The organism is Cellulosilyticum sp. ST5 (assembly GCF_046529625.1).
Classification (GTDB): Bacteria; Bacillota; Clostridia; order Lachnospirales; family Cellulosilyticaceae; genus Cellulosilyticum; species Cellulosilyticum lentocellum.
On sequence record NZ_CP132338.1, the window covers coordinates 1,153,432 to 1,384,117 of the forward strand.

Annotated in this window: 236 protein-coding genes, 2 tRNA genes, 1 pseudogene and 1 riboswitch (2 of these 240 running past the window's edge); of the genes and pseudogenes, 104 read left to right on the forward strand and 135 right to left on the reverse strand. The window is 33.7% G+C overall.

Translation table 11 applies throughout. The annotated features are described in order from the left end of the window. The 4 genes from QTL86_RS05645 to nrdR form a co-directional block, all read left to right on the forward strand. Positions 1-52, forward strand: the end of a protein-coding gene (locus QTL86_RS05645; RefSeq protein ID WP_410496735.1) for a sigma-E processing peptidase SpoIIGA. 827 nt of this gene lie to the left of the window's left edge; 52 of the gene's 879 nt are visible here — the last part of the coding sequence; the start codon falls outside the window, past its left edge; its stop codon occupies positions 50-52. After that, positions 52-807 carry an RNA polymerase sporulation sigma factor SigE gene (gene sigE / locus QTL86_RS05650; protein ID WP_410496736.1) on the forward strand — a complete coding sequence of 252 codons (756 nt, stop codon included), beginning with the start codon at positions 52-54 and terminating at the stop codon, positions 805-807. Before QTL86_RS05645 ends, sigE begins: the two co-directional genes overlap by 1 nt. An 84-nt stretch (positions 808-891) precedes the next feature. Continuing rightward, positions 892-1,665, forward strand: a complete 774-nt coding sequence (gene sigG, locus QTL86_RS05655; RefSeq protein ID WP_127066822.1) for an RNA polymerase sporulation sigma factor SigG — start codon at positions 892-894, stop codon at positions 1,663-1,665. A gap of 287 nt (positions 1,666-1,952) precedes the next feature. After that, positions 1,953-2,411 (forward strand): transcriptional regulator NrdR, encoded by a 459-nt coding sequence (nrdR, locus tag QTL86_RS05660; RefSeq protein ID WP_013657325.1) that lies wholly within the window; start codon positions 1,953-1,955, stop codon positions 2,409-2,411. A gap of 30 nt (positions 2,412-2,441) precedes the next feature. On the opposite strand, the gene QTL86_RS05665 is transcribed toward nrdR, so the two are convergent. Further along, the gene (locus QTL86_RS05665) at positions 2,442-3,953 is read right to left on the reverse strand and encodes a YifB family Mg chelatase-like AAA ATPase (RefSeq protein WP_410496737.1); all 1,512 of its coding nucleotides are present in this window, start codon (positions 3,951-3,953) and stop codon (positions 2,442-2,444) included. A gap of 107 nt (positions 3,954-4,060) precedes the next feature. Here QTL86_RS05665 and dprA point away from each other — a divergent pair, with 107 nt between their 5' ends. The 3 genes from dprA to codY all read left to right on the forward strand — a co-directional run bounded on the left by dprA (position 4,061) and on the right by codY (position 8,210). Continuing rightward, the gene (gene dprA, locus QTL86_RS05670) at positions 4,061-5,149 is read left to right on the forward strand and encodes a DNA-processing protein DprA (protein ID WP_190283336.1); all 1,089 of its coding nucleotides are present in this window, start codon (positions 4,061-4,063) and stop codon (positions 5,147-5,149) included. Between the two features lie 13 nt (positions 5,150-5,162). Then, the gene (gene topA, locus QTL86_RS05675) at positions 5,163-7,235 is read left to right on the forward strand and encodes a type I DNA topoisomerase (RefSeq protein ID WP_127066819.1); all 2,073 of its coding nucleotides are present in this window, start codon (positions 5,163-5,165) and stop codon (positions 7,233-7,235) included. A gap of 216 nt (positions 7,236-7,451) precedes the next feature. Continuing rightward, the gene (gene codY, locus QTL86_RS05680) at positions 7,452-8,210 is read left to right on the forward strand and encodes a GTP-sensing pleiotropic transcriptional regulator CodY (RefSeq protein ID WP_013657321.1); all 759 of its coding nucleotides are present in this window, start codon (positions 7,452-7,454) and stop codon (positions 8,208-8,210) included. A 53-nt stretch (positions 8,211-8,263) separates the two neighbouring features. On the opposite strand, the gene QTL86_RS05685 is transcribed toward codY, so the two are convergent. Further along, positions 8,264-9,373 carry a hypothetical protein gene (locus tag QTL86_RS05685; RefSeq protein WP_127066818.1) on the reverse strand — a complete coding sequence of 370 codons (1,110 nt, stop codon included), beginning with the start codon at positions 9,371-9,373 and terminating at the stop codon, positions 8,264-8,266. Between the two features lie 102 nt (positions 9,374-9,475). After that, positions 9,476-10,717: a nucleotidyltransferase gene (locus QTL86_RS05690; RefSeq protein WP_410496738.1), complete on the reverse strand. Its 1,242-nt coding sequence runs from the start codon at positions 10,715-10,717 to the stop codon at positions 9,476-9,478. A gap of 170 nt (positions 10,718-10,887) precedes the next feature. On the opposite strand from QTL86_RS05690, the gene pta reads away from it, so the two are divergent. From pta to QTL86_RS05970, 56 genes are all read left to right on the forward strand, one after another. After that, positions 10,888-11,883: a phosphate acetyltransferase gene (pta, locus tag QTL86_RS05695; RefSeq protein WP_127066816.1), complete on the forward strand. Its 996-nt coding sequence runs from the start codon at positions 10,888-10,890 to the stop codon at positions 11,881-11,883. 33 nt (positions 11,884-11,916) lie between these two features. Next, entirely contained in the window at positions 11,917-13,110 is a 1,194-nt protein-coding gene (locus tag QTL86_RS05700; protein WP_013657317.1) for an acetate/propionate family kinase, read from the forward strand. A gap of 63 nt (positions 13,111-13,173) precedes the next feature. Next, positions 13,174-13,683 (forward strand): YceD family protein, encoded by a 510-nt coding sequence (locus QTL86_RS05705; RefSeq protein WP_127066815.1) that lies wholly within the window; start codon positions 13,174-13,176, stop codon positions 13,681-13,683. Positions 13,684-13,703: 20 nt separating this feature from the next. Further along, positions 13,704-13,880, forward strand: a complete 177-nt coding sequence (gene rpmF, locus QTL86_RS05710; RefSeq protein WP_013657315.1) for a 50S ribosomal protein L32 — start codon at positions 13,704-13,706, stop codon at positions 13,878-13,880. Positions 13,881-13,956: 76 nt separating this feature from the next. Beyond that, positions 13,957-14,958, forward strand: a complete 1,002-nt coding sequence (gene plsX / locus QTL86_RS05715; protein ID WP_013657314.1) for a phosphate acyltransferase PlsX — start codon at positions 13,957-13,959, stop codon at positions 14,956-14,958. 64 nt (positions 14,959-15,022) lie between these two features. Next, positions 15,023-15,259, forward strand: coding sequence for an acyl carrier protein (gene acpP, locus QTL86_RS05720; RefSeq protein ID WP_013657313.1), 237 nt, complete (start codon positions 15,023-15,025; stop codon positions 15,257-15,259). A gap of 53 nt (positions 15,260-15,312) precedes the next feature. Further along, positions 15,313-16,035: a ribonuclease III gene (rnc, locus tag QTL86_RS05725; protein ID WP_013657312.1), complete on the forward strand. Its 723-nt coding sequence runs from the start codon at positions 15,313-15,315 to the stop codon at positions 16,033-16,035. Between the two features lie 8 nt (positions 16,036-16,043). Beyond that, complete coding sequence (gene smc, locus QTL86_RS05730; protein WP_127066814.1) at positions 16,044-19,634, forward strand: chromosome segregation protein SMC; 3,591 nt, start codon at positions 16,044-16,046, stop codon at positions 19,632-19,634. Between the two features lie 383 nt (positions 19,635-20,017). After that, positions 20,018-20,926 carry a signal recognition particle-docking protein FtsY gene (gene ftsY, locus QTL86_RS05735; RefSeq protein ID WP_410497294.1) on the forward strand — a complete coding sequence of 303 codons (909 nt, stop codon included), beginning with the start codon at positions 20,018-20,020 and terminating at the stop codon, positions 20,924-20,926. Between the two features lie 100 nt (positions 20,927-21,026). Next, positions 21,027-21,380, forward strand: a complete 354-nt coding sequence (gene ylxM / locus QTL86_RS05740; RefSeq protein ID WP_207669741.1) for a YlxM family DNA-binding protein — start codon at positions 21,027-21,029, stop codon at positions 21,378-21,380. Between the two features lie 10 nt (positions 21,381-21,390). Continuing rightward, positions 21,391-22,731 (forward strand): signal recognition particle protein, encoded by a 1,341-nt coding sequence (gene ffh / locus QTL86_RS05745; protein ID WP_013657308.1) that lies wholly within the window; start codon positions 21,391-21,393, stop codon positions 22,729-22,731. 35 nt (positions 22,732-22,766) lie between these two features. Beyond that, on the forward strand, positions 22,767-23,009 hold the full coding sequence (rpsP, locus tag QTL86_RS05750) for a 30S ribosomal protein S16 (protein WP_127066811.1): 243 nt from the start codon (positions 22,767-22,769) through the stop codon (positions 23,007-23,009). A gap of 24 nt (positions 23,010-23,033) precedes the next feature. Next, entirely contained in the window at positions 23,034-23,264 is a 231-nt protein-coding gene (locus QTL86_RS05755; RefSeq protein WP_013657306.1) for a KH domain-containing protein, read from the forward strand. A 188-nt stretch (positions 23,265-23,452) separates the two neighbouring features. Beyond that, the gene (rimM, locus tag QTL86_RS05760; RefSeq protein WP_013657305.1) at positions 23,453-23,974 is read left to right on the forward strand and encodes a ribosome maturation factor RimM; all 522 of its coding nucleotides are present in this window, start codon (positions 23,453-23,455) and stop codon (positions 23,972-23,974) included. After that, positions 23,965-24,726: a tRNA (guanosine(37)-N1)-methyltransferase TrmD gene (trmD, locus tag QTL86_RS05765; RefSeq protein WP_127066810.1), complete on the forward strand. Its 762-nt coding sequence runs from the start codon at positions 23,965-23,967 to the stop codon at positions 24,724-24,726. Before rimM ends, trmD begins: the two co-directional genes overlap by 10 nt. 74 nt (positions 24,727-24,800) lie before the next feature. Next, entirely contained in the window at positions 24,801-25,148 is a 348-nt protein-coding gene (rplS, locus tag QTL86_RS05770; protein ID WP_041712978.1) for a 50S ribosomal protein L19, read from the forward strand. A 145-nt stretch (positions 25,149-25,293) separates the two neighbouring features. Next, positions 25,294-26,148 (forward strand): ribosome biogenesis GTPase YlqF, encoded by an 855-nt coding sequence (ylqF, locus tag QTL86_RS05775; protein ID WP_013657302.1) that lies wholly within the window; start codon positions 25,294-25,296, stop codon positions 26,146-26,148. 15 nt (positions 26,149-26,163) lie between these two features. Beyond that, a complete protein-coding gene (gene lepB / locus QTL86_RS05780; RefSeq protein WP_127066808.1) occupies positions 26,164-26,709 on the forward strand; it encodes a signal peptidase I in 546 nt (181 codons plus the stop codon). Between the two features lie 37 nt (positions 26,710-26,746). Beyond that, the gene (lepB, locus tag QTL86_RS05785; RefSeq protein ID WP_127066807.1) at positions 26,747-27,289 is read left to right on the forward strand and encodes a signal peptidase I; all 543 of its coding nucleotides are present in this window, start codon (positions 26,747-26,749) and stop codon (positions 27,287-27,289) included. A 27-nt stretch (positions 27,290-27,316) separates the two neighbouring features. Further along, on the forward strand, positions 27,317-27,856 hold the full coding sequence (gene lepB, locus QTL86_RS05790; protein WP_127066806.1) for a signal peptidase I: 540 nt from the start codon (positions 27,317-27,319) through the stop codon (positions 27,854-27,856). A 5-nt stretch (positions 27,857-27,861) separates the two neighbouring features. Beyond that, positions 27,862-28,632 (forward strand): ribonuclease HII, encoded by a 771-nt coding sequence (locus tag QTL86_RS05795; RefSeq protein ID WP_410496739.1) that lies wholly within the window; start codon positions 27,862-27,864, stop codon positions 28,630-28,632. Then, the gene (locus QTL86_RS05800) at positions 28,629-30,089 is read left to right on the forward strand and encodes a flagellar hook-length control protein FliK (protein ID WP_127066804.1); all 1,461 of its coding nucleotides are present in this window, start codon (positions 28,629-28,631) and stop codon (positions 30,087-30,089) included. The genes QTL86_RS05795 and QTL86_RS05800 overlap by 4 nt, the downstream gene beginning before the upstream one ends. 10 nt (positions 30,090-30,099) lie before the next feature. Next, positions 30,100-30,384: an EscU/YscU/HrcU family type III secretion system export apparatus switch protein gene (locus QTL86_RS05805; RefSeq protein WP_013657296.1), complete on the forward strand. Its 285-nt coding sequence runs from the start codon at positions 30,100-30,102 to the stop codon at positions 30,382-30,384. Next, complete coding sequence (locus QTL86_RS05810; RefSeq protein ID WP_013657295.1) at positions 30,350-30,718, forward strand: YraN family protein; 369 nt, start codon at positions 30,350-30,352, stop codon at positions 30,716-30,718. Before QTL86_RS05805 ends, QTL86_RS05810 begins: the two co-directional genes overlap by 35 nt. An 11-nt stretch (positions 30,719-30,729) precedes the next feature. Further along, positions 30,730-31,548 (forward strand): peptidoglycan editing factor PgeF, encoded by an 819-nt coding sequence (pgeF, locus tag QTL86_RS05815; protein WP_410496740.1) that lies wholly within the window; start codon positions 30,730-30,732, stop codon positions 31,546-31,548. A gap of 120 nt (positions 31,549-31,668) precedes the next feature. Continuing rightward, a complete protein-coding gene (gene der / locus QTL86_RS05820) occupies positions 31,669-32,994 on the forward strand; it encodes a ribosome biogenesis GTPase Der (RefSeq protein WP_013657293.1) in 1,326 nt (441 codons plus the stop codon). Between the two features lie 2 nt (positions 32,995-32,996). Further along, complete coding sequence (gene plsY, locus QTL86_RS05825; protein WP_127066802.1) at positions 32,997-33,617, forward strand: glycerol-3-phosphate 1-O-acyltransferase PlsY; 621 nt, start codon at positions 32,997-32,999, stop codon at positions 33,615-33,617. 17 nt (positions 33,618-33,634) lie between these two features. Further along, a complete protein-coding gene (locus QTL86_RS05830) occupies positions 33,635-34,624 on the forward strand; it encodes an NAD(P)H-dependent glycerol-3-phosphate dehydrogenase (protein WP_410496741.1) in 990 nt (329 codons plus the stop codon). Between the two features lie 84 nt (positions 34,625-34,708). Next, positions 34,709-36,187 (forward strand): stage IV sporulation protein A, encoded by a 1,479-nt coding sequence (spoIVA, locus tag QTL86_RS05835; RefSeq protein ID WP_127066801.1) that lies wholly within the window; start codon positions 34,709-34,711, stop codon positions 36,185-36,187. A 166-nt stretch (positions 36,188-36,353) separates the two neighbouring features. Beyond that, positions 36,354-38,318 carry an HlyD family efflux transporter periplasmic adaptor subunit gene (locus tag QTL86_RS05840; protein ID WP_410496742.1) on the forward strand — a complete coding sequence of 655 codons (1,965 nt, stop codon included), beginning with the start codon at positions 36,354-36,356 and terminating at the stop codon, positions 38,316-38,318. A 16-nt stretch (positions 38,319-38,334) separates the two neighbouring features. Continuing rightward, on the forward strand, positions 38,335-39,024 hold the full coding sequence (locus QTL86_RS05845) for a YggS family pyridoxal phosphate-dependent enzyme (RefSeq protein ID WP_410496743.1): 690 nt from the start codon (positions 38,335-38,337) through the stop codon (positions 39,022-39,024). A 21-nt stretch (positions 39,025-39,045) separates the two neighbouring features. Next, positions 39,046-39,492 carry a cell division protein SepF gene (locus QTL86_RS05850; protein WP_127066798.1) on the forward strand — a complete coding sequence of 149 codons (447 nt, stop codon included), beginning with the start codon at positions 39,046-39,048 and terminating at the stop codon, positions 39,490-39,492. Positions 39,493-39,497: 5 nt separating this feature from the next. After that, complete coding sequence (locus QTL86_RS05855) at positions 39,498-40,277, forward strand: RNA-binding protein (RefSeq protein WP_410496744.1); 780 nt, start codon at positions 39,498-39,500, stop codon at positions 40,275-40,277. Positions 40,278-40,288: 11 nt separating this feature from the next. Further along, positions 40,289-40,933, forward strand: coding sequence for a DivIVA domain-containing protein (locus QTL86_RS05860; protein WP_127066796.1), 645 nt, complete (start codon positions 40,289-40,291; stop codon positions 40,931-40,933). Positions 40,934-41,047: 114 nt separating this feature from the next. Next, positions 41,048-41,551: a signal peptidase II gene (gene lspA, locus QTL86_RS05865; protein ID WP_127066795.1), complete on the forward strand. Its 504-nt coding sequence runs from the start codon at positions 41,048-41,050 to the stop codon at positions 41,549-41,551. Beyond that, positions 41,551-42,465 carry an RluA family pseudouridine synthase gene (locus QTL86_RS05870; RefSeq protein ID WP_410496746.1) on the forward strand — a complete coding sequence of 305 codons (915 nt, stop codon included), beginning with the start codon at positions 41,551-41,553 and terminating at the stop codon, positions 42,463-42,465. Before lspA ends, QTL86_RS05870 begins: the two co-directional genes overlap by 1 nt. A 235-nt stretch (positions 42,466-42,700) precedes the next feature. Then, positions 42,701-43,240 (forward strand): bifunctional pyr operon transcriptional regulator/uracil phosphoribosyltransferase PyrR, encoded by a 540-nt coding sequence (gene pyrR / locus QTL86_RS05875; protein WP_127066793.1) that lies wholly within the window; start codon positions 42,701-42,703, stop codon positions 43,238-43,240. 479 nt (positions 43,241-43,719) lie between these two features. After that, positions 43,720-44,610, forward strand: coding sequence for a site-specific tyrosine recombinase XerD (gene xerD / locus QTL86_RS05880; protein ID WP_127066792.1), 891 nt, complete (start codon positions 43,720-43,722; stop codon positions 44,608-44,610). A gap of 133 nt (positions 44,611-44,743) precedes the next feature. Beyond that, positions 44,744-45,913: a phosphopentomutase gene (locus QTL86_RS05885; RefSeq protein WP_410496748.1), complete on the forward strand. Its 1,170-nt coding sequence runs from the start codon at positions 44,744-44,746 to the stop codon at positions 45,911-45,913. A 23-nt stretch (positions 45,914-45,936) separates the two neighbouring features. Continuing rightward, complete coding sequence (locus QTL86_RS05890; RefSeq protein WP_127066790.1) at positions 45,937-47,241, forward strand: pyrimidine-nucleoside phosphorylase; 1,305 nt, start codon at positions 45,937-45,939, stop codon at positions 47,239-47,241. Between the two features lie 92 nt (positions 47,242-47,333). Further along, positions 47,334-48,524, forward strand: a complete 1,191-nt coding sequence (locus tag QTL86_RS05895) for a D-alanyl-D-alanine carboxypeptidase family protein (RefSeq protein ID WP_127066789.1) — start codon at positions 47,334-47,336, stop codon at positions 48,522-48,524. A gap of 123 nt (positions 48,525-48,647) precedes the next feature. Continuing rightward, positions 48,648-49,418 (forward strand): segregation and condensation protein A, encoded by a 771-nt coding sequence (locus QTL86_RS05900; RefSeq protein ID WP_013657277.1) that lies wholly within the window; start codon positions 48,648-48,650, stop codon positions 49,416-49,418. Next, positions 49,399-50,013 carry an SMC-Scp complex subunit ScpB gene (scpB, locus tag QTL86_RS05905; RefSeq protein WP_013657276.1) on the forward strand — a complete coding sequence of 205 codons (615 nt, stop codon included), beginning with the start codon at positions 49,399-49,401 and terminating at the stop codon, positions 50,011-50,013. Before QTL86_RS05900 ends, scpB begins: the two co-directional genes overlap by 20 nt. A 93-nt stretch (positions 50,014-50,106) precedes the next feature. Further along, positions 50,107-51,255 (forward strand): D-alanyl-D-alanine carboxypeptidase family protein, encoded by a 1,149-nt coding sequence (locus QTL86_RS05910; RefSeq protein ID WP_410496750.1) that lies wholly within the window; start codon positions 50,107-50,109, stop codon positions 51,253-51,255. 16 nt (positions 51,256-51,271) lie between these two features. Further along, positions 51,272-51,994 (forward strand): pseudouridine synthase, encoded by a 723-nt coding sequence (locus QTL86_RS05915; RefSeq protein ID WP_410496751.1) that lies wholly within the window; start codon positions 51,272-51,274, stop codon positions 51,992-51,994. Positions 51,995-52,314: 320 nt separating this feature from the next. Next, positions 52,315-53,796 (forward strand): acyl-CoA carboxylase subunit beta, encoded by a 1,482-nt coding sequence (locus QTL86_RS05920; RefSeq protein WP_127066786.1) that lies wholly within the window; start codon positions 52,315-52,317, stop codon positions 53,794-53,796. A 40-nt stretch (positions 53,797-53,836) separates the two neighbouring features. Continuing rightward, positions 53,837-54,166, forward strand: coding sequence for an OadG family protein (locus QTL86_RS05925; RefSeq protein ID WP_013657272.1), 330 nt, complete (start codon positions 53,837-53,839; stop codon positions 54,164-54,166). Between the two features lie 19 nt (positions 54,167-54,185). Next, complete coding sequence (locus tag QTL86_RS05930) at positions 54,186-54,569, forward strand: biotin/lipoyl-containing protein (RefSeq protein ID WP_041713702.1); 384 nt, start codon at positions 54,186-54,188, stop codon at positions 54,567-54,569. Between the two features lie 80 nt (positions 54,570-54,649). Next, complete coding sequence (locus tag QTL86_RS05935) at positions 54,650-55,798, forward strand: sodium ion-translocating decarboxylase subunit beta (RefSeq protein WP_190283587.1); 1,149 nt, start codon at positions 54,650-54,652, stop codon at positions 55,796-55,798. 50 nt (positions 55,799-55,848) lie between these two features. Then, entirely contained in the window at positions 55,849-57,264 is a 1,416-nt protein-coding gene (locus QTL86_RS05940; RefSeq protein WP_410496752.1) for an oxaloacetate decarboxylase subunit alpha, read from the forward strand. 178 nt (positions 57,265-57,442) lie between these two features. Further along, entirely contained in the window at positions 57,443-58,354 is a 912-nt protein-coding gene (locus QTL86_RS05945; RefSeq protein WP_013657268.1) for a MurR/RpiR family transcriptional regulator, read from the forward strand. 22 nt (positions 58,355-58,376) lie between these two features. Further along, positions 58,377-58,748, forward strand: a complete 372-nt coding sequence (gene aroH / locus QTL86_RS05950; RefSeq protein ID WP_013657267.1) for a chorismate mutase — start codon at positions 58,377-58,379, stop codon at positions 58,746-58,748. 7 nt (positions 58,749-58,755) lie between these two features. Continuing rightward, on the forward strand, positions 58,756-59,424 hold the full coding sequence (gene cmk / locus QTL86_RS05955; protein ID WP_041713701.1) for a (d)CMP kinase: 669 nt from the start codon (positions 58,756-58,758) through the stop codon (positions 59,422-59,424). Positions 59,425-59,436: 12 nt separating this feature from the next. Next, on the forward strand, positions 59,437-60,279 hold the full coding sequence (ispH, locus tag QTL86_RS05960) for a 4-hydroxy-3-methylbut-2-enyl diphosphate reductase (RefSeq protein WP_013657265.1): 843 nt from the start codon (positions 59,437-59,439) through the stop codon (positions 60,277-60,279). 9 nt (positions 60,280-60,288) lie between these two features. Next, complete coding sequence (locus QTL86_RS05965; protein WP_013657264.1) at positions 60,289-61,071, forward strand: CheR family methyltransferase; 783 nt, start codon at positions 60,289-60,291, stop codon at positions 61,069-61,071. A gap of 24 nt (positions 61,072-61,095) precedes the next feature. Then, complete coding sequence (locus tag QTL86_RS05970) at positions 61,096-61,218, forward strand: hypothetical protein (protein ID WP_256372377.1); 123 nt, start codon at positions 61,096-61,098, stop codon at positions 61,216-61,218. A gap of 37 nt (positions 61,219-61,255) precedes the next feature. Here QTL86_RS05970 and QTL86_RS05975 read toward each other — a convergent pair whose 3' ends face one another. Both QTL86_RS05975 and QTL86_RS05980 read right to left on the reverse strand, forming a co-directional pair. Next, complete coding sequence (locus QTL86_RS05975) at positions 61,256-62,263, reverse strand: ribonuclease H-like domain-containing protein (RefSeq protein WP_410496753.1); 1,008 nt, start codon at positions 62,261-62,263, stop codon at positions 61,256-61,258. A 4-nt stretch (positions 62,264-62,267) separates the two neighbouring features. Further along, positions 62,268-63,431 (reverse strand): class I SAM-dependent methyltransferase, encoded by a 1,164-nt coding sequence (locus QTL86_RS05980; RefSeq protein WP_410496754.1) that lies wholly within the window; start codon positions 63,429-63,431, stop codon positions 62,268-62,270. A 130-nt stretch (positions 63,432-63,561) separates the two neighbouring features. Here QTL86_RS05980 and QTL86_RS05985 point away from each other — a divergent pair, with 130 nt between their 5' ends. From QTL86_RS05985 to pyk, 7 genes are all read left to right on the forward strand, one after another. Then, entirely contained in the window at positions 63,562-66,075 is a 2,514-nt protein-coding gene (locus QTL86_RS05985) for a 3'-5' exonuclease (protein WP_410496755.1), read from the forward strand. An 80-nt stretch (positions 66,076-66,155) separates the two neighbouring features. After that, the gene (locus QTL86_RS05990) at positions 66,156-66,620 is read left to right on the forward strand and encodes a methylglyoxal synthase (RefSeq protein ID WP_041713699.1); all 465 of its coding nucleotides are present in this window, start codon (positions 66,156-66,158) and stop codon (positions 66,618-66,620) included. Between the two features lie 208 nt (positions 66,621-66,828). Beyond that, positions 66,829-69,054, forward strand: a complete 2,226-nt coding sequence (gene pflB, locus QTL86_RS05995; protein ID WP_410496756.1) for a formate C-acetyltransferase — start codon at positions 66,829-66,831, stop codon at positions 69,052-69,054. A 166-nt stretch (positions 69,055-69,220) separates the two neighbouring features. Beyond that, on the forward strand, positions 69,221-70,342 hold the full coding sequence (locus QTL86_RS06000) for a cysteine desulfurase family protein (RefSeq protein ID WP_127066778.1): 1,122 nt from the start codon (positions 69,221-69,223) through the stop codon (positions 70,340-70,342). A gap of 10 nt (positions 70,343-70,352) precedes the next feature. Further along, positions 70,353-71,198, forward strand: a complete 846-nt coding sequence (locus QTL86_RS06005) for a tRNA 2-thiocytidine biosynthesis TtcA family protein (protein ID WP_410496757.1) — start codon at positions 70,353-70,355, stop codon at positions 71,196-71,198. Between the two features lie 161 nt (positions 71,199-71,359). Continuing rightward, on the forward strand, positions 71,360-72,439 hold the full coding sequence (locus tag QTL86_RS06010; protein WP_410496758.1) for an HD-GYP domain-containing protein: 1,080 nt from the start codon (positions 71,360-71,362) through the stop codon (positions 72,437-72,439). 274 nt (positions 72,440-72,713) lie between these two features. Continuing rightward, positions 72,714-74,453 carry a pyruvate kinase gene (gene pyk / locus QTL86_RS06015; protein WP_410496759.1) on the forward strand — a complete coding sequence of 580 codons (1,740 nt, stop codon included), beginning with the start codon at positions 72,714-72,716 and terminating at the stop codon, positions 74,451-74,453. A 30-nt stretch (positions 74,454-74,483) separates the two neighbouring features. On the opposite strand, the gene QTL86_RS06020 is transcribed toward pyk, so the two are convergent. Both QTL86_RS06020 and QTL86_RS06025 read right to left on the reverse strand, forming a co-directional pair. Continuing rightward, the gene (locus QTL86_RS06020; protein WP_013657253.1) at positions 74,484-75,197 is read right to left on the reverse strand and encodes a response regulator; all 714 of its coding nucleotides are present in this window, start codon (positions 75,195-75,197) and stop codon (positions 74,484-74,486) included. Beyond that, a complete protein-coding gene (locus QTL86_RS06025) occupies positions 75,169-76,707 on the reverse strand; it encodes an ATP-binding protein (protein WP_410496760.1) in 1,539 nt (512 codons plus the stop codon). The genes QTL86_RS06020 and QTL86_RS06025 overlap by 29 nt, the downstream gene beginning before the upstream one ends. A gap of 228 nt (positions 76,708-76,935) precedes the next feature. On the opposite strand from QTL86_RS06025, the gene QTL86_RS06030 reads away from it, so the two are divergent. From QTL86_RS06030 to QTL86_RS06095, 14 genes are all read left to right on the forward strand, one after another. Beyond that, a complete protein-coding gene (locus QTL86_RS06030; protein WP_127066774.1) occupies positions 76,936-77,562 on the forward strand; it encodes an AAA family ATPase in 627 nt (208 codons plus the stop codon). Between the two features lie 209 nt (positions 77,563-77,771). Further along, the gene (locus tag QTL86_RS06035; protein ID WP_410496761.1) at positions 77,772-79,187 is read left to right on the forward strand and encodes an MATE family efflux transporter; all 1,416 of its coding nucleotides are present in this window, start codon (positions 77,772-77,774) and stop codon (positions 79,185-79,187) included. A gap of 134 nt (positions 79,188-79,321) precedes the next feature. Beyond that, the gene (locus QTL86_RS06040; protein ID WP_410496762.1) at positions 79,322-80,236 is read left to right on the forward strand and encodes a hypothetical protein; all 915 of its coding nucleotides are present in this window, start codon (positions 79,322-79,324) and stop codon (positions 80,234-80,236) included. A 207-nt stretch (positions 80,237-80,443) separates the two neighbouring features. Beyond that, the gene (miaB, locus tag QTL86_RS06045; protein WP_013657248.1) at positions 80,444-81,856 is read left to right on the forward strand and encodes a tRNA (N6-isopentenyl adenosine(37)-C2)-methylthiotransferase MiaB; all 1,413 of its coding nucleotides are present in this window, start codon (positions 80,444-80,446) and stop codon (positions 81,854-81,856) included. Between the two features lie 2 nt (positions 81,857-81,858). Continuing rightward, positions 81,859-84,606 (forward strand): DNA mismatch repair protein MutS, encoded by a 2,748-nt coding sequence (gene mutS, locus QTL86_RS06050; RefSeq protein ID WP_410496763.1) that lies wholly within the window; start codon positions 81,859-81,861, stop codon positions 84,604-84,606. Between the two features lie 47 nt (positions 84,607-84,653). Beyond that, positions 84,654-86,645 (forward strand): DNA mismatch repair endonuclease MutL, encoded by a 1,992-nt coding sequence (mutL, locus tag QTL86_RS06055; protein ID WP_410496764.1) that lies wholly within the window; start codon positions 84,654-84,656, stop codon positions 86,643-86,645. A 23-nt stretch (positions 86,646-86,668) separates the two neighbouring features. Continuing rightward, positions 86,669-87,634 carry a tRNA (adenosine(37)-N6)-dimethylallyltransferase MiaA gene (gene miaA, locus QTL86_RS06060; RefSeq protein WP_127066768.1) on the forward strand — a complete coding sequence of 322 codons (966 nt, stop codon included), beginning with the start codon at positions 86,669-86,671 and terminating at the stop codon, positions 87,632-87,634. Between the two features lie 126 nt (positions 87,635-87,760). Then, entirely contained in the window at positions 87,761-87,988 is a 228-nt protein-coding gene (gene hfq, locus QTL86_RS06065) for an RNA chaperone Hfq (RefSeq protein WP_013657244.1), read from the forward strand. A 457-nt stretch (positions 87,989-88,445) separates the two neighbouring features. Further along, positions 88,446-88,988, forward strand: a complete 543-nt coding sequence (locus tag QTL86_RS06070) for a GNAT family N-acetyltransferase (RefSeq protein WP_410496765.1) — start codon at positions 88,446-88,448, stop codon at positions 88,986-88,988. A 142-nt stretch (positions 88,989-89,130) separates the two neighbouring features. Continuing rightward, the gene (locus QTL86_RS06075; RefSeq protein WP_410496766.1) at positions 89,131-90,063 is read left to right on the forward strand and encodes a methyltransferase; all 933 of its coding nucleotides are present in this window, start codon (positions 89,131-89,133) and stop codon (positions 90,061-90,063) included. 93 nt (positions 90,064-90,156) lie between these two features. Next, positions 90,157-90,345, forward strand: a complete 189-nt coding sequence (locus tag QTL86_RS06080) for a hypothetical protein (protein WP_410496767.1) — start codon at positions 90,157-90,159, stop codon at positions 90,343-90,345. A 352-nt stretch (positions 90,346-90,697) separates the two neighbouring features. Then, entirely contained in the window at positions 90,698-91,324 is a 627-nt protein-coding gene (locus tag QTL86_RS06085; protein WP_041712971.1) for a GNAT family N-acetyltransferase, read from the forward strand. A gap of 116 nt (positions 91,325-91,440) precedes the next feature. Further along, complete coding sequence (locus QTL86_RS06090) at positions 91,441-91,698, forward strand: hypothetical protein (protein ID WP_127066764.1); 258 nt, start codon at positions 91,441-91,443, stop codon at positions 91,696-91,698. A 98-nt stretch (positions 91,699-91,796) separates the two neighbouring features. Next, the gene (locus tag QTL86_RS06095) at positions 91,797-93,098 is read left to right on the forward strand and encodes an aminotransferase class I/II-fold pyridoxal phosphate-dependent enzyme (protein WP_410496768.1); all 1,302 of its coding nucleotides are present in this window, start codon (positions 91,797-91,799) and stop codon (positions 93,096-93,098) included. 124 nt (positions 93,099-93,222) lie between these two features. Here QTL86_RS06095 and QTL86_RS06100 read toward each other — a convergent pair whose 3' ends face one another. The 6 genes from QTL86_RS06100 to QTL86_RS06125 all read right to left on the reverse strand — a co-directional run bounded on the left by QTL86_RS06100 (position 93,223) and on the right by QTL86_RS06125 (position 98,884). Continuing rightward, the gene (locus QTL86_RS06100) at positions 93,223-95,157 is read right to left on the reverse strand and encodes an NAD(+) synthase (RefSeq protein WP_410496769.1); all 1,935 of its coding nucleotides are present in this window, start codon (positions 95,155-95,157) and stop codon (positions 93,223-93,225) included. Between the two features lie 197 nt (positions 95,158-95,354). Beyond that, positions 95,355-95,966, reverse strand: a complete 612-nt coding sequence (gene lexA / locus QTL86_RS06105; RefSeq protein ID WP_013657239.1) for a transcriptional repressor LexA — start codon at positions 95,964-95,966, stop codon at positions 95,355-95,357. 253 nt (positions 95,967-96,219) lie between these two features. Next, complete coding sequence (locus QTL86_RS06110; protein ID WP_410496770.1) at positions 96,220-96,615, reverse strand: DUF2752 domain-containing protein; 396 nt, start codon at positions 96,613-96,615, stop codon at positions 96,220-96,222. 1 nt (position 96,616) lies between these two features. Then, positions 96,617-96,955 (reverse strand): DUF4234 domain-containing protein, encoded by a 339-nt coding sequence (locus QTL86_RS06115; RefSeq protein ID WP_127066761.1) that lies wholly within the window; start codon positions 96,953-96,955, stop codon positions 96,617-96,619. 93 nt (positions 96,956-97,048) lie between these two features. Next, positions 97,049-98,155: a tyrosine-type recombinase/integrase gene (locus QTL86_RS06120; RefSeq protein WP_127066760.1), complete on the reverse strand. Its 1,107-nt coding sequence runs from the start codon at positions 98,153-98,155 to the stop codon at positions 97,049-97,051. After that, complete coding sequence (locus QTL86_RS06125) at positions 98,156-98,884, reverse strand: tRNA 2-thiocytidine biosynthesis TtcA family protein (RefSeq protein ID WP_410496771.1); 729 nt, start codon at positions 98,882-98,884, stop codon at positions 98,156-98,158. A gap of 180 nt (positions 98,885-99,064) precedes the next feature. Here QTL86_RS06125 and QTL86_RS06130 point away from each other — a divergent pair, with 180 nt between their 5' ends. From QTL86_RS06130 to QTL86_RS06160, 7 genes are all read left to right on the forward strand, one after another. After that, positions 99,065-99,916: an amidohydrolase family protein gene (locus tag QTL86_RS06130; protein WP_127066758.1), complete on the forward strand. Its 852-nt coding sequence runs from the start codon at positions 99,065-99,067 to the stop codon at positions 99,914-99,916. A gap of 25 nt (positions 99,917-99,941) precedes the next feature. After that, on the forward strand, positions 99,942-101,009 hold the full coding sequence (locus QTL86_RS06135) for a GIY-YIG nuclease family protein (protein ID WP_410496772.1): 1,068 nt from the start codon (positions 99,942-99,944) through the stop codon (positions 101,007-101,009). A 167-nt stretch (positions 101,010-101,176) separates the two neighbouring features. After that, the gene (locus QTL86_RS06140) at positions 101,177-101,425 is read left to right on the forward strand and encodes a hypothetical protein (protein ID WP_410497295.1); all 249 of its coding nucleotides are present in this window, start codon (positions 101,177-101,179) and stop codon (positions 101,423-101,425) included. Next, entirely contained in the window at positions 101,328-101,588 is a 261-nt protein-coding gene (locus tag QTL86_RS06145) for a hypothetical protein (protein WP_410496773.1), read from the forward strand. The genes QTL86_RS06140 and QTL86_RS06145 overlap by 98 nt, the downstream gene beginning before the upstream one ends. 37 nt (positions 101,589-101,625) lie before the next feature. Beyond that, positions 101,626-103,257, forward strand: a complete 1,632-nt coding sequence (aspD, locus tag QTL86_RS06150) for an aspartate 4-decarboxylase (protein ID WP_410496774.1) — start codon at positions 101,626-101,628, stop codon at positions 103,255-103,257. A 203-nt stretch (positions 103,258-103,460) separates the two neighbouring features. After that, positions 103,461-104,162, forward strand: a complete 702-nt coding sequence (locus QTL86_RS06155; RefSeq protein ID WP_127066754.1) for a lysophospholipid acyltransferase family protein — start codon at positions 103,461-103,463, stop codon at positions 104,160-104,162. Between the two features lie 893 nt (positions 104,163-105,055). Beyond that, positions 105,056-105,151: riboswitch (glycine riboswitch) on the forward strand. Positions 105,152-105,233: 82 nt separating this feature from the next. Next, positions 105,234-105,926, forward strand: coding sequence for a trimeric intracellular cation channel family protein (locus QTL86_RS06160; protein ID WP_410496775.1), 693 nt, complete (start codon positions 105,234-105,236; stop codon positions 105,924-105,926). Here the strand turns inward: QTL86_RS06160 and QTL86_RS06165 are convergent. Together QTL86_RS06165 and QTL86_RS06170 are read right to left on the reverse strand one after the other, a co-directional pair. Continuing rightward, positions 105,883-107,682 (reverse strand): heme NO-binding domain-containing protein, encoded by a 1,800-nt coding sequence (locus QTL86_RS06165; protein ID WP_410496776.1) that lies wholly within the window; start codon positions 107,680-107,682, stop codon positions 105,883-105,885. The genes QTL86_RS06160 and QTL86_RS06165 overlap by 44 nt on opposite strands. A 187-nt stretch (positions 107,683-107,869) precedes the next feature. After that, positions 107,870-108,256, reverse strand: coding sequence for a desulfoferrodoxin family protein (locus QTL86_RS06170; RefSeq protein WP_410496777.1), 387 nt, complete (start codon positions 108,254-108,256; stop codon positions 107,870-107,872). A 154-nt stretch (positions 108,257-108,410) separates the two neighbouring features. Here QTL86_RS06170 and QTL86_RS06175 point away from each other — a divergent pair, with 154 nt between their 5' ends. After that, a complete protein-coding gene (locus QTL86_RS06175; RefSeq protein WP_127066748.1) occupies positions 108,411-109,445 on the forward strand; it encodes a 2-hydroxyacid dehydrogenase in 1,035 nt (344 codons plus the stop codon). Positions 109,446-109,635: 190 nt separating this feature from the next. On the opposite strand, the gene QTL86_RS06180 is transcribed toward QTL86_RS06175, so the two are convergent. From QTL86_RS06180 to QTL86_RS06190, 3 genes are all read right to left on the reverse strand, one after another. Next, positions 109,636-111,138 carry a glycoside hydrolase family 43 protein gene (locus QTL86_RS06180; RefSeq protein ID WP_410496778.1) on the reverse strand — a complete coding sequence of 501 codons (1,503 nt, stop codon included), beginning with the start codon at positions 111,136-111,138 and terminating at the stop codon, positions 109,636-109,638. Positions 111,139-111,373: 235 nt separating this feature from the next. Continuing rightward, positions 111,374-111,637, reverse strand: a complete 264-nt coding sequence (locus QTL86_RS06185; protein WP_410496779.1) for a DUF1905 domain-containing protein — start codon at positions 111,635-111,637, stop codon at positions 111,374-111,376. Positions 111,638-111,732: 95 nt separating this feature from the next. Further along, positions 111,733-112,527 carry a metallophosphoesterase gene (locus QTL86_RS06190; protein ID WP_410496780.1) on the reverse strand — a complete coding sequence of 265 codons (795 nt, stop codon included), beginning with the start codon at positions 112,525-112,527 and terminating at the stop codon, positions 111,733-111,735. A 151-nt stretch (positions 112,528-112,678) separates the two neighbouring features. Here QTL86_RS06190 and QTL86_RS06195 point away from each other — a divergent pair, with 151 nt between their 5' ends. Continuing rightward, positions 112,679-113,425 carry an exonuclease domain-containing protein gene (locus QTL86_RS06195; protein ID WP_410496781.1) on the forward strand — a complete coding sequence of 249 codons (747 nt, stop codon included), beginning with the start codon at positions 112,679-112,681 and terminating at the stop codon, positions 113,423-113,425. Between the two features lie 169 nt (positions 113,426-113,594). Here the strand turns inward: QTL86_RS06195 and QTL86_RS06200 are convergent, their stop codons facing one another. The 4 genes from QTL86_RS06200 to QTL86_RS06215 all read right to left on the reverse strand — a co-directional run bounded on the left by QTL86_RS06200 (position 113,595) and on the right by QTL86_RS06215 (position 117,246). Then, positions 113,595-114,263: a YkgJ family cysteine cluster protein gene (locus QTL86_RS06200; protein ID WP_127066743.1), complete on the reverse strand. Its 669-nt coding sequence runs from the start codon at positions 114,261-114,263 to the stop codon at positions 113,595-113,597. Positions 114,264-114,409: 146 nt separating this feature from the next. After that, positions 114,410-115,225: a DUF1295 domain-containing protein gene (locus QTL86_RS06205; RefSeq protein WP_013657223.1), complete on the reverse strand. Its 816-nt coding sequence runs from the start codon at positions 115,223-115,225 to the stop codon at positions 114,410-114,412. 34 nt (positions 115,226-115,259) lie between these two features. Then, positions 115,260-116,060 carry an SDR family NAD(P)-dependent oxidoreductase gene (locus QTL86_RS06210; protein WP_013657222.1) on the reverse strand — a complete coding sequence of 267 codons (801 nt, stop codon included), beginning with the start codon at positions 116,058-116,060 and terminating at the stop codon, positions 115,260-115,262. A gap of 1 nt (position 116,061) precedes the next feature. Further along, entirely contained in the window at positions 116,062-117,246 is a 1,185-nt protein-coding gene (locus QTL86_RS06215) for a tocopherol cyclase family protein (RefSeq protein ID WP_410496782.1), read from the reverse strand. Positions 117,247-117,458: 212 nt separating this feature from the next. Between QTL86_RS06215 and QTL86_RS06220 the strand changes: the two genes are divergently transcribed. Continuing rightward, a complete protein-coding gene (locus tag QTL86_RS06220; protein WP_410496783.1) occupies positions 117,459-117,926 on the forward strand; it encodes a TspO/MBR family protein in 468 nt (155 codons plus the stop codon). A gap of 931 nt (positions 117,927-118,857) precedes the next feature. On the opposite strand, the gene QTL86_RS06225 is transcribed toward QTL86_RS06220, so the two are convergent. The 6 genes and pseudogenes from QTL86_RS06225 to QTL86_RS06250 all read right to left on the reverse strand — a co-directional run bounded on the left by QTL86_RS06225 (position 118,858) and on the right by QTL86_RS06250 (position 126,532). Further along, positions 118,858-119,112 carry a hypothetical protein gene (locus QTL86_RS06225; RefSeq protein ID WP_013657220.1) on the reverse strand — a complete coding sequence of 85 codons (255 nt, stop codon included), beginning with the start codon at positions 119,110-119,112 and terminating at the stop codon, positions 118,858-118,860. Between the two features lie 163 nt (positions 119,113-119,275). After that, entirely contained in the window at positions 119,276-120,028 is a 753-nt protein-coding gene (locus tag QTL86_RS06230; RefSeq protein ID WP_410496784.1) for a transposase, read from the reverse strand. Continuing rightward, on the reverse strand, positions 120,019-120,504 hold the full coding sequence (locus tag QTL86_RS06235; protein WP_127066740.1) for a hypothetical protein: 486 nt from the start codon (positions 120,502-120,504) through the stop codon (positions 120,019-120,021). Before QTL86_RS06235 ends, QTL86_RS06230 begins: the two co-directional genes overlap by 10 nt. A gap of 219 nt (positions 120,505-120,723) precedes the next feature. Continuing rightward, positions 120,724-120,996: pseudogene (locus QTL86_RS06240) on the reverse strand (SMODS domain-containing nucleotidyltransferase); the annotation flags it as partial. Positions 120,997-121,800: 804 nt separating this feature from the next. Then, positions 121,801-122,091: a hypothetical protein gene (locus QTL86_RS06245; protein WP_127066739.1), complete on the reverse strand. Its 291-nt coding sequence runs from the start codon at positions 122,089-122,091 to the stop codon at positions 121,801-121,803. Between the two features lie 22 nt (positions 122,092-122,113). After that, positions 122,114-126,532 carry a cellulose binding domain-containing protein gene (locus QTL86_RS06250; RefSeq protein WP_410496785.1) on the reverse strand — a complete coding sequence of 1,473 codons (4,419 nt, stop codon included), beginning with the start codon at positions 126,530-126,532 and terminating at the stop codon, positions 122,114-122,116. A gap of 442 nt (positions 126,533-126,974) precedes the next feature. Here QTL86_RS06250 and QTL86_RS06255 point away from each other — a divergent pair, with 442 nt between their 5' ends. The 5 genes from QTL86_RS06255 (at position 126,975) to QTL86_RS06275 (ending at position 130,240) form a co-directional block, all read left to right on the forward strand. Then, positions 126,975-127,259, forward strand: a complete 285-nt coding sequence (locus tag QTL86_RS06255; protein WP_127066737.1) for a transposase — start codon at positions 126,975-126,977, stop codon at positions 127,257-127,259. Between the two features lie 32 nt (positions 127,260-127,291). Beyond that, a complete protein-coding gene (locus tag QTL86_RS06260) occupies positions 127,292-127,858 on the forward strand; it encodes an IS3 family transposase (RefSeq protein ID WP_243118677.1) in 567 nt (188 codons plus the stop codon). A gap of 530 nt (positions 127,859-128,388) precedes the next feature. Beyond that, entirely contained in the window at positions 128,389-128,739 is a 351-nt protein-coding gene (locus QTL86_RS06265) for a reverse transcriptase N-terminal domain-containing protein (protein WP_243118592.1), read from the forward strand. Between the two features lie 6 nt (positions 128,740-128,745). Then, the gene (locus QTL86_RS06270) at positions 128,746-129,876 is read left to right on the forward strand and encodes a reverse transcriptase domain-containing protein (protein ID WP_410497296.1); all 1,131 of its coding nucleotides are present in this window, start codon (positions 128,746-128,748) and stop codon (positions 129,874-129,876) included. A gap of 130 nt (positions 129,877-130,006) precedes the next feature. Further along, a complete protein-coding gene (locus tag QTL86_RS06275) occupies positions 130,007-130,240 on the forward strand; it encodes an integrase core domain-containing protein (protein ID WP_243118599.1) in 234 nt (77 codons plus the stop codon). A 131-nt stretch (positions 130,241-130,371) separates the two neighbouring features. On the opposite strand, the gene QTL86_RS06280 is transcribed toward QTL86_RS06275, so the two are convergent. The 61 genes from QTL86_RS06280 to rlmD form a co-directional block, all read right to left on the reverse strand. Next, positions 130,372-130,563 (reverse strand): YwbE family protein, encoded by a 192-nt coding sequence (locus QTL86_RS06280; RefSeq protein WP_410496786.1) that lies wholly within the window; start codon positions 130,561-130,563, stop codon positions 130,372-130,374. A gap of 4 nt (positions 130,564-130,567) precedes the next feature. Further along, the gene (locus tag QTL86_RS06285; protein ID WP_127066735.1) at positions 130,568-131,116 is read right to left on the reverse strand and encodes a dihydrofolate reductase family protein; all 549 of its coding nucleotides are present in this window, start codon (positions 131,114-131,116) and stop codon (positions 130,568-130,570) included. A gap of 19 nt (positions 131,117-131,135) precedes the next feature. Further along, positions 131,136-131,435 (reverse strand): YciI family protein, encoded by a 300-nt coding sequence (locus tag QTL86_RS06290; RefSeq protein WP_127066734.1) that lies wholly within the window; start codon positions 131,433-131,435, stop codon positions 131,136-131,138. Between the two features lie 309 nt (positions 131,436-131,744). Beyond that, positions 131,745-132,653: a hypothetical protein gene (locus QTL86_RS06295; protein ID WP_127066733.1), complete on the reverse strand. Its 909-nt coding sequence runs from the start codon at positions 132,651-132,653 to the stop codon at positions 131,745-131,747. Positions 132,654-132,675: 22 nt separating this feature from the next. Further along, positions 132,676-137,094 (reverse strand): cellulose binding domain-containing protein, encoded by a 4,419-nt coding sequence (locus QTL86_RS06300; protein WP_190283333.1) that lies wholly within the window; start codon positions 137,092-137,094, stop codon positions 132,676-132,678. Between the two features lie 231 nt (positions 137,095-137,325). Continuing rightward, complete coding sequence (locus tag QTL86_RS06305; protein ID WP_410496787.1) at positions 137,326-138,285, reverse strand: recombinase family protein; 960 nt, start codon at positions 138,283-138,285, stop codon at positions 137,326-137,328. Between the two features lie 305 nt (positions 138,286-138,590). After that, a complete protein-coding gene (locus QTL86_RS06310; RefSeq protein WP_410496788.1) occupies positions 138,591-138,947 on the reverse strand; it encodes a hypothetical protein in 357 nt (118 codons plus the stop codon). A gap of 145 nt (positions 138,948-139,092) precedes the next feature. After that, positions 139,093-140,523 (reverse strand): hypothetical protein, encoded by a 1,431-nt coding sequence (locus tag QTL86_RS06315; protein ID WP_410496789.1) that lies wholly within the window; start codon positions 140,521-140,523, stop codon positions 139,093-139,095. Between the two features lie 321 nt (positions 140,524-140,844). Then, positions 140,845-142,455, reverse strand: a complete 1,611-nt coding sequence (locus QTL86_RS06320) for a recombinase family protein (protein ID WP_410496790.1) — start codon at positions 142,453-142,455, stop codon at positions 140,845-140,847. Beyond that, positions 142,452-143,381 (reverse strand): recombinase family protein, encoded by a 930-nt coding sequence (locus QTL86_RS06325; protein ID WP_410496791.1) that lies wholly within the window; start codon positions 143,379-143,381, stop codon positions 142,452-142,454. The genes QTL86_RS06320 and QTL86_RS06325 overlap by 4 nt, the downstream gene beginning before the upstream one ends. A 1-nt stretch (position 143,382) precedes the next feature. Beyond that, positions 143,383-143,703: a hypothetical protein gene (locus QTL86_RS06330; RefSeq protein ID WP_410496792.1), complete on the reverse strand. Its 321-nt coding sequence runs from the start codon at positions 143,701-143,703 to the stop codon at positions 143,383-143,385. 160 nt (positions 143,704-143,863) lie between these two features. Then, entirely contained in the window at positions 143,864-144,982 is a 1,119-nt protein-coding gene (locus QTL86_RS06335; protein ID WP_410496793.1) for a recombinase family protein, read from the reverse strand. Between the two features lie 64 nt (positions 144,983-145,046). After that, on the reverse strand, positions 145,047-145,199 hold the full coding sequence (locus QTL86_RS06340) for an SHOCT domain-containing protein (protein ID WP_410496794.1): 153 nt from the start codon (positions 145,197-145,199) through the stop codon (positions 145,047-145,049). 67 nt (positions 145,200-145,266) lie between these two features. Next, on the reverse strand, positions 145,267-145,947 hold the full coding sequence (locus tag QTL86_RS06345; protein ID WP_410496795.1) for an N-acetylmuramoyl-L-alanine amidase family protein: 681 nt from the start codon (positions 145,945-145,947) through the stop codon (positions 145,267-145,269). Beyond that, on the reverse strand, positions 145,925-146,344 hold the full coding sequence (locus tag QTL86_RS06350) for a holin family protein (protein ID WP_410496796.1): 420 nt from the start codon (positions 146,342-146,344) through the stop codon (positions 145,925-145,927). Before QTL86_RS06350 ends, QTL86_RS06345 begins: the two co-directional genes overlap by 23 nt. A 13-nt stretch (positions 146,345-146,357) precedes the next feature. After that, positions 146,358-146,843, reverse strand: coding sequence for a hypothetical protein (locus QTL86_RS06355; RefSeq protein WP_410496797.1), 486 nt, complete (start codon positions 146,841-146,843; stop codon positions 146,358-146,360). 1 nt (position 146,844) lies between these two features. Further along, positions 146,845-147,336: a hypothetical protein gene (locus tag QTL86_RS06360; protein WP_410496798.1), complete on the reverse strand. Its 492-nt coding sequence runs from the start codon at positions 147,334-147,336 to the stop codon at positions 146,845-146,847. Positions 147,337-147,346: 10 nt separating this feature from the next. After that, complete coding sequence (locus QTL86_RS06365; RefSeq protein WP_410496799.1) at positions 147,347-149,149, reverse strand: hypothetical protein; 1,803 nt, start codon at positions 149,147-149,149, stop codon at positions 147,347-147,349. Beyond that, entirely contained in the window at positions 149,146-151,863 is a 2,718-nt protein-coding gene (locus QTL86_RS06370) for a phage tail tape measure protein (RefSeq protein ID WP_410496800.1), read from the reverse strand. Before QTL86_RS06370 ends, QTL86_RS06365 begins: the two co-directional genes overlap by 4 nt. Before the next feature lie 58 nt (positions 151,864-151,921). Further along, a complete protein-coding gene (locus QTL86_RS06375; protein WP_410496801.1) occupies positions 151,922-152,248 on the reverse strand; it encodes a type II toxin-antitoxin system RelE/ParE family toxin in 327 nt (108 codons plus the stop codon). A gap of 4 nt (positions 152,249-152,252) precedes the next feature. Further along, positions 152,253-152,501, reverse strand: coding sequence for a type II toxin-antitoxin system Phd/YefM family antitoxin (locus QTL86_RS06380; RefSeq protein ID WP_410496802.1), 249 nt, complete (start codon positions 152,499-152,501; stop codon positions 152,253-152,255). Between the two features lie 290 nt (positions 152,502-152,791). Then, a complete protein-coding gene (locus QTL86_RS06385) occupies positions 152,792-153,130 on the reverse strand; it encodes a hypothetical protein (protein ID WP_410496803.1) in 339 nt (112 codons plus the stop codon). Continuing rightward, positions 153,130-153,723: a major tail protein gene (locus QTL86_RS06390; protein WP_410496804.1), complete on the reverse strand. Its 594-nt coding sequence runs from the start codon at positions 153,721-153,723 to the stop codon at positions 153,130-153,132. The genes QTL86_RS06385 and QTL86_RS06390 overlap by 1 nt, the downstream gene beginning before the upstream one ends. A gap of 11 nt (positions 153,724-153,734) precedes the next feature. Continuing rightward, positions 153,735-154,040: a hypothetical protein gene (locus tag QTL86_RS06395; protein WP_410496805.1), complete on the reverse strand. Its 306-nt coding sequence runs from the start codon at positions 154,038-154,040 to the stop codon at positions 153,735-153,737. Then, positions 154,037-154,378 carry an HK97 gp10 family phage protein gene (locus tag QTL86_RS06400; RefSeq protein ID WP_410496806.1) on the reverse strand — a complete coding sequence of 114 codons (342 nt, stop codon included), beginning with the start codon at positions 154,376-154,378 and terminating at the stop codon, positions 154,037-154,039. Before QTL86_RS06400 ends, QTL86_RS06395 begins: the two co-directional genes overlap by 4 nt. Further along, positions 154,371-154,709, reverse strand: a complete 339-nt coding sequence (locus QTL86_RS06405; protein ID WP_410496807.1) for a phage head closure protein — start codon at positions 154,707-154,709, stop codon at positions 154,371-154,373. The genes QTL86_RS06400 and QTL86_RS06405 overlap by 8 nt, the downstream gene beginning before the upstream one ends. Then, positions 154,703-154,978: a head-tail connector protein gene (locus tag QTL86_RS06410; RefSeq protein WP_410496808.1), complete on the reverse strand. Its 276-nt coding sequence runs from the start codon at positions 154,976-154,978 to the stop codon at positions 154,703-154,705. The genes QTL86_RS06405 and QTL86_RS06410 overlap by 7 nt, the downstream gene beginning before the upstream one ends. Before the next feature lie 20 nt (positions 154,979-154,998). Next, complete coding sequence (locus tag QTL86_RS06415; RefSeq protein WP_410496809.1) at positions 154,999-156,207, reverse strand: phage major capsid protein; 1,209 nt, start codon at positions 156,205-156,207, stop codon at positions 154,999-155,001. 44 nt (positions 156,208-156,251) lie between these two features. Further along, on the reverse strand, positions 156,252-156,998 hold the full coding sequence (locus tag QTL86_RS06420) for a head maturation protease, ClpP-related (RefSeq protein ID WP_410496810.1): 747 nt from the start codon (positions 156,996-156,998) through the stop codon (positions 156,252-156,254). Continuing rightward, positions 156,995-158,254, reverse strand: coding sequence for a phage portal protein (locus tag QTL86_RS06425; protein ID WP_410496811.1), 1,260 nt, complete (start codon positions 158,252-158,254; stop codon positions 156,995-156,997). Before QTL86_RS06425 ends, QTL86_RS06420 begins: the two co-directional genes overlap by 4 nt. Before the next feature lie 44 nt (positions 158,255-158,298). Further along, positions 158,299-159,165 carry a DUF6710 family protein gene (locus QTL86_RS06430; RefSeq protein ID WP_410496812.1) on the reverse strand — a complete coding sequence of 289 codons (867 nt, stop codon included), beginning with the start codon at positions 159,163-159,165 and terminating at the stop codon, positions 158,299-158,301. Between the two features lie 41 nt (positions 159,166-159,206). Next, positions 159,207-160,769 (reverse strand): terminase large subunit, encoded by a 1,563-nt coding sequence (locus QTL86_RS06435; RefSeq protein ID WP_410497297.1) that lies wholly within the window; start codon positions 160,767-160,769, stop codon positions 159,207-159,209. Positions 160,770-160,823: 54 nt separating this feature from the next. Next, entirely contained in the window at positions 160,824-161,288 is a 465-nt protein-coding gene (locus tag QTL86_RS06440) for a phage terminase small subunit P27 family (protein WP_410496813.1), read from the reverse strand. A gap of 71 nt (positions 161,289-161,359) precedes the next feature. Then, positions 161,360-161,566: a hypothetical protein gene (locus tag QTL86_RS06445; protein ID WP_410496814.1), complete on the reverse strand. Its 207-nt coding sequence runs from the start codon at positions 161,564-161,566 to the stop codon at positions 161,360-161,362. A 2-nt stretch (positions 161,567-161,568) separates the two neighbouring features. Next, positions 161,569-162,048, reverse strand: coding sequence for a gamma-glutamylcyclotransferase family protein (locus QTL86_RS06450; protein WP_410496815.1), 480 nt, complete (start codon positions 162,046-162,048; stop codon positions 161,569-161,571). A 53-nt stretch (positions 162,049-162,101) separates the two neighbouring features. Next, on the reverse strand, positions 162,102-162,998 hold the full coding sequence (locus QTL86_RS06455; protein WP_410496816.1) for an amidoligase family protein: 897 nt from the start codon (positions 162,996-162,998) through the stop codon (positions 162,102-162,104). A gap of 133 nt (positions 162,999-163,131) precedes the next feature. Continuing rightward, on the reverse strand, positions 163,132-164,361 hold the full coding sequence (locus QTL86_RS06460; protein WP_410496817.1) for a DNA cytosine methyltransferase: 1,230 nt from the start codon (positions 164,359-164,361) through the stop codon (positions 163,132-163,134). Further along, positions 164,342-165,592: a site-specific DNA-methyltransferase gene (locus QTL86_RS06465; protein ID WP_410496818.1), complete on the reverse strand. Its 1,251-nt coding sequence runs from the start codon at positions 165,590-165,592 to the stop codon at positions 164,342-164,344. Before QTL86_RS06465 ends, QTL86_RS06460 begins: the two co-directional genes overlap by 20 nt. Next, on the reverse strand, positions 165,582-166,019 hold the full coding sequence (locus QTL86_RS06470; RefSeq protein ID WP_410496819.1) for an RNA polymerase subunit sigma-70: 438 nt from the start codon (positions 166,017-166,019) through the stop codon (positions 165,582-165,584). The genes QTL86_RS06465 and QTL86_RS06470 overlap by 11 nt, the downstream gene beginning before the upstream one ends. 365 nt (positions 166,020-166,384) lie before the next feature. Next, complete coding sequence (locus QTL86_RS06475) at positions 166,385-166,579, reverse strand: HNH endonuclease signature motif containing protein (protein ID WP_410496820.1); 195 nt, start codon at positions 166,577-166,579, stop codon at positions 166,385-166,387. Between the two features lie 204 nt (positions 166,580-166,783). Beyond that, positions 166,784-167,212, reverse strand: coding sequence for a DUF1492 domain-containing protein (locus QTL86_RS06480; protein ID WP_410496821.1), 429 nt, complete (start codon positions 167,210-167,212; stop codon positions 166,784-166,786). A gap of 11 nt (positions 167,213-167,223) precedes the next feature. Then, positions 167,224-168,570, reverse strand: a complete 1,347-nt coding sequence (locus tag QTL86_RS06485; protein ID WP_410496822.1) for an SNF2-related protein — start codon at positions 168,568-168,570, stop codon at positions 167,224-167,226. Then, on the reverse strand, positions 168,551-168,835 hold the full coding sequence (locus QTL86_RS06490) for a VRR-NUC domain-containing protein (protein WP_410496823.1): 285 nt from the start codon (positions 168,833-168,835) through the stop codon (positions 168,551-168,553). The genes QTL86_RS06485 and QTL86_RS06490 overlap by 20 nt, the downstream gene beginning before the upstream one ends. A gap of 371 nt (positions 168,836-169,206) precedes the next feature. Next, positions 169,207-171,570, reverse strand: coding sequence for a VapE domain-containing protein (locus tag QTL86_RS06495; RefSeq protein WP_410496824.1), 2,364 nt, complete (start codon positions 171,568-171,570; stop codon positions 169,207-169,209). An 18-nt stretch (positions 171,571-171,588) separates the two neighbouring features. Continuing rightward, a complete protein-coding gene (locus QTL86_RS06500) occupies positions 171,589-173,526 on the reverse strand; it encodes a DNA polymerase (RefSeq protein ID WP_410496825.1) in 1,938 nt (645 codons plus the stop codon). Beyond that, positions 173,523-174,050: a DUF2815 family protein gene (locus QTL86_RS06505; RefSeq protein WP_410496826.1), complete on the reverse strand. Its 528-nt coding sequence runs from the start codon at positions 174,048-174,050 to the stop codon at positions 173,523-173,525. The genes QTL86_RS06500 and QTL86_RS06505 overlap by 4 nt, the downstream gene beginning before the upstream one ends. Beyond that, on the reverse strand, positions 174,047-175,180 hold the full coding sequence (locus tag QTL86_RS06510; protein ID WP_410496827.1) for a DUF2800 domain-containing protein: 1,134 nt from the start codon (positions 175,178-175,180) through the stop codon (positions 174,047-174,049). Before QTL86_RS06510 ends, QTL86_RS06505 begins: the two co-directional genes overlap by 4 nt. Beyond that, positions 175,180-175,437, reverse strand: a complete 258-nt coding sequence (locus tag QTL86_RS06515; RefSeq protein WP_410496828.1) for a hypothetical protein — start codon at positions 175,435-175,437, stop codon at positions 175,180-175,182. The genes QTL86_RS06510 and QTL86_RS06515 overlap by 1 nt, the downstream gene beginning before the upstream one ends. Continuing rightward, on the reverse strand, positions 175,424-175,762 hold the full coding sequence (locus QTL86_RS06520) for a DUF4406 domain-containing protein (protein WP_410496829.1): 339 nt from the start codon (positions 175,760-175,762) through the stop codon (positions 175,424-175,426). The genes QTL86_RS06515 and QTL86_RS06520 overlap by 14 nt, the downstream gene beginning before the upstream one ends. Further along, entirely contained in the window at positions 175,759-175,902 is a 144-nt protein-coding gene (locus QTL86_RS06525; protein ID WP_410496830.1) for a hypothetical protein, read from the reverse strand. Before QTL86_RS06525 ends, QTL86_RS06520 begins: the two co-directional genes overlap by 4 nt. Positions 175,903-175,986: 84 nt before the next feature. Next, positions 175,987-176,379 carry an RNA polymerase sigma factor gene (locus tag QTL86_RS06530; protein WP_410496831.1) on the reverse strand — a complete coding sequence of 131 codons (393 nt, stop codon included), beginning with the start codon at positions 176,377-176,379 and terminating at the stop codon, positions 175,987-175,989. 168 nt (positions 176,380-176,547) lie between these two features. Then, positions 176,548-176,697 (reverse strand): hypothetical protein, encoded by a 150-nt coding sequence (locus QTL86_RS06535; RefSeq protein ID WP_410496832.1) that lies wholly within the window; start codon positions 176,695-176,697, stop codon positions 176,548-176,550. A 98-nt stretch (positions 176,698-176,795) separates the two neighbouring features. Further along, positions 176,796-176,972, reverse strand: coding sequence for a hypothetical protein (locus tag QTL86_RS06540; protein WP_410496833.1), 177 nt, complete (start codon positions 176,970-176,972; stop codon positions 176,796-176,798). 336 nt (positions 176,973-177,308) lie between these two features. Continuing rightward, entirely contained in the window at positions 177,309-178,565 is a 1,257-nt protein-coding gene (locus QTL86_RS06545; protein ID WP_410496834.1) for a hypothetical protein, read from the reverse strand. A gap of 16 nt (positions 178,566-178,581) precedes the next feature. Continuing rightward, a complete protein-coding gene (locus QTL86_RS06550) occupies positions 178,582-179,526 on the reverse strand; it encodes an AAA family ATPase (RefSeq protein WP_410496835.1) in 945 nt (314 codons plus the stop codon). A 19-nt stretch (positions 179,527-179,545) separates the two neighbouring features. Beyond that, complete coding sequence (locus QTL86_RS06555; RefSeq protein WP_410496836.1) at positions 179,546-180,364, reverse strand: hypothetical protein; 819 nt, start codon at positions 180,362-180,364, stop codon at positions 179,546-179,548. Between the two features lie 47 nt (positions 180,365-180,411). Beyond that, complete coding sequence (locus tag QTL86_RS06560) at positions 180,412-182,280, reverse strand: Dam family site-specific DNA-(adenine-N6)-methyltransferase (protein ID WP_410496837.1); 1,869 nt, start codon at positions 182,278-182,280, stop codon at positions 180,412-180,414. A 540-nt stretch (positions 182,281-182,820) separates the two neighbouring features. Further along, positions 182,821-183,207, reverse strand: a complete 387-nt coding sequence (locus QTL86_RS06565; protein WP_410497298.1) for a recombinase family protein — start codon at positions 183,205-183,207, stop codon at positions 182,821-182,823. A gap of 329 nt (positions 183,208-183,536) precedes the next feature. After that, positions 183,537-183,731: a YwbE family protein gene (locus QTL86_RS06570; protein ID WP_410496838.1), complete on the reverse strand. Its 195-nt coding sequence runs from the start codon at positions 183,729-183,731 to the stop codon at positions 183,537-183,539. 1 nt (position 183,732) lies between these two features. Next, on the reverse strand, positions 183,733-184,335 hold the full coding sequence (locus tag QTL86_RS06575) for a hypothetical protein (RefSeq protein ID WP_410496839.1): 603 nt from the start codon (positions 184,333-184,335) through the stop codon (positions 183,733-183,735). Between the two features lie 225 nt (positions 184,336-184,560). After that, the gene (gene rlmD, locus QTL86_RS06580) at positions 184,561-185,916 is read right to left on the reverse strand and encodes a 23S rRNA (uracil(1939)-C(5))-methyltransferase RlmD (protein ID WP_127066671.1); all 1,356 of its coding nucleotides are present in this window, start codon (positions 185,914-185,916) and stop codon (positions 184,561-184,563) included. A gap of 189 nt (positions 185,917-186,105) precedes the next feature. Here rlmD and QTL86_RS06585 point away from each other — a divergent pair, with 189 nt between their 5' ends. Then, positions 186,106-186,819: a flagellar brake protein gene (locus QTL86_RS06585; protein ID WP_127066670.1), complete on the forward strand. Its 714-nt coding sequence runs from the start codon at positions 186,106-186,108 to the stop codon at positions 186,817-186,819. 157 nt (positions 186,820-186,976) lie between these two features. On the opposite strand, the gene QTL86_RS06590 is transcribed toward QTL86_RS06585, so the two are convergent. From QTL86_RS06590 to QTL86_RS06750, 33 genes are all read right to left on the reverse strand, one after another. Next, complete coding sequence (locus tag QTL86_RS06590; protein ID WP_127066669.1) at positions 186,977-187,234, reverse strand: IS3 family transposase; 258 nt, start codon at positions 187,232-187,234, stop codon at positions 186,977-186,979. A 109-nt stretch (positions 187,235-187,343) separates the two neighbouring features. Further along, positions 187,344-188,552, reverse strand: a complete 1,209-nt coding sequence (locus tag QTL86_RS06595; protein WP_410496840.1) for a reverse transcriptase N-terminal domain-containing protein — start codon at positions 188,550-188,552, stop codon at positions 187,344-187,346. A 530-nt stretch (positions 188,553-189,082) separates the two neighbouring features. Continuing rightward, complete coding sequence (locus tag QTL86_RS06600) at positions 189,083-189,700, reverse strand: IS3 family transposase (protein WP_127066668.1); 618 nt, start codon at positions 189,698-189,700, stop codon at positions 189,083-189,085. Beyond that, a complete protein-coding gene (locus QTL86_RS06605) occupies positions 189,697-190,032 on the reverse strand; it encodes a transposase (RefSeq protein ID WP_410496841.1) in 336 nt (111 codons plus the stop codon). Before QTL86_RS06605 ends, QTL86_RS06600 begins: the two co-directional genes overlap by 4 nt. A 32-nt stretch (positions 190,033-190,064) precedes the next feature. Continuing rightward, a complete protein-coding gene (locus QTL86_RS06610) occupies positions 190,065-190,277 on the reverse strand; it encodes a hypothetical protein (protein WP_127066666.1) in 213 nt (70 codons plus the stop codon). Positions 190,278-190,459: 182 nt separating this feature from the next. Continuing rightward, positions 190,460-190,930 carry a phage terminase small subunit P27 family gene (locus QTL86_RS06615; RefSeq protein WP_127066665.1) on the reverse strand — a complete coding sequence of 157 codons (471 nt, stop codon included), beginning with the start codon at positions 190,928-190,930 and terminating at the stop codon, positions 190,460-190,462. Positions 190,931-190,977: 47 nt separating this feature from the next. Then, on the reverse strand, positions 190,978-191,370 hold the full coding sequence (locus QTL86_RS06620; protein ID WP_127066664.1) for an Imm41 family immunity protein: 393 nt from the start codon (positions 191,368-191,370) through the stop codon (positions 190,978-190,980). 478 nt (positions 191,371-191,848) lie between these two features. Beyond that, positions 191,849-192,058 (reverse strand): hypothetical protein, encoded by a 210-nt coding sequence (locus QTL86_RS06625; RefSeq protein ID WP_127066663.1) that lies wholly within the window; start codon positions 192,056-192,058, stop codon positions 191,849-191,851. Positions 192,059-192,207: 149 nt separating this feature from the next. Continuing rightward, on the reverse strand, positions 192,208-192,765 hold the full coding sequence (locus tag QTL86_RS06630; RefSeq protein ID WP_243118591.1) for a hypothetical protein: 558 nt from the start codon (positions 192,763-192,765) through the stop codon (positions 192,208-192,210). A gap of 157 nt (positions 192,766-192,922) precedes the next feature. Further along, the gene (locus QTL86_RS06635) at positions 192,923-193,264 is read right to left on the reverse strand and encodes a hypothetical protein (protein WP_410496842.1); all 342 of its coding nucleotides are present in this window, start codon (positions 193,262-193,264) and stop codon (positions 192,923-192,925) included. A gap of 185 nt (positions 193,265-193,449) precedes the next feature. Then, positions 193,450-194,070, reverse strand: coding sequence for a transglutaminase-like domain-containing protein (locus QTL86_RS06640; protein ID WP_127066661.1), 621 nt, complete (start codon positions 194,068-194,070; stop codon positions 193,450-193,452). 25 nt (positions 194,071-194,095) lie between these two features. After that, positions 194,096-194,254, reverse strand: coding sequence for an HNH endonuclease (locus QTL86_RS06645; protein ID WP_410496843.1), 159 nt, complete (start codon positions 194,252-194,254; stop codon positions 194,096-194,098). Positions 194,255-194,462: 208 nt separating this feature from the next. After that, on the reverse strand, positions 194,463-195,194 hold the full coding sequence (locus QTL86_RS06650; protein WP_127066659.1) for a hypothetical protein: 732 nt from the start codon (positions 195,192-195,194) through the stop codon (positions 194,463-194,465). Positions 195,195-195,452: 258 nt separating this feature from the next. Next, the gene (locus QTL86_RS06655) at positions 195,453-195,896 is read right to left on the reverse strand and encodes a sigma-70 family RNA polymerase sigma factor (protein ID WP_127066658.1); all 444 of its coding nucleotides are present in this window, start codon (positions 195,894-195,896) and stop codon (positions 195,453-195,455) included. Positions 195,897-195,914: 18 nt separating this feature from the next. After that, positions 195,915-196,244, reverse strand: a complete 330-nt coding sequence (locus QTL86_RS06660; RefSeq protein WP_127066657.1) for a hypothetical protein — start codon at positions 196,242-196,244, stop codon at positions 195,915-195,917. After that, positions 196,244-196,612, reverse strand: coding sequence for a hypothetical protein (locus QTL86_RS06665; RefSeq protein WP_127066656.1), 369 nt, complete (start codon positions 196,610-196,612; stop codon positions 196,244-196,246). Before QTL86_RS06665 ends, QTL86_RS06660 begins: the two co-directional genes overlap by 1 nt. 25 nt (positions 196,613-196,637) lie before the next feature. Next, a complete protein-coding gene (locus tag QTL86_RS06670) occupies positions 196,638-196,928 on the reverse strand; it encodes a hypothetical protein (RefSeq protein ID WP_127066655.1) in 291 nt (96 codons plus the stop codon). Between the two features lie 297 nt (positions 196,929-197,225). Beyond that, entirely contained in the window at positions 197,226-198,572 is a 1,347-nt protein-coding gene (locus tag QTL86_RS06675; RefSeq protein WP_127066654.1) for a phage/plasmid primase, P4 family, read from the reverse strand. A gap of 14 nt (positions 198,573-198,586) precedes the next feature. Further along, on the reverse strand, positions 198,587-199,267 hold the full coding sequence (locus tag QTL86_RS06680) for a hypothetical protein (RefSeq protein WP_410496844.1): 681 nt from the start codon (positions 199,265-199,267) through the stop codon (positions 198,587-198,589). Beyond that, positions 199,258-199,431, reverse strand: a complete 174-nt coding sequence (locus QTL86_RS06685; protein ID WP_190283322.1) for a hypothetical protein — start codon at positions 199,429-199,431, stop codon at positions 199,258-199,260. Before QTL86_RS06685 ends, QTL86_RS06680 begins: the two co-directional genes overlap by 10 nt. A gap of 13 nt (positions 199,432-199,444) precedes the next feature. Continuing rightward, positions 199,445-200,008, reverse strand: coding sequence for a hypothetical protein (locus QTL86_RS06690; protein ID WP_410496845.1), 564 nt, complete (start codon positions 200,006-200,008; stop codon positions 199,445-199,447). 2 nt (positions 200,009-200,010) lie between these two features. Then, positions 200,011-200,535 carry an ERCC4 domain-containing protein gene (locus QTL86_RS06695; protein ID WP_410496846.1) on the reverse strand — a complete coding sequence of 175 codons (525 nt, stop codon included), beginning with the start codon at positions 200,533-200,535 and terminating at the stop codon, positions 200,011-200,013. A gap of 1 nt (position 200,536) precedes the next feature. After that, positions 200,537-201,175 carry an AAA family ATPase gene (locus QTL86_RS06700; RefSeq protein WP_410496847.1) on the reverse strand — a complete coding sequence of 213 codons (639 nt, stop codon included), beginning with the start codon at positions 201,173-201,175 and terminating at the stop codon, positions 200,537-200,539. A 14-nt stretch (positions 201,176-201,189) separates the two neighbouring features. After that, the gene (locus QTL86_RS06705) at positions 201,190-201,714 is read right to left on the reverse strand and encodes a host-nuclease inhibitor Gam family protein (RefSeq protein ID WP_127066650.1); all 525 of its coding nucleotides are present in this window, start codon (positions 201,712-201,714) and stop codon (positions 201,190-201,192) included. Further along, complete coding sequence (locus tag QTL86_RS06710; RefSeq protein ID WP_127066649.1) at positions 201,704-201,910, reverse strand: hypothetical protein; 207 nt, start codon at positions 201,908-201,910, stop codon at positions 201,704-201,706. Before QTL86_RS06710 ends, QTL86_RS06705 begins: the two co-directional genes overlap by 11 nt. A 3-nt stretch (positions 201,911-201,913) precedes the next feature. Next, positions 201,914-202,114, reverse strand: a complete 201-nt coding sequence (locus tag QTL86_RS06715; RefSeq protein WP_127066648.1) for an XRE family transcriptional regulator — start codon at positions 202,112-202,114, stop codon at positions 201,914-201,916. 187 nt (positions 202,115-202,301) lie between these two features. Then, positions 202,302-203,219 (reverse strand): tyrosine-type recombinase/integrase, encoded by a 918-nt coding sequence (locus QTL86_RS06720; protein ID WP_127066647.1) that lies wholly within the window; start codon positions 203,217-203,219, stop codon positions 202,302-202,304. A 124-nt stretch (positions 203,220-203,343) separates the two neighbouring features. Then, positions 203,344-204,075 (reverse strand): YebC/PmpR family DNA-binding transcriptional regulator, encoded by a 732-nt coding sequence (locus tag QTL86_RS06725; RefSeq protein WP_013657206.1) that lies wholly within the window; start codon positions 204,073-204,075, stop codon positions 203,344-203,346. Positions 204,076-204,174: 99 nt separating this feature from the next. Next, positions 204,175-204,804 (reverse strand): YigZ family protein, encoded by a 630-nt coding sequence (locus QTL86_RS06730; RefSeq protein WP_127066646.1) that lies wholly within the window; start codon positions 204,802-204,804, stop codon positions 204,175-204,177. Between the two features lie 105 nt (positions 204,805-204,909). Then, positions 204,910-205,155: a DUF6514 family protein gene (locus tag QTL86_RS06735; protein ID WP_127066645.1), complete on the reverse strand. Its 246-nt coding sequence runs from the start codon at positions 205,153-205,155 to the stop codon at positions 204,910-204,912. A 252-nt stretch (positions 205,156-205,407) separates the two neighbouring features. After that, positions 205,408-206,664, reverse strand: coding sequence for a GTPase HflX (gene hflX / locus QTL86_RS06740; RefSeq protein ID WP_410496848.1), 1,257 nt, complete (start codon positions 206,662-206,664; stop codon positions 205,408-205,410). A gap of 16 nt (positions 206,665-206,680) precedes the next feature. Then, on the reverse strand, positions 206,681-207,619 hold the full coding sequence (locus QTL86_RS06745) for a 1-phosphofructokinase family hexose kinase (RefSeq protein WP_127066643.1): 939 nt from the start codon (positions 207,617-207,619) through the stop codon (positions 206,681-206,683). Positions 207,620-207,748: 129 nt separating this feature from the next. Continuing rightward, entirely contained in the window at positions 207,749-209,854 is a 2,106-nt protein-coding gene (locus tag QTL86_RS06750; RefSeq protein ID WP_127068068.1) for a glutamine synthetase III, read from the reverse strand. Positions 209,855-210,378: 524 nt separating this feature from the next. Between QTL86_RS06750 and QTL86_RS06755 the strand changes: the two genes are divergently transcribed. After that, positions 210,379-213,048, forward strand: coding sequence for a transglycosylase domain-containing protein (locus QTL86_RS06755; RefSeq protein ID WP_410496849.1), 2,670 nt, complete (start codon positions 210,379-210,381; stop codon positions 213,046-213,048). Between the two features lie 174 nt (positions 213,049-213,222). Here the strand turns inward: QTL86_RS06755 and QTL86_RS06760 are convergent, their stop codons facing one another. From QTL86_RS06760 to QTL86_RS06775, 4 genes are all read right to left on the reverse strand, one after another. After that, positions 213,223-214,809, reverse strand: coding sequence for a transposase (locus tag QTL86_RS06760; protein WP_410496850.1), 1,587 nt, complete (start codon positions 214,807-214,809; stop codon positions 213,223-213,225). Positions 214,810-214,894: 85 nt separating this feature from the next. Further along, positions 214,895-216,445: a VanW family protein gene (locus QTL86_RS06765; protein ID WP_127066640.1), complete on the reverse strand. Its 1,551-nt coding sequence runs from the start codon at positions 216,443-216,445 to the stop codon at positions 214,895-214,897. 43 nt (positions 216,446-216,488) lie between these two features. Beyond that, a complete protein-coding gene (locus QTL86_RS06770) occupies positions 216,489-216,644 on the reverse strand; it encodes a hypothetical protein (protein ID WP_013657197.1) in 156 nt (51 codons plus the stop codon). Next, positions 216,613-218,658 (reverse strand): ATP-dependent helicase, encoded by a 2,046-nt coding sequence (locus QTL86_RS06775; protein WP_410496851.1) that lies wholly within the window; start codon positions 218,656-218,658, stop codon positions 216,613-216,615. The genes QTL86_RS06770 and QTL86_RS06775 overlap by 32 nt, the downstream gene beginning before the upstream one ends. Positions 218,659-218,768: 110 nt before the next feature. Here QTL86_RS06775 and QTL86_RS06780 point away from each other — a divergent pair, with 110 nt between their 5' ends. Together QTL86_RS06780 and QTL86_RS06785 are read left to right on the forward strand one after the other, a co-directional pair. Continuing rightward, positions 218,769-219,383, forward strand: coding sequence for a hypothetical protein (locus tag QTL86_RS06780; RefSeq protein WP_013657195.1), 615 nt, complete (start codon positions 218,769-218,771; stop codon positions 219,381-219,383). Positions 219,384-219,415: 32 nt separating this feature from the next. Next, positions 219,416-220,690, forward strand: coding sequence for a glycosyltransferase family 4 protein (locus QTL86_RS06785; RefSeq protein ID WP_410496852.1), 1,275 nt, complete (start codon positions 219,416-219,418; stop codon positions 220,688-220,690). Between the two features lie 34 nt (positions 220,691-220,724). On the opposite strand, the gene nth is transcribed toward QTL86_RS06785, so the two are convergent. From nth to QTL86_RS06825, 8 genes are all read right to left on the reverse strand, one after another. Then, a complete protein-coding gene (nth, locus tag QTL86_RS06790) occupies positions 220,725-221,417 on the reverse strand; it encodes an endonuclease III (protein WP_127066637.1) in 693 nt (230 codons plus the stop codon). A 4-nt stretch (positions 221,418-221,421) separates the two neighbouring features. Next, positions 221,422-223,164 (reverse strand): B12-binding domain-containing radical SAM protein, encoded by a 1,743-nt coding sequence (locus QTL86_RS06795; RefSeq protein ID WP_410496854.1) that lies wholly within the window; start codon positions 223,162-223,164, stop codon positions 221,422-221,424. A gap of 112 nt (positions 223,165-223,276) precedes the next feature. Then, positions 223,277-223,561: a hypothetical protein gene (locus QTL86_RS06800; RefSeq protein ID WP_127066635.1), complete on the reverse strand. Its 285-nt coding sequence runs from the start codon at positions 223,559-223,561 to the stop codon at positions 223,277-223,279. An 88-nt stretch (positions 223,562-223,649) separates the two neighbouring features. Further along, positions 223,650-224,687, reverse strand: coding sequence for an HD-GYP domain-containing protein (locus QTL86_RS06805; protein WP_127066634.1), 1,038 nt, complete (start codon positions 224,685-224,687; stop codon positions 223,650-223,652). A 152-nt stretch (positions 224,688-224,839) separates the two neighbouring features. Next, positions 224,840-226,189: an NADP-specific glutamate dehydrogenase gene (gene gdhA, locus QTL86_RS06810; protein ID WP_127066633.1), complete on the reverse strand. Its 1,350-nt coding sequence runs from the start codon at positions 226,187-226,189 to the stop codon at positions 224,840-224,842. 133 nt (positions 226,190-226,322) lie between these two features. Continuing rightward, a complete protein-coding gene (locus tag QTL86_RS06815) occupies positions 226,323-227,669 on the reverse strand; it encodes a L,D-transpeptidase (RefSeq protein ID WP_127066632.1) in 1,347 nt (448 codons plus the stop codon). Between the two features lie 222 nt (positions 227,670-227,891). Beyond that, positions 227,892-227,964 (reverse strand) — tRNA-Phe (locus QTL86_RS06820). A 3-nt stretch (positions 227,965-227,967) separates the two neighbouring features. Further along, a tRNA-Tyr gene (locus QTL86_RS06825) sits at positions 227,968-228,048 on the reverse strand. Positions 228,049-228,202: 154 nt separating this feature from the next. On the opposite strand from QTL86_RS06825, the gene QTL86_RS06830 reads away from it, so the two are divergent. After that, positions 228,203-228,790: a metallophosphoesterase gene (locus QTL86_RS06830; protein WP_013657187.1), complete on the forward strand. Its 588-nt coding sequence runs from the start codon at positions 228,203-228,205 to the stop codon at positions 228,788-228,790. A gap of 35 nt (positions 228,791-228,825) precedes the next feature. Here QTL86_RS06830 and QTL86_RS06835 read toward each other — a convergent pair whose 3' ends face one another. Then, on the reverse strand, positions 228,826-230,686 hold the 3' portion of the coding sequence (locus tag QTL86_RS06835) for a BMP family ABC transporter substrate-binding protein (RefSeq protein WP_410496855.1). Its footprint extends 95 nt past the window's final position; the window shows 1,861 of its 1,956 coding nt (coding positions 96-1,956); the start codon falls outside the window, past its right edge; it ends in the stop codon at positions 228,826-228,828.

Here is a 230,686-nt window from a genome sequence, read left to right on the forward strand (position 1 = left end):
TAGTTATAAAGCACTATTACATCCAGAATATATTATAGGGGAGGTTGGATAATGACTAGGTATATTAATAGTATATTAAAAAAGGTTAAGAAGAAATGGAGGGAGCTGTGGTATAGCTTTTTGCTAAGGAGGAAAAAAGCAGTTCATTATATTGGTGGAAGTGAGGTGTTACCACCACCTTTATCGCGAGATGAAGAAGAAATTCTTATTCAAAAGCTAATAGAATTTGCAGAGCAAGAAGAAGAGATTAAAGCGATTAAAACAACTTTAATTGAGCGAAATTTGCGCCTAGTTGTGTACATTGCCAGAAAGTTTGAAAATACAGGTATTTATATGGAGGATTTAATTTCAATAGGAACAATTGGTCTTATTAAATCCATTAATACCTTTAAGCCTTGCAAAAAAATTAAGTTGGCAACTTATGCTTCTAGATGTATTGAAAATGAGATTTTAATGTTTTTAAGGCGTACCAATAAGCTTAAAACAGAAGTATCAATCGATGAACCTTTAAATGTAGATTGGGATGGGAATGAGTTACTCCTTTCTGATATATTAGGAACAGAACCTGATATTATTTATCGGAATATTGAAGAAGAAGTTGATAAAAAGTTACTTAAACAAGCATTACTTAAGTTAACGGATCGTGAAAGGGAGATTGTTGAATTAAGATTTGGATTTACGCCTCAAGGAAAAGAAAAGACACAAAAAGAAGTGGCTGATCTATTGGGAATATCTCAATCTTATATTTCAAGACTAGAAAAGAAAATTATATTAAGATTAAAAAAGGAAATTAATAGAATGAGTTAAAAGAGAGTATATTTCTAACGTTAATGGAGAACATATTTATTGACTTTACCTATGCTTAAATAGTATTCCTAGGAGGCAATAGATATGGCTATAAATAAAGTAGAAATATGCGGAGTTAATACAGCTAAGTTACCCATTTTGACAAACGAGCAAAAAGAAACACTTTTTAAGCTTATTGAACAAGGAGATAATAAAGCGAGGGAAGAATATATTAGGGGTAATTTAAGGCTTGTACTAAGTGTTATTCAACGATTTAATAATCGTGGTGAACATGTAGATGATTTATTTCAAGTAGGGTGTATAGGCCTTATTAAGGCTATTGATAATTTTGATGTTACGCAAAATGTAAGGTTTTCTACTTATGCAGTACCTATGATTATTGGGGAGATTAGACGTTACTTAAGAGATAATAATGCCATTAGAGTAAGTCGTTCTCTAAGAGACACAGCTTATAAAGCCCTTCAAACAAAGGAACAATTAACACGAAAAAATGCTAAGGAGCCTACAGTTCAAGAAATTGCAGATGAATTAGGTATAAAAAAAGAAGATATTGTATTTGCATTAGATGCTATTCAAGATCCTATTTCCCTTTTTGAACCAGTTTATCATGATGAAAGTGATACACTTTATATTATGGATCAAGTAAGTGATGATAAAAATCAAGATGACATATGGTTAGAGAATATTGCATTAAAAGAAGCAATGAAACGTATTAATGATAGAGAAAAGCAAATTTTGATGCTGAGATTTTTCGCGGGTAAAACACAAATGGAGGTAGCTAATGAAATTGGTATTTCTCAAGCACAGGTTTCTAGATTAGAAAAAACGGCCCTTAAACATATGAAGAAATATATTTAAGGGAAGGGGATTAGTAGGCTACGTATAGTAGATATGAAACATAAAAATCTAATCTAAGGCTGAGTTATCTATGTGATGTCAAATGATATAGGAAAAAGGTACAATTAATAAATTAATTGTACCTGAATGAGGAAAGATAATAGGGGGTTTAGCAAGCATCCAGAATATGCTATTCTTTAGAGAAAGTAAAAGAGATAGGTGAAGAATGTTTAAAAGTAAGTGAGTATTGACTTTTATTTTCGTATTGTGATAATCTTGTCATATATATAAAAGGGGGAGTCAACATCATGAAGTGTCCATATTGTGGGTATAGTACCTCTAAGGTATTAAACTCTAGACCTGTTAATGAAAATGATTCTATTAGAAGAAGGAGACAGTGTGAAAGCTGCAACAAGCGTTTTACTACATATGAAAAAATAGAATCCATTCCTCTAGTTGTGATTAAGCGTGATAAGAGTAGAGAAGTATTTGAAAGAGATAAGTTGTTTAAAGGAATACTTCGTTCTTGTAATAAAAGAAATATCTCTATTGAGCAAATTGAGGATTTAGTAGATACCATTGAAAATCAGATTTGTAATGGTGAAAAAAAAGAAGTCTCTTCTACTGAAATCGGTGAAATGACAATGCAAGCTTTAAAAAATCTAGATGAGGTATCTTATATTCGATTTGCATCTGTTTATAAACAATTTGTTTGTATTGATGAATTTATTACAGAATTAGAAAATATAAAAAAGTTAAAAAGATAAAGGGTTATTATAGGTTTAATAACTCTTTTTTTATGCCCAAAAGTGTCGGTCTAGTAAGCGATATTGAAGCGCTTCAGCAATATGAGTTGAGGTAATTTGAGTTACCTCTTCTAAATCAGCAAGGGTACGTGAAAGACGCAAAATTTTATCATAAGCACGGATACTGGCTTTGGTTTGAGAGAACCACTGATTTAACAAAGTTTCTCCCTCGGATGTAAGTGCACAAAAACGCTTAATCAGTGAAGGAGGAATTTGACTATTATAATCAAAAGGATAGTCTTGGTAACGAATAGTTTGTTGTTTATGGGCTAACATTACTTTTTTTGCCATTTCTTTTGAGGAAAGAGGTAGAGTGTCTTTAAATTCGCTAATAGAAGGTACATGGGTTTCTAAATGAATGTCAATACGGTCAATAAGAGGACCTGATAATTTAGATAAGTATTTTTTTATACTAGATAAGCTACAACTACATTTTTGTGTATCTGGATAGTAACCACAAGGACAAGGGTTCGTTGAAGCAAGGAATAGAAAGTTAGCAGGGTAGGTAAGGGTCAACTGGGCACGAGAAAGAACGATGCGATGTTCTTCTATAGGTTGGCGTAGCAAATCTAATGTGTGCCTATTAAATTCTAAGAGTTCATCTAGAAAAAGAATACCTAAATGAGCAAGGCTCATTTCACCTGGTTTGGGATGAGCACCTCCACCCGTTAAACCTAATGGAGAGATGGTATGATGGGGAGAACGAAAAGGACGATTCTTTATAATTTCACAGTCTGCTAGGAGATGTGCAACACTATAAATCTTCGTGACTTCTATACATTCCTTTTCGGTTAAAGGAGGAAGAATAGTAGGAAGTCTTTTGGCAAGCATAGTTTTGCCAGAACCAGGAGCGCCAATTAAAAGAGTATTATGATAACCAGCTGCAGCAATCATAAGACCTCTTTTGGCTGCTTCTTGACCTCTGACATCAGCAAAATCTATAGAGTGAGTTAACTCTGGTAAATGAGAAGATTGTTTGCTACATAAAGGTAAATGAAGGTTGCCTTTTACAGAGTCAACCACTTCATTTAGATGTCTAGCTAGTTTAATAATGGTGCTAGGAACTAAACTTCCTTCAGGTTCATTTCCTATAGGAATAATACATTCATCAGATTGATTTACTTCACATAATAAGGGTAATAATCCTCTAACACTACGTAGTGTACCATCTAAAGCAAGTTCACCTATAAAATATTTGTGTTCTAAGTTTGTTGGTGAGAATTCTCCTAAACAACATAATAAACCTAAGGCAATAGGAAGGTCATACAAGCTTCCTTCTTTTTTGATGTCAGCTGGTGCTAAATTAACGGTGATATGACAGATAGGAAATTTATAGCCACTATTTTTTAGAGCACTTTTAACCCGTTCCTTGGCTTCTTTGACTGCGGAGTCAGGGAGACCAACAATATCAAATCCTGGAAGACCATCATGTAGGTCAATTTCTACTTCTATCGGTAAGGCATCTATACCATTTAATGAGTAACTGTTTAATTTACAGAACATTAGGGTATCCTTTCTTTAATCAAAGAGATTTATTGGAGTATAGACAAAAAATTAAAATAATAAACTTAATTATTCGAAAATTTAATAATGGACAAAGTGGTGATTTTATGAGTAAAATATATAGTATCTGGTTTCATGAAATAGGATTACCAGAAGTGATTAAGAAGGAATTAGTGACATGTTTTCAGTCTTTTGAGTCTATTTATAAGGCGTCTCAGGAGGAATACATGTGTAAAGGATGGCAAGGAGAAATTGTTCAGCGTATTAAAAAGTCTCCTTTATTTACAGATGTATTAGAAGAGCGAATAAAGCGTTATGAAAGCAATCAAGTAAAATTAGTAGATTATTTGGATGAAGGATATCCGGAATATTTAAGGTATATCCCAGATTCACCTATGTTGCTCTATATAAAAGGTAATGATCAGCTGTTGAATTCACCTACTATTGGAATAGTAGGATCTCGTAATTGTTCAGAGTATGGTTACAGTGTAACGGTTCAATTAGCACAGGAGCTTGCAGGAGGGGGTATAACGGTTATAAGCGGTATGGCTATGGGAGTTGATGCAGCAGCTCATTATGGTGCTTTAAAGAGTGGTATGACCATTGCTGTATTAGGAAATGGATTAAATATATGTTATCCAGCTTGTAATCAAAGAATATATGAAGAGATCTTAAGCAAAGGGTGCATTATTTCTGAATATGATTTGGATCATGAACCTAGACCTTATCAATTTCCAAAACGAAATCGTATTATTAGCGGTATGTCTATGTGTGTGGTGGTAACAGAAGCTAATATAAGAAGCGGCTCTTTAATTACAGCGCAGTTAGCTCTAGATTACGGTAGAGACGTATGTGCTATACCAGGTAATATTACTAGAAAATTAAGTTTAGGAACCAATGAACTTATTAAAAAAGGTGCTAAGTGTGTTACCGGTGTAGAAGATGTAATAGAAGAACTTCCTTTTGATTTAAGAATAAAATACGAAGAAATAAAGAAAAATAAAACTAAAAAGCATTATGAACTTGCACAAGAGGAAAGGATAGTATATGCTTATGTAAGTCAGGAACCAATTTTTTTAAATGAATTAGTAAATAGCACACAGCTTTCCTATAAAAGTATTTATAAAGGTTTATTACAATTAGAAATAAAAGGGCTTATAAAGAGATTACCAGGGGAAAGATATGTACGTGTTTAATGAGGAGGCAAATATGGCTGATAATTTAGTAATTGTGGAGTCAGCAGCTAAAGTAAATACAATTAGCCGTTTTCTAGGCAAAAACTATAAAGTAGAAGCATCAATTGGACATGTAAGAGACTTACCTAAAAGTCAATTAGGTGTAGATACAGCAAATAATTATGAACCTAAGTATATTACCATAAGGGGTAAAGGGGAACTATTACAGAAATTAAGAAAAGATGTTAAAAATGCTAAATGTGTTTACCTTGCGACTGACCCTGACCGTGAAGGTGAAGCCATTTCATGGCATCTATATCATGCGCTTAAATTGCAGGAGAAAAAAGTATGTCGTATTACTTTTAATGAAATTACAGAACAGGCTGTTAAAGAAGCCATTAAGCACCCAAGAGATATTAACACAGATTTAGTAGATGCCCAACAAGCAAGACGTGTTTTAGATCGTTTAGTAGGATATGAGATTAGTCCTATTCTATGGAAGAAAGTACGTAAAGGTTTAAGTGCTGGACGTGTGCAGTCAGTGACTTTAAGATTAATTAGCGATCGTGATAAACAAATCAGAGAATTTGTTGAAGAAGAGTACTGGAGCATTACGGCTAATTTACAACAGGGTAAGGGTAAAACATTTGAAGCAAAATTAGATACTTATAAAAATGAAAAATGTGACATTAATAATGAAGAAGAAGCAAAGAAAATAGTTAAAGCTTGTAAAAAAGGTCATTTTCAAGTTGTAAGTAGTAAAAAAGGTACAAGAGTTAAAAATACTGTATTGCCATTTACAACAAGTACTTTACAACAAGAGGCAGCAAAACATTTAGGATTTTCCACCCAAAAGACCATGAATATTGCACAGCAACTCTATGAAGGCATTAAAGTAGGAAAAAAAGAGGTGGGTGTTGTTACTTATATCCGTACAGATTCTATTAGAATAGCAGACAAAGCTAAAGAAGAGGCGACTACTTATATTACACAAAAGTATGGAGAACAGTATTTAGGTGCTAAAAAGCAAATAGAGAAAGCTAAAAAGGCACATATTCAAGATGCCCATGAAGCAATTAGACCGACTTATATGGAATATGAGCCAAATGAAATCAAAGAGTATTTATCGAGAGATCAATTTAGATTATATCAACTTATATGGAACCGCTTTGTGGCAAGTCAGATGGCTCCTGCACAATATGAAACTTATTCGATTAGAGTTCAAAATGGAGATTATGAGTTTAAAGCTTCTTATTCAATAGAGTTATTTGATGGTTTTATTAAGGTTTATAATTTAGGTGAAGAAAAAGCTAAGAAGGAAGCAAAATTCCAGGTGGAAGAAGGGGAACAATTAGTTTGTGGTAGTATTATTCCTAACCAACACTTTACACAACCACCTGCTCATTTTTCAGAAGCTACACTAGTAAAAACACTTGAAGAAAATGGTGTTGGAAGACCTAGTACTTATGCGCCAACTATAACAACTCTTCTTGCTCGTGGCTATATTGTAAAAGAAAACAAAATATTGTATATGACAGAACTTGGTGAAGTTGTTAATCAAATTATGAAAGAATATTTTGATGAAGTAGTAGATGTAGATTTCACTGCTAATATGGAAAGAATTTTAGATGAAATTGCATCAGGTAACGTAGAATGGAAGGAAATTATCAAATCTTTTTATCCTCATTTTCATCATACAGTAGAATATGCGGAATCTCAGATAGAGAATATCGATTTAACAGAACATACAGATATTCCTTGTGAAAAATGTGGCACCCATATGGTAGTACGTTACGGAAAATACGGTAAGTTTTTAGGATGTCCTAATTTTCCGGAATGTAATGGTACTAAACCATGGTATGAAGAGACTGGAATCAGTTGTCCAGAGTGTAATGGCAAGATTTTGATGAAGAAAACTAAAAAAGGTCGTAGCTATTATGGATGTGAACATAATGGTGAAGGATGTGAGTTTATGTCATGGGATAAACCAACAGGAGAGAAGTGTCCAATATGTGGAGAAGCACTGATTGAAAAAGGAAATAGTAAAAATAAAAAGATAGTGTGCCGCAATTCAAAATGTAACTACGGTAAACAAAATAAGCATTAGTTTACAATTTGTTAAATATTTTTAGTATTAATGTTTACAAATGTATATTGAGTTTTTTGTCAAATCATGTTAAGATTTGTTTGTACAAGACAAAGTTGTAATACAACTTTGTCTTTTTAAATGATAAAGTGTATATTTTAAAATTTTTAGAACATACTAAAGTATATAAAACCTTTAGAGTATAAAAAGTACAAATAGAACTAAGGAGGACATAAAATGTCTCAAGAATTATTACAAAAAATGCGAAAAGTAAATAGACTCTTACAAAGATTTGGCTCAGACCGCGTTATCTTTTCTGATATCTGTGAAGTGATTAGTGATGTAGTGAAAGCTAATGCTATGGTAGTTAGTACAAAAAGTAAAGTATTAGGTGTAAACAGTGGCATTCCACATAATTTTGCAAATGAAGAAAATTATATTGATTACTCAGTGAATGATGAATTCTTAACTATTATGGATATTAAAGAAGGTGTTTCTTTAGAATCATTATTCCCAGCTGCTGCAAATAGTGCTAATTATACAGCTTGTATCGTTCCAATCATTGCAGCAGGTCAAAGACTTGGTACATTTGTACTTTATAAAGAAAAAAGTGAAGCTTCATTTAATACGGAAGATTTTATTTTAGCAGAGTATGGTGCAACTATTGTTGCAGTTGAAATGTTAACTTCATTAAAAGATGAAAATGATGCGGAAGAACGTAGAGTGGCTATTGTTAAATCTGCTATTGCTACTTTATCTTACTCAGAACTTGAAGCTATTTTCCATATCTTTGAAAAATTAGACGGTAGTGAAGGCCTCTTAATCGCAAGTAAAATTGCTGATAAAGTAGGTATTACTCGTTCGGTAATTGTTAATGCACTTCGTAAATTTGAAAGTGCGGGTGTTATTGAATCAAGATCTTTAGGTATGAAGGGAACATACATTAAAGTTCTTAATAGTGCTTTATTAGATGAACTTAATAAATTACGTAAATAATAAAAAAGGAGCTACTAGCTCCTTTTTTATTATTTACTAACAGATTAAACGAATTAAGATCTATGACTTTCTTTAAAAGTAGTGAAAATGGAACGAATATTTTTATTAAAATGAGTCAGTAAAATAAAACTACTGACAAATCCGATTAAAATAAAGCTCCAAGTATGATTAAAAACTATTTTTGTTCCTTGTGTATACACAGAGAAAAAAGGATAAAGTACACAGGTTAATAAAAAACTAATAATGGCTTGCAAGCATTTACTAAAGAAGTAAGGTTTTGTGGAAAAATGAGTTCCTTCTAATACATAAAGCGTCTGAAAATAGACACATAAGCCTCCAAAAGCAAGAGTAGCCGCAAGTAAAGCTAGAGCATAGGGAGACGAAATCTGACCTAAAGCATTCACGCCGTTAGAGAGTTCAAGGAAGCTGGTAAGTATAGCTTGAAGTGTTGTAGTAGAAATTTGATTAATAAGGGGTAAGTGGAATAACCATTTTAATAGAAGTGTATCGGTTATAAGATGAGCTAAAACGGAAAAGAAAATAATATACCCACCAATACAAGTCATTGTATCCATAGAGTGTGCAACAGCTTCATTGAGCAATGAAGGTAAAGTTTTACTTGAAGGAGCTATCTGCAGAGAAGTAGATCTTATTGGATACAAAGGATAAGTTGGTTTAAGTAAGAGACTTGTTATAAGAGCAGATAAAATATGAATGAGTAATAGGAAGTAGCCAAGTTTAACATTACCAAGTATAGTGGTTCCCACAGTGCCAACAATAAAAAGTGGACCACAGTTGTTGCAGAAGCAAAGGGCTTTCTCACCTTGCTGAGAGGTTAATTCACCAGACGAAACTAATTCTTTAATGATGCGTCCTCCCATAGGATAACCTGCTAATAGTCCCATGATGAAGGCAAATAAAGTACTACCTGGCAAGTTCCAAAACTTATATGTAATAAAGGTTGCACGATTACTTATGCTTTTTATACTATCCAAACCTACAAGTATGTTGATTAAAATCATAAAAGGAAGTAAGGAGGGAAGAACTTTGTTAAACCAAAGTAAAAGGCCTTGCTGAGCAGCATTGATACATAAGTTTGGAAAAGCTAATAAAATAATGACGAAACAAAATAAAATAAAAGCGGTTGTTGATTTTTTTGACATCATGACACCCCCAAGGAAAATGCTATAAGTTAGTATATGTTGAGCTTGGACAAAAAATAACAATGAATAAAGGTGCTATCATAAGATAGCACCTTTATTCATTTAAAGCATCAAAAAACCTTGAGTAAAGTCTTGATTGTACAATTTAGGTTGCTTAGTTAGATAATGATAAAGTTTTGTAGCATTCAATTCATAATCAATAAGTTGTTTACTTAAAGGATCAAGGTCCGCATAAACTCTACTAAGGTTAGTGATAATGGGACGATTTGCAGAATAATTTAAGTGTTTCAAAATGGCCGCCGACTCTTTTTTACAACCTAAAACACGAATATAAGGAATCCAAGAAATGGCCTCGAATTGTTTTAGGGCTTCATCTTGAATATCAAGGAGCAAACGTAATAGCGCACGTCTAACAGTAGCAGAGGTGTAAGTTTTAGAAGTACATGCTTTAACCAATTCTGAAAGGTATTCAAAGGAAGTATAGTTGTTTAAAAAAGTGTTAATAAGATCATTTGGAATGTCCCATAAAGAATATAAATCCTTCTTGTTGGAAAACATAAATTTGTGATGTAAGAAAGGTGTTAAGATATCCATATCGGGTTGATGATATGAAGTATTATCTAAGAGTTCATAAGTGGTAGAGGGCATGCATGCGACTAGTTCTGAAGAGTAGCCATTACTTAGGTGTGTACGGATAGCAGTAGCCGAAGCAATCTGAGGATAGAGTAAGGGGTCATGATAACCTGCTGTTAAACGTTTAATTGTAAAAGGTTGAATAGTAGTACTAAAATGCTCTATGGCTCTGATATACTCAATTCCTAATATATTGTTAGGGCTCCTAATAAGTTCTAAGAGTGAAGTGTAAATTTCTGAGTCGAGCTCTAGGGTTTTTAAATCTTCTAGTAAGGCTTGTTCTCTAGCTCTAGGAAAACTGTAGCTTTCTTTTAAATGCTTTGTTAATGATGCATTAAAAGTAGGGGAAGGTGTTTCTAAACGTTTTGCAATCAATTCTAGTAAAGTCGTATCACCACATTCGCTACCAAAAGAAAGCGTTTCAACAATACCAGTTTGATGAAATAAAGAAACAGCACCTTGAGCAAATCGTTCAGCACTAGCTGTTGCAAAGGGGACAGGAAGCTCTAAGACAAGATCAACTCCTGCTTTTAAGGCCATTTGTGTGCGTACAAACTTATCAACAATAGCAGCCTCACCTCGTTGTGTAAAGTTGCCACTCATAGCAACTACGATATAATCGCAATGTGTTTGTTTTCTAGTAGAAACAATTTGATGGAGATGACCGTTATGAAAAGGATTGTATTCAGCAATAATACCAACAATATGCATTGGAACCTCCTTGAAATATTTTTATCAATTACTGATTTTATACTAAAAATCTTAATAGATAAAGGCGAAAAAACAAATAAATTTTTATTTCACTCTTGTATACACGAGATACATTGCATATAATAGAGGTTGAGGGTAATTGAAAGTAAAAATTGAAAGGGGTTATTTAAATGTCTTTTATTGAAAATATTAAAGCAAGAGCAAAAAGCGATAAAAAAACAATCGTTCTTCCAGAAACATCTGATATAAGAACACTTAAAGCTGCACATCAAGTTTTAGCTGAAGGGATTGCAGATGTTATCTTAATTGGTGATGAAACAGCAATTACTAACAAAGCTGAAGGCTTAGATTTAACTGGTGCAACTATTATTAACCCAGAAACTTTTGAACAAATGGATGCTTATATTACAGAACTTGTAAAGCTTCGCGAGAAAAAAGGAATGACAACTGAAAAAGCAAGTCAATTACTTCATAGAGATCCATTATTCCTTGGCGTAATGATGGTAAAACAAGGAATGGCAGATGGGATGGTAGCTGGTGCGATTCATGCAACAGCAGATGTACTTAGACCATCACTTCAAATTTTAAAAACAGCGCCAGGTACAAAACTTGTTTCAGCATTTTTTGTTATGGTTGTACCAGACTGTGAATATGGTTCAAACGGTACTTTTATCTTCTCAGATGCAGGCCTTAACCAAAATCCAAGTGCAGAAGAACTTGCAGCAATTGCACAAAGCTCAGCTAAAAGTTTTGCTCAATTAGTTGGAGAAGAGCCAGTAGTAGGTATGCTCTCACATTCTACATATGGCAGTGCAAAACATGCTGACGTAGATAAAGTAGTTGAAGCAACTCGTATTGCAAAAGAAGAAGCACCACAACTTAAAGTAGATGGTGAATTACAATTAGATGCTGCTATTGTGCCATCAGTAGGTAGTGCTAAAGCGCCAAATAGTGATGTGGCAGGAAAAGCAAATGTTCTTGTATTTCCAGACCTTGATGCAGGTAACATTGGTTATAAACTTGTACAAAGACTTGCAAAAGCAGAAGCTTATGGCCCAATTACACAAGGCATTGCTAAACCAGTTAATGACTTGTCAAGAGGTTGTAGTGCAGAAGATATTGTGGGTGTTGTTGCTATTACAGCTGTACAAGCCCAAGGTAACTAAAAGACAATTAATATAACTTAAGGAGTGTAAAAAATGAACGTATTAGTAGTAAACTGTGGAAGTTCTTCATTAAAGTATCAATTATTAAACATGGAAAATGAATCTGTTATTGCAAAAGGAATTTGTGAAAGAATTGGAATCGATGGTTCTTTTATCAAACATACAACTGAAGGTCAAGACTCAGTAAAAGTAATGGTAGATTTTCCAAACCATAAAGTGGCTTTAGCAAAAATGCTTTCTATGCTTACAGAAGGTGAAACAGCTTGTGTTAAACCAGAAGAAATTTCAGCAGTAGGTCACCGTGTTGTTCATGGTGGAGAGAAATTCAATCAATCTGTAGTGATTACAGATGAAGTAGAAAAAGCAATTGAAGAATGTAGCGCACTTGCTCCACTTCACAATCCAGCTAACTTACTTGGTATTGACGCATGTCGTGAATTAATGCCAAACGTGCCTATGGTAGCAGTATTTGATACAGCTTTCCATCAAACAATGGATAAAGCAACTTATATGTATGCTATTCCACAAGAATACTATGAAAAATACGGTATTCGTAAGTATGGTTTCCACGGTACATCTCATAAATATGTATCACAAAAAGCAGCTGAAATGTTAGGAAAACCACTTGAAGAAACAAAAATAATTGTTTGTCACTTAGGAAATGGTGCAAGTGTTTGTGCTGTGGATGGTGGTAAATCAGTTGAAACTTCAATGGGATTCACACCACTTGCTGGACTTGTAATGGGAACACGTTCAGGTGATATCGACCCAGCTATTGTTACTTTCTTAATGGAAAAAGAAGGTCTATCAGCTAAAGAAATGGATAACATTTTAAATAAAAAATCTGGTGTAGATGCTTTATCTGGTTTATCAAGTGACTTCCGTGAAATTGAAGATGGTGTTGTTGCAGGCGATCCAGCTTGTAGATTTACAATGGATGCATATCAACATCGCGTAGTATCCTATATTGGAGCTTATGCAGCACTTATGAATGGTGTAGATGCGATTTGTTTTGCAGGTGGCCTTGGTGAAAATAATGCTATTATGCGTGAAGAAATCGCTAATATGTTAACATGGTTAGGCGTAGACCTTGATGTTGAGAAAAACAAATGCCGTGGTGTGGAAAGAGACCTAACAAAAGAAACATCAAAAGTAAAAATGCTTTTAATTCCTACAAATGAAGAACTTATGATTGCTAGAGACACTGTAACATTAGTTGCAAAATAAGTCATTGACAAATATAAGTCAAGTAGGTATAATTACAGAAGTGTTACTTAATGGAGTGAAAAAATGAAGATTAATATCCATGAACTTAATAAAAAGTCCGAAGTAACTTTCAAAGGTGAACAGCGTGTATCCTTAAAAGGAATCAATCCTGTACATGATGTACTTGATTGTATGGCTTTTGTAGAAGGTGTTGCTACTAAGTCGGGTAACCGTTATTTAGTAAAAGGACATGTTACTACAACAGTCTTACTTTTATGCGATCGTTGCTTGGAAGAGTATAAACATGCCTTACAAGCAGACTTATATAAGGAATATTCATCTGAAGAGTTTTTGGATGATGAAGATGAGGATATCGTTCAAGTAACTGGATCTGAAATTGACTTAGAAGATGCTATAACCGAAGCAATTTATCTGAACGTACCAATGAAAGGTTTACATGATGACAATTGCAAAGGTATTTGCAAAACTTGTGGTCAGAATTTGAATAAGCAATCTTGTAATTGTGAAAAGAATGATATTGATCCTAGACTTGAAAGTTTAAAAAATATTTTTCACCCTCAAAGTGAAGAGTAGTAACAAGAGGAGGTGTAGAAATGGCAGTACCAAAAAGAAAAACTTCTAAAGCCAGAAGAAACCAAAGACAAGCAAATTGGAAACTTTCTCCACTTAACTTAGTAAAATGTCCAAAATGTGGTGAATTAATGATGCCACATAGAGTATGTAAAGCTTGCGGTTCTTATGCAAACCGTGTTGTAGTAAAAGTAGACTAATGCTTTAAAAAAGACAGCTTTTAGCTGTCTTTTTGTATATTTGATTTAAATTGTGAGAAAGATAAGGGTGATGCATATGTCAAGAATAGCTATAGATGTCATGGGTGGCGATCATGCACCTGATGAGATTGTTAAGGGATGCGTGTTAGCGGCAGAAAAGTTAGAATCTACCCTCGTTTTAGTAGGTAAGGAAGATGTCATTAAGGAAAAACTAGCTGCCTATACATATGACGCATCTAAGATAGAAATTGTACATGCAGATGAAGTCATTGAGATGGGGGATAGTCCTGTTGCAGCTATTAGACAAAAAAAGAACTCCTCTATGGTCGTAGGACTTAAATTAGTCAAAGAAAAGCAAGTGGATGGCTTTGTGAGTGCAGGTAGTACCGGTGCTCTTTTGACAGGTGCAACACTTATTGTAGGACGTATTAAAGGAGTGGAAAGACCAGCTATGGCTCCTTTTATCCCAACTGAAACGGGCTGTGCTTTATTGATTGATTGTGGTGCTAATGTAGATGCAAAGCCAACTTATCTTAATCAGTTTGCGCGTATGGGAACTGTTTACATGGAGCAATGTATGCAAATTAAATCACCTAAAGTAGGGCTTGTTAACATTGGGACAGAAGAAGAAAAAGGCAATCAGTTAACGAAAGAAGCATATAAGCTTTTAGATGCTGATGCCTCAATTAATTTCTGTGGTAATGTAGAAGCACGTGATATTCCTTTAGGAAAAGTAGATATTCTTGTATGTGATGGGTTTACGGGAAATATTATTCTTAAATTTATGGAAGGCTTTGGAAAGTGGATTTTAGGTATGCTTAAAGTTCAATTTTTAAAAAGTTTAAAAACTAAACTTGCAGCTGTACTTATGAAAAAAGGTATAGGAGAAATTAAAGAGAAATTCAACTATGCTACTAAAGGTGGGGCGCCTTTCTTAGGTGTTAATGGACTAATTGTTAAAACACATGGAAGTTCCAAGTCTCAAGAAATTTTAAGCACCTTAATACAGACGGAAGGTTTCATAAAAGATGGGCTTGTAGATAAAATAAAGGATAAATTTGAGGAAAATGTAAATTAATATTGACTATAAAAGTTGTATATACTATCATCAAAATATAAATGTTTATAAGAGGTGTTGAACAATGGTATTCGATAAAGTAAAACAGATAATTAGTGAACAGTTTAATATTTCGGAGGACGAAATTACTTTATTAACATCTTTCACTGATGATTTAAATGCAGATTCATTAGATGTATTTCAAGTGATTATGGCAATTGAAGAAGAGTTTGAAATGGAAATTTCTAATGAAGAAGCTGAGAAAGTATCTACTGTCGGTGATGTAGTAGAATACATTAAAGATCAAAAAGGATTAGACTAACAAAAAAGCCTCGCTTAGCGAGGCTTTTCGTATATTAAAGGAGAATTGTCAAAATGAGTAAAAAGGTACAAAAAGCTAACAAGAGTATAGTACTAGATGAAATGCAAAGAAAGTTAAGCTATACCTTTACCAATAGCAATCTTTTAGAAGAGGCTTTAACCCATAGTTCTTATGCAAATGAGCATAGAAATGAAAGGGTAAAAGACAACGAACGTTTGGAATTTTTAGGGGATGCTATTTTGGACTTGATTATTAGTGAATATTTATTTAAAAAGCATCCTGAAATGCCAGAGGGTGATTTATCTAAAATACGAGCTAGCATTGTATGTGAAGCTTCTTTAGCTAAAATGGCAAGATTTATTGGATTGGGCGAGTATATTCTGTTAGGAAAAGGAGAAGAAATGACAGGTGGAAGAGAACGTGCTTCTATTTTGGCAGACGGATTTGAAGCATTAACTGGAGCTCTTTTCTTAGATGGTGGATTTAATGAGGCTAAGTGTTTTTTGACAGATACGTTGATTGCACAAGTAGAACAAGTTGCTTCTCTAGAGGATCTGTATACTGACTACAAAACACTCCTCCAGGAATGTATTCAAAAGGTCAGCAATGCTCCTATTCATTATGAAGTAGTTGGAGAAGAAGGCCCAGATCATGATAAATATTTTTATGTGGAAGTTTATCATGATACAATAAGTTTAGGGCGTGGTATTGGTAAAAGTAAAAAGGAAGCAGAACAAGATGCTGCTAAAAAAGCATTGAATAATTATAAAAATTGAGGTGAAATATGTATCTAGATAAGATAGAGATACATGGCTTTAAGTCTTTTGGTGATGCTGTCAAGCTAAATATTCCAAAGGGAATTACCGGTGTAATAGGTCCAAATGGAAGTGGTAAAAGCAATGTGGCAGATGCTATCAGATGGGTGCTAGGTGAACAAAGTGCAAAGAGTCTTAGGGGTAGTAAAATGGAAGATATTATTTTTGCAGGAACAGAGAAAAGAAAATCTCTGGGCTATGCAGAAGTAGCTTTGACTATTAAAAACCCAGATGAAACTGTTCGTATTGCTTATACGGAGATTGTAATCAAAAGAAGAGTGTATCGTTCTGGAGAAAGTGAGTATTTTATCAATGGGAGTTCTTGTCGATTAAAAGATGTCCAAGAATTGTTTATGGACACAGGAATAGGAAAAGATGGTTATTCTATTATCGGACAAGGTCAAATTGATAGAGTGCTTAGTTCCAAGCCAGAAGAGAGAAGAACGCTTTTTGAAGAAGCTGCTGGCATTTATAAATACAAGGTAAGGCGTCAAGAAGCAGAAAGAAAATTAGAAAAACAAAGAGAAAATCTGACTAGACTACAAGATATTATTGGTGAGATTGAAAATAGATTATCACCTTTAGAAAGAGAAGCTGGGAAAACAACTCAGTTTTTAAGGTTAAAAGATGAATTAAAGGGAATAGACATCAATATATTTATCTATGAGATTGAGCGCTTAGAAAAAGAAATTCAGGAGCTATCTTGTAAAATGATAGCAACTGATGAAGAGCTAAAAGATAAAAATACTCAGTATCTGTCTAAGTGTGAATTAAATGATTCCTATAAAAAGCAAAGAGATGAGTTATATCATCAAACAGAGAATTTGATTGAAGCTATTTCAGAAAAAGAAAAAGACCAGGAGCGTAAACAAAGCCAATTGACAATCAATGCTGAAAAAAAGGTTAACATTGAGAGGTTACTAGAGCAGGTTTATGAAGATCAAAAGAATCAAACTAATGCGCATGAATCTAAGATAGAAAAACGGTCTTTTTTAGAAACAAAGCGTACAGCTTTGGAATTAGAAAAAGCCTCTAAGATGGCTATTATTGAGCAAGAAGAAGAGAAAATTAATCTTCTTATGGAGGAGCTTAGTCATTTAGAAGGAAGTATTAGTGAATCAAAGCAAGAGCTTTTTAATAAGATGAGAGAAATTGATGTTTTCGAAGCTGAAGTTAAAAAAAATGACGGTGTTGAAGCACAATTAGACTATCGTAAAGAACAAATTTTAGAACAAATAGCTATACTCAATAGCGAGATTCAACATCAAGAAGTTAGTTGCAAGGTACTTGAGAAGAATCAAGCAGAGGCAACTGTGCAACAAGCCAGTTTAAAATCTTCCTTAGAGGCGATGGAAAAAGATAAAGGACAGTTAATGTCTCAGAAGATACAATGTGAAAATGAGCTCAATACGGTTAAACAAAATAAGATGCAAGCTGAAAGGCAATATAAGTGGTTTGAACATCTTAAGGAAGAACATGAGGGTTATTTTAGTAGTGTTAAGCAAGTCTTAAATGTTGTGAAAGGTGACCCTAATAAATGGCAAGGGATAGTTGGTGTAGTAGGTGAGTTAATGGAAGTGCCAAAAGACTACGAGATTGCTATAGTGACAGCGCTAGGCGGTTCTATTCAAAATCTAGTAGCAGATAAAGAAGATGATGCCAAAAATATGATTCAAGTTATGAAGCAAAGAGGTATTTCTCGTGTGACTTTCTTACCATTAGATACGATTAAGCCGGCTTTTCCTATGCAAGAAAAAGGTTTATCTGAAGAAGTAGGGTTCCTAGGTTTAGGAAGTGAACTTATTTCTTATGATAAAAAATATGAAAATGTTATTTCATCTTTATTAGGACGTATTTTAATTGTTAATGATATGAAGAATGCTTCACGTATTGCAAAGAAGTACCACTATAAATACAAAATTGTCACTTTAGAAGGTGAGGTGTTTAATAGTGGTGGTTCTTTGAGTGGTGGAAGTATGAAAAATCAAAGTAACAACTTATTTTCTCGTGCTAGAGAGATGAAAGAATTAGAGCAGAAACTGAAGCACTTAGCAAAAGAAGAAGAAGAGAAAGAAAAAGTCTTAGTCATGCTTACAAAAGAGTTAGAAGAAAAACTGACTCAGTATGAAAGCACAGAAGTAAGATATATACAAATAAGTGATGCCATTAAAAATTATGGGCTAGAATGGGAGAAAAATGCTCATGCATTAAAACTCACTAAAAATAATCAGCTTCAACTTATAACAGAGCGAAATAATATTGATGAATCTATTGAAGTGATTAAACAAGGAAAAGAGCAGGCGGAAGAAAAATTACGGGATTTGAAAGCAACGATTAATGATGATGAATTACAAATTGCTGATTTAGAGAAGCAATTAGCGGATTCAAAAGGTAGACGAGAGGTCTTAGAAAAGGCATTGACTGATAAAAAAATAAGCCTTTCAAATACAGAACAAAATATTAATTATATGATAGATCAGATGAATGAATTAGAAGCTGATATTAATGGTCAAGACGAAAAAAATGCTCATTTAAGTGAAACGATTGAACGCTATCAAATGGAAATACAACAATTAATTAATGAAAATGAAAAAGTCAAAGAAGTGATTAAACTACTTAATGAAGAAGTTGTTATTAAGCAAAAAGAAAGAAAACAATTAGATGAACAAAAAGTATTATTAGAACAAAAACAAGTTCAACTATCAGATGAAATCACTACAATGTCAGAACAAATGAATTTATTGAAAGAGGAAAAATATCGTCTTGAAAATAAAAAGCAAAATAGTGAACTTCAAAAGCAGAATTGGGGGAATAGTATGTGGGAACAATATGAACTTACGTTCACACATGCATTACCATACCGCTTAGAAAATATATCTATTACTGATCTTAAAAAGCAATCAGTAGATGTAAGAGGTCAGATTAAACAAATAGGAAATGTTAATGTTAATGCAGTAGAAGAGTTTAGAGAAACTAAAGAACGCTATGAGTTTTTAACAAAGCAAAAGGAAGATATAGAAAAAGCTGAACAATCACTCATTGAATTGATTAATGAATTAATGGAGCAGATGAAAGATATTTTCATCACCCAATTTGCTATCATTGCCGAGAATTTCACTCATGTTTTCAAAGAATTATTTGGAGGTGGTGAAGCATATTTGAAGTTACTTGATGAAGAAAATATTTTAGAGTCAGGAATTGAAATCATTGCCAAACCACCAGGAAAGAAGCTTCAGAACATGACTTTACTTTCAGGTGGTGAAAGAACTTTAACAGCGATTTCACTTATTTTTGGTATTTTAAAATTAAAACCATCACCTTTCTGTGTACTAGATGAAATTGAAGCGGCTCTAGATGATGCCAATGTTTTACGCTTTGCTAATTATTTAGAGAGTTTATCGAGAGAAACACAATTCATTGTTATTACACATAGAAAAGGTACAATGGAAAGAGCACATACTTTATATGGCGTGACCATGCAAGAAAGAGGGGTTTCAACAATTCTTTCTATTCAGTTAGAGGATGTTAGTCAATATATTGATCAAAAGAAGACGAGTTAGGAGGTTAAACAGTGAGTTTTTTAAAAAAGTTTTTTGGTAAAAATAAAGAAGAGCAAATCAATGCGTCTAGTGTTCAAGAAGAGAAATTAGAGCAAGAATTATTAGTCGAGGATGAAGTTCTAGAAGAAAAAGAGAAAGCAGAAGAAGTACAAGAGGAAATATTAAAAGAAACAACTGAAAAATTAACGATGGGCTCAGCCGATGTGTTAGTAAATGACGAGGTAAGTGTCGATAAAATAGAAGTTTTAGAGGAAATATTAGAAGCTGATTTGGAAACAAATGATGAAGCGCTAGCTAAAACGGATGAAGAAGAGGTTGAGAATGCAACCAAGTTAAGTGAAGAAAAACAAGCTCAAAGTGAAGAAACAGAAAAGAAGGGGTTTATTAAACGTCTTTTTAGCGGACTTACTAAAACACGTGATAGTATTTTAAAAGGTGTAGATGATGTATTAAGTAATTTTAGACATATCGACGAAGACCTTTATGAAGAATTAGAAGAAGCATTAATAATGGCAGACTTTGGTGTTGAAACGACACTTCATATTATGGAGAGTCTTAAAGAAAAAGTAAAACAAGAAAAAATAACAGAACCTAGTGCCTTAAAAGTAGCATTACAAGAAATTATTACAAAGTTACTTACAGATCAGCCTAGAGAAGAGATATTAAATCCTAATGGACCTACAGTTATTTTGGTTATTGGTGTAAATGGTGTAGGAAAAACAACTTCGATTGGAAAAATGTCACATCTATTTAAGAGCCAACATAAAAAAGTACTCGTTGCAGCAGCAGATACTTTTAGAGCAGCAGCTATAGAACAGCTTCAAGTATGGGTAAATCGTGCAGGCGTGGACCTCATTAAGCATGAAGAAGGTACAGATGCGGCAGCCGTTGTATTTGATGCTATTGCAGCAGCTAAATCACGTAAAAGTGATGTGCTTATTTGCGATACAGCAGGTAGATTACAAAATAAAACAAATTTAATGAAGGAACTAGAAAAAATTTCACGTATTATAGCGAGAGAATATCCTGAAGCTAAAAAAGAGATTTTGATTGTTTTAGATGCAACAACAGGTCAAAATGCTATTCAGCAGGTAAAGTTATTTAAAGAAGTGGCAGATATTAATGGTATTATTCTGACCAAATTAGATGGTACAGCTAAAGGTGGAGCTATTGTAGGTATTTATGAATCGCTAAAAGTACCTGTTAAGTATATTGGCGTAGGAGAGCAAATAAATGATCTTCAACCATTTGATGCAGAAACTTTTGCTACAGCCTTGTTTAAAGAATCATAAACTAAAAGAAGGATTTAATAAAAAGGTTGACAAGTAACAAGGTTTTTACTATACTAACTAGTGTAAAGTAAAAGTGACTGACAGTGTTTGGGAGTAAATCATGGAAAAATTTGTGGTGATTACCTATTTGTTCGATTTTTATCAGGAACTACTTACTGATAAGCAAAGGGATTTATTAAAAGAATATTATTTTGAAGATCTTTCTTTAGGAGAATTAGCTGAGCAGCATGATATTAGCAGGCAAAGTGCTTTTGATACTATTAAAAAAGCAGAGCAGAAATTACTAGATTATGAAAACAAGCTAGCTTTATTTGCAAAATATCAAGCAGAGCAAAAAGTATTGAGTGATATAAAAGCTTTATGCCAGACGTTAGCTAGTGACTTAAAGGATGAAAAAGCGAATAGTGTAAACAAGGTCATTACGCTAGTAGATAAATTAATCAATAAGATTTAGGAGGACGGATATGGCCTTTGATCAATTATCAACCAAACTACAAGATGTCTTCAAACAGCTAAAAGGTAAAGGAAAGCTTTCAGATAAAGATGTAAAGTTAGCGCTTAGAGAAGTAAAACTAGCTTTATTGGAAGCGGATGTTAACTTTAAAGTGGTGAAACAGTTTATTAAAACCATTGAAGAGCGAGCTGTTGGACATGAAGTCATGGAGAGCTTGACTCCAGGTCAACAAGTAATTAAGATTGTTAATGAAGAGTTAATTAACTTAATGGGTTCGACCCAAAGTAAAATAAATTTTGCTCCAAGAGGTATTACTGTTATTATGATGGTAGGTCTTCAAGGTGCAGGTAAGACGACTACTAGTGCCAAATTAAGTAGTCATATCAAGTCACAAGGTAAAAGGCCACTCTTAGTAGCCTGTGATGTTTATAGACCAGCAGCTATTGATCAATTAACAAAAGTGGGTAAGCAGGTCAATGTTCCTGTTTTTTCAATGGGAAGTGATAAGAATCCAGTTGATATTGCACAAGCTGGTGTGAACTATGCTAAAGAAAATAACTTAGATGTTGTTATTATCGATACAGCAGGTCGTTTGCATATAGATGAAGTATTAATGGACGAGCTAAAGAATATCAAAGCATTAGTGAAACCGCAAGAAATCCTACTTGTAGTAGATGCAATGACAGGTCAAGATGCAGTAAATGTTGCTGAATCTTTTGATCAGACTTTAGGCCTTGATGGTGTTGTTATGACCAAGTTAGATGGTGATAGCCGAGGTGGTGCTGCTTTATCTGTTAAGGCAGTCACTAATAAACCTATTAAGTTCGTGGGAATGGGAGAAAAGTTAAATGACTTAGAACCTTTCCATCCGGAACGTATTGCTTCTCGTATATTAGGTATGGGAGATGTACTAACACTTATCGAAAAGGCACAACAAAATATTGATGAGAAAAAAGCAAAAGAGCTTGAAGCGAAGTTTAGAAAAGCAGAGTTTAACTTTGAAGATTTTCTTGAACAAATGCAGCAAATTAAGAATATGGGGCCTATTAGTCAACTCTTGGGTATGATTCCTGGAATGAATGCTGCAAAGCTAAATGAAATCCAAGGTCAAGTGGATGAAAAGCAAATGGCGCACATTGAAGCAATTATTTTATCAATGACAAAAGCAGAAAGACTAAATCCTAGCCTTCTAAATATGAGTCGTAAAAAACGTATTGCACAAGGTTCAGGACGTGACTTACAAGAGGTCAACAGACTGATTAAACAGTTTGAACAGATGCAAGGTATGATGAAGCAATTCTCAGGTGCTATGAAAGGCAAAAAAGGTAAATTTAAATTTCCTTTTATGTAAATAAATTTTAAAATAATTTAAGAGGTGAAAATATTATGGCAGTAAAAATTCGTTTAAAAAGAATGGGACAAAAGAAAGCTCCTTTCTACAGAATCGTTGTAGCTGATTCTCGTTCTCCAAGAGATGGTAGATTTATCGAAGAGATTGGATACTTCAATCCATGTCAAGAACCAAATGAGTTAAGCATTAATAAAGAAGCAGCTGAAAAGTGGCTTTCAACTGGTGCTCAACCAACAGATACAGTAAAAGATTTACTTAAAAAAGCTGGTATTCAATAATACTTTTCTAAGGGGGCAAGTCTTATGGAAGATTTATTACGTATGATTGCTACAGAATTAGTAGACAATAAAGAGCAAGTTTCTGTGTCTCAAGTAGAGGAAGAGGACAAAATTATCTTACAACTAAAGGTGGCCCCTGAGGACATGGGAAAAGTAATTGGTAAACAAGGAAGAATTGCTAAGTCAATTCGAACAATAATTAAAGCAACTACAGCTCAATCATCTAAAAAAGTTGTAGTGGATATTTTAGAATAGGTTAGGGTATATCCCTAGCCTATTTATCTATCCAAAAGTTGAAAAATAAATTTGTTTAATAATGATGTCATATAGGATAAATAATTTATGGCTATACTAGGAATAAGACGTTTGTGAGTTTTCATAAGTTATTGATTAACCTATCATTTATGAAAATTTATAAATGATGAAAGTAGAGGATGAATAAAATGAATGAAATGTTTATTGTAGGAAAAATAGTAAATACACATGGGGTTAAGGGTGAGTTAAAAGTAATGCCTAGTACTGATGATCCTACTCGTTTTGAACAATTAAAAGAGATTTATGTAGAAAGAAAAAAACTTGAATCATATGAAATTCAAAGTGTACGTTATCATAAAGGAATGGTTCTTCTTAAATTAAAAGGTATAGATGATATGACAACAGCGGAACTCTTTAAGGGCGCTTTATTAAAAATAGATCGTAAGGATAGTTTACCTCTGGAAGAAGATGAATATTACATCGCAGATTTATATGGTATGCAAGTGTATACTTATGATGAAGAACGCTATTTAGGAGAAATTGTAGATGTGATTTACACAGGAAGTAATGATGTTTATGCTGTTAGAAAAGAAGATAGAGCCAAGGATTTATTGCTTCCAGCAATCAAACAAGTAATCAAATCTGTTGATGTTAAACAAAATAAAATGCATGTGACACTTTTAGAAGGACTTGAAGAATTATGCGAATAACAGTTATGACCCTGTTTAAAGAAACCATTAATACCTTGTTTGATTATAGTATTATGGGCAGAGCAAGAAAAAGTGGATTAGTTGAACTAGAAGCAGTAGATATAAGAGATTTTGCTAATAACAAACATCATCAAGTAGATGACTATCCTTATGGTGGTGGTGCGGGTATGCTTATGATGGCTCAACCAGTGTATGATTGTTATGAACATATTCGTAGTAAAGCAGAAGGGGAGTCAATGCGCATTCTTTATATGACACCACATGGAAAAGTATGGAATCAGCAACTGGCCGAAGAATTTTCAAAAGAAGAAAATATTGTTATTTTATGTGGACATTATGAAGGAATAGATCAACGTGTTATTGATGAAATTGTTACAGATGAAATCTCTATTGGTGACTTTGTTTTAACTGGAGGAGAGTTGCCTGCTGTTATGATAGCAGATAGCATCATAAGATTATTACCTGGTGTTTTAGGTAAACAAGAATCTTTTGAGGAAGAGTCTTTTAGTGATGGACTTTTAGAATATTATCATTATACACGTCCTGCTGTTTTTAGAGGAAAAGAAGTACCACCTGTATTATTGTCAGGAAATCACCAAAAGATTGCAGAGCATCGTAGACAAGAGTCTCTTATTAATACTTATAAAAAACGTCCTGAATTACTAGAAACAGCTAAATTAACCCCTAAGGAACGAGCTTTTATTGAAGCTTATGCAAAAAAGGTTTGCAATGAAAATCAAGACATGTTATAATATGTAGTGTTATTACGGATGGTCCGCTGTCAAAGATCTTGTTAAGAACATCTGAGAAAAAAGGAGAATTAAATATGAACCCAATTATTAGAGAAATTGAAAACGCTCAACTTAAAGCAGAAGTACCTTCATTTAACGTAGGTGACACAATTCGTGTATATGCTAAAATCAAAGAAGGTCAAAGAGAACGTATCCAAATGTTCGAAGGTATCGTATTAAAAAGACAAAATGGTGGTGTTCGTGAAACATTCACAGTTAGAAGAATGTCTTACGGTGTAGGAGTTGAAAAAACTTGGGCACTTCATTCACCAAACATTGAAAAAATTGAAGTTGTTCGTTTAGGTAAAGTTAGAAGAGCTAAACTTAACTACTTACGTGAACGTGTTGGTAAAAACGCTAAAGTTAAAGAATTAATCAAATAATAAAAAAAGGACTTTTATAGTCCTTTTTTTATTATTTATAAGTCTAAAAATATATTTATTGTAAAAATATATTGAGAAGCAAGATTAACATCTCTATAATAAAACTAGTAAAGATAAAATAGATTTCATAAAGGTGATAGACAGAATGAATATACAGTGGTATCCAGGTCATATGACCAAAACAAAAAGATTAATAGAAGAAAATATTAAGCTTGTTGATATTGTTATTGAACTTTTAGATGCAAGAGCACCTTATAGTACAAAAAATCCAGATATTGATAAGCTTGCACAAAATAAAATGCGTATTATTATTTTAAACAAAGCAGATTTAGCAGATGAATCAATTACAAAAGAATGGATCAAATGGTATAGTGCACATAATGTGAAAGTGGTACCTATTATTGCGACTACGGGAAAAGGTATTAAGGAAGTAACTAAAATTGCAGAAGATTTATTAAAGGAAAAAATAGAGCGTGATCGTGCGAGAGGAAGGATTTATCGTCCTATACGTGCCATGATTGTAGGAATTCCTAATGTTGGTAAATCTACATTTATTAACTCTTTAGTTGGCAAAGGGACAGCTAAGACAGGTGATAAGCCAGGAGTTACACGTGGTAAACAATGGGTTAAAATTAAGAAAGGCTTTGAACTTTTAGATATGCCAGGTATTTTGTGGCCTAAGTTTGAAGATCAAATGGTGGCACGTCATTTAGCGTATATTGGTTCTATCAATGATAATATTTTAGATAATAGACAGTTAGCTATTCATTTACTTGAAGAAGGAAGTACATTGTTTAAAGCACAGATTGAACAGCGCTATAAAATGAATTTACCAGTAGAGGCTTATGAAGCTTTTAAGGCTATTGGCTTAAAAAGAGGTTTGATAATAGCGGGTGGGGAGTTAGATGAATTGCGTACAGCTCAAACCATTATTGATGAATTTCGTAGTGGTAAATGGGGACGTGTAACAGTAGAAGTGCCTAGGAAAGATAAAGAGTAGAAAAGAAGTGATAAGATGCATGATGGGGGATTTAGATTAAAGACAATTATAGAAATGATAAAAGAAATAGCTATTGTAGTTTTAATTTGCTTATTGTTCTTTAGCTTTATATTGAGTCAAAATAAGATTCCATCTGGTTCTATGATTAGCACATTGAATATTAATGATCGCATATTAGTTTCACCTATCCCATTTTATTATAGAAATCCTAATAGAGGTGAAATTGTAGTTTTTCATCAAGAAGATAAAATGTGGGTGAAACGTGTGGTAGGTATGCCAGGAGATATAATTGATATACGTGAAGGTGATGTTTACATTAATGATGTATTCTATGATGAACAGACTTATTTAAAAAATACAGGAATTTCTACACCTAATTCGCCATGGGATGAACCTGTAGAGTTTCCATATAAGGTTCCAGAGGATCATTATTTTTTAATGGGTGATAATAGGATGGATAGTAAAGATTCTAGATATATAGGTGCTGTTTCAAGAGATGAAATAGTGGGAACACCTATTTTTCGTATTTATCCATTTAATCAGATAGGACCTATGAAATAAATCTTAAAAGAATACATAGCGAAAAGGATGTGAAAAGATGAGTAAAGTATTATATAGCATCAAAGGATGTGTAGAGTTTATAAAAGAGTTAGTTTTAGTTGTATTAGTTGCTTTATTGTTTACATCATTTATTGTAAGCCATAATAAGATTCCAACTCCTTCTATGGTTAGTACCATTAATGAGCAAGATCATATTCTAACTACCATGGTACCCTATTATTATCGTAATCCTGAGGTGGGAGAAATCGTTGTATTTAAACAAGGGGAAGAAAGTTGGGTAAAGCGTGTCATAGGTTTACCAGGGGATATAATTGATATTAGAGAAGGACAGGTTTATGTCAATGATGAAGCAATAGATGAATCTGCCTATTTAGCAGCAGGAATGAGTTCGGAACCTTATCCTGGATCTGACCATGTAACATTTCCTTATACTGTACCAGAAGATCATTATTTCTTAATGGGAGATAACCGGGCGCAGAGTCAAGATTGCCGTTATTTAGGAGCAATTGCTAGAGATAAAATATATGGTAAGGCATGGATAAAAATATATCCATTTAATCAAATAGGTTTACTTAAATAGAGAGTAGAAGAAAGAGATGTGCAGAGGATGAACAGGTATTACACTAAAGTAAGAAAAATAATAGAAATGATAAAAGAGCCTATGCTTGCTGTATTAACTGCACTATTAATTTCAAGTTTTATTATAAGTCATACAAGAATTCCTACAGAATCTATGAAGCATACCATTTATCCTGGAGATCATCTTATTGTTAATCGTATTCCTTATTATTATAGAAATCCTGAAAGAGGAGAGATTGCTGTATTTACGTACGAAGAAGATCATTTGATTAAGCGTGTTATAGGCTTGCCAGGAGATATCATAGATATTATTAATAATGAGGTTCATGTTAATGGAAAGGCTATAGATGAATCTAGATATTTAGATGAAACAACAAAAACATATCTTTATTCAGGTTCAGTCATAGACTTTCCTTATAAAGTACCCTCAGGCTATTATTTTATGATGGGAGATAACCGAATTAATAGTAAAGATAGTAGAGTATTTGGTCCTATTCCAAGGACTGCAATTATTGCAAAAGCTGGGTTTAGAATTTTTCCTTTACAACGCATAGGAGTAGTAGAATAGGTGGGGTGAATTTGAATATAAAAGAATTAGATCAATTGTTAAATAACTTAAGTATAGAGTCGCTAAAAGAAGAATTAAAAGCATATGAAATAGATACACGTAGTGGCGTTATTAAGTTAATTGATAAATATAAAAGAAAAATACAGACTTATGAAAATGAACTAGCTTTATGGCAACTTAAGTGCGAATTTGATAGCATATTTCATGATAATCAGTATATCCTTGTAGGAATAGATGAAGTTGGCAGAGGACCTTTAGCAGGACCAGTAGTGGCAGCTGCTGTTATTTTGCCTTATGATACAAATCTTGTAGGATTAAAGGATTCAAAAAAATTAACAGAACCCAAAAGAGAGAAGCTCTATGATCAAATTCAGTCCAATGCTTTAGGGATTGGTATAGGAATCGTAGATGCTGATCGCATTGATGAGATTAACATCTTACAAGCTACTTTTGAAGCAATGAGACATGCCTTAAGTGAGCTTAAGATGGACTATGATAGGGTATTAGTAGATGGTGATAAAGTGATTCCAAAGATTCAAATAAGACAAGAAGCTATTATAGGTGGTGATGACAAAAGTGCTAGTATAGCAGCTGCTAGTGTGATTGCAAAGGTGACAAGAGATCGAATGATGAAAGCTTATGCCAACACCTATGACAAGTATGACTGGGAAAATAATAAAGGTTATGGTAGTCAAAAACATTATGAAGCAATACGAAATTATGGTATTACGCCATTGCATCGTAAATCATTTTTAAAGAATGAGGGGATATTTTGATTAATGAAACTTTAAGGTTTAATCCGTTAACAGAAGCGACGCCAGCTGGTTATGAAGCCTCTTCAACTAGTAGGGATATAAGTCATTTACTAGCAAAGTTACAACCAGGAGATTATATTGAGGGGACATTAATAGAAGCCGAGAATGGTACTGTATTAAAATTAGGGAATGGTATAAGCGTGCCTGTTAATCTATTAGATGCTGTGGATATAGGCAAATTACTTTCTTTTGTGGTAGTGGGTAAAGAAAATCAAAAGCTTATATTACAACCTAAAATACCTGAAACTTTATCAAATGGTCAACTTATTGATAAAATTATGAGTGAGTTGAAATTACCTAATCAAATAGAAATGAAAAATATTATCGGACAGTTTATAGAGAAGCAATTACCTTTGAATAAAGAAAGCCTTTTATCCATTTTTCAAGGACATAAAACTTATGATTTACCAACAGAAATGCTTGTCAATTTAAAATCAAGTGAAGTGCCATTAGTATTAAAAGATATAGAGCAGCTTTCATATTTAAAATCGGAGGGAATAAAGGGAATAACTGAAGCCTTTAAAGGTATACTAGAGGGCATGAAAAACATGAACCAACTCGAGAATGTAGTACATGATTTTGGTCATGCATTGTCGCTAGAACAATTAGAAAAAGCAATAAAAGCAAGTTTGATTGATGAACAGACAGGAAAGTATGAGGAAAGTAAGTCCTTAAAAGAAAATAGATTAGTTGATGGTTCACCTGCACAGTCCCGCTCGGCTGAAGTGATTTTAAAAGATTGGGTTTCATCAATTTCTATGGAAGAGTTTCGATTGGAGCAGAAAGTAAATGACTATTTTAGGGGACAGCCGGAAATTTTTTATGAAAAAGTACTAAAAACACTTGCAGAGGCCATTTTTAAAAGTTACCTTGAAGTTGATATCAAACAAATAAATAACCATATAAAAGAAAGTGAAAAAATTACAGGGACAAGTGAACGTGTAGAAGCAATTCTAGAGCATTTAGGGAAATTAGATCTTTCTGAAGAAGGAAAAGAAAAGTTGCAGCAAGTACATCAGATGTTTCAAGTTGTTCAAAAGTATAATATAGAAGCGCAGTACTTTTGTTTTCCTATGGTTTTTAATAATCAAGAAAACACGGGTGAACTTTATTTTTTTAAACCAAAGAAAAAGCAAGGCAATAGCGATGAACGGATGTATATTGTAATGGCACTCAATATGCCCTTTTTGCGTAAAGTAGAAGTACATATAGAGCAAATAAAAGATGCTGTTAATATGACACTTAAAGTTGAAACTCAAACAATGAAAGAGCAAATAGAGTCTTCATTAGAACAATTATCTGAAGAATTAGGTAGTTCAGGATATCATTTAAATCAATTACAAGTTAAATTATTGAAGGATAATAGACTTAAGGAAGAAATATATACAGGACTTTATCATATGGACCTTAAAGCATAAGGAGGGCGTAATGAAAAAAAAGCAAAGAATGAAAGCTGTTGCCTTATCTTATCAAGAAGATATGAATGCACCTACTATTGTTGCTAGTGGAAGTGGAAAAGTAGCAGAAAATATACTGGAAGAAGCTAAAAAACATCATGTGCCTGTTTATGAAGACAAGAAGTTGGCTACAATCTTAGCAGAGTTACAAGTAGGAGAACAAATTCCAACAGAACTATATGAGCTTGTAGCAAAAGTCTTAGTATTTGTAGGTGATATGGATGAGCTTTACGCCAAAACGAGAGGGCATAAGTAATAAGCGTTTACTAGGAACACAATATGAACTATTAGCAATAGCTTATTTAGAAGCTAAGCATTATACGATTTTGGAACATAGCTATAGGTGTCGTTTCGGTGAGATTGACATCATTGCTAAGGATGATGAATATATTGTATTTGTAGAAGTAAAATATAGAAAAAGAGTAGATTATGGTTATCCAAGAGAAGCAGTTGATTATAAGAAAAGACAGCACATCTTACGTACGGCTATGTACTATTTAAGAACAAAGATAGGTTATGAAGTAGCAAGTCGCTTTGATGTGATTGAAATCTTGGAAACTAGCATAACACATTTAGAAGCGGCATTTTAGGAGGATTTGGCATGATAGATTTAGCATCATTTAAGTTTATTACAAAAGGAGAGTTAACTTACCTAATTTTTACACCATGGGAAAACGAAGCTTTAGTACATGGTTTTACTACTAGAACAGGTGGTGTAAGTGAGGGGGAGTGGTCCAGCTTAAATCTTGGTTTTAATAGAGGTGATAAAGAAACAAGCGTTATAGAAAATTATAGGAGAGTATGTGATGCACTAGAAGTAACACTGGATTCGCTTGTGCTATCTAAACAAGTACATGAATTGGAAATTGCAAAAGTGACTCAAGAAGATAAAGGGAATGGTATTACACAACCTAACAAGTGGAAAAGTAAAGATGGCATTTATACAAGAGAGAAGGGGGTCACATTAGTGACACACTATGCAGATTGTGTTCCCCTGTTTTTTTATGCACCTAAATATGGTATGATAGGTATGGCTCATGCCGGATGGAGAGGAACCGTAGGTAGAATTGGAAAGAAGATGATTGAGTTATGGGAAAAGGAAGGTATTTTGGCTAGTGACATTCAAGTGGCTATAGGGCCATCTATAGGCTCATGCTGTTTTGAAGTAGGTGCTGAGGTGGCAGACCAATTTAGTAATCAGTTTCCAGGAGCATCATTTATTATTTCCCATGAATATGATGATAAGTATCATATTGATTTATGGGCATGTAATGAAAGGATACTTCTTGAAGCAGGGATTTTAAAGGAAAATATCATTCAAAGCCAAATCTGTACGTGTTGTCATTCAGATTTATTCTTTTCACACAGAAAAACTCAAGGTAAAAGAGGAACATTAGGTGCATTTATGTGCTTAAAATAACGTGACTTTTTTGAGAATAGGTGGAGACTCTTGACAGAATTAGGGATTATCAGTACATTAGAAAAAAGGTACTTTAGATAAGCTAAAGATTTTAAATTAATATTAAAAGGAGAAAGATAAATGAGTAAACCGATTGTTGCTGTAATAGGTAGACCTAATGTAGGAAAGTCTACTTTATTTAATAGATTAACAAAATCAAAAACGTCAATAGTAGACGATACACCAGGTGTAACAAGAGACCGTATTTATGGAGAAGTAGAATGGCTTAATCATAAATTCACTATTATTGATACAGGTGGTATTGAGCCAGATAGTACAGATATTATCTTAAGTCAGATGAGAAGACAGGCAGAAGCGGCTATTGAATCAGCGGATGTGATTATCTTCTTGGTGGATGTAAAGACGGGTATGACAGATGCAGATACTCACGTTGCTAATATGCTTAGAAAGTCACACAAACCAGTTGTTTTAGTAGTGAATAAGGTCGATGATATGGTTCATCAAACAATGGGCATGTATGAATTTTACAACCTAGGACTTGGTGAACCTATTCCTATCTCTTCTGGACAAGCTTTAAATTTAGGAGACATGCTTGACGAAGTAGTAAGCTATTTCCCAGATGAAGATGCAGAAGCAGAAGAAGATGATAAAATAAGAGTGGCGATTATTGGTAAGCCAAATGTAGGAAAGTCTTCTTTAGTTAATAAAATTGTAGGAGAAGAACGTGTTATTGTAAGTAATATAGCAGGAACTACACGTGATTCTGTAGATACAGAAGTGACTATTGAAGGTCAAGAATATGTACTCATTGATACTGCAGGTATTAGAAGACGTAGTAAAATCAAAGAAAACATTGAAAAGTATAGCATTATCCGTACAATAGCAGCTATTGATCGTGCAGATGTAGTTCTGATTCTTATTGATGCAGAAGAGGGAATTACAGAACAAGATACTAAAATAGCAGGTATGGCGCATGAGGCAGGAAAAGGTTGTATTATTGTTGTTAACAAATGGGATGCCATTGAAAAAGATGATAAAACAATGAATGCTTATTTGAAAAAGATTACAAATACATTAGCTTATATGCAGTATGCACCATGTATGTTCATTTCAGCTTTAACAGGTCAACGTATTCCTAAATTATTTGATACAATTTATGCAATTGCACAAAATCAGTCTCAACGTATTAGTACAGGTGTTTTAAATGATGTATTATATGAAGCAATGGCTATGAATCAGCCACCAAGTGATAAAGGTAAGCCACTTAAAATTTTCTATATGACACAAGTAAGTATTAAACCACCTACATTTGTTATTTTTGTAAATGATAAAGAACTAATGCATTTTTCATACCAACGTTATATCGAAAATCAAATGAGAGAAGCCTTTGGTTTTAAGGGCACACCACTTCGATTTATTGTAAGAGAAAAAGGGGCGAAAGAATAAAAATGTATAGATTAGGGGCATTACTTATTGGGTATCTTTTTGGCGGTGTGCAATCAGCAATATTATGTGGTAAATTAAAAGGCATTGATATTAGAACACAAGGTAGCGGTAATGCAGGAACAACTAATACCATTCGTGTATTAGGAAAAAAAGCAGGATTTCTTGTTTTACTCATTGATATACTTAAAGCAATTATAGCTATTTATGTGGCAAAATTGCTGTTTTCACCAAATCATTCAGATGCAACTATTTTGATTGCGTTTTATAGTGGCATAGGTGCTGTTTTAGGACATAGTTTTCCTCTATTCTTTCATTTTAAAGGTGGAAAAGGTATTGCAACCACAGCAGGAACACTAATCGGAATAGATTATCGTTTGTTTTTAATAGGAGCAGCACTATTCTTGATAACATTTGCAATAACACGAATTGTATCGATTAGCTCTCTTATTATGACAGCCTCGATTCCTATTATGATTATTATTTTTTATTCTGGCAAAGGGAATATAGGTATTGAGGCCATGGTTCTGTCACTTTTGGTTACAGGTTTTACTTTCTATAGGCATAAAGCCAATATAAAGAGATTAATAGAAGGTAATGAAGCAAGGTTAACAAGTAAAAAGTAGTGTTAGGAGGTTTTAAGATGAAAAAGATAACAGTTATTGGAGCAGGTGGTTGGGGCTTAGCTTTAGGGTTACTTCTGAATGAAAAAGGGAATAATGTTACTTTTTGGTGCTATGAAGAAAAAGAAAAAGAGGACATATTGCAACATAGAGAAAATAAAAGGTGTCTTCCAGGAATTAAAATTCCTTTAGAGATTAATTTTACAACTTCTATGGCAGAAGCATTGGAAGAAGCAGAAGTTGCTGTTATGGCAGTACCTTCTAAAGCTGTTAGAGCGACTGCCCAAAAGATGAAGGATTATTTACAGCCAAGTACAATTATTGTTAATGTCGCAAAAGGTGTGGAAGAAGAAACCTTGCTTAGACTCTCACAAGTTATTGAATCTGTACTCCCTAATGCGGTAGTTGTACTTTCTGGGCCAAGTCATGCTGAAGAAGTAGCAAGACATATTCCAACAACAGTTACTGTGAGTAGCCAAGATATGAAATATGCTTATGAGATACAAGATTTATTTATGGATATGTATTTTAGAGTATATACTAATGAAGACTTAATTGGTATTGAAATAGGTGGCGCACTTAAAAATGTAATTGCCTTAGCAGCAGGCGTTGTAGAAGGTATGGGGTTTGGTGATAACACGAAAGCAGCACTTATGACTAGAGGTATTGCAGAAATGACGAGATTAGGTATTGCTATGGGCGGTAAGCCTAATACATTTGCAGGTCTTACAGGAATAGGAGATTTAATTGTAACTTGTACAAGTGGACATAGTCGTAATCGTCGTGCTGGTGAATTAATTGGTCAAGGCTATACAATGGACGAGGCTATTCAAAAGGTTAATATGGTAGTAGAAGGGGTTCCCACAACTAAAGCAGGTTATGCATTAATGCAAAAGTATCAAGTTGAGATGCCTATTCTAAATGCTATATATAAGGTTATTTTTGAAAATGAGCCAGTTAAAGAGACTATTTATAATCTTATGCTAAGAGATAAAAAAGACGAACATTAAAAATGAATAAAAGTGGTATATATCTGCCTTTTGTACAATATATTTTAATGTACCCATACAATTAAAATATAAGGAGGCTTTCATATGGAATACTATGATATTTACAAAGATATTTCTGAAAGGACAAATGGGGATATATACATAGGGGTAGTTGGACCTGTTAGAACAGGAAAATCTACTTTTATTAAACGTTTTATGGAAACATTGGTACTCCCTAATATTAAAAATGAGCATAGTAAAGAACGTACACAAGATGAATTACCTCAAAGTGGGGATGGCAAAGTTATTACAACAACAGAGCCCAAATTTATACCAAATGAAGCTATTGGTATTACTATAGGGGGAGATTTTGAAGTTAAAGTACGAATGATTGATTGTGTAGGTTATATTGTACCAGAAGCTGAAGGCCACCTGTATAATAATACACCTCGTATGGTTAAAACGCCTTGGTTTGAAGAAGAAATTCCTTTTTCACAAGCAGCAGAACTTGGCACTAAAAAGGTTATTACAGATCATTCTACCATTGGTGTCGTAGTGACTACAGATGGAAGTTTTACTGATATTTCTAGAAATAGTTACATAGAAGGGGAACAGCGTGCCATTAATGAATTGAAGCGTTTAGGAAAACCTTTTATTGTAGTGTACAATACGAAGAAACCTTTTGATACAGAAGTTATTGAAGCTACCAGTAAATTATCGAGAGAATATGATGTTCCAGTGGTACCAATGGATATTGCTCAAATGAAAACAGAGGATATTCATCAATTATTAGAAAAAATCTTATATGAATTCCCACTTAATGAAATTCAATTCATGCTCCCTAAATGGGTAGAAACCTTAGATAATGAGCATTGGGTGAAAAAAGCATGGATTGATTGCGTAAAGGAACAAATAGCAAATGTAGAGAATATTAGACAGATTAAAGAAGCTACCAATGAATTAAGAGCTTTAGATTTTGTTAAAAATGTCTATTTAGAAAAGATTCAATTAGGAGAAGGCGTTGTAAAGGTCGATATTAATACAACAGAAGAACTCTTTTATAGAGTACTTTCTGAAACGACAGGTATGGAAATTCATGGAGATCATGAGCTTATGAAGCTTATTAAAGAATTAGCTACTACTAAAAAAGAGTATGATAAGGTAGCTTATGCTATGAATGAAGTAAAGGAAAAAGGCTATGGAGTAGTTAGTCCTGTATTCGATGAGCTAAAATTAGAAGAACCAGAAATTATTAAACAAGGTAATCGTTTTGGTGTTAAATTAAGGGCTAGTGCACCAAGCTATCACATTATACGAGCCAATATTCAAACCGAAGTTGCACCTATTGTTGGAACAGAAAAACAAAGTGAAGATTTAATTAATAATATTTTAAGTGAGTTTGAAACAGATCCTACAAAGATTTGGGAATCAAATATTTTTGGAAAATCACTTCATGAATTAGTAAACGAAGGATTACAAAATAAACTATTTAGAATGCCAGAAGATGCGCAACAAAAATTACAAGAAACACTACAAAAAATTATAAATGAAGGAAATGGCGGTTTAATTTGCATCCTTCTTTAAGGGCACATGATGTGCCTTTTTTTATGGAAAAAATAAAAGGTTAGAAAGGAATGATAAAAATAAAAAACCTCTGTCAAATTATTAGCTTTTTAGAGGTAATATCTTGCAAGATAAGCTATTACATTATATGATGATAAGTATTAAGGATAGAATTGGAAGTGAATAAATGAAAAATAGTGGTAAAAAGAATCAAATCAAGCAAACCAATAAAAAGCAACCCACGTCTAAGGGACATACTACCTATGGTGAAGGAAGCTATTTTAATCCTTATGCTACTCATATGCCAGTACAATCACGTACACGTTCTACATACAAGACTAATACAACCATGCAAAAGGTAGATGATAATAGAAAAAAAGATGTTAGAAGCAAAACTAGCAGTAAGAGTACTTCCGCTAATAGAAATAAAATCACGCCAAAAAGGCAAGAATCTTCTTATGTTAGAGGAGGAGACAGGGGGTATCAACAATCATATACAAATCCATACAGTGCTACCTCATATACGAATCAAAATACAACACCTTATATAAAGGAGCAATACGTTACTCCTAACAGGCAAGTTACACAAGAAAATAATTCTCCGCACATGAGAAGAGAGCAGATAAAGAAGAATAATAAGCTTACAAGAGCACAGATTTATAGAAATAAGAAAAGGAAGCAACGTCAATTGATATTACGAATAGCACTTGTAATGATTTTTACAACCTTTGGGGTATGGGGAGCTATAGAAATAAAAGAGGCACTCACTAAAACTAAAATTTCTTATCAGGTTGTTAAAACAGGAACAATTGATAATTCAAAAAGTCTAAGCGGTATTATTTTAAGAAATGAGCAAGTGGTATATAGCCAAGATGAAGGAAACGTTCAGTATGTCGTTTCTGAAGGAGAAAAAGTAAAGAAGGATGGACTGGTTTATGTTTTAGTAGATGAGGAGCAGTTAGCACAGTCAACTAAGACAGAGAATGAGGTAGATGAGCAAATTTATCAGAAAGCAGAAGAACGTAAAGATATCTCCTTTTATCAAGATCAAATTTATGACTTAAATGAAGAGGTAAAAGCAGATATAGAGGCTTTCTATGATAATCGTTATGAAAATACAACCCACTTTATTTATACATTACGTAATCAATTAGATCAAAATGTCAATAAGCGGACAAGCATTTATACTCAAGAGCAACAGGATCAAGAACAAAGCATAGCAGCACTAAAAACAGAACTTCAAGCTAATATCAATCAGTACCGACTAGGTAAAACAGCACCACAAGCAGGGATTATATCATATAAATTAGATGGACAAGAAACTTCTAATTTATCAGAAGTGATAGAGACACTTAATTATGATAAATATAATAGTATTATTAAAAACTCTAATGTAAGCTATCTTAATAAAAGCGAAGTAACTAAAGAAGAACCTGTTTATAAGATTATTTTAGATAATAAGTGGTATATAATAAGTTATGTAGATTTATCGCAAGATGAAGCTTTTAAGGAAGGGCAAAATTATAATCTTGACTTTACCGGCACGAATAGTAAGCAAGTCACTTTTAAATTAGTTTCTAAAAAAGCTGAAGATGATAAGCGTATACAACTAGTATTTGAAACAAGTGATCAGATAAGCAACTTTTTAGACTTGAGATATGTTGATTTTTCTATTGGGAATAAAAATGTGACAGGTCTTAAAATTCCACTGCAAGCCATTGTGGAGCAGAATATGTTGAAAATCCCAGCAACTTATTGCATAGAGAATGAAGGGCAATTAGGTGTTTATAGAAAAGTAGGTGAAGTAACAGAATTTGTGCCTATTAAAATACAATATCAAAAAGAGGATAATAACTATATACGACAAGATATTACTAATAGTAATAATGTACAAGTCAATAATGTTTTGGTGGATCCCCAATCGGGAAGTTCCTATGAAGTAACAGAGATAGAAACAAAACAAGGTGTTTATGTTATTAATGGGAAAATTGCTCAGTTTAAGACTATAGAAATCGAATTAGTAAGTGGAGAATATGCTATTGTTAAGTATGACGGAAATACACAACTTAAAGAAATGGATAAAATGATTTCAAATCCTAAAAGTATAAAGATTGATCAATTACTAGAAGATATGAATGTTCAAAATGAATAATAAAGGTGAGGATGAAATGAAAGAAAAACTGGAAATGATAAAGAAAGAAATGGAAGAATCAGCAATAAAAAGCGGGAGAAAAGTAGAGGATATTACATTAATTGCTGTTTCAAAAACGTATCCTTTGGCGTCTATACAAGAAGCAATAACTTTAGGATGTAAAGATTTTGGTGAAAATCACGTACAAGAATTAGTACAAAAAATGGATGAATTAAATGAATCTGTTCATTGGCATTTAATAGGTCATCTCCAAACTAATAAAGTTAAATACATTATTGGAAGAACAACTCTTATTCATTCTGTAGACCGTTTAAAACTGGCTGAAGAAATAGAAAAACAATCAGCCAAAAAAGGGTATATAACAGATATTTTGATAGAAGTTAATGTAGCAAAAGAAGCTTCAAAGCATGGTTTCTTAGTAGAAGAGGTAATACCTATTATGGCAGAATTAGCAAAAATGAAACATATCAGAGTGAGAGGATTAATGACGGTAGCCCCTTTTGTAGCTAATCCTGAAGAAAATAGACCCATATTTAGGAAACTTTACGATTTATCGGTTGACATACAAAAGCAAAAGTTTGATAATATAAGTAGCGATATATTATCAATGGGGATGAGTAATGACTATAAAATAGCAATAGAAGAAGGTGCTACCATGGTACGTATCGGCACGGCTATTTTTGGAAATAGAGATTACACTAAATAAATTTTTTTGGGAGGAATACAAATGAGCGGCTTTATGTCAAAATTTAAGAATATTTTTATACCAGAAGATGAATTTGATGAAGATGAGTTAGAGGAAATGGAACAAGAAGTTGAGCAAGTTAATAGAAATGTTATGCATCAAACTCATATACCACCAATGAATACACCTAAGGTTGTTTCTCTTAATCAGCCTAATCGTATGGAATTACTTAATTTTACCATGTTAAGTTATGATATGACAGGTGAGATTTGTGGCTACATTAAAAATAGAAAACCTATCATTGTTAATATGGAAAAACTAGCTGCTCATGAGATGCAACGTGCAGTGGATTATTTAACAGGAGCTTGTTGTGCACTTAATGGAACAGTTGAAAAAGTAACGGACTGTATTTTTATTTTTGCACCAGAGCATGTTAATATTAATCCAGAAAAATTAAAACAACGTAGTGTGTTTCCGCCTACAATCTAATACTGATGAAGCTATCGTTAAATCATATAAATGATCCAGATGAAAAACGCTTTGTAAAAATGATGCTTGAATATAGCAAACGATCAGAGCAGCAATTTAGACCCATTTTTACGGATTTTTATAATAAAGAATGGTTGTTAAGTATGATAGATCGTTATATAGAGGAATCTACAAAACAAATGTGTTATTTTTACGGTGGTTTTAAAGAAGCAGAAAGACAAGTATTAGGTATTGCTCCTTATGAAATTCAAGAGGAAGATTTTCCTATTATGGCCTTAGAACTAAAGGTTAAGACTGGGATTGGAAAGGCACTTACACATAGAGATTACCTAGGTGCTTTATTAGGTCTAGGAATTGAAAGAGAGACAATAGGAGACATTGTAATAAAACCATTTGGGGCATACATCATTGCTAATGAGTCTATGGTTTCCTATATTAATAGTAATTTACTAAGTATTGGGAAATATCAAAATATTGAACAGCAAGTAATCCCTTTTTCACAATTGCAGATTAATCCTCCTCAGATTAAAAGTTATGAAACAACTGTAGCTTCTTTACGATTAGATGTTATAGTGGCAGCGGGTTTTGGATTATCTAGGGGTGTCTGTACAAAACTTATTCAAGCAGACCGTGTAAAATGTAATGGTGTGACGAGTACAAATAAGCAGCTTATAAAAGAAGGGGACCATATTACTGTTAGAGGATATGGTAAAATTAAGCTTAAGCAAATAAGTGGATTAACAAAAAAGGATAGGATTCATATTACAATAGAAAAATATGTATAGGGGGAAACAACATGTTATCACCAGTTGACATTCAAAACAAGGAATTTAGAAAAAGTAAAATAGGTGGCTATCATATTGAAGAAGTTAATGACTTTCTTGATGAAATATTAAAAAGTTATCAAGAGGTAATTAATGAAAACTATGCCCTAAAGGATAAGATCAATGCTTTAAATGAAAGTGTACAATATTATCGTACTATGGAATCTACGATACAAAATGTACTTGTTTTAGCAGATAAAACAGCACAAGATACAAAAAGTGCAGCTTATGAAAAAGCAGAAGAAATTAAAAAAGAAGCTGAACAAAGAGCTGAAAAGATGACTAGTTTGGCTGAGGAACGCGTTGCCAGAATTGTGGAGCAAGGTAGGCAAGAAGCTTTTGAATTAAGTCAAAAAGTTGAAGATATTAAGAGGCAATACTTATCTTATAAAGCACAGTTTAAACAACTACTTCAATCACAGATGGAATTATTGGAACAAGGTGATGCTAGAGCAACTATTGCTCAAGATGATTTAGTACAAGCTTTTGCTGCTATTGAAAAAGAGACCGTAGCAAGTGTAGAAGTACCTCAAACAGAGGCAACAGAAGAAGAGTATTTTACGAAGGAATATATTCCTGTGTCAGATGAAGAAATATCCTCTTTACTGAATAAATAAGTATGATTATTGTAAAGAGTGATATACTAAATAGATGAATGCTGTATATTTAAATGACTACATAAAAACGTGCTTGATGAGCACGTTTTTTTCTAGTAGGCTAAGGAGGAAAGTATGATAGTTGCAATAACACTTATTATAATAGCCCTAGTGGGAATAGATCAGTTAACAAAGATTTGGGCTGTGTCTACATTAATGAATCAAGAAGACATTAAAATATGGGAAAATGTATTTCATTTCCATTATGTGAAAAATGAAGGAGCAGCTTGGGGAATATTAAGTGGTAAACAGGGATTTCTTATTATCATAACAAGTATTATTATTATAGGGATGCTCATATATATCAGACAGCTCCCAAAATCAAAATGGGGAAATTGGGGAAGAGTTGCCTTTGTTTTAATTATTAGTGGTGCAATTGGGAATTTGATTGATAGATTGTTTTTAGGTTATGTGCGTGATTTTATATATTTTATTCTTATTAATTTTCCCGTTTTTAATGTGGCAGATATGTTTGTAGTAGTAGGAGTAGCCCTACTAATGATTGTTCTGTTGTTTGGAGACTTAGAAGAAAAAAAGGCAAATATAGAGAAGGAAAATGTTGAAGAGGAAATAAATTAATGGCAGAAAAGATTGAGCATATTGTAAATAGTGAAGCAAAAGGAAGAGTAGATAAATATTTAGCAGAAGTGTTTCCTGAATATACGCGTTCCTTTATACAAAAACAAATAGAAAAAGGTGGTATTCTAGTTAATCAAAAAGTGATTAATAGCAAGTATCAAGTTAAAGCAGATGATCATATTATAATGACTATACCAGATCCTATAGAGGTAGATATTATACCAGAGCCAATTGATATTGAAATTGTTTATGAAGATGATGATTTAATGATTGTCAATAAGCCTCAGGATATGGTTGTTCATCCAGCTCCAGGTAACTATTCTGGTACGTTAGTTAATGGTTTACTTTACCACTGTAAAGATAAATTGTCTGGAATAAATGGAGAAATTAGACCAGGTATTGTACATCGTATCGATAAGGATACTTCTGGATTACTGATGATTGCAAAAAATGATAAGGCCCATTTAGGATTGTCAGAATTACTAAAAGACCATCACATTACTAGAAAGTATCATGCTATTGTTTATGGTGGTTTTAAAGAGGATGAGGGAACAATTGAAGAACCTATTGGACGTTCAACGCAAGATCGAAAAAAAATGGCCATAGTACGTGATGGACGGTATGCCAAGACGGATTATAAAGTACTTGAACGGTTTAAACAATTTACTTATATTGAGCTTACACTTCATACGGGTAGGACTCATCAAATACGTGTTCATATGAAGCATATAGGTCACCCACTCTTGGGAGATCCTGTATATGGCCCTACAAAAATGAGCTTTGGTATTAATAAGCAGATGCTTCATGCAAAAGTAATAGGGTTTACGCACCCTATTACTCATAAAAAAATGTATTTTGAAAGTGAGTTACCAGACTACTTTGTACGAGTAATTGACAAACTAAGAAAATTATGAGAAAATAAGTCAAATCATATTCCTTTAAAGTAGCACGTGAGGCTAATAAGGATACACAAAAGAAATAAGGCCATATTAGATGGGCAATTCATGTGTAATACTCAGAGACCTTTCGATAAAAGGTCTCTTTATTATTTATCTAGAAATGTGAATGCTTTAGTTTAAGCGACCAAAGATACAGGAATAATGAGATTATTTTATTGAAATAATAACGGATAAAAGGATGGATTTTTATATGGATGAAATAAAAGTTTTAATGGATGAGGCAGCAATGAATCGTGCTGTAACACGAATTGCTCATGAAATTATAGAAGCCAATAAAGGTGCTAAAGACTTGATTTTAATAGGTATAGAAACAAGAGGAGTACCTCTTGCCAGAATCTTATCAAATAAGATTAAATCTATTGAAAATAGTGAAGTGCCTGTGGAGAGTATTAATATTACTTTTTATAGAGATGATTTAGAAAAGAAATTTGACCAACCGTTTACTGAAGCACATTCAATTACTTCAGATATTAATGGAAAAGGGGTCATTTTAGTAGATGACGTTATTTTTACTGGAAGAACTGTACGTGCAGCAATGGATGCTTTGATGGATATAGGAAGACCAAGCTTTATTAAATTAGCTACACTCATTGATCGTGGACATAGGGAGCTTCCTATTAGACCTGATTTTGTTGGAAAAAACATTCCGACTTCCAAAAAGGAAATTGTCCAAGTACGTTTAAAAGAAGTGGACTCAGAAAGTGTTGTACGTTTAGTAAGTAAAGGTTAAGAAGGGAAAGAGGCATGCAAAGATGAAGGAGCGGTAAAAAAATCTTTTAGCCTTGTTTTGAGATGATTTAGCAGTTGTAATAGCAGGTTTACTTGGTGGACTAGCTATTACAACTTATGGAGAAAATACAGGAGGACTGCTGCTACAGAAGTTTATAGCCCAGGAATTTTACGTATTGCAGCACTTTTTAGGGTTGTTACTAATAAGATTTCTCAACAGATATTTAATACGTATACAACTGCATGATAAAGGACTTATACTTTCTATTTAAAAAAGGTATAAGCCTTTTTGTTTTAGGAGAAAATAAAAAAAAGGTGAATAAAATCTTTTAATTAAGGCATTATTATCTGGTATAATTATTTTAGAAAGTACAAAATTATACATAAAAATGAAATAATATAGACATCAAATGTCATTTTGGTTATAATGGAATAAAATACTATAAGCATGAGAATATGTTGTGTTAAAGGGGAATTGCTATGGAGGAGTATATTACATCATTTTTGTATTATTTAAAGCATATTAAGCGTGCTTCAGATAATACGGTGCAATCTTATGAAAGAGATTTGAGATATTTTGAACGTTATGTTGAAGAACAGGGGAAAATAGAGATTCAGTCTTTGACAGATCAGCAAATTAAAGTCTATTTAGAGCATATGAAAGATAAAGAGAAATCAACTGCAACTATTTCCCGTACTCTTGCATCTATTCGTGCCTTTTGCCAATATCTTGTAAAAGAACAAGTGCTAAATGAGAATCCAGCTAGATTAATAGCTTTACCTAAGATAGAGAAAAAAGCGCCTCGTATTTTATCGCAGGAGCAAATTAGCTCTTTATTAGAACAACCTAATAAAAAAGATACTAAAGGAATACGTGATCGAGCCATGCTTGAACTGCTATATGCTACAGGGATTCGTGTATCAGAGCTCATTTCACTTAAAACAACAGATATTAATTTGCAACAAGGGTATATTATATGTAGGGATGCTCAAAAAGAACGAACCATTCCTATTGGTAAATCTGCCATTTCAGCGTTAAATATGTATTTGGGGGAAGTAAGACACATTTTAATCCGTAGTGCAAATGATAAAACGTTATTTGTTAACTGCAATGGCTATCCTATGACAAGACAAGGTTTTTGGAAGATTTTAAAGACCTATGCTAATGCTGCACATATTCAAGGTGAGATTACTCCCCATATGTTAAGACATTCTTTTGCAGCACATTTAGTGCAAAATGGTGCTAATTTAAAATCCGTGCAGCAAATGCTAGGGCACTCAGATATTTCAACTACACAAGTTTATATGCATCTGAATAAAGAAACAGAGGAGTTAATGGATGTGTATAATAAAACACATCCAAGAGCATGAAACTAGGAGGTAATCTCCTAGTTTTTTTGTGCAATTTTTTTGCAGAATGTGGTACAATAAAGGTTAATCAATATGAAGCTAAGTGATAATAGTGGAAAGTTTAAGTAATCACTTAAGAATTAGGAGGTAAGAGATGAAAAGAGCAATATGGATAGTCTTAGACAGCGTAGGAATGGGAGCAATGCCTGATTCAAAACAATATGGTGATGGAGATGTAAATACAATTGCACATGTGTATGAGCATTGTAATGGACTAGAATTAAATCATATGATAAGTTATGGATTAGGGAATATAGAAGGGATGAAAGCACTCCCTAAATATGAATCACCAAAAGGCAGTTTTGCAAGAATGAGTGAATTATCTAAAGGAAAAGATACAACGACAGGTCATTGGGAAATGGTGGGTATTTATACAGAAGTACCATTTCCAACTTATCCAAATGGTTTTCCAGAAGAAATTATGAAAGCCTTTGAAGAAAAAATCGGTAGAAGAACTTTGGGGAATTGTACAGCATCAGGTACAGCTATTATTGAAGAATTGGGTGAAGAACATGTAAAAACAGGATATCCTATTGTTTATACATCAGCAGATAGTGTTTTTCAAATTGCAGCTCATGAATCTGTTATTTCATTAGAAAAGCTATATGAAATGTGTGAAATTGCACGTAATTTATTAAAAGGTAAGCATGAAGTTGCGCGTGTTATTGCAAGACCATTTACAGGAGAAGAGGGCCATTTTACACGTACAGCTAACAGACGAGACTATGCTATTTGTCCACCAAAACCTAACCTTTTATCTTACTGTGAAGAAGGTGGTGTGCCAGTGGTAGCAGTTGGAAAGATTGAAGATATTTTTAATAGTCAAGGCATCACCGAAGCTATTCATACAAAGGATAATAATGATGGTATTGCTGTTACATTAGAATGCATGACAAAACATCAAGAAGGCCTTATTTTCACTAATTTGGTTGATTTTGATATGAAATGGGGACATCGTAATGATCCAGCAAGTTATGGTAAAGGTTTAGAAGCCTTTGATAAAGCATTACCACAAATAGTGGAAGCTTTAAAGGAAGAGGATATACTTATTATTACAGCAGATCATGGTTGTGACCCGACGGCACCAGGAACTGACCATACAAGAGAATATGTCCCACTTTTAGTAATTGGTAAACAAATAAAAGAAGGTATTAATTTAGGAACAAGAAAGAGTTTTGCGGATATTGGGCAAACTTTATGTGAGTTATTTAATCTTCCACAACTTAAGATAGGTGAAAGTTTCTTGAAAGAAGTTTATAAGTAATAGAATGGGAGGAAAGTAAGAAAATGAGAATGTATGACATTATTGATTGCAAAAAAAGAGGGCTGGCTTTAACAAAAGAAGAAATAGATTTTGTAGTACAAGGTTATACAAAAGGTGATATTCCAGATTACCAGGTATCAGCTTTATTAATGGCTATTTATTTTCAAGGCATGTCTTTAGAAGAAACAGCGTGTTTAACTATGGCTATGGCTAGTAGTGGAGATCAAATAGATTTATCTCCTATTCAGGGCATTAAGGTAGATAAACATAGTACAGGTGGTGTAGGTGATAAAACAACGATAGTATTAGCACCTCTTGTAGCAGCTGCAGGAGCAAAGGTAGCTAAGATGTCGGGACGTGGTCTTGGGCATACAGGAGGGACCATTGATAAACTGGAATCATTTGAAGGCTTTAAAGTAGAGTTAACAGAAGAACAGTTTTTCGAGAATGTGAATGCGCACCATATTGCTGTAGTTGGTCAAAGTGGAGATTTAGCGCCTGCAGACAAGAAACTTTATGCGCTTAGAGATGTAACAGCAACTGTAGACAATATGTCACTTATAGCCAGCTCTATTATGTCGAAGAAGATTGCTTCTGGAGCAGATGCCATCTGTTTAGATGTTAAGTGTGGTACAGGGGCATTTATGAAAAAATTAGAGGATGCAAAAGCATTAGGAAAAGCTATGGTAGATATAGGCAATCATGTAGGGCGCCAAACCATGGCTGTTGTATCTGATATGAATCAGCCATTAGGATATGCAGTAGGTAATGCCTTAGAAGTAATGGAGGCGATTAATACATTAAGAGGTAAAGGACCTGAAGATTTGACCTTATTAACGATTACCTTAGCTAGCCATATGCTTATGCTAGCCGGTTTGGCAAAAGATGTGGAAGCTGCTAAAAATCAGATTCAAGACCTATTATCTACAGGAGCTGCTATCGATAAGTTAAAGGAATGGATTAAGTTACAAGGGGGAGATGAGCGAGCAGTAGACGATTTTAGCTACTTACCACAAGCACCATACCATAGAGATTTTTATTTGAATCAAATAGGTTATGTAGAAGCTATCAATGCAGAAGCAGTAGGAAAAGCTGCGCTTGTATTAGGTGCAGGTAGAGAAACAAAAGAAAGTAGTATTGATTTAGCAGTAGGCATTGTTATTCATAAAAAAATAGGTGATAAAATAAATGTCGATGAACCAGTTGCAACCATCTATTATAATAATGAACAAAAATATAATTTAGCAACTTCAATCTTAGAAAAAGCTTATAAAATAAGTGATCAACAAATAGAGAAACCGGATTTAATTTACGATATTATTCATTAAAGATAACAATACTGTTCTCTTATATAAGTCTATAGGTATAAATTGTATGGAATTACAAATACTACAGACAAAAGATAATAAGGAGGACAGTTATGAAAAGTAAACGTGTAGGAGTTATCTTTTTATTACTTATCGTCATGTGTTGTTCTCAGGTTTTTGCAGCTGCAACACCTAAGAAGAATACCAATCAAACTTTAGCAGCAACAGCTAGAAGTTATATACTCATGGAGGAATCGAGTGGTAAAATTTTGTTAGAGCGAAATGCAGATGAGCCTTTACCACCGGCGAGCATTACAAAAGTAATGACCTTGTTACTCATTAATGAAGCAGTAGATACCGGAAAAATTAACTGGGAAGATAAAGTAACTATTAGTGAGCATGCAGCACATATGGGTGGCTCTCAAGTCTTTATGGAACCTGGAGAAGAACAGACTGTGCGTGATTTAGTAAAATGTATTTGTATTGCTTCAGCTAATGATGCTGCTGTTGCTATGAGTGAATATATTGCTGGAAGTGAAGAGCAGTTTGTGGAGATTATGAATAAACGTGCCGCAGAATTAGGAATGACCCATACCGTTTTTAAGAATGCTTGTGGTCTTCATACTGAAGGACATGTATCAACGGCAAGGGATATTGCCTTAATGTCAAGAGCGTTAGTAAATGGGCATCCTGAAATCACCAAAACGCTAACAACTTGGATGGACACAATTACTCATAGAACAAGAAGAGGAGAGTCAGAGTTTGGTTTATCCAATACCAATAAAATGCTTAAATGGTATAAAGGGATTACAGGGTTAAAAACGGGTTATACCCCAGAAGCAAAACATTGTGTAAGTGCTACTGCAACAAGAGATAATATGGGATTAATCGCAGTTATTATGGGTGCTGCAGATGGTAAAACACGTTTTCAAGAAGCAGGGCAGCTTCTAGACTATGGTTTTGCTAATTACAAAGTAAAAGTTGGGCCAACTATTGGTACAATTATAGGTGAGACACCTATTAAAAAAGGCGATGTTTCTAAAATAAATGTAGCTACTAAAGAAACGAAAGCTTTTGTCGTACCTAAGAGTAATACAAATAGTGAACTCACTTATGAAGCTCATTATAGAGAGCCACTGATAGCACCTATTTCTAAAGGGGCTATAGTAGGAGAAATGACCTATTATTTAGATGGAAATGAAGTGGGAAAGGGACAGCTTATATCTGCAACAGATGTTAAGAAGGCTACACTTAAACAGATGGTTCCTTATATGTGTAAACGCTTTTTTAAATTATCCAAGTGAGAAAAAGCATAATAAGAGAGTGACTCTTATTATGCTTTTTCTGACGCTATATTTAATGCTTGCATAAATAGTGACAAGCGACTACACTTAGTATATAACAAAAGTTGACAGGAGGCTCCTTAAGTGGCTGTATTGTTTAAGTTACAGGATTTTGAAGGTCCATTAGATTTATTACTTTATTTAATAGATAAAAATAAAATGAATATTTATGATATAGAAATATCTTCTATTACAGATCAGTATATGACCTATTTAGATGAAGCGGAAGAAGTTGAATTGGATCAAATGAGTGATTTTATTGTGATGGCTGCTACATTGCTTTATATTAAATCACGCATGCTTTTACCAAAACATCCAAAACCAGGAGAAGAAGTAGAAGAAGACCCAAGAGAAGAACTCGTACGAAAATTATTAGAATATAAGAAGGTAAAATATGTATCGGAAAAATTAAATGCATGCCAAGGAGAGAGTAGTCAGTATTGTTTTAGAAATAAGCCAGCAGAAATCGATATTCCAGAGAGTGCAATTGATTACGATGCCATTCTAGAAAATGTTAGTTTAAAATTATTGTATGACACTTTTGAGCAACTCATGAAGCAAAAGGAATGGGAACAACATACAAAAGAAGAACGTAAAATTGATCATAACATTTTAAAGAAGGATACTTACACCATCGAGCAAAAAAGTATCTACATACGTAATCTTATTGCTTTAGAGGGAAAGACGACCTTTTTTACCATTTGTAAAAAGGAAATGCCTAAAATAGAACTTATTGTTACTTTTATGGCTTTATTAGAGCTAATTCATAAGAAAGAAGTAACTGTTTTACAGGAAGAACCCACAGGTGATATTGTTATAAAAGGAGGAATAGTGGATGAAGAAGACAGAGCTTGAAAGTAGTATTGAAGCCCTGCTTTTTTATGCAGGAGACATTATCTCACAAAAAAGATTGTGTGAAATTTGTAATACAGAAGCTTTTTCGGTCCACATGGCCATTAATCACTTAAATGATTATTATGGACAAACGAATAGTGGGATTGAAATTATAGAAGTTGATGATGGCTATCAAATGTGTACATCACCTAAGCACACAGAAATCATTCAACTTTATAGACAGAAGCCGGTTAAAAATCTTTTAACACAAGCATTGATTGAGACACTAGCTATTATTGCTTATTCGCAGCCTATTACAAGAACACAGATTGAGGATATAAGAGGTGTACGATGTGAGCATGCTATGAGTAAGTTGATGGAATATGGACTTATTGAAGAGGTTGGAAGATTGAATGTTATAGGGAGACCGATTTTATTTGGTACAACTAATGAATTCCTACGTCATTTTGGATTTAGAAATTTAGAAGAACTACCTAAAATTAAAGAAGAGCTTTTAGAGAAGTTTAAAGAAGAAGTAAGAGAAGAAATGAGTTATTATGAAGATCATGAGGCTATGAAAGAAGAAGTAAATTTGGCTTTAGATGTTGAGGAATAGCACTATTTAAAAAATGCATAAAGTCTATAATATAAGGGAAGATTTAGAATGAGACAACATTGAGTGCTTAAATGAAACTAGAGGAGTGAAAGCATGAAAAAGAAAATCATCTTATCTTTTATATTAATAGGCAGTATGTTAGTAAGCTCACTATGCTATGCAAATAGCGAACTGCCAAAAGTGCGTGCTAAGGGTGCTGTTTTAATCGAACAAGAAAGTGGACGTGTCTTATATGAAAAAAACGGTTATGAACCCTTAGCTATGGCAAGCACTACAAAGATAATGACTTGTATCCTTGCTATAGAAAAAGGTAATCTCTTAGATGTTGTAACAATATCCAAGAGAGCAAGTAGTGCCCCACCAGTTAAGCTACATTTAAAGGTAGGAGAAAAACAAAGATTAGGAGATTTGCTCTATGCTTTGATGCTACAATCTGATAATGATGCAGCAGTAGCAGTAGCAGAACATATTGCAGGATCGGTAGAAGCATTCTGTGAACAAATGACCGAGAAAGCTAAAGAGATAGGAGCTGAACATACTTCTTTTAAAACACCTAATGGTTTAGATGCTGAAGGACATTATGCAAGCGCTTATGATATGACTTTAATTGGAGCTTATGCACTAAAAAATCCAGAATTCGTTAAGATTATAACAACGGCTACCATTCAAATTCCTACTATTCCTACAGAAGGAAGCCATACTTATGGGTTACAAAATAAGAATCGTTTTTTTTATTCTTATGAGGGAGCTAACGGTATTAAAACAGGCTTTACTAATAAAGCAGGTCATTGTTTTGTAGGTGCAGCTTATAAAAATGACATGCAACTCATAGGAGCTGCTTTAGGATCTGGTTGGGGAAAAGCTGGTAAAACACAAAAGTATACAGATGTCATTAACATGATGAACTATGGCTTTAAGTATTATAAAAAATATACGCTTATTGAGCCACAAAGAAATATAGCCAAGGTTGCAATTGAAAAGGCACTGATAGAAAGTTTGTCTTTAGATTGTGATGAGACGATTATACTTCCCTTAACAGAGGTAGAAAAAGCAAATGTTTATATAAAAAAAGTAGTACCAACGCAATTAGTAGCACCCGTTCATAAAAGGGATATAATAGGAGAAGTACAAGTCATATGTGAAGGGGTTACTTTAGCTAAAGTACCACTTCTAGCAAGTGAGGAAGTACCAAAGGCGACACTACTTGATTATATTAAAAAATGGATTAAAGGAAATGACTAAATAAAGAAGGGGTATTATGAGATTACAAAAATATTTAGCAAGCTGTGGCATTGCATCTAGAAGAAAATGTGAAGAACTTATTTTAGAAGGGAAAGTATCGGTTAACGGACAAATCATACAGACTTTAGGAACACAAGTAGAAGAAGATGATGAGGTCTACTATAATCATAAGCGTGTGCAATTAGAAGAAAAGCATGTTTATTATATGTTAAATAAGCCGGCAGGATATGTAACAACAGTGCAAGATGAAAAACAAAGAGCAACGGTTTTGGATTTAATGAAAGGTGTTAAAACAAGAATTTTTCCGGTGGGGAGACTGGATTATAATACCTCAGGTCTATTATTATTGACCAGTGATGGTGCTTTAACTTATGGACTCACCCATCCAAAGCATCACGTTAATAAAACTTATGAAGTTAAGCTTAGTGGAAAAGTTACTGAACGTAGCTTGGATATGTTAAGAAAAGGGGTTATGATTGACCACCGAAAAACTTATCCGGCTGAAGTAGAAGTAGTAAAACAAAATGCAAAGCATACATGGCTTAAGATAACTATTCATGAAGGTCGTAATCGTCAAATTAGAAAAATGTGTGAAGCAGTAGGCTGTCCGGTAGTACAACTAAAAAGGCTGTCAGTGGGAAGTATTCAGCTAGGTTCACTTAAAGTGGGAGAATATAGAGCTTTAACAAAAGAAGAAGTAGATTATTTAAAAAGTATTGCAATAATAGAAGAAGTATAACTAAAACACCAGTATCAGTAGATTGTTTCTCTGCTAATACTGGTGTTTTAGTTATAAAATTATTGAGTAGTAAAATCTAAAAAAGATATAGGAGTAAATAATCAGAGAAATTTGTTAAGGATGTGTAAAGATTACAAAAAATCGATTAAAAATATAGTTTTTGATTGAAAATTGCTATTGATAAAAAATATAATATTACATTATTTTAGTAAAAACTTATAAAATTCTATATTTAGCTTGAATGTTGATTGTCAGTTTAGTAAAATAAAGATGGCGATTTTTACACTTTGTTTTAAAAATTTTTCAATGGAGGGTACCAGATGAGCACTTTAGAAAAATTATCTGAATTAGAATCTCGTAGGGCCGCTATAATCACAAAAAGCAATGACGTAGCTAAAAAAGTAGCACTTGCACAGGGAAAATTAGCTGCAAGAGAACGTATTAGTATATTGCTAGATGAAAATAGCTTTGTGGAAGTAGGTACTTTCATAACAAGTAGAAGTACTGCTTTTAACATGAGAAATAATGAAACACCTGCTGATGGTGTTGTAACAGGTTATGGGACAGTTAATGGTAATCCTGTTTATGTGTACAGCCAAGATGCAAGCGTTTTAGGTGGTGCACTAGGTGAAATGCATGCAAAAAAAATAGTTAGAATTTACGAAGAAGCCCTAAAAGTAGGTGCGCCAGTAGTAGGATTCTTAGACACAGTAGGTGTCAGATTACAAGAAAGTGTAGATGCTTTAGAAGGTTATGGCATGATTTATGAAAAAATGGTAGAAGCATCAGAAATTATTCCACAAATAGCAGTTATTGCAGGTGATTGTGCTGGCGGTGCAGCTTTTATTGCAGGTTTATCTGATTTTGTATTTATGAGCAGTAAATCAGCTCGTGTCTTTTTAAATAGTCCTAATACTTTAGATGATAAAACAGCTAGTTTTGATGCTATTGCAACAGCTAAAGTACATTTTGAAGAAAGTGGACTTGCTACCATTATCGAAGAGCAAGAAGAAGTTTTAATTGAAGATGTTATACGCTTACTTTCTTACTTACCTCAAAACAGTGGGGAAGAAGGGCCATTTTATGAAGTGATAGATGATATTAACCGCGTAGATGCAAGTCTTAATGGTTTTAATTTTGAAACACAAGAAGTAAAAGATATTGTTACTTCTATTGTAGATGGAGGAGAGTTATTCGTATTAAATGAAGCTTATGGAAAAACAGCATTAACAGCTTTTGCACGTATGGATGGTGGAACGGTTGGTATTATAGCCAATACAGATACTCGTATGGATTATTCGGGGGTAAAGAAAATAGTTCATTTTGTTAGAGTATGTGACACCTATAATATACCGATTATAACACTTACAGATATAGAGGGTTTTACTTCTACTGTTGCAACAGAAAAGTTAGGAATCATTAAAGCATGTAGTGAGATGACGAAGGCGTTCGCAGAGGCAAGTGTGCCAAAAGTAAATGTTATTCTTAATCATGCTTTTGGAAGTGGTTATTTAGCTATGAATAGTAAGTCATTAGGGTGTGATATGACTTATGCATGGCCAACTGCAACAGTAGCAAGTTTAAATACAGAAAGTGCTATGAAGATTATGTATGCAAAAGAATTAGCAGAAGGTACATTATCCAATGAAGCATTTGCTGAAAAAGCTGCAGAATATGATGAAATACAAGCAAGTGCCTACGCAGCGGCAGCTAGAGGATTAGTAGATGATATTATTGAGCCAGCAGCAACGCGTAAACGTATTATTGCTGCTTTGGAAGTTCTTGCAACTAAAGAACGTTAAAGGTATGCAAAGCACCCAACATAAAGGTAGGTGAAAAAAGATGAATCAAAGTATCAGCGCTTTTTTAGAAGGGATTCCTACATTTATACTTAGTATTGTAATTGTATTTACAATGCTTGCACTGCTTATCGGTGCCATCGTCTTATTAGGGAAAATGGTAGGAATGTTTGCGAATAAGTCTAACAATGTAAAAGTAGTTGAATCTGAAGCTAGTGTTATAGAAGAAGTAGTTGTAGCTATAGAAGAAAACAGCCAAGATGAACTTGAATTAATAGCAGTTATTACTGCCGCTATTGCTGCAAGTATGGGAACAACTAGTGACCAACTTCAAGTAAGATCATTAAGAAAAGTTCAAAGAAAAGCACTTTAATTTAAGGAGGCCGTTAATGATGAGAAAATTTCAAGTAACTGTAAATGGTAATACATATGAAGTAGAAGTAGAAGAATTAGGAGGAAGCTTTACACCAGTAGCAACACCAGTAACTCCAGTAGCAGCAACACCAGTAGCTGCAGTAACACCTAAAATGGTAGCACCTAAGGCAACTGTAGTGCCTGCTAATGCAACTAAGATTGTTGCACCAATGCCAGGTAAAATTGTAGATGTTAAAGTTTCAATAGGACAAAGTGTAAAAGAAGGAGATTTAGTAGCTATTCTTGAAGCTATGAAAATGGAGAACGAAATATTTGCACCAAGTGCAGGAACTGTAGCTTCTGTTAACGTATCAGCAGGTACAGCAGTTGAAACTAACGATGTCATTGTTACACTCAATTAGTTCCAAACGACTCAAAAAGAAGGAGGAACGTTTCTATGTTTAGTGAATTTGCAACAGCTATACAAAAGTTCATTAGTGAGATGGGGATTACCACTATTGTAACAACGAATGATGGCTGGAAATATATTGTAATGATTGGCGTAGCTTGCGTGTTACTTTATCTAGCTATTGCTAAAGGTTTTGAACCTTTATTATTAGTTCCTATTGCATTTGGTATGTTGCTAGTTAATCTTCCTAACACGGGGATTCATATGTACAATGGGCATGGGGGAGTTAAAGAACTCTTTGAATTTCTAGGTGAGGGTAATGGTGGATTACTAGATTACCTTGGACTCGGAAAAGAATTAGGTATTTTCCCACCACTCATTTTTGTTGGTATTGGTGCTATGACAGACTTTGGTCCACTTATTGCGAACCCTAAAAGTTTATTACTTGGTGGTGCCGCACAATTAGGTATTTTCTTTGCATTCTTGGGAGCACTCCTTCTAGGATTTGATCCTAGTGAAGCCTCTTCAATTGGTATTATTGGTGGTGCAGATGGTCCAACAGCTATTTATTTAACAACTAAATTGGCACCACATCTATTAGGATCTGTGGCTGTAGCGGCCTATTCCTATATGGCACTTGTACCAGTTATTCAACCACCTATTATGAAAGCATTAACAACTAAAGAGCAACGTATGGTTAAAATGGAACAACTTAGGCAAGTATCTCGATTGGAAAAAATTGTATTTCCTGTTGCGGTGACTGTTATTGTTTCTTTACTTTTACCTTCAGCAGGAACCTTGGTAGGTATGTTAATGTTTGGTAATTTATTAAAAGAAGCAGGTTGTACCAATCGTCTAGCTGAAGTAGCTAGCAATGGGCTTATGTCTGTTATTACAATTATGTTAGGACTTGTAGTAGGCGCAACAACTTCTGGAGATACCTTTATTACATGGGATACTATTAAAGTTGTTATTCTTGGACTTACCGCATTCTGTGTAGGAACTGCAGGTGGTGTTTTATTTGGGAAAATCATGTATTATACAAGTGGTAAGAAAATCAATCCACTTATTGGAGCAGCTGGTGTATCTGCAGTTCCAATGGCAGCACGTGTAGCTCAGAAGGTCGGACAAGAAGAATGCCCAAGCAACTTCCTTTTAATGCATGCTATGGGACCAAACGTAGCAGGTGTTATTGGTTCAGCCATTGCAGCCGGCATTTTATTATCTATTTATGGTAATTGATTGAATGAGAAAATAGCATATGAGCATATACATATATAGGAGGTTATAAGATGGCTAATATTAATCCAAGACCAGTTAAAATCATGGACACAACACTTCGTGATGCCCATCAATCCTTAATTGCAACGAGAATGACAACAGAGCAGATTTTACCTATTGTATCTAAAATGGATAAAGTAGGATTCCATGCACTTGAAGTATGGGGCGGTGCAACCTTTGATACTTGTCTTCGCTTTTTAAAAGAAGATCCATGGGAAAGACTTCGTAAAATTAAAGACCAGGCACCTAACACACCACTTCAAATGTTATTTAGAGGTCAGAATATTTTAGGTTATCGTCACTATGCCGATGATGTTGTAGAATACTTTGTACAAAAAAGTGTAGCTAATGGTATTAATATCATTCGTATTTTTGATGCACTTAATGACATGCGTAACTTACAAACTGCTGTAAAAGCAGCTAATAAAGAAAAAGCCCATGCACAAGTTGCGATTTCTTACACGATTAGTGATGTACATACCATTGATTATTATGTTGGATTAGCAAAAGAAATAGAAGAAATGGGTGCTAATTCTATCTGTATTAAAGATATGGCAGGATTATTAGTACCTTATCGTGCAGCAGAGCTAGTAAGTGCTCTTAAAGAAGCGGTCCCAACATTGCCTATTCAACTTCATACACACTATACAAGTGGGGTTGCAGCAATGACTTATATGAAAGCGATTGAAGCAGGTTGTGATATTATTGATACAGCTATGTCTCCACTTGCTATGGGAACCTCACAACCAGCAACAGAAGTACTTGTTAAAACTTTTGAAGGTACACCTTATGATACAGGGATTAATTCAGAAGCGCTTAGTGAAATTACTGAATACTTTAGACCTATACGTCAAGAAGCTCTTGCTAGTGGGTTAATGAGTACAAAGGTATTAGAAGTAGATATTAATACATTACGTTATCAAGTACCAGGAGGCATGCTTTCTAATCTTGTATCACAATTAAAAGAGCAAAATGCTGAAGATAAATATTATGAAGTATTAAAAGAGATTCCAAGAGTACGTGCAGATTTTGGCTATTTACCACTTGTTACCCCAACAAGTCAAATTGTTGGTACGCAAGCTGTACTAAATGTACTTGCTGGCGAGCGCTATAAAATGGTTTCAAAAGAGTCTAAAGGTATTGTAAGAGGTGAATATGGTCAAACACCTGTACCTATTTCAGATGAAATTGTTAAGAAGATTATTGGAGACGAAAAACGCATTACTTGTAGACCAGCCGATCTTCTCGAACCAGAATTAGATAAGCTTGAAAAAGAGATGGCTATGTATAAACAACAAGACGAGGATGTTTTATCATATGCTTTATTCCCACAAGTAGCTACTGACTTCTTCAAATACAGAGAAGCACAACAAACAAAGGTAGATATGCAAGTTGCAGATACAAAAAATGCGGCTTATCCAGTATAAATAAGATACTTTATTATTAAAAGGGGTAACCGAAAGTTTATAAACTTTCAGTTACCCCTTTGCCATGGGCGCAAAACTATGTAAAATAAAGAGGGTATTAATTTATTTTGTAATCAAGATATGATATAATAGATTAAAAATATTATTTAGGCGAGAAGGCTAAGGAAGGGCTTATAAAATGAGTAAGAATGATTTAATCCATAGGATTAGAAAGAATATGCCAAAGTTAAGTAAAGGTCAAAAATTAATTGCCAATTATATATTAGAACATTATGAAAAGGCTGTGTTTTTAACAGCAGCTAAATTAGGTTCAATTGTAGGCGTAAGTGAATCAACCGTTGTAAGATTTGCTAATGAATTAGGCTATGATGGGTACCCAAAATTTCAAGATGCATTAGAAGAATTAGTAAAAAGTAAGTTAACGGCTATGCAACGTTTAGAAGTGACTACAGACCGTATTAATACTAATGAAGTACTGAAAAGCGTTCTTCAAATGGATGAGGAGAAAATTCGTTATACGAGAGAACAAATAGACAATGAAGCGTTTAATCAAGCCGTTGAAAAAATAATAGGTGCAAAAACGATCTATGTATTAGGAGTAAGAAGTTGTGCTGGACTTGCTAGCTTTTTAGGTTTTTATCTTAACATTATATTTGATAATATTAAAGTGATTAATACAAATAGTATTAGTGAAATGTTTGAAGGCATTCACCGTATAGATGAAAAAGATGTTGTGATTGGGATTAGTTTTCCAAGATATTCAAAGCGTGTTATGAAGTGTTTAGAGTTCGCACAAAGCAAAAAAGCAACTGTTATTGCTATTACAGATAGTTATATTTCTCCTATTGCCAGCTATTCTGATTATGCACTTATAGGATGTAGTGAGATGGTTTCCTTTGTAGATTCTTTAGTAGCACCTCTAAGTATTATTAATGCTATTATTGTAGCTATTAGTTTACGTAAAAAAGATGAAATATCAGTTAACCTTGAAAAACTGGAAAATATATGGGTAGAATATGAAGTATATGACGATACCGAACGGGATTTGTGGACTGTACCTCAAGAAGAACAAAAAGAAAAATTTGATTAATGAATTAAAGTGAGGGGATATAATGAGCTTGGTAAGCATACGTGGTGCGATTACAGTAGAAGAAAATACAAGAGAAGCTATTTTGGAAGCAACTCATGAGATGTTAGAAGCTATTTTAAAGAATAATGAGCTTAGATTAGATGAACTTATCCAATTGCATTTTAGTTGTACTAAAGATTTGGATGCAGCATATCCAGCAGTAGCTGCTAGAGTACTAGGAATTACAGAAGCATCACTTATGTGTTTTCAGGAGATGTATGTAGTTAATTCGCTTAACCAATGTATACGTGTAGATGTTTTAGTAGATGCAGCACATTTGAGCAAAAAGACTGTAAAACATCAATATTTAAGAAAAGCGACTAATTTAAGGCCGGATTTAGTGAATAAGGAGTAGAAATAAGATGAGTACATTTTCAATTGCCATAGATGGACCTGCAGGCGCAGGGAAAAGTAGTATTGCAAAGGAGTTAGCAAACCAACTGCAGTGTATTTATATTGATACAGGAGCTATGTATCGTTCAGTTGGTTACTATTGTATTAGTCAAGGGATTGACTATGCTAATGAAGAACAGGTAGAACAGGCCTTAAGTGAATTACATTTAAAACTTACTTTAGAAGAAGAGGGACAACAAATTTTTCTAAATGAAAAAAATATAAGTTTACTTATTCGAAATAATCAAGTAGCGGCTGCTGCATCTAAAGTAGCTACTTATGCCGCAGTACGTAAGGCTCTTGTTAAAATGCAACAAGAGATGTCTAAGAGCACATCAGTTGTAATGGATGGACGTGATATAGGAACAGTTGTATTACCTCATGCAACATTAAAAATCTTTTTAACCGCATCTGTAGAAGAAAGGGCTCAAAGACGATATAAGGAGTATGTACAAAAAGGTGAAAAGCCTTGTTTAGAAACATTAAAAGTTGAAATTAAAGAAAGAGATTATCAAGATTCTCATCGTAAGATTTCGCCTTTGAAAAAAGCCGAAGATGCAATAGAAGTAGATACAACTTATATGACAATTGATGAAATTGTAAAACAAATTATAGATTTATTAAAGAGACGTTTATAGGAGGATAGATAGTTGGAAATTATTATTGCAAAAACAGCTGGATTTTGTTTTGGTGTAAAGCGGGCTGTTGATATGGCATTTGAATATGCAAGTAGTCAAGGGACTTATACGTATGGGCCTATTATTCATAATGAGGTAGTTATTAAATCATTAGAAGATAAAGGGATAAAGCCAATTGAGACCATAGGAGATGAACCAGTTAAGAATTTGATTATTCGTTCTCATGGTGTTAGTCCTAAAGTTTATATAGAAGGCAAAGAAAAGGGGATAGCAATTGTAGATGCAACTTGCCCTTATGTAAAAAAGATTCACCGTTATGTACAACAGTATTTTGAAAAGGGCTATGGGATTATTATAGCAGGAAATAAAGACCATCCTGAAATTCAAGGGATTAATGGATGGGCTAATGAAAGTTGTTTTATCGTAAAAGATAAAGAAGCTTTAAATGAGCTTCAGTTAGAACATACAAATAAAAAATACCTTTTAGTGGCTCAAACTACTTATAAAAAGCAGGTAGTAGATGAGATAGTAGGTGTATTAAAGGAAAAAGGCATTGATTTTGAATACATTAATACTATATGTAATGCTACTAAAGAAAGACAAGAAGAAGTGGTAGAAATTGCTAAACAGGTAGATGTGATGCTTGTTTTAGGAAGTAAAAAGAGTTCTAATTCTTTGAAGCTTTTTGAATTGAGTCAAAGGCACTGTGATAAAAGTTATTTTATAGGAGATGTAAGTGAGCTAATGTCAGAACTATTTAATGACTGTGAAAAAATAGGAATTACAGCAGGGGCATCTACGCCTGCCTCTGTCATTCAAGAAGTGATTAGTTTTTTAGAAAAAATAACACACTAAAGGGGTAGAATGATGAACTATGAGGGGTTTAAAGAACAGGTTTTAATTTTAACAGGAATTGACCTGTCAGCTTATAAAGAGAATCAAATGAAGAGGCGAATAGATGCGCTTATTAGAAAGCATTTATGTTCAGGTTACGATGAATACTTACATGTGTTAAAGAAAGACCGCAAGGTACTTGAAGATTTTGTGGCTTATTTAACTATTAATGTAACGGAGTTTTTTAGAAATCCTTCACAATGGGACATTTTAGAGAAACATATTTTTCCACTTTTATTAGAAAAGAAGCGAACACTAAAAATATGGAGTGCGGCTTGTTCTACAGGAGATGAACCGTACTCTTTAGCTATGGTACTTTCTAAAATAGTGCCACTTAATCAGATTCAAATTCTGGCTACAGATATTGATAAAGAAGTATTGGCTAAAGCACAAGAGGGATTTTATACTAATCGTAATATGACTAATATGCCCAAAACATTTAGGGACTTATATATAAAAGAAGAAAATGGCGGTTATCGTATTTCTGATCAGATAAAAAAGTGTATCACTTTTAAGCAACATAATTTGTTAAAAGACCCTTATCCGATAGGAATGGATCTTATTGTTTGCCGTAATGTACTTATTTATTTTACAGAAGAAGCTAAAAAAGAGATTTATCATAAATTCAATGAAGCTTTAGTGGATGAAGGAATTTTATTTGTAGGAAGTACAGAACAAATTATTATGTGTCAAGATTATGGATTTGAACCTAATAAAATTTTTTTCTATCAAAAAAGCAAATCAAAAAAGTAGGAATGATTAAAAGGAGTAAATCAAGTGAGTGAGGACAATCAATTAGACAAAAAGCCTAAAACATGGGATGAAGCAATTAAAGAATTAGGTGCATTCATTAAGGCTTCAAAGGAACAAGAACAACAGCAAGAAAGTAAATCTGAATAAAATTAAAAACTTCTTAAGAAAGGAAATGCCCCTATACTTAAGAAGTTTTTTTGTTGGAAAAAAGTAAGTAAAAGACTTGAGCTGCTAAAATAGAGGCAGAAAAATCATTTACTCTTAGATAAGGGCTATTAACTGAATCATACCAAATAGGAATATCAAGCTTATAAGTTGTATAAAGAGGAATGTAATCATCTTCTTTGTATATAGTACATTCTTCTTTAGTAGCTTTTCTCTTATCTGATGAAGCTACAAAATGCGCAAGTGTACGATGAAGTAGCTGTCCTTGAGAAGGAATATAATAGTAGTCCTTATAAGGCGTAAGATACTGCTTTAGTTTAAGATAGGAAAATGCTACTTTAATACCTAGTATTTGTGTTCCTGATTCCCAACATAAGGTTATATTCTTATAGCAACCTTGGAAGTTCGTAGTAAAGAGGTAGGGCACCTTGGCAGAAAAATCCAAAGAGACAGATGATTTTAGCGTATCAATGAAGTGAAAATGCTTTAGATGATAGAGTGTTTGATAAAGTTCATAAAAACTTAATAGAGCAGAGAGTTCATCTTTGTTATGAGCCAAAATAATCGTTTTATAAATAGTTTCACCACAGGCTTGATAAGTCCTATAAACTTTAACTAAAGCTTTTCCAGAAGTAGTAGAATGACGTATAACACCTAAAGCATCTTCTAAGTTAATCCTAGTAGCACCAAAGTGTTGTAAACTTTTTTTCATATCAATAAGGTGAAGACTTTGGAGCATAGATGGGTTAAGTTGGTGAAAAGCACATCTGGCTAATAGAAAGGGCCAATCGAAATGCTTACCACCGTAGGTATAAACGTGAGAAAACCTTTGAGTAAATTCTAAAAAACAGCTTAAAATTTCCTTTTCTTCTTCTGGTAATTGAAGCATCCATTGATGGTGAGTTAGTTCATCAGTTTCATTGAGAAAGGTAACGCCAATACAAACAATGTAATCTATGTGCTTATTCAAACCACTTGTTTCTATATCAAGTAAAAAATGTTTTTTATGAAGTAGGGGGGGAATCATTATTTTACACCTCTTTATCTAGAAGGTCATTTAGCATATTAGCAAGGCTTAAGTCTAGATGAAGCATATGTGAGGCATTTTGATAGTCTTTATAAGCAGTAGAATCAAACTGGTAGTTTTTCTTTAGAATAGCTTTGATTAAAATATTCTTAGGTGTATGTGCCATATCGATGAATTCAATCATATTTACTTTATAACCAACAGTTTCTAAAATTTGTGCACGAAGTCCATCTGTTACAAGGGCTGCAATTCGCTCCTTTAAAATCCCATGCTTTAAAATAGGATTTAAGTCATCATTCTGAATTTGTGTATAGGCTTCATGATGGCAACAAGGAACGGCGAGAATAATCTTACTTCCCCAACGAATAGCTTTTTCAAGAGCTGCATCTGTTGCTATGTTACAAGCATGAAGGGAAACTACCATATCTATGGGTTGATTGGTTGTATATTTTCCAATATCACCTACTTGAAAGTAAAGTTTTGTATAACCAAGCTTTTTGGCTAAGTCATTACAGAAGGCAATAACATCTGCTTTTAAATCAAGCCCAATCACTTCTACTTCCCTTTCTAAAAGAACAGTTAAATAATGATATAAGGCAAAGGTCAAATAAGATTTTCCACAACCAAAATCAATAATACGTAGCTTTTTTTCAGGTACTTCGGTAATACTATCAGCTACTATTTCTAGGTAACGATTAATTTGTTTATATTTATCATATTTTGAAGGTTTAATTTGCCCCTGGTCATCCATGAGTCCCAGTTCTTTTAAAAAAGGCATAGAAGAGGGCGTGTCTAAAATATATTTTTTTTGTCTATTATGAGAAAGAGAAGCAGGGAGAGTTAAGCTAGGTGGAGATTTTTTTATCGTGGCTTTTCCCTTCTTATTAATTAAAGCATGGTAGTCTTCAGTTGTAGTGAAGAGTTGAAACTGTTTGAAAATGTGACAGTTTTCGGAAATCCAAATTTGGAGTTCAGCTAAAGAAAGATTTTGATGATATTCTTTGGTACCTATTGTTTTGGATATTTGATAAAATAAAGTTTCTTTAATCAGTATAGGTCGCATAACAATTTTTTTACAGTCAGACGTTTGACGTGGATTACTCCAGATGCAACGAATAAAAGTCTGATTTTCTGTTACCTGTGAAATAAGGTCTATTAATGTATTCATAAATTTCTCCGTTATCTTTGTAAAATATTAGAATTTTATGGTGCAAATTATAGCACAAATTCATAGTGATAGCAATAATTAGCTACAGCTAAATAGCTGTGCTATAATACTAAGGAAAAGAGGTGAAAGTATGTTTGATGCAGACTATAGAGCATTAAATAATGAACAAAAGCAAGTAGTGGATACATTAGATCAAAACCTATTAGTTCTGGCACCAGCAGGAACAGGTAAAACAAAAGTAATTGCCTTACGTACAGCTTATTTAGTACAGCATCAACAAGAACCGGAAAAAATTCTGTGTTTAACCTTTACCAATAAAGCAGCTAAGGAAATGAAAGAGCGTATTCAGCTTTACATACCCGAACAAATAAAAAAAATGACGATTAAAACTTTTCATTCGTTTTGTTATTATCTTATTAACCATGAAAAAGAGAACTCTCACTTTTCCTTTCCATGTACGCTAATTGATGAAGCGGATAGCTTAGCGATTATAGAAAAGATTATACAAACTAATAAGCTTAATGATGACTCTGTATATTATCAACAAATCATAAGTTTTTTTGAAAATATAAAAAGGCATAGTTTAACTTTTCCACTAGAAGAACGCTATCATTATAAGATGATTGTAGAAGATTATTTTAAGTCTCAAGACCAGTTAGGACAATTAGGGAGAAGAAGAGAAGATTCATTTTTAAGACGTTTTGGTTTAAAGCTCTTAAATACGTATAGACGTTATTTGTTAGAAAATAATTGTATTGACTTTATGGATCTTATTGTGGAGGCGAAATACTTATTAGAACAGCCGGAAATATTAGCTAAATGGAGAAAACAATACGATGTGATTCAGGTTGATGAAATGCAGGATACTAGTAGTAGAGAGTATGATATCTTAAAATTATTAGCTGGCAGACAGCTTTCTTTATTTGGAGATTTTAATCAAACCATTTATGAATGGCGAGGTTCTAATCCTCATCAAATGACGGCAGAATACAGACGGGACTTTAGTCCATTAGAAATTCATCTAAAGATTAATTATCGTTCTACTAAAAATCTCTTAGAAGCTGCTAATGGCTATATTTCTAGTAGTAGGTTATATCCTATGCAATGTATTGCTAAGGCAAGTAATGAAGGAGAAAAGATTACAATTCTAGAGGCAGGAACAAAAGAAGAAGAAATCAGTTTATTAGAAATAGCTATTAAGGAAAGTATGGAAAATACCAATAGTATAGCAGTACTTACTAGAACCAACGAATATGCAAAGAAAATTGCCTATTCCTTTAATAAAAGAGGGATTGAATGTACAGTTATAGAAGATACTAAGTTTTTCAGAAAGAAAGAAGTCAAGGAGCTATTAGCTTTTTATGATTATAGTATAAATGACAGAAATGGCCATGCTTTATTGAAGTTAGGACAACATCCTTATTTAAATATGCCTAATTGGTTATTAGGAGAGTTAAGAAACTCAAAATCATGTTATATGTATCTTCATGATTGGTTTAAAAGTGATTCAAAAGATCCTTATGCTATTTTATTTGAGGCATATACTCATAATAACATTGTTGTACTAGATGTAGAATCTACGGGGTTATCAACAATTAAAGATGATGTTATTCAAATTGCAGCCATTCGTTATGGTAAAGAAGGTGTAGTAGATCAGCTTGATATTTTATTAAAACCGACAAAGTCGGTTGGAGAGTCGTATTATGTTCATGGGTTCTCTGATGATCTATTACAAAAAGAAGGAATGGAACCGAAGGAAGCCTTAAAGCAGTTCGTTCATTTTATTCAAGGTGCAGTTCTTGTAGGGCATAATGTGAATTATGATTTGCAGATTATCAAAAGTATGATGAGTCGTTATAAGTTAGAGCCTATAGGAGAATATCAAGTATATGATACTTTAGATTTGGCTTATAAGGTTTATCCTAAGTTAAGTAATCACAAATTAGAAACACTCTCAAAATTGATTGTAACAGAAACAATACCTACACATAATGCCATGCAAGATATTTTGGCTACCAGTGAAGTGCTTAGCCATCTTTTAAAGCATATCGAAGAGAAAAAGCAGGAACGCTTAGAAAAGATAGAAGCTTATGGCTGTTATGTCAATGAATACAGAGAAAAGCTAGCTACTATCAAAAGTTATTTATTAACACACAATTTAACTGATGGATTAACCTTCTTAATGAATGAGTGTGATTTTAAAGGTTATTATCATTCATCTCAGATTGAAACCATCAGAAATTTATATCGCATCATCAATGAACTAGAGGACCAAACACTTTCTTATGAAGATAACATTATTAATCTATTAGCTTTTTCAGCATTACATTATAGTGAAATAGAACAAAGTGATTTATTTAAAGGGCGTATTCCTATTATTACAGTACATCAAGCCAAAGGCTTAGAATTTGATGAAGTGTATATTGCAGGATGTAATGATAAAACTTTTCCTTCTTACAGGAGTCTTAAGGAACACCAATTAGGAGAAGAAATGAGGCTTTTTTATGTAGCGCTTACAAGAGCCAAAAAGAAACTCTATATTTCTTATCATCAAGAAGCACCAAAAAGCATTTTTATTGATCAGATTAGTGAGGACTATAAAACGCTGAAAAGATATGGAGGAATATCGAAAAATACGATATAATGTAAATAGTAAAAAAATGAAGCAAATAAAGGAAATGAATAAGGAGAAGAAAAGTGGATAAAGACTATAAGATTGTAAAAATGGAAAAACAAAAAAGCATAGCACTTATTGCTCATGACAATAGAAAAAGAGATATTATCGAATGGGTACAAAATAATAAGGATAAATTGAGTAGGCATTTTCTATGTGGGACTGGTACCACAGCTAAGCTTATTGCTGCAGAAACAGATTTACCTGTTACTGCATTTAATAGTGGTCCACTAGGCGGAGATCAACAAATAGGTTGTCGTATTGTAGAGTGCAAAATAGATTTTATGATCTTCTTTTGGGATCCTCTTGCATCACAACCACATGATCCTGATGTAAAAGCCTTGCTTCGTATTGCTGCACTTTATGATATCCCTGTAGCAACTAATCAATCAACAGCAGACTTTTTAATCCAATCTCCATTAATGGTAGAAACTTATGATCGCAAGATTATTGACTACGCAAAGCGCATTCATTCGCGTACACAAGCCTATGCAAACAAGGAAGAATTAAAGTAAATAATAGATGATTCTATTAATTTAAAATTATTGTTAATTAGTACTTTCTATTGCACAAATAATGCCTTCTATGATAACATAAGTATAGATAATTTATGTATACTGTATACAAAAATTATCTATACTTAATTAATTGACATTATAAATTACTTCAAAGGGGGTGAAGTAGAAGAGGTCAGTCAATCGGCTAATCACTTCTACAGTGCATATGACATACTGGAGAAATTTCAAATCAGGTGCATGGGAAAACGAAATTAATGTAAGAGATTTCATCGTTAACAACTATACAGAATATACAGGTGACGATAGTTTCTTAGCTGGTCCTACACAAGACACATTAGATCTTTGGAATGAACTTAGTGAACTTATGGTAAAAGAAAGAGAAAGAGGTTGTTTTGCAGATACTAAAACAGTAGCAACAATCACTTCTCATGCAGCAGGTTATATTAATAAAGACAAAGAAAAAATCGTTGGTCTTCAAACAGATGCACCACTTGTAAGAAGCTGTCATCCATTTGGTGGGATGAGAGTTGTAGAAAATGCTTTAAAAGCATACGACTATGAAGTAGATCCAGAAATGAAAGAAATCTTTACAAAATACAGAAAAACACATAACCAAGGTGTATTCGATGTTTACAATAAAGATATTCGTACAGCACGTAAAGTAGGTGTTGTTACTGGTCTTCCAGATGCTTACGGTCGTGGACGTATTATTGGTGATTACAGAAGAGTTGCTCTTTACGGAATCGATAAATTAATCGAATTCAAAATGAAAGATAAAGAAGAACGTTCTAAAGTATTTACAGCAGAAACAATGAGAGATTGTGAAGAATTAGCAGAACAAATCAAAGCCTTAAATGAACTTAAAGAATTAGGTCAAATGTATGGTTTTGATTTATCTAGACCAGCTGAAAACTTTAGAGAAGCGACTCAATGGTTATACTTAGCTTATCTTGCAGCAACTAAAGAACAAGATGGTGCAGCTATGTCAATTGGACGTACATCTACATTCCTTGACATTTATGCAGAAAGAGACTTACAAGAAGGTAAACTTACAGAACAAGAAGTTCAAGAAATCATTGACCAATTTATCATGAAACTTCGTATCATCAGATTCCTTAGAACTCCAGAATACAACGAATTATTCTCAGGAGACCCAACATGGGTAACAGAATCACTTGGTGGTATGTTAGAAGATATGAGTGCTTCACTTGTAACTAAAAATAGTTTCCGTTACCTTCACACACTTTACAACATTGGACCAGCTCCAGAACCAAACTTAACAGTACTTTGGAGTGAACATTTCCCACAAGGTTACAAAAACTTCTGTGCAAAAGTATCTATTGATACATCAGCTATTCAATATGAAAGTGATGACCTTATGAGACCACAATTTGGTGATGACTACGGTATTGCTTGTTGTGTATCTCCAATGAGAATTGGTAAACAAATGCAATTCTTTGGAGCTCGTGCTAACCTTGCTAAAGCTGTACTTTATGCAATCAATGGTGGGGTAGATGAAAAAACTGGTATCAAAGTAGTACCAGGTATCGAGCCAATGACAGGTGATGAATACTTAGATTACGATAAAGTAATGGAAAACTACCAAATTACTAAAGCATGGGTTGCTAAAGTTTACACAGATGCCCTTAACATCATTCACTTCATGCATGATAAATATGCTTATGAAAGAATTGAAATGGCACTTCATGATACAGACATTTTAAGAACAATGGCATGTGGTATTGCAGGTCTTGCAGTAGCAGCTGACTCATTATCAGCTATTAAACATGCTAAAGTTAAACCTATCAGAAACGAAGAAGGTATTGCAATTGACTTCGAAATCGAAGGGGAATACCCAGCATACGGAAACAATGACGACCGTGCTGACTCAATTGCTGTATCATTAGTAGAAGACTTCATGCAAGAAATCAGAAAACACACACCATACAGAGACTCTGTATACACACAATCTGTTCTTACAATTACATCAAACGTAGTATATGGTAAGAAAACAGGATCTACTCCAGATGGACGTAAAGCTGGCGTGCCATTCTCACCAGGTGCAAACCCAATGAATGGTAGAGAAACAAAAGGTGTTCTTGCAGCCTGTGCATCAGTAGCAAAATTACCATTCGAACATGCTAATGATGGTATTTCATACACATTCTCATTAGTACCATCAACACTTGGTAATAATGAAGCAGACCGTATTACAAATATGGTAGGTATCCTTGATGGTTACTTTGGCCAAACAGGACAACACATCAACGTAAACGTTCTTAATAAAGAAGTATTACTTGATGCAATGGATCACCCAGAAAAATATCCACAACTTACAATTCGTGTATCAGGATACGCTGTAAACTTTATTAAGCTTACAAGAGAACAACAATTAGATGTTCTTAGCCGTACTTTCCACGAAAAAATGTAAAGTTAAAAATGAAGTAATTTCAAAAGCGCTAGTAGATAATCTGCTAGCGCTTTTAGTATGCAGGATATTTAGAGGGATCTATAAGTTGATTGACAAAAATCTAGAAGAAACGTATGATTTAAAGCAGAAGTAATTTAAAGTTACTAAGCGTAAGAGAGGAACTAAAATGATTTATTTAGATTATGCAGCAGATACACCTGTACGAGAGGAAGTATTGAAAACCTTCTGTGAAGCAACAAAAACTTATGTAGCTAATCCTAATGCAGGCCATAAGTTGGGAAAAGAAGCAAAATTAGCTATTACAGAAGCAACAGAAAAGATAGCTAGCTATCTAAAGGTTAAACCAGAAGAAATTATATACACTTCTGGAGCAACAGAAGCCAATAATTTGGCTATTAAAGGAATAGCTAATGAATATAAACGTTATGGAAAGCATATGATTACTACTTATTTAGAACATTCATCTGTAACTGGGCCTATGCTTTATTTGGAGCAGCAAGGTTATGAAATTGATTATGTTGATCTGTTACCTAATGGTAAAGTAGATACAGACCACTTAAAGGAGCTATTAAGACCTGATACTATTTTAGTTTCTATTGGTGCTGTTGATAGTGAGTTAGGTGTTTGTCAAGATATATCAGACTTAGGGGAAATGATTTCAGAGTATCCTAATTGTCATTTTCATGTAGATGCAACGCAAGCTATAGGAAAAATACAAGTGGATTTAGAAAAGGTTGATTTAATAACACTAGCACCTCACAAATTTTTTGGATTACATGGTATAGGTATTCTTATTAAAAAGGAAACAATTCATATAGAGCCATTGATTCACGGCGGTATTAGTACAACAACCTATCGTAGCGGAACACCTACAGCTGCTCTTATTTTATCAGCTGAAAAGGCAATACATTTAATAAAAGAAGATCAAAAGATATATTATAATAAGGTAATGATGTTAAATCAGTTGATAAGAAAAAAGCTAAAAGGATATAATGATGTTATGATTAATAGTCCTGAAGCAGCCTCACCTTTTATTTTGAATTTGAGTATTAAAGGCATTAAACCTTATGTGTTTCAACAGAAACTAGCGGATAGAGAGGTTTTTGTTTCAACAAAATCTGCTTGTTCTACAGCTAATACACCTTCACGTCCAGTTTATGCTTTAACAAAAGACCGTAAACGAGCACTGGCTACATTAAGGATTAGTTTAAGCTACTTGACAACAGAGGAAGAAGTAGAAGCTTTTATTCAGATTTTTGAACAATGCTATAATGAACTTAAAAAGTAAGGATGAAATAATGGAAAAATATAAAGAAATAGAAAAAAGTATTATAAAAAAATATCGTAAAGAGATATGGAAGCGTTTTGTAAATGGTATTAATGATTATAACCTTATTCAGAATGGAGATAAAATAGCTGTATGTATTTCCGGTGGTAAGGATTCAATGCTCCTAGCTAAGTGCATGCAGGAACTTCAGAGGCATTGGCAAGTTAAGTTTGAGTTAGTGTTCTTGGTTATGGATCCTGGTTATAATCCTTATAATAGAAAATTAATAGAAGATAATGCAAAGTTGTTAAATATTCCTATTACTATTTTCGAATCACCTATATTTGATGTGGTAGCTGAAGTTGAGGATACACCTTGCTATTTATGTGCCAGAATGAGAAGAGGTTACTTATATAAAGAAGCTAAAGACTTGGGATGTAATAAGATTGCATTAGGGCATCATTTTGATGATGTAATAGAAACTATTTTGATGAGTATGCTTTATAGTGGGCAAATTAAAACAATGATGCCAAAACTTCATAGTACTAATTATGAAGGTATGGAACTTATTAGACCACTTTACTTAGTTAAAGAAGCAGATATTGTTGCATGGGTGCGATACAATGAGTTAAGTTTTATTCAATGTGCTTGTCGCTTAACTGAACACTGCAGTGTAAGTGGGCAAGGAGGAGGATCTAAGCGTCAAGAAATGAAAAATTTAATTAAGAAATTTAGGCAAATTAATCCTCATATTGAAATGAATATTTTTAGAAGTGTACATGACATTAATTTAGAAACTGTTATTGGATATCATAAAAAAGAAAAATCCTACCAATTCTTAGATGATTATGAGAAAATACTAAATGAAAATGATTAATAAAATAGACATATATTGCTACTTATAGGCAATATATGTCTATTTTTGTTTTATATAAAGTGGATTTTAAATAGAAAAACTTAAATTTATTGAAGTTTAATTTTGAAAAGTATAAAATAAATGTAAGATTGAATCTATACATCGTGAATGGGGAGGAAAATATGCAGATTAGAAAGATACCTATACACTATGCCAGAGCCAATATGACGATAGCAGAAAATATCTATGATAGTATGGGACTTTTGCTTGTTACTGAAGATACCGCATTGACTCCTAGAATCATTATAAAATTAAAGCTTCATGGTGTTAATCAAATAGGTGTTTATGATTATAGAAAAGAAATAGACACATTTGTTGATGAACAAATGACTTATTTAGATCGTGTTCGACAGACTAAAACATTTAAGAGCTTTCAGGTTGATTTTTCTAAATCAGTTGATGAATTCAGAAAGGATATTAATGAAGTTGTTACTAATAATAAAGAAATTGATATTCCTAAATTGACACATGAACTAGATCGATTACTAGCTCAAAATGTAACGGGATCAAGTATGTTTGAAATGCTACAGTGTATGCGAGAGTATGATGATTTAACGTATGTACACTCCCTGAATGTAGGATTGATTTGTCATGTTATTGGAGGGTGGCTCAATTTCTCGAAGGAAGATAACTATCTATTAAGTTTATGTGGACTGCTACATGATGTTGGGAAGTTATGCATTCCTAAGAAATTGATTACAAAGCCTGGTAAACTAACAGCAGAAGAATTTACTACTGTTAAAGCTCATGCCTATAGGGGATATGAAATTTTAAAGAAACAAAATATTGATGAACGTATTAAGTTGGCTGCACTAATGCATCACGAAAAATGTGACGGTACAGGATATCCAGATGGTTTGAAAAGTGAGCAAATCATTGATTTTGCTAAGATTGTAGCAGTAGCTGATGTATACGATGCAATGACAGCTAACAGGGTCTATAGAGCAGGGCTTTGTCCATTTGATGTTATAGAACTTTTCGAATCCGAGGGATTGCAAAAATTCGATCCTAAATTTTTGCTTCCTTTTTTAGAGCGTACATCTGAATCCTATATTAATCATGATGTGTATCTGAGTAATGGACAAAAAGCGAGAGTGATTATGATTAACAAAGCGGCGCTATCAAAACCAGTCGTACAAGTCTCACAGCAATTTATAGATTTGTCACAACGTCCAGGTCTTCATATTAGAGCTATTTTATAAGTAGTTAGACAATTAATAAAAGGGTATCAGTTAGATATCCTTTTATTAATTGTCTAATAATTGTGTTTCGCGAACAGTTTAAGAAGATATAAATAAATCAAACACAAGGATTTTCTCTCCTCAATTTATATAAAACTTATAAATAATTGATTTAAAACCAACATCAAGAAAATGTTAAGGATAAATTCGTTCTATTGAGACATTCAAAAACATATGATATAATTCCATGAAAATTGATAATATAATAAATTATTACAACAAGAAGGATGAAAAGATGAGAAAAACGAAAATAGTTTGTACACTAGGACCTGCTACAGATGATGAACAAATATTAAGAGAGTTAATGCTTGAAGGTATGAATGTTGCGCGTATTAATTTTTCACATGGTACTTACGAAAAACATCAACAAACTATTTCATTAGTGAAAAAGTTAAGACAAGAACTGAATTTACCAGTTGCTTTATTATTAGATACAAAAGGGCCTGAAATTCGTATTGGTGATTTTGAGGAAAGAGAAGTAGAGCTTAAAAAGGATCAAGTTTTTACATTGACAACAGAAGCACTTAAAGGAAATGAAACAAAAGTATCAATTTCCTATAACGAACTTATTAAGGATGTTTCAGAAGGCATGACGATTTTATTAGATGATGGACTTATTGAACTTAAAGTAACCAGTAAAACAAATAAAGATATTATTTGTCATGTTGAAAATGGGGGGATTTTATCTAGTCATAAGGGAGTTAATATTCCAGGGGCTCATTTATCTATGCCTTTTATCAGCAAGCAAGATTACTCAGATATTGTATTTGGAATTGAGCAAGGTGTAGACTTTATAGCAGCTTCCTTCACAAGAACAGCTGAGGATATTATACAGATTCGGAAAATACTAAGTGATTATCAATGTAATACCATTAATATTATTGCTAAGATAGAAAATAGACAAGGTATTGAAAATATAGATGATATTATTCGTGTATCAGATGGTATTATGGTAGCCAGAGGAGATTTAGGGGTAGAAGTACCTATTGAAGAAATTCCAGTTATTCAGAAGAAAATTATTAGCAAGGTATGTAATGCAGAGAAACCTGTTATTACTGCTACACAGATGTTAGATTCTATGATGAAAAATCCTAGACCTACACGTGCAGAAGTTACAGATGTTGCCAATGCTATTTATGATGGAACCAGTGCTATTATGTTATCAGGCGAAACAGCGGCAGGTAAATATCCAGTTGAAGCATTACAAACAATGATTAAAATTACAGAAAGAGCAGAACAAGATATTAATTATAGACAGCGTTTTAAAAATAGAGATTGTTTGACTAATCCCGATGTAACTAACGCTATTTCTCATGCTACTTGCACAACTGCACATGATATTAATGCAGCAGCTATTATTACAGTAACAAAATCTGGTAAGACTGCTCGAATGATTGCAAAGTATAAACCGGATTGTCCCATTATTGGTTGTAGCACATATGAATATGTTTGTAGACAAATTAATTTATCATGGGGTGTCATGCCATTACTTATAAAAGAAGAAAAGAATACAGATGACTTATTTGAGCATGCTGCTGAAGCGGTTGAAAGAGTAGGCTATGTAAAGCCAGGAGAAATTGCGGTATTAACAGCCGGAGTACCTTTAGGTATAGCTGGAACGACCAATCTTATTAAGGTACAAGTCATAGGACATATTCTTTTAAAGGGGAGAGGAATGATTCATAAGACTGTTTGTGCCAGCTTATGTGTTTGTAAAGATGAAGAAGAAGTGAAAAGTGATTTTAAACCGGGAGATATTTTAGTAATGCCTAAAACAAGTAATCATATTATAGAAGAACTTAAACAAGCTGCTGGCTTAATTATAGAAGAAGATGGCATGAATTCACACGCGGCTATTGTTAGTTTAAGCTTAGATATTCCTATTATTTTGGGGGCACAGGGAGCAACTGAAATATTAAAATCTGGAGCAATTGTCACATTAGATGGAGAAACGGGCGTAGTTTCATGTAATTAATTGATAAAAGAAGAAGGAGAAAGCACTATTTTAATGTGTGCTTTCTCCTTCTTCTTCTATCATACGGTAACCAATACCTACTTCTGTAAAAATGTACTTAGGATCGCCTGGATTTTGTTCAATTTTTCTTCGAATATTAGCCATATTAACACGTAGGATTTGATTATTACTACCAGCATATGGACCCCAGATTTTTTTTATCATATAGTCATAAGTAAGTACTTTACCTGCGTGTTGTGCTAAAAGAGAAATGAGCTTGAACTCAATTTGGGTGAGGTGAACTTTTTCATCTCCAACTAAGAGCATATGCTTATCATAATCAATGGTTAAATCACTAGCTTTGAAAATATTAGCGCCTTGATTGGTTTTACTGATCTTTAAGCTATGGCGAATAGCTGTACGAATTCTTGCTAAAAGTTCAGAAGTGCCAAAGGGTTTGGTAATATAGTCGTCTGCCCCTAAATCAAGGGCTTGAACTTTTTCTGCTTCCTGTGATCTAGCTGAAATGACTATAATAGGCGTAGAAGACCATTCACGTACAGAAGTTAATACCTCTAGCCCATCCATATCAGGTAGGCCTAAATCTAGCAAAATAAGATCTGGACAGTGTGAAGGGATAATAGCCAGTGCTTCCTTACCTGTTTGACATCTTAATGTTTTATATTCATGGGCATTAAGAGTTGTAGCAATGAAATTACAAATATTTTGTTCATCTTCAACAATGAGTATAGATGTTTTGTTCATGAATACTTCCTCCTTGGCTTGGTAGTGTAAAGATGAATTCAGCACCACCAGCAATATGATTTTGAGCAGAAATTTTTCCACCATGAGCGCAAACTATAGTTTTACAAATAGATAAGCCTATTCCCATACCTTTAGAAGAATCACTTTGAGCTTTTGGATTAAGAGCATTTCCATCAAAAATACCTTCTAACTGTTCTTCAGCTAATCCTATGCCATGATCAATAATTCTAAAGGTTACATGAGTAGTATCATCCGTTACAATAAGCTCAATAGGTTCTTTACTATGAGCATATTTAAGGGCATTTTCTAACAAGTTGAGAATCACTTGTTCAATAAGTGTAGCATCCATAGGAATCATTAAAAAAGTATCAGGTACTTTAACATTAACATTACTTTTAGGATAACGCTTTTTTAATCTTAAAATAGCCTCAGAGACCACTTCTTCTAATGGTTCAGGTGTTTTATTCACTTTAACTTGACCTTCTTTAATACGAGTGATAGATAGTAAATTTTCAACCATATGAAGAAGCCAATTAGCATCTTCAAGAATATGTTTAACTAAGTCGTCTTGTTCTTCATCATTTAAGTAAGTCTTATTTTCCAAATAAGTTGCTCCAGCACCAATAATACTTGTTAAAGGAGTACGCAAATCATGAGATACAGCACGAAGTAAATTGGCTCTCATTTTTTCTTTTTCTGTCTCCAATGCTAGTTGATGATGTTCATCCACTAAATGCTGACGTTCAATAGCCATAGCTACTTGTGTAAGCATGAGCTTTAATAAAGTCAATGTATTATTTTTATAGAGAGTAGTAGGAAAATGATAAATACCAATAACTCCCCAAATGTGTTCATGAGAAATAAGTGGAAGATAAAGACCGCTGCCATAGGCAATATCTGATGATGAAAAGTCTGAATTTTTTACCTTAGAAAAGGCCCAATGTGCCCTTTCTAGTTCATGGGGGGTTGTTAACATCTCACGATCTTCATCAGAATAAAGTTTTTCTATATAATTTATTTTTTTTAAAGGATCGGTTTTATGAAAAATAACTGAGCTTTTAGTAAAATCGATTACTGTATTTAAAGTAAGTTCTATAATCTGATCCACGCGATCACTTATTAAAAGCTGATTATTAATATCATTAAGTTTATGTGTCATTTCTTCACGTTCGGAAATAATTTTATTACGTTCTGTAACATGAGCTGTCATACCACTTGTAATGAATGCAATAGTCAGTAGACCTAAGAATGTAACAGGATAGCCATTAATTGTAAAATCAATTTGTAAAAAAGGATATGTAAAAAAGTAATTGACTCCAACAACTCCAATAATAGAAGCTAATATTCCCCAAAAGTATCCCGATGTGAAACGTGCTGTTAAAAAAATAGCTAGTATATAAATAATAGCTACATTTGTATGATTTGCAGTTACCTTAGTATAGAGGTAAGCTAGAAGTGTAGCACCCACTAAGAGACTAAATGTTTTGATACTATTACGCAGGACACTCATATAAAATCCTTTCTCTGAATGTAATCTACAGTTCTTATAATATTGTTTTTAGTTGATGCAAATATTATGTTTTATTATACTATATCTTTTACAAAAATGCCAAAACTAATCAATAAATATAACGTTAAGAATAGGCAAATCTTGTTTTCTATCTCCAAAGGCTTTATAATAAGTTTAAGCAATAGATGTTTGAAAAATCCAATAGTTTATTAAATTGGGGGGATAGTCATGAAACACTTTGTTATAACAATCGCTAGAGGCTATGGTAGTGGTGGGCGTGCCATAGGTAAATTATTAGCTGATGAACTGGGGATTAGTTTTTATGATCGTCAATTATTAAGATTAGCATCAGATGAAAGTGGTATTAACGAAGCCCTTTTTGCTAATGCAGATGAAAAGGTCAAGAATAACCTATTATTTAATGTGGCTAAAAATGTGTATAAAGGAGAAATTATTCCACCAGATCGCGATGATTTTATCTCTAATGAAAATTTGTTTAATTATCAGGCTAAGATGATTAAGCAGTTAGCAGAAAAAGAATCTTGTGTTATTATTGGACGTTGTGCAGATTATATTTTAAAAGATATGAATAATGTCATTAGAATATACGTACATGCACCCTTAGAAGATTGTATTCGGACAGTAGAACAAATGAAGGTCTGTTCGAAAAAGAATGTTAAGAATTTTATTCAAACAACAGATAAACGAAGAGCAGCATACTATCGTTACTTTACGGGTAAAGAATGGAATGATGCTGCTAATTATGATTTGTGTATTAATAGTAGTAGCTTAAGCAGAGAACAGTGTGTCGCCTTAGTAAAAGCTTATATCGATATAAAATGTCCAGATGAGTAAAAGTAAAATTTAGAGCATACAAAAAGAAGCAGTATAAGAATATTTCCTTAGCTGCTTCTTTTTGTATGTTTTTCGATAAAAATAGATAAAACGAGTAAGGTTTTCAACAAAAGTTGATATTAGTTAGGTGAGCTACTTCAATACAAATTGTTTTTCAGTTACAATAGGCTTCAGTATAACAAAATGATGACTTGAAAGAAGGGAACAAGATGGGAGAATCAAAACTATCTACTAAAGACAAAAAGTTTAGAGAGTTTGCTTTAACAGGAAATATGTGGCGTGTTATTTTTCATGTTTGTATACCATTAGCACTTTATCAAAGTTTAAATCAAATTTTCAAGATTTTAGACTCTATGATGGCTTCTCATATTAGCGGCGAATCTGTTTCTGCAGTTGCTTATTTATCTCAAATTAATTTAATGCTAACAGCTGTTGGTGGTGGATTAGCTGTAGGTGCAAGTCTCAAAATAAGTGAAGCTTATGGGGCAGGTGACTATGACCTAGTTAAGGCAAGAGTAAGTAGTTTATTTGGCTTATGCGGTATACTAGGGTTAGGCGTTTTGTTGTTTATTTTGCCGTTTACAACAACTCTTTTAAAGCTAGCCAATACACCAAATGAGCTTATTAATTTAGGGAGCCAGTATTTTAAAATTGAGTTAATGGGAATGGTTGTTAGTTTCTTTAATAATGTTTACATAGCTATTGAAAGAGCCCGAGGTAATTCAAAACGTATTTTATATTTAAATTTTGGAGTTATCGTTATTAAATTATCACTAACGGCATTTTTTATTTATGTGCTTAAGTCAGGCATTACAATGATTGCAGTGGCTACTTTAATATCACAACTAGCAATGTTTGGAAGTGCCATCTATCACATGTTAGACCGTCACAGTATTTTTAGTTTTTCTTTTAAAAGTATTACTTTAAAAGGCAAGGTGACAAAACCTATGATAAGACTATCCATACCGGTTATTATTGAAAAGGTTGCATTTCAATTTGGAAAAGTCGTTATTAACTCTATGAGTACGGCTTATGGTGTTTTAACAGTAGGGGCATTAGGTATTTCGAATAATATGGGAGGCTTAACTACTATGCCTCAAAATGGTTTTCAAGAGGGGGGTGCAGCTGTTATTAGTCAGAATATAGGTGCGCATCAATTAGACCGTGCTTTAGATGCCTTTAAAAAGTTATTTGTCATTAATACGATTATTGGATGCATTGGTTATGGTTTAACTACTGGTTTTCTTCATGTTTTAAGTGGTCTATTTGCAGGTAATGACCTTGTATTTAGGCAGCTTATTGAAGAAGTTTATAGTTTTGAAGCATTTGGTGCCATTCCCTTAGGAATGAATGCAGCTGTTATGGCTCTGCTATATGGTTTTGGTTATACTAAACTAACATTACTGATTAATTTTTGTAGGGTATTTGTGTTTCGTATTCCAATTTTATGGGGGTTACAACAATTTACTCAAATTGGCAGCAAAAGTGTAGGAATTGTTATGATGGTTAGTAATATTTTAGTAGGGATAATGGCGGTAGTTGTAGCCAGCATAGTGATTCGAGATATTTGTAAGCGATATCAACTTTGTTTTTGGAGAATAAACAAGGAAATAGAAGGAGTTTAAATTAGATACGATAATGGGAGAGGCAAAGTAAATGCTTTTCTAATCAAGGCATAATGAATGATAAATGGTTCATAAAATAAATAGAGTACTTATAGAAATGGTGAAATAAAATGCATAAGCTATTGGCTTGCTATATGAAAAAGAAATTAGGAAGATGCCCTTATGAAATACTGATGCAAATAAGTGATGACATTGAGCGTTTAAAAAAGGCGAGGAACTATTTAAATCAGCAATACGTAGTATTAATAAATCAGAAGGAACAGATGCAATTTTTTAAGCCTTATGATAAAGGAATGCTCTACTTAGATGGTTATTCTTGGGGAAATGACCAAGAGAATCTAGGAGTACCTACTTATTTACAAAGATTCAGTATAGGTGAAAGAGGTTGGCATAGTAAAGTATGTTCTTTTTGCAATCAAAATTGTGAGGCACAACTTTTGGCTAAAAAGAGTATGAAGTCTTTTTTATCTGGTAAATTAACGGTAGAATTGCATAATTATAATGATATTTTATATCTTTATGAATCCATCATGTATTATCATCAGCAGCAAAGGAATATATCTTCCTTTTTTGTACGTTTTTCTTTTGAATTACATCATAATATGGCATTTTATTATCCGTTTTATTCAAAGCAATTAGATGGCAAAGAAATTAACGATATGGTAATTTTTGAAAAAAGCCAACAAAAAAATGACTATCAAAGGTATCAACTCCGAATAAAAAAGGAAAATGCTTATACGGCACTTGAAAAGACAGGAGAACTTTATTTAGATAAGAGAGGAGAATTGATTCAGTTATGCCAATTAATAAGTTGGATGGATGAAAATAGTGGATTTAAGCTAAAGTGCTTGTATGAATTATTAAAAGAAATAAAGGAAGATGTTCCTAAAGTAATAAGTATATATGGAAAATTAGATGAACTTTCTGAGCAAGAAAAAAAGGTAAGCATACAGTATTTTAGAAAAGAAGGCTTCAAAATTTTAGGTGCATTTCAAAATGAGACTCAGTATGAAAGTGAGAATTTTATTTATCGCGTAATAGAAGTATAGAGGGGGAATGGGGAATGTGTTCAGTATATTTCTATACTGCTATTCCTTTACCAATTGGGTTATCTTTTTCTCTTAGATCAGTTCATCTCGTATTAATTTTTGTTTTTATATGTCACAAGTACCCGGTAGACATTGAAAGATGATGTTTTATCATGTAAAATGAGAAAGAAACAACGATTAGATGAAACGCGCTAGGAGGAAAACGACATGAGCGAGAGAAAAGTCATTAATGTCTCAACAAAGGAAGCACAACGCCAAAATGAGATTATCAATATACTTGCACAACACATAAGCGGGAAAGGTCTTCAGTATTGTATTTCAACCTTTGGATGTCAAATGAATGCAAGAGACTCAGAAAAGATTGAAGGTATGTTAGAGCAAATTGGTTACACTAAAACAGAAAATGAAGAAGAAGCTGATTTTATTATTTATAATACTTGTTGTGTACGTGAAAATGCAGAGCTAAAAATTTATGGCCGTTTAGGAGCTCTTAAGGGAAGAAGAAAAAAAAATCCAAACTTTATGATTGCCCTATGTGGTTGTATGATGCAGCAAGACATAGTATTGGATACGCTTAAAAAGAAATTTAATTTTATTGATATTATTTTTGGAACGTATAATATTTATAAATTACCAGAACTTTTACAAACACGTTTAGAAACAAAGCAAAATGTCATAGATATTTGGGATTCTTATCAAGATATTGTAGAAGACCTTCCAGATTCTAGAAAATATGATTTTAAAGCTTGCGTTAATATTATGTATGGCTGCAATAACTTCTGCACTTATTGTATTGTTCCTTATGTAAGAGGGAGAGAGCGTAGTAGAAAGCCAGAAGATATTGTTACAGAAATCAAGGCATTAGTATCTGAAGGTGTTAAGGAGATTATGCTTTTAGGACAAAATGTAAATTCTTATGGAAAGACATTAGATGAACCAATAAGCTTTGCTGAACTTTTAAAACAAATTAACGCTATTGAGGGATTAAAACGTATTCGTTTTATGACATCTCACCCAAAAGATTTAAGTGATGAACTGATTGAAGTAATGGCTAGCTGTGATAAGATTTGTCCAAGCGTTCATTTACCTTTCCAATCAGGAAGTACTAAATTATTAAAGAAAATGAATCGTCATTATACAAAAGAAAGCTATTTAGAATTAGTAAGGAAAATTAAAGCAGCTATTCCTAGAGTAGAACTAACGACAGATATTATTGTAGGTTTCCCTGGTGAAACAGAAGAAGACTTTTTAGATACCATGGAAGTTGTAGAAAAAGTACATTATGCAAGTGCCTTTACTTTTATTTATTCAAAACGTACAGGAACACCAGCAGCTACTATGGAAGACCAAGTGCCAGAAGATGTGACAAAAGAACGTTTTAATAGATTATTAGCACTTGTAAATAAACAGTCTGCTGCTACCCTTCATAAGTATGTTGGACAAACTGTAGAAGTACTCTTTGAAGAAGTAAGTAAACAAGATGACAATGTTTTAAGTGGACGTACAGATACAGGACTTTTAGTAAACACACCGGCACCTAAAGAATATGTTGGTAAATTTGTTAAAGTTCATATTGTGGATAATAAAACCCACTATTTAATTGGAGAGTTGGCGAGATAAATATGTTAAAAACACAAGTAACGCCTATGATGGCGCAGTATTTAACTATAAAAGAAGAAAACCCAGACTGCTTACTTTTTTTCAGACTAGGGGATTTTTATGAAATGTTCTTTGAAGATGCTAAAACTTGTTCAAGAGAATTAGAAATTACTTTAACAGGAAAAGATTGTGGCTTAGAGGAAAGGGCACCTATGTGTGGTGTACCTTTTCATTCAGCAGAAACGTATATTTCACGTTTAGTAGAAAAAGGTTATAAAGTAGCTATATGTGAGCAAATTGAAGATCCTAAGCAAGCCAAGGGCTTAGTAAAACGCGGCGTTATTCGTATTGTAACACCTGGGACTATATTAGAGGGTGCCACAGTAAGTGAGGGTAAAAACAACTATATCACTAGCATTGTTGGTATGGAAGGAAGCTATGGATTAAGTGTTTGTGATGTGACAACAGGTGAGTGGCTTACGACGACTATTATAGGAGATCAAAGTAAGCGAAAATTACTAGATGAATTAGCGAAATTTGCACCTGTAGAATGCTTATTATCAGAAACTCTCTATCAAGATGATGAGATTCGTGAATTTATGCGTACACGTTTTAATTGCTTAACTGAGCAAATACCAGCCCATACTTTAGATACTACTTTAGCACAACGTATTTTACTGAAACATTTTAATATTTTATCTTTAGGTGGAATTGGCTTAAGTGAAGACGGTGTGGAAACTTTAGCTACAGCTAGTTTGCTTGCTTATTTACAAGAAACGCAAAAAACGGATTTATCTCACTTGATGACGTTATCTATTTATAATGTGGATGCTTTTATGTTATTAGATATCGCCACAAGGCGTAATCTTGAATTAACAGAAACGTTGCGTGAAAAAAGAAGAAAAGGTTCCCTTTTGTGGGTACTTGATCATACCAAAACAGCTATGGGTTCTCGTTATATTCGAAAATGTATAGAGCAGCCTCTTATTAATGCAGAAGAAATTAATCATCGTCTAGATGCCACAAAGGAACTTAAGGAAGCTCCTTTATTACGTGCGGATTTATTTGAGGCATTAGATCATATTTATGATATTGAACGTTTAATGAGTAAAGTTTCTTTTGGAACGTGTAATGCTAAAGATATGATTGCTTTAAAACAATCTTTAGAGGTACTGCCAACTATTAAGGGTTTATTAGTAGACTGCCAGGCGCCAGGGTTAATCTCCCTTAACCGTCAGTTAGATGACATGAGTGATCTTTACCAGCTAGTTGACAAGGCACTTATAGAGGAAGCACCTATTTCTGTGAGAGAAGGAAACATGATTAAAACTGGCTATAATGAAGAAGTCGATCATTTACGTCAAGTCAAGACCGAAGGTGCTTCTTGGCTTATGGAAATAGAAGCTAGAGAAAAAGAAAAAACAGGTATTAAGAATCTTAAAATAAAATACAATAAAGTTTTTGGATACTTTTTAGAAGTGACACAGTCCTATAATCATTTAGTACCTGATTACTTTATTCGCAAACAAACCCTTTCTAACTGTGAACGCTATATCACAGAAGAGCTGAAAAAAGTAGAAGAAGAAGTATTAGGTGCAGATGATAAACTTAATTTATTAGAGTATCAGTTATTTACAGAAATAAGAGATGCAGTTTTAAAAGAGATGCCACGTTTATTAACGACTTCGGCTCAAATTGCAGCTTTAGATATGTTTTGTTCTTTAGCGGATGTAGCAGATACTTATGGATATGTAAAGCCAGAGATGACAACTGGCTATAATCTTTGTATTGAAAAAGGGCGTCATCCAGTTGTAGAAAAAATGTTAGGAGAACAACACTTTATTGCCAATGACGTCATTTTAGAAGAAGAGCATGCCGAGATGATGCTATTAACAGGGCCTAATATGGCTGGTAAATCCACTTATATGCGTCAAGTAGCTCTGATTGTTTTAATGGCTCAAATAGGAAGCTTTGTGCCAGCGGATTCAGCAACTATTGGTGTTGTTGATCGTATTTTCACACGTGTAGGTGCTTCAGATGATTTGGCATCAGGACAAAGTACCTTTATGGTGGAAATGATGGAGGTGGCAAATATTTTGCATCATGCAACAAAGAATAGCTTACTCATCTTAGACGAGATTGGAAGAGGAACAAGTACATTAGATGGTTTAAGTATTGCTTGGTCTATTATAGAACATATTACGACTGAAATAGGTGCAAAAACTTTATTTGCCACCCATTATCATGAGCTCACTGTTTTAGAAGAAACTATGCCAAATCTTAAGAACTATTGTATTGCAGTTAAAGAAATAGGAGAAGATATTATTTTCCTTCACCAAATCGTAAAAGGTAGTGTTGACCATAGCTATGGGATTCAAGTGGCTAAGTTAGCGGGTGTACCTAGTGCTGTTTTAGAGCGTGCAAAAGCTATTTTAAAGCAACTGGATAGTGGTGAGAAGCAAGTGATTATACCACCTAGTGTTCAAGGGACTTTGGGGCAGCTATCTGAAAAGGTAGATAAGATCAAGGATGTAGTAAAAGAACAGGTAATAACGACAGAGGCTTATCAGATCAATGAAACAGAAGTTACATCTAAAAAAGCTTCTAAAGACCATAAAGAAAAACAAAATGGTTTTGGCCAACTTAATTTATTTGATCAAGGTGAACACGAGGTCATTACTGCTTTAAAAGAAGCGGATTTAATGAATACAACACCATTTAAAGCTTTAGAACTTTTATATGAATTACAAAGGAAGGTTAAATCTCTTTAAGAGGTTTGCCTTCCTCCTTATTATATGGCGAAGAAAGGAGGATACAAATGAGAGCAATTAAAATACTAGATACACATACCATTAATAAAATTGCGGCAGGAGAAGTAGTGGAAAGACCTTGTTCTGTTGTTAAAGAATTAGTAGAAAATAGTATTGATGCCAAAGCTAGTTCCATTACAGTAGAAATAAAAAATGGTGGTGTTGACTTAATTCGTGTGACAGATAATGGGGTAGGTATTCCAAAAGATCAAGTAGAAGTAGCTTTTTTACGTCATGCAACAAGTAAGATTACTTCGGCAGAAGATTTGTATGAAGTGATGAGTTTAGGGTTTAGAGGTGAAGCGTTAGCAAGTATTGCAGCTGTTTCCAATGTAGAACTTTTAACCAAGGAAGAGCAAGAGTTAACCGGTAAGCGTATAGAGATAAGTGGAGGGAAGATGTCAGCTGCAGAAGAAGTTGCCTGTCCTAATGGGACTACCTTCATTATGCGTCACTTGTTTTTTAATGTTCCTGCTAGAAAATCTTTTTTAAGTAGTAGTAGTTCAGAGGGAGCAAAAATTTCAGATTATATGTATAAATTAGCATTAGCACATCCGGAGGTAAGTTTTAAATATATTCAAAATGGAAAAACTATATTTACGACTTCAGGAGACCATGAGTTAAAGCATGCTATTTTAAATATTTATGGAAAAGAATATGCTAGAAATACGCTAGAGTGCTACTATAAAAGCGATACTATAGAATGTATGGGGTTAATTGGAAAGCCAGTTTTAAATAGGGGAAATCGTAATTATGAGCATTTTTTCATTAATAGCCGCTATATTAAAAGTCAATTATTACAAGGTGCTGTAGAAGATGCTTATAAAACTTTAGTGATGGTAGGTAAATTTCCTTTTTCAGTGCTTCACTTGTATTTGGACCCTTCTTTAGTAGACGTTAATGTTCATCCTACTAAATTGCAAGTCCGTTTTAAAAACCCAGATACTATTTATAAAGCGGTTTATGAAGGGGTTAGCCATGCGTTAAGGGAAGCTTATTTAGTACCACAAGTGGCTACTGAGCCAGGGCCAAAGGAAGCTAAAGTTGAACCGGTTATTGAGCAAGGTATCATAGATACTTTTTTTGCACCACGTAAAGAAAAGGAAGAAGTAACACCTCAAAGTCTTTTAAAACATAATCCTACTGATTTTCAAAGAGAAGATGTAAATCCCCCTTCTATTAGTCGGTTATTTGGCAATAGAGATAGTCAGCATGTTTCTCCTCAAGCCATTGATACTTATGAGAAACAGCTGAGTCAAGTTTTTAAAGAAGAAATGATTCATCAAAGTACTACAGAACCGACTGATGAAATGATTCACGAACTGGAGAAGACTAATAAAGAATATGGTATTAGTCGTTTTGAAGATGTACCTTTACCACCTAAGATTCAAGTTGAAGAAAAACCTACTTCACCAGCCATTTTACCTACAGATTATCGTATTGTAGGACAAGTATTTAAAACCTATTGGTTAATCGAATATCATGAGAAGGTTTTTATTATTGACCAACATGCAGCTCATGAAAGAGTATTATATGAGCAATTTATGGCAGAGTTTAAAGCAAATGAGGTCGCAACGCAGCTGCTTTTAATGCCTGAGACTTTAATGGTAACACCGGTAGAAATGACTCTTTTAAATGAACATGAAGAACTTTTTAAAAAATTAGGATTTCAATTTGAAGCTTTTGGAGAAAATGCTGTTGCCATTAGAGAAGTACCTTTTATTTTGAATGAGCCATTATCACCGGCTGTATTCAAAGAAGTATTAGATCGTTTAACTCATGATAAGCTTCAGGATATTGCGGAGCTTAAAGCAGAAGCCATTATTCGTATGTCATGTCGTAGCGCTATTAAAGCTCATGACCAAATATCTGATCGTGAGTGTCGTAAGCTAATCGAGTTATTATTAGCTTTAGATAATCCTTTTACTTGCCCTCATGGTAGACCAACATTGGTTGCACTCACTCAAGTTGATATTGAGAAAATGTTTAAGAGAATTTAATGTAATCTAAGAAAGGTAGATTTATGAAACGACCACTTATTTTAATTGCAGGGCCTACTGCTTCAGGTAAAACACAAACGAGTGTTCTGTTGGCAAAGGCAATTAATGGGGAAATTATATCAGCTGATTCCATGCAAATTTATAAAGGAATGGATATCGGAACGGCTAAAGTAAAGCCAGAAGAAATGCAAGGTATTCCTCATTATATGATTGATGAATGGGAAGCGAATTTTCCTTGTAGCGTGGCTACTTTTAAAGAGCGTGTCAAAAGTTATTTAGAAAAGATTTATCAAAAGGGGAAAATACCTATTTTAGTAGGAGGTACAGGTTTTTATATAAATGCTATTTTATTTGATACCCAATTTGAAGAAACTTCACCAGATGAAGACTATAGAGAAGAGCTTCAGCATTTTGTAAATGAAAATGGTGTAGATAAGCTTCATGAGATGCTGAGAGAAGTAGACCCGATTAGTGCTGAAAATATTCATGCTAACAACATTAAACGTGTAATTCGTGCTTTAGAATATTATAAAGAAACGGGACATCCTATTTCAGCCCATAATGAGGAGGAAAAGGAAAAGCGTAAGGGGAATGAATCACCTTATGCCTATACTTTCTTTGCATTAACTATGGAACGTAGCAAGTTATATGAAAGAATTAACTTGCGCATTGACCAAATGGTAGAAGAAGGTTTAGTTGAAGAAGTCAGACACTTTTTTGAAGCAGGTTATAGTGAAGACTTACCTTCTATGAAAGCCATTGGTTATAAAGAATTCTTTCCTTATTTTAAAGGAGAGGAGACACTAGAAGCCTCTATTGAACAGCTTAAGCAAAATACAAGACGCTATGCTAAAAGACAGCTGACTTGGTTTAAACACCAAGCTAATCCTATTTTCTTATCAGTTGATCAGCTAGGATTTAATCCCGAGACAATTGTGTCAGAAATGTTATCAAAAATTAATCTAAATAATAAGGATTTGGAAGTATAATCCTTTAAAAGATAGGCCATAATTACAATATATTATTGCAAAATTATGTAATTTACTGGACAAGCAATAAAATATAATATACAATGAAATCAATTCATTCAAGCCTTTAGGAGGGGAACACCGACTATGAGTAAAGTTATTAATTTACAAGACGTCTTATTAAATCAATTAAGAAAAGATAAAATATCAATTATTGTATTCCTTACTAATGGATTCCAACTTAAAGGAATCATTAAAGGATTTGATAATTTTGTTGTGATTCTAGAAAGTGAAGGCAAACAACAAATGATCTATAAGCATGCCATTTCTACTTTGGTACCATCAAAACCAGTTAATTTAAATGCAGCAGAGTAATAAAACGTTGAGTATCAATGGATATAGTTATTAGTAGACTGCATATTTTAGTGTGAAAGTTTGCCTATGCATATAATGGCAACAAATGATTTTTGGTCGAAAAAAACCGAGTCACTTGTTGTCATTTTTAGTTTTTGGGGGCAAATTACGTGAAAAAGAATAGAATCCAATATGACAGTATTGAATTAAGACAAGGTATAACATAAGGTAGTAAAAGCTAAACCGACGTAAATGTAAGTCATTACCACTACCAAGATGAACCCCTCAGCAGAAATGTTGGGGGTATAATTTTTGTATATATTATTTTCTTGACCATGCATTTAGTTTATCCCAAATATCTTTCATTCCAAAACCCAAAATGATTTCAAACAACAACAAAAACAAGATATAGTTTGGAAGAACAAGTAATCTTTTTAATTTTAGATTATTCATCGTTGCATTTGAGAAAGGACATATTATGAATAAAAACATTGATATTAGTAATGTAATTTTGAAAACTCAGCGTATGATATTGCGTCCTTGGAAAGATACTGATTTGAATGATTTTTACGAATATGCCAAAGTAGATGGAGTAGGGCAGTTAGCAGGTTGGACACCTCATAAAAATATTGAAGAATCAAAGGTGATACTTGATATATTTATTGAAGGTAAGAAAACTTTTGCTATTGAATATCAAAACAAGGTAATTGGTTCTTTGGGGATAGAGTGCTATAACGAAGAAAATTACCCCGAATTTAATTCTTTTCAAGGGAGAGAAATTGGTTATGTCCTTTCCAAAGATTTTTGGGGACAAGATATTATGCCAGAAGCAGTAAAGGCTGTTATTCAATATCTGTTTGAAGTCGAAAACTTGGATTTTATCCTTGTGTGTCATTCTGACAGAAATAAACAGTCTGCAAGAGTTGTTCAGAAATGTGGATTTAAGTACATTAAAACCATAAAATATGATGCTATAGAAAACTCTATTCACAGCATTCTATACAATCCTAGTAGAAAGTAGGAAGGTAGCAAAAAATTTCAGTTTATCTATTGATCTATTATCTAAAACTTATCTAAATGGGTAATATTTTAATACTTTGTAGAGGGTGTAATTTACTGGTTGGTGATAGCAGTGTGAGGGATTGGTAGGAGGTGCATTCTATATGGATTATGAAAATTATATGGAACTATATGAGGCAATATATTTTTTTAGTAGATTGGATTGTTGTATTGATAATAGACTACCAAAACAATTAATTGAAGATAAAATGAAAAAATTGGGATTAAATGAAAGCATATATAAAGCAATTATTAGAATATTGATGGTAAACAATTTACTTGATTATGATGGAAGATGTTTTGTGTTAACTAATGAAAATAAGGCAAAGTACTTGCATATACTTGATAACATAATTAGCAAAAATCAAGATGACCACTATTCAGCATTATTTAATAAAGGAATTAATGAATCCCAGTTTTTTTTCGATAGTATTACTGATGCAGAGTACGAGATTTATTCAAGGTACAATTATCACATAACGTTCAAAATAGGAAAAGAATTAGCCAAACATGTAAATTGGGCTAATATGAAAGTACTAGAATTGGGTGGAAACAGTGGTGGTCTAGGAAGGGCTCTTTTATTAATGAATAAAGACTGTTCTTATACAATTGTTGATACTAAAATCCCTTGTATGCTAGGAAATGAATTTAAGAAATTAAATAATGTTGACATTACATTTATAGAAGGTAATATTTTTAAATTAATGTTAGCAAGTGCATTATATGATTATATTATACTAATGAATTTGCTTCATGATTTTGATGATAGAAGATGTTTAGATATTTTGAACAATTGCATGAAGTATTCTGATGGTAATACAAAGATTTTGGTAATTGAGGATATCTTGAGAGAAGAATTTGAACCCAAAGAGGTAGTTATGCATGGCTTGAGGTTATCAGTTGAATGTAGAGGCGGTAAACAACGAATTATAAGAGAATTAGTAGGCTTATTTTCAAATATAAACTACAAACTTGAAAAAATGATGCAACTAGATACCATTCATACGATGCTAGTTATGGGACTTTGTGATAATTGAAAAATCACTTATGGAGAGAATATATGCCCCTACTAGTTAAACTAAGATAAAAACTTATACTAAAGACCACGACCCACCAATAAGAGGTACAAAATGCCTAAAATGAAAAAATTTTCATTAAGTATTAAAATCAGAACATCACTATTGATAATGAAATTAAAAAGTAGTAAAGCGAATACAACGATAGGAGATGATGAGTACGTGAAAGGTGAAAAAATTATTTTTAAAGGAAATACATTTAAAGTAATAGGATATATTGTATTCAATTTTTTCTTAGCATAGTTTGTTTTTTATGCATCATTGTAGAGAGGGTACGCTAAAGAGATATTTTACATATAATATAAAAGGTAGGTGATATCATGGCTCGGCCAACAGAGAGCATAACATTTTGGTACCATCAAAACCAGTTAATTTAAATGCAACAGAGTAATAATTTTTGAAAGCAAAGGCTTTCAGAAGCATATTATTTATGCCATGATCTTTTGATTTTAAGAACAAGATAAATGCGTGACAAATGATTTTAGGGAAAACTACCTTTAGTCATTAGTTACGCTTTTTTATTGAATAATATCTTGTATTAAAGCTGAAATATCTCTATAATTGATACGGAATAAGTAATGAAAGGTGTGGAATTTTGGAGCTTGATCAATTGTATTGTGTTAAAAAAACAGATTTTCCAGTACTAGAAAATCTGTTGACAGCTTGTTTTGAGAATGACCCGTTATATACGCTTCTTATTCCTGATGAAGAAATAAGAAAGAAGTTATTACCTGAACTATTTAAGTGTGATTTAGATGAATTTTTTAATACTTGTAAGGTTTATGCTGATAGTGAAGATATGAATGGTATTATTATTGTATCTGATGAGACGGAGCCATTTCATATTTTAAGATATTTGATAAGTACTTATTATGCTACTTTTAAAACAGACTGTTACTTAATTAAAGAGGATCCTTCTCTAAGAGTACTTTGGCATTTCTTAAAAGGAAAAGATTATTTAAATTCTAGGTGGACAGAACATATTAAACAAAAAGAACGTTTACATATTATTTATTTAGCAGTACATCCATTAAAACAACATTGTGGTATTTCAAAACTCTTGCTTACAGAAGTTTTAGATTATGCAGATGCACATAGTTTATTAGTTTCTTTAGAAACACATAATGATAAAAATGTAGCTTTTTATCAGCACTTCGGGTTTAAACTTTTTGAGGTGGTAGAAAAATCTATTCATTTAAAGCAATACTGTATGATTCGATAGAAATATTAATGAAAAAGATACCAATACTTTAAAAGTCTATACAAGAACGTATAGATTTTTTTAGATTGAGGCAATACTTAGCATAAGAAAAATCCTCAAAATGAAAGGATTAACTTATGTCCTTGGAATATATTCTTAAACGTGTTATTCGTGAGAAAGGTAGTCGTAGTGATTGTAGTATTTATTTATCTATTAGTTTAGCTTATATGGAAAAGGAAAATTGGATAGAAGCTGGTATTTTTTTGAAATTAGCACGCCAGACAAAAGAAAGCTATGAAGAACAGGTTGCAGTAGAATTAATAGATGGTGTTTTGAAAACTGAAAGTACAGAAGCAAGTATGAGGTTATTGGAATCTATTAAGGATGAGGGTTAACAAAAACTTGAACTCATACAAAAAGATGTTATAATGAAATTACATTTAAAATCAGACAAAATTCGCTGATTAAGCCCTCTCTATAGAGGGCTTAATTGATGAATACATATAAAGGAGATACTATGGGTATTTTAGAGGATTTATTAGGTATATCACCAGAAACAGAAGCATTTTGCAAAGTTTGTGAACAAGAGTTGCAATCTATATATGCGGAAATTGATGAGGTAATGCATTTAAATGGTGCTAAAGTATTACATGCGATGCAAAAAAATAAGTTAAGTGATATTCATTTTGCAGCGACAACGGGTTATGGCTACAATGATTTAGGTCGTGATACAGTAGAACAAATTTATGCAGATATCTTTAAGGCAGAGGCAGGACTTGTAAGACCTCAGCTTATGTCAGGTACACATGCTTTAACTGTAGCTTTATTTGGTAACTTAAGACCAGGTGATGAATTACTATCACCAGTAGGAAAACCTTATGATACTTTAGAAGGTGTTATTGGTATACGTGAAACACCAGGAAGTTTAGCCGAGTATGGTATTACTTATAAACAAGTAGATTTAAGAGAGGATTTTAGTTTTGATTATGAAGGTATTAAAGCAGCCATAACTGAAAAAACAAAACTAGTAACCATTCAGCGTTCAAAAGGGTATAGTTATAGACCAACTTTTTCAGTAGCACAAATAGGAGAGCTTATTACTTTTATTAAAGACATTAAACCAGACGTTATTTGTATGGTAGATAATTGTTATGGTGAATTTGTGGAAACTATTGAACCAACAGAAGTAGGGGCTGATTTATGTGTAGGCTCACTCATTAAAAATCCAGGTGGTGGCCTTGCTCCTATAGGTGGCTATATCGTAGGAAAAGAGCAATATGTAGAAAATTCTGCTATGAGACTAACAGCACCTGGACTGGGAAAAGAAGTAGGCGCTACATTAGGATTGAATCAACCTGTTCTTCAAGGACTTTTTTTAGCACCAGAAGTGGTAGCAAATGCTTTAAAGGGAGCCATTTTAGCAGCGGCTATGTTTGAAAAATTAGGTTTTGATGTTATGCCTAGTTCAAAGGAAACCAGACATGACATTATTCAAGCTATTAATATGCAAACGCCTGAGAAAGTTATTAGCTTTTGTCAAGGAATTCAAAAAGGTGCACCAGTGGATAGCTTTGTAACACCTGAGCCATGGGATATGCCAGGTTATGATGCACCGGTTATTATGGCAGCAGGTGCTTTTATTCAAGGTGCTTCTATTGAAATGAGTGCGGATGCACCTATTAAGCCACCTTATACAGCTTTTTTCCAAGGAGGATTAACTTTTTATCACGCTAGATTAGGAATGATGAAAGCCTTACAAACCATGATTGATCACGGACATATTCAACTTTCCTAAGACATGTGTATTTTAAAATATAAATATATAAATATCATATAAAGTTAAAAGGTGCCATAGTTGATAGACTATTATGGCACCTTTTTAGTAGATTAAAAGGCGAAAGATATAAGTTAAGGATTTATTACTTAAGAGACTCAATCTCAGCTAACCAAAGAGCACTACTTGCATCTGATGGCATGCGCCAATCACCACGAGGTGATAAACCAATAGAGCCAACTTTAGGTCCGTCTGGTAAACAAGAGCGTTTAAACTGCTGAGCAAAGAAACGCTTATAAAAGACTTTTAACCATTTAAGTAAAGTTTCATTACTATACTGATTGTTAAATGCCATTTGTGCGAGATGATAGATTTTAGAAGGCGCATAGCCAAAGCGAAGCATGTAATAAATGAAGAAGTCATGGAGTTCATAGGGACCTACTAGATCTTCAGTTTTTTGAGTAATATCTCCTCTATCACTTGTAGGAAGCAATTCAGGACTAACAGGTGTGGCAAGTACATCAAATAAAATTTCTTGAATTAAAGGTTCACTTTCATAGTAAGCTACATATTCAATTAGATAGCGCATTAATGTCTTAGGGACAGAAGCATTAACACCGTACATAGACATATGGTCACCATTATAAGTTGCCCAACCTAAAGCGAGTTCAGAAAGATCACCTGTTCCAACGACGAGACCATTATATTGATTAGATAAATCCATCAAGATTTGAGTACGTTCTCTGGCTTGAGCATTTTCATAGGTAGTATCATGGATACTAGCATCATGTTCAATATCTTTAAGATGTTGTAAAGTAGAAGGTACAATAGAAATCTCCTTTTGAGTGATACCAAGTAATTTCATTAAGCTAATAGCATTATGATAAGTACGGTCAGAAGTACCAAAACCAGGCATTGTTACCCCTATAATGCTACAAGATGGCATATTAAGAAGTTTAATAGCTTTTACGCAAACTAAAAGGGCTAAAGTAGAATCTAAACCTCCAGAAACTCCAATAACAAGATGCTCTGCATGGGTATGTTCCATTCGCCTAGCTAACCCATGAGCTTGAATGGCAAAGATACTTTTACAACGCTGCGTACGTGTTTTTTCTTCTTTAGGAATAAAGGGATGAGGATTAATGTTTTTGTCAGGTTCCTTAACCTTTAAAGCTAAATCAAATTCAATCATTTGATAATTGATTTCTTTAAATGGTAGAGGCGAAGTTGCATAGTTAAAACGTAAACGTTGATTATAAAGGTGTTCAAGATCTAAAGTGGCATAAGTGATTAAATTCTCTCTTGAAAAGAGCTCGGACTCAGCTAGTAAGGAGCCGCCTTCATATATCAATTGATGACCACTAAAGACAAGGTCACTGGTAGACTCATAAATGCCAGAAGATGTATATAAATAACCACACATTGTTTTTGAAGAATGTTGTGCTACTAGTGCTTTACGCTGATTCATCTTACCAACAGTTTCGTTACTTGCAGATAGATTAGCTATAATGGTAGCACCATAAATAGTATGACAGGTACTAGGTGATAAAGGAGACCATAAATCTTCGCATATATCAATACCTAAACAAAAATAGGGAATGCGTTTGGCTTTAAAAAGTAAATGAGAAGAAATAGTAACGGTCTGCCCAGCATAAACCATTTCGGAATGTAGAATTTCATGGGCGGCACTAAACCAACGCTTTTCATTAAACTCATTGTAATTAGGTAGAAAACTTTTAGGTACAATACCTAATAATTTTCCTTTAAATAAGACACAGGCTGTATTAAATAAATGACCTTCATGGGCAATTGGGGCACCTACAAGAATAAGCTGCTCACTAGTAGCAGTTGCATCTAAAAGCTGTTTTATATTTTTTTCAGTTTCAGCTAGTAAATTACTTTGATAAAAGAGATCACCGCAGGTATATCCTGTTAAACATAATTCGGGAAATACAGCAATAGAAGCACCTGCAGTTTCACTTTCTTTTATACAGTTGTATATTTGCTTCAGATTGTAGTTGCAGTCACCGACAGATAATTTAGGTGTAATTGTACAAACTTTAATAAAGTGATTTGTCATTAAAAAACCTCCATTTAATGCAATAGAAAAGTAACATCAATAGTCTTAATATGCCACAAATAAGAAGAATATATCCAGTTACAAAGAGGATAGCTAAACGGTATCACTCTAACAGAGGATTTAGTTCAAAAAAATACACCATACCTATCTAAAATTAGATAGGTATGGTGTATCATATTAGAATAACGCTTAAGACATTAAAACTCTCTAAAAAGTCCAATAACTTTACCAAGAATTTTAACATCCTGACAATAGATCGGATCCATCGTGTCATTTTCCGGTTGAAGTCTGAAGCAATCTTTTTCCTTGAAAAAACGTTTAACAGTTACCTCATCCTCAATTAAGGCGACAACAATTTCGCCGTTACGAGCAGAATCCTGATGACGAACGATGATTTGATCTCCATCTAAAATCCCTGCATTAATCATACTGGTTCCTTTGACATTAAGCATGAAAGTTTCTTCATGGCGAGTAAGGTGTTTAGGGAGAGGAAAGTATTCTTCAATGTTTTCAACAGCTAAAATAGGTGCACCAGCTGTTACTTTACCTACAATAGGAACAGCACTAACATGATCCTCTAGCCAATTCATTTCTTCGTCTAAGATTTCAATGGTACGAGGTTTACTAGGGTCGCGTTTAATAAATCCTTTTTTTTCTAAGGTATTTAAATGGCTATGAACAGTAGAGGTGGAACTTAAACCTACTGCAATACAAAGTTCACGTACTGATGGTGGATAGCCTTTTTCCTTTAAGTTTTGTTTAATACATGACAAAATCTGTTGTTGTTTGGCTGTTAATGTTTGATCCATACGTATCCCTCATCTTTACTAAAATATAGTTCATTATAGCATATTTTCTATAGGATAGCAAACATACGTTCTAATAGGGGAGAAAAGAGTTACATATTGTCTAATTTCCGTATAGTATGCACTAGCCGTCTTGTATATTAGATGAGGAACTATCTGTTATTTCTAATTAAGAAGTAGAAGCAAATTATAAATAAAAGGAAGGATGGTGAAATAAGATAACTCATTTCACCATCCTTCCTTTTACTATTTTTTATTAAAAGTAGTTATACGGTAAAATATTTCTGATTAAGCCATACACTAGCAAAATAACAATAGAAATAATTAATCCTATGTTTTCAATTTGAGTAAATGAAATTTTGCCTATTTTGATATAGAGTAGTATGTACTTAATGCCTATTAGAATATAAAAAGGCAATAGGATAAAGATGGCTTTATTATAATAAAAAGCTGTATCAAAATCTAGTGAGAGTATAGCCAAACACATCCTAGTCACACCACATCCTGGGCAATACCAGCCTGTAATATGATGAAAAAGACACGGAATATGTAAAGCACTAAAATGACACCATATAGCATATAGTAAGCCTAAAGCCATTATACAGATAGCAAACTGTAAAACATTTATAGCTCTTTTCTTTTTAGAGGTCATTTTAAACAGCTAGCTTATTAAGTTCATATTGAATAAGTGCATAAGTGATAATGCCACCAAAGAGGAATAAGATTAAGTAAAGAATACCACCATTACTAGCTGGAATGCCGCGTTTTTGTTTAGCAATGTCTAATCTATCCCCCATTTTAAATGCCCAAAATAAACCGTAAATGCCACATGTTACGATAGTAAGTATAAGAGCCATTACACCAGAAGTAGAATATTCACCAGAAGCGGTACTTACATCATCTGTTAAACATACAAACCAGTATAAACCATAAATCCCACAAGTAACAATTGATAAAATAATACATATTGCGATGTTCTTCTCTTTAATCATTGAAAACCTCCTTGGATTTTAATATATTAAAATGATACTATATTTAAACAAATCAGTCAATTATATATGTTCTACATATTTTAGGCGTATAATTTATTCTTCGCGGAGTTTAATAATAGAAGCAGCATAACGTTTGCGGGCATCATCCATTTGGGCATAATGTTTTTTAGTGGTATTCACATCCTTATGTCCTAGGACATCAGCAACTAAATAAATATCACCAGTTTCTTGATAAAGTTGGGTACCATAGGTAGAACGAAGTTTATGAGGTGTTATTTTCTTTAACTGAGTTACTAAACTACTATATTTTTTAACTAGTAACTGTACACTACGTACAGAAATACGTTTATTTTGCAAAGAAAGAAATAGAGGATGATCAATATCCTTACAAGTTTTAGTACGCCTATCGGTTAAATAGTCTCTTAAAATCTTTTCTACTTCTTTACTAAAGTAAATAATAGTTTCATTACCACCCTTGCGAGTGATTTTAATACCATTATAGTTGAAGTCAATATCTTCTATATTAATACCTACACATTCTGAAACACGAATGCCTGTTCCAAGAAGAACGGCTACAATAGCTAAATCTCTTTTTCGAGTAAACTCATGATAAATCTTTTGCTTATCGGTTAATTGTTCACCAGATTCAACCACGTCTAATAACTTTGCGATTTCATCTACATCGAGTTTAATAATGGGTTTTTCATAGATTTTAGGCATATCTACTAAGGAAGTTGGATTATGTAGAATACGTTGCTGTTTGTAAAAGTAATTGTATAGCGTTTTAATGGATGCCAATTTTCTTGCTTTTCCTGTTTGCCCATTTTGATGATATTGTCCATTATTCAAATTCTCCTGAGCTGCAGCAGGTGAAAGTGGTGCATGATGCGTATGTTCTTTATTACTTATTTCGTAGTATGATAAGTATTCTAAATAACGTTCGATATCTCTTGGTGTAATAGATTCTAATTGTTCTAGTGTAATAGCAGCAATAGAAGGTAAGTCTTTTAAACCAGGAATAGATTCATGTAGGAAGTTTAAATAAACTCTAATGTCATAAGCATAAGCGAGCCTTGTATTAGCGCTACTAGTATGTTCTATTCCTCTAAAAAAGTCAAAAATATAGGGGGGAAGCGTTTGGAGTAATTCCCTTGTTTTAAGCGTTACATATTTTTGACGACGTTCTTGATAACTAGCCATTTATTTTCCCTCCTTAGTTTTCCAGCCTTCAATAGTGCTCCTTTGAATAGCACCGAACAAATGTTCTGGTAGCCTTGGAATATCTCTTTGCAAACTTGAAATAAGTTCTTTTGTTGTTTCTCTTTTAGTCTGACCGTCAGCAGGACAAGGACTTTTAACGACTGGAAGGCTCTCTTTTTTTACAAATCCTCTAATATCTTTTTCTGGTGCATAAATCAGAGGACGAATAATGTGCAAATCGACTTGATCCATGTAAGTAACAGGTGCCATTGTATGAATACGTCCCTCATAAAAAAGAGACATTAATAAGGTCTCATTAATATCATCCTTGTTATGACCTAGAGCAATTTTAGTACACCCCATCTTTTTTGCTTCTTCATATAAGGCACCCTTACGCATTTTCGAACATAAGGAGCAAGGATTAGACTCTTTACGTTCTTCAAAGATAATTTGTGCAATTTGAGTATTACATACATAAAAAGGGACTTGTAGCGTATCAAAAAAAGAGCTTACTTCAGATAAATCGAAGTTATCAAAGCCTAAAGACACCGTTATTCCCATGATCTCAAAAGACTTTGGATAAAATCGTTTAAGATGACTAAGTGCTAGAGCTAATATCAAGCTATCTTTTCCACCAGAAATACCAATAGCAATTCGGTCACCTTCCGCTATCATATTATAATCTTGAACGGCACGTCTTACGTAGCTGAGTAAATGTTGTAATTGCATTGTGTATCCTCCATCAACTATGCGTTAAAGTTTTTATTAGTATAGCACAGATTGCTTATAACTTAAACGGATGTTAGCTCATTGGTTTTTGTGGTATGATACAAGTAATATAAGCTAATTAAAAGGATGTATTAAATATAGAAAAATAATTCAATGGTTAAGTAGTAAAGGAGATATGCCATGAGAATAGATATGCACGTTCATGTAACACCACCAGATATCATTAAGCAGTATCAAAAATTTGGAGAAAAGGAACCTTACTTTACGCTTCTATCTAATAGCCCTCAAAATCGATTTGTAACAGCAGAAGAAGTACTTACACATATGCAGGAAGCAAAGATTGACCATTCTGTTATTTTTGGCTTTAGTTTTCAAGATATGGGACTTTGTCAATATGTGAATGATTATGTAATGGAAGTAACTCGAAAATATAAAGATAAGCTAGTAGGATTTGCGGCTGTTGTGCCACAACATCCACATGTAGAACGAGAGATTGAGAGATGCTATCAGGGTGGCCTTAGAGGGATAGGAGAACTTTTCCCAGCGGGACAAAATTTTCAAATAGATGATGCCAACCAAACAGCAGCAATGGCAAATTGTAGTAAGCATTATCACATGCCTATTATAGTACATACCAATGAACCAATTGGACATGACTATATAGGAAAGACTTCAACTTCTTTAAGAGAAATAGATGCATTTATCAAGCATCATCCAGATCAACCTATTATTTTAGCTCATTGGGGTGGGGGAATTTTTATTTATGAACATATGAAAGAAATTAAGGAGAAATTCAAAAATGTTTATTATGATACAGCAGCAATGATCTTTTTGTATGAACCGGCTATTTATGACACTGCCAAGACAATGGGAATATTAGATAAAGTACTATTTGGAAGTGATTACCCTTTAGTGTCACCTAAGCGCTATGATAAAGGTTTAAAAGAAACTACTTTAACAGAGCAGGAACAAAATGCTATTTATGGAGGTAATGCAAAACGCCTACTAGAAGTATGTGGTATACGACTTTAAGCGTTTTTGAATGATAGGAGAAGAGATGACTTTTGAAGAACTAAAGGAACAAGCAAAAAATTTGTCACTTGCACCGGGTGTTTATTTAATGAAAGATCGAGAAGGCTATGTCATTTATGTTGGGAAATCTAAACACTTAAAAAATCGTGTAAGTTCTTATTTTGGAAGCTTAAAGCATGTAAAACCTAGAATTAAACGAATGGTAGCTGCTATAGATACTTTTGAGTGTAAGTATACAGATACAGAGTTAGATGCACTTATTTTAGAATGTGTACTTATTAAGCAATATAAACCGTTGTATAATCGTCTTTTAAAAAACGAAAAAAAGTATCGCTATATTCATGTAGGAATTGAAGAATCATTAGGTTCTGTCACAGCTGTTTATGAAAAGGGCAATACGGGACTTTATTTTGGTCCCTATGACCAAAGTGCTGATTTGTTAACGGCAGTAGAAGCTTTAAGGAATTATTTTGGGCTTCCGTCTTGTAAGCAAGGGGAAGGGGTAGAAGGATGTCTAACTTATAAACTAAAAAGATGTGTAGGACCTTGTCAGGATTCTAATAGAGAAGAGCATCAAAAGGCATTAAAAAGCTTGGTGCTTTTTTTAGAAGGAGAAAATCAATTACCATTGGTGTTTTATGAAACAGCCATGAAAGAAGCTAGTGAGCAGCTAGATTTTAATAAAGCCATTATATATAGACAGAATTGGTATGCCCTAAAACGTTTAGGTTATAGACAGGAAGCCATAGCATTAAGTCTAGCACAAACCAGAGGAATGGCTGTATTACCATGTCCAATGGGAGGATGTAAGCTATACTTACTTAAAGGAACAACTATATTGCAAAGCTTTTATTGGAACATACAAGATAGAAACCAATTATTAAAAAATTTTATTGAACAGGGCAATAGTTATCTAAGCAAACCCTTTAAGAAGAGCTACGACTTAGATAAAACAAAAATAGATCAAAGCTTAATTATCTATTCGTACTTAATGAATCAGCAAGTAGCTTTTTATGAAACAATTGAAGATAGGAGAGCTATTGAAAAAGTAAGCAATCGCCTTTTAAAGGCATATTTAAGTCAGAGAGAGTAATAAAGAATAAAATTTACTGATACGGAAAAACTAAAGCTTATTGAGTGGTAATCATGTACAGGTTTATTAAATTAGTTAAAATAGGATGGTGACACAATGAATTGGCTTATTCAGGCATTAAGAGATTATCCTGAATTAGCGCTTTTCTTGTTATTATTTCAGGAAAGATTTTAGGGTATAATGCAGGACAAGCAGCAGGGCTTACAGTAGTCGTCTTAACCCAATCAGCTGTTATTGGTGTAGGGCAAGGGGCTATTGCAAGTTTAAAGGTGCCACCAGCAGATATCAAGCTTATGTCAGACTTTGTACCTATTGGTTATGCCGTTACTTATATTTTTGGGACCATTGGTAGCGCTTTTTTTTCTTTCAACAATTGCACCCAAGTTATTAGGTATAAACCTTCCAGAAGAATGTAAGAAGATTGATGAAAAATCACAAAAAGTAATTGAAGGCTATGGTATTTATTCTGGTGCTTCTGTTGTAGAATACCGTAGCTTTATTATTGCAGAAAATCATGTAGGGCAAACATGGAATGGCGCACTTATTTGGGGATCAATAGTCGTATTATTTTTCTCATAGACATCAGGATTATTACAGAAGAAGAGAGGATAAACTAGTGATTTTAAAAGGAACAGAAGAAATAAAAGAACTTGTAAAAGAATATAAAAATTTAAGCCCTTTTGAACTAAAAAATAAACTTATTGCTATGGCAAAAAGCACAGAAAAGAAAGGCGTGGCTACTTTTTTAAATGCTGGAAGAGGAAATCCCAATTGGACTGCATCTACACCGCGTCAGGCTTTTTTTACACTAGGTTTATTTGCAGTAGAAGAAACGAAGCGTGATGTAGAAAAAAATGATTTAGCAGGAATGCCTTATGTAAAAGATATTGATATGCACTTTGATGAGTTTGTAGCTAATAATAAGCATTTACCTGGTTTAGATCTACTTTCTGGTGTGATTGAATACGGTGTTAAGGTACATGGTTTTAATAAAAATCGTTGGATTTATGAATTAGTGGATGCTATTATAGGCGATCATTATCCTATGCCAGACCGTATGCTTCGTTGTATAGAGAAAGTAGTATATGATTATTTAATGCAAGAAATGGGAAGAGTCATTCCTAAAGAAGTAACACATGACCTATTTGCTGTAGAAGGTGGAACGGCTGCAATGTGCTATATCTTTGATAGTATGATGGCTAATCATCTTTTGGAAAAAGGGGATCATATTGCTCTAATGGTTCCTATTTTTACGCCTTATTTAGAAATTCCTCATTTAAGCCGCTATGCACTTAAAGTAACTAATATTCATGCCAGTGAAATTAATGAGGAAGGAAGACACAACTGGCAATATCCAAAAGAAGAACTAGATAAAATAGCAGATAAAACTGTTAAAGCACTTTTTTTAGTTAATCCAAGTAATCCTCCTTCAGTGGCTATCAATGACGAATCAATTATTTATATGAAGCAGATTATCAAAGAAAAAAATCCTAAATTAATGATTATTACAGATGATGTTTATGGTACGTTTACCAATAACTTTAAATCACTAATGACAGAAATTCCAGAACAAACAATAGGTGTGTATTCATATTCTAAGTATTTTGGGGTAACAGGTTGGAGACTAGGTCTTATTGCTATTAGCAAAAAAAATATATTTGATCAGCTTATTAGAGAGTTACCACCAGAAGTCATCTCTGATTTAGATCATCGTTATGGTGCATTAACTAATAATCCAAGAGATATTACTTTTATTGATCGTATTGTAGCAGATAGTAGGCAAGTAGCTTTAAATCATACAGCTGGTTTGTCCACACCACAGCAAGCACAAATGGCAATTTTCTCTGTCTTTGCCTTACTTGACAAAGAAAATTGCTATAAAAAACAAACGCAAGAAATTTGCCATAGACGCCTTAAACTCTTATATGATCACTTAGATTTACCACTTTATTTGCAACCTCATAATACAGCTTATTATAGTGAAATTGATTTACTTGTGTGGGCTCGAGTTAAATACAATGAAGAGTTTGTTAATTATTTAGAAATACATTATGCACCGGAGGATATTCTTTTTCGTCTCGCTCAAGAATATGCCATTGTGTTATTAAATGGTAATGGTTTTAAAGGTCCTGATTGGTCAATCCGTGTTTCATTGGCTAATTTACCAGATGAAGCTTATGCACAAATTGGTGATGCTATTAATGCAATTTTTAATCAGTATGTAGAAGCTTGGAAGCAAACAAAATAAGTGCTTAAAAATCTTGGTATTTATTAGATTTGTAAAACCTAGTTATCTATGCCTAAATCTATAGAAGCATGATATTAATAGAGTTATCTATATTAAATCTATACAGTATAGATAACTTTATTGATATTGATTTGATATTATGATATATTTTGGTAAATATCAATTTACTTTCAAGTATAGAGGCATTTAGGAGGAGTAAGCAAATGATATCTGCTACAACGGCAAAAATAATAAATATTTTACCTAATAAATTTGTCACATACATATCTAAAAAAATGGTTAATAAATACCTGAAAAAATATGCTAGTATAAACATACAGGGAAGTGAAAACTTAAAAGGATTAAAAACACCAACTATTTTTATATGTAATCATTTAAGCAATTCTGATGGATTAGTTTTAGATAAGGCTTTAAAAGAGATTGATCCAACTTTTGTAGCAGGTATAAAACTATCAAATAATGCTATTACAAGTATAGGGGTTAATGTAGTAAAGACGACAAATATAAAACCTAATACTGTTGATAAAGATGGTCTTAAAAAAATCGTGAGCCTTGTTAAGCAAGGTGAAAGTTTATTGATTTTCCCAGAAGGAACTAGAAGTAGAGTTGGTAGCTTGATAGAAGCAAAGAGAGGAGTCCTTCTTATAGCAAGAATGACAGGAGCTCCTATTGTACCTATTGGATTATATGGGACAGAAAAACTGTTACCTATAAATAAAGAAGGAGATATGAGTGCAGAAACCTTTAATTACGCAGATGTTCATATCAACATTGGAAAACAATTTGAATTTCCCAAGAGAGCAAAAGAGCAAGATAAAAAGGAATATGAAGATTTTGCCATAAGATATATAATGAAAAAAATAGCAGAATTATTACCTGAGAATTATAGAGGCGTATATAAATGAATCAGTTGATTTGTATTTTAAAAGTATAAAAGTTGCTTAATCAATGGCTTGATAACTGATTTTGCTGAAACTCCAATACTAGTCGAGAAATTTGAAGTATATCCGTATAAAGATGTTACGGCATTTATTGAATTAAGTAATTAAAAAGTATAGATAAAATAAATACTCTTAGAATGAATAAGCTATTAAGTAATCCAAAAGGATTTTATGTTGGTCAGTAAACATGCTAAATATTAATCGTATACAAATCCAATTATAAAGTAGCTTGTTTAACGGTAGAACTATAAGCCTTAAGAGTAGGTTTAATCTTTATCCGCATTACTATTCGTAAAACCGGTGTTTCGCGAATAGTAAAATACTATAATAAAATAGCATTTTATAACTATTTTTTTCTGTTCCTTTTTAAGAATAATAATTTATCCTTAAAATGAGAAAATCTTTTTCAAACAGATTCAACTATTTCATTTTTGTTATACATATCTTGCATCTCATCCAATGATACATATTTAACATTTACAACTTCTTAAGGTTGTAAAACAAAATCTTCAATTTGGATATATTAGGTATATAAATAAGTATTTACAATGTAATCTGAATGGAATGTATCTACTATATATAGTAATTCATTATAATACTAGTATTTTAAATGCTTGTATATAATTATGTGTAATTTGTAAATAGATACTCCTCTCCTCCACTTTTGATTCCTATTTTTGGATAAAGTTCAATTTTGGGATTTACATACAACTATAATTTTGATATACTCAGTAAGAATTAATAACAATTAAACGGTTGAAATTGACTGGAGATATTATGTACTACATAATAACCGAAGAAGCAAAACAGCTATAAGCCAGGTAGATGTTGAAACTCTCAGGTACAATACAGTCAAGGGACGTAAATCTGGAGAGCGTGTCTGCGTAAAATTGACACCACCGACGAGGAAAACCAATAGGTAAGCTTTCAGGTAAAAGGACAGAGGATAAAAGGCAATTATATTTTTTATAATTGCTTTTTATCCTCTTTTTTGTTTGAAAAACTTTAATAATAAGAATGTGAGGTTATAAAATTGTGATTGAAACTCTGATTTTTTCAATAGAAATCATAGGTACCATTGCTTTTGCTCTTTCTGGCGCTTTAAGAGGTATTGAAAAGCAATTAGATTTATTAGGTATTACTATTTTAGGTGTAACGGCTGCTACAGGAGGAGGGTTAATAAGAGATATTTTGCTAGGTTCTCACCCTCCGCTATTATTTGTTAATCCTATTTATGTTATAGTTGCAGCATTAACTGCTGTAATAGCTTTTATCGTAGCATACATAACGCAATATTATCATTATCAATTTAAAAATCATTTGAGTTCAACCTTCGGTTCACTACTCAATTTAGCTGATGCTATAGGCCTAGGCATATTTGCTGTTATTGGTGTTCAAACAGCTATGCAAGGAGGTTTTTTCGAAAATGCTTTTTTAACATTATTTGTAGGAATCATAACAGGTGTTGGTGGTGGTATGCTTAGAGATGTATTAGTTGGAGAAATTCCATTTTTCTTAAAAAAGCATATTTACTTTTTAGCTGCTTTATTAGGAAGTACTTCTTATTATTTACTTATTAAGTATGATATCAATAATGTTATTGCCATGACTATAGGCAGTTTACTTACCTTCCTTATACGTTTACTAGCTTCTAAATACCACTGGAATTTACCTAAGATTCCTTCTAAAGCTTGTGCTGATCTAGATCATGTTGAAAATCACTTGTAATTGTTTTAAAGGACTGTATATTATCTACTAAAGAACCAATTTCATGAGAATAGTTAATAACACTAGCACTTACTTCTTCTGAAGAAGCAGAGTTCTCTTCCGCAATAGCAGCTAAAGCTTCTACTGTGGAAGAAGCTGTGCCAATACTATCAGCTTGCTTAGTAAGACTATGGATAAGTTCAATCATGGAACTTGATACAGCTTGTATAGATTGATTAGCCTCGAAACTAATATTTTTTACACCTTCTAGATTTTTGGTTTCATTTTCAAGCTTTAGATATTCTTTTTGTATAGCCTCTATAAATAGCTTTATTTCTGAAATAAATAAAGCTAGATTAGCGTTAACCTCTTGAACAGCTGCTTTAGACTGTTCAGCTAGCTTTCTAATAGATTCAGCTACTACAGAGAAACCACGACCATTTTCTCCTGCTCTAGCAGCTTCAATAGAAGCATTAAGTGCTAGTAGATTTGTTTGCTCTGCAATTTGAGAAACAATAGCAATAATGGCAGTCATATCGTGTACTTTTGTTTCTAGGTAGAGGCCCTTTTCTCTAATTTTATCGAATTCTCCTAAAGTATTAAAAATATGGTCACTGGTATTTTTAACACCTTGATAGCTATTATTAACTTTAGATAATGCATTTTCTAGCTCATTTTTATTCTGATGCTCACTTTCAACAATTTCCTTAAGCGCCTGAATATTTTGGTTTAACACAAAGGCAGCTTGTTCTGTATTTTTAGCTTGCTCGGTAGCACCATCAGCTACTTGTTCTACTACCTCTGAAATATCATTAGAAGTTCCTTTCATTGAATCAGAGATATTACCTAATGCAGAGGTAAATGAACTCATCTCATCTACCACGCTTTTAATACCTGTAAAATCTTTACGAGTAAGTGCTTTATAGTTATTGATTAATCCATAAAGTTTTTCAAAAGAATCATTCGTTTTAATTTCACCATAAGTACTAAATTCATTATTGCAGAGTAACTCTAATTCTTCTTCTAATATTTTTTGAGGTTTTAAAAGCAAGTGAGTGCTTAAGCCACTTAATACAGCTATTATACCACTTAAAACGAGACTTTTCCCCCATAAACTAGAACCTAATAAAGGAAAAGTAATAGCCAAAGATACGACACCTGTAAAAATAGCATTTTTAATAGGTAAGCTTCTTATAAAACCTAGAGATAAGATGTTATTAAAGAAATAGCGTTTTTTAAAATAGATAGGTGCTTCAAAGGTGATTTTTATCGTTAAGCTATTCTTTGAGCGTTCTAATTCTTCGACTTTTGGTTTTTCACTAAAGTACTGCATAGCACCTTCAAAGAGGCCATAAAAATAATCAAACATAGAACGTTCAGATTCATAGGTTAATAATGCTTCATAATTAGAAATGGCTTTGATTTGTACAAGTGGCGGTTTAGCACCTTTAAATTTCTTTGTCATAATAATATGTACGTCAAAAAGCGCCCTTAAAAAAGAAAACAAATTTTGGGTTTTGAAAAAAGAAGGAAAATCATGATGAAAGGTTTTAATATTTTCATGACCAATAATTTTCCATAGTTCTTTTTCGTTTACTTTTTCCTTTTCAGCAATGGCATGAATTACTTTGAAAATTTGCGTATCATCCACTGTTTCAATAGGGGAAAAAACACGATCCCTCTTCCAATTAACGAGCTCCATAGCTTCGTCAATATGTTGTTCATTATAAAGTTTACGGCAGGTTTTAATCCAAGTCGATACAACGGTTCCTTTCATACTATACACTCCTTCTATCTCATTATGTCATTTTAAATCAGATTTCTATAACACAATTTTAGCATAAATACAATGAATACTAGGATAGGAAATGAAATCTTTACATAATCTAAACCTAGTATTTAATACATAAAAAGAATTAGTTAGTAAAAAAGTACTATAGTTAACCTATAGTACTTTAAAACATTTATATGTCGGTTCTCCATAAACCATGAAGATTGCAATAAGCAAAGGCTGCAATAACATGATCATCTTCAGTTAGGACAAATTTAGCAATAGGCTCTTGACCTGGTAAAAGGCATTTTCTTTGTCCACCCTTTTCTGTTAGGAGGTAAATCCAATTAATAAGATGTTCTTCTGTCATAGGGTGTGCTATGCTACCTACAGTTACAGTTACTTCATTTCCTGAAATAGTTATAATAGGCAAATGCTTTTCAGTAGCCGCCTCTGTAGTATTAGAGACAAGTTCTGTCATAGCTTCATTACAGCAAATGAGTTTGCCACCACCGTTCTGTATGACACCAATAATATTACCACAGTGCCTACAAATATAAAACTTTTGTTCTCCACACATAAGAACCCCTCCATTATGTATTTTATTACAATAATCCCTAGAATTTTCATTGAATATTTTGAATGATTATTGTAATATAATTCTATTATACAATAACCATTAGTATTGTCAATTTACATATAATATAAAACTTATTTAAAGAAAGGGAGATATTATGAGAAAAATAGCTTTTTTTGATACAAAACCATATGATAAGGAATGGTTTGATACTTTTATAATGAATTATGATTTCGAAATTAAATATTTTGAGAATAAGTTAAATGAGGATACTGTTGCTTTAGCAAAGGGATGTGAAGGCATTGTTGCTTTCGTTAATGATAACTTGAATGAACAGGTCATTAAACAATTAGATGATTTAGGTATATCTATTATTGCTATGCGTTGTGCTGGCTATAATAATATTGATTTTAAAGCAGCGTTTAATAAGATTCATGTTGTTCGTGTACCTGCTTATTCACCTTATGCTATTGCAGAACATGCAATGGCGCTTCTTTTAACACTTAATCGAAAAACACACAAGGCATATAACAGAACCAGAGATTTTAATTTTAGCTTAAGTGGCTTAACAGGTTTTGATTTACATGGAAAAACTATAGGTGTTGTAGGAACAGGAAAGATTGGACAAGTGTTTATCGATATATGCAAGGGTTTTGGCATGAAAGTAGTTGCGTATGATCCCTACCCTATATCTAATGCCGACTTTGAATATGTAGGTTTTGAGCAACTCTGTCAAGTAGCTGATATTATTTCACTTCATTGTCCTCTTACAGAGCAGACACATCATTTATTAAAGAAAGAAACTTTTGATCAAATGAAAGATGGCGTTGTGATTATTAATACTTCTAGAGGAGCTTTAATTGAAAGTGAGAGTTTGTTAGAAGCCTTAAAGTCACATAAGGTTGGTGCTGCAGGACTAGATGTATATGAAGAAGAATCAGAACTGTTTTTTGAAGATTTTTCTAATGTGATAATACAAGATGATGTTTTGGCTAGATTAGTCTCTTTACCTAATGTTATAGTCACTTCTCATCAAGCCTTTTTAACCCAAGAAGCTTTAAAGCATATAGCAGAAACAACACTAAACAATTTAAAGGCGTACTTTGAAGGTGAGCCTCTTCCAAATGAGATATGCTATCAATGTAAAAAATTAAATGGATGCAAAAAAAATCATACAGAACGTTGTTTTTAATCTTTTTTAAGAAATAGGTAATTGTTATAAAGCTAAATCAGAATCTAGAATACAAAAAGTAGCTTATCTTATAATTTAGGATAAGCTACTTTTTTGTGCTAATTTATTAAAAGTAAATAGGCCCTTCATTCTGTAAACTATTATTACTAGCATAATAATATTCAGCATTGCTTTAGATTTAATTAAATTTTTAGAAAGAGAAATAATTGCACTTAAAATCTTTAAAGCAAGCATAGGTATAATTACCTTGATTGCTTGCGTATAGTCCAATTATAACACCGGTAAATCCTCCGGCTATCTCAGAAGATAGATATTTAGTTTGTGCTGTACCAAGATTAATTTTTTCCTTTTCTAGTTGAATAAAAAAACTATACGCCTCGTGATCTGCTTGAATAATAAGTGATACATTATTTATATTTTTTATCTCTAATTGCTCTTCTACAGATTTAATATCACCAATATTTAAGCGTTTGATTACCTCATATCCACCTGTACATTTTCGCAGTGCCAAATCATAATGATGATTTTCATCCATATAGAGAGTAATACCTGCTTCGCCATCTAAAATAGACACGTTACAAGAAATAGCTGCTTTAAAATCTTTTTGGCGTAGACCAATAAATGTCGGTGACTCTAGCTCATCAAGTGTAATTTTGGTTCCTCTGAGTTTTAATACATTCTCTCCCAATATATAATTTTCATCATTAGGTAATCGAATATAACACCATTCCTTATCCCATTCCGTATTTTCAAAGGTATAACACTTTTTCTCATATTGAATAAAATTGTCAAAAGTAGAAGGAATATCAAAATATTGTGGGGTTGTTCCTTTGTATCCTGCTGTAAACCAGCCATCTTCTGCAAAGAAAACAGGTGTTAGAAAAACTTCACGTCCTAAATGATGATAAGCTAACCACTGACCTATTTGACGAAATCCAAGATGTATAATCCACCAATTACCTTTATCATCTTGGACCAGGTCTCCATGACCTACACCCTGTATTTCATACCCTCCTAAATTACGATTTGTTAACACGGGATTATATGGATATGACTTAAAAGGACCATAGGGAGAATCTCCTCGTGCATAAGTTATCATATGACCAAATTCTGTTCCTCCTTCTGCGGCGACAAGGTAATACATCTCATTTATTTTATACATATGTGGGCCTTCAAGAAAACGGCCACCAGTACCTTGCCAAATGGTACGACTAGAAGTGAGCTTTTTCCCTGTAGCAATATCAATTTCACATTGAACGATACCACTTATGCCATTATCGTCTTCGCCATTACTCATAAAGTATGTATTGTTATCTTCAAAATATAAGGACGGATCAATTCCCCCTTGATTCACAAAGAGAGGATCAGACCATTCACCATAAATATCATCTGTCCAGACATAAAAATTCTGTTGAGTCGTAGCATTGGTGGTGGTCATATAAAAGCGTCCATTGTTGTACCTTATTGTAGGAGCAAAAACCCCTCCTGAACTATTTGACTTATCCAGTTTTATTTGACTTTTTCTTGTAAGACAATGTCCAATCTGCTTCCAATTAACAAGATCCTTACTTTCAAAAAGAGGGACACCAGGAAAATACTGCATAGAACTACATACAAGATAGTAAGTATCACCCACCTTACATACACTGGGGTCAGGATAAAAGCCTTTAATGACAGGATTTTTGTATTTCATTTCTCTACCTCCTACTAAGAATATTTAGATACTCAATTAATATAATGTTCCTAAGATAATATGCCAAGCATAGTTTAACATTTTACTGTAAATATTATAAATGTATTTACTGATAATCTTTAGCATAGTACAAGTAAATAGCATTTTATTTGTTTTAAGCTATCTTTATATAAAAGTAAAGGTATAAAAGACACTCACCTAAGTAAGTGTCTTTTATATGAGCCATATTTTTCATTTATCTTTCTTGAAGTGTTACATGAATGGTATCACCTGGTTGCTTATTAATCTGTTGCCTAATATCTTTTCTAATACCAATGATATGGCATGCTGTCTTCATTTTAACTAAGCTTCCTAAATATTCAACACCATCAAAGGTAGCACAAACAGGTACCCTGCCTTTTCCGAATTCAGCTTTTACATCAAAAGGTATTTCTATATAGGCACCATTAATATCTGGTACTTTTTTAATTTCTGCATTAAATTCGTATATTTTACTCATATATTGCCTCCAATTTTATTACTTGATATTAGTATAAAGGATATGAGGTTATAAGTATACCTTTTCCAAATAGTCTAAGGCATACAGAAGTATCTTTATAAAAAAGGTCTTACTGGCTCACAATAAACCGCTTTAGCTTTAACCTCCATAATTTCCTTTTCCGGATATCTAAAAGCAGTTAGTTTACCTCCAAACACACAGCCTGTGTCAATATTAATGGTATGATTCACCATTATTGCTTGAGCTCTTGGTGTATGCCCATAAACAACCAATGCGCGTCCTTTATACTCACTACTCCAATCTATACGCACAGGTAAGCCTAATTCATCTATCTTACCCGTTGTTTCTCCAAACATTGCTAGATCTCGTGTTTTTTTAGATGCTATGCTGTGAAATTGTTCTCTTAATCCTGCATGTGCTACTACTAATCTTCCATTATCAAATACATAGTGTCCCACCAAATGTTCTAGAAACATTTCAACATCTTTTTTAAAAGACTCAGGTTCTTGTCCTAACTGCTCTAAAGTTTCTTTAAGGCCATGAAGGACTTGTACATTAGAACCTTTTAGCTTACGTAGCAACTTATTATCATGATTACCAATGACACAAAATCCCTTCCCACTCTTTACCATTGACATGACTAGTTTTAAAACTTCAGGTGATTTAGGTCCCCTATCTACTAGGTCGCCTAAAAAAACTGCTTTTCTATGTTGAGGAGAATATACTCCTTGTGAGTTGTCTATAATATAACCTAACTTCTCAAGCAATTCACATAGTTCATCATAACAACCATGAATATCACCTATGATATCAAATGGACCATGTATCTCACTTTTATTATTTTCTAGCTGCATGAATTCATAAGATATCTCTTCTAAATCTATTGGCATCTTATATCTTCCTTCTTTCATCTCTTTTAAGCTACGTACAATAACTTTTGTATATTTATAATCTATACCAATTCCTTTTATTTCATTTATGGAATAACCTACTAAATACTAGCAAAAAATATCAAAAGAAAATAGTTAAAGGAGACTTGCTATGAATTATATTGTTTTCGATTTAGAGTTTAACCAAGATTTCTCAGCACGAAAGGATGTTGTTAACAAAGAAAATCCCTATACTTTTGAAATTATTCAAATTGGAGCTGTTAAGCTAGATGAGAATTTTCATACCATAGATACTTTTAATCGTTTGATTAAACCTACTATTTATGAAGAAATGAATCCTTTTGTTTCTTATCTAACAGGTATTACAATAGAACAATTAGCACAAGAAGAAAGTTTTTCTGAAGTATATAAAGCGTATATAGAATTTATTGGTTCTAGGAAGACGATTTGTTGTATTTGGGGTACATCTGATATGAAAATTCTATTTAAGAATATCCTATATCATAAATTAGATCCTGCACCCTTTCCAAGAATGTTCATTAATATTCAACCTTACACTTCTATTTACTTAGGCTTGCCTTCAAAAAAATTACTTCGTTTACAAGATGCCGTCAATATGCTTCAAATTCCTACAAGTACGGCTTTTCATCTTGCATTATCAGATGCTTATTATACTGCTGAAATTTTTAAAAAGGTTTATCAACCTTCTATTACACCTAATTGCTATGATCCTTATGAAGCTTCTAAATTATCTAGACCAGCTAAAAAACATATTGATTTTGACGCTTTAATAAAACAATTTGCGAAGATGTATCATAGGCCTATGACAGAAGAAGAACAAGCCATTATTAAAGTAGCTTATCAAATGGGAAAAACAGGACAATTTCTTATAGATTAAATGTATTTGGGGTATATTTCTACCTAATCACATTTTAAATACTTAGATAATTGAATTAAAAAGACTCACCGTGGTTCATTGCAAGCACAAAAATGTTCAAGCGCGGTGAGTAATGTTCAATATAATAGATTCATTTTTTACTTACTATTTCAATATTCTCGGTCTCTATTTATAAAATACCTAATCTCTCTTTTGCCTCAGGTAAGACCCTCCAAAATACAGTATAAAAATCTTCTCCTTCGTTTATATGTATACGATAAAAGGTATTTAATACATACTGATTCATTTCTTCTAATTCTGCTTTATCATATACAAATTTCAATCTAAAATGAAGGGCTTTTAATAATTTGTACCATGCCAAGATAAAAGTCTTGTTTTCATTATAATTGGCGATCCCAATCCATTCTTTTACTTTGATTTCTTTTAAGTTAGGCATAACACATGTTCCTACTTGCAAGAAATATTTAAAATCATCATTCTCATAAACTCTGCCAAGTGGAAACAGTCTACAAATATTGGGGCGATGTTCATGTATACCACACCTACCTGTTTCATTCAAAAAACTACAGCGCTCTGTTTCTCCCTCCATCTTGAGATAAGGCAACATCATTTTATTGCTTATTTGGAGTGCAAGTTTATTCCCCAAGAGTTCATCAAAGGATACTTTAGTGTGATTTACTATTTCGTAAACATCAAATGGTGTAAGCTCAACCAAGTCTCCTACTCTATGACAACAAGTATAACACCCATTACATCCAGATGTATCTGCTTTTACATAGTCCTCTATATCATATAATTTACCATCTGAAATACCTTCTAATGTCTTTAGTGTTCTCATAATTTTCCTTTCTTAAATCTTACCTTATAACTATTATGATTTTAACATGTATAGAGTTGTTGTCAATCTATCCTCTAATCAAACTGAAATTCTATTTTATAATGCTAGTACTTTTGTATAAGTGTAACTACAAGTTGTCAAGTTTTCTATCCCACTAGCCATTTATATTTTTCTACACTATATAATGGAATGAATGGTAGAAGAATTGGTGTTTGCTTCACATATGTTTTATATTCAGGATTATCACCATAATTTCTATTTTGTCGTATTTCCAATCTTCTAGCGCCACCAAACATAATATAGACGATACAGATATACCCAAATGATGCCATAGTCCATTGCCATACACCAACATAAACGTTTATGCTTGAAACAAATACACCTGTCCAAAATAATACCTCTCCTAGGTAATTAGGGCAACGCACGATTTTATATAATCCACTATCACAAAAACGTGATGGATTCTTCTTTTTTGCTTTGGATTTTTGTATATCAGCTAAAGACTCTAATAAAATACCACATACCATGATCATAGCACCGACTATGCTAAATACGTCTGTCTTAACTCCGTTTTGTAAACGTAAAAATACCGGGGATATTTGTAGTGCATATAGCAAGGAACAGCTAACCCAAATACTTACTTTTGAAGCTATTTTCATGGTACTACCATCTTTCATTTCTTTTTTCATCGTATGACGATAGGATGCACTTTTTAGTTCTCTAACAAGCAAATATCCACCTAGACGGCAACCATAAATCACAAATAGCATACAAGAAACCATAGTTCCTATGCTTAAATCATTGAAAAATAGAATTGGCATAGCAATTCCCATTGCTGCAATAGAAAAACCATATCCCAAAGAAATAAAGTAAACATATTTATAGAATCCAACTGAACTAACCACTAATGCTATAACTATTAATATCAAAAAACTAAGTGTAAATGTACTTGTAAAATTCATAAGAACCTCCACATTTTACTTTATTAATTCTCTCTTATGAAAAAAAGTTTCTTTTATTAAAACCAGCTGTCATAAATCTCCAAGTAGCTTTTTTATTTGTTAACCACTGGATTTTAGCATTATTTTTAGTATTCTTGAGCATTCTATTTACCAAAAATTCAGCTACCACGTGTGGGTAATCTCCCAAGATGTTATAAACTTTCTTTGTCTTTTCCTGCAATTCTATCTTTTCATTGCAAGAAAAAGCATTTGTTAGAAAATCTGTAATCATAATTCCAGGACTTAATCTACCAACAATAACACCTGTCTTAAGTTCTTGCGATTCTTTGGCTAATGCTTCCGTAAAATAAGTAACAGCTCTTTTGCTGGTTCCATAAATAGATAAACCAAGCATTTTAGCATCATTACTTCCATATCCTTCGATATTGTAGATTGCTCCAGAACGTACTTTTGCCATTTCACGCATTACTAGTCGTGATGCATTGATCGTTCCCTTTAAATCAATATCCAGTATGGATGTGATTTCTTTTGCAGATAGCTCCCAAATAGGCTTGTTTGGTTGATTTACACCTGCATTATTGATCCATATATCAATAGAGCCAAATATCTTTTTAGAGTAGTTTATTAGATTTCGTATGTCCTCCTCACTTGTTACATTGCATTTACACACTTCAACTTTAGCGGAGCTTTCAATTTTCTCAAGTTCTTTTTTTGCTTTTTCAAGTACTTCCTGATTGGTTGCACTAAGCATAACATTTAGTCCACTCTTTCTAAAAACCTTAGCCATTTCAAAACCAAGTCCTCTAGAACTTCCTGTAATTACTACTGTTTTCACCTCACTTCACCTCTCCTCCATTATCGTACTCCCCATATTCGCATCCTACATGTGTTACTACGATATCATCAATGAGCGACAAGCCATCCCGCGTCTTTTTATAAAGCTTTATGTTTCCTGTTCCCGTACCACCATTCCACAACTTCTTATGCCTCTTACTACCGTCTGGAGCCTCATAGTTAATAAGTAGCAGATCAGATTTTAAACAACAGACTTCAGTTTTCATAACAGAGGTTCTATTTTCCTGCTGCACTTTCCACCTCACTTCTGTTGCTGTCTCTTGAAAGGAAAATTGGGTGCGTGGCAATGTCCAAAACTTGGAGAAATTATACTCATATTCATTTCCCTCATACCAAAAAGCTCCCAACAATTTTCGGTTCAGTGGAAAGAAATATATCTTTGGACATCCACCACCGATGTTAAACACACTATTCTTCAACACTTTTCCTGTAACCTTACTCCTCATGCAGTTCGAAGAAAGCCACACCCACGGGCTTGTGAAGTTGCTTCCCCAATTCTTATCCGCATATCCATAGGATGTTTCTGGTTCCACAATGTAACGTTCTCCGTCTATTTCAACAGTTCCACTATACAAGGTTTTCATTCCCTCTGCATGCCAATACATTTCAAAAGCTTTAATCTTACGAAATAATCTACCTGCTCCATATCCCACATTAAATGCAACTTTCTTATCTAGTTTCAAGTCCCATGTCATGCAACCAGAATCACACATATACTCTGGATGCTCCTTTGCTTCCACTTCGCTTACACCCACACTACCTGTTAATTCCGTATCTGATGCAAAACAGTCCTTTGCCTTTATAGAGAATGGTTTCTTCTTATGAAGTTTTACCTCATCCCATGCAAAAAAACGATGTAGCTGTTTAGGGTTTTTCCCCCAGCTTCCTGCCTTGACCATAAGGTAAGATGGCCTCTTGCCGGCTGCTTTATTTTCTGGCAATTGACCTAATACGGCTTTATCACCACCTAATGCAGGATTACATAAAAAATATTCTACAAAAAAAGCTTTTTCTTCACCTGTTTTTTCATGTCTTGCTGTAAAAGAATGCCACCACCAGTCATAGCCATTTTTACAAAAGCACCCATCTAGCATATATTCATTTCTCGATAAGTCATGACGATTAAACATTTCTTCACCTTCTCTTTTTTGTATTCTAATAGTCATCTATAGGTAATGTTTTGAGCACCTTAGCTTCAACCTGATTTTATACTATAGTTAAATGATTTTCAATCAACTCCTAGTTTCTTTTACACTATTTATGCAGTTTTTCTAAAAATACTCATTTATTATCATAAGTTAGGACATGTAGCATACACTGATAGTAGTTATTTGTATATGTCTACATACTTTAATGCATGGACATAAAGGAGGAACTAATGCAAATCAATTGGAAACAGCTTTTAATAAGCATAGGCATAAGCCTTGGAATAGGCGCTTTAGCTGGATTTCTCACTCAAAATAGTATGGAAGTTTATAATCAGCTGAAACAGCCTGTTTTATCACCACCAGGATGGGTCTTTCCTATTGTTTGGACTATCCTTTACATTTTAATGGGGATATCTGCTTATCTCATCTACGAATCTAACTCCCCCAACAAGGAAAAAGCTCTTACTATCTATGGGTGGCAACTTTTCTTTAATTTTCTATGGTCTATCATCTTTTTTAACTTGCAAAATATCCTACTTGCTTTTTTTGTGCTTATTATATTATGGATTCTGATTGTGGTAATGATTAAGTCATTCAAGGAGATTAATCCATTAGCTGCTTGGCTTCAAATTCCCTATCTGCTCTGGGTTACTTTTGCTGGATACTTAAATCTTATGCTTTATACCCTTAATCAATAATACGACATATAAAAATAGGGTAGCTTCTAATCTATTAGTATGTACCCTATTTTTATAGTTAGAGAGTTAACAAAAATGACACTAAATAAAGAGTCTATAATTTCCTTTCTATAAATTTTTCAAATTATATTAGGGAAATATTCACGATGTAACATATAGTATGATGTAAAGAGCAAACAAATAACTTTTCGTAGCAGAATCACCACAACGGGGGTGCTGACTAGGCATGGGCCAAGTCTTAATCTGCCCTGCAGGTACCTCTGGTTCTAAGAAAAATATTCACCACTAGATTTAAATGGAAAAACTCTTTTATGGGTTATTCGTTAATGCTTTACACATAAGTTATACCAAATAAAGTTTCAAACCAGGGTCTTAATGCCTTAGCTTCCTCGTCATAAAGGGTGCACCTGCTAAGACTTTAAGGAGCTCCTCACTCAGCGTTTGAACTTTCATAGCTTATTTTCCTATTCTCTGCAAAGTGCAAGACCTGCTGAGGAGCTTATGTCTATGCCTTTATTGTGACATTGGAAATCAAGCTATAAAAGTAACTAACAAGAGTCTGGGCACAACAAAAAGTCATCATTTTAGATTTTTCTAGAATGGTGGCTTTTTGTTGTGAAGATAAAACAAATATGTATACCTATTGTACTCTAAAGTAATACCAATTACTCTCCAAGTGTTTTCTTTTCCATTTCAATACTCATCAGGTATACATATGTAAGTAGGTTTCTCTCCATTAACTGTATATACAAAAGCATAGTGATTTCCGTCCATACCAAAGAAAATATTATCCTTCTAATGCGAATTTATATTATTTACAAAAAGAGGCTCCAGGTATTGAAACTTATAATAAAACTTCAATTTGACCCGAAACCTCTACTGTTATCCACAGCAAAATTTATTATGGCTGAACAGTTATCTCTTTAAAATATTAAAATATTCTCAAACTTGAATTACAAAATCCTGTCACAAAATCCATCAAATCAAGAAAAACATCCTCCACATCAGAATTACAACTAGAACGTAACTCTATCAGATTATTCATCATACTATTTTTATCCATTCCTGCCTCTTTATATTCTATTAATAGCTCGCGTAAAAATAATATATTACCTTGACTTATACTCATTTTACTTAATAAAGATTGTCTAAAATCCTCATCTATCATCCTTAATTCAGTTCCCATCTTAATACGAGCACTTTCGCTTCTAACCTGATTTTATAGTATAGTTAAAGAATTTTCAATCAACTCCTACTATCTTTTACACTATTTATGCTGTTTTTCCTAAAAATAGGTATAGTTCCCCTTACCCCAATTTTCTCCCACCGTATTCAATTAGGTCATGGCCTTATGTCGTATCAAAAATATACTTCCTAGTATATTTCAATCGATATAGATCTTTCTCTAGCAACCTTACTATTTCTTTTTGTGTTAATAGCTTTACCTCACTTCCACTTAGCCTTCTAAAAATAAATAGTTGTGTAAGATTAGTAGCTATGCTCATTAAATACAAAAGTGCTTCTATCGCGTTTGGGTGATGTATAAAACAATGCTCTAGAGCACTATAAGTTTTAAGTTTATTAAATAAGCTATTTTCTATATCCCACCTCATGTGCATCATCTTGTATAATGTTTGAAGAGGAATATTAAAATCACTTGTAACCAGTAAAACTTGTGAATATTTGTTTGTCTTTGTTTTCTTTCTAAACTTTACAAACCTAAGTGGGTCAGTTACTTCATCCATGTAAAACGATTCTTCATATGCTGTTACTTCACAATCTCTTTTCCCATCTTGCCAAATCTCTTTTATATTACTTTTGTTAATTTTAGTCTTAGCTTCCTTGATACTTATAATATTACTATCCTTTACATGAATAACTGGTATTACCTTATTAGATATACAATGATTAATACAACTGCTATTACAAGCCAAAGCATCATAAACGACTACATCTATCGTGCATTTATGCTCTTTCGTTACTCTGCTCAATAGTCTTTTTGCTATCGTTAGCTCTCCTTCATCCTTTTTACTGCTATCTTCTGAACCTTTATAGAGTTCAAAGTCTATGATCAATCTAGGCTCATTTCCTATTAATGACATAAATGCAGTACTATGAAAATAGTGTGTTTTTTATTTCTTATAGTTGTGGTACAATATTCTTCACAACTTTTCTTATAGCTTCCAAACAATTTAGTACCATCTATAGCTGCAACTGTATAGCCATCTATGGTCCCTTCTTCAAATGTTTTATTTCGCTTGGACTTCTTAATGATTTTACTGTGCATTTTGTATAGTTCTTGATTATCAATAACTTTAAGGGTATCTCTGATAGTATCTATTTGTGGTAATTTCATTTTTCTAGAAATAATATTTATAAAATCATTACTTCTTATTTTATACTTAAGTTCATTAAAACTTTGTATTCTCATTATAAAGCCTAAAAGCACTGGTAGAATAACCTCTCCAGTAGTATATAGAAGGTTTTTTCTTCTATCTGTTAGTGCTTTTAACCCATCTTCTATATGATAAACTTTCTTTACATATTTAATAAATTTCTTTAAGTAATTCTTACTCATCTTTGCCTCGGTTGTCATTTTTTATACACAAGAAATGATTATAGAATATAACTATGCAAAGAGGCAAGAATCTGAAGTCAAAAAGTGCGAATTTACAACTTTTACAAAAAGGGCTTTTAGGTCTTGAAATTTATAATAAAACTTCAAATTGACCCGAAAGCCCTCATTTCCACCCATATTTGTATCTGGATAAATATATGTACCATTCCATTGCCCCCATCAATCAATGTTTTTAAATGCAGGAAGTATTTCAAATTTCATGCCATCACTGAACAAAACTTTTACAACTTGTCCATCAGCTCTAACTTCACTGCGAGGATAAGATGTTAGTATTGCATTTCTTACTGCTTGCAATAAACGTGATTGACCATTGCCCTTTACTAAATCATATCGATTATATTCATTTTGTGGTAATTCAAACAAAACATCAAGATCACTGGAATTAATTGCTGTTCCACGCCCATAAGAACCAACATACAAACTATTTTGTGTCTCACTTTGGCTGTTTCAAAATTCACAATTTATTGCTTTGGTAATAGTATGATAACGCATTGATATAGTATTTCTAGTATCTTGTGGAATAATCTCTCCACGCTTACGTATTGGCAAACTCATCTTATTCCGTCCCCTCCTATTCTTTCATTACCCGAACAAATAAATTCATGTTACTTATAAAAAATCACTATCTTATTTTTGATCTAATCCTTTATATATTTTAGGATAATCAGCAATAAATGTGTATAATATTTTTATTTTTAGTGTTTTTTACGAACAATTCTATAACTCAACAAATTATACTTATCTATACCCGCCACACCTATAAGTACAGATTATCTGTGATACTTCTAATCTATTCTAATTATATTTTATAATATAATTAGATATTGGTATACAATATTATTTATTTTTAATTTTTTTAACTCGTGATATAACTACGAATTACCTGTAGGATACAAAAAATAGGCCAAGCACATATCTATCTCTTCATAGTTTGCTTGCATCTACTCTATTATTACTTTTTCATACTGTATACTTGTCCATATAACAGTCTTACAATCATTTCATATTAACTCAACTATCTTTTTTTATACACATGAAATGATTATAAGACATCTATTGCAAAGAGGCACAAATTTGAGGTGAAAAACTGCGAATTTGACAAAATATATAAAAGACTTTCAGCCATGAAATTTATAATAAAACTTCAAATTAACCGAAAGTCTCCTTAAAACTATTTTTTATAGACAGCATCTTTTGAATCGCTTAAAGTTAAATTTGCTCAAAATAAAGAGATTGTCATTCTACACACTTTATTATTCCTTTGCCCAGTACTCTCCCTCCAATGTTAAGCTTAAACTCATACTCATTTTTTAATTTTCCCTTTATGTGTTCAAATTTATCTCCATATGGAAGTTGAATAATGACTTCATGCCATTGCTCCTTTATAAGAGGTTTATCACACAATATCCTTGAAGCTATCAAGTCTCCATCCATATTAAATGAAGGCATCATTCCAGACCATCCATCTCCTGGCATAGCACCACCATTATCTTTAAATAAATATATATCTGCTATAAATTCTAACAAAACAAAATCAGCTCCATTCTTACTAGTATACCTGTTTTACTTCTAACAATGAATCATTAAAAATTTTCAAAACATCTTCTTGAACAGTTGCATTACCACTCTTCAATATAGCTGTATCTACAGCATTAAAATCTAATTTAATAAATACTTCTTTTGGTATTTTTGCCTTAAAAATTGCAACACTCTCAGGGAAATTATTACTCAGTTTTAATATTTCATCGAATGAGAATCCAAATTGTTTTGAAACAAATCCACTTGGACTGGGTCTAAATATATTTGAGCTCATTATATCTTCAAATTCATCTACACCAACAGCTCTATAGAGTTCTACATACGAATCACTCGTATTAAGCATTTTCGAAACATTTTCAGCAACACTTGAATAGGTTATACCTTTAGCCTGATATTCTGCAGTACTTATTCCATATTTACTTAAAGTAGCAATATCATCACATGAAAAATATTGCATTAGCAATTTTTCTAACCTATCTAAGCCAGCCGCGCCCTCAGATTTTTGTATTGATGTGATTAATCCGTCCGTTGCTCCGAGTTCTTTTAGTTTTGCAACGGTTTTAGGATCTCCCTTTAAAATATATTTTGCAACATCATCTGCATTTTTTCCAAATAATCCAATAGCTTCAGAAACTACACGAGGAACTATTATAGCTCCTGCTAATAACCATCGATTAATTTCTTGCTTTGTTATTATATCTCTTCCTTCAATTAGTTCTATAAAAGTTTTTGCGTCTCCAATTAAGGGCGTTAAATCCAATACTAAGGATAATCCATCTCCTGGAGAAAATGCGCAATTAAATTGTCCAAACTCCTCTGCATCTTCAAATTTAGGTATTAATATTCCATAAGTTCCCTCTTCTAATGTCGCTAAAAATGGATATAACCCTTTATGATTAGCAGCATATACAAGGACATCATCACCTTCTACAAAGCCTGCTTCTTTATACATATCCAATAATTCTATAGTCATTGAATAGTCGCCTATTGAAGTTATAGAACTAAGCTTAATTCTTACTTCATAATAGCCACCTTTTTCAGGTACAAAATCTATTCTATCTTGTATATTATATTTTGTGGTTACTAATTCAGGGTCAGACATTCCAGTAATCCCTATATAATAAACAGATATATCTAAATTAATGTCGCTATTCACATTAATTGTATATGGTCTCGTGACAATATATGGATTAAGAATAAAAGTATGTTCATCCTTACTATGTGCAACTGTTCTTTCGTAAGTATTATAAATATCCACATTTGTTTTATCATAATGCAATGCAGACCATGTATCATGTTCGAAATGATTGGTATGTTCAACATAATCGGTTAATCCATCGGAATCGCTATCTATATCTGTAGGATCAGATAATATCGGTAATACGACTATATCTTGTAATAACTCTGGGAAAGGTATTTGACTTATATCGTACCCATGAGTCTCATAGATTAGAGTCCATATATCTCCTATTTTAGGTAATTCATATCCATCTATTCCATAAGATATTAATTTAGAATCCCAGTATACCTCTTCACTGTCAGTAAGTTGATCCTTGTCAGTATCAGCTGAACCTCCCTTAGCTAAAGGTTCTTTTAATATAATTTCTTTAAGGCTAGTACTTCCTAAAATTTGAAATTCTTTTTGGTCAATAAGATTAGTAATAATAAATTCTTTGAAACCACTTTCGACATCTGCCATAATTCGAAGTGGTACGAAAACACCATTTATTTTTTGTAACCATCTTCTATAAAACGTAGCTGTATTATCTGAAATACTACCTGTTTCTTCCCTTGTTTTATAAGATATTCCTAGGTTAACTCCCGATGTGTTTAACTTTTCTATCATCTCATACACAGTATTAAAACCATGGCAGTTAGCAATACTATATGACTTATCAGTTACTAAAAAGGCAAACTTACTGGCATCTTTTCTAAATGGCAAAGTTGTAACATACCCTAATCCCGCAAGCGGTGTACCTGAAATGTCTGTATCATATCCGCCATAAGCATCAAGCCCATCTATTATCTGCTCTATTTCAGAAAGACTATTGCTAAAGCTTAATACTCTATTTCCTTCTGCTTTTGAAGCCTGTATGCCATTTATTTGGATGGCTGAAGAAGGACTCATATAGTTAATATCTTTAAAGTCAATTATGGATACTTCTACATCTAAATTGTACTCCTCTTTTAATCCTCTAACAATCTCTTTCATACTAGCTTTTAATGATGGCATTATTTTTTGCATTGTATATCCAGTATCTATTACAAAGGCTAGGTCAACTTTTTTTGACTTTGTGTTAGGATATGTAGTGTTAAATAAGTTATTATTTTTCAAATCATATGTTTGAGTATCCACGCTCGCCATTATAGAAGCACTTTGTTTTAGAATATTTACTTCTTGATTAGTTTTAAAAGCTCCTACGTTACTCAACCATTTTTCTAAATTCATAACACAATAGGTACCTTGACCTATCATTTCAGTGCTTATTACATTAGTTTTCACATCAACTATTGTAGGTAGTGGAACTAATATCCCATATTCCTCATTAAAATTAAAAATTTGATATCTTTTTATTCCTGTTACCCTCTGGTCATTTACAATATTGTCTTGTGTAACAAGAGACTCATCTAATTCAAATGATATTTTACCTTCTTCTAATACGCCATCATGATACTTAATGCTAATAGCTTTTCCTACAATTGCATTATTATCTTCTATTGTATGCGCATATTCACTTTGGCCTACTATAGTATTTCCTTTTGCATTTCCAGAAGATTTTACTTGGATAGATACCTTATAAGGACTATCTTCTGTATTAATAGCTGACAAATTGTCATCAGCTACATCTTGAACAAAAACATATTCTTGATCTGGTGTACCAAAAGTAAAAGGATTTAAAGGATCTAATCCCATACTTATTTCGTCACCATCATTTAAAGTATCTCCATCAGTATCTGCTATTAGCGGGTTAGTATGATAAGTATTTACTTCATCACCATCTATTAATCCATCATTATCACTATCAGGCTTAAAAGAATCTGTCCGAATTGTATATTCTTCAAGATTAGTTAAGCCATCATTATCAAAATCTTCATCTGCATCATTTATTCCATTATTATCAGTATCACTTAATGTAGGATTTGTAATAAAATCAAAGTATTCGTAATTATCAGGTAGTCCATCATTGTCTGTATCTATTTTTGTTAAGTCAGTTCCAATAATACGTTCGGTTTGATCAGCTAATCCATCACCGTCAGTATCTATTCTAATATCTATTTCATCATAAACAAGCGGATCGGTACCAAACTTATTGACTTCATCTCCATCCAATAAACTATCTTTATCTGTATCATTATTGTAAGGATCTGTGCTTAATAAAAACTCTTCTCTATTAATAAGTCCATCTTTATCAAAATCTTCATCTGCATCACTTGTATTGTTTCCATCAGAATCTTGAAGTAGTGGGTCTGTCATTAGCTCACAATACTCATAACCATCAGGAAGGCCATCCCCATCAGTGTCTGCATTTAGAGGATCTGTTCCTAATATATTTTCATAGTAATCAGGTAAATCATCATTATCAGAGTCTAACTCATAATCAATCTCTTCTTTATCTGTAGCTGATCCAATATAAGATAGTTTATAATTATTTGGTTCAATTGTACTATCTTCTAGATTATCTCCACTAAAACCTAAAGTTAGAGTTTGTCCTGGTGCAATATTAGCGTTATATCCTTTATTTTTAATAACATAGTGATTACCAGTGTGCTCAACTATAGTAGCAGTCCATAAATTATTGATATTAGCTTCAAAATCAAAAGCTAAGCTCCAGTCCTCAATAGGTGCATTAGACTGATTAGTAATACTTATTTCTCCATTAAAACCGCCATTCCAGTTACCAGTTAACTTAAATCCAATAGTGTAATCTACATCACTTGCTACTTGTTCTTCCATATCCAAGCTGTATTTACTTGGATTATTAATAGTACCATCGCCATTGGCCTGGAAACCGATAGTTATACTGCTTCCCGGTTCTATATCTTGATTCCAACCCATATTTTTAATAGCATAACTATTACTTTCACGTGTTAAAATTTGAGCATTCCACATACTTGTAATTTCGTGTTCAAAATCAAATTTTAATGTCCAGTTTTCTAGTGGTTTATCACCAGTGTTAGTGAGTACAAATTCCCCATTAAATGCCCCTGGCCATTGGTTCGTTACTTTAAATTCTACTTGATAACCATCCCCTATATATTTAGAAGGATTAATTTGTATAGCTCCGGGTGTAGTCGTTTGAGTATCTACAAGTGCTGACATAGGCAGTGGTACATCTTTTGTTGTTTGTGCAAATAATTGAGTAGGCAGTGATGTCATAGCTAGTGTTAAAGTAAGTAAATAGGCTAAAATTCTCTTTTTCGTTTTCAAATAACAACTCCCCTTTATAATTATATTCTGTATAATTATAATATTTAAACAAATAAAATTTTGTCCGAAACTGTCGTATAACTTTTTTTAGTAGAAAGTACTAAATGTATGTAGTACTTTGTAGTTGTTATGCTTAATATCAAAATGAACACCATTTTAGGCTTAACCACCAAGATGGTGTTCACTTCATAGCTAAAATTCATTTAGTGCTTTCAAAATTTTTAATTGTTATTTTCACATATCATACTTGTACCATCTAATAATGTAATGTATATTTTTCCTCTGTCATCTATTACTTTGATCTGACCTAGCATTCTAAGACATAGATTCTCATTGAATTGTTCCTGTTTTACTCCATGATCTAATTGGATCTATATTAAATAAGTAGACACGATTTGATATTAGTGATTATATTAAAGTAGACACAAAAGGAGGTGCCCACATGGCAACTAAACAAACTCGTTATGATGAAGATTTTAAAAAATCAATCGTTGCACTTTATCATAATGGCAAAACTCAGACTTCTCTCTGCCAAGAATATGATATTTCACAGACTTCTCTCGCTAAATGGATTAAACAATATTCTACTGTTGAGACCGATGATGGCAAAGTCCTAACTGCTAAACAAATTAAAGAAATGCAAAAAAGAATGGCTCAACTTGAGGAGGAAAACCTCATATTTAAAAAAGCGATTGCTATATTCACGCCACACTCTCTGAGCGACTAGATGCTGTTTATAAACTACGCTTTCAGCATGATATCAAAACCCTTTGTCGTGTACTAAACGTAAATCTCAGCACTTACTATAAGCACTTCAACTCTGAATCTGCTCCAAGAGTAAGGGAAAACCTAAATATCAAACGTGTCATTCTTCAGATTTATTCTGACTATGATAAATGTCTTGGTGCTTATAAAATCACATATATCCTCAGTCGTGATTATGGTATAAACATCAGCGTGGGACGAGTGTACCGACTGATGCAATCAATGTCTCTTCCTAAAATGTCTACAGATAAACCTTGTAGAGTAAAACATCACGATCAGGGAGAATGCGATAATCACCTCCATCAGGAATTTAACCAAAAGGCTCCAAATCTTGTCTGGGCTAGTGATTTCACTTACATAAAAGTTAATGGTAAATGGTATTATCTTTGCATTGTCATGGACTTGTTTTCTAGAAAAATCATTGGTTGGCACATAGCTAGCAACCACGATGTCACCTTAACAATGTCAGCTTTTAATAAGGCTTATAAAAGCCGTCATGTTCAGTATGGACTCATATTTCACTCTGACCAGGGATCTGAGGTGCGACAAGAAGTCGCATAATATATTGCATTAATGCTACTCCATCCATTCGGAGTAATCCTATCGTGACTAGCGTGGATGGTAACGTCTGGGTTAGAAAGCTCACGAGACAATGAGGAAGTTCTAGGAGCCTAAATCTGGAATGACTACTAGGATAAGAAAGCTATGGAGAACGTAAAGTGAATCACTGTAGGAATCGTTACGCGGAGGAAGCGAAATAGGCTGTTACGCTTCGACCAAAAGGTACGGAGTCAAGCAAAGGTGTTCTGACTAGCCAATGCGAATGGATAAAGCACTCCCGGTTTAAAGGCGACTCCTAAGGCTTTCACAATTATGTATTATGCGGAACTTGGTAAACCCTATAAGCTCCCATAAATTACTTATGGGTATCAATCCGCAAGGAAATGAAACGGCTTTGAGGGCAGAAGAAAGAGATAAAAAGCAAATGCCTTTATTGTAATGACAAAGGATAGGGGTTCAAAATTTGCCCCAACTCGAAAGAGTGCAGACTTATCTCATGGTATTTCTTAGCAGGAAAGGAATGTATATCTATGAATTTTAGTTATTCAACGACGGATAAAACCGAGAAGCTAAAAGACACACGCAGATGCTCAGAACAGTGGGAAACCATTGACTGGAAAATAGCAACAAAAGAAGTTAATAGACTACAAGTCAGGATTGCTAAGGCAACAGTTAAAAATGATATTAATAAAGTTAAAAGGTTACAGTATCTTCTTACACACTCATTCTACCCAAAGGCTCTTGCAGTTAAGAAAGTTACCTCTAACAAAGGCAAAAACACCTCTGGTGTGGACAAACAACTTTGGTCTACATCTTCTGCAAAGATGAAGGCAACTCTTTCTCTTACAGATAGGCAATATAAAGCAAAACCACTTAGGTGAGTCTATATTGAAAAGAAAGATAAGAAAAAGAAACGACCTCTGGGCATCCCAACTATGTATGATAGAGCAATTCAAACGCTTTATGCCTTTGCACTAGAACCCATAGCCGAAGTTAAAGGTGACAAGGTATCATTTGGGTTCCGAAAAGGAAGAAGTGCAAAGGATGCTTGTGAACAAATTTTCTGCGTACTTGCAAGAAAATGCTCACCCCAATGGATACTTGAAGGAGATATAAAAGGATGTTTTGACAATATAAACCACGAATGGTTACTAGAAAATATACCTATGGATAAACGTATAATGAAACAATTCTTAAAATCAGGATTCATCTATAAAAGTGTTCTATTTCCTACAGAAACAGGCTCACCACAAGGCGGCTCTATTTCCAGTCTTTATGCTAATATGACACTTGATGGACTTGAAAAACTAATACAAGAACATTACCATCGTAATTCAAAAGGAAAAATAGAAAATCATTATCGAGCCAAAACAAAGATTAACCTGATTAGATACGCCGATGATTTTATAGTAACAGCTAATACCAAAGAAATAGCTGAAGAATTAAAGTCACTCATTCGCTATTTTCTAAAAGAACGTGGTTTAGAATTATCAGAAGAGAAAACAACAGTCGTACACATCGATGATGGATTCGACTTTCTAGGTTGGACATTTAGAAAACACCAACACAAACTGATTATTCGCCCATCCAAAAACTCCGTAAAAGCACTTATGAGGAAAATGTCAACTATAATCTTAAAGGAAGGCAAAGCTCAAAAACAAGAAGACTTAATCAGGAGATTAAATTCAATACTAATAGGATGGACAAACTACCATAAGCATGTCGTCGCAAGTCGTACATTCTCGTATGTAAACAATACACTTTATCTTCTATTAGAACAATGGGCTAAACACAGACATCCCCAGAAGAACAAATGGTGGCGACTTAACAAGTACTGGCACAGTAAAAATGGTAAACCATGGGTATTTATGACTGATAAGAACTATCTTATTAACCTAAGAACAATTGATATCAGACGTCATCCAAAGTTACAAATATCTAGAAATCCTTTTATAGATGAGAAATACTTTATCAAAAGAAGACTAAGACTACAAACTGTTGCCGCCAGAAATGGTTAAGAAATGCTTGAGCCGTATGAGCGGGAAACTCTCACGTACGGTTCTTAGATGAGGGAAAGGGAGCAATCCCTTTTTCTTAATCGATTATACTGCTTTTGCATTTAGAAATCTCTTAGATTCCTATAATGTTGTGCAGTCATTTTCTAAAAAAGGATACCCTTTCGATAATGCTTGTTGTGAGAGTTTTTTCAAATATCTCAAAAAGAATCGCACCAATCGCAGAAACTATCATACCTTAGAGGAACTTCGACTAGATATTTTCGAGTACATTGAAAATCTATATAACAATCGTCTTCCCCACGGTGCGATTGGATATAAAATGCCAAATGAGTTAGACGCAGAATACTGGGATCAGCACGCATAATTGTTGATCTCAACAAATTTTTTCGTTACAAATCGTGTCCAAACTATTGACTATACTCCAATAGTTAGTCTAAACTTCAATGTTATTAATAGGCCTACTATTACCCCTCTACATATCTTTCATTAGTAATCTTACCTTACTTCCTTCACCCTGCCTACCATACCACTCTCAAGCATTACTTTTATACCATGATGATGCTCAGGTGAATTGGTAAGTATCTTTTTCACTATTCCTTCTGTTAGCTTACCAGTACGCTGGTCCTGCTTTTGAACAACTAGAACAGTTGCCCCTACTTTAATATTACTTCTCTTTGTACCATCCATGTTATTAATCCTCCACTACCTTTTCTCTTCTTTCATACACAACATCCATCATGCCATTATAACTTTGTGTACTGACTAATTTCAACCTAAGCTCTTGGTGCACTTTATCAAAAAGGCGAATACCCTCACCCAACAAAGTAGGGATAATCGTAATGTGGTAACGGTCGATTAAATCCTTCTCTATTAACTGATTTGCAATACTAGCCCCGCCACAAATCCAGATAGCCTGTCCTGATTGGTTCTTCAATGCCACTATAACTTCTTCTAAAGGCTGATCTGTAAATACAACCTCTTTTGTTGAAATCTTTTGCTGATGGGTTAGCACATAACTTTTCATCCCTTTATATACCCATTCATCAGGAGATAATTCTGTTACAACTTGATGATACGTCTTCCAACCCATTACTACTGTATCAACTGTTTTAATAAACTCTGGATAACTTCCCATCTCCTTACTACTAACCTCTTGACCACCCAGCCATTCTACACCACCTTTTGCATCTGCAATGTAACCATCTAAGCTCATTGCAATATATAAAATTACTTTTCTCATAATTGCCTTCCTTTATATATTACTTTTTATTAAACCACTCACTAGGTGATTCGTTAAAATAATGAGCTGAAAATTCTACAACTCTATACGTCTGTATTTCGTTAACCCTAAAAGGCTCATTTGACAAATATTCCTCTATCTTTTCAATTGATTCATCTTTCATAACAAATATGCCACCACTCATATCTTTCTTAAGGCCAGACATAAGGATTACACCTTGATCCGTAGCCATTTGGGTATATGCCATATGATCTTTCATAATCGTATCATTTATTAAATGTGCATCTTTCAATGTGCCTTCAACCATAAAATATTTCATCTGTATTCTCCTTTAATACCACTTTAATAGAATTTATTTTAAACCTTTCAACAATATCCTATACTTTTTCGCGTTACTGCTGAATTACGCCAAATAGTTCGTACCCCCGCCCCCTAAAGATATGTTTCCGCAAATACTACTTACCTCTAAAAACACACAAAAAGGCTTAAAGCATAATCACTCTAAGCCTTGGTTTTACTAGGGTTTATTTAGAAAGCTTCACTACAGTCTCAACATGCCTTTGCACAAAGTTAGAAAACTATTTGGCGTTAATAGTAGGAATATACCCCCGGGGTGAATTGAAATCCTCTATTTAATATTATATACCACCATTTTAGGCCAATAAAAACTTGTTCCATCAGTAAATGGATCTGAAGGATTATCAGGAATAAAGTCATATAAGAAAAATAAATAAACAATTTTTTCTATATCCTTAATGTTAATAAGATCATTGCTAACTTCTTTTTCTTCTTCATCAAAATCATCATGACTAACAGTAACTTTTCCATTCTTTTCAAAAACATAAAGAAAACCCTCATATGCTCCATCATTAAGAACCTCTAGTGTTTGATTATTCGAATCAATATTAATGCTAGGTTGCCAAAGCCTTGATACGTCACTAGGATAATAAAAAACATGTATGCTTCTTGGTAGTTGATTAATAGAACTATTAATTTCCATAACTTCTGTCAATTTTTCATCAGCTTTCTTACTTTCTGCCTCATACCTATCAATTTGTTCAGAAATCAATTTAAATTGTTTTTTTGTAAGTCCATTTCTTCCACTCTTATAATCTATTAATGATTTATTTGGGATAAAAATAATATTATTAAGATATTTCTCCTTTAAATTTACAAAAGGAGATAGCATTGTCCCAGGTGGATAATCTTGTGGAATTATTTTATTCTGCTCCTTTATGTGCTTTATGAGCGTTGCTTCTTTACAGACTAAATCCTCCACATTTACTTGTAATCCTTCTTTTTGTTTACGTTCGTTATAAAGAGCTACTAACGTATTATATGCTACCTCATATGTCTCAGGAACATAGATCATTCCTTCTGTTTTAGTAAACCCATCTCTCCACTTTATGTGTTTGGGTCTATCTTCCTCTTGTATTGTTTGTACATCATCCTTGTTCTGCATACTACTCATACCACTTGCTCCATAGATTCCTAATCCAATCAAAGCTATACAACTAATTAAAATAATTTTTTTCACCTATCTCCCTCCAAATTATCATTTATTCCTTGACCGAGTATTCTATATCATCTAAAATCATTTGTACTTCTTCGTCAAGTTCTTGCTCATCTGTACTTATAAGACTATAGCCTACTTGAGAAGGATTACTCTGATACTTCATTATATTGACTGGTATGATTTCATGTGTATTGGGGTCATATTCAAATACTTTCCACAAGGTTCCTTTCCCTGGATTTGTGGGTACCGAAAATACTTTAGGTGTAGAAGAATTACTTGTATATACTTCTACTACTGCGTTTGAAAAAGATAATTCAGAAGAATCACTCGAATGTTTATTGCTATAATCATGTACATAATAAGCATATCTTACTCCTGAAGCAACAGGATTAGTGAGAGTTATTGTCTCTGGTCCATAGCTACTAGTATCATCCACATCTAAATCTACATTTAAGTTGTTATTTGTTGAAGTGTAATTTTTATTTGAATAAAATACATGAAACCTATCTCCGCTGATATTACTTGGGCCTACTAAATGAGCATCTAAATCACTTGGTGTTGCTCCCCAACGCAGTACTATCCTAATTTGATTGCTTTTTAGCCTTCTTGACAGAACCCCATCTTGATTTCTGATTGTTTTATTGCCTAGAACTTTGACATTAATAATTCCCTTAGAATAACGTAACGATTCATCTGGCAGATCTGTACTTATGTCTAATACCTCTAGGGTATAATTTCCTGCTGGTAATACTATTGAATATGCACCATTTTTTGTATTAATTATGTTACTAACTTTATCTCGTGTATTATTAATTCCTTTTCTAACTTTAATTTGCAAATAATGAGATATTGCAGTACCTGTCTGTGCATCTCTTATAGTTCCTTGAACAGTGCCGTTACCCTTACTGTAATTTGATATAAGTTCCAATGCTAAATTATATGTAATCGTATTTTCGCTATCTACAGTAACATATTCTTCTACTTCCATATATCCTGTTTTGGAAATAACCAGCTTATATTCTCCTAATGGTAGGTCTGTAAACATATACATTCCATTAGCATTAGTACTTACTGCTTGAGTAATACCCCAATTCTGTCCTAATCCCCATATTTTTACTGTAACATCAGCAAGTGGAGTATTATTAGACATGTCCATATCATCATCTGCCTTAATAATTTTACCATGTAGTTTAGAACCTGAACATTTAGCTATTTTCAAGTCTAGTGGTACATGGAAATTAGAAGATTTGCTATATTTAGCGGTAATATACCCTGCTTTTTCCACAAAAATTTCATAAGTTCCTGCTATTAGCCCTTGCACTTTAAAAACTCCATTTGCATCTGTCATTACTATCTGTTGTTGACTAATATATTTTTCTTTTGGCACTATTGTTACTTTAGCCTCTGGGACAAGATTATAATTTGTATCTTTTATAGTTCCAGATATATCATATTTTTTTCTATTCATATTTACATATAACTTACGTGTCTCATTACCTATATTTACTTGTATTTTTCTTATACTATATCCATTCTTTAGATAAGTTACAATATATTCTCCTGGTTGCAAATTATTTAATTTATAATTCCCACTTGCATCTGTTTTTGCTTTTAAACTTTTTCCCTTGCCTTCTACTGTAATTTCAACATCTGCTAGTGGTTTTCTATTCTCTAAAATTGCTTGTGGTGTATCCGTAATAGCCTCAGTATCTATTTGTTCTTTCGTTCGGTCGTCATATATTCTACCTGTGATTCCTGCACTTGTCCATTCAAACTCTCTACTATATAAGTTAGTTTTAAATAAGTAATCTTTCCATTCAATTTTTGCATCTCCAATAGTTGTTTTAGCTTTTAACCTTAATGCTAATTCAGCAAAGGCATCAACAGATGTTTTTCCTTTAACACTTCCAACCACATTAAACTTAGGAATAAATTCTATTTTTCCATCCATCTCAGCCGTTGCTCCCATTTCAACGCCTAAACCAAGAGTTGTTGGCATAATTCCTCCTAACATAACTCCAACTTGTCCTTCTAATCCACTTTTTACTGTGGCTTCACCTTTTCCTTCTATATAAAATTCATGTTCTGCAGGTTCTTTTGTTTGACTATAAATTAATTTTTTATCAAATCCCACATCAATTGCATTAGATGTACTTTGCACTTTTTTACTATCAACTACTTCCACTACTGTTTTGTAAGTTTCATTAAACTTATACACGATATCCATCGTGCACTCTATTTTCCCCTCCAAATTCATGGTCAACATAACTACAGCAATAGGGTCAAGTGTATGATCTTGGCTATAACCTTCAATATTAGTTACTGTATATCCAACAGGAAATACAGGTTTCAAATTAATACCCACGCATCCTATCACAAAATTATTACTCATATCTACACCTTGAACTGTGCCTTCTGCTATTGTGTAATCAAATACCGCTAAGCTTAAATCTCTTTTATTTTTAAATTTAGGCAGGCCTTTCGTCAAGTCTTCAATATTAAATTTACCAGCATATGATACGGAAAACTCCGACACATTCCCGCATTCTATAGAATATCGCATCTGTTCTGGTAATATTGTTCCTTTCCACGTATACTCAAACTTAGGTGCCAATTGCCTTAATCCAAATGTTCCTGTAATTTTCATTTGATCATTTTTAGTCTTTAAATCCTTATCATCGTCATAAATCACAGTATCTTTTAATCCAAATAGAAAGTCTATTTTACTATTATTTCCATCAATGATAGGTTTAAATTCATTAGCTATTTGTTTAGCAAAAAATTCACCTCTCGACATATTAGCAGGATTTAAACTCGTCCTTGTTGCAAACGTAACGTTATCTGTATTATTTTCTACAATGCTATTTGAATCTTTTACAACTAAATCCGAATCAAATGTTGAAAAAGCTATAGGGTTTTCCAGGTTAATTTGATCTGCTCTAATACGCATATCAGAATTAAACAAATCCTTTAAACTTGCTTCAGTTGTATAAATGACATAATATAAATCATCATCATATTCTTCTGGTGGATATTTTTCTCTTAAACCACTATCAAAATTATTATAGGTCAAGTCATCTGATAATTTTGCATAGCCTAAAATCACTTTAGCAAATGGCATAGGATTCTCTTCATTGGGTGGAATAAACACAACCTGTCTTTCTGCTAATTCACCCATTTTTAATGCTTCTAAGAGTGGATTGCTATCTTTTACCAATAATACTGTTTGATTCTCAATAGTATCTTCCGATGTATTATTTTCATCTTCCCACACACCTACAATTGTTTCTATTATAGCATCCGCATCTATTCTTGTTGGAATATATAACTCTTCTGCCATTTGAAGTTCAGTACTAACATAGTCAATAACCAATGAGTGGTTTATAGCTACTTGCCCATTAGTAATTGCCTTGATTTGAAGCTGATTTTGTCCTAATGTGATTGGCAAATCAGAAACTTTCCACTCTAATGTTCCTTCAGCAATCCCTGTAACAATCTCATCATCAGAATTAATCAATTCATAATGTATTTCTGTTATTTTTTCCTTTTCCTCTCCTTCGATATATCCATCTATCAATATATCTTCAGTACCAACAATATACTCACCACTATTTTCTTTGTCTTGATTGATTACAATTTTAGAAACATTTTTTTCTATCTGTCCTAATTGGTTTAGCACATAATTAGTAGGCTCACTATCTACATTTCCAGGATTTCCTGAAAAGCCTAATGTAATAGTTTGCTCTGGTGCGATATTAGCATTATATCCCGCATTTTTAATTATGTAATGCTCACCTTCATGCTCTACTATCTCAGCTGTCCAAAATCGTTCTATATTCCTATCAAAGTCAAATTCTAAAGTCCAGTCTTCAATTGCTTCTTCTGTATTATTTGTAATACTAATTTCTCCATTAAAAGCTTGTCCCCAATCACTAATTACTTTAAAGTCAATTGTGTAGTCTGTTTCCCCTACTTCTTGCTTAGCAATTAGTAAATCATAGCTTTCAGGAATATTAATTTCCTCACTACAATTTGCTTGAAAGCCAATATTTACACTACTACCTGGTGTAATATCTTGATTATGCCCCATATTCTTAATAATATAGCTATTAGCTTCATGTGTTACAATCTGAGCATTCCACATATTAGTTATTTCATGCTCAAAGTCAAATTTTAATGTCCAATTTTCTAGTGGTTTATCACTAGTGTTGGTAAGTACAAATTCTCCTTGGAATGCTCCTGGCCATTGATTTACCACTTTAAACTCTACTTCATAGCCATCTCCAACATATTTATTGGGATTAATTTGTATAGCTCCAGGTGTAGTCGTTTGTGTATCTACAAGTGCTGATATAGGTACTGATGCATCTTTTGTTGTTTGTGCAAATAGTTGAACAGGCAATGATGTCATCGTTAGAGCAAATGCAAGTGAAAAGGCTAAAAATCTTTTTCTGGTTTTCAAATAGCAACTCCCCTTTATAATTATTTTCTGTATAATTATAATATTTAAATTAACAAAATTTTGTCCAAAACTGTCGTATGTACTTTTTTCAGTAGAAAGTACTAAATGTATGTAATATTTTGTAGTTGTTATGCTTAATATCAAAATGAACACCATTTTAGGCTTAATTGCCAAGATGGTGCTCACTTCATAGCTATATTAGCTTAAATTTAATTAGTACTTCCTAAACTTTTAATTGTTATTTTTACATTGCATACTTGTACCATCCAATAATGTAATGTACATTTTTCCTTTGCCATCTATTACCTTTATTTGATCTAAAATCTTTAAGCATAAGCTTTCATCAAACTCGCCTGTCATAGATGTTGGTTCCAATATCCGTATAAACATCTTAAACCTGTATTGTTTTAATGCATTACTATCTTCTAACTCAGCTCTCCACTTGTCTAAGAAATGTTGCTTATTTTCTACTAATACATTAACCACCTCCATAAAAGCCTTTTTCAACACTTCTTCATCAACATGCTTACTATCACATCCTTTTACACCTTTAGTCCTATATCTATTACTGCAAATCCAAACCTTTCTTTTATTCTTACCACCATCATTCATCCAAGTCTTTCTACAGTAAACAGTTCCACAAACACCACATATGACTTTGCCCCAAAAAGGTAATCTTGTATCTAACTTCTTTATATTATGTTCTTCACAAAACTTCTTGCGTCTTTCCATCTCTAACTGAACAGCTTCCCATGTTTCAAGTTCTATGATAGCTGGGTGGCTTTCTTCTACATAGTATTTGGGTACTTTACCAGTATTCTTTACACGCTCCTTTGTTAAGAAATCTACTGTATAAGTCTTCTGCAAGATTGCATCACCTTTGTATTTTTCGTTTCTGAGTATGCTCTTTATTGTGCTCTCATACCACTTACTTGTGCCATTCCAGTTTTTAACCTTCTCTTCTTCTAGCTCTCTTGTAATATGGGCTGTACCTTTTCCATCTAGGAAATCCTTATAAATCCTTCTTACAATGACTGCTTGCCTTTCATTGATAATAAGATTGCCTTCACTATCTTTGTCATAACCTAAGAACTTCTTTTCATTAATAGTCACTTTACCTTGTTCAAACCGTCTTCTTACACCCCATGTAGAGTTGAGGCTCAAACTTAAGCTCTCTTCTTGCCTTAGCACGTCAAACTTAATAGTTTCTGCACTTTTACGCAATATTATGTATGATTGTACCCCCGGGGGTGCAAATTTTATAGGGGGTTGCACTAGAAAATAGGGAAGAAAATAGTTGCTATATAATAGGAAGAAACTTATGTCCTAAATCAAGAAAGAGCCTGATTTTATCAGGCTCACCCATATTATATCTAATAATAAAATATTATCACTACTTAAGTTACTTAGCCTCTACTGTTAAATATAATCTTAATTTCTCCTCACAACAAATATTTTTTTAATATTAAATTTAGTTTAGATGACTTTTCGGCAACTTAATCTACGTAATATTCATCTATCTCTTCGATAATTTCTAACAATTCATTATCCGCCTCTATTTCCTCATTCTCACTAAGTAACTTTTTATATTCTGCCTTTTCTTCAGCATCTAAATTATTCGATATTTCTATAGCTTTAATTACCTCATTCATTTTATACACAGAAATCTCAGCACCTTCTAGACAAGGATTATCGATATCAAAATCTTCTAAATCGAGATCCTCTTCTTCACAATAGTTTTTCTGAGCCGCAATATTTAATTCAATTAATAGCCCTCTCATTTCATCATTTGAAGTGCAAATATAAAAATGTTCATCTGATTCATCGTGGTTGCATACTAAATATCCTTTCATTGTTTCATCCTCCAATATTTTATACAAATTATTTATAAGAAGTTCTAACCTTCTTATAAAATCACTATATCATACTCTACTACAACGAGTTCTGCAAAAAAATTAATTTGGTACTTAAACGATACAATGTATTGATTTTGTTACATTATTTTATTGGATGAAATATAAGGTTTGGAAAAATAATATCTCTTATTTTGCTTAACATCTTACAGTTAAGTGTATAAATATACTCTAATGTATCCCAATTAGTGTAAACTAACAGGGTTTTTAGTAGTGCCTCTCTAAAAGACTCTTGAAATTCATCTTTATCTTGAATTATATCTAATATGCCATTTTCTCTATAATATCCACGAATTAATTTTGTTCTCATAAATATGTGTGCTTCTGGTGGCATAACATCATCTTTAGCTGAGTCAATCGTGTGTAAATAATCACCAACCATTTTCATAGCAGTTTTTCTTAATCTTGGATATTTAACTCTACTAATAAAAATTTCGCGATAAAAATTTTTTACATCCTGAAAATTATCTTTGCTAATCCAGCCTTCTCCAAAATATTGACATTTCATAATAAAGTCGCAAGTTTGCTCGTACTTTTTCTCAAAATTAAAATCATTATGTCCTTCTAAAATCATGTTTCTTAGTTCATTCATATCATCTGCTATGTGTAAATGTCTTTCAACTGTATAGGCATTATTAATAAATTTATAGGGTTCCTTCTCTTCTTCTTTTCTTAATAAATTCTTTATGAATTTTTCTTCTTCATACATATTAGAATATGTCTTGTACAATAAATAACTTTGTGTAAATTCTTCTATATTAATAGAAAAGTCAGTGGCTACATATTTATTAAAACGTTGTTCTTTTAGTTGGTTCATATGTCTACTAATTTGAAAGTCCATACAAGTGCTATATTGATCTGCAACTTGCTTTAAGATTTTAAAGACTTGAGCCTTATTGGTAATACTTGTATTTAATGCTATCATAAACGTAATCAGTTCATTAACTTCTTCGTCAACATACTTTAAATATTCCTCTATATAGGTAAAGCATCTAAAATCCAATCCTATACAAAAATATAGTTTTTTTTCATCATATAATAATCTAATAATTTTTTCATTGAGCTGATATAACTCATTAATAACTTCTTCCTTTTTATTGTGTAGCATACGTATATCAAATCTATTCTTTTCTATTTCCCTTGAAATTTTGTATTTCGGGAATTCAGATATTTTTTTTCCCTTTGTTTCACTAATAACCTCATCTAATAATTCCATTTCTTTTTTTGTTTTTTCATCTTTTACAAGAATTCCTGAAAAGTCATATTTCATACCACTATACCTTAAATTAGCCACAATTTGCCTATCTTCATTTTTACTATCTAAGATTTGAGTAATAAACATAACTATTTCTTCGTCTGTCAATACTTCAAACGGGAACCGATTAAAGGCTATATCTCCATCGCAGATATTCGAAATCATATTATTTACTTTTATCTTATAGCTTCTATATGCACTTGTGTTTTTAGGCTTTTTATATTGATCCAATATCTTACTTCTAACATTTTCAATATTCATATTAACTCCATCTCAAATTATTTTTACCCATTACTTTAGGATGAGAAGCTATAGAAAATTTACTATGGGTACATTCCTGTGTAATGAATTCTCTTGATCTCTTTTGTCTAATAATTGCTTATTGTTGTCCAGTTAAGTGCAGTATATCAAATCTGTAACCCATTATAAATCCCTTTTCCCCTAAAATAAAAAAGCCTAACATTACAGTGAGCTAAAATGATGTTAGCTTATTCCACGTATGTATGTTAGGCTTTTTTGATAATATTCGATTTGTTTAGTAATATTGTACCACTTTTTCTGTATAGCAACAATATAAACTAACTAATTCTTTAGTTTGGCATTTATTTCTATCCCACACTTAAACTCAAACTTTATTTCATTATTCGGCATAGCATACATCCGTTCTACCAATTGGCGTAGCATCTTATCATCATACTCTGTGATTACCTCTCCTTTACTAGTTAGCACTTCCACTAGTTCTTTAATCTGCAACTTCCGCATAGCACATTCCTTTTCCTTTGCTAGCCTCTTATCTTGCTGCTTAACCAGCTCATTGTACTCATTTGAAATATTAATATACTCTTCTTCAGAGACATCTGTTGTAGACCTCCTTCTAGATTGGCTCTCTACTAATCTTGTCAATATATCTGATAGCTCTTCAATTCTTGTAGTCACCTTATCCTTGTTCTGTAACTGTTGATTCAGTACCTTATCAATGTTGTCTATCAGTTGTCCTATAAAGGCTTCTTGATTTTGGAGTAGCTCGTTCATTACCTTTACAAATGCCTCTTGAATATCGGTTTCATATAGGGCTTCTGCTTTGCAGCCTTTTCCACCTGTGGCTATTCTTTTGCCACAGCGCCATACGCGAACTTTTTCGCCTGTATATGTCCAAGTACACCTTCTAAAAGTTGTACCACATTCGCTACATACTATTCGGTGAGCCAAGGCAAACTTGGATTGATAAGTCATGGTTCCACCTTTTGAAGCACCTGGTAGGTTGTTGCGCCTTAATATTTCTTCCTGTACCTTCATGAACACTTCTTTTGTCACAATCCCTGGATGGCTATTTTCTACATAGTATAGTGGAAGTTGGCCTGTATTCTTAATTCTCTTTTTTGTAAGGAAATCTTCAGTGTAGCTTTTTTGAAGAATGGCATCACCATAATACTTTTCATTTCGTAAAATACTTAATATCGTTGAATCAAACCACTTCTTTCCTCCACCTGGTGGCGTAACTCTATCCTTAGTAAGTTCTCTAGCTATTTGCTTTGCACTTTTACCTTCTAGATAATCTTTGTAGATTCGTTTAATAATTTTAGCTTCCTTAGGAACAATAACTAGGTGACCCTGTTCATCTTTGGTGTAACCCAGGAATTGAGTATAGTTAAGCATTATTTCTCCCTGCTGGAACTTATGGGTTATCCCCCACCGCGTATTCGATGAGACCGACCTGCTCTCTTCTTGTGCCAAGGAAGAAAGTAGCGTGAGGAGAAATTCACCTTTAGAATCCAGTGTATTGACATTCTCCTTTTCAAAAAAGACTGCCACTTTATATTCTTTTAAAATTCTAATATACTTTAAACAATCCAAGGTATTTCTAGCAAATCGAGAAATAGATTTGGTGAGTACCAGGTCTATTTTATTGGCCTTACAATCTTCTATCATTTTGTTAAATTGTACTCGATTTTTAGTACTTGTTCCACTAATGCCTTCATCAGCATAAATACCTGCAAAATCCCAACTAGGATTCTGTGCTATAAGGTCAGAATAGTGGTTCATTTGTGCTTGATAACTTGTGAGCTGCTCCTCATTATCTGTACTTACTCTACAGTAAGCACATACTTTAAGTTTAGCTATTTCTTGCCTTCCAGCGATTTCAAACACCGGCCTAGCTGGTATGACTGCTACATTTCTTGTCACAATTTTCATTCCTTCCCACGTTTACTGTAATCCGTATAATTCTTGTGTAGTACAATATTATTTAAAAATACAAAATCCACTTTACCTGATGGGAATAAAGTGACCTGTTTTATAACCTTATTAAATAAATTACCATCAAATTCTTGTGGTACTTCCTTTATTTCATATAATAACTCGCGCAGTTTTGCACTTTCTTCTTCATAATCGTCCAGTACTGTATGGTCCCATATTTCTTTAACTCGTCTATCTAATAAATCCAATATCATCTGTGTATTGGGTGTGCTTTCTTGCAATGCCTCTTTTATTACTAGGTCAACTTTTAATAACTCATAACTAGTCTTTGTACTTTCTTTTTTAACAGGCACTTTTTCAAGGCTCTCAAATTTATTGTAAAATTCAGCGAATACTTGTATAAATAATTGCTCAAGTTCTGTATTATCAATGCTTATCCTACAGGATACTTTTCCCTCTGATATATAATTGCCACAACGCCATACTTGTCTTCTATAAGGCTTATTAGGACAAACAATATGACTTTGACAAGTTTGATTACATTTTCCGCATACTACTATACCAGTAAAGGGGTATTTTTTCTTTTTATTATAGGGCGTGTTATTATAATAAGTACTTTTATAACGTCCTTCTTCATATCTACTCTTATTAACTTCCAAATACATATTTTTTGAAATAATAGACGGAAATTGATTTGTTCCTTGATACTTTTTATTTTTAAGAATATATCCTATACTTCTGTATTTCCATGTATCTGAAGGTGTAGGAGCATTCACTTTGATTAACCATTTTGTAATATCTATTTGTGATACGCCAGACAAGTACTTTTCAAAAATAGCCTCAACAAATGGTGCCTCCTTCTCATTCAGTACAATCCTATTTTCTAGATTCAATTTATAACCATAGGGTAGGTGTCTAAACATATCAGTCTCCTATTTTTTCAGGTAACTCTATACCATTTTTTAATTTGAATACGATATTGTTTCTTGAGTAAACTATTATGGTGTAAATGATAGCATCAACTAATTCCTTATCTAAACTACGAATTACTCCCTGTGTATCTTTTAATCGTGAGATTATCTTATCGGTATCATTTAAATTGCGGATAGTGGAAAAATACTTGTCAGCTAAAACCTGTTTCCTTTTCTTTAATTCATCCATCTTTGCACACAACTCGTTGTTTTGAGCAGTATATAGCATAGGTGTTAAATTTCCATTAGCTGACAAATCAGCAAGAACCCTCATTTGGCTGATTACTTGTTGAATCTGCAGATCATATTCCGCTATCTCTTTATTATCTTTTAATTTTTCAATATTTCTTAGAGCGTTACGATAAGGGACTAATAAATTATCTAGGCTAAAATACAGCTTTCGTAGGACTACTATAGTTAATTTTGTAATAGCATCATCGTGAATGGAGCCCCCCCTTGCATTTGGTACCGTAGGTTTTTCTTTTACTACTACAATCCCAAGCGACTCTTGGATAAGTGGTACCTGAATTCTGAGTAGTTCTTCTTAATATACAACCACATTTACCACAAATAATTTTACTTGTTAATGGATAGCGGTTTTGCATTTTTTGAGCTACATCCTCGGTTAGTCCTTTTGCTAGTCTTCTTTCCATTGATAACTTCTGAGCACGTTCAAAATCTTCTCTAGATATTATAGGTTCATGGTTGTCTTTAATATAATATTGGGGTTGCTCACCTTTATTTCGTTTTCTTTTAAAAGTAATCTCATCTCCTGTAATCGTCTTTTGCATTAACACGTCGCCACAATATTTTTCATTTTTAATCATTCTATTTATTGTAGAGCCCTGCCATGTTGCTTTTGTAATAGTTGGAATACCTTTTTGATTAAGCTCTCTTGCAATAACAGCAGTCCCTTTCCCTGAAAGATATTGCTGGAAAATATATTTTACTAATTTGGCTTCCTCCTGATTTATGACTAATGTCTGTTTTACTGGATCAACGTCATACCCCAAAAATTTCGTGGGAGCAATTTGAAATTTACCTTGACTATATCGCCGCTGATTGGCCCACCGTATATTTTTTGATAAGGAAATCATTTCCTCTTGTGCGATGGAGCTCAATATCGAAAGTACCAATTCACTTTCTTCTGAAAGTGTATTAATATTTTCTTTCTCAAAAAATACCCCTATTCCTATCTCTTTAAGCTTTCTCACTACCTCAATGCAATCTGCAGTATTCCTTGCAAATCTGGATATGGACTTAGTAATTACTAGATCTATTAGCCCACACTCACAATCATTGATGAGTCTCATAAAATCAGTTCTCTTTTCTTTGCTTGTTCCACTTATCCCCTCATCAGCATATATACCCAAAAAATACCAGTTTTGATTACTGTTAATATATTGAGTATAGTGTGTAACTTGGTTGGAAAATGAATTTAACTGCTCTTCATGCATAGAACTTACTCTACAATAGGCACAAACTCGAAGTTTACTTTCTTCTATTGTTTCATTTTTTTGAGTAGGTTCAATTACTGTAACCTTCTTCGACATTAGTATTTCCTCCATTTCTTTTAAGGTAGTGACATGTTACCGTACAAAGTAGATAACATCAAGGCTAGATAGAAGCTATTAGTGGTTTCCATTTCTCAATGTTTAAAGCATCTATTTTTTTATATTCTTCATCTGTAATAATGCCCTGCTGCAAGAGTTTATTTAGAACACATACCGAAGCTTGATAATATATTTCATTTTTGTTTATTGAATCCATCAAAATCTCCTTTACAAGCATAAAAAATTAGGGTGACCCAATCGAGCCACCCCCTAAATATCATCAACTATTTAATTGTTACAATAGGTATTCTTTTCTCTTTATCATACCCGATATCTATATGCTCATCAGCTAAATCCCTAAGCTTAATAAAGTTAGTTCCTTCTTTATTAATAGTAGTAACTTTTTTCTCTTTTCCATTAAGCTGTATCATTATTTCTTCTATCTCTTCTTTTTGTAATCGCTTATTTGCTTCTTTCTTCAACTGCTCCCATGCTTCTGGGTGCTCCACATAATATTTAGGACAATTCTTGCCTGTTACATCATAGTGTCTTATAACATTCGTAAGAGGATTAAGCTTATATCGATTGCAAATATCTACAATAAGTTCAAGTAATGTTTCATAGATAGGGCTTACAAACTGTCCCTCCCAGTCTTTATGACAAACCTCTATTCCTAGGTGATGACTATTAGCTGAACTTGCATGATATGCTACTTCAGTTTCAGGCATACAAGCAATCACTTCTCCATCAAGCCCTACAATATAATGTGAACTAGCATAGATAATGCTTCCATTACTGTTTTTCTTCCCTACTTTTAAGCCTTCAAAATAGTTTCGATTTGCCAAAGCAGTGGACATAGGGTTAGCCACCCAGTGAACCACAATTCCAGTAATTATCCCTATCTTTTTCCCTGGTCTTGAATAAGCATTTACAGTCAAATAATTATTCTGTACCTTCATCTTCATCACCATCCTTCTTCAGCTGCTCTAATACTGATTTGACTTTCTTAGGAATAGGTAATCCCATACGCGCTGCATTTTCTAAGATGCTAATCCCTTCATTAGAGGTATAAAACAAAATAATGGCCGTGCGAAGTGCCGTGCCACTGCCTAACAATTTCGAATCTATAATATGCCCTACTGCCACCAGCATAAAAATGCTAACCTTCTTAAAAATCCCTTTAAACCCTATTTCACTAGATAGTTGACGGTCTACGATAGCAGCCATGACACCTGTTAAATAGTCTATCAGTACAAAAGCTATTAATGAATAAATGAGTCCATCAAAGCCTCCCATTATGCCTCCTATAAAACCACCGACCGTAGCAATGGTGAGTCTAATTCCTTCTATTAAATCCTTCATCCTCTGTTCCTTTCTATTTAAGTCCGATTATCATTGTTTCTTTTAATTGTATTTTCATTCCATCTGATAAGTTAAGCCTTTTTGCAACTAAATCAAAACTAGATTGATATTGATAAACTATAGGTGGATTAACTGATACATCCTTAAATAACTCTCGCGTTTCTCCCTCAAAAACAATCTGACCATCTACTATAATACGTACATTTGCACGAGGTGAAGAAGACCAATCATCTCCTTCAAAATCGTATAGGTCGTAGCCACCAATCATAACATAACCTTGCTTAGGCATATAACCAAAACTACTAGATAAAACGGTTGTATAGGTATTAGCTTTAATATAAGTACTTACATTCTTATAAGCTGCTAGGTTGACAACACTTATCTCCTCTATACTTGGTAGTTTTCCTTCACTTCCACCACTTGCATTACCTCCGCCTATGCCTAGCCCTGTTCCTAATAGCCCACAAAGAAAGCCATTTTTGAAATCTATATCACTCATTTCACACCTCTTGCTTATAACCAACAATCATGGTTTGATAAAGTTCAAGTGCCATACCATCTGTCATATTGAGTCTTTTAGCTTCTATATTAAAAGAACTCTGATAGGTAAATGCTCTAGGATTAGCTGGTGTTTTACTAGAGAAAAATCCTGTTACTTCTCCTTCGAAAATAACTACATTATCAGCAGTGATTCTAAGCATAGCTCTTGGTGTTCCACCGCTAAAATCCTCCCAATCTTCAAGTTGATAAGCACCCATTATAACAATGCCACCCTTTCTAGGAATATAGCTAAAGCGGCTACTAAATACGGTGTTATAGGCAGTTGCACTTAGGTAGCTAGCTCCTTCCCCAATGTCTCCTGTGTAACGGGCACAATTTACAAAGGTTAAGGTACTCATATCAGGTAAACCACTCGTCCCACCATCACCACTTGAAATACCAAAAGATGCTAAAGCACTTAAAAAGCCTGTACTAAAATCATTTAATATCATTGTCCTACTCCTAACTCCAGCTGACAGGTACAGTTAAACCTGTTTGAGAATTATATAAGGAAGTAATTTTCCCTTCATTATCTTTACTCCATGTAAAAGTAGTTGTGGTTTCTCCGTGTTCTACAACTACGCCTGTACTACTAAAAGATGCCTTAGTTAGGGCTTGTCCTGGAATTTCAATAAGGCCTCCCATATTGATGTTTTGAATAATAGTTTCTCCACCACCGGCTTCTATACCTTCAATACCATTTTCACCTAATTTAATTTGATGAGTAGCACCTGTACTTGTAATATACTTAAAAACAAGTCCATCTAGTTCCTTATAAATAAAACCTTTACCCTTGTCAGTTGTGCCACTAGCATCTGTACCAACACCCCAACGCATAAGTGGAAACTGAGTATCTCCTATCAGTCCAAAAGTGAAAGAAGCCTTTACACTCTCAGTGAGTACTTTTCTCACCTTGACTTTAAACTTATCAATATCCGCCTCTTTTAAATCCTGATAGATACTAGTTGGCGAAGTAATCGTGAAATACTTATATGCCTGCATATGGTCTTCAATAGCTGTGTAATAAATTTGGTCACTATCTTTGTTTTGATAATCTTGTATTTCTGTATCACTGAGTGTTTGGGTTACAAAGTCTATTTGCTCTTCCTTAATCCTGATAAAGTTACGAATGCCACCTTCAGGGTAATCTTTTCTTACATCTAAAGCATCAAAGTTTGTTTCAAGGAATTCTACATTCAAGTCTCTAATCCAAGCATTGAGAATATGAGCAGTCTTGGCACTAATAACTTCCTGCTCTATCACTTCCACAATGACATTTTGAACAACCTCCTGAACGACTTCCTCCGCCTTTTCTGTAATGATTTGTTCAATATCCGTAAAATCCTTCTTACGGGCACCTAATTGATAAGTATCTTCTCCAGTAGATAAGCTTTTGCTATACCCTACCACCTTATAGACCATTTCCTTATCCAGCAGAGTGTTATGAATATTAACCAGTTCACAAAGCTCTAGAGACAGTTTTCTTATCTTAGGAATACTGATTGAAATACTACAAGTTGGCTGATCTACTGTAGCTAAATAACTAGAAGCCAAACTCATAAGTGTTATTTCATCCTCAGCGTCGAATTCTTGATATCCTTCTCTCACAAAATTATAGAAGCTAGCATTGGTACTTGCGATATAACCACTCAGTTCACCTTTTGTATCCTGGTAATACAACTTAGTGATAACATCTGATACATCTGTACTCTCATCTAGAGTTGTAAAATCCCTACCTTTGGTTAGTGTTTTAATATTCTTTTGCCAGTTAGGTGTTCTTATATGAACCTTTAATCCCTCATAGCTTACTTCTGTTTTGGTAATTTCTAATAACTGACTAAGGGCATATTGAGCATTATTTTTTATTACTTCAAAGTCAAAAGTAAGTGTATCATTACACTCCCCTACTTCAAGAATAGTTCCTGCAAATAAATAAGTAAGAGCCTCTGAAACACAGGTACTCTTAAGCTTAAATTCATTAAGGAACTTAAACATCAATATCTGTGTTTGAAGTAGCTCAGCATTATAGGTTAATTCAATTTTAGAAGTGTCACTATCGGATAAATCCGTACAGACATAAAAAAGGCCATCTGCTTTAAAGATGGTTTTCTGGTTAATGCTGATATTCTGTTCTTTGAGATACTTACTTAGGATTGAGAAAGATAATTTGTAGTAGCCATTTCTCTCACCAGTTACAGAACCATTTGTTATGGGAATACTAGCATAAGGAATTATTAGATTTTCTAAGGTATAAAGCTCAATCATGTCATCACCCCTATAGTCCTATTTCTAGCTTTCTTTAGCGTGTAAAGGTATTCTGCAAAATACTGAGCGTTTTCTTTTGAATTGATATTCATAGTTTGAATAATAATATCCCCATCCTCATAATGAGCTGTTGTAGGCATCAAGGTGTTAAACAATCCAGCATTTCTGCTTTCTACGCCTTGTAACTGTGTTTTTACAGCAATATTTGGAATAGCTTGCATCGCACTAACAATACTTTCTCCCATCTGCTTTGTATCTCTCACCACTTCTGGAATACCTTTTAAAATACCTTGACCAATCCCTTTTTCTACAAAATCTTTCTGAAAGACTCTAATAGCCAGTCTTGAAGGGGAATGCATATCAAAAGTACTTGTAATACTATTCCATACACTACTTGCCATGTTTTTTGCTGCTTGTACTACAGAGCCTACACCATTTGCAATCCCTGTAGCAATTCCTTTCACCAAATTCAGTCCTACCTCACCCCAGTTAGTATTTCTAAATACATCAATAATTGCTTTAACTAGCTTTGGTGTAGCTTCCATTAGTTTAGGGATGGCTTCAATTAATCCCATAGATAAAGCAATCACTAATTCAATAGCTGTTTGAACAATCTTATCAATATTGTTTAAAATAAACTCTACTAACCCAACAATAATTTGTATAGCAGCATCAATAAGCATTGGAATAGCTGCGATAATGCTATCCGCCAGTTGTCTTATCAAAACAGGTGCTTGCTCTAGCAGGGTAGGTAGTGCATTAAGTAGACCTTCTACTAGAGCTAGAATCATATTAATAGCAGCTTCAATAAAGGCTGGCAAATTATCTAGAATCGCTTGAACTAAATTCAAAATCCCTTCTACCATAACCGGAATTAAGGTGGGAAGGGATTCAGATAAAGCATTTATCAATGTAATAACTATTTGTAATGTAGCATCTGCTAGTGTTGGCAATGTTTCCATTAAGAAGGTAATAAAACCAGTTATCAACTCACCAGCTAAGCTTGCAAAGACTGGAGCGTTTTCCTGAATCACTGTAATCAGCGCATTAATGAGTTGATATGCCCCATCCATGAGCAGAGGTAAAACTGTAGGAATAACATCTGCTAAGGCTGAGGCCAATCCACTAAGTACATCGCTTATGACTTTGACTAGATTAGGCAGAATCTCAGTTAACTTATTAACCATTCCTGTGGCAAATGTATTTATAGAGGCTGTAAAACTTGTTAAGGTATCACCACTAAAGCCTTTACTTAGTGCATTAGCAAACTCACTCAGTAAAGGAAGTACTTCCTTACCGAGAGGAATAAGGAAATCTGTTTGAATAATCCTTCCTATACCACTAATAGCGCTGCCTAGGTCATTGTATTTAATCTTATTAATCTTAGCCAAGGTATCCGCTGACTTATTAAACTCTCCATTTACATTAGTTAATGCCTCCATAGCTTCTACGCCTAAGTCCTCAAACATAGTACCAAATAGACCTACACCAGCTGCATTTTGAACCACCTTATCATCACACTTCATAAGAGCTGAAATGACTTCATCAAACGCTTTGGAAGCCGTTTCTCCGCCTTCTGAAAATCTTGCTGTTAAGTCTTCACTATCTAATCCTAATGCTTCAAAAGCCTCTGTGGTGGTATTACTACCATCCTTAACACGAATACCAAACTCCTTAACTGAGTCGCCTAATTTATCAATACTAAAGGTTCCTTGCTCAGAACCATTTTCTAGCATATTGAACATGTCTTCTGCATCTAGACCTAACTGTCTGAAATGGACACTATACTCATTGATGGTATCTAAGAGGTCATCATTGGCATTAAGTCCTTCTTGAGCCCCTTGAGCAATTAAGGTATAAGCTTCATCTGCAGTCACACCAAATTCTTTCATCATCTGATTAACAGCTCTCGTAGTATCAGTTACATCAAAATCAAAGCTGTCTCTCAGCATCAAGGCATTTATTGTTGCATTTTCAAGCTCAGCTCCAGTCATGTTAGTCTGCTGAGCAATGGTAGCCATGGAACTAGCAATATCTTCAAAGTTTTCTCCAAAGTTATTACGATAGATACTCATCATACCCTCTTCAAGGCTCTTCATTTCCTTATCTGTAGCACCTGTTTGCACTTGTAAACTATTGAGTGCTTTCTGAGCATCGTCTGCACTCTTAACAGCTGCAACACCAATGCCGGCAGCTGCTGTACCAATACCTACTAAGGCAGTAGCAGTTCCTTTCACTGCCATACTGCCAATAGATTTAGCCGCACTTCCTGCCATAGAACCTAGTTTAGAGAGCTTACCTTCTGATTTTTCACTAGCTTCTCCCAATTCTTCAATCTCATCTACGGATTCATCAGCTGTCTCTTCCAGTTGTCTCAGCTGAATTCTTGTTTCTTCTATTTCGCGATTAAAGGCTCTGTACTGCTCATCATTAATCTTGCCTTCTCTAAATTGTCTGTTGACCTGATCTTGAGCATTTTCTAATCGTTTAAGTTTTTCAGTGGTATTTGTAGTTTGCTCCTGTAAGAGTTTCATCTTCTGAGCAACTAATTCTGTGTTTCCTGGGTCGAGCTTAAGTAACTTTTCGACATCCCTTAGCTCTGATTGGAGAGTCCTACTACTTTTATTAACATCACTAAGAGCCTTCTCAAGAGGCTTGGTATCACCACCAATCTCAATGGTGATACCTTTAATTTTACTAGCTATATCTGTCACCTCCTCCCATTTAGGTCAATTTTGCGTATAAAAAAACACCTACCGTTAAGTAAGTGTCTTAATGTAACATATCATTCTCTTTAAAAAGAATGTTAAGATAATCTCTTTTCCCATACAATATTCTATAAATATAAACGTAATGACTATCAAACTTATAGAAGATAATATACTCACCGGAAACTAAAAAACGATAGTCTGTTTTAACATCTATTTTAGTAGATAAACTTCCTCCAAGTGAAGGAAAGTCTTTTAGACGTTCATATGATTCAATAATAGAAAGGATAGTCTGACTAGCCGCAGTAGGATTTTCAAGCTCCTCAGTTATATATGATTTAATAGCTTTCAAGTCTTCAAGTGCTTTGGGATTAAGTTTCAGTGTGTGCATCTTATTATAATCCTAACTCCTTTTTTACATCATCACTTGTAAGCCACTGCTCACCTGTTTCGATTACTTTTTCAGCCTCCCCAAGTTTTGATAATAACTTAAGCGTAGCTTCTTGCTTTTGATAGTCTGCCATATCAATAATGACATATCGTCCACGTCCATTTTTAGTTAGAAAAACAGGTTCTCCTACGGCTATATCTTTTAATACTTCATTGTAATTTCTCAAATCAGATACAGGTTTAATGTTTGGCATAATAGCACCTCCATACTTTTGATATTACTATTATACCTCTATTTGCTGTAAAATAACACTGTAAATTTTACAGCAAAATATTTTTTATTAGAAGCAATTAAAATTCTTTTGGCTAGCGTCTATTACCACTTCACTTGTATCACAAGCATCTCTGTTAAACTCATCATATTTTCTAATGTACTCAAGTATCATTCCAATACTCATCTCATGAAAATCTGCAATGCAAAGACCTCTCTTAATGGCATGAACAAGCAATCCTTCTGTAGTAATAGGCTCACTATTTTTATCTTCTACTTCTGTAGCTTTTTTTTCGCTGTTCCAATCAGGTTAGAAAGCATTTCAATAACCTTTGGTAAAATCTCTAATACTGGGAATTCTTCAAACTCATCAAGCCACTCTACTGGCGGTTTAATGTCTGGGTTAGCAGTCTTGGCCATAATCCATAAAATATTAAAGAAGAGTTCAAAGTCAATTTTATCTGTCTTAAACTCCCCTTTCTTATAAGCATCCTCTAATTTAATCAGCTCAGTTAATAGGTCTTTACCGAACTGCATTTTGTAACGTAATAAAGTAGCACCTGTTGTTTTAAGTGCCACTAGTTTATCTGCAATTTTAATACTTTTTTCCATTAAGCTTCACTCTCCCCACTTGCTTCAGTTACTTTTTGATAAACCGTTCCATACCAACTGTCATAAGTAGCTGGTGTTGTCTCGCTTGTTGTTTTAGCTTTAATAATTGCACTACCAGGTAAGCTTCGACAGGTTAATGTAAGTGTTTCCGTTTTTGGCTCAATACTTTGCCCCTTTGTAGAACTTTCAATATTGGGTCTGGTTGCTTTACAATTATACATGACGTGCCTAGTTGAACTACTGTCTCCATCGAACTCAAATAAAAGTGCAAAAGGAGCAGGTTGTTTGTCGTTTTCCTCAAATTGTACTTTATTAGTATCTAGCACTTCTTTTAAAATGGTTACCTTAAAACTATCTGGGATAAGTGCCATTTCCAAAGTACCATCATAACCATTGTTGGCAATAGCTGTGAAATACTCCACATTGTCTGCATAAAAGGGTGTTGTATCTCCTACTGGTGATAGGGTTAAATTCACTGCACCAGTAATAGCAATAGGTGTAGCAAAGGTAACTGTAGTCTTACCGCCTTCTGTTATTTCTGTGATAGGGCTATAGTGAACGTTCTTCAAGCCATATTTAATTTTGTTACTCATGTTATCTCTCCTTAAAGTTCGTATCTTACTTCATATAATTTTTCACTCTCTATATAGGTCTCTATTTTTTCATAGTAAAGTTCTTTCTCATTAAGAAGTGCTTCGAGCTTCTTCTCTAACATAATATCTTTCTTTGTTGTATAAAGCTCAATCACTAAATTCTCAATTTGATGATAGACCTTATTATCAGCACCGAAGTTTTGTGTATCCTCCATCAGATAAACTAGGTAGGGTGGCTCCTGAGGTGATTTAAAATGACTATAAGCTATAGGTAAATTCAGTTGTTGCAAGGTTTGATAGATTTCTTCTAATGTCATCCTAGATATTCCCTCACCTTCTGCTCAAAAACTTGAATGGTTTGTTCTTCAACAGGACCAATATGCTTAATACCAGCCACTCTTCCACCACCACGTTTAGCATGACCATTTTCAAGTAAGTGAGTTAAATAGTACCTCTTATTATGAAGGATATAGCCTTGTGACGTTTTCTTCCTTACCCAGCTTTTAGCATATTTCTTTTTATGCTTTGGGCTAGTGGCCTTAAGCTTATCTAAAGCTTCCTTAGTTACTTCATCGGCTGATTGTTCTAGTCCTTCTTTTACATCTTCTGTATAGGCTGCTAATCGATTAGCAAGCTCTAGACTAATATCAATCACTGTTTACACCTACTTTTTCAGAGCATAAAAGCTGAAGGTATTTGTTTCTTTCCTCAAAGTTAATAATGCTTTCAATATTAAAAACGCGATGTCCAAATTGCACAACCCAATGAGGCAATAAAGGCTCTATATATCGGATGGTGATTTTAACATTTACCTCACTATTAATCTGCTTAGCTGAAAAGTACTCTTTCCCGGATAAAGGCTCAATATTTGCCCATATGGTTTTCTGCACTTCTAAGTTCTCCATCTCTTGTCCTAACTCATCTTTGCTTATAGTAGGTTTAAGAAGTGCTACTTGATGTCTTAGTTTACCAATCACTTCTACCATTCCTCCTGACGATAGCTAAAAAGCACACTCTTAAGAAATACTAAAATAGCTTTGATATCTGCAATTTCACGTTGTTCATATAAGCAACCCACTCCATATAAAGTAGCTTGCTTAACAGTTTCGGGAACAGTCTCAAATTCAGTAAGAGGTTTTCTTAATATCCCCTCGCATAATTCTTCAATGGTAAAAATAAAAGAGGTGATAAGCTCATCCTCTTCATTAGTATCTACTCTTAGGTAAAGTTTAACTTCCTCTAATGAAACAGTCATGCCTTATCACCTCCCTTTGCTTAAGCGCCTGCTGTTCCTTTCATTTGTAGTACTTGAATAGCTTCAGGCAATATTAACTTACCATCAACTCTTTGTGTAGCCATAAAGCCAACTTGTCCCGTAGCTGCATAAAGCTCATTAAGTCGTTTAAAGGCTCTGCCTTGGCGATCTGCTACCCAATAGTAACTGAAATCACCAAAGGCAATGGCTTTAGCCCCGGCAGCTAATGTTGGTACATAAGCTGAAGTTTTAATAGGTCTGTTTAAAATAGTATCTGGTGTACCAGCTGTAATAGATGGTTGCCATAAATACTGTCCATTGTTATCCTTAAGCTTACGAATGGCTTTGACAGTGGTATCATTCATAACGAATGTTGCATTCTTACGATAAGGAGACTTTAAGGCATAGAATAAGTCTAAAAGTTCATCTACTGCAATAGCTGTAGAACTAGCCGCTGTAAGCCCTAAATTTGCCCCACCAGTGGCATTAAAAATGCCAGTAGGTTTACCTGTACCATCTCCAATGAAGAAGGCTTCTTCTTCCTTAGAACCAATACGTCTAGCAAACTCTCTGGCAATATACTGCTCTAAATTAAAAACTGAATCATTAAGGAGTTCTTCTGACACCTTAATCATGGTGCCTAGTTTATATGCACCAATAGCAACTTGTCCAAAGCTATCATCACTCTCTGGAATTTGTCCTTCTTCATCTACCCAAGAAGCTGTACCTTTAGTAGCTACTACAGGAATTTTTCTATCACCACTTGACGTAGTAATCACCTTAGCTAATTGACGGAAGATGTTTTCTTCTTCAAGAGCTTGAACGAGGGTAGCTTCAAATTCATCTGGTACAAGGTATCCACCTTCTCCATCTGTTCCAACTTGTAAGGCATTTTGGATCTCAAAGCTAGACTTATTTCTCATAGCATTCCAGAAGGATTGCTTATACTCATCTGTAGCTCTACCTGTTTTATTCCCATTACCAAAATGAGATGGGTTATTTTTAATAGGTGTGTTAACAGGTCTTGAAAGTTCTGCCTCTAATGCAGACTGTCTTTCTAATCGGTCAATCTCCTTGCCAAGACTCACTACATCTGCTTCCATTTTCTCATAGGTAGCTGTGTCTTCAACTGATAAAAGACCATCATCTTTTCTTTTACTGTCTAAGAATGCTTTAGTACTTTCCCATAGTTTTGCTCGTTTTTCTCTTAATTCTAATACTTTACTCACGCTATAATCCTCCATTGATGTCTATTTCTAGTTAAGTTCTAGTTTTATGGTTTTAATAGTTCTAAACGCTTATCAAATTGTGCGATAGGCATTTGATTGTCTAGTGGTGTTTCTTTAGGGCTTGCTGCTTTTTCAACTACTCGTGTTGGTGTAGTTTCGGGCGTTACTTTAGCCTTAGGCATTTTTTTGACCCAAGCATTAGTAATCGTAAGCTTATCAAACATGAAATCCTTTAAGACATTATCAGGTTGTTCTGTGTGATAAAGCACTTCATCTGCAAAACCTAGTTCTACAGCCTTATTAGCACTAAACCAGGTTTCTGCATCCATCATGTGTGCTATTTTAGTGCGGCTAAGCTGTGTTTTTTGCTCGTAAGCATTTATGATGCTTTCTTTAATTTCTTCTAGCATTTCAATAGCACCTTGTAAATCTGCCACTTCTCCAAACACTGCAGTTGCAGGATTATGAATCATCAGCACTGCCGTTGGTGACATTTGAACATGATCCCCTGACATAGCAATAACTGAAGCCGCACTAGCTGCAATGCCGTCAATTTTGATAGTGACTTGTCCTGAATACTCCTTGAGCATGGTATAAATCTGAGAAGCTGCAATGACATCACCACCAGGTGAGTTAATCCACACTGCAATATCTCCTTCATCCTCAAAAAGCTCTGATTTAAACTGCCTAGGTGTAATTTCATCACCAAACCAGCTTTCCTCAGCAATACAGCCATCAAAGTAAAGGGTTCTTTGGTTTTCGCTTTTTACCCAGTTCCAAAACTTTCTCATTTAGTATTTTTCCTTTCTGTATTTTCCTTAGCATAGGCACCTACATCTTTGAGTTTCAGCATATTACCGTTAACCATGTAAATATCTCCTCCCTCTTCAGGTGAAATTAGATTCATATTTTCAAGTTCGCGAATATCATTAGCTGACATCCAACCATTTTGTCTTGCAATGGCATAACCATTCATACGGCTTTGATAGTCTCCACGAAGAAGGCCATCTACATTGAACTTAATAAAATACTGATTCTTTTCACCTGGTAGAAGCAGTGCTTTTTGCATGGCCTGTTCCCATCTGGTTACCCAAGGGTCTAAGGTATATTTCACAAACTCAAGAGATTGTTGTTCTATATTAGAAAAGCTCGACTTTTCAAGATCACCTACCATGTGAGGAGGTACTCTGAAAATTCGAGCTATCTCATTGATTTGAAATTTACGTGTTTCTAAAAACTGTGCTTGCTCAGGGGAGATACTTATACTTTGGTATTTCATACCTTCCTCAAGAACAGCTACTTTATGAGCATTCTTGGTTCCCTGGTAAACACTATTCCAGCTTTCCCTTACTCGTTGTGGATCTTTAACAATTCCAGGGTGTTCAAGTACACCACCTGGAGTGGCTCCATTTGCAAAAAATGAGGCCCCATATTCCTCTGTAGCTAGCGACATGCCTATAGCATTTTTAGCCATAGCAATAGGCGAGTAACCTATGAGTCCATCAAAACCTAGTCCTGGAATATGCAGCACCTCGTGTTCTGATAAATAAAACTCTCCATATCCTGCTAAAGAGGGAGTCTCATCACTATCTCTTGTATAGACATAATAGATATTGCCTCTACTATCACGATTAACGCTCATCTTATTAGGAAGTAATGGATATAGGGATAGTACCTTGCCATTCTGGTCTCTGATAATTTGAGCATACGCGTTTCCCCATAATAAAAGATGACTCATAAGTGTCTCTCTAAACACAAATGAAGTCATCTCTGAATTTGGCTCATCATGGAGTAGATGATATAATCTATGGTTAGTTGCTTTTTCTTTTCCTAGTCCAGTGGTTTGGTAAACACTGAGTGGTAAGCTTGCTATTGCTTCTGCTAGTATTCTTACACAGGCATACACTGCAGTCGTCTGCATAGCAGTTTTTTCATTAACAGTCTTACCACTTGTTGTTGGACCAAACAAAAAGGAATATGCACTATGAAAAAAGTTATTCTTAACTGGCTTATCCCTTGATTTAAATAATTGTCTTATTAGACTCATTGTGTATGTCTCCTAAAAGTTAAATGACTTTTATAAAAACTAGATTAATCTATAAATGATATATTTTTTTCTATTAGAAGTCTTCCAATTTCAAATATAGCGGCAAATTCAACCGATGTAACATTACCTATTATTTCATCTGTAGTGTTAAAATCATTTTTTATGAAATACTCTCCATCACATCGTATATATTTATAGAGTGAACTCATATCATAGAAGGTATGTGGTTTGATTTTCCCACCTTGTATTATACCTATTGCTATAGAATGGTTGCCACAGGTAACCCATCCTAAACCTATAGGAAGCCAAAGTTCAATACAATGATTAGGATCTTGTCTCCATACACCTTTTAAACGTCCATTACCTATAGACTCTATTGCATTAATTAAACGAGATTTTTTCCAAGGCCAGGGTAAAATTAAATCTGTAGATAAACTTAACTCCTTATTGGAACTTACTTCTTTTAACAAATCCCAAAAAGATATAGTTTTATTATAATCAACTGCAAAGCGAACTCCTGTATCAAAACCAACAGTATTCCAATATAGATTAGGTACATTACATTCGTCACTGCTAAAGTATAAAGAGTATTTAATGTAGTCACTTTGTAAACTTCGGCCAAGTATACGTATAAAATCAAATATAGGGTGTTCCTGATATTTTTTTAATTTGGGTTCATACGGTTGTGATATAGTATCATCTAATATTTTTATTGCACTATCTAGTATGGCATTAAATTTATCCTTATTGGACAAGTGTTCTGTGCTAAAAATATCATCTTGATTTTTTAATCGATTATCTAGCATATATAAAGTTTTATGTTTCTTATTAGGTTGCGATTTATAGAACAGTAAATATATCAAGAAAATACAGCTTGAGATTATTATTCCTTTAATAAGTAAAAGTAGCATATATAATCCTCTTTTCTACAGTTTATATAAATATATACAAGCTATAGCACTAATATTCCTCTATCATCATAAACACTACCTCCATCATCTTTATGCCTTATAGCTCTATCTAAAGCCATAATTAAAGCTACTGCACCATCAATCTTCTCGGTGCTTTTTTCTTTATCTGGTTTGATATTACCTGCTGCATCAGTCTTGATAAAAATATTGTCCATCATCCATCTAAGGACAGGATTACCTCCATGAGCTAGTTTCTTTTCTAAGGTAAGTTTCATGAGTTCCTTAGATGGTGGGGACATATCTTTATAGCCTTGACCAAAAGGAACTACAGTGAATCCCATTCCCTCTAGGTTCTGTACCATCTGTACGGCTCCCCATCTATCAAAAGCTATTTCCTTGATATTGTACTTGGTCCCTAGTTCCTCAATAAAACTCTCTATAAATCCATAATGAACAACGTTACCTTCAGTTGTTTTTACATAACCTTGTTGCTTCCAGACATCATAGGGAACATGATCTCTTCTTACTCTTAAATCAAGAGTTTCCTCTGGTAGCCAAAAGAAAGGAAGTATTTCATACCTTTCGGTCTCATCTCTTGGTGGAAATACTAGTACAAAAGCTGTTATATCTGTAGTTGATGATAAGTCTAATCCACCATAGCACTCTCTACCTTGAAGATCATCAACGGAGACAGGAAAAGCACACTCATCCCATTTATTCATAGGCATCCAACGAATAGACTGTTTTACCCACTGGTTAAGACGAAGTTGGCGAAATACATTCTCTTCTGCTGGGTTCTCCTTAGCAGAATTAAAAGCTGTCCTTACTTTTTCTATATCAATTGTAATCCCTAAAGAAGGATTGGCTTTATACCAATTAGCTTCATCTGTCCAGTCGTCCTCATCTGTTATGCCATAAAGAACAGGATAAAACGTAGAATCTATCTTTCTATTCTCTAGAAGGTCTTTTGACTTTTGGTGTAATTCATAACATATGGAATTCCTATCCGTTCCAGCTGTAGTAATAACAAAAAAAAGTGGCTGTGTTCTGGCATCTCCTGAACCTTTGGTCATAACATCATAGAGCTTTCGATTAGGTTGAATATGAATTTCGTCAAAGATAAGTCCTGAAACATTGTATCCATGCTTAGTTGAAGTCTCTGCTGAAAGTACCTGATAATAACTAGCTTGGCTTGGATAAACAATACGTTTAGTTGACCCTACTATTTTTGCACGTCTACTTAATGCTGATGATTGTTTGAGCATTTGTGTGGCCACATCAAATACGATGGATGCCTGCTGTCTATCTGCCGCACAACCATAGACCTCTGCAGAGGGTTCATTATCTGCAAAGAGTAAATATAAAGCAATAGCAGCTGCAAGTTCACTCTTACCTTGTTTCTTAGGCAATTCAACATAAGCTGTTAAAAACTGCCTAGTTCCATCCTCTTTAACAATGCCAAATAGATCTCGAATAATTTGTTCTTGCCAGACTATAAGCTCGAAGGGTTTACCTGCCCATCTTCCTTTGGTATGTTTCAAGCACTGAATAAAGTTAACTGCTCTATCGGCTTTAGCTTCATCGTAATGAGAAGTTGTTAACATAAATGGTGAAGGTGTGTAGTCTTTTAATTTATATCTTTGCTCCATAAGTCTCACCTATGCTTTCAAAATATCTTCCATAATGTCAAAGTCATCACCACTCTTATCCGCTACAATTCTACTTCTAGCAGATGGTGTTAGACCAAATTGCTCGCAACACTTCAACATAATCTTTAAATAGCTAGAGGCAATATTTACTTGAGGCACTTGTTGCCAATATCCTGACGGTGTTTTTACCAAACTGCCATGTTTACTGATAAACTCCTCTGCTTCTTTCCAACGAGCGTAGGCCTGGCAATATCCGGCTAATGCTGCCATATCTATTTCAGCAAGTGCGCCTATCTGTTCTAGGCCTTTTGCAATTCTTCTCCATTCCTTTTTGGCTTCTGCTTCTAACCACGATGGGCACTTAGGTGCTTTACTAATAGGTTTAGGTTCGTTTATATTTAAAGGCCTTTTACCTGGATTGCCTTCTAGAATTTTAAGAGCAGTTGGTTTTGGTTTTCTACCTACTTGAGCCATGGATATCACCTCCCATCTATTTGATTCCATAACAATAGGACCTACCGAGGTAAGTCCCTAATGTTTACTGACTATTTCTTAAGGCCTTCATAATTGTAGTTACCCTTTTTGACTTCTTTTAGCTCTGCTTTGACTGCCTCTTCATAGAGTGGGTCTTGCTTTTCTTTTTTCTTACATTTGAGGCAGATGCATTCTTTATTTAACATGCTCATGATTCTCCCTTGTGCCAATGAAGCACCACATCTATCGCAGTTTTTTTGACTAAGAAATTTATCCATAACTACTTCTCCAACCCACTCTGTTTAAGATGTATTTCTTCCCTAGTAGATATTAAAGCCTCGTTAAGCTTCTTGATAGAAAGTCCATTTGCCGTATACCCATCCTTAATCACTTTAAAGTAAGTTTCACTTGGCTCTGAGGGATAGCTTTCATACCGTTTAGCCATAGCATAAACCATAGCTTTTATCTTGGATTTATCTTTAGAGATAATCTCGACCACTCTCTTGGTATAAAGGCTAGGATAACCTTCGTAGTGGTCAAGTGCCACTTCACATTCAGAAGTAATCTCCCATAGTACAATGGGTACTCGATTTCCTTTGCTTTGCTCAATATTTGCTACTCCACCACGCCCCAAACCTCGAAAGGTAAGTTTATAATCTTGTAAGATTCCAGCTCCTATTACCTTAGCTTTAGGACATCGTATAGCCATTTGCTCTATATTCATGTTACTACCATAGGCAGCATAAATTTTAGTTTTCAACTCATTCACCCTTTCATTAAGGGAAGGGTTTAGCCCCTCCCGATTTATTCCTCTCAAGCTACTCTTCGCCATGCTGAATTTCCACTTAAATTTCCCAGGAAATGGAATCTGCAAGTTTTGAACTCATCCCCATTTAAGCCAAGTCTCAGCATCCAACATCTGAAGGTGTATTTCTCATTATCAGTATAGGTTCTTCTTGCGCTGGCTGTCTTTTGAGTCAGGGCCTGATAGCTTAGGGCTAGGCAAAATTGAATGTAGGCTTTTATCTTGCCTGCGTGGGTGGTGCTATTGAATAGTCTAAACTCTACGGTACCTTTATTGAAAACACTGTGTAGATTAAGTCCATGGTATCTACTTTGATGGTAATGTCTGTCTCTTTCTTCAAAACCATAACCTTCGTACCAAATATCTGCTAAGGCTTCTAGTGTTTTTGGCTTTTTCTTATTAATGGTTTGAATAAGTTCCTCATTTACCTTTTTGCAATATCTTAATCTTTCAGGATCTATTTGAAGGCTCTTGTAAAGTAAATCTTCTTTGCTTGCCATCAGGTTGACCAAATTCTTAAGACTTGCTGGCGTATGAAGTGCGGCATCTACATGAATATGAATCCCACAGCTCTTATTAGTAATGGCTCCCGCTTTTCTTAAGGCTCTGACAAGTTCTTGCAAAGGCTCGATATCTTGGTAAGTAAGAATGTGACTAACCAATTCTACACGATACTCGTTTGAAGCGTATCCAGTTGTTTTCCCTGTTTTTCTTTGTGCTTCAATACTTGCGTCTGAAACCACCTTCCAAGTTCTACCTTCGTTATCCATAATGTGGTAGGCATCATAACTGCCTCCTATGTGGTCTAAGCAAAAGCTTCTAAGTTCTTTTTGAATGCACTCGGCAGCTTCCTTTCGGGTAATACCTGTCATTTCAATTTCAATGCCAAACCTTTGTGTTTTCATTGTTTTTCTTCCTTTCAAAGTGTGTTTTCCCTTTCGGTAGTACACATGTTAACTCTGTATGGAAGATAAGTGTAGGGCCTTGTGCCACATAGATTTCACAAAAAACACAGCATATATTTGTCACATTTATAACTTACCAAACAAGACTCTTAGCCACTGCATAAGCCACTGGAACAGTTACTGCATTTCCAGCTTGTTTATAAAGTTGAGCATCTGAATTAACTGCCCTTGCTTTTTCAAATAATTCATCTGAAAAGCCTTGCAATCTAAAGCACTCCTTAGGAGTCAATCGCCTAATACGATAGTGCTTGTCTAATGTCCCTTGATTACAGGAGGTATCTAAGGTTTGAGCAATTCCTTTTCCAACTCTGCCTCTTCTTGTTTGGCTCTCTGGGAAAGTCATATTAATGCTGTCTCCTAAGTTGGCTTCTACATACCCTTGTTTAGTGGCTTCTTTAATAGCTACGCCATATTTATCAGAACTCGATAAAGTAAACATAGGCTCATCATAAGCTTTACATCTTCTGCCATTCTGCCTTTTTTCTATTCTATCTGGTGTTAGTACAGCTTTGGCTTCAAGGACACCACTATTCATCGCCGTTCGATTAACAACTCCAGCTGTATAACGAGAAGTAATGCACCGAGAGGTATCGGTTATTTCAACCTTTGTAGTAGACTGGTCAATAAAATAAAGCCCTGTTTTACCCCCTTCTCCGCCACCATTTCCCTTTAGCGTGCAAGATAAGCCTTCTGGATTATAAACTCTTTCAGCTTGATAACCACCTATAATTTGCTTAAGAGCTGCTGCATTTTTTCCTGTGAGAGGTAATATTTCTCGTCTACCTCTACTTCTAAGACTTGCGATAATAAACACACGTTCTCTGTTTTGTGGGACACCAAAGTATTTAGAGTTAAGCAATTGCCACATTGCATCATACCCTGCTTCATCCAGTCCAGTGAGAACGGTGGTAAAATCAAATCCTTGATTAATTGAGAGCAGATTTTTAACGTTTTCAATGAGTAGGTATGTGGGTTTATCTTCTTCCTTTTTGCTTTTGATGAGGTCAATAATGTTAAAATAGATACCACTTCGTTTGCCACAGAGTCCTCGTTGTTTTCCGGCAATAGAAACATCTTGGCATGGGAATCCGAAGCACCAGATATCAGCGTAGGGAACTTCTGCTCCAATAAGGCTTGTAACGTCATCTCTATACCACTCTCCTTCTGTATTAAACATAGCTTCATAGGATTTGACTGCAAACTTATCCTTTTCACAAAATCCTTTGCATTGATAACCAGCAAGCTCAAGTCCTAATCGAAAACCACCTATTCCTGAGCAAAAATCAAGGAAGGTCCTTATCATTTAAACCTTCCCCTTCTATATCTGCATATTTTATTTTCGCTCCGTTTCTTAACAGATAAACCTCATCTGCTGTTCCTTTATATTCTATATAGCGTTTTACAATGACATCCGCAAACTTTTCATCCAATTCAATCATGTAGCAAATACGATTGGTTTCTTCACAGGCAATGAGGGTAGAACCACTTCCGCCGAAGGGATCTAGCACAATGCAGTTACTCATGCTACTATTTTGAATAGGATAAGCAATAAGAGGTACGGGTTTAGTAGTAGGATGAAGTTCACTTTTACTAGGTCTATCAAAATTCCATATAGTTGTTTCTTTACGTCCTACGTACCATCTATGCTTACCGGACTTTTTCCAGCCAAAGAGAATGGGTTCATTCTTCCATTGGTAAGGACTTCTACCTAAAACAAAGGATTGTTTAACCCACTGGCATACACCTGATAGATAGAAACTGGCATCTTGAAAGGCTTTTCTAAAGATAAGTCCTTTAGTATCTGCATGGAATACATATATTGAAGCATCTTCTTCCATGTTTTCTGACATACGTGTAAAAGCAGCTAGGAGAAATTGATAAAATTCTTCATCCTTCATCTTGTCATTTTGAATGGTACCGGCTTTTCCCTCATAGCCGACACCATAGGGTGGATCTGTTACTACTAGATTAGCTTTCTTACTTTCCATAAGTTTGGTATATGTTTCAGGTGAGGTACTATCACCACATACCAATCTGTGTCTACCCAATAACCAGATATCCCCTTGTTTAGAAATAGGGTTTTCAGTGAGTGCCTCATCTACATTAAAGTTATCATCCTTAATTTCCTTATCATGAAGATTATTAAATAGCTCTTCTATCTCAGGTGGTTCAAAGCCAGTAAAGGAAACATCATAATCTAGTTCTTGTAAGTCTTTGATAAGATCAGCTAATAGTTCTTCATTCCAGGAGCCGGTCACTTTATTAAGAGCAACATTTAGTGCTTTTTCTTTTGTTTTATCTACTTCAACAATCACGCAATCCACTTCTGTATAGCCTAGGTCTTTCAATACTTTCAATCTCTGGTGTCCACCAATAATGGTTAAGTCTTGATTGACAATGATGGGTTCCACATATCCAAACTCGGTAATACTCTTTTTAATCTTTTCATATTCCTTATCACCAGGCTTTAAATCTTTTCTAGGATTATAACCAGCCGGAATAAGGTCTTCTATCTTGAGCTTTTTAAATTCCATGTTGTTCTTCTCCAAATCTATCCTTGATGTAACATTGATGACTACAATACTTTCTCTTACGATTGCCATAAGCGCTAAAAGACTTATTGCATTTAGGACAAATGTAATGATAAGTAGCAGTTTCCTTAAGTATTCTTTTCTCTTGATGCTCTGCCCACCATTTTCTGCGACATTCCTCTGAGCAAAACTTACGGGTTCTTCCCCTTCCTTTTTTGCGAATAGGATTACTGCAGTACTGGCAAAGGTCATGATTTTCTTTTATCACTTCTGCATTAAGCTCCACCAACTGACTAGAACCATTTAAGTGATGCCTAGTACAATATGCTTTAACTGAATCTCGGCTTAGGTCTAATTGCTTGGCAATACTTTTATAACCTAGTCCTTCTAGACGTAATTTATAAATGGCTTCTTTTTGCTCGTTTGTCATAAGAAAATCACCTTTTCCATTTTGCGATTTTATTGGCATATAAAAAGCCACAAACCTTTTGAAAATAAAAGGCTCATGGCTTTTAAACTTTATTAAACAATTTGGCATAATTCATAAAGGGTGGCAAACTAGATTTATCAAAGTCTAGCAATCTATTCTGCGACTTTTTTAGTAGCCCCTCCCTTTTTATATTGCGAAAATTTGCGTGTGAGGGCACACCGGTCTCCAATGGCTTGAGCCACAAAGGTTTTATGCCCCCTCCCCCTGTATTTAATCACACTTTTAATCCAAAGGGGGTGCAACACATGTCTGGCAAACGATTTATTTGTTTTAAATACATCTACGAGAAGGGGGCATGTTTTTATTTAGTAGTGATAGGTTTGATACCTATCTTCTGTCATTGTTTTCTTATCATGGCACTGCTTACACAGTGGTTGCCAGTTACTTCTATCCCAAAATAAAACCTGCTCACCTCGGTGAGGAATGATATGGTCTACAACTGTAGCTGGTGTAAGTTTATTGTTCTGCTGGCACCGAATGCAAAAGGGATGCTCTTGCAAGAACTTCTTCCTAGTACTTCTCCACTTATTGTCATAGCCCCGGTCATTTGCTGTAGCTCTTTCATGCAATGCTTTGTGCTCAGCACAATAATTTGTATTAGTAAGCTTAGGACAACCTGGGTGCTTACAAGGTTTCTGTGGTTTGTGTGGCATGTTCTTTCTCCTGTACTATTTTCACATCATAATAATATCACTAAGAGAACATCAATTATAATCAATTTTACTAAAGTCTTTTGATTTTATTTTTGAAAGAGCTTTCTGATGTAGTGCATAAACCCATTGAAGCGTAAAATTCATAATTTCAGCAATCTGTTCCCACGTTTTAAAAGTAAGATATCTAAGTTCCAATAATAGCTGACAATCAATATCTTCAACAGAACTTATCACCACCATTATTTCTTGCTTTAAATCGATTAGCCTATCGATTTCTTTGTCTATTTCCCTTTCTAAATCCATTATTTTAACTATGGTATTCTCCATTGGACTTTGTGTCCGTACACCTCTGCCACCCTCATTACCAAAACTATTTGTCATTTTTTGAGCTAAACTTCTCAACGTACTAACTTGTTCTAGCTTACTGTGTATTCGCTGGTCTAATCTATAAGCTTGTGATAAATATTCTTTAGTAGTCATATGATGCTCCTTTACTTCGCTTGATTGATTCTAGCTTTCACTGCTTCTAGTAATGCATTCTGACTTTTATCTTTTGTTCCTAAAGTTTTTATAACATCCTCATCAATGGTTCCTTTAGTTATAATGTGATGAATCACTACAGTCTCTGTTTGTCCTTGTCTCCATAGTCTGGCATTGGCCTGTTGGTATAATTCTAAACTCCAAGGTAAGCTAAACCAGATAATAGTGCTCCCTCCACTTTGAAGATTAAGACCATGACCAGTAGCAGCAGGGTGTGCAATAGCTATAGGGATATCACCTTCATTCCATTTGGTAATATCTTCAGAGGTGTTTATCTCTTTCACTTTAAACTGCTTTGAAATTCGCTCCTTATCATGCTGATAACTATAGAAGATTAGAACTGGCTTTCCGTTAGTAGCTTCAATCAAATCTTCCAAGACCTCTAGCTTTTGATTATGAATAAGTTTTACTTCGTGGTTCTCATCATAAACAGCGCCACTAGCCATCTGTAAGAGTTTATTACTTAAAGCTGCTGCATTGACTGCATCAATATCTCCTTCAACAAAAGGTAACAACATATCTTTTTCTAAGGTTTGATAAAGCTTCATCTCACACTTTGACAAACTCACCTCGATTTTATTATCAATTCGATCAGGCATTTTCAAATAATCACAAGCTTTCATGCTTATACAAATATCAGAGAGCTTTTCATAAATTTGCTCTTCTGCTCCTAGTTTTGGCTTATAACTAAAAATGACTTCTCGACTTCGCTTGTCTGGTTCAAAATAGGTGTTTCTGTATTGTCCAATGAACTTACCTAACCTTTCCCCCATATCTAGCAAATAGATTTCAGCCCATAAGTCCATTAAACCATTAGGAGCAGGAGTGCCTGTTAATCCTATGATTCTTTTAGTGAGTGGCCTAATTTTACGTAAAGCCTTAAACCTTTTAGAGCTATAAGATTTAAAGCTTGAAAGTTCATCAATAACCACCATATCAAAGTCCCATTTATGATTCTTAACTAGCCATTCTACATTTTCTCGGTTAATGACATATAAAGAGGCTCTTGTTTCTATAGCTTTAAGTCTTTCCTTCTCCGATCCTAAAACTTTAGAAATAGTTAGGAGCTTAAGATGTTCCCATTTCTCACATTCTTTACTCCAGGTATCTTGTGCTACTCTTAACGGAGCAATCACTAAAACCTTGTAAACCTTGAAGTGGTTATACATAAGCTCATTCAAAGCTGTTAATGTAATAATGGTCTTACCGAGTCCACAGTCTAAAAACATTCCACAAATCTTATCTTTGATGATTCTACTCGTTGCATAACCCTGATAGTCATGTGGTACATATTTCATCTAGTACTTCTCCTATCTGTTCTTTTTGGTCAATGCAATAAACTAGAAAGCCTAATGCTTCTAACTGATGTTTTCGTTTTAGCTGAAGCGGTCTCATCTTCTTGCTTTTAGCTTTTAGTTCAACAAATGCAATCTTCCCATGAGGGAGGAGAACCAAACGATCTGGTACTCCATTAACTCCTGGGGATACAAACTTATAAGCTATGCCACCTCTGGCATTAACAGCTCTAACAAAAGCTTGCTCTGTTCTACTTTCTTCTGCCATCAAGCTTTCTCCAAAGTTTCTTAATAGCTTTTTTGATACGAATCACTAGTTTACCAATCACTCTTAATTTGTTTTCACACCATCTATAAATTCTTTTCATGTCTCATTTCTCCTTTGATTTTTTATCATGCGTTGCCAATGTTTCCATTTAGCCATTAAATCCTTATACGCGTGTATATGCGTGTTGCGTGAGCTCTTTCTTTATTATATATATATTATTATTAATAGTAATTTTTGAGTAACTAAGCTACAGATAACTGCTATCCTTTGATAGAAGCTAATTTGAATGGTTGCCATAACAAATAATGTAGCAACACTTTTTAGCAACACAGCAACTTTTTTAATTTATTTTAACGGCAACGTAGCAACTTCTATTGCAACATATCTTCAGTTACATAACCATTAACAATTCCGTAAATAGGAAAACGTATCTTGCTATCATATTTCTTCCAATTTTTCATCCTACTCATAATAGCTCGTATCTCATTACCTTCTAGTCGTTTAAGATTGGACTGTTCTTTACCAAAGCATTCACACCAGATTTCCATTACACAAACCCTGGTACGTTTAACTCTTCCTAATTCCTTAGTACCAAATTCGCCACCATTTAGAAAGCTTCTACGTTCATAGAGGTCCATAGAAGGCCAGTTCTCTGGTAAGAGTTTATTAAGGTATTCTCTTACTAATGATTCTCGTTCATCAGCTTCCATAGCTTCGGCTTGTTCTTCTATAGCTGCCTCTGATAGGCCATCTTCCAAATGAAGCTGTTCACCCTCCTTATAGAGTTTTAGTGTTTCAGCCCATAGTTGTTTGATTTCATAGCTTGAAATCTCCCATGGTTTTTTAGCACTTTGCCCTTTTACCCTCACAGGCCAAAATCTACGATTACCTGTTGTATCCCTTAGATAGCCATTTTCAGCATTAGTGGTTCCGATAAATACGCATTGGCGTGGATGAGGAGCAGGGCGCCTTCCAAAGCTAGCTCTATAAATATCATTCTGTCTGGATAAGAAACTTCTTAAGGTTTCTACGTCAGCTTTTCTAAGTCCAGCTAGCTCGCCTATTTCTAAAATCCAATATCCCTGTAATTTCTCAGCAGCAGTCTTATCATGCGTATCCGCAAGCTGTAAGCTATCAGAGAACCACTCTCCACCAAGCTTAGAAATAAGTGTACTTTTTCCTATGCCTTGAGGACCATTTAAAACCAAAATGGTATCATACTTACAACCTGGATTGAGTACTCTAGCTACTGCTGCACAAAGTACCTTTCTAGTTACTGCACGCACATACTGGCTGTCTTCTGCTCCTAAATAATCAATGAGTAAGGTTTCAACACGGTCAAGACCATCCCATTCAGGAAGACTCTGCAGATATCGTCTAATTGGGTGATAGGAACGATCATCGGTTACCTTTGTCACTGCTGTTAAATAGTTTTGTTTGCTAAAGGTACCATAGTGCAAATCAACATAACTCATAAGCTGTGCATCATCTGCATCTCTCCAAAAGTTGCTGGGATGCTTCCAAGGCACTTCACCTATAATCTCCATGCCATCACTGAACTGATTAAAGACGATATGCTTTAAATGCTCATCATGTTGTAAAATCAGAATTAAGTTCTTAAGGTTATTAACCACTTGCCCACTTTTACTAACCGTTAACTTCTCTTGCCACTTATCATCTACCGCATCAAACTCCTCTTGCACCTGCCCCATACGTTCTCGTACTACTTGCCCTTTAACCACATCATCTTTGGTACAAAACTCTACCATAGCTTTATAAGATGGTAGCTTAGAAGGGACTGTGCCTTCTGGCACCTCCATATCTAACTCTCTAAAGAGGTGAGTCCTAACTAAGTCAAAGGCATTACAAAGCTTGCCACTAGCTGGATCAGTAGCATGATGTGAGTAAGCGAACTTATCATCATAGATCACTACACCAGCTGTACTTTCACCTGCCAGGTAATCATATCTATCAGGCACTACGCTTGGCTTGTAAACATCACCTAAGAACTTTTCGATGGCATCCTGAATTGAATAAGTTCTGCAAAAGGTACCAACAATACCTTCCTTTTCTAAGGGATCTGATTGCTTAGAAATATGCTTTTTAACAACTATGGTTTGTCTTGAAGAAACAGGCCAAGTTGAGCTATCTCTCCAATTTTCATAACGTGCTAATACCTTATCTGGGTCTAATAAACTACCTTTCTGCTCTTTAAAAACAAATAATCCATCACAAGACGTACTAGGCCAATACATCAGCCTTACTGGTTCGTAGGTGGTATCATCAAATTGGTCAATGCCAATATCTTTAGCCACCATTCTACCAATAGCTGAATACTCATCAGCTGTAACCGTTCTTGCAAGAGGAATAACTAGTCTTAACCTTGGATGCTCTGATGTGTGTTTGTGAGTAGAATAAATGCAGCAAGTAAAATCATAGAACAGCTCTATCTGCTCCCATATATCTTTTAAGGCATCATCCATATCTAGGGTCAGCATAGAACGGTATTCCACATAACCATTTTTCCTTTTACCTTCTTTGAGCCTACCGCCTACAAAACCACCCATATCTTTTATAGCATCCTGTTTCACCTTGGAGAGTAGTCTATATTCAGCTACTGACTCACTGGTACGATACGTTTGACTCACACGCTTGGTAAAAGCTTCCCAAGTTAACTCCTGATGCTTCCATACTTTGTCCTTTCTACTATTTCCAATAGCAATTGTGAACTTCATTTTAGTCTCCTTTGCTGCTTAATCTTTCCTGTAATACTCGGATTCAAAACCATCTGCTCTAAGAGGTAAATCTTCTGCCCATTTAGGAGAAATAGCCATTACCTCACATAACTCATCTAATGAGCCTTTTCTCAGAGGTGCTTCAACTATCACCTCATCATGAACGTGCATCACAATCTCGTAGCCTCTATCCCTTATGGCAAGCATAGCTTCTGCTAATAAGTCCCTTGCTGTTGCTTGTACAATGTTTTCTACGAGTTTAGGACCATAGGTTTCAATACGACACCAGTGCTTGTTCTCACCTATCCCTTCATAGGTAAGACCTTCTCTACCAAATTTGTTAAGTTCTAGTCTAGGCCTAATATAAGAAAGTCTTCGTCCTGAAGGTAAAGTAATAAAAAGAATACCTCGTTCATAGTGGAAAGTTAATTTACCTACTGTTTGTGGTACTCTTTCCTTGACTGCCTTAAGTGCGGCCTTATCTACTGTCCACCAAAGTTTTGTGATATTAGGGTTAGCTTCACGCCAAGTAGTAACTAGTGGCTTAAGTTCATTTTCATCTAATCCCATTTCTAAGGCACCCATAGAGGTTAAAGCACCTACGCTCCCACCGTAACCAAGGGCCAGTTCTGCAATCTTCCCTTTCTGCCTTAATGGGCTACCCTTGGTGATTTCCTCAATGGGTACTTTAAACATCTGTGAGGCAGAAGCTTCATAAATCTTGCCATGTGTTTTGAAAACTTCCATACGCCACTGTTCACCTGCTAGCCAGGCAATCACCCTAGCTTCAATAGCAGAGAAGTCTGCTACAATAAATCGACTTCCCTTACTGGGAATAAAAGCTGTACGGATAAGCTCTGAAAGAACGTTAGGCACACTGTCAAAAAGTAGTTCCAATGTTTCTAGGTTACCTTGCTTCACTAAAGTTCTCGCTAATGTTAAGTCCTTTAAATGGTTTTGAGGTAAGTTATGAACCTGTACTAACCTTCCAGCCCATCTTCCTGTACGATTGGCACCATAAAACTGCAGTAACCCGCGTACTCTTTTATCAGGACAAATAGCCCTATGAATGGCTTCATACTTCTTAACAGAGGTCTTTGCAAGTTCTAACCTCATTTCTAGCAATTGTTTAATTTGACCTGTAGTACAAGTTACCAATTCTCCAACTGACTTCTTCGACAAACTTTTTATACTCAAATCATTATCAGAAAACCATGTCTTTAATTGAGAGACACTGTTTGGATTATCTAATCCAGTCAAGACTTGAGCACATCTTGTCACTTTTTCCCTGTAATCACTGTCACCTTTAATAGCATTTTTCACGAGCTGAATATCTACGAGAATACCTCTATCATTAATTTCTTGGTCTAATACATAAAGTTTTTGTTCTGTTTCACTAATAGGATAAGAAGCTAGTTTCTTACGAATAGCTCTTTCTACTTCTACATCCCGTTTGCAGTAATACTTAAACTGCTCCCATTTTTCTAAAGCGTGACGTGGTAAATTTCTTGTCCTGTTTTCATTGGTTCTAGTAGGTTTACAAAGCATACAAAAATATCTAATTAGCTCTTTACCTTCTTTGAGCTTCTGCTTTTCTAACCCTAATACTTCGCCCACGGCTTCAAGAGATAAGGGGAGACTTAGCATAGCCGCTTGGACTTCGCTGCAACGCCAGTCTTCTGCAGTAAGCTGAACACCTAGATATCTTGATAAAGCAATTCGCTCAAAGTTAGCATTAAAAGCTGTCTTAATTACGGTTTTGTCTTGAATAGCTGACAACACTTTATAAGGTACAGTTTCACCTTGTGCTAAATCAATGACTTCTACTTTTTCCTCATCAAAAGCATAAGCTAGTAGCAATATCTCAAAGTCTGTAGCAGAGGTATACGCATATACCCCTGCTTTAGTTAAATTAACGCTACTATAGGTTTCTAAATCTAAAGCTAATGTTCTCATGATAAGAAGTCATCTTCTCCATAGGCTTCAAAGTCATCCTCAGCTCTTGAATGACCGCTGAGTGGTTCGCCATCCTCTAACTTCTGGAGATTACCGAGACCACAAGCAATTCCCTTATTACCATTCTGATTAAAGGCATAGAAGTTAATGCTAGCTCTACCATAGCACCCACTGTATACTTCATTAGGATCTAAAATAGGTTTTACCTTCTTATCTACAATTTGTGGTTTATCTTTACTATTGGCATTGATAAAATAGCATCCTTGATAAGCTTCATCATCTGGTCTATCGATATCACCATCTCTTAGAGGTAGCTTAAGATTAAGAGGAATTTTACCTCCAAACTTAGCAATGCCTTCTTGCTTGGCTTCTTCCATAGCTACTTGAATTTCTTCGATGGTTTTAGCCTCTGATTTTGGAATGATTAAAGAAACACTGTATTTCTCTTCACTTCCATTGATACTCTTTGGTTCCCATATATTTGCATAACTAAATCTTACTTTCCCGGTTACTACTTTGCTCATTGTTTTGTCTCCTCTTTAAAGTCATCTTTTACTGTGTTTTTAACATCTTGTCTCTTATCACTTATTGGAACTAAGGTTAATTTACCTTGGGTTTTTTCAACCAACGGACCGATAAGCTTATTAAATATGTTTTTACCTAACAGCTTTTCCATCTCACTTAATCCAAGCAGTGACTGCTTGTAAATATCTTTATAGCCAGCTTCTAAAAGCTTACTAATAACTTCTTGCTCACATTTGTACTTACGATTGCTTCTACCTTCAATTAACTTGTAACCAGACCACTCCTTATTCTCATTTAAAGCTTTTTCAGTAGCATAGGCATAAACGTCACTAGCCCAACTTACTAGTTTTTCAGCTAGGGGTAGTATTTGAGTAATCTCTTCATCTTCTAATAATGCAGGGAGTGCAAAGTCATACTGAACTAGTTCTAAGAAATGCTCAGATCTAGATCTACAAGTTTGCTTAGCTCTACAGAAACGACAGTGCTCTCCTGGTAAGAAGTCACCTTCTCCCTTATAAGCCATATTAGCTTTAGGCTTTAATTCTGTTTCGGCCCACTCAAGTAGATCACTTGCTTTTACTTCATAGCTAGAAATGTTTTCAAGCCTTGGTTGGCAGATGGTCATTCTAACTATATCAATGTCATAGAGAACATCAAACAAAGTAAGTGCTCCTAAAGCATAAAGCTTCATCTGGGGATTATCTTTAGCTGATACTGCCACTCCACGTCCATACTTAAGATCGATGATATCTAAAGTACCATCTGCTACAATAATTAAATCTCCTGTTCCAAAACCCTCTGGCACATAACAAGCATAATCTAATCGTTGCTCCACTAAGATAAGAGGGTCAGTACATGCTTCTCTTGCCTTTGCAATAAACTCTATAGCTACTGTCAGATAAACATCCGTGTACTCTTCTAGTTCTTCGCTGTCATAGTCGCTTATAGGCCTTTCTAAGTTTTCACCTAAAAAGGTTCTAATCTTGTATTCACCTAAAACATGAGCAGCTGTCCCTTCTTCTGCAAAAGTACTAGTAGTGTTTTCAAACTGTTCCTCAAGCCTTGCTGATGGTGTACAGTGAAGCCACTTATGAGAACTAGATGCACCCAATAGTGCATGAGCTGACATTAAAGAGCTTTCACTTCATTAAGAAGTGCCTCATAACAAGTAGGCTCCAAGTCTGTTAACTTATCAGCACCATACTTTTCAATAAGTGCTCTAATTTCAGGACCTTTTCCAGCTTGTGACTTCTCAGCAAGTACTGATCTAACTTCTTCTATTGAAATAGCTTTCTTTTCTGATGCTACGTTAAATAAACTATCAATATGCTCCGCTAATTTATAAAGGTCCTTTGCTACTTGTAAAATCAGTTCATCTTGTTTCATAATTAGTCAGCTCCTCACATTTGTCATTGAAGTACTTAATAGGCATATCCATTTTACTTGCTGCTTCAATTTCTACACGCATACCTTCTGTCATTTGATTTCCGAACACCCAGAGTTCCTCACAATGAGATAATAGATGTAGTCCTAGTACAATACCTGCTTGGCGTTCTTCATTAATGCTCTCATCAAGGAACTGGGTATTATGAAGATGTGGTGCAAATGGAACTGCTCCTTTAGTGTAAGCAAAGCGGCAATACGCACGTGTTCTTAAGGTGTTACGTTCAATATCTCCTCTATAAGGAGAACAGATAAAAACTAGTTTCATTGCTGTAGTGCCTCCTTGGGTTGGATAATTTTGAGTAACTTGATAAGCTTGGTAGTTAGCTCTGTTTCTTTAGGTGTACTTCCCTTAACCACAATGTGTTCGGACTGTAATTCTGAAATGGTAATCTTAATAGTTTTCATTTTGTTCACCTCCTCATAACTGATTTTTAGAGGTTAAAATAAATGCCTCTACTATATAGCCACGAGAAAGGCAATTGTTAAGGATCAAAACATAATTTCCTTTAATTTCCTATAAATAGTATTTAATCTTGAACATATGGCAGATTTAGTAACCCCTTCTTCCTTAGCTATCTCAGTTATAGATTTTTCGCAAAAAAATACCTTGAAGATTAGTTCCTGTTGCTCTGGCAGTAACATCTTCAAGGCTTCTTGTAATTGTTCGGTTTTCTGAACTTCAATAATATGATTTTCAATATCTGTGTTTTCAGATACTTCTACCCCTCGTTCTTCCAGTGATGATAGTGAAATATGTCGCCTTGTTTCTTTTCTATCTTGCTTTCTAGTACTATTCTCAATCTTGATACATACCTCTGCAACATCATTCGGAACTTCAAATTCTAAAATTTCTCCTGTAACGCTTTCATATTTAATTTTCATACTCTATGCCTCTCATTCTTTAATGCTAACTTGACTAGTAAGTTGCATCTTGAATAATTGACATTTGATAAATAATCTATAACGATTATATATAATGATTATGGATCATATAGGATAAGTCTTAGTTTGATTTTAATTTCTTAAAAAATGAAAAAGACCGACTACCCTTTAATTAGGTAAGCGATCTTCTTTTTCCTCTAATTTTTTTATATACTCATTAAGTATGGCATTTAATCTTACATACATAAAGATTGAGTAAACACCCAATCCTGCAAAAAAACTTAAAACTAAAAAAGTAATTGTACTTATTGAATGCATATTATCAACTCCTTGTAGGAAATTATACCCATCTAAGAGTTTAATCATGCAAGTGGTGTAGACAAAAAATTAGCAGTTTATCATAATGGTATAAGTGCTTACTCTGTTTTGGAGCATATTGGTGATGAAGTTTCTACGTTATAAAGGCATTGCCTGCACATAGCCTTATTTCTATGGCTACATTCCATAGGATGCTCTAACTGATATTCAATCTGCTCTAACAACATATTCATCTGGTTCTCTAATTGCACCTCTTGTATTAACTTACTATCCATGTAAACCCCTTCTTTCTTAGTAGGAGTATTGCCTAAAAAGAAGGGAAGGTTAAACAAGAGTTAATGGCAAAAAAGCCAATTTACAACTTTTACAAAAAGAGCTTTCAGGCTTTGAGAATTATAATAAAACTTCAAGTTGCCCAGAAAGCCCTCCATGGTTGTGTAATATCTTCATGATCACATCCGGCTAATTCTATTCGTGGTATTTTTATTGTTTTTCCATTCTAATTTGAAAGTTCTGCGGTACCATTTACTAGAAAAAACTCTATTGATTTTCCATATGCCACAGTTCGCACCTCGCTTTAAATCTAAATAATAATATGTCATATGTTATGATTAAGCAATATAATCTTCCATTACTATTTGTGGTCTAACATATTGCTCAATAATTTTAGTTCCTACTATTCTCGGCCCTTTGTAACCTGCGGCAAATGAAAAATGTATTTTAGAGCTATTCATTCCCGGTAAAATCAGAATATTATACATTTCAGTCATTCCAGGATAGTGATAACGAAGCAACTCATTATATGATAACTGTTTATAGTTTAGCTCTTTGATATCAACATAATATTTTGAATCAAAAATAAACAATGTGCCACTTTCATACGCCAAATGATCTATATCAATGCTAAAATGATGTGGCGAATCATCAATATCATTAAATGTTTTATCCTGAAATGTCATAACTGAATGTTGAATTGACATATCAAAAATTGCTGCTCCCGTCACCGAGTCAATTCCAGAAAAATGCTTGTTAATAAATGATGCTATCATCTTCTGCCAAATCATATCAAAATATCTAACCTTAATATGAAGATTTCCACCTCTTGCTTTTCCTCTATATTGTTCAAAAAATTCAATCATACTTTCTATGAGTCTTTTGTTCACATCCTTAAATACTGAATTAGAACTTGTTTTTAATTGTTGCAAAACATAATCTATGTTATTCAAATAATCAAATTTACATCTAACGCCAGTTTTTTTCAAAGTCAGGAAGTCCTGAAATTGATCAATAGTGTAATCAATAATAAAAACCATGCATTCAGTCAAAAAAACACTATTAAAGTTTTTCTTTTTAACATAGAAGGGTGTGAAAATCAAATTTCCCCCACTTATTACTTTATTCGATTTAACAATTGTATCTTTCCATGATATCCTTCCCTTGGTTCCCTGTACAACTTTCTCTTCCTTTTCTTTGTATAACCCGTATCTTTGATAATAATCATATACTTCATAAAAAGCCTTAAAAGGATAATCTGAATCATACCCGTCCTGAGAACCAATATGTGACCTAGCTGAGGCATTTGTTTTTTCTCTTTCACGATATTTTTGGATCACATTAAATAACAATCTAATATCCTTGTGCTGTTCTAAATGAGTTGAATTCAGAGAATTTATCTGGGCTTCTTCGTAATAATTTTTAGGAAAAACTACAAGTATTTTTTCTTCTCGAAAAATAAAGCCAACAATATCAAACACATTCTTTCGAAGCGTAGATGAATATCTCATTTCTTTTGTGCCTAAATCAAATAACATAATAAGCTCTTCTGAAACTATCATGCCATCCTGTCCATAATAATATTTTGAGCTCATCATCTCTCTCCTCACATTACAGCTTTGCTATAAAATCAGAACTAAATATTTGTTGATCTGCTTCAAAAGCTTTGTATAACTCAGCAAATGTACCTAAATCGTCCTTAAATAGTCTTATATCACTTTTGAATGATGCCTTATGAACATCACTCCATAAATAATGTAATAATTTGTTCTTTATTTGATTTTTGTGTATTGTCGCAGATGCAGTAATATCAAAATCAATAAAGAATGGGCCGAGCTGCTTATCTTCACCCAAACCAAGATATTTATCATCTGCTATAAATTTGTTTAATTTCTGGTATAAATCAACCCACTGAATAGATCTCATGCCCGTTCCATCATTTATTGAAAGTGGTACATCATTTTTATATATAATCGGGTTCACCCCAGGAGCTGAATCTAGAACTGGATCTGGGCTAACATATTCCCATTCAAAACGTCTTTTAAACGCTGTATCCATTACATAAACATTTTGATCGCTAGTATTAACAGTTCCCAAAATATGAAAATTAGAAGGCAATTTCACTTTTGAGCTTGTAGAAAGTGCAATAATATCCTTTGCTATCAATTCATTATTAATAAAATACTTACTGTATCCTCTATTAGCACCATTCTTTTCTCTATCTAGCAATTGGAATATATCACCAAAGATTGCTGAACAATCTCCACGAGACATTTCCTCAATGATCAAATATACATCATTCGCAGTGTTTTCATATGCTTTTTCTAATGCTTGTGTAAAAACACCTTTCTGAAAGTCATACGTAATCCTACTACTTCCCCCTGGAACTGTCGAAGGAATTACTTTGGGGAGTAATTGCCCAATGAAATCATTATATGAGAAATCTGGATAAAAGGTCACTCTGAAAACATGGTCCTCACTAACTCCTGCTATAACATTTGTATCAATCGTATAACTTTTACCGGTTCCCGGTGCACCAAAATATATCTTTTGCATATCAGTCTCCTTTACGCTATCAAAAGCTTTCTAAGTATCTTTTCAAAAGAATTACACTCTCTGCAGTACTTGTTGCTAAACTTGTAACATCTATATTGTAGCCATCGTAACTTGCCATATAAACTGCTGGTATGATTCTTAATACATATCTATATAACTCTGCCGAAGGGTTACTGCTTCGGTCTAGGATATCTGAATGAATGATTAATGAGTTTATCGTTGTATCGACAGTAAAATATTCATTTACTCCACCATCTTTTAAAAAATCATCTAATTCCTGCAGCGTTCGAATTTTAGTTACTGGATCGCCATTAGCATCAACTCTTCCGATGACATCGTAATATGAATTGTTAAATATATCCAAATATTGAAATCCCATTGTTTCTGCAAGCACAATGTTTTTCTTCACAGAGTTATTTCCTACTCTTGATGTAGAACAAATACTAACAATATAAACTGGCATGTTATTTACGTGCATATCGGAAGTTCTATTTTCTATACTTTTATAAATACCAAGAACCACCGGTATAACGTATCTTGATAAGAAATCATTGGCGCTGCCTACATTAGGTTCAATATAGAAAAATAAAGCATCAATATTTCCCTTTTCGTTTTCAAAGTATCCCGCAAATTTAGAAACATTTCCAGAATTCTCAACTCGACTTTTAATTGTTGCTCCACTCTCAATACGTGTACTCGTTATAGCAAACTTGGGATTTTTGTTATTTAATTCACTTATAATGTGTGTAATCATATCATTTACATTATAAATACCTATAGAATTCCATTTTGCTATTGTATCGACATCTGCGGAAGCATCGGTTAATTTATCTACCATATCTTGTGGTATCACTAGGCAATGATTCACTTTATTTTTCCCCTTCACTAATAATTAATAACTATTATTTCATTTTTTGCGTATCTCCATCCACTAACTCCTGCTTCTATAATCTTGAATCCATTTTCTTCAATCCATTGGAGTAATAGCGTATTTTCCTTATCTTTATGCCTCACAACATTAGACAGAATAAATTTGTATCCTAACGTGTCAATTTGCTTCAAAATAGAAAGAAGCTCTATTTCCTCATTCAAGCCCCAACCTTTCATCCCTCTTTTTCCATCATTATAGGCTGCACTCGTAATAAAATATGGCGGGTCAAAATAAAATACTGTATCCTCAGGAAAAGAATCCCATTGCAAATTAACATAATCTCCATTTATCAATTCGACTTCTGGTGCCTTAACCTTAAAATTAAGTATCCTTTGTTTAATGTCATCACTATAGCCGGCCACGCCTATAGGTGTATTAAACTTATGTGAGCCATTAAACCGAATCATATTTTGGAAAGAATACATATGAAGAATATACAAATCTAAAGGCGTCTGGCATTCATTATATCTATCCCGTAATCTTGTATAGGCCTCTTTATTTGCCTTGCTTAATCCATATTCTTCAATTCTATTTTCAATCTGCTCAACAATATTTGCTCTATCTTCGCCAAGTATCCAGTTCATCATCCCATAGATATATGGATTTATTTCGTTATATACAACTTTTCTAGTAGCAGCGATATTAGCACCTACGTTAAAAGCTCCACCCATAACATCCACAAAGGTATCAATATTAGGTGGAAGTATTTTCTGTAGTTCAGGTATCAGTGTATCTTTACTTCCAGAATAGTTAATTGGAGACTTATTTATTATCATTTCTTTTTCAAAATAAATAATAACCTCATTAAGTTTTTTCCCGTTGTGTTTATTACTTGACCTATGATTTTGGTATTCCCTATAATCATACTCATTTATTTTCACAACACCATTAACTGCAAATTTACTTGCCAAAGCACATAATTCTTCTAAAGGTACCAATCCCTGATTACTATAGCTAATCAATATATGTTTGAATTGTATTTGCCTAAACAAATCTTCAAATATCATTTTTGCTTTAGTTCTTTGCGCGTATAATGAATTCTTGTCGCCCCTTCCACGCTTTCCACCGACACCCTTTATAACAGGTCTATCATATCGAACCAAAGTTTCTAACATATGATATGCTGAAATATACTGTGTAACTGTATACGGTGGATCAATATATGCTATATCACCACTGATTTCTCTTACAAGTTCATTTGTATCTCTATTATAAATTATGTTTTGTTCAAATAAATTTACTTCATTAATTTCAAGCGGCTGCAGTTCAAACGTCTTTTTAGCCCTTGAATCCCAAAATTTAAAATATGCTTCATATGTTCCTGATGTATTTGATACTTTTGTAATACTTTCCATCATTGAAGCTAAAAGAAAATAATATTCATTTTTATCAATTATATTACTAGTATACAAATCCTCAATTTTCAATCTTATACCATCAATTTTTATTGCATTCTCTTCTGTAAAGAACATTCTTCCACCTTTAGGTGAATAATTCTCATAGAAGAAAAAATTCTCTTTAGAAGTAAATTTAAGAGAATTAAACCATGCAAAAATATCATTACAGCCAACATTCTTTTTTAATTTTTTAAATGTCGGAAGCTTAGAATTTTGCAACTTTGCACAGTTCATAACATATGCATAATATAAAAAGTCATTCGATACAATTTTATATCTATCTTTAAAGTAATCACCAACGCATCCAGTACCCGCAAAAATATCTGCAAAAGTCTCTCCTGTTATATTATTTGCTTCAATTACTTCTTCAATTGAAGACAACAATTTCATTTTACTTCCTAAATACCGCATTTTATCACCTTGCAATTATTTCTAGCCATAATGCTTTTTTATCCTTTCTTATCATGATATCACTTTTGCTGTCCCATTTTACGGACACGACGAGGATTTTCTGGTTTCCTAGTATCCTCTGGCATGAGTCAGGTTCTCCCCTTTAGCCCTGCTCCTTCAATTCTATCTTCCTTGCAGTAAATGGCCACACGCCTCTATGAAACTCCTCATTTTTCTCAAAATTCTGCCGCCATTAAATACTTCATATATTAACCTCCGTAAGCAGCAAGTTAGTCTATAATATCTCATTTTATTATATTCCTTTCAGCCAACACTTTCAAGCGAATAATAAGGGTGTTTTGATAAAATCCGCACAAAGCTAATTGCGCGGATTTTTTAACGCCCCTATTAAAAAAGTCCTTTATCCTCATATTTTCCTACTAAAAAAAGGTTCATATTGGTTAAAAAAGCCTGTAATCTAGCTTAAACTTGGCATTTCTTCGAGAGCAAGCACACCGGCTCAACGTGTAATAGTTAGCCTAAACTTCAATGTTACTAGTAGGTCTATTTTTTCTACTACTGTAGTATATCCTTTGCACTATAATGTGTGTCTTTTCTTTGTACTTTACCATCTACTATTTCAATATTGCTTCTTTTCTTAATCTCCTCTTGTACCTTTTCAAACAGCTCGTTAGAAATAAGTGGTATATGTCCTTTCTCCACTAAAAAATGTACAGCCTGTCCCCGATTGTTCATTTGTTTATTATTGGGAAACTCTCCAGTACAGGCTTTCACTAGTAGCACATTTCCAATATACTTTTCATTAATAAGCATATTTTGAATCGTCCGTTTGGGCCACTTGACACTTCCTTTAGGAGACATCACATCCGCATTTTTTAATTCCTTGATGATTTTATTAACACTATGCCCCTCTTTGTACCAATTAAAAACTTTCCTAATAATAACTTATGTATCAAGCTCTCATATACTTTTGCGCGAATACTTCGAATTGTACTAAACTGCTAGCGTAGTGGCTTTTCGAGGCTTTAGTCCTCGAATCACTTTAGCCATTGGTATAGCAGTTTTTTGTTCTTCTAAGTTTATACTCCTTCTAAAAAGTTAATCATCTAATAGGGTTTAGCCCTAAATAACCTTTTAAGGAGTTGTTATCTTATGAACTATGAACAAACTAAAGAATTACTCGTTTCAGCTATGCAAGATCAAAATTGTGCAGCGGATACCTGTCTCTGTTTGGTAGCAAAAAGAGCCTAGAAGCATTTCATTTAATGCCTCTAAGCCCTTATTTCTTTCACTCTACCTACAATACCACTCTCAAGCATAACCTTTATTCCGTGATGATGCTCAGGTGAATTAGTAAGTATCTTCTTTACTATGCCTTCTGTCAGCTTTCCAGTACGCTGATCCTGTTTCTGAACAACTAGAACAGTTGCTCCTATTTTAATGTTACTTCTCTTTGTTCCATCCATGCTATTTACCTCTATTCTGTGTTCTTTTAAATACTATGAAGATTATAAAGGTGATAAACAATAGAATAGAAATACCTATACCTGGTATATTAGTCCCTAGCTTATTTACGGAATCTTTAACTGTCACATTGGTATCTAAAACTTGTTCAGTTTCTATAGCATCTGTTGTGTTATTTTTATTTAACTTTTGTTGTGCTCTAAAATATTCCCCATCATTAATGTATTTCTCATATCGTTCTACTATATTATAACGCTCACTAACAAGTTTTAACGTCTTATAGTCCTCAGATGTACATTTAAATACCCAACTATCATCTATTTGATGATCATTTATCAGCACAGCTACTATTATATCTCCATCTAAAGGTTTATCTGCTGTACCATAATAGGAATCAAACTTATCAACTGTAATTTCTTCAGCTAGTACTTCTCCCATCATGATAGTAGAAGGCATTATAGTATACATATCTGCTTGAATAGAGAGCTTACCAATAAGCAAAGCCTTATTCTCTCCTAGCATAATTGATTCAGGTATATCTCCAGCTAAAACAAGGGAACTAAAGCAAATAAACACTAAGATTATTACCAGGTACTTTTTCTTCATATAAATCACCTTTCACATTTTATTTCATTTATTATTATTGTATAGGCAGTATGGACTAATTACAAACTTTTTCGCGTTGCCTTATACTTTTACGCATAAACTACCGACTTACGCGCTTTAGTATCCCCCCTACTCATTTAGGAACATGTTGTTACCATAAAACACCCTAAAAACACATTAAGGCTCAGAACGAAAAATCGCTCTAAGCCTTGATATTACTAGGTTTTATTTGGATAGCTTCACTACAGTCTCCACGTGTGGTGTCTGTGGAAACATATCCACGCAAAGCACTTTATCAATGTGATATCCAGCTTCTTTTAAAATTGGTAAGTCTCTTGTCAATGAAGTTGGTTTACATGAAATATAAAGTAGTTCTTTAGCACCAAAGTTAATAATCTTTTGAATTGCTTTTGGATGAATACCGTCTCTTGGTGGATCTAATACGATGATATCTGGTGTTTCTTTTAATTGATCCACTTCTACCATAACATCACCTGCAATAAAATGACAGTTGGTTAAATGATTAAAAATAGCATTTTCTTTGGCCTTATCAATCGCTTCTTCTACAATCTCGATGCCATAGACTTTCTTTGCGCGAGTAGCCATAATTTGAGTGATGGTACCTGTACCACAGTATAAGTCAAATACAGTTTTATTATCCATATCATCAATAAGGGAAAGCGCATTTTTATAAAGGAGTTCTGCTCCCTTTGTATTCGTCTGGAAGAAAGAAAATGGTGATATATTAAACTGCAACCCTAGAATCTGCTCTCTAATTGTATCTTGTCCATAAATGACAGATACTTTTTCTGGCTTAATTGCATCAGCCAAATTATCTGTAATGGTATGGATTACACCTGTTAGTTCTCCATTAAGAGGAAGCTGTGCTAATAGTGTTGCTAAAGGTATGAAAGAAAAATCTTTTTGAGATGAAGTAACAATATTAACCAATATTTCACCAAATGTAATAGACTTACGAATAACAACATAACGCATGAATCCAGTATGCTGCATTTTCTTATAGTAATTTAAATCGTTATCCTTACAGTAGTCTAAAATAGTTCGTAGTATTGTACTAAAGTCCTCATCTACTAAGAGGCAACCATCTACTGTAATCACATCATAGGTACTATGTTTACGGTGCATACCTAAAGTCATAGGACCATCTTTGACTTCATCTCCAAAGCTAAACTCCATTTTATTTCTATACGCTAAAGCTTCAGGACTTCCAATAACACCCAAATCTTCATAGTCAGAGATACCTGCTTTGGTAAGTAGTTCTTTGACTTGTTCATGTTTTAAATGAATTTGCTCATCATAATCAAGGTTTTGAGCGCTACAACCACCACACATCCCAAAATAAGAGCAAGGCGCTTCGACAAAATAAGTCGGATTCTCAAGGACTTCTAGAAGCTGTGCTTCCCAAGTTCCTTTTTTGCGCTTAAATAAACGTGCTTTAATATGTTGGCCTTTAAAAGCACCTGTAACGTAAATAGGCTGTTCTTCATAATAAACAACCCCTTTATTAGGGAATATACTATGAGACACAATGCCTTCAATTATTTGATTTTTTTTAGCCATCGTATGACTCCTTTAATTCGTACTTATTCTAAGTCTTCGTATCAAGCAATATTGTGACATATTATACAAAGATTTTCAAGTGGGGCTTAGAATAATCCAAAACACTTACAACAATTTAACTTTAAGTTGAAAAGTAAACTTATAATAAAGTATAATAAATTTAAGAGAGCAGAATAAGGAGAGAATAGTGTGAGATATAATCAGGAGAATAAGAATCAAAGTGCCGCCATTGAAGAAAGCGTAAAAATGTATCAGAAAAATTTAATGGACGATATGAATTTGACTTTACGCCTATCTTATCTACATAATACCCATGTGACTAAGCCTATTGAATGGGTAGAACGACTACTTATCTTTGAGGCGCCTATATCTAAATTAGACTGGGTCATCTATCCACAAGATGCTATTATTGACATGGTATTTGTATCTAAATTAGCTTTATTTCATTCACGAATACGTATTGTGAAGAGTTATCGTAAGGGAAATAGTTTGTTTTATGTAGGTGAAGTTGTTTCACCTATCGTTAAGAAGCAGCAAAGAGAACATTTTCGATTAGATGTTACCTTCGATGTAAAATTTCAACTACTTCCAGCGGAAGAAAATGAAGAAATAGATTTCTTAGAACTTCCTTATGAAAAAGGTATTTGTGTGAATATCAGTACGGGTGGTATGTGCTTAAATACTAATTTGCAACTTAAGTCGTCACAAAATATAATGCTAGAGTTTTATTTTGTGAATATGGAATTTAATTTAAAGGGCAAAATTTTGGGCTTAGGAGAAATGAATAGTGCAGGTTATTATTCACACCGTGTTCAATTTCAAAATTTAGATATAGCTGATACTAATTTATTAACACGATTAATTTTTGAAAAACAACGTTCTTTACTTAAAAAGACCAATTAATATAAAAAAGTTCTAGGGAACATTCCTAGAACTTTTTTATATAATATTTATTAGAGTTTATTCTTCATCCCATGAATGGTAAACATTCTGCACGTGGACTGCGGTGCTTTTTTGATACACCTATAACATAAATATAATTTTAGTATATTCTTACTATTTAAGCAATATTAACCGCCTCATATCTCATTAGATATTTTACTGGACTGACATATCCCAAATAAGAATGACGACGTTTTCTGTTATAAAATATTTCTATGTATCTAAACATATCACGCTTAAAATCTTCCAATCCAACATAACTTTTCCTATAGATTCTTTCCTTTTTAAGTGTTGCAAAGAAACTCTCTGAACATGCATTATCATACGGGCACCCTGGCCTACTCATGCTTCCACTTATTCCATTATCCTTAAGCATTTGTTGATAAGTCTTACTAGCATAATCGATTAAGAAAAAGGGATTGCTCCCTTTCCCTCATCTAAGAACCGTACGTGAGAGTTTCCCGCTCATACGGCTCAAGCATTTCTTAACCATTTCTGGCGGCAACAGTTTGTAGTCTTAGTCTTCTTTTGATAAAGTATTTCTCATCTATAAAAGGATTTCTAGATATTTGTAACTTTGGATGACGTCTGATATCAATTGTTCTTAGGTTAATAAGATAGTTCTTATCAGTCATAAATACCCATGGTTTACCATTTTTACTGTGCCAGTACTTGTTAAGTCGCCACCATTTGTTCTTCTGGGGATGTCTGTGTTTAGCCCATTGTTCTAATAGAAGATAAAGTGTATTGTTTACATACGAGAATGTACGACTTGCGACGACATGCTTATGGTAGTTTGTCCATCCTATTAGTATTGAATTTAATCTCCTGATTAAGTCTTCTTGTTTTTGAGTTTTGGCTCGATAATGATTTTCTATTTTTCCTTTTGAATTACGATGGTAATGTTCTTGTATTAGTTTTTCAAGTCCATCAAGTGTCATATTAGCATAAAGACTGGAAATAGAGCCGCCTTGTGGTGAGCCTGTTTCTGTAGGAAATAGAACACTTTTATAGATGAATCCTGATTTTAAGAATTGTTTCATTATACGTTTATCCATAGGTATATTTTCTAGTAACCATTCGTGGTTTATATTGTCAAAACATCCTTTTATATCTCCTTCAAGTATCCATTGGGGTGAGCATTTTCTTGCAAGTACGCAGAAAATTTGTTCACAAGCATCCTTTGCACTTCTTCCTTTTCGGAACCCAAATGATACCTTGTCACCTTTAACTTCGGCTATGGGTTCTAGTGCAAAGGCATAAAGCGTTTGAATTGCTCTATCATACATAGTTGGGATGCCCAGAGGTCGTTTCTTTTTCTTATCTTTCTTTTCAATATAGACTCGCCTAAGTGGTTTTGCTTTATATTGCCTATCTGTAAGAGAAAGAGTTGCCTTCATCTTTGCAGAAGATGTAGACCAAAGTTGTTTGTCCACACCAGAGGTGTTTTTGCCTTTGTTAGAGGTAACTTTCTTAACTGCAAGAGCCTTTGCGTAGAATGAGTGTGTAAGAAGATACTGTAACCTTTTAACTTTATTAATATCATTTTTAACTGTTGCCTTAGCAATCCTGACTTGTAGTCTATTAACTTCTTTTGTTGCTATTTTCCAGTCAATGGTTTCCCACTGTTCTGAGCATCTGCGTGTGTCTTTTAGCTTCTCGGTTTTATCCGTCGTTGAATAACTAAAATTCATAGATATACATTCCTTTCCCGCTAAGAAATACCATGAGATAAGTCTGCACTCTTTCGAGTTGGGGCAAATTTTGAACCCCTATCCTTTGTCATTACAATAAAGGCATTTGCTTTTTATCTCTTTCTTCTGCCCTCAAAGCCGTTTCATTTCCTTGCGGATTGATACCCATAAGTAATTTATGGGAGCTTATAGGGTTTACCAAGTTCCGCATAATACATAATTGTGAAAGCCTTAGGAGCCACCTTTAAACCGGGAGTGCTTTATCCATTCGCATTGGCTAGTCAGAACACCTTTGCTTGACTCCGTACCTTTTGGTCGAAGCGTAACAGCCTATTTCGCTTCCTCCGCGTAACGATTCCTACAGTGATTCACTTTACGTTCTCCATAGCTTTCTTATCCTAGTAGTCATTCCAGATTTAGGCTCCTAGAACTTCCTCATTGTCTCGTGAGCTTTCTAACCCAGACGTTACCATCCACGCTAGTCACGATAGGATTACTCCGAATGGATGGAGTAGCATTAATGCAATATATTATGCGACTTCTTGTCGCACCTGGCAGCCCCTATCACTATGAAAAATTAAGTCCTTCTCCGTTCCTCTCCTTGCTATTGCATTAGCCAGTGCCTGCTTTACCAGCTCCCCATTAATCTTTTTGCTTACCCCATATCCTATAACTTCTCTGTTAAATAAGTCAATGACTACAGCTAAATAAACCCATCCTATGCTTGTTCTAATATATGTAATGTCTCCTGCCCAGGCTTGGTTAGGCTTGTTCGTCTTGAATTTCTGTTTAAGCCTATTGTCATAGTATTTTCCATCTGTTTTTCCATTATGGATAGGTTTATATTTCTTAGATGTTTGAGGATAAAAACCATTCGCTCTCATTATTTTTCGGATTTTATACTCACTTAAATAAATGCCTTTTTCTTCAATTTCCTTCTTTATTGCCCTGTATCCATAGGTCTGATCACTGTCATTAAAAATCTCTTCAACCCTATTTATTATTGATAGTTCTTTTACATGTTTCTCTTTATTCTTCCTTTCTTGCTGAATCCACCTATAATAATTCTGTGGTTTAACCCCTAGAGCTCTACACATCTTTACCACCGAAAATTCTTTTATAAGCTTTGATATAGCTTCATATTTCATGCGTGGGGTTCCATAAAGATGCGCAGGGATTTTTTTAATATTTCTACCTTTTCCTGCTCATTTTCTAATTGTTTCTTATGATAAGCAAGCTCCCTATCTCTAGTTTTAAGCTGCTTCTCTAAATCTTTGATTTTATTCTGCATTTCGTCAGATGAAGCTGGCTTATTTTCATTACTAATGATCCCATGCTTATTTTTATATTTATTAATCCATTTACAAGCCGTATTAACATTAATCCCTAGTTCTTTAGATGCAGCTGTAATAGATTTACCTGATTCTAAAATATAGATTGCAGTTTCTTCTTTCATTTCTTCTGAATACTTGTTATACATTCGTATCTCCTCCATATGATGATATCATCATATCATAGGTGTCTCACTTTTTCACCGCACTCCAAACACGACTTGCTATTTTTTCTGGCTATCCATAACAGACATACCTCATATCTACGCTTAATAGGATTATCTTTTCTCTTCCAGCAAAACATATTTAACACAAAAAAATACTGATATCCTACACAAGCCTCATATAAAGATTGACCTGCTACAGCACCAGTAGCAAAGTTAATTAACTTCATGATATTGATTATCTTATCTGCTACATCATAATCAAAATAATAAAGAAGCTCCTCTTGATGGTCTATTTCATAAAGGAACTTCTTGCATATGGCTTTGATATATTTATTTGTTGGGAACCTGCCATCTAGTACATCTACTGCATACTGATAGGCTCTTGATTCTTTGAAGCTGTTATAATCTATTATCCACCACCTCCCTGAATGATTCTAAGTAATGGATCTTGTTTCTCTTTTTCCACACCAATATTAATATTGGCAAGTTTAGCTCTTGACTGAGGGCTGAGGCTTAGCTCGTTGCAGAGTCTAAAGAACTCTTTCATGTAATTAGATTTCATCTTTAGATAGGCACTTGGCTTTCCTTCGTCATCTAATAAGCCATTCTCATTAAGTTGCCTTTCACATTCATTAATTCGGTCTATTGTAATTGCAGTGTGTGTCAGCACATGAACATCAATATTACCAAGAATGCCTGATGGCATAAGGTAATCAACTATGCCTTTAAATAGTCTCTTCTGCTCTTTAGATAAAAAAGAAGGTGGCCTGATTCTATCAGACTCACCCCTTAGTTTTGCTTCATATTCTAACCGTACATCTATTTCATTTTTACTCATATGTCCTGTTCTTATTGTTATGCTCTTTGTTGGGCGAGCCATGATTGTCACCTTCTTTCTTCTGTATTAAAATCAAAAATATATACATCCTACGGACGTTTTATAAAATTCCCAAAATTCACCTTGCTAATATCTAGGTCTTTAAAAAATGCTTCAACAGCAAAATCCAATCTTTCAATATAATAATTGTACTTACTTCTAGGAAAAAACTTAATCCTATATATATCGTTAGGTGCAAAATGATAAAGTATGCATTTCAATATAAACTCATATGTATGTGTTACTTCAACTAACATTTGCTGTTCAAATTTTTCACTATGAGATTTCTTACCTAATTCACAAATACAATCATAATATTCCCAGAAGCTTTTCTTATCAAATTTAGCTTCTTCATAAAGGTAATATATGAAGCTACCTTCTTCACATTTATAGTTTCTCTTTAAAATATTTCTAGCATCAAACTCTATTATTAGGCAAACCATGATATTATTACCTTCCTTATAATTGTAGTTGCTTCTTTATAAAAATAACCGTACCAGAATACATAAAACACCCGTTATACTAAGCGGCAGTGCAGCACAATAAATTATTCTTTTATTATCTATATGCATACTAATTAATAAAGAGGTACCTATTGTTAAGTGTTCAACAACATATAACCAATCATATCTGAAGCTAAAAATATTTGTTATCAATTCAATAACTCCTACAATGAATAATACATATCCAATAACCTTCCATATCTTGCTACTTACAACAACATTTTTATTCCCCATATAGAGTTGTTACCTACTTTCATATAATTTATTAATTTCACCACTTATTATAAGAGTCTAATAAATATCTATTTCCTATAAAATTTTTCATTCTAGACATTTTGTATCTCTTCGTTGGGTGAGCTATGATATCACTTTCTTTACTAATATTATGTATTCATTTGTTAATATAATAATTGGGAAGTTATCGTTTTTTCATTTTTATTCTCAAACAAATTAACACAATCTCTAACCCTGCAAATAAAATAACTAATGTTGATGTCACTTCTTTAATGCCTTCTTCCCGTTCTGGGGTTGGATACATTTCTAGTGAACCATTAACAAAATACATATAGAAAACAATAATAAATAATGCGACAATAACGATACTTATATTCAACAATATTCTTTTCATATTCTCCCCCTACAAAATAATCCTCAGATTTTAAATAATACAATCCTACTGCTTATAAAAAATTCTCATTTTAGGCACTTTGTGTCTCTAGTTGGGGGAAGGTGGTCTTTAGTATAAGTTTTTATTTTAGTTTAATTATTAGGGGGCATCTAAATATCATTATTTACTACATCTAAATTTGATCGCTGTATCAACCACTTCTCATATTCAATGCTGTCATCTATATCCTTTGTGTTATATTCTTTCAAGTCCTTGCTTAACGGAAACGCTTTCCTAAACTTTTTTACAAGTTCTTCCTTACTGCTTATTAATAATGTTAAGCTACTATCAAATGCTACAATTTCAACAGATGCAAGAGGATGCTGGATTGAGATATTCTCTTGCCAAAAAGCCTTGTTACAATCTGCATATGGTAAATCATATTTTAATACTTCTTGTAACGTATAACACTTGTCAAATCCCGATAAAACCGCCCAATTCCATTGAAAATCATTTTTATTAATTATTCCTGTTAGTTCTTCTCCACTTATCCATGCATAGTTTCCTGACTGAAAAATGCGTTCCAAATGACCATCCGAAAAAGGAAAAGATTCATAACCTGTTATCAACCAATTATAAGACCTTTGAAAATTATCCAGTGATTTGAATATTTTTTTTAGATATGTATAGGCAACTTCACCTTTCTCTAAAATGGCTCCCTTTATCATCTTAACACCACCAATTCATACTAGACTTAGATATAATTATTCAACTTTACCAATCCACAACACTACTATCACCAATCTGCAAGTTACACACCCTACATAGCACAGCCACATTATCCGATAAGATAAGTTTTAACTAATAGATAAACTGGAATTTGTATCACATATCACTTGTAAAAACTTCGGGAACACCTTGTTCAATTAAAGGTTTTCTTTTAGCATCTGATAGCAGAATACTATGATTATTGCCATCTGGTTGATATTTTCCCTCTACAATATCATTGTATAATTCACTAATATAATCTAACCAGTTAGTAGCGTATTTCTCTGGCCGAATCACCTTAAAGAAATCGTATCCACCTGCTGTATAAAAAACATTTATTGCTTCATGTAATTTACTATTTTCATTAAGTTGATATTCATCAGGAATAATGAAACCATTTTCATCCCATTCTTCATAACCAATTTTATCAGATGTTTCTAACACAAATATTTCCTCCATAAATCCTAATTTACCAATCTTTTACGCTTTTATCACCCACCTGCAAATTACACACCCTACAAAGTACTGCAACATTATCCTCATCTAACCTCAACTCAGGATAATCTTTAAATGACTTTATAGCATACTTTAATACTATAACCGTTCTCGATCATAAAGTAGAAATATAGCAAGCAATAACGTAGTTAATCACACTTGTATGCAAGTTTTGTAGGTAAATCATTCCAAAGTTGTGAACGCGTTTTATTTCTCTGAAATATAGCTAGAACATTTCTATCAGGCTCAGGATATACAATTGGGTTATCTTCTTCCCCTTTTTCAGCTCGTACTGGGAAAGCAAGCTTTTCTGTCTCTATTGAAAACTGCGCTTCTACACCAGGCTTATTCCCTCTTGCATCTAATCTAATCCATTTATGATATTCCTCAATATAAATACCATTAAGCCCATGGTAAACAAGAATAGGTGCTGTATCATCATCTAAAATCAACCTCTGATAACAAAATCCTGTAGGTATTGATTTATAACGCAGTAATGCAGCTAATAGATGTGATTTTGCAAAACAAATTCCATGCCCTGACTTTAAAACTTCTGAAGCTTTACAAGTAAGTATATCATTATTGATATCTGCTGAATGAAAAATATAATCTCTAACATATTCATATGCTTTTTCTATATATTCAATATTGCTATTGGAACCATTTGCAATTTCATTTGCTACTCGCGAAATATTATTGTTGTTATAATCAATAATATCACTCTCACATGTATATAAACTCAATTGATTTGTATAAGGCATTATCTCCATAATATTCTTCTCCTCATTTTATAGTTTACCAATCTACCACACTACTATCTCCAACTTGCAAGTTACACACCCTACAAAGCACCACAATATTATCTTCAGCTAACCTCAACTCAGGATAATCTTTAAATGACTTTATATGATGTCCTTGAAGTAAGTAATTTATACTTCTTCCAGCATCTCTCACAATAAGGATGTTCTTTTACTTTTCTATTGCGTAATTTCTGCCAAGCATATGATGAGTAAAATTTGCGTTTCTCAGGTGAAATATTTCTGTTGTATGTGATGCCTATCCTACAAGTACAATTTGTGTTATATTCGATTGTCTTGCCACATTTACTGCATATTTTTTTCATATGTAATCCTTGATGTAAATATTATAATAATCTATTCTTTTATTTTGCTAACGAAAACCAAATACCCTTTGTAATAGTATTTGAATCACTTGTCCATAAACCTAATTTTGGATTCATATCATCTTTTTTAACCTCAAGATAAATATAGCCTTCAGTACTTCCACCCTTCGTCAAGGTTGCTGAAAGTTGATTTGGAATTCTATAAATAGGTGCCATTGAATAAGATGCATTATTTCCACTATATGCCATAAAATTATTTGTATTAAATAGTATTGTTCCATCTTTTTCCATAGTAAGTATTTTAGCAGAAATTTTAGCTATTAGATATTCTTCATTATCACCTATAAGTGTACCATATTTATTGTTAGCTTTTAAAATCTCTAAAGCCTCATTTCCTCTGATGACTTCTGTTATTCTTATTTCAGCAGTATACTTACCTGTTTTATAATCACTAGAATACCCTATTTGAGGAGTGCCTATAGGTGCTGGATTATTATAGTTATAAGAAGCTATAGATGGTGTATTTGTATCATCACCTAGATATATATTTCCATCTTTATAATTAATATTTACACCTACTAAGTTAGCAAACTCCCTGAGCGGTACATATGTAGTTCCTTTATAGGCTACCACTTCCTTACTCATAGTTTTTCCAGCTTGAATGATATTTTGTTGCTTTAATTCAGCTGTAATCTTAACACCTGTTGCAGCTCCCAAACTAAAGCTTGCACCTAAACTAATAACTACTACCCAAAACATCTTTCTCTTCATATCCATCTCCCCTTTTACATTATATGAACAAATTTTAAGTCATATAAAGAATAATGTCAACTTTCGTAATTATTTATACATATTTAAATACCCCCAACCATTTCATTTTGGCTGAGGGTTCATCTTGGGAGTGTTAATGATTTACATCTACGTCGTATTAACTTTTACTACCTTACAATAATAACACTCATTACCTATACTTTTTAACCGACTTTTACAATACAAAAACAATAAAAAAACAATACTTTTACAATACATTTATGAGAATAGTGGAATAAGTCTTTCTTTAATCAACTTTTTCTTCCTTTTATTAAAACCATCTTCTGTAATTTCTAATATCTCACATATCCTACCTACTGAATACCTTTTAAAATATCGCATCTCAATTAATCGCATTTCATATTCTGTTAAGGTGCTTAGGATGTTTTCTATCTTCTTAAGCTGCCTTTCTTTACTTTGAATTGAGCTTGTGAGTGCATCTATTCTCTTCACTAAATTCTTCTCTCTTTCAAGTACCTCATTTTCTACCACACTACCAAAAGCATTTGTGCTACTTCCAGCTTTCTCATTCCCACTAGCACCTCTTATACCCATTATTTCATTTGCTTCTTCAAGGTCTAGTTTTAGGTTATCTATCTCTACTCGTAGCTTAGGTAAATTATATAAAATGCCTTCTACCGCTCTATAGTTGTTATCTCGCATGCTGTCCCTCCTTGGTGCCTATATTAATTGAAAGATTGGCTTATATACTTTATCTCGATTCTCTGATAGTCTGTTTGTTTTATTAACCACACCCATCAATATATCCTTCAAGTCTTCTATATCCTTAATGCCTTGAATCATTTCAACCACTCTTAATTGATCTCTTATCTGCCACACATAAACCGTTGCTTGGATTGATATTTTCCGTGTTCCACGCAAATTGACTTCTATATCATAGCCATTACCTAAATCACGATATAAGCACCAGTCTCCATCAATACGCATTAGGGTGTATTGCTTGCCTAAAGCATCTACTACCTTTTTAATAGGTTCTCTTAGTTTTTCCATTAGCTTACACCATACGCATGATCTATTACTTTTACGATGCGCTCCTCAAATAGCTTTCTTGGATAAGCCTTTTCTCTATCTTTATTAGTTATGCCACATGAGATGTAGCGACCTAGTTCAAGAATGGCTGCTTCAACTACCTTATCCTTATTGAGATATACTGTCTGTTTTGCAAACTCATGGCCTTCCTCATACCATTTTGTCAGCATGCCTTTTTCTGCCTTTGTCTGATCAAGATTGATTTCTCCATTTTTATATTGGCTGTATAATCCTCTAACTGCTATATAGTAAAGTTGATCGTTTATATTTAATTCTTTGTCTACTGGTAAATTATCTTTTGCTACTCTGTCTAATCTTTTGATGTCCATTCTAAATCCCTATCCTCTCTAATTGTTAAAATGGTAATTCTTCTTCAGCCTCCATTTTGTTAATGCAAGCACAATAACTATTAACCCATAGATTTGTCTTTTTATCTTGATAACTTGTTTCTGACATTTCAGCTGTAATCGTAACAACTTGTCCTGTATTTTCTTCTACCTGTTCATAAATGTGTTTTGTAGTTTGATTATTAAACACAGTCCCTGTGATTTTCTTATTCTTTTCATTTATAAGAATGAATTTAATTACTTTTTCATTCTTTATGGTAATTCTATCAATGCGTCCTTCAAATCTTAATTCGTTCATTTAATTAGTCTCCTTTTTTATAACCACACCCTCCTATTAATCTGCATATCAAGTCCTCGCTTTTCCTCCGAATCCTCCAAACAGAAATTGTCAGATAATTAATCAATCCTTTGTCACTCAATGCATATGACACTCTTGGTGCCTCAGGTGACTTTTTTGTGAATTTCTTATATATATGTTTTTATTAATATATATTTATTATCTATATAGAGTCTCCAAAGACACCAAAGTGAAGAGAAGACTTGACTATCAATGGGTGGGTGTGGTTGATTTTTGGTAAATTGGTTTCTCCGACCATCACCAAAGTTCTGCTACATACTTCAGTCCTCTGTAATATGGATACCCTTCATACAACACACATGGTATTCCATTTTTCTCGGCTCTTACCTTGATGTTTTTCTTATCAAGAGGCGTAATATCATTCTCAGTACAATATTTGTTATATCTTGCCTCAAACTCAGTTTTACGTATCTTATCAGATCTATCGCCTGTAACGATACAATTCTCCTTGATAAATCTAAACAGAGAATCATTGTGGGATCTATAATCTGCATTAGCTGATTTGCTCATTTTACTTTCTGTCAGTACAAACCCATTCTGCATAAGTCTTTTTAAGCCTTGTAAGGCCCAAATAATAATTCCCTCAATTTCACCTTCCATTTTTTCGAATAATTTATTATCCCTTTTTTCAGGTGGGATGACATTGTTGCATGGAATAATTAGGAACCTCTCAAACATATGAGTCCCCTTATCATCTTTAATATATGACATCTCATTGCAAGTAAAGGTAATACCACCCTTAAAGGTAATTGCAAATGGATCTTTACCTTTTAATTCTGCTTCAATCACTCCATCACCTGTTATGGCTTTAAATGTGCTGCCATCCTCAATATTGGCTGCCTTTTGGTCATCAATTAAAACACACTTTTTACCATATAATGCACCTGCTCCAAAGCGTGCTGATAAATCTTGGATGGATTTACTACAAATATTATTAAGACCTATAATTAAGCCTAACATCTTAAGGAATTTTGACTTACCTGTATTCCCTACTACTCCACATAGTGCAAGTGACTTCTTGCAAAGGTTAACATTGTAATTTGAAATATTAACCCCAAACCATTCTTGTAATGTATATTCTGTATCAATATCTCCCGATACAAGTGTTTCAATAAACGTCTTCCAATTTTTAGGCACTGGTGCATTTTCGTTATAGTTAAACTGGATTTGATGCGTTAAATTGTATTGTGGATCGTGATCTATCAGCTTCCATTCTTTCGTACCTAAAATGCCATTCTTAAAATTAATAAAATGGTCATGACTGTTTAACTGTTCAAAACTAATAAAGTTTTTCGTAGATATTAAATCCTTGTAGGTATCTTCCCATACTGTTGGCCTACGCAATTCCATTGGAATAAATTCTTTAATCATGGCCTTAACTTCACCTGCTGACATTTGCTTGTAATAACCACCGTCATACCAATAGATAAAGAATGTTTCACTTCCTTGTTTTTTCACAATGTAATAATGGCTATTTGCTCTTATATATTCTGCTAATAAACTTGTATTAACAGTTGCATTTCCCTTCTGATTTGTAATGATATAATCTCTTTGATATAATTTGCTATTTTCTTCTTTTGTCATCGCTATTTCTCCTTCTAGTTGTAATAATTGTGTCTATAATAGCTTCCTCTATATGTCCTAAGACATTTGTTAATTGTCATCTGTCCATAAGTCGATCCACTTTGTCTCCTATCCCATTTAGGCCTCATTAATGCACTGCTCCTATAAAGTCTATCTATCTGAGCTACATTTCCTCCAGTCCAAAATATAAGCATATTAATAAGTGTCATATCATTCCTAGAAGCATCCCCTGAATCATTGCCATAGTGATAGAGCTGACTAAACTTGTCACTTCTACTTGCCTTCTCAATGACTTCCCTATCAGTCAAGGACTCGCCTCCTCCTAAATGGGTAGGTGTGGTTAAAAAGGTCTTTTCTTGCCTAGCCAAATACTTAGCGTATAAGGGTTTAATGGACTCTGTACAATAACTAAGTGTTCTATAGGGTTCAATTACATTTCCTGTAACTGTGAAGAATCTTCTCTTGTCGTAACATTCAAAGTTAGCCTTTCTACAAGCTCCCTTTGGTTTCTTACCTAAGCAAATCACATGAACCCCTTTCCCACTAGGAGACACCTCAGCATAGCTATTTAACGTGGTTAATACTTCCCTAACAACTGGATCGTTAAGCTCTACTCCGTCAATATCCACTCCAAAGATGCCATCACCTAGCATAAAGCCTAACCCATCATATAGGTCAACTACACCTAAAGCCATTTCATAATCACACCAAGTATTAGGATTATTGCTTTGAGCAAAACCTCCTGTCCTAGCGTTAAATGGTTTTTATCATACTTGCCTCTGCTACTATCCCAGGTGAGCCTGTAAAGCACCCACCTGTTTAGTTCTCTAAGTTCTATTGGTATATTGTTGTAGTTCATCCCTGCCTCCTCATTAAAATGGAAGTGAGTCATCGGCCCCCCACTCCATTGATGCAGGTGTGGTTAAATTACTTTGACCAGGTCTATTTAATAGTTGCTGTTTTGGCACTGGTGCGTTCTCTATGCCTTTTACTTCACCTGTATATCTAATGGTGGTATAAAACCCTGTATTTCCATCCACTTCATATTGCTTCTCCCCAAATATGCCACCAAAGTACTTACCTCTAAGACCTTCTTTATTCCAATCCCATTTATAGCCTTCATTGCTATTTTCAATATGATAGATAAACGTCTTAAATGCCTTTTTCAACCTCTCATCCTTTTCAGTTCCATCATCTTTAGGCACACTTAAATGATATACACCCTTCCACTTTTTATCCTTCGTTTGCTTCTCATATTGATCTCTGTAAAAGTTTTTATATTCTCCTTCTGCTATATCAAAAAGGAGTAACAACACACTTCCCCATCCATATTCCTTTTCCTCTACCTCCATAATTCTACATACATAACCACCTGCAGGTAGTTTTCTCTTTGTTCCCATTACTTCTGTTGTTTCGTATCCATTCCATTTTTTCATTCCTATATTTCTCCTTTAACTAGTAATTCTCTTAAGTTGTAAATTAATGTCTTATAAATATAATCACCGCTGAAATTGATATTCTTTTGATAATGAATGTGCAAATTATATCTACTTTCAAATGCCTTAAGGGTAGCCATAAAAGCTTTTGGGTTATAGCCTGTGTTATAATTATGCAGTTCTATATCCTCATAATTTGAATTCTCAATTAAGAGGTATAAATTACCCTTTGACCTCATAAATTCCTTTTCTATACGTTCTCTACCTTGTGTAAAATTGCCACTTAGTTCATTTAAATTAGCTTTTCTTTCAATAGCACATTTGTTTTGCAAGTAGTATTCTCTGGTGCTATTAGGCATTTGTACCTTTATGGTATAGTCACCAAACTCTAATTTCTCATAGCAATAATTAATCTTATACTTATCAAAATAAGCTGTAATATGGCTACATTTTTGCTCTCTTGTATCAATGACCACAACGGCTTCTTTTAAGATATTTTTAATCTCTGCTTCCGTGTATTTAAACATCCTAGTAATCCTCAAGCACCTTTAATACTGGCACAATATCGTTTTCTATCTCATCCTCTTCAAAGGCATCTAGTGGCGTTTTAGCTGTTGAATTATTACTATGGGTTTCAAAAATGTATCTACCATCCTTGCATTTAGCCAGTAATACTACATTAAATTTTGATTCAGGAACTAACTTATTTAGCTTCTTCCCTGTAGTTTTCATCCTAGTCCACATATAACCATCTTCTGTTCGCTCTGTTTCACTATGAGCTGTATAAATGATAGTTAGGTCTTCTCTTAACTCACTAACAATATCTAAGATGCTATAAATATAAACTACTAAATCAGCCCATTTATCAAAGCCTTTCTCCTTAGAACGTCTTATTTCTTCTCCAACCATCACACCATTTAAGGGGTCTATTACGATATACTTAAGCTGTGTTTTCTCGCTAATCCCTTTCATAAGTGCTAGTATCTTATTTGGATCATCCGTAGCTATATAATTTTTGTTTTCAGCATTATACTGCTGCCTAAAGCCTCTCCACGCACTTCCCTTTTTATCTGCATCTATAAAGTAGGGCTCCTCAGGATTTAGATTTCTGAGTGATGTGGTTTTGCCTGCCCCTGATTCTCCAATAATACAAATTGCCTTTGCCATGCCGCTCGCCTCCTCTAATACTTGATTTCTAGCTTTTCTTCTGTCTTAATCACTTCAAGGCCTGGAATATCCAATAGCTCCCCTGTTGCGACCTCCACAATCCCATTTGGTGTGGTTAATAAGTCTTTCTTAAAGTCCGCCCATTTGAAACTTAAAGTCTCTTTTCGGCTAATTAAATCATCCCTTTGATTGACTTTAGCCCACTCTAATAACTTGTCATTATCTTTTTCAAAGTCTAGCTTAGATTTCTTAACTACTACATCACCGCATAATAACTTGACTTTACGCTGAGTTTTAGTTTCATTTTGTGGCACTTGCTCAAAAAGTTCTCTAAGATAACCTTGTTGCTTGTCCTTTTTCTGTTCTAATTCATACTTCTTTTCTTCGTACCGCTCTTTTAAAAATTCTGATCGCATCTTAAATAATTCATCTAATTCTACTATTGCCACATCTAACTCTTTAATCTTTTCTACCAGTTGATCCATCTCAACTTTTATCTGCAATATTCTTTTATCTAGCACTACTTCTTTATTTGTCATTTTTTTCTCTCTCCCTTCTTATCCTTAATAAGTTGTTATAACGGCTCACATATTGCCTTCCTAGCACATCCTCTTGGCATAAATAAGCCATTAGCTCATTAATAAGTGATTCATATTGCTCTATTTGCCAATTTAGTATGACATTTTTCCCTGTCAGCTCGGCGTGTTCGGATAGTATCTTAAAAATATAACTCACACCTTATCTCCCTTCTTTAAATAGATACTGAAGCTCTAAATCAGGAAAATAACTTTTTTGGATTCTCTGAGCTTCATCAAAGGTAAACTGACTTTTACATCCTATCTTTAAAGATATGGTTGCAGGTCTTACTCCTAACAGATTAGCTAGGTCAATGCACTTTACTGAACGTCTTGCCATTTCGGCTTTTAAATTCCATAACATTTTTCACATCTCCTTTTATTTTGTTTGTTGTGCTTTCGCTACAAGAGATATGATAAATATGAAATATTAAATAAGAATGAGGCCTTTTTAAGGCTTTTATGAGGCCTTTATGACTAATTGGTTAATAAGGTGTTAAGGAAGAAAAATGGAAAAAAAAATAGACCCAGCTTGAGCTGAGTCAAAAAAATTACCGCCCATTCATTAATGGGCTAGTTTTAACAGCCATTGTTAATACATCTTCATCCTGGATAGATTGTAAATATCGTTTTGTAATACTAATGTTTTCATGTCCAAGTAAACGACTTACTGAATAAACATCTAAACCATTCCTTAACTGAGCTTGTGCATAATAATGCCTACATGTATGAGGGGAGCATCTAATATCTTTTCTTATATTGGCTTGTTTACCACATGCCTTTACTATGCGTTCAATAGTTTCTGGTGTTAATTTTTTCCCCTTTTGTGATAAGAAGTAATACTGATGCTCATAGTGTTCTTTTACAAATAATCTTCTTTTCTGTTCATGGCGTAGCATAATCTTGGCTAAGAATGGTGTGATAGGTACCAATCTCTCTTTCTTCCCTTTTCCAAATATAAGAATAGCATTTTCTTTGATATCACATATTTTGATATGACATAACTCACTGTTTCGAATGCCAGTATCAAGTAACATGGCTATAATACACGCATTTCTAGCATTAACATGATTCGAGAAGTTGTATACTTTAAGCATTGCAGATACTTCTTTATCATTAAAAGTTTTAATGATGACTTTTTCTTCTTTTTGCAATTTAACTTTTTTTGCATAGTTGGTAGAGATATACTCCTCTTCTAGTAAGTAGCTAAAAAACATACTTAGATTTTTGAGTATAGAATTAATATATGTAGCTTTTAATCCTAAACATTGTTTATGCTTAATATATGCCTTGATGTGAATATGGGATAACCTCTCTAATGTGGTAATATTGAACTCTGTTTCCAAAAATGAAAAGAAAAGTGAGGTATTATTTTTAACAGATTTAAGTGTTCTATCAGAATAATTTTTTAATCTGATGTCTAATAAATATTCATTAAGTAAATTTTCTAGTAAAAGTCCTTTAGACATAAAAAAAGCCTCCAATGATGATATACTTAGCACGTTTGTACATCATCATTAGAAGTCTCATGTACGCCATCACTGACGCTAATTTTTATAACTAAATTTCAACTAATCCCTTGACTATCAATGCCTATTCTTCATCCCATGAATGGTAAACATTCTGCACGTCATCATCGTCTTCAAGAAGGTCAAGCATACGATTCATTGCTTTAATGTCAGCTTCTGAAGTAAGTGTCGTCCAAGTTTGTGGTACCATAGTAACTTCTGCTTCAGCCATTTCAATGCCTGCTGCTTCTAGAGCTGCATGTACATCTGAAAAGCTCTCAGGTGAAGTTGTAATTGTATAGCCTTCTTCTTCTGCTTCAAAATCATCTGCACCAGCTTCAATAGCCATCATCATTAGTTCATCTTCATCCATATCAGTTGCTTCTTTTTCAATAACAATTTGACCTTTTTTATCAAACATGAAAGAAACACACCCTGTTGTTCCCATATTTCCATTCCCTTTTGTAAAGTAAGAACGTACATTGGCAGCTGAACGATTTTTATTATCTGTTAAGGTCTCAACAATAACGGCTACCCCACTTGGACCATAACCTTCATAAGTAATGTATTCATAATGAACGTTATCTCCATCACCAGCTGCTTTTTTGATGCTTCGTTGGATTGTATCGTTTGGCATATTATTTGATTTTGCTTTGGCAATAACATCACTTAATTTTCTATTAAGAGAAGGATCTGCACCACCTTCTTTAACGGCTACGGCAATTTCACGCCCTATTTTTGTAAATACTTTTCCTTTTTGCGCATCATTTTTAGCTTTTTTATGCTTAATGTTGGCAAACTTTGAATGTCCAGACATAAATCTTTATTCCTCCTTGGATTTAAACCCCATGGGGTTAGGTTTGATAAAACATATGCTTTATTTTACCATAAGCTACTTATTTTTAGCAATAAGTCCTTATAGTTTCACTTCAATCCAATCATATGCTCCTGGTAAAATGTCAATACCTGCATTTGTGCTTTCTTCTAACCATTTGATAAAGGCTTTCTCCTCATGAACTTGTACTTCTACAATAAAGGTTACATCCTCTAGGTAAATACTTTCCCTAATAACATAGTTCCTCTCACCTAAAAGATATTGAACTTTCCCTGATAGTGTATAAGGCATTTTTAAAGTAAAAAGACGAATACGTCTTTTCTCAATAATCCCAACAGTAAGTAAGCCTTCTTTAGCTGCTCTACCATAAGCTCTTACAAGCCCACCTGTTCCTAAAAGCGTTCCACCAAAATATCTTGTGACACAAATAAGTATATTTTTTACTTGCTCTCCTTTTAAGACTTCTAATATGGGTTTTCCAGCAGTACCTTGGGGTTCGCCATCATCACTTGAACGTTGAAATTCATCATTCTCTCCTATTTGATAAGCAAAGCAGTTATGCGTGGCATCGTAATACTTTTTTCGAAGCTGTTGCATGTATAAATCTGCTTCTTCTACTGTTTGCACTTGATAAACAGTTGCAATGAACTTTGATTTCTTCTCAATGATGAGTGCTTCACCATTTTGAGCTATTGTTTTAAAAGAATCCATTATCATATCACCTTGTTGTTAAAATTAATTTAATACTATCATAAAAAATAAATGAATAGCAACAAAAAACTACTAGGAAGCTGTTCCTAGTAGTCTTGATAGCTATTAGCCAATCCAGTCATCAATAATATCTGTTAAAGTAACGTTTGTTACATTATTCTTAAAAAGTTTTTCAGCAAGAGATAAAGCTACTTCGGCTACCTCTGATATCAATTCTGACATACAAATAAGTTTATCTCGTTGTTCTTCGACTAGTTCAACTCCGTAGTAAGTACCTTGTTTAATCATGTAGTAGCGAATGGTCATATTTGGGATTTCGCATTGTCCAATATATTGCTTTTCCATTAACATAAACTTCCTCCAAGATAAAGAATTTTATTTCTTGCCTCTGCTCATGGATTTATTATACTATTATTTGCTGAAATTTCACACAATAATATATCGTGTTTATTCCGTGGAAAGCTACCCTATTCTACAGATAACTTACAAATAATGGTAAAAACAAAACGCAAAGATAAAAAAATCTTTTAAAAAGTAAGGATAATGGCAGATATTGCGATATTTAATTTGTCCCACTTATCTATAATCTAATAATTCACATAATTACGACAAAATATATGCTTCAATTTTATAAAATTTATCTTTTGGCATGTAGCCTTTTACTTTTACACCTTCATTTGTATACTCCTCTTCTAAGCGTTCTCCGTATTCATGACAATATCTTACAATATCTTGGTTAGTATAAGGAACATCTATATCAAAAGCTTGCATGTTACTATATAAAATTTCTTCTAAAACAGATAATAAATGCTCACAGCCAATGCCTTCTTTAGCAGATATATACGTTTCATAGGTAGCATGTTCATCTTTAGGATAGTCTTCGGCATGAGTATCTATTTTATTGTAAACAGCAACAATTGGTATATCTGATATTTGTAAGCGCGATAAAGTTTCATAAACGACTTGTTGATGTGTTTCTAAATGAGGTGAATTGACATCCATAACATGGAGAATAATATCTGCATATTTAGCTTCTTCTAATGTCGAATAAAAGGCTTTTACTAGGTGATGTGGTAATTTACGAATAAAGCCTACTGTATCTGTTAATAGAATCTCAGAGCCACTAGGCAAAGTGATACCACGTGTAGTAGGATCTAGTGTTGCAAAAAGCTGATTCTGTACATAAACATCGCTACCACTGAGCTGATTAAGTAAGGTAGATTTGCCTGCATTAGTATAACCTACTATAGCTACTACAGGTGTATTATTTTTATCTCTTCTTGAACGAATAAGCTGACGATGCTTCTCAACTTCTGCCAGTTCTGCTTGTAAGATTTCCATACGCACTTTTAAATGACGTTTGTCTAGTTCAAGTTTCTTTTCACCAGGTCCACGGCTACCAATACCACCAGCTTGTCTAGAAAGCATTGTCCCAAAGCCTATTAAACGTGATGATTGATATTTAAGCTGAGCCATTTCTACTTGTAGCTTACCTTCTTTAGAAAGTGCTCTAGAAGCAAAGATATCTAGAATAACCATTGTACGATCCATTACTTTAATTTGAAGTGCTTCTGCTAAGTTACGCATTTGAATAGGGGACAGCTCATCATCAAATACAATCCCTGTAGCCCCATGAAGCTGAGCCATTTCTTTGATTTCTTCGACTTTTCCTGAGCCAATATAAAAGCCAGGATTAATGTGGTCAAGACGTTGTAAGACTTGTGTTATGACTTCTCCACCGGCAGTTTTTACAAGTTCAGCAAGTTCATCTAAGCTTTCCCATGCCTCTTCTTCTTTATATTGTTTCTTCTGTGCTGCCACAAGAATTAATCTTTCTATCTGTTCTTTATGTGTAATCATAGTATTCCTTTCTTAATTAGCGGATAAGTTGTTTGATTTTAGTTTTTTTCAAACGACTCTCTACATCTTTTCTTGTACAGATTTGATAATTAACATTTGAATTAGCTGCTGAAGCAGCACATAAGCAAAGTTTAGAGAATCTTTCTAATTCATACTTCCGATTAATACCAATGGCAAAGGCCCCTAAAAAAGCACCGCTAGCAGCAGTATTATTCTTATTAATAGGTAAAAAAGGTGATTCAACTAAGCAGTATTTATGCTTAGAAAGCATGAGAGCTCCTTTTTCCTTTAAGTAAACACCAATATAGTGAATGCCGTGTTCAAACAAGGGAAGTAATTGATCTAAAATAGTCTCTATATTAGAAATATCATACCCTAATTCTTTTAGTTGACTGAGTGTAAACATAAGTGCATAAGGTTTTTCTTCTAAAACAAAGTCAAGCACTTCTTTTTGGCCTGTTGACACAAGGGTTTTAACATTATGGGCTTTAGCTTCCTTTACCCATTCCTTATATATTTGAGGATTTTGGCCATGAGGTAATCTCCCAGATAAAACCAAGGTTGACACTTTTTTGATATGCGTTTTAAGTTTATAACTTAATTTAAGGATCTCTTTTTCAATAGCAAAATCTTCTTCACTACAAATAGCATAATAGTCGGAACTGGTAGAGAGAGTGATTTTAACCTGATGAGGTGTTTCATAGTCTGTCCAAACAATATCCGATTTAACCTTAGCTTTATCTAAATAGTGTTTAATACTTTTTCCCGCAAATCCTCCAAAGCTACTTAATAAAATAGGTTCTTCTTGAAGTACCTTCATCATTTGAGCACTATAAACCCCTTTTGATAAGACATTGAGAGATACATTTTTAGAAGAAATTTGGCAATTAGGAGTGAATTCTTCAATACCATATATGTATTCAATTGATGGAAAGGGGGTTATTGTAATAATCATTTTTTTCACCAACCTTTATGTTAGTCTACTTATATAGTTATAGCATATTCCTTATAAAATTATCCATAAAGAATTTAAAAAAGTGCTTTATAGACCTAAAAGTCTACAAAACACTTTTGAGATGTTTGATTAAGCTCTAAATAAAAGTTCACCATAAGTTGGAATTGGCCATGCTTTTTCATCGATTAGTAATTCTAATTCATCTGCAACCTGACGTAAAGCTTCCATGTCTACTAAAATATGCTCTTTAAAGAACACGGCTTTATCATAAGCCTCTTCAATATGAGTGCTTTGTTCAAGCTCTTGGTGAAGCTGATCAGTACATTGTTTTAAAGTATTAATAGCAGTTGTTAAACTTTGTAGAAGTTCTGTTTGGGCATTAACTTCAAATACCCCTACTTTATTTAACGCAATAATATGTTCTGCAATTTGAGTTGTGTATTGAAGTGTAGCAGGCATAATTTGTTTTTGGACCATATCAAGCATTGTTCTTGCTTCAATATTAAGGGTTTTATAGTACTCTTCTAATAAGATTTCATAACGTGCGAAAAGTTCACTACGATGGAAAATTTGATTTCTTTCAAATAAAGCAATAGAGTCTTCTTTAATGAAGCAAGGTAGTACATCTACTGTTGTTTTATAATTAGATAAACCACGACGTGCTGCTTCTTCTACCCATTCATTTGAATAGCCGTTGCCGTTGAAAATAATACGTTTATGGTTTAAATACGTTTCTTTAACGATAGCTTCCATTTCTTTTTGAGTATCCTCTGCTGTTTCTAAGCGGTTTGCAAATTCGTTAAGTACATCTGCTACCATAACGTTTAAAAAAGTATTTGCTTCAGCAATAGATTCTGAGGATGGGAACATTCTAAACTCAAACTTATTACCAGTAAAAGCAAAAGGTGATGTTCTATTACGATCGGATGCTTCTTTTTTGAGTTGTGGTAATGTGGCAACACCCATCTCCATCATTTGTTTGCCTTTTTCAATGACCTCTTCACCTTGAGAAATTTGCTCAAATAAGTGAGTGATTTCATCGCCAAGGAAAATAGAGATAATAGCAGGAGGTGCTTCATTACCTCCTAAACGATGGTCATTACCTGCTGTAGCAGCACAGAGCCTTAATAAATCCGCATGAACATCTACAGCTTTAATAACTGCTGATGTAAAAAGAAGGAATTCTTTGTTTTCGTGAGGATGCTTTCCTGGTGAGAACAAGTTTTTACCTGTATCGGTTACTAATGACCAGTTAACATGCTTTCCAGAACCATTAACATAAGCAAAAGGTTTCTCGTGGAGTAAACAAGCTAATTCATGTCTATTGGCTACTTTTTGAAGTGTTTCCATAATAAGTTGATTTTGATCACAGGCTACGTTAGCAGTTGTAAAGATAGGAGCTAACTCATGTTGTGCAGGTGCTACTTCATTATGTTTGGTTTTTGAAGGTACACCTAATTTCCAAAGTTCTACATCTATGTCACGCATATATTTAGCAATTTTTTCTTTAATACTACCATAGTAATGGTCTTCCATTTCTTGACCTTTAGGAGGCATTGCTCCGAAGAGTGTACGACCTGCAAAAATTAAATCTTTACGTTGTTGATATTGTCTTTTATCAACTAAGAAATATTCTTGTTCTGCACCAACGGTAGCTGTTACTTTTGTAGTGGCTTCATCCCCAATGGCTCTTAATACACGAATCCCTGCGCTTTGAATACATTCCATTGAATGTAATAAAGGAGATTTCTTGTCTAATGCTTCACCAGTATGAGAATAAAAAGCAGTTGGAATGCAAAGTGCTACCCCACTTGCATCTTCTTTTAAAAAAGCTGGAGAAGTACAGTCCCAGACGGTATAGCCTCTAGCTTCAAAAGTTTGTCTTAAACCGCCAGATGGGAAGGATGAACCATCAGCTTCTCCTCTAATAAGCTCTTTACCAGAAAACTCCATAATCATGCGACCGTCAGAAGTTGGTGATAAGAAAGAATCATATTTTTCTGCTGTTTTGCCGGTCATAGGTTGGAACCAGTGTGTGAAATGAGTGGCTCCTTTTTCAATTGCCCAATCTTTCATAGCATTAGCAACTACATCAGCCACTGCAGGATCAAGTGGCAATCCTTTGTCAATGGTATTATGTAATTTTTTGTAAATCGCTTTGGGTAATCGCTCGCGCATTAAATTGTCATCAAAAACATTTACTCCAAATAAATCAGAAAGCTTTAAATCGTTCATCACATCGATACCTCTTTACTATTAATTTCGTCTTCATAAATATAACATGGTGTTTTGAGGAATGACAACCTTAATTTACGTATTTTTTTATCTTATAGAGTATTATGCTGAATAATATAATTTTAATTCTTCGAAATATAAAGCCGAAACATTAGTCTCATAGATTTTAAGGACAATAGAGAGTGAACTATTCATAGCTTTAGTAACATGAAAGGTTACTTCTATTTTGTACCACTTATAATAGGAGGAATAATTTTGGTACCTCATTGAATATAAATAATGGAAATAATGGCAATAATAATACTTAGAGTTAATAGAAATGGTAATAATGTGTGGAATTTGTTTCCTCCTAAAACCTACTTTACACAAAATATATTCCTGTTTTTTCCATTTATACGAAAACTTAATGTGTTTGTTATATATTTAAACCTAAAATTGTTATATAATAGGTGGGTAATGCCTAACACTTATTTTGCTTAAAACTGATATTTTTGATATAATATAGCGTTGAGGAGGAGGAAATTATGAATTACTCAAAAGATTCTCGAGACAAAATAGAGAAAAAGAACAAAAGTAAAACTAAGCAAATGAAAAAGAAAGGAAAAGTAACAGCTTTTCGTATTATTATTATATCCCTTATTATTGGTATGTTTGCCCTAGTAGGCGGAGGTTTAGGCATTTTTATTGGTATTATAAAAAGTACCCCAGACCCATCTACATTGGATATTAGCCCTCAGGGAAATTACACTTCCTTTGTATATGATTCAGAGGGAAAGCCTATCGATAGCTTTGAACCAGCGGAAAACAGAGAATATGTAGAACTTAAAGATATCCCTCTTAATTTGCAACATGCCGTTGTTGCTACGGAAGATGAACGTTTTTACGAGCATAATGGTATTGATATCAGAGGTATTTTTAGAGCAATTGTAACCAATTTAAAAAGTGGTTCCTTAAGTGAAGGAGCAAGTACCATTACCCAACAGCTTATCAAAAATAATATTTTAAGTTCTGATAAAGCGTTTACACGTAAGATTCAAGAACAATATTTAGCAATCGAGTTTGAGAAGCTTTATTCAAAGGATACTATTTTAGAGTATTATTTAAACACGATTGGACTAGGACAAGGTGTTTCAGGTGTTAGAGCAGCTTCTAAGCGTTACTTTGGCAAAGATGTAAAAGATCTTAGTTTAACAGAATGTGTAGTTATTGCTGTTATTACTCAAAGGCCAACTTACTACAATCCTATTTCTAATCCAGAGAATAACTGGGAGAAGGTTAAGGTTGTACTTCAAAAAATGGAAGATCAAGGGTATATTACGCCAGAAGAACATGCAGCAGCTTTAAAAGAAAATCCATATGAAAATATTTATGAGGTACATCAAGAATATCTTGAAAAAGAACCACATAGCTATTTTATAGATGCACTCTTTAACCAACTTGTATCAGATTTGAAAGACCAAGGTTATACAGAAGCCAATGCCAAAAAAATGATTTATGGTGGTGGCTTAAAGATTTATAGTACAATGGATACTAAAATGCAAGAAATTGCAGATAAATACATCCAAGATGACAGCTTATACCCTGCTCACCTTTATAAAATTCAATTAGATTATAGTATTTCTGGTAAAAAAGCAGATGGTACACCTATTGAAGAGCAGGTTTATAATATTATTGTTAATAATGAAGATGAAGTTGAAAGTTTTAAACAAAAACAACTTGAAGAATGGGGTATTACATCAGAGGATACTTATACTGAAAACCTGATTAAACAACCTCAGCCACAAGCTTCTTTTGTACTCATGGATTACGCAACAGGTCAAGTAAAAGCCTTATCTGGTGGTCGTGGTGAAAAATCTAACTTAAGCTTTAATTATGCAACTCAAGCCAAGAGACAACCAGGTTCTACTTTTAAAGTATTAGCAGCGTATGCACCTGCACTGGATATGGGTAAACTTTCACCAGGTTCTGAAATTATTAATGAGCATATTACCTATAAATTAGGTGATGGTAAACCTTGGTCACCTAAAAACTGGGATGGGAATTATACAGGGACTTATACAGTACGTCAAGCTATTGCTAACTCAATGAATGTTATTGCCGTTAAAACAGCAGTTGACTATGTTGGTATTGAAAATGCATTTGATTACTTGAAAAGTTTTGGATTTACAACTTTATCAGATTCAGATAAAGTACACTCGCTTCCACTAGGCGGTCTTACTCAAGGTGTTACACCACTTGAGCTTAACGCTGCTTATGGTGCTATTGCTAATGATGGCGTTTATGTCAAACCTGTTTTCTATACTCAAGTAAAAGATAGTGAGGACCGTATTATTATAGATAATACAAATGAAGCCATTACACTTCATTCTCATACTGTTCTTAAACAATCTACAGCACGTATGTTAACGAATATGATGCAGGAGGTTGTGGATGGCCCAAGTCCTCATACAGGAGCGAGGGTAAGAGCTAACTTTAAAGGGATGCCTATTGCTGGTAAAACAGGTACAACAACTGATAATAAAGACTTTGTATTTGCGGGTTATACTCCCTATTATGTAGCAACTATATGGTCCGGCTATTCTCAGCCTGCACCAATTAATAATGGTGGTAACTATCACCTTGTTATTTGGGGTAAAATTATGAGTGAAATACATGAAGATTTAGAGTACAAATCATTCCCAAAAGTTACTATTGATAATAGTGGTGTTTCTGAGATTAAGATTTGTACAGTTTCTGGAAAACGTGCTACTGCTCTTTGTGAAGCTGATCCAAATCATGTTGTTAAAAATGAATTCTTTACATCAGCTAATAAGCCTACTGAATACTGTGATTTACACGTAGAAGTTGAAATTTGTACAGAATCACATAAAGTAGCCAACGAATACTGCCCAGCTGATAAACGTGTTAAAGAAACTCGTGTAAGAAAGGTAGTAGACGGTGTTATTGTTCAAGATGAGATTTGTGATATTCATGGACCAGATAATACAGAAAACCCTGAAAATCCAGGTGATATTCCAGGAGTTTCTCCATCACCAGATATACCTGATGATGGCTCAGAAGGTGCATATCCTTCACCAACACCAACACCAACCCCTACACCTACCATACCAGAGCCAAGTTTGCCACCAACAGTAGATCCAAATCCTACTCCAGGTGTTGATGATGATGATGGCTTCTTCTTTCCACAAGGATAAAAATAAATAAGAAAAAAGGGGCTGTAAAAAAACAGCCTCGAAACAAGGAGCAGGTCGCCTGTAGCGACCTGCTCCTTGTTTTTTTATAGATTTATTGTCATTATCACAAAATTAGAAGTCACTTATTAAGCCTATGGTTTTATAGGCTTTAAATGATGATATTATATCCGTTTTTTATGCAGCTATGGATGTCCGATGTTTCTTGTTATGATACTTATAGAGGTTGTATCCACAAGAAATTAACGTGAATTCTAAAATGACAGCTTTTTCACCTCGCCGAAATAATCTTTTATAAGATCTATCCCACTTAATTATCCCAAATGTCCCCTCTGATTGAATACTTCTGTTCATACACAATAAGGCACCATGAATTGATTCTAGATTATTTATTACTTCCTTATGTATTTCTGTTAATTCTCGATTAAGGCGTATTGTTCTATTTCCATGTGCTCTTTTGCAACATTCACTACGATATAGACATCCTGCACAGTCTTCACATTCATATATTTCTTCTGTTCTACCATATTGATTTTTATATATATGCCTATCACATTTATATATAAACTTTTTATTATTAGGACAGATCAGGTTTCCGTGTTCATCTCTTTTGAAATTTACTGCACGATATGGATCATAATGATATTTTTGATTCTTAGTTTCCCTCTCAAACATAGTAAATTTCATATATTTTTCCATGCCATGTTCCTCACAATAAAGATAATTGTTATAAGAACCATATCCTGCGTCAGCAACAGGATACGTTGGATAATGACCATAAGTAGCATTAAACTTTTCCATTAAGGGTTGAAAACATTCCATGTCTGAAGCATAAGGTTTTGCGTCTATTACAGCTATATATTCATCACATATGGCAGCCTGCATATTGTAAGCAGGAAGGAGCTGGTCATTTCCCATATAATCACGTTTGATTCTCATAAAAGTTGCATCGTAATCAGTTTTTGAATAACTATTTCTTCGCTCTCCACATACTTCGATGTGCTTTGCATATTTCTTGAGGCGTTCTAGATACCCCTGCATTTCCTGATACTGTTTTTGATGGATACTTTTCTTATGCCCAGCTCCGGAAACAAATTTTGAAACCTCTAGATTTATTGCCTTCTGATAACTTTCAAGCAATGCCTCAACGTAATCAATCGCATATTCATCTCTTTTTTCTAACTTCACATTAAGAAAACTAAGAATCTCTGAATTCATTGTATCGATGAGTAATGAGATCTTTTCGAACACTTTGTTTCTATTTTTGATGCAAGATTTCTTCCATACCCAGGTATAGTGATTAGCATTAGCTTCGATCTTTGTTCCATCGATGTAAGTGTGATGTAAATCCACATGCTCTTGATCAAAAATATAAGAATTGATATCAATGAAGATTTGTTCAATTGAAGTCGTTAATTCATTACGAATAAAGTTGCTGAAAGTAGCAAAAGATGGAGCTTTCATTCCGTCAAGAAGATACATATATCTGATGTCTGTACGGCAGAGTTTTTCAATATTTCTTAAAGAACTAATGCCATGCTCCATAAAAGTGAAAAGTATAATCTTAAGCATTTTATCTGAATCACATCTTGGACGACCTATTTTGCAGTCCTTCTCTACAAAATATCGTGTTAGGTCAATGTGATCCATTACTTCGCATAAAGTATATACTGGATCTGAAATATCAATTATTTTTTCGATATCCAATGGTAATTTTAGCTGTCTTGGTGTAAAATTATCATTGGTATTTTTGTTTAGTAGCATAAATAAATTATACCAAAAAAATCGCTGAAGTCTTACGACCTCAGCGATTTTTTCGTTAGGGGAGTTTTTTTACATCCCCTTTTTTCTATTGTTGTATAACTTCAAAGTTATTTAAATCATCTGGATTAACTGATGGAGGGATATCATCTATTGGTATAGAGGCCTCGTTTCCAGTAGGATTTGTTTCTGTTTCTTCAGGAACTGTCGTAGGAGGCGTAGTAGCTTGTGGCGTAGTTGGTGTAGCAGGTGTATGATTGGTTACCACTTCTTTAGTGCCACGTTTGATAACAGCAGCTCTTGGTTTATAATAGCTTGTATCTACTAATTCTTTCTTCTCTAATACACCATTTTTGTAATATAACTTATAAAGCTTCACACGTTTACCATCTAAAGCTTTTACCTCTACTACTTCTTTACCTTTTTCAAGTGTTGAATCATCTTCATATTTAGTCGCCGGAGCAGGAATAACCTCTGTTACTACAGAATCAAATTTGATATCATATTCAGGTATAGCGTCTTTATGACCATAAATATTAACATATACCTTATTGTTCTCACAATAGCCTTCGATAAATAGAGGATATCCAGTATTATTTTTAAATTTAAAATCTATAACACCTGTTGCATAAGTGGCATCTCGTCCTAGTGGCACGTAGGCTACAGGTAAGGAATGATTTTGTCTAGAAACAATTTCTATATCTGTTAAAAGAACAGCATTGTAAAGTGTAGATGCAACTTGACAAACACCGCCACCTAAGCCATCTTCTATTTTACCATTAACGATAACACCAGCATTTTTATATCCAGCTGCTTCAGTAAATGGTTCCAATTGGTTAGATAAGTAGAAAATCTCATCAGGTAAAAGCATGCGACTGATTTTTTGTGCTGCCACCTTTAGATTTTCATTACGATTGGCACTGGCATTATTATAGGAAGTAGAAAAGCTTGAAATAAGTGTCTGGACATCTGCAAAAGAAGCTTCTGTATATTCAGGTATAACAGTTTTAGTAACTGCTTCTACTTCTATAAGTTCATTAAGTTCATTATTTGGTTCCTTTAATGCTTCAGCCATTTTTTCAAAGGTAGCTTCTTCATCAAGAGCTTCACCTTCTACTTCCTTTGTAACAAAAAATTGTCTATTTTTTCGTTCAATACTGGCATTGACAGGCTCTTTATAAAAGAATGTGGCATTTTCTTTTATAAAATTATGGATAGGTTCATCACTAAAGGTTTTTGTAAGTTCGAATTTCTGTGCATTTGCTAATCCTTCTTTTGAAATACGATATTTTTCAAAAAATGATTCCTGATGACCTAACTCAAAAGCCTTGTTTATAGTCTCATCAATATTATAGGTTATACCAAGTTCATTACATGCAATCTGTTTTTTAATTTCATTTTTATATAAAACGATTGATTGCTGTTTTAGTTCAGATTCTTTCATGTTTTCTAGCTTAAGCTTAGCTTCTTCTTTTGTTAAACCTCCAACAGATAAATCTTCTATATATACATTTTGGGCAAATACTTGTTCAAATTCAGTTACCTTAGTGTATATGTAACCTATAGTACCAAGAGATATACCAATAATGACAACAGCCCCAATAATGGCACTCCATTTTAAGAGACTTTTGGATTTCATATTGCACCTCCTAGTTATTGATCACTTTGATAAGAGTGGTCTATTAAAATTGTAATATACTTAGTATCATAGAAACAGCAAGAATGACACATATAGCACCAGCAAAAGTCTTTTTATACTTTTGCCCCCATTCAAACATGTTAAGGGATTGTTTGTGTTTTTTATTTTTACTCTTTTTTTGATTTGTGTGGTTTTTCATCTATTTCATCCTCCCAAACTATTATAGCATTTTTTATAGCGTAATGACTATCTATTTTTCGTACTTGTCCATTGTTAAATTTAACAAGCATCACAGCATTTTCCAATATTTCCATTATTAATCCTTTCCCTAGGCTTTTATGGTAAAGTGATTGGCCTACTTTGAGTTTTGATTGTACTAATTGCACCTGAATCTCACTGATAAATGGAGAAATATCTACATTTTTCCCATGTCGTTCTTCTGGAGAATAAATGAATAAGTTTTCTTTGGCACGTGTCATAGCTACATAAAATAAACGCCTTTCTTCTTCTAGTTCAGCAGGCAAATGACTTTTATGATGAGGAATTGTCCCATTTACAACACCAATAATAAAAACAGTATTAAATTCTAGACCTTTTGAACCATGCATAGTCATCAAGTTAAGTGCTTCTTGCTTGATATTTTTATGATTAGTTTGTGTCTTTACTTCTTCGGACATCGTTTTAAGCATATTTTCCCATTCCTTAAATGAAACATAGCCTTCGGTTGAATCTTCAATATCATATAGTACTTCTAATAGACTAGAAGCAGGCATCTTTCGAAAACTTGCATAGTCCATTACATATTGATCATAACCGATATTTCTTCGAATATAAGCTATTGCATTTTTCAAATCCTTTTCTTTTAAAACCTGTAGGTCAAATAAAAGCTGCTGAATATAGTTTTTTTGCCACTCAGTTAAGGTTTCTAGCCCTAATAAGTTCATAAAAAGATGCCCACCCATCTGTTTAGCTTGCTGCATAGCAGCGTTGCTAATATAGCGTTTAGGTTTGTTAATAATGCGGGCTGCTAGCTCAGGTTGATTAATATTTTCTGCTAGATATAAGTAGGCAAATAAATCTTGTGTAATCCACTGATCATATAAGCTGACCATACCGTCACGTAGACAAAAAGGAATATTAGCTGCTAATAAAGTTTCTACAATAGGTCTTGCTTGTAAATTAGTACGATAAATAATAGCCATTTCTGTTAAAGGAAGTCCTTCATTCTTGCGTTTTATAATTTCATTCACAATTAAAAGAGCTTCTTCCTTAGCATCCTTACAAGGAATAAACAAAGGAGCACTCCCCTTGGCATTAGGCGTTGTTAATGCCTTAAGATAACGTTTAGTATTGTGCTCAATAAGAGCTAGGCTATAGTTAAGAATCATTTGTGTTGAACGATAATTAACATCTAAATAAATCTCTTCTACTTCTGGAAAATGCTTTTTAAAATCTAGTAAAAACTCAGGCTTGGCACCTCTAAACTGATAAATACTTTGATCATCATCACCTACAACAAAAATTTGACGTTTTGCTTCTGCTATTTTTTTAATAATACGAAACTGTACTTCATTAATATCCTGAAACTCATCAATTAAGATATATTGATACTGCGCTCTGACAACTTTTAAAATAGCATCATCGTTATCTAACAAGTAATAACAAGCTACTAGCATATCATCAAAATCAAAGGCTTGATGACGCTCTTTAAAGGCTTCGTAATGTTTTAAAAGCTTAATAAACGCTTCTCTAGAGATCCCTTCAGGATAATAGTTTTTGGATTCTATAAGTTGGTTTTGCATAAGTGATAGATGCTTTGTAAAGTTTTCTATAAAATCTTCTTCTTCATCAAGCTCTAATTCTTTTATAAGGTTTTGCAAGATACTTTTCTTTTTATCTTCTAAAAGTAAATGTTCAATGGCATAACGTCTTGGGTCTGAGCGTCTTAAAATGCGATAAAATACACTATGTAATGTACCAAATGTTACACCTGTTACACCATGAATTTTTTCATAACGTTGTTTCATTTCTTCCGCAGCTAATTTACTAAAGGTCACGACAAGTATATGCTGTGGTGCACAGTTTAATTGCTCAATCATATAATGAACACGATTAATAATGACATGTGTCTTTCCTGAGCCTGGTCCGGCAATGACCAGGGTAGGTTTAAGTAAACAGGTCACAGCTTGTTTCTGGCTCTTATTTAAATCCATGATATTTTCCCTCTATTCCAGTCAAATTAAGAGATGAAACAATCATCCCTTTAAATTATAGACAAATTATATTATAATAAACATAATGTTTTTATGAAAGGGGTTAATTAATGGATTTAAGTTGGTTGCCATCATTTGCGTGCTTTGTCATGGGAATATTCATATTAGGACTAACCTTTAAACAAAGAGTAGAAAAGACGAATAAACAGAAAAAAGGGGATTGGCGAGAGGCATTAGAAAAAGAACATACCATGCAGTTTGTACGTGCAAAAACTATTCCAGAGAATTTATTTTTATCAGTTGATTTTGAGAAATATCCTGTGGTTAACAATTCTAGTTGCCAAGAAATTTACTTGAAACTTCTAAATTGTGCTAAAACTCCTATGGTTAATTTAAAACAAATGTCTAACTTAGAAATTAAACAGCAATTTGGACCTAGTGGATTAGACATGTTAACAAGTTATGAAAGAAATTATTTTAACTTTATGGATATATCTTATGAATATGGTAGTATATTATATGATAATGGCTTCGTTAAAGAAGCTAGAAAAGTTCTAGAAATGAGTATATTATATGGATGTGATGCATCTAAGTGTTACTTGTTACTGATTCAAATTTATAAGTTAATGAATGACTCTGAGGCACTCAATCAGATTAAAGAAACTGCCATGAAAAATATGAAGAACTCTCCACTCTTAGAAAAAGTTCTTAGTCAGTTATCTTAAAGATAACGTCTTAATGAAAGTGAGATGATAAAATGAATATTGGTATTTTTTCAGATACCTATTCTCCACAAGTTAATGGAGTTGTAAGCTCTATTTTAACCTTGGAGAAGAAATTACGCGAACAAGGCCATAATGTCTATATTTTTACGATTAGCCATCCTGATGCAGATGATCATTCACCTTATGTACATCGTATAGCGAGTTTGCCCTTTATATTTTTAAAGGATCATCGTGTAGGGATTATTTATTCTAATAAGGCAGTTCATAAAATTAAACGATTAAAGTTAGACATTATTCTTTCTCAAACAGAATTTTCAGTAGGTATTTTTGCAAAATTAGTAGCTAAGAAGTTAGATATTCCTATTGTGCATACGTATCATACAGTTTATGAAGATTATATGCACTATGTTTCTAAAGGAATCGAGTTTTCACCTAAAATCGCACGTAAATACAGTAAATCTTTTTGTAATGGTGTAGATGGTGTTGTTGCTCCTACTAAAAAAACAGAAAAGCTTTTAAGAAGTTATGGTGTAAAAAAACCTATTCGTATTATACCTACAGGCATTGATTTTTCACCTTTTAATTGTGAAAAATATGCTGCTGAAGAAATTCTCCGTTTAAAGGAGACATTTCAAATCCCAACAACTGACCCTGTTATCTTATTTGTAGGGCGTGTTGCAAAAGAAAAAAGTATAGATGTACTTATAGAAGCTATGCCACTTGTTCTTAAAAAGCTACCTACTGCTAAATTAGTTATAGTCGGGGATGGGCCTTCTCGTTTAGAACTAGAGGAATTAGCTACAAAGTTAGGTGTCAGAGATTCGGTTATTTTTACAGGAATGCAACCATGGAGTGGTATTGGAAAAATGTATCAATTAGGTGATGTTTTTGTCAGTGCTTCTGTTACAGAGACACAAGGGTTAACTTTTGCAGAAGCTATGGCTGCAAAATTGCCTATCGTTGCACAAGAGGATGAGAGTATTGCAGGCCTCATTAGAGATGGCTATAATGGCCTACTTTTCCATAATCAAGAAGAATTATCAGAAGCTTTAGTCACTATTTTATCAGATTCTAGTTATAGAGAAAATTTAGCAAATAATGCCCTCTACTCTGTTAAACCTTTATCTGCTGAAACTTTTGGTTTAAATGCTGAGGCATTTTACCATGAAATATTAGATCAATTTTATGAAGCTAACCCTCATAAGAAACCTCGCCTTCGTTTAAAGAAGCTACTTGCTAAGAAGAAACAAACTTTAAATGACAATATTAAAAATACATCTAAAGACCGCATAGAAGATGAGCAATAAAAAAGTTCCTAGTGTAATCTAGGAACTTTTTTGATTAATACATATGACCTTGTGCTAATGCTTCTTGTGCTTCTATAGGAAGCTGTTTTTGAGAGTGTACTAGACCATAAGGGCAGTGGCTTAAAAACATACAGTTCAAGCATTTAGGACTACGTGCTGTGCAAATGCTACGTCCATGTGCGATCACTTGTGTATTATACCGAATCCAATGGGAATCTGGCAATTTAGTCATAAGATCTTTTTCTATTTGAACAGGGTCTTCATAAGGTGTAATCCCCCATCTAATGCTAATGCGCTTAACATGTGTGTCTACTACAATGCTAGGAATATGAAAGATATTTCCCCTAATAACATTGGCTGTTTTTCTACCTACACCAGCTAAAGTCACAAGTGACTCAATATCTGAAGGTACTTCACCATTAAAGCACTCTACTAGCCGTCTTGAACAAGCAATAATGTTTTTAGCTTTATTTTTATAAAACCCTGTACTTTTAATGGCCTCTTCTACATCCTTGAGTTCAGCTGTAGCAAAAGCTTCTACATTTGGAAATTGTTTAAATAGCTCAGGTGTTACTTGATTAACACGGTCATCTGTACACTGGGCACTTAATATTGTAGCAATTAAAAGTTCAAAGGGCGTGCGATGATGCAGGTAGCAAATAACTTCTTTAGGGTAATACGTATCTAATGTATCTAATAAAAAAGCAATTTGTTGTTTTTGTTTCATAGTTCTACTCCTTTTCTATTAAAATACCTTTTATCGGTGAAGAGGAATAATCAAATAATATCCCCATAGGAATCTGTAATAACTCTGCTGAATCATAGGTTTGACTTAAATAATTTTCCCATACATTATAACGGAAGTACTCTAAATGAGTTTCTTTATAGCGTTGTCTAGGAACCAAATCACTTAAATTCGGTAGATAGTTCATAATAAACAAATCATCTTTAAGTAGGTCATTATAATATACTTTATAGCTTGCACGATTTAAGGTTTCAAATGCTTCTGGCATTTCACGAATAGGTTCGTGAAGAATATAATCTAGTCGAATATATTCCTTGAGAAGTTCAGAGTTAACAGTAGTCTGCTGGGCTGCAAAAGTAATGAGATGAAGATAATAAGCTAGCTTGTTGTGTTGGATCAAATCATAGTCTTGTTCTTCCCAAAATACCATTAGAGCTTCAAAAAAGTCAAAAGGTGATTTAAAGCAGGTGAATAAATACTCTAGACTGTTATGAAAGCGACCGCTATTATAATATCTCTCTAAAAGCTCTTCTATGCTATGCAACTTCAGCATTTCATCAAAATTCATTTCTTTTGTATAAAGGATTTCATAAGGAGGCTCATCTTTATAAATAAGACCATAAGTTTCTGCTGATTTTCTTAATCCAGATCCTTTTAAAAGTTTTAGAAAGCCTAATTGAAATTGCTCAGGACGTAGGGCAATTACATCATTAAAGGAATTTCTAAAAGAAGCATAATCTTCATAAGGAAGACCAGCAATTAAATCTAAGTGTTGATGAATATTACCTAGTGCTTTTATTTTTCTTGTTATTTCTTTAATATCTTCATAGGGCATTTTACGAGAAATGGCTTCTAGTACTTTCATATTAGTAGATTGGACACCTATTTCAAATTGAATAAGACCATTTCTAGCACCTTTTAGAAGTTCTAGCATATCATCATCAATTAATTCTGCTGCGATTTCAAAGTGAAAGTTAGTAGAGCCATTATCATTTGCTATAATATGCTCCCAAATGGCCATCGCATAGGCCTTTTTAGTATTAAAGGTACGATCTACAAACTTAACTTGCTTGACGCGCTGTTTTAGGAAGTAAGTAAGATGCATTTTTACGCGTTCTAAAGGAACAAAGCGTACGCCTTTATGCGTGGATGAAAGGCAGTATTGGCAATTAAAAGGGCAACCTCTAGAAGCCTCATAATAAATGATTTTATGTTCTAAACCCTCTAAAGAGTCATATACAAAAGGCAAATGCTTTAAATCAAGTGGCTGACGAGGTGCATTTTTAATAATAACATTTTCCTTCTTATAAATAATACCATTTATATCGTGTAAAGAGCCTTTACCTTGGATACGATAGTCTAAGTATTGTTTCCAAGTCTCTTCCCCTTCACCTTCCATCACTAAGTCAATATCTAATGCTTCAAATAAGTGATCTCCTTCATAAGAAACTTCCGGTCCACCTAAAACTAGCGTTGTATGAGGTAAAAGCTTTCTTAATGTAGGAATCAAGGTTTTTACAAAAGACATATTCCAAATATAACAAGAGATACCGATAATATCTGGTTTTTCCTTATAGATGGCTTTAATCATTTCAGTTTCATTGTTATTAATAGTTGTTTCTAAAATAGTTATATGGGATTCATAGTCTTTACAGTAGCTTTTTATATAACGCAAAGCTAATGAAGTATGAATATATTTGGCATTAAGTGCTAATAATAATACTTTCAAATTAACAGTCCTTTCTATATATTGCTTGCCTCATTATAGCATATTTTAAAAACTTATCCTAACACAAAATAAAAGCAAAGGTATCACCCTTGCTTTTATATAAATCAATTACTTATTTAGTAGTTGTTTTAGTGGTTGTTTTATTAGTAGTGTTATTGTTAGTAGTAGTACCATCATTAACCACACCATTTTTTTCATTAACCACACCATTAGTTGCATTACCTGTAGGACTTGTGGTAGGAATTACTGTAGGGCTTACTGTAGGACTTACAGTAGAACTTGGCATTGTGCTTTCAATCGGTGGATTAGTTGCTGTAGTACCATTATTAGTTGCTGTGCAACCTACAAAAGCAAAACTCATCACAACAAGTGCTGATAAAAATATTAATTTTTTCATATGAATGCTATACTCCTTTTCATGAAATGAAATATTCTACGAAGTTAGTATGAGCACTAATTATGATTTTATGCATAAGCTTTTTAAATCAAGTAAGTTCAATAATATGAATAGAATGATCCGTATAGAGATCAATATACTTATCTTGTACTTTGATAATAGGTCTATAAACGCAGGCTGGATTAATGGCAACTACTTCTCCTATTTGACCATTGCTTAATTGAACGTAAGTTCCTATGTAATAAGTAGCAATATTAGTTAAAAATGTTAATAGAATTTTTGTATCAAGCTTTCCAAATACACCTTCTTGCATTAATTGCATCACATCAAAAGGTGAATGTTTTTTTTGATACGGCCTTTCTGAGAGCATAGCGTCATAAACATCTGCTACTGCTAATACTTTAGCGATATCATTAATATTTTCACTATAAACCCCATAAGGATAACCTGAACCATCCATTTTTTCATGGTGCATTAAGATTCCTATTTTAATATCTAAACTTATACTTTTATTATCTTGAAGTAGTTCATAAGAATAGCGAGAATGCTGCTTAATTTCTTCAAACTCACTTTCTGTTAGTTTATCTGGTTTATTTAAGATTTTAGGATCTATTTTCATCTTACCAATATCGTGTAATAGTCCAGCAATTAATAAGGATTCTATCATTTGTTCCCCATATTTCATCCATTTCCCAATCAGCATGCTTAATAAAGCAACATTAATACTATGTGTATATGTATAGCTATCAGCATATTTAAAAAGGTTAATACAACCAATTATTTTATAGTTATCGTTAAAGGCATCTTGCATTTGTAGCTTAACATTTTTAAAGGCTTCATAATCAACTACATTATCAGTTGTAACTTGATTAAGAAGTACTTGAACGGTATCTGTACATTTTTTATAGCTTTCTCTTGTTTCTTTAGTGATTTTCCATACATCATCCCATGTATTAACAAAAATAGTAACCTCATCAAAACTGAGTTCCTTTAAGGTTTCAATAGTTTCTGCTGTTAATTCTTGATTTTCACCCACATAGACTAAACCATTATCTAAATTTCTAACAGCTTCAGCAACTAGCATTCCTGGCATACATTCATTTAATGGAATTGTTAACTTTGGCATAGCTTTCCCCCTACATTATATTCTGTTATTACAAATTGTCTTATAACTAAATTTTATACTAATTCCATTTATTATACAATATAAACTAAAAAAAAGCTTTTGGTATTGAGGGTAAAAAATATCCCTCTCATATATCATGAGAGGGATATTTTTTAGTAAGCAACACCTTGCATATACATAGCATCAGCTACTTTTAAGAAGCCTGCAATATTAGCACCAAGCACATAATTATCTGGTTCACCATATTGTGTAGCTGCCTCACGAGAAACAGTGTGAATATGTTTCATAATACCTTTTAATTTTTCATCTACTTCTTCAAATGTCCAGCTATATCTCATACTATTTTGAGACATTTCAAGACCAGAAGTTGCTACACCACCTGCATTAGCTGCTTTACCAGGAGCAAATAGAACGCTTGCTGCTTGGAATACTTCTACTGCTTCAGGAGTAGAAGGCATATTAGCGCCTTCTGCAACAGCCATAACACCATTTGCTACAAGCGCTTTAGCTGCTTCTTCATCTAATTCATTTTGTGTAGCACATGGAAGTGCAATATCACATTTAATAGTCCAAATACCACGGAAACCGTCTGTATAGGTTGCATCTTTATGTATATTAACGTATTCTTTGATTCTCTTACGCTCTACTTCTTTAATTTGTTTAACAGCATCTAGATCAATACCATTTGGATCATAGATATAGCCATTTGAATCACTAAGTGCTACAACTTTAGCACCAAGTTCTATAGCTTTTTCAGCAGCGTAAATAGCTACGTTACCAGAACCAGATACAACTACTGTTTTGCCTTCAAAGCTTTCACCTCTGGTAGCAAGCATTTCTTGTGTAAAGTAGCAACAGCCATAACCTGTAGCTTGTGTTCTTACAAGAGAACCACCATAGTTAAGTCCTTTACCTGTGAGCACGCCAGTAAACTCATTACGTAGACGTTTGTATTGACCAAACATAAAGCCAATTTCACGAGCACCTACACCAATATCACCGGCAGGAACATCTGTGTCAGCACCAATATGTTTGCTAAGCTCAGTCATAAAGCTTTGACAAAATCTCATAATTTCTTGGTCTGATTTACCTTTTGGATCAAAATCACTACCACCTTTACCTCCGCCCATTGGTAGACCTGTTAAGGAATTTTTAAAGATTTGCTCAAAACCTAAGAATTTAATAATACCTAAGTTTACAGATGGATGGAAACGAAGTCCCCCTTTATATGGTCCAATAGCACTATTGAATTGTACACGGTAACCACGGTTAACCTGTACATTACCGTTATCATCTACCCATGATACACGGAACATAATAGCACGTTCTGGTTCTACAATACGTTCAAAGATTCCTGATTTAACATATTGTGGGTTGCGCTCAGCAACTGGCTCCATACATAATAATACTTCTTTTACTGCTTGATGAAACTCTGGTTGTGCAGGATGATTTTTTTCTACTCTACTCATTAAGTCCTGCATGTACTCCGTACGAAAACTCATAGATACGCCTCCTATAAATTAAGTTCCTGCGGCTCATCTTCCGCTAAAAACATTTTATCATAATACGAAATTTTTTCAACAAAATAATTCATTTTTATTGAATTTTATTGAATTATAAATAAAGATGTATTAATCAATTTCTGATTATAATCATAGTATTATCAGGCAAGTTTTCATAAAGCCATTTAGCATCCTCATCACTTAAAATGATGTTTCTTCTTTTAGTTCTTGCACCCAGAGATTTACTAGCGCTGGTAAGTATATTCCAGTAAGCATCTCTTATGTAACCTTGAAAGCCATATTCATCACTAATTTTTATCCAAAAATTAGCACCCTCTTTATGCACAGCATCTTCATAAACATCTGCTTTACCTTGTAAATAATATGTGCCAAGAGGAGGTGCATATTTTCCTTCGCCTAATGAGCAAACCATGGTCTTAATCTTTTTTTCGCCTTGATAACAGTAAACTACTGTATTTTGACTACAAACTACTTCTAACCATAGACGATTTTGCTTTAAAGTAGTTGTGGTAAATTGAACCGTTTCAGGTTCACTTATTTCACCACTTGCCACCTGTGTTTGAAAAATAGCTTCATATGTTGTTTCTGGTTTTAATCGATCTTGCAAAATAAAATAGGCATGATGAGCATCTGTTAGTATGCCATTAATTTTATCATTCGCAATCATAACAGTAGCTTTAACAATAGGCTCTTTACTTTCTAAAGTTAAACGTGGATAAAGACCAATCCATTTATCTTGTTTAGCGGGATAAGTCTTAGTAATAGATGGTTTTTGGTCTACCTGTAACACAAATACTTGATCTTCATCTAGTAGGGTTCCCGTATGTGAAGGCATGCCTGTCTTGAAAGAAAGAACGTAACGTTTACCATTTTCTAAAGGTGATTTAGGAGTAAAAACAAAACGCGTTAAATCTGTATATTGTTTACCATTAGTAGCTGTTACCATATAAGGCTTGATATAAAAAGTTGCGTCGCATTGCAAAAATTTATTGATTTGAGTAGCGTTCATAGGTGTACTAAATTGAACTTCAAATGAATTACTACTAGAAATAAGAAAATCATTTTGTGGACTTAGTATATGAATTGGAGCTTTAAAAGCAATATGTACTTCTTCAGATTTACAAATTCCTTGCCATTTTGTAGGGGCATTTTCAATAAGCATCTTTACTTTTTTCCCTTTAATTAAACTGGTTTCTTTGACTTTTATAGATACAACTTCTGGTTTAATCCAAGTAACTGAATAGTCTACATTATTTTCATAAGGCACTTCACCTAACCATTTAATGTACTGTTCGAAGCCGGCTTGTTCCATTGGTAGTAGAAAATTGATTGTAATTTCCGCATAATCTTTTTTCACTTCTACCCAAGATAAATTAAATCCTTTAATTAACCATAATAAAACGAGTATTACTACAATAGTAAATGATAAAATTGTTAATTTTTGACGATATCTATTCATATTACATCCCTCCAACTTGTCTACAACATATCATATGATAGAAAAGGGACAAACATGATAAATTTTACTGTTAAAAGCAAAAAAGGTACTATTGAAAAAATAGTACCCTTTTAGTCTTTTGTTAGTGTACGGTTTTAGATCCTATAAAAATGCCTAAAGCCGGAATCGAATTAGGAGGATTTTTAGCCCTATGTTTAATTTACGGTTTTAAACATAAAAAAGTGCCCAGAGCCGGAATCGAACCAGCGACACGAGGATTTTCAGTCCTCTGCTCTACCGACTGAGCTATCTGGGCATCTGGAGGGAGAAGGATTCGAACCTTCGAAGCTATCGCAACAGATTTACAGTCTGCCCCCTTTGGCCACTCGGGAATCCCTCCATACGATATGTTTTCTTAACACTTGTACATCATAACAAATACAACGTATACTGTCAATATTTTTTGTATATAAAACAATTATTTTTTATGGTATGAAATTTTATGACATTATAGTATAATAGATAACATACAAAAGCTAAAGGACGGTCAATTTATGAAAATTTTAGTTGTTTCTGATGTAGAAAGTAATTATATCTGGGACTTCTTTGATAAATCAAACTTTCAAGATATAGCTTGTGTGATTTCTTGTGGTGACTTAAAAGCATCTTATTTATCCTTTTTAGTTACTATGCTGGCAGTTCCAGTGTTTTATGTTCATGGTAATCATGATAAGGGCTATCTCACACAGCCTCCTGAAGGTTGTGATTGTATCGAGGATAAGGTTGTTACTTTTAATGGTTTACGCATTGCTGGATTAGGTGGTTCTATTGAATATAAAGGTGGTCCATTTCAATTTACTGAAGAAAAAATGCAAAAACGCGTTAAAAAACTTGTTAGAACTTGTAAAAAACCCATTGATATTTTAGTTACTCATTCTCCTACCTTTGGAATAGGGGACAATCCCAATAGTCAGTGTCATATAGGATTTAAAAGTTTTTATACGCTTTATGAGCAGCTTTTACCCAAATATCATTTGTATGGACACAATCACTTTACTTATTCATCTAATGCTAAACGTATTTTAGTACATAATAATATTCAAGTTATTAACGGATATAATTATTATATTTTAGAAATCTAAAAATAGGGAGTAAGGTTAATAACCTTACTCCCTATTTATTTACCCGTAATACCTTGCATATAAGAAAATGGATCTACAGGTGTTAGTGTTTTAATATCTGGAATTTCTCCTTCTACTCCCTCTACTAACCAATCCATATGAATGATATCCTCATAATCTAAGTTTTCGCCAGCTTTGGCTTTTATCACATGATTTTGATCATAGATAGGTCCTTTAAATACATCAAATTCATTTCTAATAATCGCTTGCTTAACATTCTCAATCAAATGTTTCATTGGAGCTGTCATATTACGGTTAGAATATAATAAATCTACGATGCCATTATTCATGCCTTGCCAAAAGTTAACAGGCATATCTGAACGATTGTTATCTTCTTGTATGCTCTTCCAAGTACCATTTAATATATTTTGAATAACTTGTTCATAAAATACACCCCAATTCCAGATAGCCATAGCATAGTGGGTTTTTTGATGTGTATTTTGATTAATACTATAAACACCATAGCCTTTGGAAATATCTCCTGGAATAGGGAGATCTTCATTTGAAATAATATCTGCACCAGCATTAAATAAGGTTTCTGCTACAGCTTTACCGCCCTCTGGATTATCCCACCTATTAGTCCAAAGTGCCTTGACCTTAACTCTAGGATTAACGGCTTGTGCCCCTAAAGTAAAGGCATTAATACTACTTACTACCTCTGAAATAGGATAAGGTGCAACATAACCAATCACATTAGTTTCTGTCATTGATCCTGCAATCATTCCTAATAAATAACGTGGTTCATGGATGCGTCCATAATACAAGGTAAGAGATTTATAAGAATGGGTTGCTGCACAATTAAAAAATTTAACATTTGGAAATTCCATGGCAGCTTTTAATGCTGGAGCTAAATAAGTAGGGCTAGTTGCAAATACGATGTCATAGTGATCATTTGCTAAGGTCTTAAAAGCATCAAAAGCTTTATCGTTTTCAGGAACTCCTTCTATTTTAGTGGTTACGATTTGATCTTTAAATACATTATCGATATGTAATCGACCTAATTCGTGGGCATATGCCCAACCTGATGTAGAAACAGGTTTAGCATATACAAAAGCTATTTTTAATACTTTTTTTGAAGTTACTAAATCAGATAGAGATGAGAATACACTTTTCTTTTTAGGAGGTTGAATAACCTCTGTTTGAACATGAGTTGTTTCGGCTTCTATTACCTTTAACTCATCAATAATATTTTTGACTTTTACTTTATAGGCTTCTGGTATAATCTCTTTAGAAAGTCCATAAATCTTTAAAAAGGTTAAAAAGGCATCACCAGTTGTAATATCTAGTTGATCACCGCCTTGCTCTAAATAAAGCTGTCTAAAGGGACGATAACAATTAGCTAAAAAGATTTTATCTGCCTCATCTTCTGTAGTCATAGTTCGATATTGTTTAACATAAGAAAGAAGCTCTGTAAAACGTCCGATTTCTGAAAACCAAATGGTATTGATGTGAGTTTCTTTGTAAAAATTCATAAACTCATAATAAATAGTATTTAGCTTATTATTAGGGTCACGTTTAGGAATGAGGCGAATGACTTGACCATTAATGGTGGTTCCTTCAACAAATTTCAAAACACTTACCCTTTTATTTCCCTCAATAACAAAGAAACGATTAAGATACTCATAAACTTTAATTGGATCTGCAATACCTGTTTGAATGTGGTAATCGTAAAGATACATCCACTTTGAAGCAAATTCAGTTTTGATATTCATAATGGGCATATAATTATCAGCAAAAGAAATACTTCTAGCATGAGTGTATGTTCCTACAATCTTATTAATAGGAATCTCCACTAGCCCTAAAGGAAATTCAGCTGCAATATCACCTGGTTGAATCATACTATCTAGGGCACGTAAG

Excerpts from the sequence above, each read along its gene's own strand:
- sigE (WP_410496736.1), top strand. The coding sequence starts at position 52 with ATGACTAGGTATATTAATAGTATATTAAAAAAGGTTAAGAAGAAATGG.
- sigG (WP_127066822.1), top strand. The coding sequence starts at position 892 with ATGGCTATAAATAAAGTAGAAATATGCGGAGTTAATACAGCTAAGTTA.
- nrdR (WP_013657325.1), top strand. The coding sequence starts at position 1,953 with ATGAAGTGTCCATATTGTGGGTATAGTACCTCTAAGGTATTAAACTCT.
- QTL86_RS05665 (WP_410496737.1), bottom strand. The coding sequence starts at position 3,953 with ATGTTCTGTAAATTAAACAGTTACTCATTAAATGGTATAGATGCCTTA.
- dprA (WP_190283336.1), top strand. The coding sequence starts at position 4,061 with ATGAGTAAAATATATAGTATCTGGTTTCATGAAATAGGATTACCAGAA.
- topA (WP_127066819.1), top strand. The coding sequence starts at position 5,163 with ATGGCTGATAATTTAGTAATTGTGGAGTCAGCAGCTAAAGTAAATACA.
- codY (WP_013657321.1), top strand. The coding sequence starts at position 7,452 with ATGTCTCAAGAATTATTACAAAAAATGCGAAAAGTAAATAGACTCTTA.
- QTL86_RS05685 (WP_127066818.1), bottom strand. The coding sequence starts at position 9,373 with ATGTCAAAAAAATCAACAACCGCTTTTATTTTATTTTGTTTCGTCATT.
- QTL86_RS05690 (WP_410496738.1), bottom strand. The coding sequence starts at position 10,717 with ATGCATATTGTTGGTATTATTGCTGAATACAATCCTTTTCATAACGGT.
- pta (WP_127066816.1), top strand. The coding sequence starts at position 10,888 with ATGTCTTTTATTGAAAATATTAAAGCAAGAGCAAAAAGCGATAAAAAA.
- QTL86_RS05700 (WP_013657317.1), top strand. The coding sequence starts at position 11,917 with ATGAACGTATTAGTAGTAAACTGTGGAAGTTCTTCATTAAAGTATCAA.
- QTL86_RS05705 (WP_127066815.1), top strand. The coding sequence starts at position 13,174 with ATGAAGATTAATATCCATGAACTTAATAAAAAGTCCGAAGTAACTTTC.
- rpmF (WP_013657315.1), top strand. The coding sequence starts at position 13,704 with ATGGCAGTACCAAAAAGAAAAACTTCTAAAGCCAGAAGAAACCAAAGA.
- plsX (WP_013657314.1), top strand. The coding sequence starts at position 13,957 with ATGTCAAGAATAGCTATAGATGTCATGGGTGGCGATCATGCACCTGAT.
- acpP (WP_013657313.1), top strand. The coding sequence starts at position 15,023 with ATGGTATTCGATAAAGTAAAACAGATAATTAGTGAACAGTTTAATATT.
- rnc (WP_013657312.1), top strand. The coding sequence starts at position 15,313 with ATGAGTAAAAAGGTACAAAAAGCTAACAAGAGTATAGTACTAGATGAA.
- smc (WP_127066814.1), top strand. The coding sequence starts at position 16,044 with ATGTATCTAGATAAGATAGAGATACATGGCTTTAAGTCTTTTGGTGAT.
- ylxM (WP_207669741.1), top strand. The coding sequence starts at position 21,027 with ATGGAAAAATTTGTGGTGATTACCTATTTGTTCGATTTTTATCAGGAA.
- ffh (WP_013657308.1), top strand. The coding sequence starts at position 21,391 with ATGGCCTTTGATCAATTATCAACCAAACTACAAGATGTCTTCAAACAG.
- rpsP (WP_127066811.1), top strand. The coding sequence starts at position 22,767 with ATGGCAGTAAAAATTCGTTTAAAAAGAATGGGACAAAAGAAAGCTCCT.
- QTL86_RS05755 (WP_013657306.1), top strand. The coding sequence starts at position 23,034 with ATGGAAGATTTATTACGTATGATTGCTACAGAATTAGTAGACAATAAA.
- rimM (WP_013657305.1), top strand. The coding sequence starts at position 23,453 with ATGAATGAAATGTTTATTGTAGGAAAAATAGTAAATACACATGGGGTT.
- trmD (WP_127066810.1), top strand. The coding sequence starts at position 23,965 with ATGCGAATAACAGTTATGACCCTGTTTAAAGAAACCATTAATACCTTG.
- rplS (WP_041712978.1), top strand. The coding sequence starts at position 24,801 with ATGAACCCAATTATTAGAGAAATTGAAAACGCTCAACTTAAAGCAGAA.
- ylqF (WP_013657302.1), top strand. The coding sequence starts at position 25,294 with ATGAATATACAGTGGTATCCAGGTCATATGACCAAAACAAAAAGATTA.
- lepB (WP_127066808.1), top strand. The coding sequence starts at position 26,164 with ATGCATGATGGGGGATTTAGATTAAAGACAATTATAGAAATGATAAAA.
- lepB (WP_127066807.1), top strand. The coding sequence starts at position 26,747 with ATGAGTAAAGTATTATATAGCATCAAAGGATGTGTAGAGTTTATAAAA.
- lepB (WP_127066806.1), top strand. The coding sequence starts at position 27,317 with ATGAACAGGTATTACACTAAAGTAAGAAAAATAATAGAAATGATAAAA.
- QTL86_RS05805 (WP_013657296.1), top strand. The coding sequence starts at position 30,100 with ATGAAAAAAAAGCAAAGAATGAAAGCTGTTGCCTTATCTTATCAAGAA.
- QTL86_RS05810 (WP_013657295.1), top strand. The coding sequence starts at position 30,350 with ATGAGCTTTACGCCAAAACGAGAGGGCATAAGTAATAAGCGTTTACTA.
- pgeF (WP_410496740.1), top strand. The coding sequence starts at position 30,730 with ATGATAGATTTAGCATCATTTAAGTTTATTACAAAAGGAGAGTTAACT.
- der (WP_013657293.1), top strand. The coding sequence starts at position 31,669 with ATGAGTAAACCGATTGTTGCTGTAATAGGTAGACCTAATGTAGGAAAG.
- plsY (WP_127066802.1), top strand. The coding sequence starts at position 32,997 with ATGTATAGATTAGGGGCATTACTTATTGGGTATCTTTTTGGCGGTGTG.
- QTL86_RS05830 (WP_410496741.1), top strand. The coding sequence starts at position 33,635 with ATGAAAAAGATAACAGTTATTGGAGCAGGTGGTTGGGGCTTAGCTTTA.
- spoIVA (WP_127066801.1), top strand. The coding sequence starts at position 34,709 with ATGGAATACTATGATATTTACAAAGATATTTCTGAAAGGACAAATGGG.
- QTL86_RS05840 (WP_410496742.1), top strand. The coding sequence starts at position 36,354 with ATGAAAAATAGTGGTAAAAAGAATCAAATCAAGCAAACCAATAAAAAG.
- QTL86_RS05845 (WP_410496743.1), top strand. The coding sequence starts at position 38,335 with ATGAAAGAAAAACTGGAAATGATAAAGAAAGAAATGGAAGAATCAGCA.
- QTL86_RS05850 (WP_127066798.1), top strand. The coding sequence starts at position 39,046 with ATGAGCGGCTTTATGTCAAAATTTAAGAATATTTTTATACCAGAAGAT.
- QTL86_RS05855 (WP_410496744.1), top strand. The coding sequence starts at position 39,498 with ATGAAGCTATCGTTAAATCATATAAATGATCCAGATGAAAAACGCTTT.
- QTL86_RS05860 (WP_127066796.1), top strand. The coding sequence starts at position 40,289 with ATGTTATCACCAGTTGACATTCAAAACAAGGAATTTAGAAAAAGTAAA.
- lspA (WP_127066795.1), top strand. The coding sequence starts at position 41,048 with ATGATAGTTGCAATAACACTTATTATAATAGCCCTAGTGGGAATAGAT.
- QTL86_RS05870 (WP_410496746.1), top strand. The coding sequence starts at position 41,551 with ATGGCAGAAAAGATTGAGCATATTGTAAATAGTGAAGCAAAAGGAAGA.
- pyrR (WP_127066793.1), top strand. The coding sequence starts at position 42,701 with ATGGATGAAATAAAAGTTTTAATGGATGAGGCAGCAATGAATCGTGCT.
- xerD (WP_127066792.1), top strand. The coding sequence starts at position 43,720 with ATGGAGGAGTATATTACATCATTTTTGTATTATTTAAAGCATATTAAG.
- QTL86_RS05885 (WP_410496748.1), top strand. The coding sequence starts at position 44,744 with ATGAAAAGAGCAATATGGATAGTCTTAGACAGCGTAGGAATGGGAGCA.
- QTL86_RS05890 (WP_127066790.1), top strand. The coding sequence starts at position 45,937 with ATGAGAATGTATGACATTATTGATTGCAAAAAAAGAGGGCTGGCTTTA.
- QTL86_RS05895 (WP_127066789.1), top strand. The coding sequence starts at position 47,334 with ATGAAAAGTAAACGTGTAGGAGTTATCTTTTTATTACTTATCGTCATG.
- scpB (WP_013657276.1), top strand. The coding sequence starts at position 49,399 with ATGAAGAAGACAGAGCTTGAAAGTAGTATTGAAGCCCTGCTTTTTTAT.
- QTL86_RS05910 (WP_410496750.1), top strand. The coding sequence starts at position 50,107 with ATGAAAAAGAAAATCATCTTATCTTTTATATTAATAGGCAGTATGTTA.
- QTL86_RS05915 (WP_410496751.1), top strand. The coding sequence starts at position 51,272 with ATGAGATTACAAAAATATTTAGCAAGCTGTGGCATTGCATCTAGAAGA.
- QTL86_RS05920 (WP_127066786.1), top strand. The coding sequence starts at position 52,315 with ATGAGCACTTTAGAAAAATTATCTGAATTAGAATCTCGTAGGGCCGCT.
- QTL86_RS05925 (WP_013657272.1), top strand. The coding sequence starts at position 53,837 with ATGAATCAAAGTATCAGCGCTTTTTTAGAAGGGATTCCTACATTTATA.
- QTL86_RS05930 (WP_041713702.1), top strand. The coding sequence starts at position 54,186 with ATGAGAAAATTTCAAGTAACTGTAAATGGTAATACATATGAAGTAGAA.
- QTL86_RS05935 (WP_190283587.1), top strand. The coding sequence starts at position 54,650 with ATGGGGATTACCACTATTGTAACAACGAATGATGGCTGGAAATATATT.
- QTL86_RS05940 (WP_410496752.1), top strand. The coding sequence starts at position 55,849 with ATGGCTAATATTAATCCAAGACCAGTTAAAATCATGGACACAACACTT.
- QTL86_RS05945 (WP_013657268.1), top strand. The coding sequence starts at position 57,443 with ATGAGTAAGAATGATTTAATCCATAGGATTAGAAAGAATATGCCAAAG.
- aroH (WP_013657267.1), top strand. The coding sequence starts at position 58,377 with ATGAGCTTGGTAAGCATACGTGGTGCGATTACAGTAGAAGAAAATACA.
- cmk (WP_041713701.1), top strand. The coding sequence starts at position 58,756 with ATGAGTACATTTTCAATTGCCATAGATGGACCTGCAGGCGCAGGGAAA.
- QTL86_RS05965 (WP_013657264.1), top strand. The coding sequence starts at position 60,289 with ATGATGAACTATGAGGGGTTTAAAGAACAGGTTTTAATTTTAACAGGA.
- QTL86_RS05975 (WP_410496753.1), bottom strand. The coding sequence starts at position 62,263 with ATGATTCCCCCCCTACTTCATAAAAAACATTTTTTACTTGATATAGAA.
- QTL86_RS05980 (WP_410496754.1), bottom strand. The coding sequence starts at position 63,431 with ATGAATACATTAATAGACCTTATTTCACAGGTAACAGAAAATCAGACT.
- QTL86_RS05985 (WP_410496755.1), top strand. The coding sequence starts at position 63,562 with ATGTTTGATGCAGACTATAGAGCATTAAATAATGAACAAAAGCAAGTA.
- QTL86_RS05990 (WP_041713699.1), top strand. The coding sequence starts at position 66,156 with ATGGAAAAACAAAAAAGCATAGCACTTATTGCTCATGACAATAGAAAA.
- pflB (WP_410496756.1), top strand. The coding sequence starts at position 66,829 with ATGACATACTGGAGAAATTTCAAATCAGGTGCATGGGAAAACGAAATT.
- QTL86_RS06000 (WP_127066778.1), top strand. The coding sequence starts at position 69,221 with ATGATTTATTTAGATTATGCAGCAGATACACCTGTACGAGAGGAAGTA.
- QTL86_RS06005 (WP_410496757.1), top strand. The coding sequence starts at position 70,353 with ATGGAAAAATATAAAGAAATAGAAAAAAGTATTATAAAAAAATATCGT.
- QTL86_RS06010 (WP_410496758.1), top strand. The coding sequence starts at position 71,360 with ATGCAGATTAGAAAGATACCTATACACTATGCCAGAGCCAATATGACG.
- pyk (WP_410496759.1), top strand. The coding sequence starts at position 72,714 with ATGAGAAAAACGAAAATAGTTTGTACACTAGGACCTGCTACAGATGAT.
- QTL86_RS06020 (WP_013657253.1), bottom strand. The coding sequence starts at position 75,197 with ATGAACAAAACATCTATACTCATTGTTGAAGATGAACAAAATATTTGT.
- QTL86_RS06025 (WP_410496760.1), bottom strand. The coding sequence starts at position 76,707 with ATGAGTGTCCTGCGTAATAGTATCAAAACATTTAGTCTCTTAGTGGGT.
- QTL86_RS06030 (WP_127066774.1), top strand. The coding sequence starts at position 76,936 with ATGAAACACTTTGTTATAACAATCGCTAGAGGCTATGGTAGTGGTGGG.
- QTL86_RS06035 (WP_410496761.1), top strand. The coding sequence starts at position 77,772 with ATGGGAGAATCAAAACTATCTACTAAAGACAAAAAGTTTAGAGAGTTT.
- QTL86_RS06040 (WP_410496762.1), top strand. The coding sequence starts at position 79,322 with ATGAAAAAGAAATTAGGAAGATGCCCTTATGAAATACTGATGCAAATA.
- miaB (WP_013657248.1), top strand. The coding sequence starts at position 80,444 with ATGAGCGAGAGAAAAGTCATTAATGTCTCAACAAAGGAAGCACAACGC.
- mutS (WP_410496763.1), top strand. The coding sequence starts at position 81,859 with ATGTTAAAAACACAAGTAACGCCTATGATGGCGCAGTATTTAACTATA.
- mutL (WP_410496764.1), top strand. The coding sequence starts at position 84,654 with ATGAGAGCAATTAAAATACTAGATACACATACCATTAATAAAATTGCG.
- miaA (WP_127066768.1), top strand. The coding sequence starts at position 86,669 with ATGAAACGACCACTTATTTTAATTGCAGGGCCTACTGCTTCAGGTAAA.
- hfq (WP_013657244.1), top strand. The coding sequence starts at position 87,761 with ATGAGTAAAGTTATTAATTTACAAGACGTCTTATTAAATCAATTAAGA.
- QTL86_RS06070 (WP_410496765.1), top strand. The coding sequence starts at position 88,446 with ATGAATAAAAACATTGATATTAGTAATGTAATTTTGAAAACTCAGCGT.
- QTL86_RS06075 (WP_410496766.1), top strand. The coding sequence starts at position 89,131 with ATGGATTATGAAAATTATATGGAACTATATGAGGCAATATATTTTTTT.
- QTL86_RS06080 (WP_410496767.1), top strand. The coding sequence starts at position 90,157 with ATGCCTAAAATGAAAAAATTTTCATTAAGTATTAAAATCAGAACATCA.
- QTL86_RS06090 (WP_127066764.1), top strand. The coding sequence starts at position 91,441 with ATGTCCTTGGAATATATTCTTAAACGTGTTATTCGTGAGAAAGGTAGT.
- QTL86_RS06095 (WP_410496768.1), top strand. The coding sequence starts at position 91,797 with ATGAATACATATAAAGGAGATACTATGGGTATTTTAGAGGATTTATTA.
- QTL86_RS06100 (WP_410496769.1), bottom strand. The coding sequence starts at position 95,157 with ATGACAAATCACTTTATTAAAGTTTGTACAATTACACCTAAATTATCT.
- lexA (WP_013657239.1), bottom strand. The coding sequence starts at position 95,966 with ATGGATCAAACATTAACAGCCAAACAACAACAGATTTTGTCATGTATT.
- QTL86_RS06110 (WP_410496770.1), bottom strand. The coding sequence starts at position 96,615 with ATGACCTCTAAAAAGAAAAGAGCTATAAATGTTTTACAGTTTGCTATC.
- QTL86_RS06115 (WP_127066761.1), bottom strand. The coding sequence starts at position 96,955 with ATGATTAAAGAGAAGAACATCGCAATATGTATTATTTTATCAATTGTT.
- QTL86_RS06120 (WP_127066760.1), bottom strand. The coding sequence starts at position 98,155 with ATGGCTAGTTATCAAGAACGTCGTCAAAAATATGTAACGCTTAAAACA.
- QTL86_RS06125 (WP_410496771.1), bottom strand. The coding sequence starts at position 98,884 with ATGCAATTACAACATTTACTCAGCTACGTAAGACGTGCCGTTCAAGAT.
- QTL86_RS06130 (WP_127066758.1), top strand. The coding sequence starts at position 99,065 with ATGAGAATAGATATGCACGTTCATGTAACACCACCAGATATCATTAAG.
- QTL86_RS06135 (WP_410496772.1), top strand. The coding sequence starts at position 99,942 with ATGACTTTTGAAGAACTAAAGGAACAAGCAAAAAATTTGTCACTTGCA.
- QTL86_RS06145 (WP_410496773.1), top strand. The coding sequence starts at position 101,328 with ATGCCGTTACTTATATTTTTGGGACCATTGGTAGCGCTTTTTTTTCTT.
- QTL86_RS06155 (WP_127066754.1), top strand. The coding sequence starts at position 103,461 with ATGATATCTGCTACAACGGCAAAAATAATAAATATTTTACCTAATAAA.
- QTL86_RS06165 (WP_410496776.1), bottom strand. The coding sequence starts at position 107,682 with ATGAAAGGAACCGTTGTATCGACTTGGATTAAAACCTGCCGTAAACTT.
- QTL86_RS06170 (WP_410496777.1), bottom strand. The coding sequence starts at position 108,256 with ATGTGTGGAGAACAAAAGTTTTATATTTGTAGGCACTGTGGTAATATT.
- QTL86_RS06175 (WP_127066748.1), top strand. The coding sequence starts at position 108,411 with ATGAGAAAAATAGCTTTTTTTGATACAAAACCATATGATAAGGAATGG.
- QTL86_RS06180 (WP_410496778.1), bottom strand. The coding sequence starts at position 111,138 with ATGAAATACAAAAATCCTGTCATTAAAGGCTTTTATCCTGACCCCAGT.
- QTL86_RS06185 (WP_410496779.1), bottom strand. The coding sequence starts at position 111,637 with ATGAGTAAAATATACGAATTTAATGCAGAAATTAAAAAAGTACCAGAT.
- QTL86_RS06190 (WP_410496780.1), bottom strand. The coding sequence starts at position 112,527 with ATGCCAATAGATTTAGAAGAGATATCTTATGAATTCATGCAGCTAGAA.
- QTL86_RS06195 (WP_410496781.1), top strand. The coding sequence starts at position 112,679 with ATGAATTATATTGTTTTCGATTTAGAGTTTAACCAAGATTTCTCAGCA.
- QTL86_RS06200 (WP_127066743.1), bottom strand. The coding sequence starts at position 114,263 with ATGAGAACACTAAAGACATTAGAAGGTATTTCAGATGGTAAATTATAT.
- QTL86_RS06205 (WP_013657223.1), bottom strand. The coding sequence starts at position 115,225 with ATGAATTTTACAAGTACATTTACACTTAGTTTTTTGATATTAATAGTT.
- QTL86_RS06215 (WP_410496782.1), bottom strand. The coding sequence starts at position 117,246 with ATGACTATTAGAATACAAAAAAGAGAAGGTGAAGAAATGTTTAATCGT.
- QTL86_RS06220 (WP_410496783.1), top strand. The coding sequence starts at position 117,459 with ATGCAAATCAATTGGAAACAGCTTTTAATAAGCATAGGCATAAGCCTT.
- QTL86_RS06225 (WP_013657220.1), bottom strand. The coding sequence starts at position 119,112 with ATGGGAACTGAATTAAGGATGATAGATGAGGATTTTAGACAATCTTTA.
- QTL86_RS06230 (WP_410496784.1), bottom strand. The coding sequence starts at position 120,028 with ATGTCATTAATAGGAAATGAGCCTAGATTGATCATAGACTTTGAACTC.
- QTL86_RS06235 (WP_127066740.1), bottom strand. The coding sequence starts at position 120,504 with ATGAGTAAGAATTACTTAAAGAAATTTATTAAATATGTAAAGAAAGTT.
- QTL86_RS06255 (WP_127066737.1), top strand. The coding sequence starts at position 126,975 with ATGGCAACTAAACAAACTCGTTATGATGAAGATTTTAAAAAATCAATC.
- QTL86_RS06265 (WP_243118592.1), top strand. The coding sequence starts at position 128,389 with ATGAATTTTAGTTATTCAACGACGGATAAAACCGAGAAGCTAAAAGAC.
- QTL86_RS06280 (WP_410496786.1), bottom strand. The coding sequence starts at position 130,563 with ATGGATGGTACAAAGAGAAGTAATATTAAAGTAGGGGCAACTGTTCTA.
- QTL86_RS06285 (WP_127066735.1), bottom strand. The coding sequence starts at position 131,116 with ATGAGAAAAGTAATTTTATATATTGCAATGAGCTTAGATGGTTACATT.
- QTL86_RS06290 (WP_127066734.1), bottom strand. The coding sequence starts at position 131,435 with ATGAAATATTTTATGGTTGAAGGCACATTGAAAGATGCACATTTAATA.
- QTL86_RS06310 (WP_410496788.1), bottom strand. The coding sequence starts at position 138,947 with ATGAAAGGATATTTAGTATGCAACCACGATGAATCAGATGAACATTTT.
- QTL86_RS06315 (WP_410496789.1), bottom strand. The coding sequence starts at position 140,523 with ATGAATATTGAAAATGTTAGAAGTAAGATATTGGATCAATATAAAAAG.
- QTL86_RS06320 (WP_410496790.1), bottom strand. The coding sequence starts at position 142,455 with ATGAAAATTGTGACAAGAAATGTAGCAGTCATACCAGCTAGGCCGGTG.
- QTL86_RS06325 (WP_410496791.1), bottom strand. The coding sequence starts at position 143,381 with ATGTTTAGACACCTACCCTATGGTTATAAATTGAATCTAGAAAATAGG.
- QTL86_RS06330 (WP_410496792.1), bottom strand. The coding sequence starts at position 143,703 with ATGAGGGTTCTTGCTGATTTGTCAGCTAATGGAAATTTAACACCTATG.
- QTL86_RS06335 (WP_410496793.1), bottom strand. The coding sequence starts at position 144,982 with ATGTCGAAGAAGGTTACAGTAATTGAACCTACTCAAAAAAATGAAACA.
- QTL86_RS06340 (WP_410496794.1), bottom strand. The coding sequence starts at position 145,199 with ATGGATTCAATAAACAAAAATGAAATATATTATCAAGCTTCGGTATGT.
- QTL86_RS06345 (WP_410496795.1), bottom strand. The coding sequence starts at position 145,947 with ATGAAGATGAAGGTACAGAATAATTATTTGACTGTAAATGCTTATTCA.
- QTL86_RS06350 (WP_410496796.1), bottom strand. The coding sequence starts at position 146,344 with ATGAAGGATTTAATAGAAGGAATTAGACTCACCATTGCTACGGTCGGT.
- QTL86_RS06355 (WP_410496797.1), bottom strand. The coding sequence starts at position 146,843 with ATGAGTGATATAGATTTCAAAAATGGCTTTCTTTGTGGGCTATTAGGA.
- QTL86_RS06360 (WP_410496798.1), bottom strand. The coding sequence starts at position 147,336 with ATGATATTAAATGATTTTAGTACAGGCTTTTTAAGTGCTTTAGCATCT.
- QTL86_RS06365 (WP_410496799.1), bottom strand. The coding sequence starts at position 149,149 with ATGATTGAGCTTTATACCTTAGAAAATCTAATAATTCCTTATGCTAGT.
- QTL86_RS06375 (WP_410496801.1), bottom strand. The coding sequence starts at position 152,248 with ATGCACACACTGAAACTTAATCCCAAAGCACTTGAAGACTTGAAAGCT.
- QTL86_RS06380 (WP_410496802.1), bottom strand. The coding sequence starts at position 152,501 with ATGCCAAACATTAAACCTGTATCTGATTTGAGAAATTACAATGAAGTA.
- QTL86_RS06385 (WP_410496803.1), bottom strand. The coding sequence starts at position 153,130 with ATGGAAAAAAGTATTAAAATTGCAGATAAACTAGTGGCACTTAAAACA.
- QTL86_RS06390 (WP_410496804.1), bottom strand. The coding sequence starts at position 153,723 with ATGAGTAACAAAATTAAATATGGCTTGAAGAACGTTCACTATAGCCCT.
- QTL86_RS06395 (WP_410496805.1), bottom strand. The coding sequence starts at position 154,040 with ATGACATTAGAAGAAATCTATCAAACCTTGCAACAACTGAATTTACCT.
- QTL86_RS06405 (WP_410496807.1), bottom strand. The coding sequence starts at position 154,709 with ATGGTAGAAGTGATTGGTAAACTAAGACATCAAGTAGCACTTCTTAAA.
- QTL86_RS06410 (WP_410496808.1), bottom strand. The coding sequence starts at position 154,978 with ATGACTGTTTCATTAGAGGAAGTTAAACTTTACCTAAGAGTAGATACT.
- QTL86_RS06420 (WP_410496810.1), bottom strand. The coding sequence starts at position 156,998 with ATGAGAAAGTTTTGGAACTGGGTAAAAAGCGAAAACCAAAGAACCCTT.
- QTL86_RS06425 (WP_410496811.1), bottom strand. The coding sequence starts at position 158,254 with ATGAGTCTAATAAGACAATTATTTAAATCAAGGGATAAGCCAGTTAAG.
- QTL86_RS06430 (WP_410496812.1), bottom strand. The coding sequence starts at position 159,165 with ATGCTACTTTTACTTATTAAAGGAATAATAATCTCAAGCTGTATTTTC.
- QTL86_RS06435 (WP_410497297.1), bottom strand. The coding sequence starts at position 160,769 with ATGTTAACAACTTCTCATTACGATGAAGCTAAAGCCGATAGAGCAGTT.
- QTL86_RS06440 (WP_410496813.1), bottom strand. The coding sequence starts at position 161,288 with ATGGCTCAAGTAGGTAGAAAACCAAAACCAACTGCTCTTAAAATTCTA.
- QTL86_RS06445 (WP_410496814.1), bottom strand. The coding sequence starts at position 161,566 with ATGGATAAATTTCTTAGTCAAAAAAACTGCGATAGATGTGGTGCTTCA.
- QTL86_RS06455 (WP_410496816.1), bottom strand. The coding sequence starts at position 162,998 with ATGAAAACACAAAGGTTTGGCATTGAAATTGAAATGACAGGTATTACC.
- QTL86_RS06460 (WP_410496817.1), bottom strand. The coding sequence starts at position 164,361 with ATGATAAGGACCTTCCTTGATTTTTGCTCAGGAATAGGTGGTTTTCGA.
- QTL86_RS06465 (WP_410496818.1), bottom strand. The coding sequence starts at position 165,592 with ATGGAATTTAAAAAGCTCAAGATAGAAGACCTTATTCCGGCTGGTTAT.
- QTL86_RS06470 (WP_410496819.1), bottom strand. The coding sequence starts at position 166,019 with ATGACAAACGAGCAAAAAGAAGCCATTTATAAATTACGTCTAGAAGGA.
- QTL86_RS06480 (WP_410496821.1), bottom strand. The coding sequence starts at position 167,212 with ATGACTACTAAAGAATATTTATCACAAGCTTATAGATTAGACCAGCGA.
- QTL86_RS06485 (WP_410496822.1), bottom strand. The coding sequence starts at position 168,570 with ATGAAATATGTACCACATGACTATCAGGGTTATGCAACGAGTAGAATC.
- QTL86_RS06490 (WP_410496823.1), bottom strand. The coding sequence starts at position 168,835 with ATGGCAGAAGAAAGTAGAACAGAGCAAGCTTTTGTTAGAGCTGTTAAT.
- QTL86_RS06495 (WP_410496824.1), bottom strand. The coding sequence starts at position 171,570 with ATGAAGTTCACAATTGCTATTGGAAATAGTAGAAAGGACAAAGTATGG.
- QTL86_RS06500 (WP_410496825.1), bottom strand. The coding sequence starts at position 173,526 with ATGAGAACATTAGCTTTAGATTTAGAAACCTATAGTAGCGTTAATTTA.
- QTL86_RS06505 (WP_410496826.1), bottom strand. The coding sequence starts at position 174,050 with ATGAGCAAAGTAGTAACCGGGAAAGTAAGATTTAGTTATGCAAATATA.
- QTL86_RS06510 (WP_410496827.1), bottom strand. The coding sequence starts at position 175,180 with ATGTCAGCTCATGCACTATTGGGTGCATCTAGTTCTCATAAGTGGCTT.
- QTL86_RS06515 (WP_410496828.1), bottom strand. The coding sequence starts at position 175,437 with ATGAAACAAGATGAACTGATTTTACAAGTAGCAAAGGACCTTTATAAA.
- QTL86_RS06520 (WP_410496829.1), bottom strand. The coding sequence starts at position 175,762 with ATGAAACTAGTTTTTATCTGTTCTCCTTATAGAGGAGATATTGAACGT.
- QTL86_RS06525 (WP_410496830.1), bottom strand. The coding sequence starts at position 175,902 with ATGAAAACTATTAAGATTACCATTTCAGAATTACAGTCCGAACACATT.
- QTL86_RS06530 (WP_410496831.1), bottom strand. The coding sequence starts at position 176,379 with ATGAAAATTAAATATGAAAGCGTTACAGGAGAAATTTTAGAATTTGAA.
- QTL86_RS06535 (WP_410496832.1), bottom strand. The coding sequence starts at position 176,697 with ATGCATTCAATAAGTACAATTACTTTTTTAGTTTTAAGTTTTTTTGCA.
- QTL86_RS06540 (WP_410496833.1), bottom strand. The coding sequence starts at position 176,972 with ATGGATAGTAAGTTAATACAAGAGGTGCAATTAGAGAACCAGATGAAT.
- QTL86_RS06545 (WP_410496834.1), bottom strand. The coding sequence starts at position 178,565 with ATGAGCTCAAAATATTATTATGGACAGGATGGCATGATAGTTTCAGAA.
- QTL86_RS06550 (WP_410496835.1), bottom strand. The coding sequence starts at position 179,526 with ATGCAAAAGATATATTTTGGTGCACCGGGAACCGGTAAAAGTTATACG.
- QTL86_RS06555 (WP_410496836.1), bottom strand. The coding sequence starts at position 180,364 with ATGGTAGATAAATTAACCGATGCTTCCGCAGATGTCGATACAATAGCA.
- QTL86_RS06570 (WP_410496838.1), bottom strand. The coding sequence starts at position 183,731 with ATGGATGGAACAAAGAGAAGTAACATTAAAATAGGAGCAACTGTTCTA.
- QTL86_RS06575 (WP_410496839.1), bottom strand. The coding sequence starts at position 184,335 with ATGAAGAAAAAGTACCTGGTAATAATCTTAGTGTTTATTTGCTTTAGT.
- rlmD (WP_127066671.1), bottom strand. The coding sequence starts at position 185,916 with ATGGCTAAAAAAAATCAAATAATTGAAGGCATTGTGTCTCATAGTATA.
- QTL86_RS06590 (WP_127066669.1), bottom strand. The coding sequence starts at position 187,234 with ATGCTTAAGGATAATGGAATAAGTGGAAGCATGAGTAGGCCAGGGTGC.
- QTL86_RS06595 (WP_410496840.1), bottom strand. The coding sequence starts at position 188,552 with ATGAATTTTAGTTATTCAACGACGGATAAAACCGAGAAGCTAAAAGAC.
- QTL86_RS06600 (WP_127066668.1), bottom strand. The coding sequence starts at position 189,700 with ATGAAATATGAAGCTATATCAAAGCTTATAAAAGAATTTTCGGTGGTA.
- QTL86_RS06605 (WP_410496841.1), bottom strand. The coding sequence starts at position 190,032 with ATGTATAACAAGTATTCAGAAGAAATGAAAGAAGAAACTGCAATCTAT.
- QTL86_RS06610 (WP_127066666.1), bottom strand. The coding sequence starts at position 190,277 with ATGAAGTTAATTAACTTTGCTACTGGTGCTGTAGCAGGTCAATCTTTA.
- QTL86_RS06615 (WP_127066665.1), bottom strand. The coding sequence starts at position 190,930 with ATGGCTCGCCCAACAAAGAGCATAACAATAAGAACAGGACATATGAGT.
- QTL86_RS06620 (WP_127066664.1), bottom strand. The coding sequence starts at position 191,370 with ATGGTTTGCCTAATAATAGAGTTTGATGCTAGAAATATTTTAAAGAGA.
- QTL86_RS06625 (WP_127066663.1), bottom strand. The coding sequence starts at position 192,058 with ATGAAAAGAATATTGTTGAATATAAGTATCGTTATTGTCGCATTATTT.
- QTL86_RS06630 (WP_243118591.1), bottom strand. The coding sequence starts at position 192,765 with ATGATAAAGGGAGCCATTTTAGAGAAAGGTGAAGTTGCCTATACATAT.
- QTL86_RS06635 (WP_410496842.1), bottom strand. The coding sequence starts at position 193,264 with ATGGAGGAAATATTTGTGTTAGAAACATCTGATAAAATTGGTTATGAA.
- QTL86_RS06640 (WP_127066661.1), bottom strand. The coding sequence starts at position 194,070 with ATGGAGATAATGCCTTATACAAATCAATTGAGTTTATATACATGTGAG.
- QTL86_RS06650 (WP_127066659.1), bottom strand. The coding sequence starts at position 195,194 with ATGAAGAGAAAGATGTTTTGGGTAGTAGTTATTAGTTTAGGTGCAAGC.
- QTL86_RS06655 (WP_127066658.1), bottom strand. The coding sequence starts at position 195,896 with ATGCGAGATAACAACTATAGAGCGGTAGAAGGCATTTTATATAATTTA.
- QTL86_RS06660 (WP_127066657.1), bottom strand. The coding sequence starts at position 196,244 with ATGGAAAAACTAAGAGAACCTATTAAAAAGGTAGTAGATGCTTTAGGC.
- QTL86_RS06665 (WP_127066656.1), bottom strand. The coding sequence starts at position 196,612 with ATGGACATCAAAAGATTAGACAGAGTAGCAAAAGATAATTTACCAGTA.
- QTL86_RS06670 (WP_127066655.1), bottom strand. The coding sequence starts at position 196,928 with ATGAACGAATTAAGATTTGAAGGACGCATTGATAGAATTACCATAAAG.
- QTL86_RS06675 (WP_127066654.1), bottom strand. The coding sequence starts at position 198,572 with ATGACAAAAGAAGAAAATAGCAAATTATATCAAAGAGATTATATCATT.
- QTL86_RS06680 (WP_410496844.1), bottom strand. The coding sequence starts at position 199,267 with ATGGCTTTAGGTGTAGTTGACCTATATGATGGGTTAGGCTTTATGCTA.
- QTL86_RS06685 (WP_190283322.1), bottom strand. The coding sequence starts at position 199,431 with ATGAACTACAACAATATACCAATAGAACTTAGAGAACTAAACAGGTGG.
- QTL86_RS06690 (WP_410496845.1), bottom strand. The coding sequence starts at position 200,008 with ATGAAAAAATGGAATGGATACGAAACAACAGAAGTAATGGGAACAAAG.
- QTL86_RS06695 (WP_410496846.1), bottom strand. The coding sequence starts at position 200,535 with ATGTTTAAATACACGGAAGCAGAGATTAAAAATATCTTAAAAGAAGCC.
- QTL86_RS06700 (WP_410496847.1), bottom strand. The coding sequence starts at position 201,175 with ATGGCAAAGGCAATTTGTATTATTGGAGAATCAGGGGCAGGCAAAACC.
- QTL86_RS06705 (WP_127066650.1), bottom strand. The coding sequence starts at position 201,714 with ATGACAAATAAAGAAGTAGTGCTAGATAAAAGAATATTGCAGATAAAA.
- QTL86_RS06715 (WP_127066648.1), bottom strand. The coding sequence starts at position 202,114 with ATGTTATGGAATTTAAAAGCCGAAATGGCAAGACGTTCAGTAAAGTGC.
- QTL86_RS06720 (WP_127066647.1), bottom strand. The coding sequence starts at position 203,219 with ATGTCTAAAGGACTTTTACTAGAAAATTTACTTAATGAATATTTATTA.
- QTL86_RS06725 (WP_013657206.1), bottom strand. The coding sequence starts at position 204,075 with ATGTCTGGACATTCAAAGTTTGCCAACATTAAGCATAAAAAAGCTAAA.
- QTL86_RS06730 (WP_127066646.1), bottom strand. The coding sequence starts at position 204,804 with ATGGATTCTTTTAAAACAATAGCTCAAAATGGTGAAGCACTCATCATT.
- QTL86_RS06735 (WP_127066645.1), bottom strand. The coding sequence starts at position 205,155 with ATGTTAATGGAAAAGCAATATATTGGACAATGCGAAATCCCAAATATG.
- hflX (WP_410496848.1), bottom strand. The coding sequence starts at position 206,664 with ATGATTACACATAAAGAACAGATAGAAAGATTAATTCTTGTGGCAGCA.
- QTL86_RS06745 (WP_127066643.1), bottom strand. The coding sequence starts at position 207,619 with ATGATTATTACAATAACCCCCTTTCCATCAATTGAATACATATATGGT.
- QTL86_RS06750 (WP_127068068.1), bottom strand. The coding sequence starts at position 209,854 with ATGAACGATTTAAAGCTTTCTGATTTATTTGGAGTAAATGTTTTTGAT.
- QTL86_RS06755 (WP_410496849.1), top strand. The coding sequence starts at position 210,379 with ATGAATTACTCAAAAGATTCTCGAGACAAAATAGAGAAAAAGAACAAA.
- QTL86_RS06760 (WP_410496850.1), bottom strand. The coding sequence starts at position 214,809 with ATGCTACTAAACAAAAATACCAATGATAATTTTACACCAAGACAGCTA.
- QTL86_RS06765 (WP_127066640.1), bottom strand. The coding sequence starts at position 216,445 with ATGAAATCCAAAAGTCTCTTAAAATGGAGTGCCATTATTGGGGCTGTT.
- QTL86_RS06770 (WP_013657197.1), bottom strand. The coding sequence starts at position 216,644 with ATGAAAAACCACACAAATCAAAAAAAGAGTAAAAATAAAAAACACAAA.
- QTL86_RS06775 (WP_410496851.1), bottom strand. The coding sequence starts at position 218,658 with ATGGATTTAAATAAGAGCCAGAAACAAGCTGTGACCTGTTTACTTAAA.
- QTL86_RS06780 (WP_013657195.1), top strand. The coding sequence starts at position 218,769 with ATGGATTTAAGTTGGTTGCCATCATTTGCGTGCTTTGTCATGGGAATA.
- QTL86_RS06785 (WP_410496852.1), top strand. The coding sequence starts at position 219,416 with ATGAATATTGGTATTTTTTCAGATACCTATTCTCCACAAGTTAATGGA.
- nth (WP_127066637.1), bottom strand. The coding sequence starts at position 221,417 with ATGAAACAAAAACAACAAATTGCTTTTTTATTAGATACATTAGATACG.
- QTL86_RS06800 (WP_127066635.1), bottom strand. The coding sequence starts at position 223,561 with ATGAAAAAATTAATATTTTTATCAGCACTTGTTGTGATGAGTTTTGCT.
- QTL86_RS06805 (WP_127066634.1), bottom strand. The coding sequence starts at position 224,687 with ATGCCAAAGTTAACAATTCCATTAAATGAATGTATGCCAGGAATGCTA.
- gdhA (WP_127066633.1), bottom strand. The coding sequence starts at position 226,189 with ATGAGTTTTCGTACGGAGTACATGCAGGACTTAATGAGTAGAGTAGAA.
- QTL86_RS06815 (WP_127066632.1), bottom strand. The coding sequence starts at position 227,669 with ATGAATAGATATCGTCAAAAATTAACAATTTTATCATTTACTATTGTA.
- QTL86_RS06830 (WP_013657187.1), top strand. The coding sequence starts at position 228,203 with ATGAAAATTTTAGTTGTTTCTGATGTAGAAAGTAATTATATCTGGGAC.